The 225,772-nt window shown below is 54.9% G+C and carries 167 protein-coding genes, 9 tRNA genes, 1 rRNA gene, 1 other RNA gene, 1 pseudogene, 2 riboswitches and 1 other annotated feature; of the genes and pseudogenes, 47 read left to right on the forward strand and 132 right to left on the reverse strand.

Translation table 11 applies throughout. The features are described from left to right. Window positions 1-327: 327 nt before the first annotated feature. The 4 genes from BLR08_RS16025 to BLR08_RS16040 form a co-directional block, all read right to left on the reverse strand. Window positions 328-1,116 (reverse strand): type 2 periplasmic-binding domain-containing protein, encoded by a 789-nt coding sequence (locus BLR08_RS16025; RefSeq protein WP_072332945.1) that lies wholly within the window; start codon window positions 1,114-1,116, stop codon window positions 328-330. Window positions 1,117-1,128: 12 nt separating this feature from the next. Continuing rightward, window positions 1,129-1,836 carry an SDR family oxidoreductase gene (locus tag BLR08_RS16030; RefSeq protein WP_072332942.1) on the reverse strand — a complete coding sequence of 236 codons (708 nt, stop codon included), beginning with the start codon at window positions 1,834-1,836 and terminating at the stop codon, window positions 1,129-1,131. 16 nt (window positions 1,837-1,852) lie between these two features. Continuing rightward, complete coding sequence (locus BLR08_RS16035) at window positions 1,853-2,899, reverse strand: zinc-dependent alcohol dehydrogenase (RefSeq protein WP_072332938.1); 1,047 nt, start codon at window positions 2,897-2,899, stop codon at window positions 1,853-1,855. A 193-nt stretch (window positions 2,900-3,092) separates the two neighbouring features. After that, window positions 3,093-3,800, reverse strand: coding sequence for an RraA family protein (locus BLR08_RS16040; RefSeq protein WP_218131579.1), 708 nt, complete (start codon window positions 3,798-3,800; stop codon window positions 3,093-3,095). Between the two features lie 142 nt (window positions 3,801-3,942). Here BLR08_RS16040 and BLR08_RS16045 point away from each other — a divergent pair, with 142 nt between their 5' ends. Beyond that, window positions 3,943-4,752, forward strand: coding sequence for a helix-turn-helix domain-containing protein (locus BLR08_RS16045; RefSeq protein WP_256257704.1), 810 nt, complete (start codon window positions 3,943-3,945; stop codon window positions 4,750-4,752). Window positions 4,753-5,216: 464 nt separating this feature from the next. Here BLR08_RS16045 and BLR08_RS16050 read toward each other — a convergent pair whose 3' ends face one another. From BLR08_RS16050 to BLR08_RS16105, 12 genes are all read right to left on the reverse strand, one after another. Further along, on the reverse strand, window positions 5,217-6,284 hold the full coding sequence (locus BLR08_RS16050; RefSeq protein WP_072332932.1) for an alpha/beta hydrolase family protein: 1,068 nt from the start codon (window positions 6,282-6,284) through the stop codon (window positions 5,217-5,219). A 59-nt stretch (window positions 6,285-6,343) separates the two neighbouring features. Next, window positions 6,344-7,408 carry a Gfo/Idh/MocA family protein gene (locus BLR08_RS16055; RefSeq protein ID WP_072332929.1) on the reverse strand — a complete coding sequence of 355 codons (1,065 nt, stop codon included), beginning with the start codon at window positions 7,406-7,408 and terminating at the stop codon, window positions 6,344-6,346. After that, window positions 7,405-8,154: a ThuA domain-containing protein gene (locus BLR08_RS16060; RefSeq protein ID WP_072332926.1), complete on the reverse strand. Its 750-nt coding sequence runs from the start codon at window positions 8,152-8,154 to the stop codon at window positions 7,405-7,407. Before BLR08_RS16060 ends, BLR08_RS16055 begins: the two co-directional genes overlap by 4 nt. A 50-nt stretch (window positions 8,155-8,204) precedes the next feature. Next, a complete protein-coding gene (locus tag BLR08_RS16065) occupies window positions 8,205-9,089 on the reverse strand; it encodes a carbohydrate ABC transporter permease (RefSeq protein ID WP_083537328.1) in 885 nt (294 codons plus the stop codon). A gap of 16 nt (window positions 9,090-9,105) precedes the next feature. Next, window positions 9,106-10,035, reverse strand: coding sequence for an ABC transporter permease (locus BLR08_RS16070; RefSeq protein WP_072332923.1), 930 nt, complete (start codon window positions 10,033-10,035; stop codon window positions 9,106-9,108). Window positions 10,036-10,356: 321 nt separating this feature from the next. Further along, a complete protein-coding gene (locus BLR08_RS16075) occupies window positions 10,357-15,582 on the reverse strand; it encodes an Ig-like domain-containing protein (RefSeq protein ID WP_072332920.1) in 5,226 nt (1,741 codons plus the stop codon). Window positions 15,583-15,813: 231 nt separating this feature from the next. Next, window positions 15,814-18,087, reverse strand: coding sequence for an AraC family transcriptional regulator (locus BLR08_RS16080; protein WP_072332917.1), 2,274 nt, complete (start codon window positions 18,085-18,087; stop codon window positions 15,814-15,816). A 128-nt stretch (window positions 18,088-18,215) separates the two neighbouring features. Then, window positions 18,216-19,745, reverse strand: coding sequence for an ABC transporter substrate-binding protein (locus BLR08_RS16085; protein ID WP_072332914.1), 1,530 nt, complete (start codon window positions 19,743-19,745; stop codon window positions 18,216-18,218). A gap of 373 nt (window positions 19,746-20,118) precedes the next feature. Then, a complete protein-coding gene (locus BLR08_RS16090; RefSeq protein WP_072332911.1) occupies window positions 20,119-21,489 on the reverse strand; it encodes a sulfatase family protein in 1,371 nt (456 codons plus the stop codon). Between the two features lie 68 nt (window positions 21,490-21,557). After that, the gene (locus BLR08_RS16095; RefSeq protein ID WP_072332907.1) at window positions 21,558-22,418 is read right to left on the reverse strand and encodes a carbohydrate ABC transporter permease; all 861 of its coding nucleotides are present in this window, start codon (window positions 22,416-22,418) and stop codon (window positions 21,558-21,560) included. Beyond that, complete coding sequence (locus BLR08_RS16100) at window positions 22,418-23,311, reverse strand: carbohydrate ABC transporter permease (RefSeq protein ID WP_256257701.1); 894 nt, start codon at window positions 23,309-23,311, stop codon at window positions 22,418-22,420. The genes BLR08_RS16095 and BLR08_RS16100 overlap by 1 nt, the downstream gene beginning before the upstream one ends. 161 nt (window positions 23,312-23,472) lie before the next feature. Continuing rightward, entirely contained in the window at window positions 23,473-24,810 is a 1,338-nt protein-coding gene (locus BLR08_RS16105) for an ABC transporter substrate-binding protein (protein ID WP_072332904.1), read from the reverse strand. A gap of 220 nt (window positions 24,811-25,030) precedes the next feature. Between BLR08_RS16105 and BLR08_RS16110 the strand changes: the two genes are divergently transcribed. Next, the gene (locus BLR08_RS16110) at window positions 25,031-25,786 is read left to right on the forward strand and encodes a response regulator transcription factor (RefSeq protein ID WP_072332901.1); all 756 of its coding nucleotides are present in this window, start codon (window positions 25,031-25,033) and stop codon (window positions 25,784-25,786) included. Beyond that, window positions 25,779-27,572, forward strand: coding sequence for a sensor histidine kinase (locus BLR08_RS16115; RefSeq protein WP_072332898.1), 1,794 nt, complete (start codon window positions 25,779-25,781; stop codon window positions 27,570-27,572). Before BLR08_RS16110 ends, BLR08_RS16115 begins: the two co-directional genes overlap by 8 nt. 227 nt (window positions 27,573-27,799) lie before the next feature. Here the strand turns inward: BLR08_RS16115 and BLR08_RS16120 are convergent, their stop codons facing one another. Beyond that, window positions 27,800-28,462: an ECF-type sigma factor gene (locus tag BLR08_RS16120; protein ID WP_256257700.1), complete on the reverse strand. Its 663-nt coding sequence runs from the start codon at window positions 28,460-28,462 to the stop codon at window positions 27,800-27,802. 272 nt (window positions 28,463-28,734) lie between these two features. Here BLR08_RS16120 and BLR08_RS16125 point away from each other — a divergent pair, with 272 nt between their 5' ends. The 3 genes from BLR08_RS16125 (at window position 28,735) to BLR08_RS16135 (ending at window position 31,458) form a co-directional block, all read left to right on the forward strand. Then, window positions 28,735-29,160, forward strand: a complete 426-nt coding sequence (locus BLR08_RS16125; RefSeq protein WP_072332895.1) for a helix-turn-helix domain-containing protein — start codon at window positions 28,735-28,737, stop codon at window positions 29,158-29,160. 39 nt (window positions 29,161-29,199) lie between these two features. Next, the gene (locus BLR08_RS16130) at window positions 29,200-29,607 is read left to right on the forward strand and encodes an ImmA/IrrE family metallo-endopeptidase (protein ID WP_072332892.1); all 408 of its coding nucleotides are present in this window, start codon (window positions 29,200-29,202) and stop codon (window positions 29,605-29,607) included. Window positions 29,608-29,793: 186 nt separating this feature from the next. Beyond that, complete coding sequence (locus tag BLR08_RS16135; RefSeq protein ID WP_072332889.1) at window positions 29,794-31,458, forward strand: hypothetical protein; 1,665 nt, start codon at window positions 29,794-29,796, stop codon at window positions 31,456-31,458. A 202-nt stretch (window positions 31,459-31,660) separates the two neighbouring features. Here BLR08_RS16135 and BLR08_RS16140 read toward each other — a convergent pair whose 3' ends face one another. Then, the gene (locus BLR08_RS16140) at window positions 31,661-32,308 is read right to left on the reverse strand and encodes a phosphatase PAP2 family protein (RefSeq protein WP_072332886.1); all 648 of its coding nucleotides are present in this window, start codon (window positions 32,306-32,308) and stop codon (window positions 31,661-31,663) included. A gap of 391 nt (window positions 32,309-32,699) precedes the next feature. Between BLR08_RS16140 and BLR08_RS16145 the strand changes: the two genes are divergently transcribed. Together BLR08_RS16145 and BLR08_RS16150 are read left to right on the forward strand one after the other, a co-directional pair. Beyond that, entirely contained in the window at window positions 32,700-32,900 is a 201-nt protein-coding gene (locus BLR08_RS16145; protein ID WP_072332883.1) for a cold-shock protein, read from the forward strand. A gap of 99 nt (window positions 32,901-32,999) precedes the next feature. After that, entirely contained in the window at window positions 33,000-33,188 is a 189-nt protein-coding gene (locus tag BLR08_RS16150) for a cold-shock protein (protein ID WP_072332880.1), read from the forward strand. Window positions 33,189-33,330: 142 nt separating this feature from the next. Here the strand turns inward: BLR08_RS16150 and BLR08_RS16155 are convergent, their stop codons facing one another. Further along, entirely contained in the window at window positions 33,331-34,296 is a 966-nt protein-coding gene (locus tag BLR08_RS16155; RefSeq protein WP_072332877.1) for a DUF4097 family beta strand repeat-containing protein, read from the reverse strand. Between the two features lie 342 nt (window positions 34,297-34,638). Between BLR08_RS16155 and BLR08_RS16160 the strand changes: the two genes are divergently transcribed. Then, window positions 34,639-35,325 (forward strand): general stress protein, encoded by a 687-nt coding sequence (locus BLR08_RS16160; protein ID WP_072332874.1) that lies wholly within the window; start codon window positions 34,639-34,641, stop codon window positions 35,323-35,325. A gap of 268 nt (window positions 35,326-35,593) precedes the next feature. Here the strand turns inward: BLR08_RS16160 and BLR08_RS16165 are convergent, their stop codons facing one another. Beyond that, entirely contained in the window at window positions 35,594-36,727 is a 1,134-nt protein-coding gene (locus BLR08_RS16165) for a GIY-YIG nuclease family protein (RefSeq protein WP_072332871.1), read from the reverse strand. A 193-nt stretch (window positions 36,728-36,920) separates the two neighbouring features. Next, complete coding sequence (locus BLR08_RS16170) at window positions 36,921-37,538, reverse strand: TVP38/TMEM64 family protein (protein WP_072333015.1); 618 nt, start codon at window positions 37,536-37,538, stop codon at window positions 36,921-36,923. 553 nt (window positions 37,539-38,091) lie between these two features. Here BLR08_RS16170 and serS point away from each other — a divergent pair. Beyond that, window positions 38,092-39,384 carry a serine--tRNA ligase gene (gene serS, locus BLR08_RS16175; protein WP_072332868.1) on the forward strand — a complete coding sequence of 431 codons (1,293 nt, stop codon included), beginning with the start codon at window positions 38,092-38,094 and terminating at the stop codon, window positions 39,382-39,384. Between the two features lie 82 nt (window positions 39,385-39,466). Here the strand turns inward: serS and BLR08_RS16180 are convergent, their stop codons facing one another. Both BLR08_RS16180 and BLR08_RS16185 read right to left on the reverse strand, forming a co-directional pair. Next, window positions 39,467-39,958 carry a CBO0543 family protein gene (locus BLR08_RS16180; RefSeq protein WP_072332865.1) on the reverse strand — a complete coding sequence of 164 codons (492 nt, stop codon included), beginning with the start codon at window positions 39,956-39,958 and terminating at the stop codon, window positions 39,467-39,469. Next, window positions 39,955-40,446, reverse strand: coding sequence for a CBO0543 family protein (locus BLR08_RS16185; protein WP_072332861.1), 492 nt, complete (start codon window positions 40,444-40,446; stop codon window positions 39,955-39,957). Before BLR08_RS16185 ends, BLR08_RS16180 begins: the two co-directional genes overlap by 4 nt. Window positions 40,447-40,618: 172 nt before the next feature. Between BLR08_RS16185 and BLR08_RS31175 the strand changes: the two genes are divergently transcribed. Together BLR08_RS31175 and BLR08_RS16190 are read left to right on the forward strand one after the other, a co-directional pair. Continuing rightward, window positions 40,619-40,774 (forward strand): hypothetical protein, encoded by a 156-nt coding sequence (locus BLR08_RS31175; protein WP_176835536.1) that lies wholly within the window; start codon window positions 40,619-40,621, stop codon window positions 40,772-40,774. Window positions 40,775-40,851: 77 nt separating this feature from the next. Then, on the forward strand, window positions 40,852-41,427 hold the full coding sequence (locus BLR08_RS16190) for a beta-class carbonic anhydrase (protein ID WP_072332858.1): 576 nt from the start codon (window positions 40,852-40,854) through the stop codon (window positions 41,425-41,427). Window positions 41,428-41,562: 135 nt separating this feature from the next. Here BLR08_RS16190 and BLR08_RS16195 read toward each other — a convergent pair whose 3' ends face one another. The 4 genes from BLR08_RS16195 to BLR08_RS16210 all read right to left on the reverse strand — a co-directional run bounded on the left by BLR08_RS16195 (window position 41,563) and on the right by BLR08_RS16210 (window position 45,470). After that, window positions 41,563-41,979 (reverse strand): YkvA family protein, encoded by a 417-nt coding sequence (locus tag BLR08_RS16195; RefSeq protein ID WP_072332854.1) that lies wholly within the window; start codon window positions 41,977-41,979, stop codon window positions 41,563-41,565. 42 nt (window positions 41,980-42,021) lie between these two features. Then, entirely contained in the window at window positions 42,022-42,771 is a 750-nt protein-coding gene (locus BLR08_RS16200) for a GTP pyrophosphokinase (protein WP_072332851.1), read from the reverse strand. 124 nt (window positions 42,772-42,895) lie between these two features. Then, a complete protein-coding gene (locus BLR08_RS16205) occupies window positions 42,896-43,900 on the reverse strand; it encodes an AI-2E family transporter (RefSeq protein WP_072332848.1) in 1,005 nt (334 codons plus the stop codon). A gap of 418 nt (window positions 43,901-44,318) precedes the next feature. Beyond that, window positions 44,319-45,470 (reverse strand): stalk domain-containing protein, encoded by a 1,152-nt coding sequence (locus tag BLR08_RS16210; protein ID WP_176835538.1) that lies wholly within the window; start codon window positions 45,468-45,470, stop codon window positions 44,319-44,321. 237 nt (window positions 45,471-45,707) lie between these two features. On the opposite strand from BLR08_RS16210, the gene BLR08_RS16215 reads away from it, so the two are divergent. Together BLR08_RS16215 and hflX are read left to right on the forward strand one after the other, a co-directional pair. After that, on the forward strand, window positions 45,708-46,007 hold the full coding sequence (locus BLR08_RS16215) for a hypothetical protein (RefSeq protein ID WP_072332842.1): 300 nt from the start codon (window positions 45,708-45,710) through the stop codon (window positions 46,005-46,007). A 631-nt stretch (window positions 46,008-46,638) separates the two neighbouring features. Then, window positions 46,639-47,910, forward strand: coding sequence for a GTPase HflX (gene hflX / locus BLR08_RS16220; RefSeq protein WP_072332839.1), 1,272 nt, complete (start codon window positions 46,639-46,641; stop codon window positions 47,908-47,910). A 100-nt stretch (window positions 47,911-48,010) separates the two neighbouring features. On the opposite strand, the gene BLR08_RS16225 is transcribed toward hflX, so the two are convergent. Continuing rightward, complete coding sequence (locus BLR08_RS16225) at window positions 48,011-48,460, reverse strand: SRPBCC family protein (RefSeq protein ID WP_072332836.1); 450 nt, start codon at window positions 48,458-48,460, stop codon at window positions 48,011-48,013. A gap of 121 nt (window positions 48,461-48,581) precedes the next feature. On the opposite strand from BLR08_RS16225, the gene BLR08_RS16230 reads away from it, so the two are divergent. Further along, window positions 48,582-49,397, forward strand: coding sequence for a helix-turn-helix transcriptional regulator (locus BLR08_RS16230; protein WP_256257703.1), 816 nt, complete (start codon window positions 48,582-48,584; stop codon window positions 49,395-49,397). Window positions 49,398-49,670: 273 nt separating this feature from the next. After that, a complete protein-coding gene (locus tag BLR08_RS30705; RefSeq protein WP_143014391.1) occupies window positions 49,671-49,982 on the forward strand; it encodes a hypothetical protein in 312 nt (103 codons plus the stop codon). A 30-nt stretch (window positions 49,983-50,012) separates the two neighbouring features. Here BLR08_RS30705 and BLR08_RS16240 read toward each other — a convergent pair whose 3' ends face one another. The 3 genes from BLR08_RS16240 to BLR08_RS16250 are packed head-to-tail and all read right to left on the reverse strand — an operon-like array spanning window position 50,013 to window position 52,589. Continuing rightward, window positions 50,013-51,599: a GMC family oxidoreductase gene (locus tag BLR08_RS16240; protein WP_072332830.1), complete on the reverse strand. Its 1,587-nt coding sequence runs from the start codon at window positions 51,597-51,599 to the stop codon at window positions 50,013-50,015. Beyond that, window positions 51,589-52,191 (reverse strand): gluconate 2-dehydrogenase subunit 3 family protein, encoded by a 603-nt coding sequence (locus BLR08_RS16245; RefSeq protein ID WP_072332827.1) that lies wholly within the window; start codon window positions 52,189-52,191, stop codon window positions 51,589-51,591. The genes BLR08_RS16240 and BLR08_RS16245 overlap by 11 nt, the downstream gene beginning before the upstream one ends. Continuing rightward, complete coding sequence (locus BLR08_RS16250) at window positions 52,188-52,589, reverse strand: hypothetical protein (protein ID WP_072332823.1); 402 nt, start codon at window positions 52,587-52,589, stop codon at window positions 52,188-52,190. Before BLR08_RS16250 ends, BLR08_RS16245 begins: the two co-directional genes overlap by 4 nt. 142 nt (window positions 52,590-52,731) lie before the next feature. Between BLR08_RS16250 and BLR08_RS16255 the strand changes: the two genes are divergently transcribed. From BLR08_RS16255 to BLR08_RS16265, 3 genes are read left to right on the forward strand one after another with little or no spacing between them, the layout of a single operon-like run. Next, window positions 52,732-54,411, forward strand: coding sequence for a thiamine pyrophosphate-binding protein (locus tag BLR08_RS16255; RefSeq protein ID WP_072332821.1), 1,680 nt, complete (start codon window positions 52,732-52,734; stop codon window positions 54,409-54,411). Further along, window positions 54,408-55,301 carry an SDR family oxidoreductase gene (locus BLR08_RS16260; RefSeq protein WP_256257699.1) on the forward strand — a complete coding sequence of 298 codons (894 nt, stop codon included), beginning with the start codon at window positions 54,408-54,410 and terminating at the stop codon, window positions 55,299-55,301. The genes BLR08_RS16255 and BLR08_RS16260 overlap by 4 nt, the downstream gene beginning before the upstream one ends. 12 nt (window positions 55,302-55,313) lie before the next feature. Next, window positions 55,314-56,432: a mandelate racemase/muconate lactonizing enzyme family protein gene (locus BLR08_RS16265; RefSeq protein WP_072332818.1), complete on the forward strand. Its 1,119-nt coding sequence runs from the start codon at window positions 55,314-55,316 to the stop codon at window positions 56,430-56,432. Between the two features lie 169 nt (window positions 56,433-56,601). On the opposite strand, the gene BLR08_RS16270 is transcribed toward BLR08_RS16265, so the two are convergent. Beyond that, a complete protein-coding gene (locus tag BLR08_RS16270) occupies window positions 56,602-57,309 on the reverse strand; it encodes a DNA alkylation repair protein (protein ID WP_072332815.1) in 708 nt (235 codons plus the stop codon). Between the two features lie 91 nt (window positions 57,310-57,400). Continuing rightward, on the reverse strand, window positions 57,401-60,481 hold the full coding sequence (gene ileS, locus BLR08_RS16275) for an isoleucine--tRNA ligase (RefSeq protein ID WP_072333005.1): 3,081 nt from the start codon (window positions 60,479-60,481) through the stop codon (window positions 57,401-57,403). A 66-nt stretch (window positions 60,482-60,547) separates the two neighbouring features. Next, window positions 60,548-60,810, reverse strand: a binding site (T-box leader). A 257-nt stretch (window positions 60,811-61,067) separates the two neighbouring features. On the opposite strand from ileS, the gene BLR08_RS16280 reads away from it, so the two are divergent. Then, the gene (locus tag BLR08_RS16280) at window positions 61,068-62,207 is read left to right on the forward strand and encodes an acyltransferase family protein (protein ID WP_176835539.1); all 1,140 of its coding nucleotides are present in this window, start codon (window positions 61,068-61,070) and stop codon (window positions 62,205-62,207) included. A gap of 256 nt (window positions 62,208-62,463) precedes the next feature. Here the strand turns inward: BLR08_RS16280 and BLR08_RS16285 are convergent, their stop codons facing one another. Beyond that, window positions 62,464-64,722, reverse strand: a complete 2,259-nt coding sequence (locus BLR08_RS16285; RefSeq protein WP_256257698.1) for a helix-turn-helix domain-containing protein — start codon at window positions 64,720-64,722, stop codon at window positions 62,464-62,466. 232 nt (window positions 64,723-64,954) lie between these two features. On the opposite strand from BLR08_RS16285, the gene BLR08_RS16290 reads away from it, so the two are divergent. The 4 genes from BLR08_RS16290 (at window position 64,955) to BLR08_RS16305 (ending at window position 69,715) form a co-directional block, all read left to right on the forward strand. Beyond that, window positions 64,955-65,902: an ABC transporter permease gene (locus BLR08_RS16290; RefSeq protein ID WP_072332999.1), complete on the forward strand. Its 948-nt coding sequence runs from the start codon at window positions 64,955-64,957 to the stop codon at window positions 65,900-65,902. Between the two features lie 13 nt (window positions 65,903-65,915). Then, complete coding sequence (locus BLR08_RS16295) at window positions 65,916-66,803, forward strand: carbohydrate ABC transporter permease (protein WP_072332808.1); 888 nt, start codon at window positions 65,916-65,918, stop codon at window positions 66,801-66,803. Between the two features lie 106 nt (window positions 66,804-66,909). After that, a complete protein-coding gene (locus tag BLR08_RS16300) occupies window positions 66,910-68,547 on the forward strand; it encodes a type 2 periplasmic-binding domain-containing protein (protein ID WP_072332805.1) in 1,638 nt (545 codons plus the stop codon). A 106-nt stretch (window positions 68,548-68,653) separates the two neighbouring features. Beyond that, the gene (locus BLR08_RS16305; protein WP_072332803.1) at window positions 68,654-69,715 is read left to right on the forward strand and encodes a ComEC/Rec2 family competence protein; all 1,062 of its coding nucleotides are present in this window, start codon (window positions 68,654-68,656) and stop codon (window positions 69,713-69,715) included. Window positions 69,716-69,921: 206 nt separating this feature from the next. Here the strand turns inward: BLR08_RS16305 and thrC are convergent, their stop codons facing one another. Both thrC and BLR08_RS16315 read right to left on the reverse strand, forming a co-directional pair. Continuing rightward, window positions 69,922-71,310, reverse strand: a complete 1,389-nt coding sequence (thrC, locus tag BLR08_RS16310; RefSeq protein WP_072332800.1) for a threonine synthase — start codon at window positions 71,308-71,310, stop codon at window positions 69,922-69,924. Window positions 71,311-71,375: 65 nt separating this feature from the next. After that, entirely contained in the window at window positions 71,376-71,849 is a 474-nt protein-coding gene (locus tag BLR08_RS16315; protein ID WP_072332797.1) for a hypothetical protein, read from the reverse strand. A 266-nt stretch (window positions 71,850-72,115) separates the two neighbouring features. Here BLR08_RS16315 and BLR08_RS16320 point away from each other — a divergent pair, with 266 nt between their 5' ends. Then, complete coding sequence (locus BLR08_RS16320; RefSeq protein ID WP_072332794.1) at window positions 72,116-72,694, forward strand: P-loop nucleotide/nucleoside kinase family protein; 579 nt, start codon at window positions 72,116-72,118, stop codon at window positions 72,692-72,694. A 285-nt stretch (window positions 72,695-72,979) separates the two neighbouring features. Here BLR08_RS16320 and BLR08_RS16325 read toward each other — a convergent pair whose 3' ends face one another. The 3 genes from BLR08_RS16325 to BLR08_RS16335 all read right to left on the reverse strand — a co-directional run bounded on the left by BLR08_RS16325 (window position 72,980) and on the right by BLR08_RS16335 (window position 75,114). Further along, window positions 72,980-73,363: a GNAT family N-acetyltransferase gene (locus BLR08_RS16325; RefSeq protein ID WP_072332791.1), complete on the reverse strand. Its 384-nt coding sequence runs from the start codon at window positions 73,361-73,363 to the stop codon at window positions 72,980-72,982. Window positions 73,364-73,534: 171 nt separating this feature from the next. Next, a complete protein-coding gene (locus tag BLR08_RS16330) occupies window positions 73,535-73,768 on the reverse strand; it encodes a cold-shock protein (RefSeq protein ID WP_371117391.1) in 234 nt (77 codons plus the stop codon). A 371-nt stretch (window positions 73,769-74,139) separates the two neighbouring features. Further along, window positions 74,140-75,114, reverse strand: coding sequence for a DMT family transporter (locus tag BLR08_RS16335; RefSeq protein ID WP_072332996.1), 975 nt, complete (start codon window positions 75,112-75,114; stop codon window positions 74,140-74,142). Between the two features lie 138 nt (window positions 75,115-75,252). Beyond that, window positions 75,253-75,397, reverse strand: a riboswitch (FMN riboswitch). 296 nt (window positions 75,398-75,693) lie between these two features. On the opposite strand from BLR08_RS16335, the gene BLR08_RS16340 reads away from it, so the two are divergent. Continuing rightward, entirely contained in the window at window positions 75,694-76,260 is a 567-nt protein-coding gene (locus BLR08_RS16340; protein ID WP_072332785.1) for a DoxX family membrane protein, read from the forward strand. Window positions 76,261-76,374: 114 nt separating this feature from the next. On the opposite strand, the gene BLR08_RS16345 is transcribed toward BLR08_RS16340, so the two are convergent. The 5 genes from BLR08_RS16345 to BLR08_RS16365 all read right to left on the reverse strand — a co-directional run bounded on the left by BLR08_RS16345 (window position 76,375) and on the right by BLR08_RS16365 (window position 81,441). After that, complete coding sequence (locus BLR08_RS16345; protein ID WP_072332782.1) at window positions 76,375-77,253, reverse strand: radical SAM/SPASM domain-containing protein; 879 nt, start codon at window positions 77,251-77,253, stop codon at window positions 76,375-76,377. 121 nt (window positions 77,254-77,374) lie between these two features. Beyond that, window positions 77,375-78,469, reverse strand: a complete 1,095-nt coding sequence (locus BLR08_RS16350) for a mechanosensitive ion channel family protein (RefSeq protein WP_256257697.1) — start codon at window positions 78,467-78,469, stop codon at window positions 77,375-77,377. 121 nt (window positions 78,470-78,590) lie between these two features. Next, on the reverse strand, window positions 78,591-79,550 hold the full coding sequence (locus BLR08_RS16355; protein ID WP_072332779.1) for a D-2-hydroxyacid dehydrogenase: 960 nt from the start codon (window positions 79,548-79,550) through the stop codon (window positions 78,591-78,593). 216 nt (window positions 79,551-79,766) lie between these two features. Then, window positions 79,767-80,306 carry a DUF3231 family protein gene (locus BLR08_RS16360; RefSeq protein WP_072332776.1) on the reverse strand — a complete coding sequence of 180 codons (540 nt, stop codon included), beginning with the start codon at window positions 80,304-80,306 and terminating at the stop codon, window positions 79,767-79,769. 61 nt (window positions 80,307-80,367) lie between these two features. Then, window positions 80,368-81,441 (reverse strand): permease, encoded by a 1,074-nt coding sequence (locus BLR08_RS16365; protein WP_072332773.1) that lies wholly within the window; start codon window positions 81,439-81,441, stop codon window positions 80,368-80,370. 106 nt (window positions 81,442-81,547) lie between these two features. Between BLR08_RS16365 and selD the strand changes: the two genes are divergently transcribed. Both selD and mnmH read left to right on the forward strand, forming a co-directional pair. Beyond that, window positions 81,548-82,585, forward strand: coding sequence for a selenide, water dikinase SelD (gene selD / locus BLR08_RS16370; RefSeq protein WP_072332770.1), 1,038 nt, complete (start codon window positions 81,548-81,550; stop codon window positions 82,583-82,585). Between the two features lie 21 nt (window positions 82,586-82,606). Beyond that, the gene (gene mnmH / locus BLR08_RS16375; RefSeq protein WP_072332767.1) at window positions 82,607-83,668 is read left to right on the forward strand and encodes a tRNA 2-selenouridine(34) synthase MnmH; all 1,062 of its coding nucleotides are present in this window, start codon (window positions 82,607-82,609) and stop codon (window positions 83,666-83,668) included. Window positions 83,669-83,793: 125 nt separating this feature from the next. Here mnmH and BLR08_RS16380 read toward each other — a convergent pair whose 3' ends face one another. The 4 genes from BLR08_RS16380 to BLR08_RS16395 form a co-directional block, all read right to left on the reverse strand. After that, window positions 83,794-86,184, reverse strand: a complete 2,391-nt coding sequence (locus BLR08_RS16380) for a polyprenyl synthetase family protein (RefSeq protein ID WP_072332764.1) — start codon at window positions 86,182-86,184, stop codon at window positions 83,794-83,796. A gap of 363 nt (window positions 86,185-86,547) precedes the next feature. Then, the gene (locus BLR08_RS16385; RefSeq protein ID WP_256257696.1) at window positions 86,548-87,870 is read right to left on the reverse strand and encodes an ABC transporter substrate-binding protein; all 1,323 of its coding nucleotides are present in this window, start codon (window positions 87,868-87,870) and stop codon (window positions 86,548-86,550) included. After that, a complete protein-coding gene (locus tag BLR08_RS16390; protein WP_176835540.1) occupies window positions 87,863-90,520 on the reverse strand; it encodes a putative bifunctional diguanylate cyclase/phosphodiesterase in 2,658 nt (885 codons plus the stop codon). Before BLR08_RS16390 ends, BLR08_RS16385 begins: the two co-directional genes overlap by 8 nt. 136 nt (window positions 90,521-90,656) lie before the next feature. After that, a riboswitch (cyclic di-GMP riboswitch) is annotated at window positions 90,657-90,738 on the reverse strand. A gap of 368 nt (window positions 90,739-91,106) precedes the next feature. After that, the gene (locus tag BLR08_RS16395; protein ID WP_072332758.1) at window positions 91,107-91,739 is read right to left on the reverse strand and encodes a hypothetical protein; all 633 of its coding nucleotides are present in this window, start codon (window positions 91,737-91,739) and stop codon (window positions 91,107-91,109) included. 328 nt (window positions 91,740-92,067) lie between these two features. On the opposite strand from BLR08_RS16395, the gene BLR08_RS16400 reads away from it, so the two are divergent. The 4 genes from BLR08_RS16400 (at window position 92,068) to BLR08_RS16415 (ending at window position 98,621) form a co-directional block, all read left to right on the forward strand. Next, a complete protein-coding gene (locus BLR08_RS16400) occupies window positions 92,068-93,735 on the forward strand; it encodes a response regulator (protein WP_176835541.1) in 1,668 nt (555 codons plus the stop codon). After that, window positions 93,735-94,832 carry a HEAT repeat domain-containing protein gene (locus BLR08_RS16405; RefSeq protein WP_072332750.1) on the forward strand — a complete coding sequence of 366 codons (1,098 nt, stop codon included), beginning with the start codon at window positions 93,735-93,737 and terminating at the stop codon, window positions 94,830-94,832. Before BLR08_RS16400 ends, BLR08_RS16405 begins: the two co-directional genes overlap by 1 nt. Continuing rightward, window positions 94,813-96,273, forward strand: coding sequence for a glycosyltransferase family 2 protein (locus BLR08_RS16410; RefSeq protein ID WP_072332747.1), 1,461 nt, complete (start codon window positions 94,813-94,815; stop codon window positions 96,271-96,273). The genes BLR08_RS16405 and BLR08_RS16410 overlap by 20 nt, the downstream gene beginning before the upstream one ends. Before the next feature lie 92 nt (window positions 96,274-96,365). Continuing rightward, window positions 96,366-98,621: a hypothetical protein gene (locus tag BLR08_RS16415; protein WP_256257695.1), complete on the forward strand. Its 2,256-nt coding sequence runs from the start codon at window positions 96,366-96,368 to the stop codon at window positions 98,619-98,621. 63 nt (window positions 98,622-98,684) lie between these two features. On the opposite strand, the gene BLR08_RS16420 is transcribed toward BLR08_RS16415, so the two are convergent. The 7 genes from BLR08_RS16420 to BLR08_RS16450 all read right to left on the reverse strand — a co-directional run bounded on the left by BLR08_RS16420 (window position 98,685) and on the right by BLR08_RS16450 (window position 109,098). Beyond that, window positions 98,685-99,914, reverse strand: a complete 1,230-nt coding sequence (locus BLR08_RS16420) for an MFS transporter (RefSeq protein WP_072332744.1) — start codon at window positions 99,912-99,914, stop codon at window positions 98,685-98,687. Window positions 99,915-100,168: 254 nt separating this feature from the next. Then, on the reverse strand, window positions 100,169-100,771 hold the full coding sequence (locus BLR08_RS16425) for a TetR/AcrR family transcriptional regulator (RefSeq protein WP_072332741.1): 603 nt from the start codon (window positions 100,769-100,771) through the stop codon (window positions 100,169-100,171). A gap of 261 nt (window positions 100,772-101,032) precedes the next feature. Continuing rightward, window positions 101,033-102,742 carry a hypothetical protein gene (locus tag BLR08_RS16430; protein ID WP_072332738.1) on the reverse strand — a complete coding sequence of 570 codons (1,710 nt, stop codon included), beginning with the start codon at window positions 102,740-102,742 and terminating at the stop codon, window positions 101,033-101,035. A gap of 84 nt (window positions 102,743-102,826) precedes the next feature. Next, window positions 102,827-104,434, reverse strand: a complete 1,608-nt coding sequence (locus tag BLR08_RS16435; RefSeq protein ID WP_072332984.1) for an extracellular solute-binding protein — start codon at window positions 104,432-104,434, stop codon at window positions 102,827-102,829. A 69-nt stretch (window positions 104,435-104,503) separates the two neighbouring features. Further along, window positions 104,504-105,400: a carbohydrate ABC transporter permease gene (locus BLR08_RS16440; RefSeq protein WP_256257694.1), complete on the reverse strand. Its 897-nt coding sequence runs from the start codon at window positions 105,398-105,400 to the stop codon at window positions 104,504-104,506. Between the two features lie 3 nt (window positions 105,401-105,403). After that, window positions 105,404-106,357 carry an ABC transporter permease gene (locus BLR08_RS16445; protein ID WP_371117396.1) on the reverse strand — a complete coding sequence of 318 codons (954 nt, stop codon included), beginning with the start codon at window positions 106,355-106,357 and terminating at the stop codon, window positions 105,404-105,406. A 437-nt stretch (window positions 106,358-106,794) separates the two neighbouring features. After that, on the reverse strand, window positions 106,795-109,098 hold the full coding sequence (locus BLR08_RS16450) for a cache domain-containing protein (RefSeq protein ID WP_072332735.1): 2,304 nt from the start codon (window positions 109,096-109,098) through the stop codon (window positions 106,795-106,797). A gap of 329 nt (window positions 109,099-109,427) precedes the next feature. On the opposite strand from BLR08_RS16450, the gene BLR08_RS16455 reads away from it, so the two are divergent. Further along, window positions 109,428-114,767: an S-layer homology domain-containing protein gene (locus tag BLR08_RS16455; protein ID WP_072332732.1), complete on the forward strand. Its 5,340-nt coding sequence runs from the start codon at window positions 109,428-109,430 to the stop codon at window positions 114,765-114,767. 145 nt (window positions 114,768-114,912) lie between these two features. Here the strand turns inward: BLR08_RS16455 and BLR08_RS16460 are convergent, their stop codons facing one another. Next, the gene (locus BLR08_RS16460) at window positions 114,913-115,887 is read right to left on the reverse strand and encodes a diaminopimelate dehydrogenase (protein WP_072332729.1); all 975 of its coding nucleotides are present in this window, start codon (window positions 115,885-115,887) and stop codon (window positions 114,913-114,915) included. A 165-nt stretch (window positions 115,888-116,052) separates the two neighbouring features. After that, window positions 116,053-119,028: a hybrid sensor histidine kinase/response regulator gene (locus BLR08_RS16465; RefSeq protein ID WP_176835542.1), complete on the reverse strand. Its 2,976-nt coding sequence runs from the start codon at window positions 119,026-119,028 to the stop codon at window positions 116,053-116,055. A gap of 258 nt (window positions 119,029-119,286) precedes the next feature. Between BLR08_RS16465 and BLR08_RS16470 the strand changes: the two genes are divergently transcribed. Further along, window positions 119,287-120,141, forward strand: coding sequence for a manganese catalase family protein (locus BLR08_RS16470; RefSeq protein WP_072332976.1), 855 nt, complete (start codon window positions 119,287-119,289; stop codon window positions 120,139-120,141). Window positions 120,142-120,187: 46 nt separating this feature from the next. Here the strand turns inward: BLR08_RS16470 and BLR08_RS16475 are convergent, their stop codons facing one another. Together BLR08_RS16475 and BLR08_RS16480 are read right to left on the reverse strand one after the other, a co-directional pair. Further along, window positions 120,188-120,634: a spore coat protein gene (locus BLR08_RS16475; RefSeq protein WP_072332973.1), complete on the reverse strand. Its 447-nt coding sequence runs from the start codon at window positions 120,632-120,634 to the stop codon at window positions 120,188-120,190. Between the two features lie 208 nt (window positions 120,635-120,842). After that, complete coding sequence (locus tag BLR08_RS16480; RefSeq protein WP_072332723.1) at window positions 120,843-121,361, reverse strand: DUF3231 family protein; 519 nt, start codon at window positions 121,359-121,361, stop codon at window positions 120,843-120,845. 201 nt (window positions 121,362-121,562) lie between these two features. Here BLR08_RS16480 and BLR08_RS16485 point away from each other — a divergent pair, with 201 nt between their 5' ends. After that, the gene (locus BLR08_RS16485; RefSeq protein ID WP_072332970.1) at window positions 121,563-122,516 is read left to right on the forward strand and encodes a helix-turn-helix transcriptional regulator; all 954 of its coding nucleotides are present in this window, start codon (window positions 121,563-121,565) and stop codon (window positions 122,514-122,516) included. 64 nt (window positions 122,517-122,580) lie between these two features. After that, complete coding sequence (locus BLR08_RS16490; protein WP_083537310.1) at window positions 122,581-123,171, forward strand: GyrI-like domain-containing protein; 591 nt, start codon at window positions 122,581-122,583, stop codon at window positions 123,169-123,171. A 111-nt stretch (window positions 123,172-123,282) separates the two neighbouring features. Here BLR08_RS16490 and BLR08_RS32015 read toward each other — a convergent pair whose 3' ends face one another. The 5 genes from BLR08_RS32015 to BLR08_RS16515 form a co-directional block, all read right to left on the reverse strand. Continuing rightward, window positions 123,283-125,055 carry an S-layer homology domain-containing protein gene (locus BLR08_RS32015; protein WP_090586255.1) on the reverse strand — a complete coding sequence of 591 codons (1,773 nt, stop codon included), beginning with the start codon at window positions 125,053-125,055 and terminating at the stop codon, window positions 123,283-123,285. 73 nt (window positions 125,056-125,128) lie between these two features. Beyond that, window positions 125,129-131,230, reverse strand: coding sequence for a DUF4962 domain-containing protein (locus BLR08_RS16500; RefSeq protein ID WP_072332717.1), 6,102 nt, complete (start codon window positions 131,228-131,230; stop codon window positions 125,129-125,131). A 181-nt stretch (window positions 131,231-131,411) separates the two neighbouring features. Beyond that, window positions 131,412-132,332 carry an ABC transporter permease gene (locus BLR08_RS16505; protein ID WP_072332714.1) on the reverse strand — a complete coding sequence of 307 codons (921 nt, stop codon included), beginning with the start codon at window positions 132,330-132,332 and terminating at the stop codon, window positions 131,412-131,414. A 76-nt stretch (window positions 132,333-132,408) separates the two neighbouring features. Beyond that, the gene (locus BLR08_RS16510) at window positions 132,409-133,968 is read right to left on the reverse strand and encodes an extracellular solute-binding protein (protein ID WP_072332711.1); all 1,560 of its coding nucleotides are present in this window, start codon (window positions 133,966-133,968) and stop codon (window positions 132,409-132,411) included. A 60-nt stretch (window positions 133,969-134,028) separates the two neighbouring features. Continuing rightward, the gene (locus BLR08_RS16515) at window positions 134,029-134,784 is read right to left on the reverse strand and encodes a carbohydrate ABC transporter permease (RefSeq protein WP_256257693.1); all 756 of its coding nucleotides are present in this window, start codon (window positions 134,782-134,784) and stop codon (window positions 134,029-134,031) included. A gap of 372 nt (window positions 134,785-135,156) precedes the next feature. On the opposite strand from BLR08_RS16515, the gene BLR08_RS16520 reads away from it, so the two are divergent. Then, on the forward strand, window positions 135,157-137,403 hold the full coding sequence (locus BLR08_RS16520) for an AraC family transcriptional regulator (RefSeq protein WP_072332705.1): 2,247 nt from the start codon (window positions 135,157-135,159) through the stop codon (window positions 137,401-137,403). A gap of 65 nt (window positions 137,404-137,468) precedes the next feature. Here BLR08_RS16520 and BLR08_RS16525 read toward each other — a convergent pair whose 3' ends face one another. The 6 genes from BLR08_RS16525 to hepB form a co-directional block, all read right to left on the reverse strand. Next, entirely contained in the window at window positions 137,469-141,383 is a 3,915-nt protein-coding gene (locus tag BLR08_RS16525; RefSeq protein ID WP_143151554.1) for a stalk domain-containing protein, read from the reverse strand. 137 nt (window positions 141,384-141,520) lie between these two features. Continuing rightward, window positions 141,521-142,690: an amidohydrolase gene (locus BLR08_RS16530; protein ID WP_072332698.1), complete on the reverse strand. Its 1,170-nt coding sequence runs from the start codon at window positions 142,688-142,690 to the stop codon at window positions 141,521-141,523. Further along, a complete protein-coding gene (locus tag BLR08_RS16535; protein WP_072332695.1) occupies window positions 142,687-143,514 on the reverse strand; it encodes a GNAT family N-acetyltransferase in 828 nt (275 codons plus the stop codon). Before BLR08_RS16535 ends, BLR08_RS16530 begins: the two co-directional genes overlap by 4 nt. A gap of 32 nt (window positions 143,515-143,546) precedes the next feature. After that, window positions 143,547-144,500, reverse strand: coding sequence for a carbon-nitrogen hydrolase family protein (locus BLR08_RS16540; protein ID WP_072332692.1), 954 nt, complete (start codon window positions 144,498-144,500; stop codon window positions 143,547-143,549). Window positions 144,501-144,529: 29 nt separating this feature from the next. Continuing rightward, window positions 144,530-145,642, reverse strand: coding sequence for an o-succinylbenzoate synthase (menC, locus tag BLR08_RS16545; RefSeq protein ID WP_072332689.1), 1,113 nt, complete (start codon window positions 145,640-145,642; stop codon window positions 144,530-144,532). A gap of 85 nt (window positions 145,643-145,727) precedes the next feature. After that, window positions 145,728-150,572 (reverse strand): heparin/heparin-sulfate lyase HepB, encoded by a 4,845-nt coding sequence (gene hepB / locus BLR08_RS16550; protein WP_072332686.1) that lies wholly within the window; start codon window positions 150,570-150,572, stop codon window positions 145,728-145,730. Between the two features lie 526 nt (window positions 150,573-151,098). On the opposite strand from hepB, the gene BLR08_RS16555 reads away from it, so the two are divergent. Further along, on the forward strand, window positions 151,099-153,333 hold the full coding sequence (locus BLR08_RS16555; protein WP_072332683.1) for a helix-turn-helix transcriptional regulator: 2,235 nt from the start codon (window positions 151,099-151,101) through the stop codon (window positions 153,331-153,333). 57 nt (window positions 153,334-153,390) lie between these two features. On the opposite strand, the gene BLR08_RS16560 is transcribed toward BLR08_RS16555, so the two are convergent. From BLR08_RS16560 to BLR08_RS16595, 8 genes are all read right to left on the reverse strand, one after another. After that, the gene (locus BLR08_RS16560) at window positions 153,391-154,974 is read right to left on the reverse strand and encodes an extracellular solute-binding protein (RefSeq protein WP_072332680.1); all 1,584 of its coding nucleotides are present in this window, start codon (window positions 154,972-154,974) and stop codon (window positions 153,391-153,393) included. Window positions 154,975-155,032: 58 nt separating this feature from the next. After that, a complete protein-coding gene (locus tag BLR08_RS16565; protein ID WP_072332677.1) occupies window positions 155,033-155,920 on the reverse strand; it encodes a carbohydrate ABC transporter permease in 888 nt (295 codons plus the stop codon). Window positions 155,921-155,962: 42 nt separating this feature from the next. Further along, a complete protein-coding gene (locus tag BLR08_RS16570; protein ID WP_256257692.1) occupies window positions 155,963-156,943 on the reverse strand; it encodes an ABC transporter permease in 981 nt (326 codons plus the stop codon). Between the two features lie 242 nt (window positions 156,944-157,185). Continuing rightward, complete coding sequence (locus tag BLR08_RS16575; protein WP_072332674.1) at window positions 157,186-157,608, reverse strand: DUF3995 domain-containing protein; 423 nt, start codon at window positions 157,606-157,608, stop codon at window positions 157,186-157,188. Next, complete coding sequence (locus BLR08_RS16580; protein ID WP_256257691.1) at window positions 157,605-158,321, reverse strand: TetR/AcrR family transcriptional regulator; 717 nt, start codon at window positions 158,319-158,321, stop codon at window positions 157,605-157,607. Before BLR08_RS16580 ends, BLR08_RS16575 begins: the two co-directional genes overlap by 4 nt. Window positions 158,322-158,398: 77 nt before the next feature. Further along, window positions 158,399-163,672 (reverse strand): S-layer homology domain-containing protein, encoded by a 5,274-nt coding sequence (locus BLR08_RS16585; protein ID WP_072332672.1) that lies wholly within the window; start codon window positions 163,670-163,672, stop codon window positions 158,399-158,401. Between the two features lie 65 nt (window positions 163,673-163,737). Continuing rightward, on the reverse strand, window positions 163,738-164,346 hold the full coding sequence (locus BLR08_RS16590; RefSeq protein ID WP_072332670.1) for a TetR/AcrR family transcriptional regulator: 609 nt from the start codon (window positions 164,344-164,346) through the stop codon (window positions 163,738-163,740). A gap of 93 nt (window positions 164,347-164,439) precedes the next feature. Then, the gene (locus BLR08_RS16595; protein ID WP_072332668.1) at window positions 164,440-164,916 is read right to left on the reverse strand and encodes an NAD(P)H-dependent oxidoreductase; all 477 of its coding nucleotides are present in this window, start codon (window positions 164,914-164,916) and stop codon (window positions 164,440-164,442) included. An 81-nt stretch (window positions 164,917-164,997) separates the two neighbouring features. Between BLR08_RS16595 and BLR08_RS16600 the strand changes: the two genes are divergently transcribed. Together BLR08_RS16600 and BLR08_RS16605 are read left to right on the forward strand one after the other, a co-directional pair. Further along, window positions 164,998-165,654, forward strand: a complete 657-nt coding sequence (locus BLR08_RS16600) for a transmembrane-type terpene cyclase (protein ID WP_090586258.1) — start codon at window positions 164,998-165,000, stop codon at window positions 165,652-165,654. A gap of 290 nt (window positions 165,655-165,944) precedes the next feature. Further along, window positions 165,945-166,205: a hypothetical protein gene (locus BLR08_RS16605; protein ID WP_072332666.1), complete on the forward strand. Its 261-nt coding sequence runs from the start codon at window positions 165,945-165,947 to the stop codon at window positions 166,203-166,205. Between the two features lie 1,412 nt (window positions 166,206-167,617). On the opposite strand, the gene BLR08_RS16610 is transcribed toward BLR08_RS16605, so the two are convergent. Continuing rightward, window positions 167,618-168,913, reverse strand: a complete 1,296-nt coding sequence (locus BLR08_RS16610) for a phage tail spike protein (RefSeq protein ID WP_256257690.1) — start codon at window positions 168,911-168,913, stop codon at window positions 167,618-167,620. Window positions 168,914-169,299: 386 nt separating this feature from the next. On the opposite strand from BLR08_RS16610, the gene BLR08_RS16615 reads away from it, so the two are divergent. Together BLR08_RS16615 and BLR08_RS32120 are read left to right on the forward strand one after the other, a co-directional pair. Continuing rightward, window positions 169,300-170,301, forward strand: coding sequence for an acyltransferase family protein (locus tag BLR08_RS16615; protein WP_072332663.1), 1,002 nt, complete (start codon window positions 169,300-169,302; stop codon window positions 170,299-170,301). Window positions 170,302-171,476: 1,175 nt separating this feature from the next. Then, window positions 171,477-171,848: pseudogene (locus BLR08_RS32120) on the forward strand (recombinase family protein); the annotation flags it as partial. Between the two features lie 13 nt (window positions 171,849-171,861). Here the strand turns inward: BLR08_RS32120 and BLR08_RS31750 are convergent. The 18 genes from BLR08_RS31750 to BLR08_RS16710 form a co-directional block, all read right to left on the reverse strand. Further along, on the reverse strand, window positions 171,862-172,308 hold the full coding sequence (locus BLR08_RS31750; protein ID WP_256257688.1) for a hypothetical protein: 447 nt from the start codon (window positions 172,306-172,308) through the stop codon (window positions 171,862-171,864). 33 nt (window positions 172,309-172,341) lie between these two features. Further along, window positions 172,342-172,705: a transfer-messenger RNA gene (gene ssrA / locus BLR08_RS16630) on the reverse strand. Window positions 172,706-172,961: 256 nt separating this feature from the next. Further along, a complete protein-coding gene (gene smpB / locus BLR08_RS16635; RefSeq protein ID WP_072332655.1) occupies window positions 172,962-173,441 on the reverse strand; it encodes an SsrA-binding protein SmpB in 480 nt (159 codons plus the stop codon). An 87-nt stretch (window positions 173,442-173,528) separates the two neighbouring features. Further along, the gene (rnr, locus tag BLR08_RS16640; RefSeq protein WP_072332652.1) at window positions 173,529-176,186 is read right to left on the reverse strand and encodes a ribonuclease R; all 2,658 of its coding nucleotides are present in this window, start codon (window positions 176,184-176,186) and stop codon (window positions 173,529-173,531) included. A gap of 271 nt (window positions 176,187-176,457) precedes the next feature. After that, window positions 176,458-176,697, reverse strand: coding sequence for a preprotein translocase subunit SecG (gene secG / locus BLR08_RS16645; RefSeq protein WP_072332649.1), 240 nt, complete (start codon window positions 176,695-176,697; stop codon window positions 176,458-176,460). A 158-nt stretch (window positions 176,698-176,855) separates the two neighbouring features. Beyond that, the gene (locus BLR08_RS16650; protein WP_072332646.1) at window positions 176,856-177,791 is read right to left on the reverse strand and encodes a metallophosphoesterase family protein; all 936 of its coding nucleotides are present in this window, start codon (window positions 177,789-177,791) and stop codon (window positions 176,856-176,858) included. A gap of 20 nt (window positions 177,792-177,811) precedes the next feature. Continuing rightward, window positions 177,812-178,702, reverse strand: coding sequence for a carbohydrate ABC transporter permease (locus BLR08_RS16655; protein WP_256257687.1), 891 nt, complete (start codon window positions 178,700-178,702; stop codon window positions 177,812-177,814). A gap of 16 nt (window positions 178,703-178,718) precedes the next feature. Next, window positions 178,719-179,573 (reverse strand): ABC transporter permease, encoded by an 855-nt coding sequence (locus BLR08_RS16660; protein WP_072332953.1) that lies wholly within the window; start codon window positions 179,571-179,573, stop codon window positions 178,719-178,721. A gap of 22 nt (window positions 179,574-179,595) precedes the next feature. Further along, window positions 179,596-181,266, reverse strand: coding sequence for an extracellular solute-binding protein (locus BLR08_RS16665; protein ID WP_083537296.1), 1,671 nt, complete (start codon window positions 181,264-181,266; stop codon window positions 179,596-179,598). A 143-nt stretch (window positions 181,267-181,409) separates the two neighbouring features. Beyond that, the gene (locus tag BLR08_RS16670; protein ID WP_072332640.1) at window positions 181,410-182,489 is read right to left on the reverse strand and encodes a response regulator transcription factor; all 1,080 of its coding nucleotides are present in this window, start codon (window positions 182,487-182,489) and stop codon (window positions 181,410-181,412) included. Continuing rightward, window positions 182,467-184,176, reverse strand: a complete 1,710-nt coding sequence (locus BLR08_RS16675) for a sensor histidine kinase (RefSeq protein ID WP_176835544.1) — start codon at window positions 184,174-184,176, stop codon at window positions 182,467-182,469. Before BLR08_RS16675 ends, BLR08_RS16670 begins: the two co-directional genes overlap by 23 nt. Window positions 184,177-184,549: 373 nt before the next feature. Then, a complete protein-coding gene (locus tag BLR08_RS16680; protein WP_072332634.1) occupies window positions 184,550-185,278 on the reverse strand; it encodes a M50 family metallopeptidase in 729 nt (242 codons plus the stop codon). 285 nt (window positions 185,279-185,563) lie between these two features. Continuing rightward, window positions 185,564-186,856, reverse strand: a complete 1,293-nt coding sequence (gene eno, locus BLR08_RS16685; protein WP_072332631.1) for a phosphopyruvate hydratase — start codon at window positions 186,854-186,856, stop codon at window positions 185,564-185,566. Window positions 186,857-186,939: 83 nt separating this feature from the next. Continuing rightward, window positions 186,940-188,487 carry a 2,3-bisphosphoglycerate-independent phosphoglycerate mutase gene (gene gpmI / locus BLR08_RS16690; protein ID WP_072332627.1) on the reverse strand — a complete coding sequence of 516 codons (1,548 nt, stop codon included), beginning with the start codon at window positions 188,485-188,487 and terminating at the stop codon, window positions 186,940-186,942. A 1-nt stretch (window position 188,488) separates the two neighbouring features. After that, entirely contained in the window at window positions 188,489-189,241 is a 753-nt protein-coding gene (gene tpiA, locus BLR08_RS16695) for a triose-phosphate isomerase (RefSeq protein WP_072332624.1), read from the reverse strand. 103 nt (window positions 189,242-189,344) lie between these two features. Continuing rightward, complete coding sequence (gene pgk / locus BLR08_RS16700; RefSeq protein WP_072332621.1) at window positions 189,345-190,526, reverse strand: phosphoglycerate kinase; 1,182 nt, start codon at window positions 190,524-190,526, stop codon at window positions 189,345-189,347. Window positions 190,527-190,782: 256 nt separating this feature from the next. Then, entirely contained in the window at window positions 190,783-191,790 is a 1,008-nt protein-coding gene (gene gap, locus BLR08_RS16705) for a type I glyceraldehyde-3-phosphate dehydrogenase (protein WP_072332618.1), read from the reverse strand. Window positions 191,791-191,843: 53 nt separating this feature from the next. Further along, window positions 191,844-192,872, reverse strand: coding sequence for a sugar-binding transcriptional regulator (locus BLR08_RS16710; RefSeq protein WP_072332614.1), 1,029 nt, complete (start codon window positions 192,870-192,872; stop codon window positions 191,844-191,846). Window positions 192,873-193,186: 314 nt separating this feature from the next. On the opposite strand from BLR08_RS16710, the gene BLR08_RS16715 reads away from it, so the two are divergent. Together BLR08_RS16715 and clpP are read left to right on the forward strand one after the other, a co-directional pair. After that, a tRNA-Arg gene (locus BLR08_RS16715) sits at window positions 193,187-193,261 on the forward strand. Between the two features lie 143 nt (window positions 193,262-193,404). After that, window positions 193,405-193,986 (forward strand): ATP-dependent Clp endopeptidase proteolytic subunit ClpP, encoded by a 582-nt coding sequence (clpP, locus tag BLR08_RS16720; protein WP_072332611.1) that lies wholly within the window; start codon window positions 193,405-193,407, stop codon window positions 193,984-193,986. A 179-nt stretch (window positions 193,987-194,165) separates the two neighbouring features. Here the strand turns inward: clpP and BLR08_RS16725 are convergent, their stop codons facing one another. The 26 genes from BLR08_RS16725 to BLR08_RS16855 form a co-directional block, all read right to left on the reverse strand. Next, the gene (locus BLR08_RS16725) at window positions 194,166-194,987 is read right to left on the reverse strand and encodes an Ig-like domain-containing domain (RefSeq protein WP_072332607.1); all 822 of its coding nucleotides are present in this window, start codon (window positions 194,985-194,987) and stop codon (window positions 194,166-194,168) included. 321 nt (window positions 194,988-195,308) lie between these two features. After that, entirely contained in the window at window positions 195,309-197,087 is a 1,779-nt protein-coding gene (locus BLR08_RS16735; protein WP_072332601.1) for a stalk domain-containing protein, read from the reverse strand. Window positions 197,088-197,543: 456 nt separating this feature from the next. Further along, a complete protein-coding gene (locus BLR08_RS16740) occupies window positions 197,544-197,813 on the reverse strand; it encodes an HPr family phosphocarrier protein (protein WP_010500412.1) in 270 nt (89 codons plus the stop codon). A gap of 272 nt (window positions 197,814-198,085) precedes the next feature. Further along, window positions 198,086-199,012, reverse strand: coding sequence for a DNA-binding protein WhiA (gene whiA / locus BLR08_RS16745; protein WP_072332597.1), 927 nt, complete (start codon window positions 199,010-199,012; stop codon window positions 198,086-198,088). A 6-nt stretch (window positions 199,013-199,018) separates the two neighbouring features. Beyond that, window positions 199,019-200,008 carry a gluconeogenesis factor YvcK family protein gene (yvcK, locus tag BLR08_RS16750; protein ID WP_072332594.1) on the reverse strand — a complete coding sequence of 330 codons (990 nt, stop codon included), beginning with the start codon at window positions 200,006-200,008 and terminating at the stop codon, window positions 199,019-199,021. Then, window positions 200,005-200,904: an RNase adapter RapZ gene (gene rapZ, locus BLR08_RS16755; RefSeq protein WP_072332589.1), complete on the reverse strand. Its 900-nt coding sequence runs from the start codon at window positions 200,902-200,904 to the stop codon at window positions 200,005-200,007. Before rapZ ends, yvcK begins: the two co-directional genes overlap by 4 nt. Before the next feature lie 150 nt (window positions 200,905-201,054). Then, a complete protein-coding gene (locus tag BLR08_RS16760; RefSeq protein WP_072332584.1) occupies window positions 201,055-202,005 on the reverse strand; it encodes an ROK family glucokinase in 951 nt (316 codons plus the stop codon). Window positions 202,006-202,329: 324 nt separating this feature from the next. After that, window positions 202,330-203,277: a thioredoxin-disulfide reductase gene (gene trxB, locus BLR08_RS16765; RefSeq protein ID WP_072332581.1), complete on the reverse strand. Its 948-nt coding sequence runs from the start codon at window positions 203,275-203,277 to the stop codon at window positions 202,330-202,332. Between the two features lie 42 nt (window positions 203,278-203,319). After that, window positions 203,320-205,068, reverse strand: a complete 1,749-nt coding sequence (locus tag BLR08_RS16770) for a tetratricopeptide repeat protein (RefSeq protein WP_072332579.1) — start codon at window positions 205,066-205,068, stop codon at window positions 203,320-203,322. 192 nt (window positions 205,069-205,260) lie between these two features. Then, window positions 205,261-206,211, reverse strand: coding sequence for a ribose-phosphate diphosphokinase (locus BLR08_RS16775; protein WP_072332576.1), 951 nt, complete (start codon window positions 206,209-206,211; stop codon window positions 205,261-205,263). Window positions 206,212-206,324: 113 nt separating this feature from the next. Further along, window positions 206,325-207,146 (reverse strand): histidinol-phosphatase HisJ, encoded by an 822-nt coding sequence (hisJ, locus tag BLR08_RS16780; protein ID WP_072332573.1) that lies wholly within the window; start codon window positions 207,144-207,146, stop codon window positions 206,325-206,327. Between the two features lie 12 nt (window positions 207,147-207,158). Continuing rightward, window positions 207,159-207,863, reverse strand: a complete 705-nt coding sequence (gene hisIE, locus BLR08_RS16785; protein WP_072332570.1) for a bifunctional phosphoribosyl-AMP cyclohydrolase/phosphoribosyl-ATP diphosphatase HisIE — start codon at window positions 207,861-207,863, stop codon at window positions 207,159-207,161. Next, window positions 207,860-208,618 carry an imidazole glycerol phosphate synthase subunit HisF gene (gene hisF, locus BLR08_RS16790; RefSeq protein WP_072332567.1) on the reverse strand — a complete coding sequence of 253 codons (759 nt, stop codon included), beginning with the start codon at window positions 208,616-208,618 and terminating at the stop codon, window positions 207,860-207,862. The genes hisIE and hisF overlap by 4 nt, the downstream gene beginning before the upstream one ends. Window positions 208,619-208,782: 164 nt before the next feature. Next, entirely contained in the window at window positions 208,783-209,511 is a 729-nt protein-coding gene (hisA, locus tag BLR08_RS16795) for a 1-(5-phosphoribosyl)-5-[(5-phosphoribosylamino)methylideneamino]imidazole-4-carboxamide isomerase (RefSeq protein ID WP_072332564.1), read from the reverse strand. A 23-nt stretch (window positions 209,512-209,534) separates the two neighbouring features. Beyond that, window positions 209,535-210,158: an imidazole glycerol phosphate synthase subunit HisH gene (gene hisH, locus BLR08_RS16800; protein ID WP_072332561.1), complete on the reverse strand. Its 624-nt coding sequence runs from the start codon at window positions 210,156-210,158 to the stop codon at window positions 209,535-209,537. A 2-nt stretch (window positions 210,159-210,160) separates the two neighbouring features. Beyond that, the gene (hisB, locus tag BLR08_RS16805; protein ID WP_072332558.1) at window positions 210,161-210,829 is read right to left on the reverse strand and encodes an imidazoleglycerol-phosphate dehydratase HisB; all 669 of its coding nucleotides are present in this window, start codon (window positions 210,827-210,829) and stop codon (window positions 210,161-210,163) included. Then, the gene (hisD, locus tag BLR08_RS16810) at window positions 210,777-212,066 is read right to left on the reverse strand and encodes a histidinol dehydrogenase (protein WP_072332555.1); all 1,290 of its coding nucleotides are present in this window, start codon (window positions 212,064-212,066) and stop codon (window positions 210,777-210,779) included. The genes hisB and hisD overlap by 53 nt, the downstream gene beginning before the upstream one ends. 27 nt (window positions 212,067-212,093) lie before the next feature. Next, the gene (hisG, locus tag BLR08_RS16815; protein ID WP_072332552.1) at window positions 212,094-212,741 is read right to left on the reverse strand and encodes an ATP phosphoribosyltransferase; all 648 of its coding nucleotides are present in this window, start codon (window positions 212,739-212,741) and stop codon (window positions 212,094-212,096) included. A gap of 14 nt (window positions 212,742-212,755) precedes the next feature. Then, window positions 212,756-213,958, reverse strand: a complete 1,203-nt coding sequence (locus tag BLR08_RS16820) for an ATP phosphoribosyltransferase regulatory subunit (RefSeq protein WP_072332549.1) — start codon at window positions 213,956-213,958, stop codon at window positions 212,756-212,758. Between the two features lie 319 nt (window positions 213,959-214,277). Then, window positions 214,278-214,778: an acyltransferase gene (locus BLR08_RS16825; protein ID WP_072332546.1), complete on the reverse strand. Its 501-nt coding sequence runs from the start codon at window positions 214,776-214,778 to the stop codon at window positions 214,278-214,280. Further along, window positions 214,741-215,430, reverse strand: coding sequence for a pyrophosphatase PpaX (gene ppaX / locus BLR08_RS16830; RefSeq protein WP_072332543.1), 690 nt, complete (start codon window positions 215,428-215,430; stop codon window positions 214,741-214,743). The genes BLR08_RS16825 and ppaX overlap by 38 nt, the downstream gene beginning before the upstream one ends. 90 nt (window positions 215,431-215,520) lie before the next feature. Then, entirely contained in the window at window positions 215,521-216,630 is a 1,110-nt protein-coding gene (gene lgt / locus BLR08_RS16835) for a prolipoprotein diacylglyceryl transferase (protein ID WP_083537292.1), read from the reverse strand. Window positions 216,631-216,671: 41 nt separating this feature from the next. Further along, on the reverse strand, window positions 216,672-217,613 hold the full coding sequence (hprK, locus tag BLR08_RS16840; RefSeq protein ID WP_072332540.1) for an HPr(Ser) kinase/phosphatase: 942 nt from the start codon (window positions 217,611-217,613) through the stop codon (window positions 216,672-216,674). Between the two features lie 147 nt (window positions 217,614-217,760). Next, window positions 217,761-218,885: an ABC transporter ATP-binding protein gene (locus BLR08_RS16845; RefSeq protein WP_072332537.1), complete on the reverse strand. Its 1,125-nt coding sequence runs from the start codon at window positions 218,883-218,885 to the stop codon at window positions 217,761-217,763. A 91-nt stretch (window positions 218,886-218,976) separates the two neighbouring features. After that, complete coding sequence (locus tag BLR08_RS16850; protein ID WP_072332534.1) at window positions 218,977-220,092, reverse strand: PucR family transcriptional regulator; 1,116 nt, start codon at window positions 220,090-220,092, stop codon at window positions 218,977-218,979. A 313-nt stretch (window positions 220,093-220,405) separates the two neighbouring features. Continuing rightward, on the reverse strand, window positions 220,406-221,263 hold the full coding sequence (locus BLR08_RS16855; RefSeq protein WP_072332531.1) for a C40 family peptidase: 858 nt from the start codon (window positions 221,261-221,263) through the stop codon (window positions 220,406-220,408). Between the two features lie 476 nt (window positions 221,264-221,739). Here BLR08_RS16855 and BLR08_RS16860 point away from each other — a divergent pair, with 476 nt between their 5' ends. Genes BLR08_RS16860 through BLR08_RS16870 form a run of 3 tightly spaced genes read left to right on the forward strand, consistent with a single transcriptional unit; the run spans window position 221,740 to window position 224,336 of the window. Then, window positions 221,740-222,132, forward strand: a complete 393-nt coding sequence (locus tag BLR08_RS16860) for a hypothetical protein (protein ID WP_072332528.1) — start codon at window positions 221,740-221,742, stop codon at window positions 222,130-222,132. Between the two features lie 10 nt (window positions 222,133-222,142). Further along, window positions 222,143-222,766 (forward strand): gluconate 2-dehydrogenase subunit 3 family protein, encoded by a 624-nt coding sequence (locus BLR08_RS16865; protein WP_256257686.1) that lies wholly within the window; start codon window positions 222,143-222,145, stop codon window positions 222,764-222,766. Continuing rightward, window positions 222,753-224,336 (forward strand): GMC family oxidoreductase, encoded by a 1,584-nt coding sequence (locus tag BLR08_RS16870; protein WP_090586263.1) that lies wholly within the window; start codon window positions 222,753-222,755, stop codon window positions 224,334-224,336. Before BLR08_RS16865 ends, BLR08_RS16870 begins: the two co-directional genes overlap by 14 nt. Window positions 224,337-224,516: 180 nt before the next feature. Here the strand turns inward: BLR08_RS16870 and BLR08_RS16875 are convergent. From BLR08_RS16875 to BLR08_RS16915, 9 genes are all read right to left on the reverse strand, one after another. Further along, window positions 224,517-224,592, reverse strand: a tRNA-Lys gene (locus BLR08_RS16875). Between the two features lie 8 nt (window positions 224,593-224,600). Then, window positions 224,601-224,686 (reverse strand) — tRNA-Tyr (locus tag BLR08_RS16880). Window positions 224,687-224,695: 9 nt separating this feature from the next. After that, window positions 224,696-224,771, reverse strand: a tRNA-Phe gene (locus tag BLR08_RS16885). A 204-nt stretch (window positions 224,772-224,975) separates the two neighbouring features. Then, window positions 224,976-225,052: transfer RNA gene (locus BLR08_RS16890), tRNA-Asp, on the reverse strand. A gap of 8 nt (window positions 225,053-225,060) precedes the next feature. Then, window positions 225,061-225,136 (reverse strand) — tRNA-Thr (locus BLR08_RS16895). Window positions 225,137-225,147: 11 nt separating this feature from the next. Continuing rightward, window positions 225,148-225,223, reverse strand: a tRNA-Val gene (locus tag BLR08_RS16900). A gap of 27 nt (window positions 225,224-225,250) precedes the next feature. After that, window positions 225,251-225,327, reverse strand: a tRNA-Met gene (locus BLR08_RS16905). A 12-nt stretch (window positions 225,328-225,339) separates the two neighbouring features. Further along, window positions 225,340-225,427: transfer RNA gene (locus BLR08_RS16910), tRNA-Ser, on the reverse strand. A 100-nt stretch (window positions 225,428-225,527) separates the two neighbouring features. Further along, window positions 225,528-225,772, reverse strand: a 23S ribosomal RNA gene (locus BLR08_RS16915); the annotation flags it as partial.

Raw genomic sequence — 225,772 nt, forward strand, 5'->3', positions numbered from 1 at the left:
CGCATTTGTACGGTTTTCCGCACAACACTCATAGCTGGGCCCCAGTCGAGGCGCATTTGTACGGTTTTCCACTACCTTTATCCACCGCGAACAGAGACTTACAGCAGCAACAAAGTCCCACCGCTTATCCCCATGGTTTGGCCGCATCTCAACAGTTCGGCCGCCGTCAGTCCCTTCGGTGTCCAGGTTCGGGTCCGACTCGGAAGTCCACAGATTTGCATCCGAGCTCGGGTCCGACTCGCGAGTCCGCAGATTCCCTCCAAGCCCACGGTCCATCACGAGTCCCTTTGTCCCAAGCCTCACATTTAGAAAGCCTTCGGCTCCTCTTTAATGTTCCCGCCAACCGTCATGGTCCAAAACAAACCCCCGCCCCCGGTAGCGATCCTCCAGCTTCAGCCGAGGCCAGCGTCCGAGCAGCCGGTCCCCGGCGGCCTCCCTCCCGGCTCCGGCTCCGGTCTGCCATCCCAGCGCGAAGCCACCGGCACGGTCGGGCGGCTCCACATGGTGCCCCCCGTCTCCCGAATCGACGATATGCCATTTGCGGATATGCTCCTCCGCATCGGCCGCGATCGCATAGACCGACAGATGCGAGCGGCTGAACGCCCCGCTTCCGAAGACGAATAGCCCAGGCTCCGGCTGTTCCCGGATCAGCCCTCCATCATCTGGCCGCCCGTCCGCACAGCTCTCCACAAGGAAAAACTTCATCGCCTCCGGCAATCTGCGCAGCACAAGCTTCACCGGTGAAGCGACATTCACATTCAGTCGGCCGTCGCCGTTATCCCAACGAAACGAGCTCAGCAGCCGTGCCGGTTCCTCCGTCTCGATGCGGTCCACCACAAAGTACGTATGCGCGTCGGCTACAATCCATGTTCGCTCCGCCCGGCGCACAAGCTTGCCATACACGGCTGCGAGGTCCTCCGTCCTGCTGTACGGAGCGCCTTGCGCCGAATCGGCTTGCCAGATCGTCACCGGCCAGGCTCCCCGCTCTCCACTCCTCGTGTCGAAATCCGAGTCTCCGGCCTCAAGTTCGGCCCCGTCCTGCGTTTGGAGGCTCCAAGGCCGTCTAAACAACTCGGCCTCGCTCCAGCCGCAGCCCTCCATATGCTTCAGATTCATCGGCTCACGCTCCTACATCAGCGACGACTCAAACGCCAGCTCATGCACCACCACATGGGACGGACGCTTCAGCACAAATACGATCGCGTCCGCCACATCGGACGCCTGAAGAAGCTTTTCCCGGGTTACCGGACGGTCCCCCCAGAAGCCTGTATCCGTTCCGCCCGGGTTCAGCGTGGTCACGCGGATACGCTTCTCCTTGACCTGCAGGGCAAGCCCCTGCGAGAACATCTGAACCGCGGCCTTGGCCGTGCAGTACACGGGCGCATTCGCATTCGCCCGCTTGGCCGCCATCGAGCCGACATTAATAATCTGCGCGCCGGCATCCGCATCGGCGAGCGGGATAAAATGCTTGCAGCACAGAAACGTACCCAGCACATTGACATCCATGAGCGTCCGGTACTGCTCCAGCGTCATCTCCTGAACCTGGGCCGGGATCGACAAGCCCGCCAGATTGATCAGCACATCCGCGCTCCCGTAAAGACCGCGGGCCGTCCGGAATAGCCGCTCTACCTCGTCTTCCTGCGTCACATCGGCCGGGCAAGCCGTGACCTCCGCCCCTTCTCCGCGGAGCGCGGCCGCCTGCGCCTCCAGCTTGTCTGCCGACCGGGACGACAGAATAAGCTTCATCCCTTCCGCAGCCAGCGCCCTCGAGAGCTCCTCGCCCATACCTCCGGCTGCTCCCGTCAAGATAGCTACTTTTCCCGTCAAGCTCTGCATCCCTATCTCTCCTTCTTCACTCCGGCTGAGCCAGCCCGTAATCGATCAGAATCTTGCCGGTATTCTCACCGCGAATCATCGTCTGAATCGCTTCCTCCAGCTGCTCCAAACTGCGGGTATCGCTCACCAGCGCCTCCAGCCGGTAGCGGCCTTCCACAGCCAGCTCCTCCAGCATTCGCACCGTCTTCTTGAAGTCCTGCAGCGTATACACCCGGCTGCCGACCACGCGGAGCTCCTTGAAAATGATATCCATCACCTCTAGCTCCGGCCGTCGTCCGGGGAACCCGACCAGCACGACCGTTCCTTTGATCTTGCAAAGCTTGGTCGCAGAAAGCAGCCCGGGCTGAGAGCCGGACACCTCGAAGACGACATCGAACCCGGCTCCGTCCGTCGCCTGCTCCGCGTAAGCGTTCACATCGGTCGTCTGAGGGTTGACTCCCTCAAATCCGAAGGAGCGGATTACAGCAAGCCTGTCTTCGTTCAGCTCCGTAAACACAACCTTCGCCGCCCCGCTCTGCTTCGCCACGATGCCGACGACCATGCCGATCGGCCCGCCTCCTACGACGAGCACACGGTCTCCATGCCGGACTTCAGCCTGCCGGTTGACATGGAACGCTACCGCAAACGGCTCGGCCAGCGCCGCAGCCCTGTCGGACAAGACGTCGCTGATCGGGATAACCTTGGCTGCCGGCACCTTGATATATTGGGCAAAGCCGCCATCCGTATGAATGCCGAGCAGCTTCAGTCTGCGGCATACATGAACGTGGCCCTCCAAGCATGCCGCGCATTCTCCGCAGCTGATCAGCGGCTCTGCGACCACGCGGGTCCCAGCCGTCAAGTGCGGATACAGGTCCGTGCTGGCCTTCGCCACCCTGCCCGTAAATTCATGTCCGGGTATAACAGGCGTCACCGCTGTCGGATGATGGCCTTTATAAATATGAACATCGGAGCCGCACACTCCCGCATACGTCACCTCAATCAGGCATTCGTCTTCGCCGATCTCCGGGACCGGCACTTCCTGCAGCTCGATCCGCTGCCATTCCGTCAATACCGCCGCTTTCATACGGCCACTCCTCCTTGTTATCTGTTCTGTTGACGCCGCTCCCCTCTAGAAGTCCGGTGAACAACACGCGGCATGCGGCTGATCGGGTTTCCACTCGCTGCTCCAACTCCCACCGGCTCTCCGGTCTCTCGGGTCACTGAACTTCCAGGCGGACGACAGACAGCGGCCGCTTATCCGCCCTAACCCTGACTAGTTAGAAATAGCCGCCCCGTTTGACTACCTCGGTAGGCGACAAGCCGTCGACGACCATCTGTTTGATTTCCTTCTCGTTTTCTTTGATGTATTCCGCCTTCAGCAGCACCTCGTAAGCCAAATGCCGCGGAACGACGATCACCCCGTCGATATCCCCGAAGATCACATCCCCCGGATAAATAATAACCTCGCCAATGCGGACGGGAATTTGCCAGGTGACCATCCGGAACCGCCCGAGCATGCCGTTGGAAGTACGGTATTTGCAGAACACCGGGAAATCCTGCTCCAGCACCTTATCCGTGTCGCGCACGCCGCCGTCGATCACCGCTCCCCGGCAGCCTCTCCGCTTGGAGGCCATCGTCATCACTTCGCCCCATTGCGCCGACTCATCGTCGCCGCTCGTATCCCAGACGCAGACGGAGTTTTCCTGAAGCTCCTCCAGCATCTTCGCACGCTGCTCCATCTCGCTCTCCAGAGTCAGGTTCTTGGCTCCTTTCACCGTAAAAGCGACCCCGGCTACCCGCATGCCGTCCTTCAACGGCATAATGTCATGGGGCAGCACCTGAAACAGCAGTCCCTGCTCCCGCAGCACATCGTTAACCGCAGCCGTAAATACATCCTCGTAACGCTCGCACAGCTCCTTGTCCGAAATCGGCAGCTCGACCCGGACATGCCGTTCTCTGGATGCCTTCAAATGCTCCAAATCCACCTTCCGCCACTCTCCTCTCGCAAGCTCAAGCTTACCCCTATTGTACGCAGAGGCTTTAGGCGGGACCATGAACAAACGGGCGATTATTTGCACATTCCGCTGATTGTTATGATAGAATAAAAAGGAGCAATTTGACTTGGAGGTGCGCTTTTTGTCTGCTTCCTACGACTGCATCGTCACGGACTTTCGGCTGATTGTCGAACGAAAACCAAACCCCGGCTGGAAAGTCATCGAGATCGCCAATACGTCCTCTCATCTGCTCGCCTTCGCCAAAAGCGGAACGGCCGACTATCAGGTGGGGGAACGCCGCTTCCGGGTCGGGGCGGGCGATGTGCTATACTTCCCCAAAGGCCAAGTGCATACCGGCATCAGCGACCCGGATGATCCGTGGTCGTTTTATACGGTCACCTTCGACATAGCGCCTCCGCAAGCGGGCGATCCTCCTCCGCTAGCCTGGCTGGATACCGTAACGGAGACCGGCTCAGCCGAACGCTATCAGTTTGCGGCGTTGTTCGCTGAGCTTCACCGCGCCTGGATGAGGCAGAAGCCCGGCTATCTGATGCACTGCCGCAGCGTATTGACGAATTTGCTCTATTTGCTGATTCAGCAGCAGGCGGATCTCCGCGATACCTCGGTGCATAGCGAGGCGATCGAGCAAGCGATCTCGCTTATGCTGGAGCGTCCTCGCGACAGCTTCAGCATTGCGGAGCTGGCTGATCTGGCGGGACTCAGCCCGTCGCATTTCCGCATGCTGTTCAAGCAGACGACCGGCCTGTCCGTCGTCCAGTACCAGAACCGGCTGAAGATCAACCGGGCCCGCGACCTGCTCCTCAGCGGCGGCTGCAACGTCACCGAGGCGGCCGATTTCGTCGGCATTCCCGACATCTACTATTTCAGCCGGTTGTTCAAGAAGCTGACCGGCGTCAGTCCGTCCGCGTATAAGAAGCTGTAGCAAGCCTAAGAAAAATTGGCCCTAAGCCGGGCCCTAGAGGATCTCCATGTTCGGCTCCATGCTCCTGGTGCGTGCGGAGGAATGGATATGCGGTTCCAACCGCTCTTGAAGTCTCGTCCCATTTGAATTTAAAAGGTAAGGACACGACTTTAAGGCGGCCGTTACGCTTCCAGCCCAATATCCATTCCCTATCTTGTAAGGAGCTCTGATTTCCGTTACAAATGGAATGCGATCATTTACGCTTACGGTCGCTGAGTTCCGTAAAAACTCCGCTCTGCTGCGTATGCTCTGCACCCGCTTCTGTACCTCTCCTTCCTTAAAGGTGAACCATTTAAAAAAGTCAAAAAAGCCACCAGCCTCTCTCGTACAGGGCTGATGACTTGACTGCTTCACACTTCTATATCCCGCCGCGCCACCAACATAAAGTGACGGCAGCTCGTCTACGCGTCGGCCGTCCGGCAAGCTCAACCGGGGCCAGCCAGAGCTTCGCATATAAACTCGACGCCTGCATCATCCGGCGCAAATTCATGCCCGCCCTGAAATTCCTTGTAACGCAGCCGCCCGGACAACCCCAGCCGCTCGTAGAAGCTGCGGACGCGCTCTGCCTCCACGCGAGCATGGCTGACGTCGAACAGCTCATCTTCCAGGCCCAGCTCGATATACAGAGGCCTGGGGCACACCAGGCCGGCAATCTCCGCATCCAGGAAACGGCGTCCGGAGTCAAACCACGTCCAGTCGCTCCAGTCGTACACAAACCGGTTATTGAAAAAACAGGAGCTGTACGCCGCTTTGATCCGCTCGTCCAGCGCAGCCGTAAACAGTGTATAAAAGCCGCCGTAAGACAAGCCCGCCATGCCGATCCGGCCGCAGTCGATATCTTCCCTCGTCTGCAAATAATCCAGCCCGCGCATCAGCTTGAAAATTTCGACGGCGGCTATGGAGCTGCCAAGCTGCTTGAGCCGCGTATCGAAGGTTTTCCTGTCCTTCTCCGGTCCCTGCCCGGGCGCCCACAGATGCAGCTGCGGAGCGAAGACTGCACATCCGCGCTGCACAAACCTGCGGATTATGCCGTTGTAATTGCTCGGCCCGTACAGCCCGGCGCATAGCTCCGGCGTCCCGGAGCCGCCGTGCTGCACCAGCACGAGCGGAAAGGGGCCCGCTCTGTCCGGCAGGAACAGCAAGCCGTACAAACTCAGGCCGTCAGCCGCCTGGACCGTCAGCCTGAACATCCCGCCCAGCCTGTGTCCGGCGGCGTCTTCGATCTTGGCCTCGGACGGCGTCCGCGCGCCGGACAGCCCGGACAGCGGCCGGCCCAGCAGCTCGCAGAGCTGCCTTCGGTATTCGGCCGCGCTCTGTGCGTAAGCCTCGGCGGAAGCAAAGCTTGGACGGAAGCGTCCCTGTCTGTACCTGTTCGCATCCGCTCGCTCGCGCTCCACCCAAGCCTGCAGCTCCCCATACTGCTGAACCCGATAAGCGTTGCCCGCTCCTTCAGGCTCCCGGTACCACTCCTGAACCTTATCGCTATCGCTCATCGCCGACTCCTTCCCGTACTACGCACAATAGACCTCTCGCCCGGAGACAAAGCCTGCCCTCAATCGAGCCGCACCTCCGCTCCCCTGGCCGCCGATTCGTAGATTGCGCTCAGGATGCGGATCATATCGACCCCGCCTTCCGGGTCATTGACGGGCTTCTCTCTTCCGAGCACGCATTCGATAAAGTGATGAATATGCTCCGCATGCGGAGCCAGCCCACCGGCGGGAAATCGGGGTACGATATCGCACAGCACATGCCCGATCTCCGTCATCAGCTTGAGGTCGCCGTTCTTCAGGCTGCAGCCCGCTTGCGTGCCTCGCAGCTCGACGAACTTCAGGCCCTCTTCCACATTCGACGCCCAGCTGAACTCGATCTGCAGGGTCGCTCCGTTATCGAAGCGGATAAAGCCGGTCGCCAAGTCCTCGACGTCGAATACGCCTCCCTCCAGGACATTGCCGAACGCGCTGTCCTCCGCATCCGACAAGGCGGAGTCGGCGAACTTCGCGTAGGCCGCTCCGCTGACCGCAACCGGACGCGGATTGCCCATCAGCCAAACCGCCAGATCGATCATGTGAACGCCCAGATCGATCAACGGTCCGCCGCCGGACATCGCCTTGTTCGTAAACCAGCCTCCCCGGCCGGGAATACCCCGACGGCGTACCCATCCTGCGCGGCCGGTATAAATTTCCCCCATAGCCCCGCTGTCGATATACGCCTTCAGGAAGCGGGCGGCGGGCGTGAACCGGTTGTTGCGCATCGCCATCAGCAGCTTGCCCGAGCTGCTGGCCGCATCGGCCATCCGCTGCGCCTCCTCCGGGCTGATGGCGTCCGGCTTCTCGCAGAAAACATGCTGTCCATGCTCCAGAGCCGCTATGGCAACCTCCGAATGGAGCACGTTGGGCGTGCAGATGTCCACGGCGTCCAGCTCCTCTTGCTCCAGCATCTCGCGGTAGTCGGTGTAGACGCGGGCAACGCCGAGCTGCACGGCCAATGTTTCCGCGCATTCCCGGTCAATATCGCATAGTGCCGTCAGCTCCGCATCCGGATGCGAGGCCCAGCCGGGGACATGCGAGCCCCTGAATATTTTTCCTGCTCCGACCACTCCGATCTTCAATCGACTCATCTCGCTTCACCTGCTCCTTTCGGCTTAATCGTCTCCAGCGCCGGCACGGACTTGCCGTAACGCTGAGGCTCTCGCTTCACGGGCGCCGCCCACCGGATGCTGTTGGAGATTACGCGCAGCACATGGGGATCATAATACGTCGGGTACAGCTCGTGTCCGGGGCGGAAATAAAAGATTTTCCCCTGGCCCCGGCTGTAGCAGCATCCGCTCCGAAACACATTGCCCCCTTCGAACCAGCTTGTCAGCACCACCTCATCCGGCGGCGGAACGTCGAAAAACTCCCCGTACATTTCCTCCCGCTCCAGCTCGAAATACGGCCCGATGCCTTCGACGATCGGGTGGCCCGGCGCTGTGACCCAGAGCCGCTCCCGCTCGCCTTCGTCGCGGTACAGCAGCGCGCAGCTTGTGCCCATCAGCCGCTTGAATATTTTCGAATAGTGGCCGGAGTGAAGCACGATCAGCCCCATCCCTTGCAGCACCCGGGCCGCGACGCGCTCCACGACCTCGTCATGCACCTCTTTATGCGCCGTATGCCCCCACCAGATGAGCACATCGGTCTGCGCCAGCGCCTCGACCGACAAGCCATGCTCCGGCTCGTCGAGCGTCGCCATACGGATGGCGAAATCCCCGATCAAGCCATCTGCGATCGCCCGGTGCATCCCTTCCGGATAAATCGCCCTCACGTGCGGCTTGTTAACCTCATGGCGGTATTCATTCCATACCGTGACCCGGATGGTTTCGCTCATGTTTGTTTCCTCCTCTTTATGCTCCTTGGAGCGTCATGATCCCCGTATCTTTATCCCTTGACCGCCCCGATCGTCATTCCCTTGACGAAATACTTCTGCAGGAAAGCGAACAGAAACATAACCGGCAGCGAGGTGAGCACCATCATCGCATACATGATCGCATCCGAGGGGACATCGCTCGAATCGATCGGATTGCCGCTCGGATCGACGCCGCCGTTTTTGACCATTTCGATGTAGGCCGTAATATTTTTCAGAATGAGCTGTATCGGGTACTTCGACGAATTGTCGATGAACAGGATGGCGTTGAACGTTTCGTTCCAGTAATTCAAGGTCATCATCAGCGCGAGCGTAGCCAGCGCCGGCTTGGACAGGGGCAGGATAATGCTCCAATACGTCCTCAGGTCGGACGCCCCGTCAATCTTGGCCGATTCCACCAGCGCCGGCGGAATTTCCTGAAAAAAAACGCGCAGCAGAAAGATTTGAAAAGGTGCCGCGAAGGCCGGGACAATTAAAGAAATCAGCATGTTTTTCCATTGCAGGTATTGAACGATCAGGATGTAGAAAGGAACCATCCCGCCGCTGAAGATCATCGTGACGAAAATATAGAACGAGATGACGCCGCGCAGCCGGAAGTCGCGCCTGGCCAGCGGATAAGCGATCAAGGATGTGACCAGCAGGTTGAGCGTTGTCCCGAACAGCACGATGATGAGCGAATTTTTGTACCCGGACAGCAGGGTAAGCGGATCTTTGAATATATAGGTATAAGCCTCCGCCGAAAAAATTTTCGGGATAATACGGTAGCCGTACGTTTGGATCGTGCTGCCTTCCGTCAGCGATACGGAAATCGTCAGCACCATCGGCAGCAGGCACATCGCGCAGAACAGGATCAGGCACAGATGAGCCATCGTCTGCAAAGCTGCATGCTTCTGAGTCAAATGAATCCCCCTCCGGTTAAAATAACCCGTATTCTTTGTTGAACAGCTTGGCCAGCTTATTCGTGCCCAGGATCAGGACGAAGCCGACGACCGATTGAAAGACGCCGACGGCTGCGCTCATTCCGAAGTCGCCGTTCACCGTGAGCGCGCGGAACACATACGTATCCAGCACATCCGTTACCGGATACAGCACGCTCACATTGCGGGGCACGAAGTAGAACAAGCCGAAGTCGGCCCGCAATATATGCCCGATCGACAGGATCGTCAGCATCACCATCATAGGCGCGAGAAACGGAATGGAAATATGCCGGATCGACTGCACCTTGGTCGCTCCGTCGATCTCCGCCGCCTCGAACAGCTCCCGGTCTATGCTCATCAAGGCCGAATAATAGATCAGACTCCCGAAGCCCGTCCCCTTCCACACCCCGACCAGCGGCAGAATGATCAGCCAGTACCATGGCTCGGAGTAAAAGGAAACCTCGTTGCCGGTCAGCTGCCGGATCAAGGTCGTCAGCATCCCTGTGGATGGATTAAGCAGCGTCGTCAGCATCAAGCCGACCAGCACCCAGGAGAAGAAATACGGAAAGAACATGACCGACTGGTATACCTTCAGCATTCTCTTGCTGGTCACCTCATAGAGCAGCAGCGCGAAGCATACGCTGGCCAGCAGCTCGACGACGATCAGCATCGCGTTCAGCCCGATCGTATTGCGCAGTATTTTCCAGGCGTCCACCGATTTGAAGAAAAATTCGAAATTCGCGAATCCGTTCCAGGAGCTCCCGAGTATCCCCTTCACCGGCACATAATCCTTGAACGCCATGACGATGCCGAACATCGGCAAGTAGGAGAAAATGAAAATTTTAATGACCGCCGGCAGCGTCATCAGGATCAGCTGCCGGTCTTCCTTGACGTGCCTCAGCTTTCTTCGCAGCACTTTCGTATCCATGCCCGTACACTCCATTTCCGCATGATCTTGTCAGCCATCCCCGCTCACGGCTTCAGTATAGGTGGCGGCTCATCCCGCTGAATACTGCAATATCGCCCGAATTCGCTTCAAATATGGCGCTCGGGCGGCCTTTGGCCGTTTTTGTATCTGGCCGGCGCTGAATTGGGCGGAAATCCCGGATGAGCAGCCGATTGACTGCGGGGCCAAACAACCGCATACGAAAAAGACGCCTTGCCCGGGGCGTGTACCGCAACCGCAAAGGCGGCTCGTTTTCCCGGGAAAGGTGTCTTATCGCATCGTGTTCATTTGCGCTGGCTTAAACTACTCTTGGGGAGTCTTCAGCGTCATGCTGCCCGATCTGGCGTAGAGGCCGAAATAGCCAGGGTCGTCGATTCGGCCTGCAGCCGTGTCGAGGAAATAGAATACATTTTCACCGTCGATATTCAAAATCAGCCTTACGCCGCCGCTTTCATTGACAGCTCCGACCTGGACGCGGTGCAGCTCGTGGAACGGAATAAAATAGTTCGGGATGCCTGGTCCGCCGATGCTCGTATAGCCGCTGATATTGCCGTAGATGACCGTCCGTTCTCCGCCGTTGAAGCGGTGCAGCTCGATGACATCCTCCTTAAAGCAGATCAGGTAAAGGTCGTTCGTCGCGGAGGTGAAGGGCTGGTTGGGCTGCTGGATGCGCAGCGCCAGGGACGGCCAGCCGCCGTCCGAATCCAGCTGCAAATCCATCGTCAGCAGCTCGTCTTCGAACGTATCGCCCTGGTAGGTCGCGAAGCCGCTCGGCGTGACGATCGTGAGGCTGTCCGTTTCCGCTTGCAGATTGCCGCTTCCGCTAGCGTACACATGCCATCGGTCCGGGTCATTGATGACTTCATCCAGCGAATAAGCATCATACTCCAGACCGGCCGGGTTCCCGAAATGCAGCACGTTCACCTCGATCGTTCTCGTCCGCTCAATGCCGTCGACCATAAGCGAAAACTCCACGTCGGCGCTGCCTACGGCTGCGGCCGTGAGCAAGCCTTGCGCGTCAATCTGCACCACGGACGGATTGCTGCTCGTGTAGCCGAAAGCCGTGACGTTCATCGTCTGTCCGTACAAGGACTTCGCTTCGGCAATCAGCCTCTGCTCCCCGCCGCGCAGCAGGGCATACTCTTCGCCCAGGAACTGCTTCGCCTTATTTTGTACATAATACACCTCGATACGGTCGTACTCGTCATCGACGTACACAGGGACATGCCGCGTCCACAGCATCTCGCCCAGCTTCACCTGAACCCGGATGCGGGTAGCGCCCGGACCGGTCGCGGTTACATAACCCGAAGCATTCACCTCGGCTACCGTCTCATCCTCGCTCGCATAGGTAATGCTTGCGCCCGCCAAGGTCACCGGCTCATCCTTCCCCGTCGTCGCCGCGACGGTCAACTGGCTGCCGTTAGAAGATGCCAGCTCCAGCTTCTTCGGCAGCACGATACGCTCCGGTATGCCTGCAGCCAAGTCCTTGTACGCCGCCTCCAGCCCGGAGCGGGCGATAATCGCCAGCGCTTCGGCCGGCCAGTCGGCATCCGGGTACACCTGGGTATTGACCTCGTATACGCTGGCCCCGACAGTCTTGATGGCGGATGTGGTCGTATAGTTCGTATCGAACAAAATGTCATGGCTCGTCAGCGATCCGTTGACAAAGCCCCATGTCGCCGGGAAAATCTCGTCCCACATCGGCGTTTCCGTGGTATCGATGACATTGCGCTCGCTTTTCCAGTACGTGGAGCCTTCGTCATTGTAGATCACCCCGTACCGGTTCATCTGATTGCACAAATAGTTTTCCGTGATCTCGTTTTTATGGCCAGCCGTACCGCCTGTGCCGCCCAGCGTATAGATGGCCCCTCCGTCATAAATCTGCTCGCCCAAAATATCATGGATAAAGTTCGCATGAAGCTTCGCATTGCGCAGAGCCGATGTCTTCACATGCGCCAGGCCGTACCCGATCGTGATTCCATCATACGGCACGTTGAATATTTCGTTGTGGCTCACATCCGCATCCACGACAAAGCCAAGTCCGATGGCGGCAGAGGAGCGGTAATCGATGCCGATGTCGTGGATATAATTGTTCGTAATATCCACGTTCTTAAGCAGCTTCCGCGGATCGGACGGATTGGATATGTCCGTGTCCAGCTTGGTCGTCTCCCCGACATTGATCGCTCCGCCCGATATATCGAAGAACCGGTTGCCTCGGATCAAGCTTTCCTGAACCCCGTTGACCATCTTGATAGCCATAATGCCCAGCTTCGAAAATTCGTTGCGCTCGAACCGGATATGCGAGGCCTTCTCGACGGTAACCGCTCCGATCGGCAGCTTGTCGATCCCGTAGCGGAGCAGGTTGTTCTGCGCATCGGCATGGCCCATGTCGGAGCTCGGACGAAGCCAGGTCGTATAGGAGAAGGTCAAGCCTTCGAAATGGATGCCGTCCACCGGCGTATCCAGCGTGGTGCCCTCCAGCTTCATCAGCTCCTCGATGACCGGAGCGACCACCTCGGCCGTGTTCAGCGACTCGCCCGGTCTAGGCTTATAGTAGAACGTATCGGTCGACCGGTCCAGATACCATTCCCCCGGCTCGTCGAGCAGCTCGTAGGCGTTCTCCACATACCACGGGTTGACAACCGAAGGTCGGATCGTCACATAACCCCAGCCGGGCTGCTTCATCGTAAAGACGGCCTTGCCGTTCTCCACCGCCGCAGCCTGTACGCCGATCCGCGGATTGGTCCACTCCGCTTTGTAGACGAATTCCAGATCCGTGATCCGTCCCCAGCCCGTCATGGCCGTATCGTCGGATATATAGCCGCCCTCCGTCTTGACCGGCGCGGTCAACCCGCCTTCGCTTCTCGCCCGCACGGCCCGGATGCCGTTCACATACAGCTGCCGGGTTTCGATGTCGCCGCCGGCGGATGCCTTATAGATGTTCTGGCCGGCATCATGCAGCGTCCACCCGGTGATCCGCTTGCCGCCCTCGATGACCGGCTTCTCGCCCGGATAAGCCTTGTAAATCACCCAGTGGCCGTTGCTGCCCGAATCGCGTTCGTCAAACAACAGCGTCGCCTGCTGAACGTAGCTGCCCTCCCGCATATACACGACGATGTCTCCCGTCATATCGGCATTGACAGTACGGACTGCGTCTCTGGCCTTCTGCAGCGTCTGAAATGGCGCTGCCTCCGTTCCCGGATTGCCGTCGTTTCCGCTAGGCGATACATAATAGGCGGCCTGAAGCTGCCGGGCCGCTGCCGTTACCACAGCCGATGCCGCATGGCCTCCGTCTGCCGTCGTAGCCGTAATCTGCGCGCTGCCCGCTCCAACCGCGGTCACGCGGCCTTCGCTGTCGACGGTCGCCACAGAAGGATTGCTGGTCGTCCAGGCGACCGCCGGATTGCTCGAATCCGCAGGCAGCACGGCAGCTGTCAGCAGACGGTCAGAGCCAATCGGCAAAGCCAGCTCGGTCGCACTCAGCGAGACGCTGGCGGGATGGCGTACCAGCACCCGCACCTGAACGCTGGCGGTCCATGACCCGTCCACGGTCGTGCCGGTGATGGTCGCATAGCCTTCGGATAGCCCGGAAGCATGGCCAAGCTCGTCTACTGCCAGCACAGCCGGATCGCTGCTCGTCCACAGCACCGAGGTGAAGGTCGGATCGGCCGGCACGAAGTCCGGCTTCAGTTCGGTCGTGCGGTGCAGTCCCAGCTCAGCCGGCACGCCGCTTAAACCGAAGCCGGTTACCGGCCTATAGCTGAAAGCCTGAATATCGTCGAAATAAGCCGTCCCAGCGGCTTGGCTGTACATACCGAATTGGAGATTGCGAAACTCATCGGCGGATGTCATCAACGCCAGCCCAGTCCGCTTGAGAGCTCCGTCGATGTACAAGTCGTACTTGCCGGTCGCCGCATTCAAGGCCAGGTCGAACTGGTACCAGCGGTTCGTCTCATACGGCTGAACAGCCTCCCATACCCCATTTTGCATAACCGCAATCTTGCCGTTGTTGTGGAAAATTGTCTGCGCGACGGCCGCTCCCGCGCTGTTGCGGACATTGGCGACATAGACGACGGCATCCGTCTGCTTCGCCATCGCCCGGATGGACAGCTTCAGCTTCGCATGTCCGGCCGACAGCGCTTTGGAGACATTGTAGCTGTTGGCCGTCGGAGCGGGCTTCTCGATGCGGAAGCTTCGGCCGGAGGAGTACGGATTATCCGCCACTTCGGCGGTCACCCCCGCAGCGCTCGGGATGCTGAACGTGCCCGGCTTCGTGCCGGGAGCGTAAGTCTCGAAGCGCTCGTTGACCAGATCCCCGCCCGGCTTCACGGTAACCTGCATGCTGTCGCTGTAAGCCCCGTCCTCGCTGACCGCCGTGATCGTGCCGACGCCGGCCGTCAGGGCGTTTAAGGTCGCCGTTCCGGCATAAACGTCGTACACGACAGATACCACCGACGGCTGGGCAGACTGCCAGTGAATCTTTTTGTTCGTCGCATAGAAGGGCTCCAGCTCCGCCGACACATTCAGGCTATCCCCGGTGTACATCGTGAGCTCGTGCCGGCTCAAGGCAAGGCCGGTGACCGGCACCTCCGGTCCTGCCGGTACGGTCACCGTGCACTCGGCATACGCGCCTCCCTCGGCGGCCGCCGTAATGACAGCCGTCCCCGCGCCCCAGGCCGTCATCCTTCCCTGACCGTCCACCCGCACGACTCCGTTATCGCTCGAGCTCCAAGTAACCGCTTGCAAAGAAGTCCAGGAAGGTTGAACCGTCGCGCTTAGCTGCTCGCTGTCGCCGAGAGCAAGCGTCGCGGCCGTTTTATTCAAGACCAGACTGTGCGTGTACACATCGATGTCGTCGAAATATGCAGCTCCTGTCGTGGTACGAAATACTTGAAAGTCGGTCTGCTTCAAATTTGACGCGTCGGTATTTTTGAAGTCGATCGGCCCCGCCTTTTTCACGCCGTCGATGAACAGGCTGTACTGCCGCGCGCCGGTATCGACAACGGCTGCGATGTCATACCATACGCCGGATGCATAAGGCTGCATAATGACCGTTCCGCTCGCCAGCTGGTAACGGATATTGCCGTCCGTGGTGAAGACGACGGTCGCCAGCTCTTTGCTGTCGGACGAGCGGAGCTGCATCGCGATAATCGTGGCGTCCGTCTGCGCTGCCATCACCTTCGCCCGTACCACATATTGTCCCGTCAGGGCAGTGCCCAGCACGCTGCGGGCGTACAGATTCGTAGCCGTGTCCGTGCCCGTACGTTCGATTTTCAAGCTTTTGTTGGCCGCATCCGGGGTTTCGGCTACCGACACCGTGCCCAAGGCTTCCTTGTAGCTCCAGCCTGCTCCGCCGGGCTTGGAGCCGGTCGCCGTGCCGTCGAAGGCCTCATGAACGATATCGCCCGGAGCTGTCAGAGATTCGGCAGCATGCGCCTCAGGTCCCGAACCCGTTATAACCGTCCCCGTGATTAAGCTGATCGCAAGCGTCTTGGCCAACCATCGTTTCCATGTCGAATAGAACACCATTCATCCACCCTTCGTTCCATATGGATTTTCATTCCGTACGAAAGCCTTGACCTGCTCCTCCTTTCCGCCGCTCGCTTCCTCATCCGGCTAACCGCAGCCGATCCGAAGCCCTTGCGGACGGCTTCAGTATAGAGGCATTCGCTGCGCAAAAATACTGCAAATTCGTCCAAGCCGACTTTAAATCCGGCAGGGATGCCCGGTTTTTCCCGCGGCTGCGGCCGAGCAGCCCGCCTATGGCTCTTCAGCCAGCTTCAGGCTCCGGAATTCATTGGGAGTGATGCCGTTGTATTTTTTGAACAAGGTGTAGAAATAATTGATGTTCGCAAAGCCGCTGCGAAGAGCGACCTCCTGGACCGACGCTTCCGTCTGCTCCAGCAAACTCTTTGCCCGGTCCATCCGGTACCGGTTAATGGACTCTCCCAGCGATTCGCCGGATGCTTTTTTGTACAGCGAACGCAAATATTTGGCGGAAATGCCCAAATGGTCGGCAATCATCTCCGGACTGAGGCTCGGACTTGCATATTCCTGCTCCAGAAACCGGTCCACCTGATCCAAAATATCGCTGTACCGTTCATGCCGCTTGACCGTCTCCAGCGAACGGGACAATACGCCGAAAATATCCGACAGCAGCCCCTCCAGCTTGTCTCCGATCTCCTCCAGCGTCTCATAGGACGAGATCCGGCTGGCCATGTCCAGAAACGGTACATAGCTGATCTCGTCCGCGAAGATGTTATACTTCTTGAGCGATTCCTTGAGCGAGACCGCCATCTGCAGCACAGCCGTCTGCAGCGAGGTCAGCGAATAGCCCCGCGCGCTCTCGACGATGCTGCGGCTGCAGGCATAGGCCGCCTCCCTGTTGCCCGCCAGCAGCTGGTCCAGCAGCTCCGCGCATATTTGCTCGGGAAAGACGTATTCCCGCTTGCGCATTTCCTTGACTCCGGACGCGTACAGCACAGCTCTCGGACCATGAAACAGCTTATACTCCAGCGCTTCCGCGCATAAAGCCATGCTGTCCGGAATATCGGAGATTTCCTCCAGCCTGTCGCCGATCGATACGGAGAGGGATACCCTGAGATAATGAGCGATTTTGTCCTGAATCTCTCTCGCCAGGCCCTCCATACGAACCGTCAACGTTTCGTCGTCTTCATCGTCCAGATTGAAGATGACGGCGATACTGCCGCCTCCGAGATCTACAGCTTCATGCCGGAACAACGGCCCGGCCAGCTCGCCGATCATATTGATGAAGCCGTAAGCCAGCAGCGCCCTGTCCTCCAGACTGTACCGGCTGCAATATTCGTCATACCGGTCGATCCTCAGCATCACGATCATAAAGCCGTTCTCCAGCTTGAACGGGATATGGAAACGGGCAAAGCGCTTGCGGTGCACGCTGTCATCCAGCTTGCGGGTCGTCAGCATCCGCAAGTACTGCTGCTTTTTCTCGAAGCCGGCATGCTTCTCGGCATCGTACTTCGTCTCGAGCTCGCGGAGCTTGCGGTTGAACAGCCCGTAGACCGCTTTGCTGATCCACAGAACGGCCAGCACGGAGCATACCGTAACCAGCAGAAAAATAACAATCGTCGTCCATAAAATTCGCTGGAGCTTGCCCGACACGGCCTCATAGGGCGTAAAGCGGATAAATTTCCAGTCATGCAGCTTAGAAGAAACATAGCTGATGACATACTTTTCCCCGTCGATCATCCTCACCGCATAACCGGACGGCTGACCGTCGCGGAGAATATCCCGCAGCTCGGCATATGCGTTCAAATCCTCCAAATATCCGTACCGGTCATTGCTCAGCGCGATCCGTCCAGCCGCATCGGTAATAATCGTTTCTCCGCTGCTCTCGGGGTTCATCGACTTGATCGTGTTTTTCATCCATTCCTGAGACACGTTGAGCACAATCGCTCCGTCGATCTTGTCTGCGTGACCGTCATAGAAAACGAAGGTGTACACGTCATCCGTGAGACTGAGATCGATGCTCGGACTGGTGTAGTTGCCCGGCGCCGGAATCCGTCTTGCCATCGGATGCAGATTGACAACCTCGCCCTTCGTCTGCAGCTTGCCCACAATATCCTGATCCGGAAAGCTCTCCAGCGTAAACGCCTTGCCGTCGAAATAGATCCGGTTCGCCTGCTTATTGTACATATAAATCGAGTTGACCAAGGGCATGTTGATATGGACGACCCCGATCTGCTGCAGCAAAGAAGCCACCTCCAGCTCCCCCAGATCCGAGTAATTCATCAGCTTCAATACGGCCGGATTCGCATAGAGCTGCAGCAGCGTCAGCTTGGCCGCCTCGAACATGAAGCTCGTGCTGTAGCTGATCTGCGACAGCTCCTCCACGGTGTACGTCTGCACCAGATCGACGGCGTGGCGCTCATAGCTCATATGCATGGAGGAGGATAAGATGATGTTGGCCGCCAGCACGATAACGGCGAAGGAAAGGAACAGATTGGCGTAACTGAACATAGTCCTTCTTTGTTTCCGACCGATGAATGTGAGCATCTGAATCCTCCTGATTGAAAGCAGTCTCGGTAAGGTGAGCAGGGCTCCTCATGGAAAAAGGAAAATCCAAATCATCCGGGGATGATTTGGATAACCGGTCTAAGGAATGGCGGACGGCACAGCCGGGATCATTTCTTCTTCTGCGCGATAAAAGCGTCTACCTGCGCTTGCTTCTCGGCCAGCACCTTGTCGATCCCCGCCGTCTTCAGCTTGGCGAGAAATTCGGCATGCTTCTTCTCGGTATCGGCTCCATACATGCCGCTGTTGAAATTGGCCTTGTATTCGTTGATGATCGCCGCGCAGTTGGCAATCTCGGTCTTGACCTTGTCGGGACTGAAGTTGAATCCGTACAGCCGGGATACGGTCGCCGTTTCGTTGAGTTCCTTGGTCTTCTCCCACACATCGTCCGGCTGCGTACCCACGACATAGGAGTTGAACTGGTTGCCGAACATCCAGCCTGGAGCGGGGCCATACTTAGCGCCTGGCAGCGACTCGATCCGGTTGTCGCCGACCTTCTTGTAATCCACGCCTTCGATGCCCCAAACCATCAGATTATAAAGCTCCTTGTCCGTATTCATCAGCTCCAGGAACATCAGGGCGCGCTCCGGGTTTTTGGAGGTCGAGGAAACGGCGGTCATCGTTGCGATCGCATTGGGCGTAGTGAGCATCGGCTTGCCGAACGGGATGACGTACTGATCGCTCTTATACGTGGTCTTGACGCTCTGCTCAATGCCCGGCATCAAGGTTGCCAGGGGCGAGGCCGCATACTTGGAGGTGTCGAAGGTAGGCCGGGTCAGCGCGTCCTTGGCGATGAGCCCTTTCTCCATCAACATCTTATTAGTCATAATAAAATCCTTGAATTCAGGCGTATCGTATTCATTGAATACTTTCGGGCTCGCCTCTGTCGACTTGGCAACTCCCGGCACATCCGTGCCCCCGATCGTCTCCCATTCATAATACGGGTATAAATAACTGAACACTTGGTTTTTAATCTGGGCATTATACAGCTGATCCGTCTTGTCGGCCGGCTCTCCAGCCTTCACCTTCTCGAGAAACGGAGCTAAATCAGACAGCTTGGCAACTCCCTTGGGATCGAACCCGTACTTGTCGGCCAGCGGCTTGGACAAGTTAACACCGGCCTGGCGCGCAAATATCTGCTGATTGATGCTCGCATATATTTTGCCGTTCACCTTGGCCGCTTCCCAAATTTCCGGCTTGAACTGGGCATACGTTTTAGGGGCATATTTCGGCAGCAGCTCCGTAATATCCACGAAGGAGCCTTTCGCTGCATGATCATAATAATTCAAATAATTGGGCGACGTGAACGCAAGATCGAACTCTTCCTGCGCATTGACCATAATCGTCATCTTCTGTGTGTAATCGCCGTTATTTGGAATTTTGATGAATTCAACCGTCGCGTTGATCTTCTCCTTCACCAGCTTGCTGATCGCTTCGTACACGGTCTGATCGCCCGGCTTGGCCGCTCCATAGAAATAATATTTCAGCGTGACGGGCTTCAGTTCCTCCTTCTGTCCGGCGGCGCCGGAGGGTGCCGCCTGCTCCGTTCCGGTCTGCTGACAGCCCCCGAGCAGGACAGCCGACATGAGCGAAAGCAGCATGACCGCGCGAAAAGGCTTGTTTACCAGTTTGTTCGCCATTTGCTGTAAACCCCATTTCTCTGCATAATAAAGTGCCGTATCCATGAACCCGATCGGACCGCGGTTCAGGCAATTTCAGTATACAACTGCAAAATCGCGGAAAAACACTGCAATATCGTCCGAACGGGCTTTAAATACGGCTTCCGTCTGGCCACCGGGCGTTTTCATAGCGACGGAGGCCGATATTGCAGCGTAGGCACAGGCAGCAGCTCCAGGGACAAACATGGGCAAGGAATTTCATAAGCTTTTTCTGCGCCATAAACCTACAGCATTTGTCGGTCTTTCTCTTGCGCTCAAGAAATGACCAAAGAAGACCAGAGCTCCCGCTCTGGTCTTCTTCGTCATATTCCACCATGGAGCTCCGGAGGCTCCTTCACTCATCTGCCAAATCCCTTGCCGTCAGCGCAAGCTGACCGACCGGCTCCTCAGGCACAGGCTCGATGACCGCTTTAGGCTCGCCGGCCTCGGCCATCCGGCGCAGCAGCCTTTCGCGCAGCGACTGCTTGATCTCGTTATGGGCCCTGCTGCCGATGAGGTTGTTCAGCTCCCATGGGTCAGCCTTCAGGTCATAGAGGAACTCCTCGGCGTACCGGCTGCTCCCGCTGTCGGCGATCGCATCCTTATCCGGCGCCGATACGCTGTATTTCCAGCGCTTCGTACGGATGGCGCGGCCAACCTGGGATTCGCTGATCTGCACGAATGCCTCCTGCGGCCAGTCCATCCGCTCCCGCCGCATGAGCGGCAGCAGCGAGCGGCCTTGCATAGCCGCGGGCACGGTCCCGCCCGCCGCCTCGATCAGCGTAGGAGGCAGATCAAGCAGGCTTACCAGCTCCGTGATCCGTCCGCCGCCTCGGAAGCATGGCCCCCATACTGCAGCCGGGATACGGATCGAGCTCTCGTGGCAGGAGCGCTTGTATTCACCGTTGCGCGTTTTGAAGTGACAGCCGTGATCGGAGGTAAACAGCACGATCGTGTCGTCCGCCAGATCCAGGCTGATCAACGCGTCCATAAGGCGGCCCAGCGCTTCGTCCAGCCGCTTCACCATCGCATAATAGCCAGGCAGCTGCCGCTGGGAGGTGCCCCCTAGCTCCGCCAGATCGGGCGGCGTCCACCGCGAGACGTACCGGTCCTCTTGCCCGCTCGGGGCCGGATAGTCGTCGCGTCTGTTCTGATGATGGGGCTCCAGGTAAGACAGGAACAGGAAAAACGGCTCTGCCTGCTCCCGCTGCCCGTCGATATAACGGATGGCCGCGTCGGTCAGCGCATCGACCCGGTAGCCGGGCAGCTTCACACGGCGATTCTCTCCGTCATACAGCACGGTATCATACGCATCCGACGTATGCTCCAGCGAATCGGCCGCCAGCCAGTACCGGTACCCGCCTCGCAGCGCTTCCGGCACCGGCTCGGTGCGGGTGGCCGCGAGATGCCATTTGCCTATATAGGCAGTATCGTAGCCAAGGTCGCCAAACTCGTGCGCCAATGTCCGGCATTCCGGCGGAAGCGGGATGCCGTTGCGGTAGCAGCCGATATCCGTCGCGTAACGGCCGGTCTGCAAGCTGGCTCTCGCCGGTCCGCAGACCGGCTGGCAGGTGAACATGTTATACAGATGAGTGCCCTCCAGCGCCCAACGGTCAAAATTCGGCGTCAAGCCAAGCGGATTGCCGTGCAGGCCTGTCGTATCCCAGCGCTGCTGGTCTGTGAAGAATACAATGACATTCGGCTTGCGTCGCTTCTCCTGGTTCATAAGCTATATCCTCCCCCTCGATAAAAAGATGAAGAGGAGCCGCAGTCCCCACCGCGGCCCCTTTTTGCTTATCCCTTAATGCCGGTCGTCGCAATCCCCTCCACAAAATACCGCTGGAAGAAGAAAAAGATAAGTACCGGCGGCAATACGGCCAGCACCGACATCGCCATAATCTGGTTCCATTCCACCGTGCCGCCCGTGGAATCGATCGTCATCCGCAGCGCCAGCGATACCGTATACTTCTTGACACTGTTGATGAAGATCAAGGAATTGAAGAAATCGTTCCACGTCCAGATGAACTGGAAGATTGCCGCCGAGAAGAGCGCCGGCTTGCACAGCGGCAGCAGGATGCGCGTCAGAATTGTAAGCGGATTGCAGCCGTCCATCACCGCCGATTCGTCCAGCTCTCGCGGCAGCCCGCGGAAAAATTGCACCATCATGAAGATAAAAAACGGATAACAAGCAAACAGCGCAGGCACGATAAACGGCCAGTAGCTGTCCAGCCAGCCCAGATCGCGGAAGATCAGGTATCGCGGGATAATGATCACCGCATGCGGCAGCATCAGCGTCGAGATCATCAGAGCAAACAGCGGACCCTTCAACGGAAACTGAAAGCGGGCAAACCCATAGGCCACGACTGCGCTGGAGACAACTGTAAAGACTACGGTCGGCACAACCATCAGCAGCGTATTGCCGAAGAACACCGCATACGAATATTGACCCGTGCCCGTCCAGCCTTTGCCGTAGGCGTCCCAGACGAACCTCTCGGGCAGCAGGCCCAGCGAACCGAACAGGTCGGCATTCGTCTTGAAGGAGCTGAAAAACAGCCAGATCAGCGGATAAATCATCAGCAGACCGAAGAGGGCCAGCAGACCGTTTTTGATCAGCCGGGCGGCTAAAGGCGGCTCTTTCCCATAATTGGCAGACATCAGCTTCTCCCCCCGTCTTCATAGTGGACCCACGACTTGGACGAGCGGAAAATAATCAGAGTCAGCATCAGAATAATAGCGAACAGCACCCAGGACAAGGCTGACGCATACCCCATTTTGAGCGATTGGAACGCATCGTCGTAGATCTTAAGCCCGATCAAATAAGTCGACTTCATCGGACCTCCGTTGGTCACGACGAAGGCGGCCGTAAACTCCTGCAGCGCCCCGATCGTCTGCATGACCAGATTGAACAGAATGATCGGGGTCAGCATCGGCACGGTAATCGAGGCAAACATCCTCAGCCTCCCTCCGCCATCGACCATCGCCGCTTCGTACAGATCCATCGGGATCTGCTTAAGGCCGGCCAGGAACAGCACCATTGAGGAGCCGAACTGCCAGACCACGAGAAAGCTGATCGTCCAGAGCGCGACGGACGGGCTGCCAAGCCAGTCCACGGCAGGAATATGGAGGAAGGACAGCGCCTGATTCACGATCCCTTCCCGCATAAACAGAAACCGCCACAGAATAGAAATCGCCACGCTGCCGCCGAGTATGGACGGCAAATAATAAACAGTGCGGTACAAATTGATGAACTTGCCTTTCATATTCAAAATGAGCGCCACCAGCAAAGCAAACGCCAGCTTGGCCGGCACGGCGATCAGCGTGTAGACGAAGGTTGCGCGAAGCGAGGGAAAGAAGTCTTTATCCTCGGTAAAGATTTTCACGTAATTGGACAACCCCACGAATCTCGGTTCTCTCACGATCGAATAATCGGTAAACGAATAATACAGCGATAAGATAAGCGGATAGAGCTGAAACCAGGCAAAGCCGATCAGCCAGGGTGAAATAAACAGCAGCCCCCATACGGCAGGGCGAATCGTTATGCGCTTCAAGATGATCCTTCCTTTCTGTCGCCACCGCACGCCTCGGCAGGGGGCCTTCGACTATGCCCGGCGTATAAACGCCGGCAAACGCCGGCTTCAGTGCCTGCCAAGCGAGGACGGCCGCTTGTGGGAAGCGGCCGGCAAGGCCGCGTTCCCCGGAAGCCAGGCTATTATTTCGCTTTCAATTCCTTCAGCCTGCTGCTCAGCTCCTTCATAATCTCTGCCGCAGCCTGCTCAGCCGTCACCCTCTGGTAGATGAGCTTCTGCAGCGTATCCTTGACCAGCTGGGCCAGCTCCGTATTGGTGCTGATAATATTCGGGGCTATCGCCTTCGCTTTGTTGGCGTAGTCCAGCCCCTTCGTGATGTTCGGGTCCAACTTGCCCGCACCTTCCAGCGCCTGGCGGGCCGAAGCGGCAGCCGGGATGCCGCGCTGGGTTTCGAGCAGCAGGGCCGCCTCCTTGTCATTGGCCAGCCAGTTAACGAACTTGACGGCCTCCTCCGTGTTCGCCGACTTCTGATTAACCGCGAAGCCGGTTCCCGCGATAATCGGGTTGCCGGAGATCGGAGCGCCGGGCGCCATCGGGAAGGCGCTTACCCCCAGCTTGTTGCCGGGAACTGCTTGCCTATACTTGTCATAGCTCTGCACATAGTCGATCAGCAGGCCGATCTCGCCTTTGATCCACTTCGGATTCTGCTCCATCTTGCCGACGAAGGCCGAGCTGTCGCCAAACGGTTCGATGACGCCCGATTTATACAGCTCGGCGACATATTCGAGGCCCTTCTGCAGCTGTGCCGCGTCAAAGCCCGGCTCGAAGCTGTCCTCAATCCACCGTTTGCCGGTCAACTGGGCGACATACGGCTGCAGAATCAGCTTGTTCAGCACGTCGATATCGGCCGTCAGCAGATAAGCTTTGGCATCCTGGGCATGCACCTTCTTGCCCTCCTCCAGCAGCTTATCCCAGGTCCATACCGTATCGGCCGGGATACCGAATTTCTCCAGGAACGCGGGGTTATAGAAGGTGGTAGCGGCAAAAGCGCCGGACGGCATCATGACCATCTTATCTTTATAGGTAGCGAAATTTTGAATCACATCCGGGGCAAGTCCGGAGATATCCAGTCCCTTGGCCGTTTTCAAATCCAGCAGGAAATTGGTCATGTCATTATGCCACTCGTACGAATATTGCAGAATGTCAGGCGCCGTCCCTCCGGCAAACTGGGTCAGCAGCTTCTTGTAGAAGCCGTCGAAGCCCATATATTCAGCCTCAACCTTAACGTTAGGATGAAGCTTGGTGTAAGCATCGATCGCCTTCAGTGTCGCCTGATGCCGTGCGTCATTGCCCCACCAGCTGAAGCGCAGCGTTACTTCCTTGGAAGCGGATTCATTTTTGCCTGCTTCGCTCGATCCCGCCGTATCGCCCGCGCCTCCCCCATTTCCGCAAGCGGTCAATGCCGTAGCGACGGCCAGAACTGCGGCCAGTAACGCTGTTCTTCTCTTCATATGGATCATCGCTTTATCCCCCTCTGTCCTCGGCTGTTATGCCGGCTGTGCATTTATCATAGCATTCCGCCATAGGGCTCAAAAGAACCGCTCTTTTGGAAAGCGGTTTCATTTTGTTGGCACTTTAGCGAAAAAGTATCATTACTTTGGATTTGGCGCAAATTGGCCGTTGCCGGCGGTAGGCTGGCGAATGTTTATTTGCTATACTGACGGGGAAAGGAGGGAGCCTATGTTCAAGCTACTCGTTGTGGATGACGAGCATGACACACGGGATACGTTATGTCACTGCTTCCCGTGGGAATCCGTCGGCTTCATTATTGTGCAGCTGGCCAGCAACGGTTTGGAAGCGCTTCAGTATATGCTGGAGCAGCCGGTGGACGCCGTGCTCTGCGATATACGCATGCCCGGTATGACCGGCCTGGAGCTGTGCCGCAGTCTCTCCGAGCGACAGCTTCCCGTACGCGTCATCCTGCTTAGCGCATACCGCGAATTCGAATACGCCCGTCAGGCCATGCAGTACGGCGTACGTCATTATATGGTCAAGCCGGCGACTTACAAGGACATGGTGGAGGTATTCTCGGAGCTGCGCCGGGAACTGGAGGACGCGGCAGCCCTGTCCGCCGCAGTATCAGCCAAGTCGGAAGCGGTTGCGCCTGCGGCTTTGGCGGAAGCGGAAGACCCGGTGATTGTCCGGATCAGCGCATATGTGAACGAGCATTACCAGACCGCTACCCTGCAGGAAGCAGCCGAGCTCGTCCATATGAATGCCAGCTATATCAGCTCGTATTACAAGAAAAAGACCGGACGCAATTTCTCCGAGCTTGTGCTGGAAGCCCGCATGCGCAATGCGGCCCGGCTGCTGAAGCAGGGCCGGTTGAAAACGTACGAGATCAGCGAACGGGTCGGCTATGTCAATCCGAAAAACTTCATCCGTTCCTTCAAGCAATACTTCGGCAAAACACCGGGGCAGTACAAGCATGAATAACGATTACAAGAGGCATATTCGCATCCCGTCGCTGAAGCGCAAATTTTTTGCACGCAATCTTTTCAGCATGCTGCTGCCCTGCCTTATCCCGCTGCTGCTCCTAGGCTCCATGTCGATCTTCATCTCGGACCGGTATATTCGGCTGGACGCCGAACGCAAGCATGAGACGATGCTGAACCAGTATAACGAGCTGATCCAGATTATCGCGGCCGAGGTAGATTCGCTCAGCCTGTCCTTCGACAAGGACGCGAAAATTTCGATGCGGCTAAGCAGCCTGCTTTCCACGGATACGCAGTCGTATGAAAATCTGGAGGCGCTGTTTTATCTGAAAAATATTATCGATGTGCCCGCCAATTCCAAACCCTACATTCACTCCATTTATATATACTCGGAGAACGACCAGGGCCGCTTCCTCAGCTCGCGGGAAGGGCTTGTCAAGCTGGATACCTTCTACGATCAAGCCTGGTTCGGGGGGTACCGCGCGCTGACCGATTCGAATGAGATTGCGACCGAGGTCCGCGACATCCGCCAGTATGCCTTCGAGAAGCAGCCGACCCGGGTGGTCAGCCTGTACAAACGGCTGTCGCCGCGAAACGCGGTCCGGGAAGGAGGCGTCATCGTCGTGAACATGCTGCCCGATTATTTCGAGAAGACGTACGAAGGGCTGAGCGAGCTGCCCCAAAGCTCCTTCCTTATTACCGATGCCCGGGATCAGCTGATCATGCAATCCGGCGGGACGATCCATGAGGAATTGCTGCCCGCCATCCCCCTGCCTGCGGATGAACGCATCGTACAAGCGGATGAGGGAAGCTTCCATGTGACCGTGAAAAAGACGCCGAGACTGAACTGGAACCTGATTTCTATCGTTCCGCGCTCAGCGATGTACAAGCTGCCGGTGACGCTGATCGTCGCCACCTGTACGTTGGCCTTTGCCAGCCTGCTGCTCTGCGCCGCCCTCGCCTGGCTGCTTACGCGCCAGAATTACCGGCAGCTCGGCAGCATCATTCAGATTCTGGAGTCAGCCGACTCTGCCGCTCCAGTCCAGCATATGCCCCGGGGCGTCCGGGATATCTACGAATTCATCATGATGAACATCGTGGAGACGTTCGTGGAGCAGAAGTATCTGCAGGTGCAGCTGTCCGAGAGGCTGTACAAAATGCAGGCGTTCGAATTCAAGGCTCTGCAATCGCAGATCAATCCGCATTTTCTGTACAACACGCTCAACTCCATCTACTGGAAAACGTTCCAGCTGACCAAGTCGGACAATGTTGGCTGCCAGATGATTGCGCTGCTCTCGGATATTCTCCAGTATGCGCTGGACAGCTCCGTCAAATCGGTGTCCTTGAAGGAAGAAATTGCCCATATCCGTAGCTATGTCGACATCCAAAGGCTGCGGTACAAGGACCGCATCGAGGTCATCTGGGATATTCCGGAGGCCGCTTACGGCTGCGGGGTGCTGAAGCTGAGCATCCAGCCGCTTATCGAAAACAGCATTCAATACGGCATGGAGAGCCGCCCGTTCCTCCGTCTGAAGGTGAAAGCACGAGTCGCCGGCGGTATGCTGAAGGTAACTGTCATCGACGACGGGCCAGGTATCGGCTCCGAACGGCTGGAAAAACTTCGCTCCGCCCTGCAGGAGGAGACGGAGCTTACCGGACATGTCGGGCTGACGAATACAAATAAACGTCTGCTGCTGCAATACGGCGCCGATGCCCGCATTAGGCTTGTAAGCAAGCCTGGCTACGGTACGGCCGTCACTCTGCAATTTCCCCAGTCGGCGGACTGACGGCTTTCTGCGGGGCAGAGCGTTCCGGACAGCGGCGCTCACCGGGACGGGCGCAGCTTCTCGAGCTGGCGGCGACCCCTCCCGCTCCCGGAGGAATCCGCCGACCGGCTGTTTGCTGGCAGGTTCTGCCGGTCAGCTTGCCCATCGGCAGCCTGCCAGCCCGCGGTTCTTCGACAAGCGTCGGCTAATCCCGGCCGTTTCCGCTTCGTCACCCACTCATTCACTCGTCACTCGCCCGCCAGCCTGGCATATTCCTCCACGGCCTTCGCCCTCCACCGGTCGAACGTCTTGCGCGCGATACAAAATTCCCCGGCCACCTCGTCTACGGAGCGGCCTTCCACATAGCGCAGGCGAAGCAGCCGGCTGTACTCCGGCTTGTACTCGCCGAGCATGTCGAGCGACCGGTCGATCAGCTCGATCTCCCTTTGCAAATCCTGCAGCTCGCTGACCCGGTCGATGACGCCCTGGATGCCTCCGCTATCCGCCGTATAACCGACTCTCGCCTCCAGCACTTTCTGAATTTTGCCCTCCAGCTCCCGGAGCAGACGCTCGTCCTGCGTATTTTTGCCCTGCAGCCCCCGAACCTCGCGCAGCTGGCTTTTCGTACCGAGCGGATGACGCTCGAGATACGTCTGGGCCACGGCTTCAATCCGCTGCTCACGCTCCGTCAAGTACATGGAGGACGGCATCCCCCGCAATTGGCGATGCAGCTCCTGGAGCTTGTCATCCTGCTGGATGGAGCTGAGCGAATAACCATTGCCGACCGGATGCTTTTCCAGAAATTTCATGCGCCCGACCAACCGCTTATAATTTTTCAGCTTTAATACGACCCAATGGTGAGTGGTCGCTTTTCGCGGCGTCATCTGCGTATCGACGATGGATGTGTTCATGGATTTTCCTCTTTTCCGGGTATTTAAAATACCCTTTTTGATGTATTTGTCCTACCTTTCATCTACAAGCCCTATTCCCGATATTTGTCGCCTCACTAGAGCATTGACAGTATTGTCGCTACCAACTATACTTAAGGAGATTTTAAATACCCTCGTTTCCCAGGCAATGCCGAGGTTCATCTTTTTCCAGTATTTGTTCCTCATTATATAAGGTATCCATACTACCGTCAAGTATTTTAAATACCATTTTGCAAGTACAGGAGGATACAGCCATGTCACTGGGCAGCCGGATCCGCGATCTGCGGAAAAAGTACGACCTTACACAGCTTGACATTGCCGAACAGCTCGGCATGGGACGCTCCAACTTCGGTCATATTGAAAATGACCGCGTAATCCCTTCCAGCGAAGATTTGCAGCGCATTGCCGATATTTTGCACACAACGACCGATTATTTGCTCGGCCGAAGCATGTCGGACCCGCTGCCGGGCCATACCGCCCCAGCCTGGGCCACATCCAAAGACAAGCGGGACTTCAAGCGTATGCTGGAGGAGGACGGCGAGGTCATGTTCGACGGAATCCCGATGAGCGAGAAGGACCGCCAGCGTGTGCTCGATGTGCTCACGGGTCTGTTCTGGGAAGCGAAGCAGATGAATAAACGCAAAAAGGTTACCGATCCGAAAAGCGACGCAGCCCGCTAGGTGCCGGGTCTACTTATCAACGCATTGGAGCGTGGGTTCATGGAGGATATCATTCAACGGCTGGTTAAGCGGCACCAGACCAACTGTCCGTTCCGGCTCGCGCAGGAGCTGGGCATTCATATCAGGTATCACGATCTGGGCGAGCAGACGCGCGGCATCTACTACCGTAAGCTGCGCCGCCGCTTCATCGTAATTCATGACAAGCTGACCGACGAGTGGAAGCGGTTCGTCTGCGCGCATGAGCTTGGTCATGATCGGCTTCACAAGGGAATCAGCCGATTTTTCGTAGAGGAACATACGTTTATCCACCCCGGCAAGTTCGAGCGGCAGGCCAATGTGTTCGCCGTCCGCCTGCTGACCGCAGGGGACAAGCCTGAGCCGGGAGAAACGGCCTCACAGGTATGCGCGCGCAACGGCGTTCCCGAGGAGATGCGGCATTATTATTAGCCTCCGGCCCCTTCTCCTTTTTCCCGGGATGCAGCATGATCCGGCCTCTGTCGGCCTCGGCCTACGGAGGCTCTCTAATCGGGCTTGCTGATCCGGGCAGCGCTTCTCCGCCTGTTTCCCGTTTACCTGTATACAGCAAATCAGGTACAATGATAACGAGAGTTGAAACGTTTAAAGGAGGAGCTTATGACAACCGCTTCATATAAAAACCGACAGCTTGCCATCCTGCGCCAGATCGCCCTGAAGGCAAGCTCGCTTCCAGATGCAGGAGACGGATTATGGTTTCTCGACGATATTCGCAATAACTTCTATTATGCCTCCTATCTTTACGCCGCGACCCTGGAGCCGAGTGTAGAGCTTCCGATCAGCCGCGAAGAAGCCGGAAGGCGCGCCTCCTCCGTCCTCCTCGCTGTGATGCGTCTCCAGGATCAGGACCCCGCCAGCGGCAAATACGGCCATTGGCCGCTGGGTCTGCGTCCTACCCCGCGGGAGGCCAAGCCTCATGTGCTGCCGGTCGAGCTGATGGGCAGCCTGATGGTTTACTTCTACGAGCGGTACGGCTCCGGACTCGATCAGGAGCTGCGCGCGGCCTTCGAGACGGCGCTTGAGCATGTGTACCGGAGCGGGTTCTACCGGGTGCCGATGGAGCATTTCCATCACCATGAAGCCAAATATACCGCAGCCAAGCTGATCTTCGGCAGCAGGTACGAAGACAGCGCCCTGCTGGAGGACGGCATTCGCTCGCTGGAAGCGACCTTGGCTTTCGTCCGCCGCTACGGCATGGTCGAATACGGCGCGCTGCCCTGGTTCTGGCATTGGGTCCAAGCATTCACTTGCGCCTGGGAGCTGCTGGACGATACCTCCGTCAAGCAGCAGCTGGCCGAGCTGCTCGACTATCTGTGGCTGGAGCGGGCCCGCTTTTACCTGAACGGAACCTGGGTTGGAGCCCAGTCCCGCGGCTGGCCGCATGATATTCCCCGGGACGGCAATGTGCTGTTCGATTATGTGCAGTTCGGCGACTTCCGGTTGCCTGAAGCTATGCCGCGGACCGAGTACGCAGGCTTCCTTTATTACCCCGCTCCGGAGGAGGCTCTTCGCGTAGCACTCGACCGCTCTCAGTCTGTAGAGGTCGCCCGGGCCATTCCACGGTCCGCCCAAGAGCCGGAGAGCAAGCTTCACAGCTATGCCTATGTGACTTCGAAGTATGCGGTCGGGGGCATCTGGGAGCGCGTGCAGGAATTCGACAACGAGCAGCACCGCTGGGATATGACGCTGCCGCTGGATACGGTTGCGCCTCATAGCGTCAACCAGGCTTATTTCTTCCATCCCGCTGTCTCTGCGGACGGAGATGAAGCCGGGGCGTTCGACCCCCGTCATCAGAGCGGCTTCTCCGAGGTGCTGCTCGACCGCAATGTCGTATGCGCGCTGTATCCGATACCGGATGAAGAGCAGGGCCGGGTAGTAGGCGTGCTGCCTCTTGGCGAATGGAAGCAAGACGGCCAGTCGCTGTTTGGCCGCTGCGCGGATGTGTACGTGGCCGTTCACCTGCTGCAGCCGTTCCGTCTGTATGAGCTGGAAGACCGGCTAAGTATCGTCAGCGAAGGCAAGCCGAACGGAGTTGTTCTCGAAGCGCTGGATGCCGCTACGGCTCGCAGCCGGGGCCTCGCTTCCTTCGACGCCTTCGTCGCCGGGCGGAGCGCCAGCCTTCCTGTTTTCACGACACAAGGAGAGCTCTCCGTGACCTACACGAGCACAGACGGCCGGAAGCTGTCGCTGCAGCTTGATGCATCCGGACAGCCGCTGCCCCGCGTAGACGGGCATCCGGTCGACTTCGGCCGCTACTTGCCTTAAATCCCCGGGCATAGCGATATCGCCGATGAGCCCGCTTGGCGCCGCTTATGCGCATTCTGATAAGCTCACGGCAAAAAACTCGATCGGGCGGTTGCCCGATCGAGTTTTTGCCGTATACGAATGCTGCCTTGGGAATCCGGCCGCTCATGCCGCCCGGCCCGCAGAAACTCCCGCCCGGTCCGAGCGAACGTGCAGCCCTCATTCAAGGAAAGGACGGGTATGAACGCCGTCGGCGCCGGCTGTATGTGCTTCCCGAGAGATTGAAGGCGCCGGTCATCGCGGCGACACAGCATAATCCGGCTGCATAGCCGGCAAGAATGTCCGTCGCATAATGTACGCCGAAATAAAGGCGGCTGTAGCCGATCAGAACGATCAGCAAGGCGCCGGCCAACACCGCAGTCCAGCGCGCCCAGCCGGAGCGCGCGCAATTCCACACCACGACAATCAAGATCCCGTAAAGGGCCATGCCAACCATCGAGTTCCCGCTCGGGAAGCTGTACCCGTCCACCGTTATCCAGCCCTCGTGAGTCGGTCTTGCGCGCTCGAATAGCGCCTTCAAGCCTGTATTAACAAGCAAAGCCAGCACAACGGTTCCGATGATCGCCATCGCCTCCTTGCGAAAGCGCATCAGCCACGCGAGCAAAGCTCCAATCAGCGTGACTGCTGCGAAAACCGCCGTGGAGCCGAGACCGTTCACAGCCAGCAGCATAGCGCTTGGATTCGCTCCCGCTTGTCCGCCCAGCGTCTCCTTTACCGTACGATCCAGCGCCGTCGTTCCTTCCATCGGAGCCCACCATGCGATACCTGCGAACAACAGCGCGCAGAGAATCGCGATTCCCCATGCTTTCATCTATTCTCCAACCTTTCTTCAAATGTCGGCTTACCCCGGATGGGATAAAAAATCAGCACCCTCAGCCTCGGATCATGACCTGGCGCATGCCCCGGCACGCTTCCCTGTAGCTTGCCGTTCTCTTCAAGTATACACCGTTCGCGCAGGACCGGCTACATATTGTCGCAAACCATATTCTCTCCGCTTCTTCCAGCTCCCGCAGTTTGATTATTCCACTGCTGGTACAGCTTGGCATTGCTATGAACATTCTTACATGGTATAATCAAATTATTCGTATAGATGAAGCCATAAGTTCACATCTTAATTAGGGTGTTCACTTCATGAAGGAATACCTGAACCGGATGTGACTTTTTTTCTACATACGGCACTAACATTTAGGAGGAACTACAAGATGGAAACAGGAACAGTGAAATGGTTTAACGCAGAGAAAGGCTTCGGCTTCATTGAAGTTGAAGGCGGCAAAGATGTATTCGTTCACTTCAGCGCGATCCAAGGCGACGGCTTCAAGTCCCTGGACGAAGGTCAACGCGTACAATTCAACATTGTACAAGGCAACCGCGGCCCGCAAGCCGAGAACGTCATCAAGCTGTAATCCGACGTTCATGACGAAAGAACCGTGCCAGACGGGACGGTTCTTTTTCGCTTTTTCTAGCTTACTTTAGCCGGCTGAGAAGACAAGGAGGAATGTGCGATGTATTTTTCCAAAAAATCCGCAGAACCGACTCCACAGGAAGAAACCCCTATCTGGTCGTGCAGCCAGGCGGGCTGTTCCTGCTGGATGAGAGACAGCTTCTCGTTTGAGCAAGATCCGCTTTGTCCAATTTGCAGCTCAGCTATGGTACAGGGCTCCAAGCTGCTTCCGGTACTGAAGAAGCATTAGGCGGCATGGCCCCAAGCTTTCAGCACCAACCGACGCCGGTTGGTGCTTTTTGCGTCCCCTCCGGGTGTTCGCCCACAGCAGAAAAGCGGCTCCGACGCTGAGGCGGCGCTTCGCGCCGTTCTCACCGGAGCCGCTTGTGGGCCTAACGCTTCTCCAGACGGAATTCGCCTGAGTTCGTGCGGACATTCAGCTTGATGTCCCCTGATCCGAAACTTCCTTCGATCCGCTTGCCTTCCTCCTGCTTGATCGTGTAAGACATGCCCTCCCACTCCACTTTTCCTTCGCCGGAGCCGCCGCGATAGTCCAGCTTCAGGGACTTCGGCTGCTGCGACAGCGCCACGATGACGTCGCCGCTCGATCCCTTCAGATCCGTATTGCGCGTTAATTCGTCCGCCTCCAGCCGAATCCTGCCGGAATCGGTATGTCCGGAAACGATCGCCTGACCGTCCTCCAGCTTCACATCGCCGCTCGTGGTCTCGAATTTCAGCTCCGCAGCCTTATAATCCTCTGCGTACAGATTGCCGGAACGCGTCTGCAGATCAATGGTTGTCGCCTGGATATCGACGGCTTGCACATTGCCGCTCGAGGCGTTGGCCAAGACCTTCTCCCCCTTCAACTGCTCCAGATGAATGTTGCCGCTGCTCGCTCGAATCTGCAGCTGATCCGCATTTATTCGTTCAAGCTGCACATCGCCGCTGGAGCTTTCGACGTTCAGCAGCTTCAAGCCCGTCTCCGGAACCTCTACCCGAAGCTCCAAATCCAGCCGCTGGATGCCGACGCCGACATCGTCAGGAACATCCACCGAGATGCGGGCCGTGTCGCCTTCCGGCTCGACCTTAAGCTTCAAGCCGTCCGCAAACTTCGCGCTCGCCTTGCCGCTGAGCCATACCCGGATCTGATCCGAGCTGCCTGGCACTATCTCCAGCTCCGTGCTTCCCGACTCCACGCGTACGGTGCGGACACGGCTGGCATCCAGCGACTGCTCCTGCTGAATGTCCTTGGCCCTGAACAGGAAGTCCCCTCCGGACCATAACCGCACCGGGTTCAATACGAACAACGCGATGAGGACCCCCGCTGCGATCAATATATAACCAAAGCTTTTTTTCATGTATGACCTCTCCATTCCTTTTACCGTGGTTGGCGTTGACCGTGTCGGCCTGTATAGACACAGTATACCAATCGCCGCTTCCCGCAGCTTTGGACCTCCGAACGGAATTCAGACCCTCCTTTGGTCCAGTTATGACGCCAGCTTAACAGGCCCCTGCTCCCCATGCCTCGTCCCATTATACCTAAGTCCCGCGTGAAAGAACACGTCTTATCGCCGGCAACGGCCTTCCGCTTCCCGGCGCCGTCTTGTTTAGAGAGAGAGGCCGAAGGTTAAGTAATTCATAAGCAAGACAGGGTTGCTACAGAATAAAGCACCCACTACTTATTTTGGGAGGTTATTCGAATGAGCAAACAAATTGTCGGTGTATTCAACAATGAAGAAGAAGCGATTCGCGTTATTGAACAGTTGAAAAGTGAAGGATATCGCAGTGAAGATATTTCCGTCATCGGGAAAAACCGCGGCGATCTCGATACAATCTCTTCCGATACCGGAACAAATGTAGAAACCGGCGCAATGACCGGCGCGGCTACGGGCGGCATGGTCGGCGGCGTTACCGGGCTGCTTGCCGGTATCGGCGCGCTGGCGATCCCGGCGATCGGCCCTATCCTCGCAGCCGGACCGATCGCGGCAACGCTCGCCGGCGCCGCAGTCGGAGCCGGCGCGGGGGGAATCGTCGGCGGCCTGATCGGCCTAGGCATTCCGGAGGACGAGGCTCGCACCTATGATGATTACGTCCAACAAGGCAAAATCCTGGTCTTGGTCGAATCGAATGCCGAGCGCGATTCCCGAGCGATCGAAACGTTCCGGACTCACCGCTCGCTGAACGAGAGCCGGTACCCTTACCCGGAAGCCGATGTAAGCGCGGCCCGCGATGCGGACGGTCCGCTTGAGCGCGCTTGGGACAAGACCAAGGAAACGGCTCGCCATGCCGTAGATTCCACGCTGGATGCGGTTGACCGCCTCGATGGCAAGATCGACCGCAATCGCGACCGTACCCTGGAAGAGGACGGGCTGGCGCGACGGCATTAAGCGGCCCCGGAGAACGCGCAAGCGGAGCTTGTCCGCATCGGCGCTTAACAACCCGGCCAGCGCAGGACAAGCCCGGCGCCCCGGCCGAAATATGCGCTGGCGCCAGCCGGTCTGGGCCGCGCCGATATAGCCATACGATCAAGAAGGACCTGCCCGGCAATCGGGCAGGTCCTTCTTCTGCATTCATCACGGCTAGCTCTGTGCGCTTCCGCCATGGCTTGCTCCACTCACTTCCGCCACGGGCTTGCTCCACTCGCCTTCGTCACGGCTAGCCTTGCTCGTCTTCATTCCGAGCGGCTCGGCTCATCCGGTACTCGTAATTTTGCTTGCACAGCAGCAGCAGATCATATTTGAGCCCCCGCTTCGGACGGGTAATAACCGGGCTCCTCCGTACTCCCCGCCTGCGCAGAGAAGATTTCACGAAGCCGGGATCGCCGACCTGATTCACGATCAGCTCATGGGGAGGATTGTCCGCATAGCGCTCCACCAAGAATCGGTCGCAGGCCGTCTCCTGCCATCCCGCGGTCAGCTCATAGAGCTGAAAGTCGCGCAGCATCCCCTGCTGCACCTTGGCGACCATCACCCCGCTCTCGCCGAAATACAGCACATCCTGATCCAGCTCGCCTTCGCGATCCACAATCTGCTTGTCCGGCACCTTCTGCAGATTGCGGATATGGCTCAGCATGTTCTGAGCCTTCTCGAACTCCAGACGCTCCGCGTACCAGGTCATTCGCTCGCTCATCGCCCCGATCAGCGCCTCGCCCTGATGAGCGAGCAGCCCGGCGGCCTGCCGAACCCTCTCCCGGTACTCCTCCTCGGAGATGAGACCTTCGCAGACTCCGCTGCACTTGCCGATATGATACAGCAGGCAAACCTTCTTGGGCAAAACCGTACACGTGCGCAAACCATAGTGGTCGGTGACGAATTCGAGAAGCGCGTCGCGGAACCGGCTGCTCTTGAATGGCCCAAGCCGCTGGATGCCGGCCCCGCTTGCAGCCTTCTTCCCGGCAAGCCCATCCTGCGCGGGAGGGGGCAGACGGCTGCTCCGGTTGCGGTAATACACCTCCAGACGGGGCAGCCTCTCGGAGGTCAGCTGGAGGTAGGCGTATCCGCTGTTATCTTTTTTGAGCGCGCGGTTATAGGGGGGCTTATGGATTTTGATCAAATTATTTTCCAGCAGCAAGCTTTCGGATTCGTTGTTGACGAGCACGACCTCGATCGAAGCGATCTCCGCGACGAGCTGGCGAATCCGCTTCTCGGCGTGAGTTTGACGGAAATAGGAGCGCAGCCGGTTGCGCAAGCATTTGGATTTGCCGACATAGAGAATACGGCCCGAGTCGTTCTTCATCAGGTAACAACCAGGGCTAAGCGGATATTCATGAGCCTGAAAGACGAACGGCATGAATGACCCTCCTCCACCAGTTTTCTAGGGCAAGTTATGAACGATGACGAATGCACGTTCCCCTTAGTATACAACATTTTCCTTGCGGTTCCTATATCCGTCCAGGCTGCAAACCGCGAGCGGCTAGCCGGGTTTTCCACTCCATCGCCGCCTGGATGCCACGGGTGCCGTCTTCCCCTCGCTCGCCGGAAGACTATTGAACCCCCTGCTCCCGCTCCTCCCCCCGGGCGAACCGGGCTTCCACCTTACGACTGATGAGCAGCGACACCGCGATGAGCAGCACGATATACAGCAGCTGAAGCGGATTCTCGATATATCTCTGCGGATCATGACCGATGTAAGAGACGACAAACACCATGATCCCCTTGCCCAGCGCAATCGCAAGCAGGAAGGAGCGTGTCCGCATCCGGGCGATGGCGGCGGCTGTATTGATCACGACGAAGGGGCCGACAGGCGAGATGCTGAGCAGAAATACATAGCTGAACGCATGCTTGCGAATCCAGGCCATCGCCCGGGCGACCTTGGGCCGGCGCGACAGGCGCTGGACGAAGCGGTGATCCGCTATCCGGCGCAAAATCCAGAAGGTAACCATGCAGCCGGCTACCATGCCGATCCAGGAATAAAGAAACCCGAGCCACATGCCGTATACGGCCGCATTGACCCCCACGATAAGTAAAGTAGGGAGCGGGGGAATAAAAGATTTGAGGAAAGGCAACGCGAGGCCGGGCAGAGGTCCCAGCGACCTGTAGCTTTGCAGCATGCTCCTCATGTTCTCTTCCGTGAGTTGTTCCATCATATCCGATATATTCATCGCAAAGGTTCGCATCCATTTCTGTCCCCTGTACGGTCAGGGCTTCTTTCCTTATCTTATCATGAACAAGGGGATACGGTCAGTTCATTCCCTGCCGAGACAGGCGGTTCCCTCGCCGAATGTGAACAAATCTGGAAACCGGCGACCTATATCCCCTGTGGATATCAGCTTCTGTGGATATGTTTATAGCCTTACTCGAGTTTATACACATAAAGGGAATTTGGCCTGTGAGCTATGTGTATAAGTCTGTGGATAAATTTATAGGCTTGCATATCCGTCCGCTGTCAGGCTATACTATTACAAAATTCAGATCGATCATTTGCCGTTGAAGAGCATCCAACTCGGAGGCGTTCTCGTCAAGGGGTCTCGCGAGGAGCTTGTTTCCTCGCCCGCTCCCCCTAAGTTAACCGGTGCCGCCCGTTATCGCGGATCAAAGTGGATTGGACCTGCCGGGTCCGGTCAATTTGGGTGGCACCGCGAGTCCTGAGCGCTCCTCGTCCCATGTGGATGAGGGCGCTTTTTGCTTATTTCAGGACAAAAGGAGCGGTGAACCATGTTAGAGCTGGATTGGATACACGAACATGAGGAACAGATTCAACAAGTGGCGGATCAGAAGGGAATACGCATAGCCATACGGGAGCTGCTGGCGGTGGATGCGGACAGACGCCGCCTGCTCCGTCAGGTCGAGGAGCTGCGCCGGCAGCGAAACAGGGATTCGGAAGCGATAGCTGCCCAGCTGCGAGGCGGTCATACGGTTGAGGCGGAGAAGCTGAAGCATGGGGTCAAAGAGGTGAACGGGCGGCTGGCCGTGCTGGAGTCGGAGCTGGATGCCGCGCAGCGGCGGCTGCGCGAGCTGATGCTGCTTGTGCCGAATCCCGTCTCCCCCGATACGCCCCGCGGCTATTCGGAGGCGGATAATGTGGAGTGCCGGCGGTTCGGAGAGCCGCCCTCGTTCGGCTTCGAGCCGCGGGATCATATGGCGCTGGGCGATCTGCACCGGATTATCGATGTGCCGCGCGGCGTCCGGACAGCCGGCAGCCGCCAGTATTACCTGCAAGGCGCAGGCGCTCTGCTGCATCGTGCCGTTCAGCAGCTTGCGCTGGATATGCTGCTCGCCCGCGGCTTTACACTGCTTGAAGTCCCCCTAATGGCCCGCACGGAGTCGCTGGTGAATACCGGCTTCTTCCCCACAGGGGAGGATCAGACTTTTCCGATCAAGGGGGAGGACAAATGGCTGGTCGGCACGTCGGAGGTGCCGCTCATCGCTTACTACAGCGGGGAAGTGGTGGACTTGTCGCAGCCGCTTCGGCTTGCCGCCGTCTCCACTTGCTTTCGGAGCGAGGTTGGCTCGGCCGGCAAGGATGTGCACGGGCTGTACCGGGTGCATCAGTTCGCCAAGGTCGAGCAGGTCATTCTATGCGAGGCCGACCCGGAGCTGTCGGAGCGCTTGCTGCAGGAGATCACCCGCAATGCGGAGGACCTGCTCCGTCTGCTGGAGCTTCCCTACCGGGTAATGGCTGTCTGCGCCGGCGATATGTCCGCCAAAAGCTATAAGCAGTATGACATCGAAACCTGGATGCCAAGCCGGCAGGCCTATGGGGAGACCCATTCGGCATCCGCCCTGCTGGACTACCAGGCGCGGCGGGCTCAAATCCGTTACCGCAAGGACGGCCAGCTCCGCTGCTGCCATACGCTGAACAATACCGCCGTCGCTACGCCCCGTATCCTGATCCCGCTGCTGGAAAATCATCAGCAGGAGGATGGCTCCATCCGGATTCCGCAGGCTTTGCGGCCGTACATGAACGGCCTGGAGCTTCTGATCCCGCCTGGGGAGAGGAGGCAGTAAGCTCCGGTCCGGCTCGGTCCGGTCTAACCCTGCCTGGTCCGTCCAGTTGGGGCGACTCCAGCCAAGCTGTCTGCCCCCCGGCTTAGTGCACCCGGCTTTTCCCCTGGTCCATAAACCAGACAAGGAACAGCCGGGAAGCTCCCAGGGAAAGCATCACGGACAGGAACGTCCAGTACCAAGCCCAGCCGGTATAAGTAATCAGTTCCGTATATTTCTCAATCAGATACTCCAGAATCGTGCCTCCCGATGCATACGCGGCGAAATAACCAAACTTCAGCAGCGGGCGGGCTTGGCGCGGGTAATACATATTCACGTAACAGGCGATGACCGGGAACACCAGAAATTCAAAGGCAAAGCTGGTCCTCGTCGCCACCCTAAACTCCCGTATCGGATAATCCAGCAGTCCGGCCTCCACGACGAGCAGTCCCAATATCCAGCTCGAGCATTGCTGGAACAGAAACACGGCCTGAACCTTGCGTGGCTGAGTCCGGTGAATCTTCAGGAGCGCGGCGGCTGAGATGACATAGACGGCAATTAGCAGCCATCTCTCCAATGTCCAGTAGGCCAAGTTCATAGCTCTCCACCCGCCTGTCCTCTAGACGCCAGGCGAAAGTACCAGCGATAATACCGGTAGATCATATAAAACACGGTCAGCCCCAGCACAAAATTCATCTGCCACTTCCAATGCAGCGGATGAATCAGGTCCGTGTAACGGGCGACGAGCACACCAAACAGCGTATAGGCGCCGGCGTACAAGGCGGAATACAGCAGACGTATCGGCCAGGGGCGGTGCTGCGGGTAATTCAGACAATAGAACACGCACATGCTCGGATACAGGGCATAGTTAAACGTAAAATTGGTAGATCCCGCTTTCACGAATTCCCGCACCGGGTTTTCGTTCCAGCCCAGCTCTGCCAGCAATAAACTGAGACTCCAGGTAAACAGCTGATCTGCGAAATGAATGATAACGGCCTCGCGCCGCTTTTGCCGCGGCACGAAGACAGCCAATGACACGATGACGATTATCCATACGGCGCATAAAACAATTCGTTCTGCCGTCATAAACCCGCTCCTCACTCGGCTACTCGGCTGTATGCCTCAAGTATTTCCTTCCCCCGATGGGAATAACCGCGAACGACGGCCATTGCGAGGTGCTGACGGCATGTACGGCTTCCAAATAAACGCATAAGATCCCTTGCACCTCGGCAAGCTAGCAAGCAGGAGGTGTTTATTCATGAACCAGCAGCAGGAAAATGAAGGCTTCAAAGCCGAGCATGCCATCGAGGTAAACGACGGAGACGTGATGGATTATACCAAGGATTATATTTACGGAAGCGACCAGAGCCAATATGTGGAGCAGGAAGAAGCCGGCAGCGAGACAGAGGGATAAGCAAATTTTGGGTTGACTCTCGAAGAATACGCATCAATAATAGATGATACGCGTATTCGAGAGGGAGGCGGTTATGGATGTCGTTAGTTTCAGAGCTCATGGCGTATAACAAACAATTTGTGGATCAGAAGGAATATGAAGCCTACTTGACCGACAAGTATCCGGATAAAAAAATCGCGATTCTCACCTGCATGGATACTCGCCTGGTCGAGCTGCTGCCCAAGGCTTTGAATCTGCGCAACGGGGACGCCAAAATCATCAAAAACGCCGGTGCGATTCTCACCCAGCCCTTCGGCAGCGCCATGCGCAGTATTTTAGTCGCCATCTATGAGATGGGCGCCCGCGAGGTGCTCGTAATTGGCCATTACGGCTGCGGGATGACGAAGCTGGACGCGAAGGCTATGGTCGCCAAGTTCAAACAGCAGGGGATTTCCGATCAGGTGCTGTCCACGCTGGAGCACTCGGGCATTCGGATGGAGCGTTTCCTGCAGGGCTTCGAAAGTCCAAGAGAGGGCGTCTTGCACAGCGTTTCTATCATCCGCAACCATCCGCTCGTGCCGGCAGCCGTTCCCGTCCACGGCTTCCTTATCCATCCCGATACGGGCTCGCTGGAGCTCGTCGTCGAAGATTACCAGGCGACACCGGCGGTCTAAGCAACCGTCGCTGCCGGTGCAGCCCAAGGGACGCACGAAGAAGCCTGTCTGCCGTGCAGACAGGCTTCTTCGTGCAGGACGGCGCGCTTCGCCATAGCTGAGCCGGCCGGAAGCCAGGGCCCCGGGTCCGCCCGCTCAGCGCGGACCGGCCGGCTCCTCCAGCTGCAGCTGCGCCTCGACCTCGATCACTTCCGAACTCGAAGCGGCCTTTTCCCCGAAGAAATCCTTCAGCTTCTGCGAGGCCTTCTGCTTCACGCTGCTGTCTATGCTTTTCGTGACAGCCCCAAGCGCCAGCATCAATGCCCCCAGGTCGTCGACATACCCGACGGCCGGCAGCAGATCAGGCACCACATCGAGCGGCAGTATCAAGTAGCCTAACGCGCCGTAAATCTGAACCTTCGCTTTGATCGGGGTTTTCGGGCTTTCCAGCGCATAGTATAACAGCAGCCCGCAGTAAACGACCTTCATGCCCGCTTCCCGGCCAACCTTCGTCAATTTGGCCCAGAATCCGTCCGCCGAATAATGCTTCTGGTATTTGGATTGCTCCTCCATGCCATACCCTCCCGTCAGCTCTTATCATGCTTCCGATACAGCTTATTTACCCGAATCCATCAGATCGAGAAACGCCTGCGGCAGGGCAAACTGCTGATTGCTGATCACGATCCGGTTTTCCTCGCCCTTGGCCGCCTCGGACCGCTCCTCCTTGATGCCCTCCACTTCCTTGTGCAGACGCTCCATCTGCCGGTCCAGCGCATAAGCCGATTGCGCGGCCTCCTTCAGCTCCTCCAGCAGCCGCGACGGCACCTGTTCGTTGTCCTGCTTGTACTTATAATAAATCTTGTGCTCCAGGCTCGCCCAGAAATCCATCGCAATCGTCCGGATCTGCACCTCGATGCACACCCGCTCCTGACGGTCGGACATGTTCACCGGCACCTCAATGAGCAAATGCAGGCTCTGGTAGCCGTTGGGCTTCGGATTGCGGATATAATCCTTCTCCTCCAGCACGTTGAGATCCGGCTGATTTTTCAGCATGTCGCTGATCACATAGATGTCGGATAAGAAGGAGCAGGTGATCCGCAGTCCCGCAATATCCTTGATATGCTCGCGGATGCCCGGAAAGGACATCTCTCCGCCCTTGCGGTAAAGCTTGTTCAGAATACTCTCCGGCGACTTCAGCCTGGACTTCGTATGCTCGATCGGGTTGTATTCATGGAGAAATTGGAATTCCTCCACCAGAATGCCGATCCGGGTTTCCATGACATCGAGCGCAAATTTATACATCATCATAAACCGGGTGATTTCGTCTCTGAATCGTTTCAACTCGTACATAGCCAATTGATTCATTCCCATAGTTTCCTTAAGTCCCTTCCTTGTTACCGTTGTTCCCATCTGGCTTCCGGCACACAAAGCGCGGCTTCGGCGCCCTCTCCTCTAGTTTAAATCACGTTCGTCTCGCTATGCAAATCAGCTACTTGGACGTATCCACATCGATGATATCGAGCAGGAAGACGAAGATCGGTATCCCGAGGATCAGCCCCCATATGCCCAAGTAATGCTCGGAGAACAGCAGCACGATGAAGGTATAGAACATGGGCAGATTCATTTTGGAGGACATCAGCTTCGGATTCAGCAGATAGCCTTCGAGGAAATGCAGGACGGCGATCATCGCTACTACGTAGATGACAAGCATATGTCCGCCGATATTATAAGCGATAACACAAAGCGGAAGCAGGGAAATAACGAAGCCCGCCACAGGAATCAGACTGAGCAGGAAGATCATGATGGCCAGGGCGAACAGATAAGGGAAACCGAGTATCCACAATCCGATGATCGTGAACAGCGTATTGAAGAGCGCGATCAGCACCTGCGCCTCGATGACCTTGCCGAACGATAAAATAAACTTCCTGCCGAAGTACTCAAGCTCCTCGTAAAACCAGGACAGCTTGCTTTCCTTCAGCCTGGAGGTGAAAGCCACAACCCTCGACTTCTCGAGGATGAAGACCAGGCTGAGAATGACCGCCAGCACGAAGGTCGTCCCCCAGTTGCTGATGCGAAGAATATATTCGAAGCCCTGCTTCACGTAGGACTGCAAATTCAGATCCTTCACATTTTTATAAATATACCGGGAAAACTCATCCTGCGGAGCCGGCATATTCGTCAGGCCGATCAGAATATCGGCGAGCTGCTTGACTTGTCCGATCACCTTGGGCAGATAGTTGACCATAGCCAGCACAAAGCCCGTGATAAGCGCTACATACAGCAGCAAAATAATGATCTTGCTGTTAATCGTCACGTACCTGTTGATCCCGCGGCTGATCGTTCGCTGCAAGCTGTTCATGATGTACGCGATCAAAAACGTCAGCAGCACGAGATTCATCATATCCCGGATACTGAACAGCAGCACGCAGATCAGCAGCAGGATCAGAAATCTCCGCACGGTCAAATTTTCAAAAAATCCTTTCAGTTTGTCCATCCCATCATCTCCACTCGGGCAATCGGCTAAATTCGTCTACTAGTAGTCTACCGCAAGCAAATTACTTATAGCAATCTCACATGCGGAAATAGCCTGCAATAGCCCACGGAAGAGCCGGGTTCGGGCGTCGCGGGCACACAAATAGCCGCCAGCGGCAGTCAGAATGACGGCCGTTCGGAGCTCTTAGGCACAGACGGAGGAGCATGCGGATAATGCGGAGCTCTAACTGAACTGGCTATGCCGCCCGACGGGATTTGTTCACGCAGGCCGAGAGAGGCGGACGGCTGTTCGCGGAAACGCCAATAGCCCCTTCCTCCACCCGTCAATAGGGGAGGAAGGGGCTGCGATATGCGGAGAGACAGCATCCGCCGCCTCATCTTCCGTCAGGTCGAAAACGGATGCGAGCTAAACGCGCAGCTTAGCGGAATGCCCGCATCGGGATCTCGAACTGCGGCATACCTTCGGCATATGCGGTGTACTCGTATTGGCTGAAATAAACGACAAGCGCCCCATGCTTCAGGAAATATGACCTATTCGGCTCAATGGTCTCGAACGGATGCAGCAGAGGAAGCCCGCTTTCCTCGATCTGCCGGTGGACAGCTTCATTGATGATGTCCACGTACTTGGCATTTCCCTCGGCCGCTTCCTGCAAGGTCACCAGACTTCCCGTGGTGAGATCGAATGTATAGGGAACGCGCGCGATCATGCCGTGAGCCCCGCCCGTATAGCTGTAATAATCCACATACAGGCTTAGCTTGCCCTGTTCGTTATACGTAACGGTATAGCGGCCTTCAAAGCTGACCGGAGGAATCGTAATATCCGGATGGCTTGCCTCGGCCTCCTCGTTGTCCGCCGCTGCGGATGCGAGCGTCAGACGGCCGGCCGCCGCATGGGATTCGGCCTCCATTTTCAGGAAGGCATTGATCTTGTCTTGCACGACCTGATCGCCGAATCCGACGATCTGCGGATAGTGGACCAGCAGAGACTTCTTCTTCCCCTCTTCCGAGATGGTCCGCGTCTCCACAGACAGCATATTTTCCTCGATCGTCACGATGCCCACCGTGCGGGTCGGCGCATCGTAGGAGATGCCGTACCCCATCTGCTCCAGCAGAAATCTCAGCGGCATGTAGGTGGAGCCATCCTGTATCATAGCCGGCAAGCCGTAAATCTGCTGGCCATTGATCGTATAATCATTCAAGCTGTCCAGACCGAGCTTCAGCGTGCGCCCGCGTCCGCTGACTGTCACTGTGCGGGTATCGGCATCCCATCCCGTCTTCAGGCCGAGCTGTTCATTCAGCGCCCGAAGCCCGATATAGGTATCTCCGTCCACATTGGCCGCAGGCACAGCCACGGGTTTGCCGTCGATGACCATTGGCGAGTCCATTACGTTCAGACGGTCCGCTTCCGCGGCTGCGTAAGCCGGACTGACGGCTAGCACGCCGGCGGCCGGAGCTGCCGTTATCGTTAAAGCCGCCATAAGGGTCAGCATCCCCTTGCGGCCCCGCTCCCACGGTTTGTTCGCCTGCCATCCGCCGCTTTCGCTTGCGCGTGTAGGTTGCATACTAGACATGTTGCATCTTCCTCTCCGGTTCGGATGTAGCACGCCGGACGGCGCGCTCATATGAGCTTACGCTAATTAGACGCTTCGAAAGCAGGACAAGTTACATGCTCCTTATTTCCTTCTGTTGCCTTGCGGATCAGATTTCTCTCTGAAAGAGAAGCGCTGTGCCATTTGTCATTGACAGCGACATTTCTTTATCGGACTATAGGAGGAAGGTTGCAACCCCGTTGAGAAAGGAGCTTCGAGATGAGCCGTGAGCATATCATTCATTTTAAAGTAATTCGACCGCATGAAACCAAAACGCTGCGAGGTCTCGTTTACTTGGAGGACGGCCAGCAGCCTACCCTGCAGGACTTCGAGCGCTGTCTGAGGGAATGCGGCCATGAGGTGACGCTGCAGGACCCGGAGCAATGCATCTTTCGGGCCTATGACGAGGCCAGCGGAGAGTATTTGATCGACGTGCTCGAGGATTACAAGAAACCTGACCGCGACCGTCACACGGAGCAGCTGGCCAAAAGCTTTATGAAGCAGGACCCTCTGCTGTAACTTATGCAGGCGGAAGCAGCCGGCCACTGACCGCCTATCGGCGAATCGGAGGGGGCTGTTTCCTGTTTCCATCCGCATGCAGGAAACGCGGCGAGCCTTGAGTCTTCATCCCCGCACATCCGCCCCCAGGTTGCAGACTGCTGCGGCTTCGTGTTATGATGAACGTACTTTTAGGAAACGGAGGGGTTACAAGTGGTAGATTTTATCCGGGTTCGTTCTTTGCGCGGCTAATTGAATAGCGCCAAAGTCTCTGTCTGTGTACAGAGGACTCAGGATTGGTCTGTCCATTTAAAGGTAACCCCATTATAGTTGTCATCTTACGCGAAGAGGCGGATGTGCTTGACCTGCTTCGCGTTTGCCTTTAGATCAGGAACCGGTGTATCCATAGGGTGATTCGGCGGATGAACGGATCGTGCAAGCAGGCTCTGCGCCTGTTCGCGTATCCGCTCGCCCTTATTTCCCTATCCGGCCAGACCATGACGGACCCCGCCATAAGCCGGCCCGGGCCTTTCCCGGCGGGAAGAAATCCCTGAGACCCTCGACATGTGCGAACGCACAGGCAGTCTGCCTGTGCGTTTTTTGTTTTGATCGGGCTGCGCCCCAAACCTAAACATGAGAGGATGATTCATATATGGAACAACCGCAACAGAAAGCCATTATCGTCGGCATCCAGCTTCAGCATCAGACCGATTTCGCCTATTCCATGGAGGAGCTGCGCAATCTGGCGGCAGCCTGCCAGGTCGAAGTCGTAGGCGAGCTCAGCCAAAAGCTGGAGCGGATCAATCCTTCCCACTATATCGGAAGCGGGAAGATCGAGGAGCTGAAAACTCTTTTGGAAGAAAGCGACGCAGCAACCGTCATCTGCAATGACGAGCTGTCCCCCTCCCAGATTCGCAACCTGGAGGCCGCGCTGGCATGCAAGGTCATCGACCGGACGATCCTGATCCTGGATATATTCGCCGAGCGCGCGCAAACAAGAGAAGCCCAGCTGCAGGTCGAGGTTGCTCAGCTCCAGTACATGCTGCCGCGGCTGGTCGGTCTGCGCGCCTCGCTCGGCCGTCAGGGCGGCGGCGGGGGAGCGGGCTTCAAGAACCGCGGCTCCGGGGAAACGAAGCTGGAGCTGGACCGCCGGAGAATCGAGGAGCGCATTTCCATCCTGCAGACCGAGCTGGAGAAGCTGGTCGCCCGCCGTCAAACACAGCGCAAGCAGCGGCACAAAAATGAAATCCCCGTCGTCTGTCTCGTCGGCTATACGAACGCGGGCAAGTCCAGCCTGATGAACGCCGTCATCGAAGCGTTCCATCCCGGCTCGGGCAAGCAGGTGCTGGCCAAGGATATGCTGTTCGCCACCCTGGAAACCTCCGTCCGCAGCATCGAGCTGCCCGACCATAAGTCATTCCTGCTTACGGATACGGTGGGCTTCGTCAGCCAGCTGCCCCATCATCTCGTCAAGGCGTTCCGCTCCACGCTGGAGGAGGTCGCCGAGGCCGATCTGCTCATTCATGTGGTCGATGTGTCCAATCCCGAGTATGAGCAGCAAATCGCCGTGACCGAGGATACGCTAAAGCAGCTCGGAGCCGATCAGATCCCCATGATCTATGCCTATAACAAAGCCGATCTGACGGAGTACGCCTTCCCGCAGACCGAGGAGAACCGCGTTTATCTCTCAGCCCGTCTTGGTCAGGGCATCGAAGAGCTGACCGGCCTGATCCGGGATCGTATCTTCCAGGGCTATGTGCAGTGCGAGATCATCATCCCCTACGATCAGGGACGGCTGGTTTCCTACTTCAATGAGCATGCCCTTGTGCATGCCACCAGCTATGAGGAGAATGGAACGAAGCTCGAGCTGGAGTGCAAAGCGGCCGACCTGGAGAAATATAAGGATGCGCTGATCCGGCTGTAGCCGGTCCGGCGCGCTGCGAAAAGCCCTGTCGACCATCCGACAGGGCTTTTCGTCGTACATACGTTTGGACCAAGAGCCTGCGGATCGGAGCTGGACTAGGTTAAAAACCAAAGTCCAGCGTTTTCCCCGTCTCGGCCAATGTCTTGAGATTACTCAACATCATCCACCAGCTGTCTGCGGCCCTCTGGACCGAAGGATGACCGGGGCTGAACTCGTCGTTCACAAGCGTGAGCTTAGTGCACTTCCCTACCGTTTCCAGGGTAAAGGTCATCCGGGACTCCAGTTCGGTATGATTCTCATGGTAAGATGGGCCCGGATGCTCGACACAGCTCATCTTCCGGCAAGGCTCGAATTCGATCCATTTGCCGTATACGTGGACCGTCTCGTCGCCGTCCGCTCCCGGCCCTACATAGGCGAAGTCCGCTCCCGGCTCGAAGCTCGACCGAAGCTCGCAGCCGTAGAAAATTTGACGGGTCCCTTCGGGGGTGACGAGAATGTTCCATATTTCTTCGGGGGTCGCGTTTATATAAAACTCATATTGCAGCTTCAAGGGATTCCCTCCTATCCATAGTTGAGATAATATATAGGATATGGCAATCCGCCGGACAAGTCTTGTATAAACGCGACAGCCTGACCCTTCATCCGAATCGACGGGAGTGAGTGAATTGACCGTGCAAATCCCCAAGCCCCATATGGGCATGCTGCATGCGCTTGAGGGAGCGAAGAGGTTTCAGCTGACCCGGCATGCGCCGGCAGAGGTACTGGCTTCGTTCGTCAAGCATTATTGGATCGTCAGCTGGGAGCTGCCCGATCAGGAAGCTTATCCGCAGCTTGTCGTGCCGAATCCTTGCGTGAATCTCGTGGTGGAGCGCGGCAAAACAGCGTGTTACGCTCCCGGCACATCGACTTATTCCTATGTGCTGCGCGGGCAAGGATGCGTGTTCGGCGTCAAGTTCAAGCCGGGCGGGTTCTATCCGTTCATCCGGGAGCCGATCTCCGGCCTGCAAGGCAATCCTATGCCTGTGGACCAGGTGGTGGACGCCTCAGGAGACGAGCTGGAGGGAGCCATCCTGGGCGCTTCGGAGGAAGCCGAGATGGTGCGATATATGGAGCGCTGCCTGCTGGCGAGGCTGCCGGAGCCTGACGCGCAGGCCGAGCTCGCAGGACAGATCATCGAACGGATCACAGAGGATCGGAGCATCAGCAAGGTGGATATGATCTGCGATGATTTCCAGATTCACAAGCGCGCCCTGCAGCGGCTCTTCGATCAATATGTCGGAATCAGCCTCAAGTGGGTCATCCGGCTGCTCCGCATCCAGAATGCGGCCGAAGCCATGGATACCGGGCTGCGCCAGGACCTGCTGCGGCTGTCCATGGATTTGGGTTACCACGACCAGGCGCATTTTATCAAGGACTTCAAAGCGATGGTCGGGCAAACGCCGGACGCCTATGCGAAGCTGAGCATCCGTTCCATCGCGTCTACGTAGAAGCCTAGAAATTCGGTAAATAACGCGCGGCCTGCGGCCCCTTCATTTTCATATTGTATAAGCATCGCCGGCGTTGTATCGTCTAATAGGGTGATTGCATTGAAAACAATCCTGCTCCGCTGCAGAAGGCGACGAGCCAAACTTCTGATCTGGAACAAACGGCTCGATACGCAGCTGCATAAACTGACGCCGTTGCTGCCTGCTCACATCCGCTGTTCGCTTCACGTTTCATGGGGGCCCTTTTACGGGGGGACAGCCATCGTGGAGCGGGGGATGAAAAAGGTTAAAATTATGGTGCAAATCCCGTACGACGGTTTTTTGACAGAGAACGAACAAATTATTTTGAACCGCTATCAGCTAAGCAAGCGGGATCTCCCCTACTTTATCCTGTTCCACGAATTTTCCCATCTTATAGATGCTTTCTGCTATCTGAACCATGGAACCATGAAAGACCTCAACCGTTACTTGGCCGATTGCCAACGAATCGTGCGCGATGCTCCCGATTACCGGAAAGTCCCGTTCGAAGAGCAGGCGGATCAGTTCGCCTACCAATGGATGCTTGAGCACGGCAGGAAAGCGGGATAAGGTTGTACCTCAGAACTGCAGGCAAGCCAGTTATCCCCGGCTTGCCTGCAGTTCTCTTTTCTTCACGCTTTCTTTGATGTAATCGGCCGTGCGAAGCGCAAGCGACATCACGGTGTTGGTCGGATTCCCCGCTCCGGAAGTAACGAATATACTCGCGTCGCAAATGAACAGGTTGGGAATGTCATGGCTTTGTCCATAAGAATTGACGACCGAATCGGCGGAATTTTTGCCCATCCGGCATCCTCCCATCATATGGGCCGTATCCGGTACGACGAATTCCACTTTACCTCCCTCCGCCTCCAGGATGGAACTCATCTTACCTACCGCGTGATTGATCAGTTTTTGGTCGTTCTCCCCGTAGCTGAACGTCACCTTTGCCCGGGGCAGGCCATATTCGTCCTTCTCATCCGTCAAAGTCACACGATTATTCGGATTCGGCAATACTTCGCCAACCATGGTGATCCTTCCGTAATGATTGTAGCCCAGCAGCGCCTGCCTGAATCGCTCGCCCCATATCGGGCCGCCCTGCGCTTTGGAAATCCCGCTTGCGAATTCAACCGGTCTTGCGCCATGAGCATGAAGCGTATACCCGCGGACAAAATCGCGATTCGGGTCTGTCCGATAATAATCCAAAGTCGTTGCGAGCACCGGCGTCCCTTTATACAAGCGGATCTCGTAATCGAACCTGGCGTATACGTCATTGCTGCTGTGGACCATGATGGATTTGCCGACCATGCCGCTGCTGTTTGCAAGTCCGTCCGGGAACTGCGCATTGGCTGAATTGAGCAGCAGCCTTGGCGTCTCCACAACGAATGCGCTGAGGATCACCAGCTTCGCCTTTTGCTCATACGTGCTGCCGTTTCGGACAAATGTCACCCCTTTAGCCAACCCGTCCTTGCCCATCAGCACCTGCGTCACCATGCAATCGGGCAGCACCTCGGCCCCGGCCTTGATCGCTTTCGGGATATGCGAAATAAGCGTGCTGAACTTAGCGTCCGGCATGCAGCCTTGATTGCAAAAGCCGCGGTTGATGCACGGCGGACGGCCTTCAAATGGCGCAGACAAGATGGCCAGCGGCGCAACGGACGAGCGGATCCCCCGCTTTTCGCAGCCGTTCATGAATAAATAGGCGTTCGGGCTAAGCGGCTCACGCTCCGGATACGGATAAGGACCGTTAAAGTGCCCCCAGGGAAAATGCTTCGGTCCGGATACCGCAATAGCTTTTTCCGTCCGAGTGTAATACGGCTCCAGGTCCTCATAGCTGATCGGCCAATCCTCCGCCACTCCGTCGATGGTTTTCGCCTGGAAGTCCACATCTTGAAATCGTAAAAATACCCCTGTAAAATGAACGGTTCCACCGCCGACGCCGCGGCCGGAATTGTTATGCCCCATCGTGAGGGGATCGCCGCCATCCACAATTCGCGTATCCTGCCAGCCGAGGTTCTTCATGGAGAGCTCGTCGCTGGCAAAATCCTTCTGCGGATCGCGCAGAGGACCCGCCTCCAGCACAACGACAGACATCCCGGCTTCGCTTAATTCCTTGGCCAAGACGCCTCCCGCCGCACCCGCTCCGACGATGATGACATCGACCTCCTCATTCGCATAGTTACGCTTCATGCTCCGCCTTCGCCTCCCAGGGATCCAATTGTCCTAGCTGTGCACGCACGTACCCGCGCGGATATGCCGGTCCGGCATACCCGATATCCGACCAGACCCGCGGATGCGAGCAATACGATTCAACCGTGAACCGCATCAGTTTATCGAACAACTCCTTCTGGGGAATACCGTTCCATACCTCCGCCGGCACTGCTTTCCCCGCGCTGATATCCCGCAGCAGCTGCTTTTGCCCAGCCGCATCCAATTGTGAGAAAGACGAGGAGTACTTGTGTTGAGCCGCCTGATCGATCGCCGACAGCCCTTGACGAATCAACTCCGATGCGGCGGGCACGCCGGCCTTCCGCTGTCCTTCGCCAGGAGATGAATATAACTGGTGATCGATATGGGAAACAACGAGCGCCAGGGCATCCGGCGAAGAGTCGTCGACCAGCAGGCTGCAAACGCTGCGTAAAATATCGACCTCCTGTTTAGTGAGAAACTGAAACTTTATGACCGAACCTATTCGCGAGGTCACGATTTTGCGCGTATGGTCATCCCACTCCTCCTTTTCGTCCAGGACGTTAAAGGAAGGGTACCGCGTTTGCCCGCTCATAGCGGGTTCCTCCAATAGACCGCGATAAGACCGAGCACACTGAGCGCCGTGAACATCAGCGGAAGCGTAACCGGCGGTCCGATCAGGAAATTGCGCAGCGCCCATCCGCCAACCCGGATGCCGACCCCCCGGAAGTGGAAATAAAACCCGATCGCCCCGGAAACAATCCCGACCCACATGAAAATCTGAAACAAAGCGCTTAGCCAATTCGCGTTATAAACCGTTAAGGCAAGTCCGGCTATAAGGAAGATAGGCGCCAAAATAACCGGCACCCACATGGCCTTGTGGTTAAAATTTTGCCGGTAGTGAAACATCGTCACCTGAATCCCTATCACCATGAAAGCCAGGCTGACGAACAAAACCAAAATTCGTGCTATGGGCCAAGCATCCCAAAACATGCGTTTTCCCTCATTTCTTAGGTGTCGTTATGGCATAGCTCTCTTCAAGTTAACATCTCCAGTTCCAGAAAATTCATCCAAACCTGTTCATAATGAACAAGCCGCACACTCATACTAAGAAAAAGGCAAGGAGCTGTCAGACATGACCCTATTTACGGAAGTGAGCCGCGACATTCAATTACAGGAAGAAGCCGCAGCCCAAACGGTTGCGGATGTAATGATCGAGCAGTTGAGATTGTGGGGCGTCAAGCGCATTTATGGGGTGATCGGGGACGCTATTTTCGGCTTTATGGAAGGTCTCTCCCGCCAGCATGAATTGGAGTGGATCGGCGTAAAACATGAATCCGTCGCTGCCATGATGGCGTCCGCCGAAGCCAAATTAACCGGTCGGATCGCCGTATGCGCCGCGCAAATGGGACCTGGCCTGACCAATCTGATGACCGGCCTTGGAGACGCATATTTAGATGGCGTACCTGTGCTGGCTATTACCGGACAAGCGCCCCTCCGCAAGATAGGAACGGCATACAAGCAATATATCAATCAGCAGGAGCTCGTTCAGGCGATTACGGGGTTCAGCCGTATCGTCGTCCATCCCGACGCTGTCGTTGATACTGTTGCACAGGCTCTATTTACGGCAGTGGGGCAATCAGCGCCCGTTCACCTGTCTATCCCCTCCGATCTATGGACACTTCCGTGCGGGGCAAAACCGCACGAAGCGATTCGGATCGCAAAACCAGCAGCTGAACCGAGCGAAATCCGGCAGGCGGCAAGCTTAATGCTTAACGCGCAGCGACCCGTCATTCTTGCCGGTAACCGGGCAAGATTAGCCGGCGAAGCAATCGGGCATTTGGCTGATCGCTGGGGATGCGGCATTATCATGGGTTACGGAGCGAAGGGGATCATAGCTGATTCCTCCCCTTACCTGCTCGGCGGGCTGGGCGAAGGGGGCAATCCTTTGGCAAGCGACTTATGCAAACAGGCGGATGTCGTCCTGGCCGTCGGTACCTCTTGGTGGCCGGACCGTCATGTCCCCGAGCACGCGCAAGTGATCCATATCGAAGAAAGAATTTCGGAGATCGGAAAGGCCGTCCCCTCACAGATCGGGATCGTCGGCAGCATAGCGGAGACCGTTCGGACGCTTACAGACTGCATGGAAAACTACTGTCCTCCTCGCAATTGGCTGCAGGCTGTGAACCAGTGCAAGCAGGCTTGGAATGATCAAAACAGCCGCGAACGTGCGATTTCAGCTTCACCGCTTCACCCGGCATCCATCGTCAGCGTCATGGAACAAACGATGGACAACGACGCCATCATTGCGCTGGATGAGGGAGATGTCACCCTATGGTTCCTGAGAAATTTTAAGGGAACAGCCCAGCAACTGGTGCTGTCGGAGCGCTGGAGAACGATGGGATTCGGTTTGCCGGCCGCCATGGCCGCGAAATGCTCGTACCCGAACCGGCAGGTCGTTTGTGTGACGGGGGACGGCGGATTAGGAATGGTTCAGGCGGATTTGATCACAGCCGCACGTTACGGACTTCCCGTCACCGTCATCGTGTTCAATAATGGAGCTCTGCAGATGGAACAAGACAAATTGACGATGAAGCACCGCCGTCCGTTTGAAACAGACATCTCGAATCCGAATTTCGTTCAAATTGCCGAAGCGTCCGGATGGGCGGCCAAACGAGCCGAAACGAATGACGAGCTTCGCATCGCCTTGGATGAAGCGAAATCAGCAACCAAGCCTTACCTGATCGATGTCCCGGCAGCGAAAGTCACGCATCCGGATTTTCAAATCCAACATGAAGGGAGTATGCATCCATGACAACGGCAACTGAAAACCATCCCGCATCCGTCGCCATGCCCAAACCGCCTTATCCGCTTCAGCATCAGGATACGCAGCCGGGTATCGAATCTTTGATGAATCCGCGTCCCATCTACGACGATCCGAACTATAAGCCTGCCGGCAAGCTGAAGGATAAAGTGGCCGTTATAACCGGAGGAGACAGCGGCCAAGGGCGCGCCATAGCCGTGGCCTTCGCCAAAGAAGGCGCAGATGTCGTCATTGTGTATTTGAACGAGCATACGGATGCGGAAGAAACCAGACAGGCGGTCGAGCAAAGAGGACGCACATGCCTTTGCATAGCCGGGGATCTTGGCCAAGAAGCCTTTTGCCGGCAAATTGTGGACCAGACCGTGGCACAATTCGGCAAGCTGGATATTCTCGTGAATAACGCGGCGGAGCAGCATGTGCAGACCAGCTTGGAGAGCATCACATCCGAACAAATGGAAAAAACGTTTCGGACCAACTTTTACTCGGTATTTTATTTAACGAAGTTTGCCCTTCCCCATTTGAAGCAAGGGAGCAGTATCATCAACGCCGCCTCCCTCACCGCCTATGAGGGGAACGAACAGCTTATCGATTATTCAGCCACCAAGGGAGCCATCGTTGCTTTCACCCGTTCGCTCTCGAAATCGCTGCACAGCAGGGGCATTCGTGTCAACGGCGTCGTCCCCGGAAGCATATGGACGCCTCTGATCCCTGCCTCCTTCCCTGCCGCTCAAGTTGCGAAGTGGGGCGAAAAAAATCCGATGGGGCGCGCAGGCCAGCCCTGCGAGATCGCCCCTGCGTATGTGTTTCTGGCATCGGATGACTCCTCGTATATTTCGGGGCAATTCATTCATGCCACGGGCGGCGTCGTTATGAATAGTTGAGGAGATCATCTTGTGAACATTCAAAAAGTCGAAACCTTTCCGCTCTTCTATCGCCTGCCGAGGCCATACGGCGACGCCAATGGAATGAAAGCATACCGGACCTGTTACTTGATTCGCATAACGACCGAAGCCGGTGTCGAAGGCTGGGGCGAATGCACCGATTGGCTGCCGACTTTGCACAAAGGTTTTCATGAGCGAATCATTCCCCATTTGATCGGCAAGCCGGCTACCGACCGAACGAAAATCGTCCGGACCATCAAAAAATGGCATGCGCGCGCCGCCGCCGCCGTGAGTATGGCGCTAACCGAAATTATGGCCAAAACATGCGGAGCATCGGTCTGCCAGCTATGGGGCGGCAAGCTTCGCGACAAAGTGCCTGTCTATGCATCGTTTCAGTCTTATTCGGAAGAGACGGATTGGCAGGAGCATGCTTTGAAAGGGATCGAGCATGCCATCCGTCAGGGATATAGGAGTGTAAAAGTAAAAATCGGCGGCAAATCCATCGCCGAGGATCAGCAGCACATCGCCTCAGTGCAGGCGCTGCTGCAAGGAGAGGTTTCATTGGCGCTGGATGCCAATCAAAGCTATGACTTAAGCGCGGCCCTTCAGTGGCGGCCGTTGTTCAAAGAATGGACCAATCTGTCATGGCTGGAAGAGCCGATGCCGGTCAAGCATATTGCCGAATACGCCTTGCTAAGAAGCCGGCTGTTCGTACCCTTGGCCGGCGGCGAAAATTTGGCTGCGGCGGCCGAGTTCATTCCTTTACTGGCGCAGCATGCTCTCGATTTCCTCACCCCCGATCCGCTTCATCTGACGGGCATCGACGTTTACCGGGAAACCTTGCGGCTGGCCAGGAGCTTTGGCATTCGCGTAACGCCGCACGCCTATGACGGCGCCTTGACGCGTCTATACGCCATTTTCGCGCAAGCCTGTCTGGAGCCATGGAGCAAAATGGAACCCGATGCCATTGAGCCCGTGGAATGGGATGCGATGGATAATCCGTTCACGGCTTTATTCGCCGTTCAGCCTGCCAACGGTTCCATCACGGTGCCTGACGGCTGCGGCATCGGACTTGAGATTGACTCTGAGCTGCTTACGTTCTACCGGTGGGATGGCAGCGGTTATTTGTAAAGCGGGGGATTACCGGTGCGGATGGATTAACGGGACTCAGCGACGCTTACGGCCGGAATCTTCGTGTATCAAAAAATAACGGGAACAGAGACCCCGTTAACGGTCGAATTTGGGGGCTTCGTCTGTCCCCAAGGACAGCTAACGGGGTCTGTACCTGCTGTGGAACCAACTAACACCTTACATATTTGCGTTTGAATCCAAGCTGCTCTTTTTCGATCGCCTTTTGAATATTTTCGGACGCGGACAGGAATTTGCTTTTGTTTTTATCCCGTTTCACTTCTACCGGCCCTATCGCCTTTGCCGTCTCGACCGCCTTGTCATGAAGCGGCAAATAAGATACCGCTACGGTGTAAATAAAATGATTCATCGCGTATTTTGTTCGTTCGGGAGCTTCGCCGATCGTACTTTGCGCAGCTTCCAGCATACCCGCCATTTTGCTTTCGGAAAATTCCACGTCCGGCCGGCTGCCCAAAAGCCAGCAATAGCAGCTCCAGCCCGCAGACATGCGCAGCTCCTCGCCGCTTGCGATCCATGTATCGGCAACCTCCTGAGCGATATCGGCTTCCGCCAAGGTTACCGCAACTACATAATCGGATAGCATATAAAAATAAGCTCCATCCATCCAGCGATCAAAATCTGCAGCGCTCATCGCCATCGGATCGGCAATGATGCCGGCAAAGTATATGGCGTCGTAGTTCCCTGTCGCATAAAGCTGGTCGGCGAGCGGCTGATTTCGTTTGATTTTCTTGGCCATAGGCTTCATGGCGCCTGTCGCCACGCCAAAAAGCGGTTCTTGCGCCCCGTTGGACATATACATTTTTTTGAGTCGCTCCTTGCCAAGAGCCTCAAGCTCCCGCATGACCGTCTCTGCATCCATCGATTAGCACCCCTTCATTTAGTTATTCCCATTTCACAGCATGACCGCAAGAAAATCTACCGCGTGCTTCCGGTTTAGCTTACCGACTCGCTTACTCAACCCGCAGCCGAACCTGCCGCTCGCCCATCGGCAGCTCCTCCATCCCGTCTTCCTGCGCATACCTGACGCTCTCCAGCAGCAGATGCTCCTGCAGCACGGAGTCGAACCGCTCCAGCGCCTCTCTGAGTCCGGCATCTACGTCCAGCACGAGACGGATGCGCTGCTCGAGCGGCAGCTGCAGCTTCTTGCGGTAATCCTGCACAAGCCGGATGACCTCCCGCACCAAGCCTTCTTGCTCCAGCTCAGGGCTGATCGCCGTATTCAGCGTTACCGTCATCCCTCCCGCCGAAGCGGAAGCGAAGCCGGCCTTCGCCTGCATCTCGACGAGCAGCTCGGAGAGCGGCAGCGCAAGCGTCTCGCCTTCCACCTGCAGGCGTAGCTCGCCTTGCCGGACGGCCTGCCTCGCTTCCTCCGCAGACAGCCCGCGAAGCAGGGCTTGCACCGGCGCCACCAGCTTGCCGTACTTCTTCCCGGCCAGCTTCAGATTCAGCTTCAGACTGTAGTCCACGAAGCTGCTGTCGCTGCGTTCCAAACGCAGAGCCTTCACATTGAGCTCCTCGCGGATAATATCTGCGAACCTGCCAAGCTCCCAGTCCTCATCAAGCGATACGATGAGCTCGGAGAGCGGCTGCCGCGTCTTGATCCCGGATTCGGCCCGGATCGTACGGGCCAGCTCGACGATCTGCCGCGCTGTCCCCATATCGGCTTCAAGCCGCTCGTCAATCTCCGCTTCCCGGGCATCCGGGTAATCGGTCAGATGCACGCTGCCCTCTCCGCCCAGATTGCCCCACAGATCCTCCGCGATAAAAGGCATATAAGGAGCAACCGCCCGGGCCACGGTCAGCAGCACGGTGCGCAGCGTCCGATAGGCGTCCAGCTTGTCGTCCGTCAGCCCGCTGCCCCAGAACCGGTCGCGGGAGCGGCGGATGTACCAGTTGCTGAGGTCATCGACGAACAGCTCCAGCTGGCGAGCGGGTCCAAGGAAGTCATTCGCGTCCAGCCCCTTGCGGGCGAGCTTCAGCACACTGTTAAGCCTTGAAACGATCCACCGGTCCAGCTCCTGCCCCGAAGGCCGGTCCGGATGCTCCTCCGGGCGGTAGCCGTCAATGGCGGCGTACAGCGAATAAAACGCGTGAGCGTTATGCAGCGTATCGACGACCTTGGACTTCGCCTCCGCCACCATCCCCTTGGCGAACCGTTTGCTGTTCCAGGGCGCACTGCCGGACAGCAGCGCCCAGCGGAACGCGTCGCTGCCGTAGTCGCCGATGATCTCCCAGGGATCGATCACATTGCCCTTGCTTTTGGACATCTTCTGTCCGGCTTCATCCAGGATATGACCGGTCGAGATGACCGCCTTGTACGGCAGCTCGCCGTTGTACAGCGTCGAGACGGCCAGCAGGCTGAAAAACCAGCCGCGGGTCTGGTCGATGCCCTCGCAGATCATATCCGCCGGATACTGCTCCCGGAACAATTGCTTATCGCCAAACGGGTAATGATACTGTGCGAACGGCATCGAGCCGCTGTCGAACCAGACGTCGATCACCTCCGGCGTCCGCTCCATCTCGCCGCCGCAAGCGCAGCGCAGCTTCACCTCATCCACGTACGGCTTGTGCAGCTCCAGATCGTCTCCGACCGGGCGCAGGGCCCGGTCCTTCAGCTCCCGGCGGCTGCCCGGCGCGTACTCGCTCCCGCATTCGCCGCACTCCCATACGTTGAGCGGCGTTCCCCAATACCGGTTGCGGCTGATGTTCCAATCGACCAGCTCCTCCAGAAACTTGCCGAAGCGGCCTTCGCGCAGATGCTCCGGATGCCACGCGACCCGGCTGTTATTGGCGATCAGCTGATCCTTGACCGCCGTCGTGCGGATAAACCAGCTCTCCGTCGCGTAATAGAGCAGCGGGGACTTGCAGCGCCAGCAGAACGGATAGCTGTGCTCGTAGCGCTCCTTGGCGAACAGCAGCCCTCGCGCAGACAGCTCCTTCACGATATCGACGTCGCAGTCCTTCACGAACCGTCCGGCGAAGTCCGAGACGACGCCGGTATAACGGCCCGCCGCGTCGACGACATTCACAAAGTCAAGCTCATGGCTGCGGGCGGTGCGGTAGTCGTCTTCCCCATGCGCCGGCGCGATATGGACGATTCCAGTTCCGCTCGAGCTGCTCACATATTCCGCGTCGACGACTACATGCCCCTTCTTTACGTTCAAATAGCCAAATGGAGGGTCGTAAGCCATCCCGACAAACTCGGACCCCTTATGCACCGACAAAATTTTATAGTCCTGCTTCATCACCTGCTCGACCAGGCTTCGCGCCACTACATATACCTCTCCCCGGTGCTCGACCCTGGCATAGTCCAGCTCCCGGTTCACCGCGAGCGCCACATTGGCCGGCAGCGTCCACGGCGTGGTCGTCCAAGCCAGGAAAAATTCGCCGCTTGCCCTGCTCCTGAACTTGACCGTGGCGCTCAAATCCTTCACATCCTCGTAGCCCTGCGCCACTTCATGCGAGCTGAGCGTCGTCTGACAGTCCGGACAATACGGGCTGACCCGGTGGCCTTTGTACAGCAGTCCCTTCCCGTGTATGGTCGACAAAATATGCCACACACTTTCGATATAGTCGTTGTCCAAGGTGACATAAGGATGGTCCATATCCGTCCAGTAGCCGATCGCCTCCGTCAGCTCGCGCCACTGCTTCTCATATTCAAACACGCTGCTGCGGCACTGCTCGACGAACGGCGCTACGCCGTACTTCTCGATGTCCTGCTTGCCCGAGATGCCGAGCTGCTTCTCCACCCCCAGCTCTACCGGCAGGCCATGCGTATCCCAGCCCGCCTTGCGCACGACCCGGTAGCCGGCCATCGTCTTGTAGCGCCCGACGAAATCCTTGATGACGCGCCCCAGCACATGACCGATATGCGGCTTGCCGTTAGCTGTCGGCGGACCCTCGTAGAAGACGAAGTTCGGGCGTCCCTCCCGGCTCGCCACGGACCGGCGAAACGTATCATGCTCCTTCCATTGCTGCAGCACCCGCCGCTCGCGGTCTCGCGCTTTTTCCTTCACATCGACCTTTCTCATCCTAATAATCACCCTTTCCTTTCTGCTGATGCCCTGAGCTCTGATAAACACAAAAAATCCCGTCCCCTAAGGGACGAGATTAGACTCCCGCGCTACCACCCTTGTTTCGCGGCACCACCATGACCGGCTTGGCTGCTGCGACACTCGTACTGCGTACCATCATACGCGTCCCTTGTAACGGCGGGATCCCGGGTCGGCTTACTTCAAGCGCTTCAGCCTTCCTTCTCGGAGAGGATGTTCGGCTAATCCTTGAACGTTGGCTTTCAGCGCAGGGCCAACTCTCTGGGGGACAAGGGGTTTAGCTTACTTGTTCTCGTCAATGAATTTATTCAGAGGATTCAGATAACTCAGTTGTACACCCGCGCGCGATAAAAGTCAACCCCGCTCCGCGTCAAGCGCTATGTAGGAATAGCAGCAGGTTTTTATTTTAACAATTTAGAATCCAGTTAATAATCGTCCTACCCCAATTGATGGAAATTCAATATAGTGATAGGGAACACTCGCGACAATACCTACAAAGAGCTACAAACTAATAAGAAGGTTTACCAATGTGCGCAACTAAATATAATAATATGGGGGAATGACCTTGAAACGTTATGAAGAATTAGATTCACTAAGGGGCTTGGCAGCATTAACCGTGCTGATCAATCATCTATTAATACTTATTCCGATCAGTATGTGGACAGTTACCCTTATAAAGTACCCCGTTATTAATATTTTTTGGCAGGGTCATTCAGCTGTATTGTTTTTCTTTATTTTAAGTGGATTTGTACTTTCTCTTCCCTTCTTAAGAGGATCGGATCAGACGTACGCAGCGTATCTCATTAAAAGGTTTTGCCGCATCTATCTTCCTTACGTGATTGCTATAACAGTTGGAATCATAGCATGTCTAACCCTTTCTAACGGCACGGGATTCCCCGGTCTTAGTGTGTGGTTCAATAAAACCTGGACTTCTAAAATAACTCCCGAGTTGGTACTAAACCACTATCTGTTTATAGGCAGTTATAATACCGACTCTTTTATCCCCGCTATATGGTCATTAATTCACGAGATGAGAATTTCAATTGTTTTTCCATTCATTATGTTAGTGGTTTTACGGTTTAATTGGATCATAAATATCTCGATAGCATTAGCCTCATCCATAATTGGGTATTTCTTTTATTATCTAAGCTGGCATCATAAAAATTTATATGTAAGCGTTTTTGATGTTTTCAATTCATTGGAATACCTGCCTATGTTTATCCTTGGAGCACTGTTGGCTAAATATAGGGAGAAAATAACATCTTTCTTAAGAAAATTGTCCAAATTTTCACGGATGCTTTTGTTACTACTTGGTATGGTGCTGTATACTTATAATAGTTTCTTGAGCGAAATAAAGCTATTACACTTCGCCTATATGGATGATTGGGCGATATCTTTTGGTGCCTGCCTATTTATTGCATTGTCATTGTCTTCAAATAACTTATCTCGTTTTCTACTGACAAGCCCAATAAGGTTTCTCGGTAAAACATCATACAGTATGTATCTCTGGCATGAAGTCATTTTATTTAGTCTGATCCATGTTTTCTACGGTAAGATTCCTTTGTGGGTAATTAGTTTATCTACTATTGGCAGTTCTTTACTTGTATCGGGAGTGATGTATAAAATTTTTGAGGAACCAACAATAAAACTAGGTAGATTTCTAACAAGAAATAATAATAAGGAATTTTCTCGAAAGACAGCTTGATTACTTAGTTGCCAAAACCACACTTTAATGCTGGACAAGGATTCGCAACGCTCCAGGTTCAAACCAAACTTTAAATGAAGATGAAGCACCTCCAAACTTGAGCATCGGTTTCTTCTTCCGGTGTCCATTCGAGAGTTCGTTCAAACTCACCGCGGCATTCCTTTCCAGTGAGCCCTGATCTCCGATAAACGCAAAAAATCCCGTCCCCTAAGGGACGAGATCAGACTCCAGCATTGCCATCCTTGTTTCGCAGCAGTCACCCCCGCTCCGCCTCCATCGCGCAGCTCTTGCGGTACTCTCCAGGCGGAACGCCGTTGATCTTCTTGAACATCCGGATAAAGGACGTGACGTTCTGGTAGCCGAGCCTTGCGCTGATCTCCTGCACGCTCAGCCCGGTGCCGGACAGCAGCTCCTTGGCCTTGCGGATTCTGACCGCATTGATGTGCTCGCTGTAATTGGCCCCCGTTTTCTCCTTGATCAGCACGGACAAATAAGCGGGCGACAGGCCCAGCTTGTCGGCCAGCATATCCAGCGAGGCGTCGTCGGCAAAGCGGTTCTCCACATAGTCCATGACGAACGCCATGGTGGGGTCCTGCTCCTCCTTCTTCGAGAGGATAACGCCTGCGGCCATCCGGAACAGCTCCTCGTAGAGCTGCCGGAATTGCTCCATCGTGCAGCAGTCGCGGACCAGCGCGAACTGGCGCTCCGGGAACGAATCCTCGACAGCCGCTCCGTACGGCTCCAATATTTTCGCCACCCGCGCGATGACTCCTTCCATCAGCTGCCGGAGCTGGTACAAACTTGCCTCCCTGCGGTCCATCTGCTCCATCATGCGCTCCATGAACGAGATGCAGAACGGGCCGTTGCCTGCCTGCAGATTGGCATACAGCTCCTGCTCCTGCGGCACCGTGAAGACAAGCTGGGCGGGCAGCGCCCGCCGCTCGCGGATGATCTGCGTCTCCTCGAGGGGCCTCGCCTGCCGGGCCAGCTCAAGGACCTCCTGATACGCATCGTTAAACTCGGCCGATTGGCCGTATACCTCGCTGACGGCGACCGTCACCAGGAAATACGCTTTGTCGCGGTCCAGAATCGTCTTTAGCTTCAGCAGCGTCTCCTGCAGCTCGTCCGGGATAGCGGGACTGCGGACGAGGGAGAGGATCTGATTGTTCTCGATCTGGAACGTATGCGAGGCTGGCAGCTGCTCGGATAAGACGAGCCGAATATATTCGTGGATATAATACGACATCCGCTCCGTCTTCATCTCCCCCGCTTCCGGCTGCTGCAGCCGGAAATGCAGCTGGAACAGCACGATGAAAAACGGCTCCTCGAGCAGCGCGATGTCCTTCCACTCGTTGATATCCGAGGTAATCGACTTCAGCTTGTTAATATAGCCAAAGCTGGTCAGCAGGGAACGCTTGTCCAGCAGCTCCTGATGAACGGCCTGCTTCTCGTCCATCAGCTCCCTGACATTTTGCTGGATCAGGTTAAATTCGTGGAACGCGCTGGGCTGAGGCTCCGGCTCCCTGCGCAGGATCGAGCTGATCATCTGCTTGACCGGCCGGTTGATCTTGCGGCTGAAGTAGAGAGACGCGAGCAGCCCGATGATGACCGATATCGCGGAGACGAGCAGCAGCGTCAAGCTCGCGCGGCGGACTCTGGATTCGATGCTCGCGTAGGGGACCGCCGTCACATAGGTCAGCCCGCTTTCGGCGTCCTTTTCGGCAAAGAAATAATAACCGCCCCGCATCGCATAATCTTCTGCGCCGAGGTCGGGAATATCTGCGGAAGACAGCGCAGCGGAGGATCGGTACAGCAGCGAGCCGTCCTTTTGCACGATCATGAACTGCCGGTTGTCCTCCTCTCCGTAGAACGCCTCTTGCAGCCCCCGCGCATCCAGCAGCGCAATAATCTGATAGTTCGAGGACGGCACCCGGAACGTGAAGGGGATCAGCTCCTGCTGCACCGAGGCATTCAGCGAGGTAACGGTGAACGTTTGCTGGCCGTGAAGCATGTAGTTGCCCGTCCGCTCGAACTGGGCTTTCCAATAAGCCGGCGGATAGGCCGGACTGGCATAGAAGTCGGTGAACAGCAGCCCGGCCTCGACGGTCCCTTCCTTCTCGATCACGAGCGAATGGGAATCGAAATAAATCATGAGATTATTCAAATAAAACATCGGATTATATGCTTCGGTCCGAAGCTCCTTCAAGATTTCGGAGGCCTTCCAGAATTCGATCTCCTCCTCGCTTTTCGTGAGCAGCTGACGGTTGAAGGCGACAACCTTCTCATCCGAGTACAGGTTAAACAATAAGGTACGGAGCCGCTCGAAGTGCGTCCGGTACCGCTCCGCGGTATTGCTGAGCATCAGATGGTTGTAACGGATGATCTCCGCCTGAACGCCCTTGTTGAACAAATGAACGGAAAGCGCATTGAAGCCGGTGAACAGCAGGATGATCCCCAGGAAGCTGATGAAAATATTGAACATGAGCGATCGTTTGTTCCAAGTTTTCCATTTCAAGCTGCGCCCTCTCCTTCTCCCGCCGGGCGTCCGGCCGGGTTTTAGTCTGTTTTATTGTAACGAAAGATCGGGCCGTTCAAAACATGCCGATTATCAGGTTCTTATCATTATTTCGGGTAAGCCAATGATCCGGCAAGGAACAAAAGAACAGTGAATACCCTCCCCGGCGGCGTTCTGCTATGCTCCGGTAAGAACATAATCGAAAGCAGGTGAGGTTTTGTCCAAGCAAGCGATTTGGGACACATCTGTCCCGAAGGCGGCGGCCCGGCCGGCGAGATCCCGAGTATGGCGGAGAATCCGCAAAAACTGGGATTTGTATCTGCTGATCGCGCCGGTGGTCGCTTTCTTCCTAATATTCGAATACGGACCGATGTACGGGGTTCAGATCGCCTTTAAAAACTTCATAGCAACCAAGGGCATCTGGGGCAGTCCCTGGGTCGGTCTGCGCCATTTCGAGCGCTTCTTCGAGAGCTACTACTTCTGGCGGCTTTTGCAAAATACGCTTGAGATCGGCCTGTTCCAGCTGCTCGTCGGCTTCCCTGTCCCGATCCTGCTCGCGCTGATGATCAACGAGGTGCGATCCAGAAAGTTCAGCCGGTTCGTGCAGACTGTGACCTACGCTCCCCACTTCCTGTCCACGGTCGTGATGGTCGGCATCCTGATGATCTTCCTCTCCTCGCAAACCGGTCTGCTGAACAAGCTGATCGTCTGGGCGAGCGGCGAGCCGATCTCATTCCTGACCGAACCGGTCTGGTTCAAGAGCATCTACGTCCTCTCCGGCGTCTGGCAGCAGATGGGGTGGAGCTCCATCATCTATCTGGCGGCTCTGACCGGCATCGATCCGCAGCAGCATGAAGCGGCGCGCGTAGACGGCGCAACCCGGTGGCAGCGTATCTGGCATGTCAATCTGCCGGGCATCATGCCGACGATCACGATCCTGCTGATCCTCAATATGGGCTCGCTGCTCAGCGTCGGCTTCGAGAAGGTTTACCTGATGCAGAACGCGCTGAACATGCCGGCGTCGGACATCATCGCCACCCACGTATACCGGAAGGGGATTATCGACGGGCAGTACAGCTACTCGGCCGCCGTCGGCTTGTTTAATTCCGTCGTCAATTTCATCTTGCTGGTGACCGTTAACCGAATCGCCCGCAAAGTCAGCGATACGAGCTTATGGTAGGAGGAGGATTCATTTGAACCAACCGAGAAGCGCCGGAGACAAGCTGTTTGACCGTGCAGTCTATGCGGCGCTGGCCCTCATCTGCGTTATTGTCCTGTATCCGCTTTACTTCGTCCTCATCGCCTCGATCAGCGGCCCGGAGGCCGTCATGCTCGGAGAAGTATGGCTGTGGCCGAAGAACATCACCTGGATCGGATACGAGAAGGTGTTCCAGAATCACGATATATTGACAGGCTATATTAACACGATAGTCTATACGCTAATCGGCACCGCCATCAATCTGGTCATGTCCGTCGCGGCGGCTTATCCGCTGTCGCGCAAAGATTTTTACGGCCGCAACGCCTTCTCGGCGATGATGGTATTCACCATGTTTTTCAGCGGAGGCATGGTCCCGACTTATTTGCTGGTGAAAGAGCTCGGCATGCTGAACTCGATGTGGGCGCTTATTATTCCGGGGGCCGTATCGGTATACAACATTTTGATCATGCGGACCTTCTTCCAGAACGGCATTCCTTATGAAATGCAGGAAGCCGCCGCGATCGACGGCTGCTCCAACCTGTCCACGCTCGTGCGGATCGTGCTGCCGCTGTCTATGCCTATTATCGCCGTCATGATTTTGTTTTACAGCGTCGGTCACTGGAACGCTTACTTCAGCGCCCTGATGTATTTGACCGACCGGGACAAGTACCCGCTTCAGCTGTTCCTGCGCGAGATCTTGATTCAGGGGCAGATGCAGGAGATGCAGGGCATCGGCGACGAATCCCATGCCAAAAGCGTGATGGAAGGGGAGGCGATCAAGTATGCGCTTGTCATTATCGCCAACCTGCCCGTGCTGCTGCTCTACCCTTTCCTGCAGAAATACTTCGTAAAGGGCGTCATGATTGGGGCCATCAAAGGCTGATGCCTATGGCGGCCAACCGCTTTCGCGGCTACTCCGGGGCAGCGCCCCGTTAGCAAATAAATGAAACGATGATAAAATGATAAGAATCAAGGGAGGTTGTCCAGTTATGAACAACAAACGGTGGATTGCCATGACGGCGGTCGCTGCATTGGCCGGAAGTCTGCTCACCGCCTGCAGCGGCGGCGGCGGAGGCACGGACGCGGCCGAGGCCGGCAAGGAGGGCGCCCAGGCGGAGGTTCCGGGCCTGAACAAGACCGGCATGCCGATCGTGAAGGAGCCGATCTCGCTCACCTTCTTCACAGGCAAGGCGGCTACCAACGGCAATAACTTCGAAGAGACGCTCGTCTGGAAGGAATACGCCAAGCAGTCGAACATGAATATTACGTTCCAGCTCGTACCCTTCGAGAATTTGACCGAGAAGCGCAATCTGGCGCTGGCCGGCGGAGACTATCCCGACGCCTTCTACTCGGCCCGCGTACCTGCATCCGATCTGATGAAGTACGGCGCGCAGGGCACCTTCGTCAAGCTGAACGACCTGATCGACCAATACGCGCCCAACTTCAAGAAGCTGATGGAGAAGCATCCCGACCTGAAGAAGGGCCTTACGATGCCCGACGGCGGCATTTACTCGTTCCCGTCCTTCTACAGCCCGGAATTCCTGCCGATGCTGATCGGCACCCCGCTATGGGTCAAGAAGGAGTTTCTCGACAAGCTGGGGATGAAGGAGCCTACTACGACCGAGGAGCTGTATCAATATCTGAAAGCCGTCAAGCAAACGGATCTGAACGGCAACGGGCAGGCCGACGAAATCCCTTATGCCGGCGCAGGCATCAATCCGCTGCTCGAGCAGCTGCGAGGAGCCTGGGGCTTCGGCAACCGCGGTCTCGGACATAAATTCGTCGATGTCGATCCGAAGACGAACGAGCTGAGATTTTTCCGGACCGATCCGAAGTATAAGGAAGTGATCGAATACGTTCGCAAGCTGTATACGGAAGGGCTGATCGACAAGGAAATTTTCACGATCAAGACGAGCGCCCTCTACTCGAAGGGTCAAAAGGGCGTATTCGGAGCCACCATCAACCCGAATCCGACGACCCAGCTGAACCAGACCGACTACTTCGGACTGGGCGCGCTCAAAGGGCCGCATGGCGATCAGCTGTACTCTCACGTCAAGGTGCCTGCCGTATGGCCCGGCGCGTTCGTCATTACCGACAAAAACAAGCATCCCGAAGCGACCGTGCGCTGGATCGATCATTTCTTCGGAGACGAAGGCGCGACCTTCTACTTCATGGGGATCGAAGGCCAGACCTACAAGAAGACAGCGGACGGCAAGCTGGAGTACGTAGAGGAAATTACGAAAAATCCGAACGGCTTGACCATGGACCAGGCGTTGGCCAAATATATTACCTGGCTTGGCGGCAGCTATCCGGGTTATGTGCAGGAGAAATATTTCAAGGGCTCCGAATCGCTGCCCGAATCCGTTGAAACCGGCAAGAAGGCTGAGCCTCATGCGGTCAAGGAGCTATGGAACAGCTTCAACTTCACCGAGGAAGAGACAGAATTCCGTTCGACAGTAGGCGCGGACATCGAGACGTACATCGGCGAAATGGAAGCAAAGTTCATCACGGGCTCGCAGCCGATGTCCGAATGGGATAAATATGTGTCCACCGTGCAGAAGATGGGCCAGGAGCAGTATATGAAAACGTACAATCAAGCGTACGAGCGTTATAAAAACAGCAAGTAAGCGAACCGAACCGCCATACTGTTGCGGAGAAGCGAAGCGGGAGAACGAGGCCAGCCCTCCCTCCCGCTTCCGCTTGTCCAAGGCGAATGCCGAATGGAGGTCATTTATGGGTATCAACAGTTATCGGAACGTACGCCGGCTGAGCTGGATGATCGTATCTCTCGCCTGGCTTCTGGCAGGCTGTACCGGAGACGGCTCCGGCCCCGTTCAGAAGGAGGGCACGGCGGCGACTGCTTCGGCCAAGGCCGATCCATCCGCAGCTGCGGCTCCGCCATCCGCCGCAGCCAAACCGGCGGAGCTAAGGACCGACCAGGTGCTGGACAACAGCAAGTATGCAGGCCAGCTGACGATTCGCTATTTCTACCTGCCGGGAGAAAACTTAAGCGGAGACAGCTTCCTGATCCAGTCTCCCGACGGGAAAACGATGCTCGTTGACGCCGGGCTGCCCGAAGCCGGCAGCCATGTCGTCGCCTATCTGAAGAAGCTCGGCATCTCGTCTCTGGATATCGCGCTCAATACACATCCGCATATCGATCATATCGGCGGCTATGCCACGATTGCCCGGGAAATCGGCATCAAGCAGTTTTATATGGAGAATCTGCCTTATCCGCAGTCATCGGCCTATACCAAGGCGATCGCCGCGCTCGATGCGAAGGACGTACCCAAGAAAACGCTCGAGGAGGGCGACACGTTCCAGCTCGGGGACAGCGTCCGCTTCGAGGTGCTGAACCCTGTAAAGGGAACGCTCCCTGATGCGGTCAAGACGTTCTCCGCCCCGGAGATCAACGATCATTCGATGGTGCTGCGCATGACATACGGCGAGCGGACGTTCCTATTCACGGCCGATATTTACAAGCATCGCGAGACGGAGCTGCTGTCCTCTCCGTGGCAGAGCAAGCTCAAGGCGGATATGATGGATATCCCGCATCACGGCAGCGAATCCACTTCTTCCTCCACGGGCTTCCTGAAAGCCGTATCGCCGCAAATCGCCATTATGAGCCAAAATGTGTTTCAAAGCCCCAATCTGAAGGAGCGTCTGGAAAAGCTGGACGCCAAAGTATATTCCACTGGATTGCACGGCAACATTCTGCTGCATTCCGATGGAAAGACGATCGAGGTCGTCACGGAGAAGGATTGGGAGCCCCCATCGAAGCCTCGGGCGAAGTAGCGGGCGGCTGTGAACGCGGTTGTCCTGTTCGTTGCCCGGCGTATCATTTCATCCGTTCCTAGCCCTATCGACCGGCGGGACCATCTCCCGCGGCAAGCCTCGACATTGCTCTGCGGATAGAGAGACGTAAGCCTCCCTTTACAAGTCAAAGAAGCCATCCGGACCGGATGGCTTCTTTGACTTGTGCGTATAAGCGGCTGGCTGCCTTAGAAAAATTTCACCAGCTGCTCCTTGATCTCTTCGTTAGTACCGCCGACAACCGTCTGAAGCTGCGGCTTGTCGAACAGCGCTTGGATCGGCTCCGGATACGTCTGGCTGATCCGGCGAAGCCGGATCGCCTCGTCGAACTTGGCCGGATGGGCGGTAGACAGCACCACCGCTGCCTCGCCTTCCTCCGCCAGCTTGTCCGCCGCAGCTGCGCCGCAAGCCGTGTGCGGGTCCAGCAGGTACTCGTGCTTCTCGTAGTACTCGCTGATCGTGTTCAGGCACTCCTCGTTCTCCACGCTGTAGGCCGCGAAGTCGGCCTGCACCTGCTTCAGGCTGTCTCCCTCGATGACGAGGCGGCCTTCCGCCTTGAACTGCGCCATGAGCGAAGCAACCTTGGCCGCATCCTCGCCATGCAGATAATACAAATAGCGCTCGAAGTTGCTCGCCACCTGAATGTCCATGGACGGACTGTAGGTGCCGCGGAAATCGCCGGGCTGGTACACGCCTTCGTTCACGAAGCGGGCGAGAATGTTGTTTTCGTTAGTGGCCAGGATCAGCTTGTGGATCGGAAGCCCCATCTTCTGAGCCAAATACCCGGCGAATATATCGCCGAAATTGCCGGTCGGCACGCTGAAGCTGACCTTGCCGGCCATCCCCTTGTCCGCCAGCCGGAAGTAGGCGTAGAAGTAGTACACCGTTTGTGCGAGAATCCGCGCGATATTGATGGAGTTGATCGCGCGCAGGTGGTACTGATGCTTGAAGCCCACATCGGCGAACAGCTCCTTGATGATGCGCTGGCAATCGTCGAACGTGCCTTCGACCGCCAGATTCAGCACATTGGCATCATCGACCGTCGTCATCTGCAGCTCCTGAACCTTGCTCACCTTCTGATGAGGATGCAGAATGCAGATGCGGATGCCCTCTTTGCCGCGCACTCCTTCGATCGCCGAGGCGCCCGTATCGCCCGAGGTCGCCCCGAGGATATGAATGATCGAATTGGTGCGGCGCGAGACATACGAGTACAGATTGCCGAGGAATTGCAGCGCAACGTCCTTGAACGCAAAGGTAGGGCCGTGGAACAGCTCCAGCACATGCCGGTTGCCCTCCAGCTCTCGTACAGGCGTTACTTCTTCATGACGGAATGTCGAGTAGCTGTCGTCGACCAGCTTCTTGAGATCCTCCCGCGGAATCTCCCCGTCTGTGAACAGCGAGAAAACCTCCAGAGCGAGCTCCGGATATGTGAGCTTCTGCCACTGCTTCAGCGTGGCCTCCGGGATTTGCGGAAGATGCTCGGGAACAAGCAGGCCCCCGTCGTCGGCCAGGCCCATCAGAACCGCGTCGATAAATCCTATAGGGGCTACCTGTCCCCTTGTACTGATATATTTCATAAGCGCTCCCCTCATTGCTGGTGAATTACTGCTTCTGTTCATTGTACCTGATCTGGCGGCTTATGTTAATCCAAGGTTTGCTTCTTGGCTTCACCGAACGAAAGCGAGAACGTGCCCAGCTTGCGCTCCGCGATATGAACGATGCCCAGCGTAGCGAGCAGACCTACTATGGAAATGGCAACCGAGACGGGAACCGCCCACCAGATGTCGGACCGCGCGAAGAAAGGAATAAACGAGACGGCCAGGATCGGAGGCGCATTCCAGTGAAACCGTTTGATCAGCCAGATAATGACGAGTGTGTTAATGAATAAAGATAGGACGCCCGGATGGACGGTAAAGGACAATGTCCCTACCAATGAGGCAATGATGGCTCCCAGCGCTATTCTGGCGGTTTCTTTTGCTTGCAGCGGGCGGGAGATGAAGAACAGGCTGAATGCCCCGAGCGTCGGGAAAAACAGCATATGCAAGAGCGGTGCTTGCATGGACAGCCAGTAAATCAGCATGATGTACAGGCCGATGGCCACTATTTTCGGATTCATGAATGAGAAAGCCTTCTTTCACGCAGGGTCAGCTTGCCCGTTATGGTTGGGCAACTCTTTCATTCTATCCCTCTGCCGCGTTACCGTCAATATGCAGGCAAGCCTCTCCGAGAGAATATTGTTCCCCTTAAATGGAAGCTTCACCCTCCTCCTATTATTCCGGTGGAGGCTTAACGGATAGGGCTTCGAATCTTATCCGAAGCTCTATCCATTTCTTTCGTTTGTGCCTTATTATGGGATTAAAGCACGTGGAGGGAGGAAGACGTATGGCTCGCATCATTTTATTTAGAGGCAAGGCCGGTACAGGCAAGTCAACCTTGTCCAACGAATTGGCCAGGATACTCCAGCTGCCGGTATTGCATAAGGACGACATCTACGATTCGGTCGCCGGCTTTGTTCCTGAACATAGCTCAAGGAACCAAATTTGCTTCGACATTCTGTACCGTTTCTTGGAGCATACCATCGGAGCAAATGCCGCTGTCATACTGGACTTCGGCTTTAATAACTTGGAGGATGTCGGCCGGCTGGAAGGATGGATTGAAGCAAGAGGCGGAGAGCTGATCAAGATTCGCTGTGTCTGCAGCGACGAAACCGTATGGTCGGACCGGCTTGCCGTGCGCAAAGCCCGTCCGTTACCCAACCAGCTCATAACCAGTCTATCCGGGCTTAAGGAGCATTATAAGAACTCGGGTCCTGACTTTATCGAGGACGAGCTGATTGTGGATACGAGCGTGCCTTTGGAGAGCAGCCTTCAGCATATCCGGTCTTTCCTGCGGAGCGCTGGAAGCAGCCAGCACCGTTCCGGAACGGCTGGCGATCAACCGAACCATGAGTCCCGGAGGTGACCCAGGAGCGAGAAGCAAGCAGCTGACCGCATCGACGCAGAACAGCTGCAGCGGATATCCAACAGCCTCCTCCAAACGAAGACAGGCGTGTTGACAGAATGGAGCTGCTCTTCGATCGGCCTGAACCCGCTTCGGCTGCCTGGCCGCATTTGCGCTGCGTTCGATATGGGAGGTGCCGAGATGTCACAAGCAAAGCGAAGAGCAGCGCATAGGAGGTTTTCCCTCTATGCGCTGCTCTTCTTTAACTACAATTATAATAGATTCCGATTCATGTTATCCGCTGCGTTATGGCCCGGACGACGTCGCGCTGCCGGAGCTGTACGGATCGGAGTAGTCCGTCGCCGTCCTCTCCTTCTCCCATACATCGGCATACGTATCCGGATTGTCCTGGAACACCGCGAGCGCATAGGAGCAGGCCGGAATCACCTTTCTCCCCTTCTCCCTGGCTTCCTGGACGACCAGATCCAGCAGCTGCCGGCCCAGCCCCCGGCCCCGATACGCCGGATCTACATACGTATGATCCACGATCCATGTATCCACATCCACAAGCTGAAAGGTCACTTCCCCGGCCTTGCCGTTCAGCCCCTGCAGCACAAAGCTGTTGCCCTGCTTTTGCGCCGTCAGCCGCTCGCCGGCTTGGGCCGCCGTTTCCCTTGATCCGTTCTCCATCTTCCGCACCTCCTGCTAGTAAAGGATTTGCATGCTGCGCTTCTTGTGCAGCCCCTGCCCTCTTCCTCATTACCCTGCGGCTGTCCGGATGAAGCGAGATCCTTGCCGGGCGGCTGCTATCGACGCACATTGAGCCGCACGCCGATAGCAGCAGCGCTTGCTTGAAGAGGATTAAGAGATCTGCACGCCTTTTTTGAGCGACTTCAAATCACGATTCGTATTTACGATAACAGGCAGCATCTTCATAGCACTCATCATCAAATCCCCGCAATGCAGGCATGTCGGCGCTATCGCGAAGGCGAAGTTATCCCGCATCCACCCGGTGCAGCCTTCCCGGTTGCATGTCCAAATGGCCGTCGGTTCTTCAGGCACTTCCTCCAACGAGCGTTTACTGAAATACATCATGAATTCCCCCTAGGTTTATCGAGCTAAAAAATAAAGCTGCCCCAAACGATGATGTAGGGCAGCTGGCCTTCGTAAATTGTGTTGGACAGGGCTCTCGAATGCCGCCCTATCGCCAGGAAAATAAAAATCACATACGGTATAAGGCTGCATCCGACAATGGTAACCTTGTACTGTATGTGAATAGGCGTTCTCTTATGGAATAGTCTAACTGTACCACAGGCATGTTGCCAAAGCAAGGCGGCGTGCGCGCAGCCCCGGTCGGGCCCGGACGCAACAGTCGGAATACCGGCAGTCCGATTCACCGGTATTCCGACAGGCAGTCGGCTGCGCCGCAGGAGTTCGCCCGCCTTTCAGTCGCGGCGAAGCGACCGTCACGCTGCCGGTCGGGCTGCCGGTTCCGTCTGCCGGGAGCTTCCGGCGCGGCTCATCAGCAGCAGCGTCGTATAGATCAACAGAAAGCCGGCCAGTTGGCCCAGCGTCAGCGCCTGGTCGAAGGCCAGCCAGTTGATCAGCACGCCCACAGCCGGGAAGGACAGCTCCGCCAGCGTCGCATAGACCGCCTTGGTGGACGATAAGCCTTTATAATACAGAAGCATGCTGAGCAAGCCGGGAAAAAACGCCTGAAACAGCAGATTGACCGCCATCAATGCGATGGCCGAGCCGCTGCCCTGCACCTGCCAGGCGTCTCCCGCCGTATACAGCACAGCGCCGAGCAGGGGGATGGCAAACAGGAAGCGCAGCGAAGTGACCAGATGGAAGCTCAAGTCCTTTTGCAGCAGGTATTTCCCCATCACCGTCGAGCCGCCCCACAGCACAGCGGCCAGTATAGAGAACAGGCAGCTCTGCGTCGCCAGATCGTGCAGACCGAGCGATGGCGCCGAGAAGCCGAAGGTCAGCAGGTAAGTGCCCATCAGAGCCAGCAAGATATAGGCGAAAAAGCGGGAGGGCAGCGCCTCCTTCAGCAGCGCCCGCGCCAGAATAATGGCGAACAGCGGCTGCAGCTTCTGCAGCAGCAGTACGGCATTGGCATTGCCATAGGCGAAGGCTGAGGTAAAAAGCATCGTGGCGATCGCCGAGCCGCCCCATGAGATGAACAGCAGCGCTCCGATGACTCCGAGCGTCAGCTTGCCGATCAGGGTGCGCCGGTACTTGAGAAAAACCGGCACGGCATAGCAGGCCAGCAGCAGATGCTCGATAAATACAATTTGAGCGGACGTGAAGCTCTTGAGCAGCAAAATACGGAACAGCGGATCAAGTCCCCACAAAGTCGCGCCGAGGGCGACATACCAGATGCCGGAAACCTCGCGGCCGAGGGCCGTCTTCCACTTCAAGCTTTTGGTGCGCAGATCGAATACGTTCTCCAATTCAAAAACCTCCTGAGGAATGTTTTGAATTGAACCTTCTGAAAGGGCAAAACCCCCGCTGCATAACGAAGCGGGGGCATTGCCAAACAAACCTGTCAAAAATGCTTTTCAACAGCTGTTCTTTACCTTCTCTCATCCGGACTATACCGTCGGCCTTGGAGTTCCACCAAGTCAGTCCCGGCCGAAAGGCCGGGAGTCGCGGGCTGCGATACACGAACGTATCTTCACCGCCGGTAGGGAATTTCACCCTGCCCCGAAGGTTCATATTCTTGTAAAGTGAATCTTATCACAATCTTGAAGAGGCTGACAATACTCATTTTCAGGGATTCCTTCGAGCTTCCAACCGTGATCCGGCGATAGGTTGAGATTCATGTATCTTTTCGCAACAAAATTGGTTAATATTGGGATGACATCATCCTGACAATTCGAGACCTGACAGCCGGGTTCAAGCCTAATTCCGATAGCTGTGAGAAGTATCACACCATGCATCTCGGCGTTGGGTTACAATGACGGTAACAAATCCCAATCAGCAATCATCGATCCTTCAAGGAGGTTTTAAAAATGGCAAAAAATGAAATTGTTATCCCGGAGAATCCCGTATCGAGCTTTCTCTTCAGCAGTACAAGAGCAGGTATTATTTGGCTGATCGTTCGTCTCTACGTCGGTTATTCCTGGATTACCGCCGGCTGGAAAAAGGTAACAAGTCCCGCCTGGACGGGAGATCAGGCCGGTACCGCGCTGCAGGGCTTCGTCAAGGGAGCTTTGGCCAAAGCGGAGGCCGGGAAAGATGTTACCGGATGGTACGCTGCATTCCTGGAAAATTTCGTGCTTCCTAATGCGAAAGTTTTCGGATTCGTTGTTGCCTGGGGCGAGGTGCTGGTCGGACTCGGACTGATCCTTGGGTTGCTGACCGGCATCGCTGCTTTCTTCGGCGGCATTATGAACGTCAGCTTCCTGTTCGCCGGGACGCTGAGCACCAATCCGATCTTGTTCATCCTCGCAACATGGCTCGTGCTGGCTTGGAAAAATGCTGGCTGGTACGGACTGGACCGTTGGGCGCTGCCTCTGCTCGGAACGCCATGGGGACGCAAAGCGGCGCGGCCCGGTTCGAATGTGCACCAGGCCTAAGCTCATGGCCAGACGCCGGTAGCCTTCCGGCCGAGAGCCTTATACAGGCCAGCAAACAGAAGCAGACGCCATACCCGGCGTCTGCTTTTCCTTATTTCAAGCGCCGCTCCGCAGTCAAGCTCCGAAGCGTCTGCGATATCCGCATTTGCGGCACAGCTCCTCGACAACTTCTCTGCGGGAGAAGCCGTCATAGATCCGGGTCGCACGCTCTCCTTGGATAATTTCCGAGAAGGACTGCTCATGGATATTGCCCAGATTGATCACGCCCTCCCCGTCCAGACAGCAAGGGATGACCGTCCCGTCCACAAGAACTCCCGCCTGATTGCGCAGTCCGTGGCAGAAGCCTTTGCCCTCATCCTCGTCTTCCTTCAGGTCGGGCCATTTGAATTCATGATCCTGGTTCAAGTAAATTTGCCCCGCCAGCTTCACGCCACCGCCGCGCTTAAACTTCTCCTCGATGTTGAAGTCCAATCCGAACTCCTTCTCGATCATCTCCAGAATGTCCCGGTTGCGCCGGCGCTCCTCATTCACGATATTGTCCTCGGTCAGATTCCACAGCCGCAAGGAGACAAGCATGTCGGACTGCGCCACCGCCTCCTTGGCGAATGCCAGCACCATGGACACGTAGCCTTCCTTGTCCACGGAGCCCTCGTGCCCGTCGAAGCTGTGCAGGGAGAAGTTCATCTGCCGGATGGCCGGATGGCCGAGCAGCTTATGCTTCACCTTGTTCAGGAGCGTGCCGTTGCTCGTAATGTTGACCTTAAATCCCCGCTCATGAGCCAGATCGAGCAGTTGATCCAGCTTGGGATGCAGCAGCGGCTCTCCCTTGACATGCAGGTAGATCGAATCCGTATGGGGCTTGATATCGTCCAATATTTTCGTGAAGGCGTCGGTTTTGATAAAGTTCGCCTGCCGCTTGGTCTGCGGACAGAACGAACAGGCCAGATTGCAGACGCTCGTAATTTCGATATAAAATTTCTTGAATGTTCTCATAATCGCTCTATGCTCCGTCCCGCCTGGTGATGGTCATCTCTGCCCTTATCGTAGCATACAACGGCACCCGAAGCCATACAGCCGCCGGATGAGCCCGGCCCCAATCGTACCAAGCCGTCCGTCAGGCGCGAAGCCGCTGCCCCGCTTGCGCCGCTTCCTCCAGAAATACCCTTTGGGCGGGGTAAGCCAGCCGGATGCCTTCCTCCTCAAGAATTCTCATAATGGCCAGGTTCATCTCCTGGCGAACAGTCAGATACTCTGCCCAGACCGTGGTTTTGGTGAAGAAATAGAAAAAGATGCCCAGACTGCTCTCGTTAAATTCAGTAAATTTAACCATAATCGTCTTCGGATCGATCTCCTCATTCCCGGTCAGCAGCGCTTCCATCCGATCAATCGCCGACGCCAGACGATTCCGGTCGGAATCGAGCGCTACGCCCAGCGTGAAGGAGATGCGCCTCTTCCCCATCCGGCTCCAGTTCGTAATAGGCTGGGCGGCAAGCGTCGCATTCGGCACCGTGACAACGGAATCGGCGAAGGTGCGGATCTGCGTGCTGCGGAAAGTAATATCCTCAACGAATCCTTCGACGCTGGGCGTCAGAATCCAATCATTTTTGGCAAAGGGCTTCTCCATAATGATCACGATGCCGCCGAAAATATTGCCCAGCGTGTCCTTGGCCGCCAAGGCGACAGCCAGGCTCCCCAGTCCCATGCCCGCCACCACGCCGTTAATGCTGAACCCCCACTCCGTAGCAATCAGCGTAACGCTGAACAGGACGATGACGAACCGCAGCACGCGGGATAGAAACGGAAGCAGCATGCTGGACTCATCCAGCCCGAGCCGCTTGCTGACCCCTTCCAGCAGCAGCAACGATGAGGCAGCCGATATATTAAAGATACCCCAGCCGACCAGTCCGATCGCCGCGCTGCGGAACAGCTTGTCCAGGACAAGACGAAATTCGGTGTGCGCAGGCACCAGATAGGCGGTCGCCAAATAGACGCCCGCCACCACGAAGAGCAGGCGTATCGGCTTCTCCAGTGCGCCTATCCATTCTCTGCTTCCATCCGATCCCCGGAGCCTCTTGACCAGGAAGGAAGCCGCGTAACGGGTGAACAGCTTCCGAAATAACAGAAACAACAGCATAATACCCGCAGCGATTGACACATCCACCCAATGGACCCGGTACGCCAATTGTACCGCCCAATCCATAATATCCATGCCCCCTACCCCTCCTTTGCGGAAAAATAAAGGTCTATTATAACATGAAACATGCCGCCTCTGCCGGACCGTTCCCGCTCCTTCTTATCGGAACTTGCCGGCGGGCGGCCGGACGCTGAATTTACTTGCCGACCACGTTCACCGGCGCTCCGGCCAGGTAGGCCGATACATTGGCAACCGCCGTCTCCATCAGCCGCTGCCTGGCCTCAAGCGTCGCCCAGGCAATATGCGGCGTTATCAGGCAGCGGGGGACGCCCAGCAGCGGATGATCCGCAGGCGGCGGCTCTGCGGACAATACGTCCAGACCTGCGCCCGCAAGCAGCCCTTCCTGCAGCGCGGCAGCCAGATCATTCTCCACGATGAGCCCGCCCCGGGACGTGTTGATCAGGAAGGCCGAACGTTTCATCCTGGCGATTGTACCGGCGTTGATCATCCCTTCCGTGTCCCGCGTCAGCGGGCAGTGCAGGCTGACCACATCGGATACGGCCAGCACCTCCTCATTGCTCATCAGCTTCACTTGCTCCAGTCCCGGGATCGTCTTCGGCCGCGTTGCCGAAGCGACGACTTCCATGCCAAAGGCCAACCCGATCCGTGCGACCTGTTGACCGATCGTTCCGAAGCCGATGATGCCCAGCGTCTTGCCCGCGAGCTCAGTCAGCGGCGAACGCGTGAAGCAGAAGTCTGCGCTCCTGGTCCACTCGCCCGCATGGACCGCATCGCTGTGCAATTTTACCTGCTGGCACAGCTCCAGCAGGAGGGAGAATACGAACTGGGCTACGGACAACGTCCCATAATCCGGCACATTCGTGACCGTTATCCCCCGCTCCTTAGCAGCCTCCACATCGACGACGTTATACCCGGTCGCCAATACGCCGATATACCGCAGCCCGGGGAGCTGCCCGATCGTCTCCCGGCTTAGCGGCGTTTTATTCGTCAACACCAGCTCCGTGTTCGCGGCTCGGCTGAGCACCTCCTCCGGCTTCGTCCGGTCATAGACCGTCACCTTCCCCAGGGCCTCCAAGCCGGCCCAGCTCAAATCTCCCGGATTCAACGTAAATCCGTCCAACACGACAAGGTTCATGCGTTGCAGCTCCTCCCGCTCTTCGTCTGATCTCAGCTCTCCTCCGATGCCAATTCTCAGTATACCATGCATGGCAGTGACGGATGTGGGGCAGCCTGGCATGTTTATAGATTTTCCGGTAACCTCCCGGCAAAACAAAAGCTCCTCCCTGCCCGAATGCAGGAAAGAGCTATTCGCTGAGCCGCAGCAAAGTAAAAGTGAAAGAGCGGTCCTCCGTTACTTGGCCGCTGTAGAGACATAAGAGGGCGGCACCTTCATCCAGCCTTCCTTCACCAGCAGCTCCTTGAGCGTGATCGCGAAGGTAAGCTTCTTCATCTGGAATTGGGCGAACATCGTCGCCACATCCGGTCTTACGGCCTCCACCATCCCCCGGCAGGCATAATTTATACCCAGCACCAGATTAAAGCTGAGCAGATTGGCCACTTCCTCATCCGAGAGCTTGGAGCCCTCGGGAATGTGGCGAAAATCTCCCACCGGCTTATCCGGCGGAATATCGGGGATCGGTATGCCTTCTTTGTGCAAGAAATCGCTCAGCTCCCGCAGGATCGGTCCATGCACATCTTCGATGACTTCCTTCAGCTTCTCCTTCAGCTTAGGATGCTCCACTATATTATGGGACACCTGCTCCCCGCGCATCGTCTGCTCCGTTGCCGTCCAGTAGAACCATAGATTCATCACTTCGCCCACATGCAGGGGCGGCTTCTCCCCGTCCAGAAACGGCTTGATCATATTAGCTAATACTTCCATCACATTCATGCGCACACCTCCTACCCCTTAGCGTGCCCAGCGTGGTGGATGTTATTCCCATGTAAGGAACTTACAGCAGCCAGGCGCCGGTCAATCCGCTTAGGATGCCGAGCACGATGACCGCCCCCGCAACGAAGACGATTACTTTGACCGGGAATGATCTTGCGACCATAAGCATAGAAGGCAGACTGACGGCTGGCAAGGTGAGCAGCAGCGCAGCGGCAGGGCCGCCGCCAAGTCCGGCGGACATCAGCGATTGGATAATCGGGATTTCGGCGGCCGTAGGAATAACGAACAGCGTTCCGGCTATGGCGAATCCGATCACAGTCCAGAGGCTGTTGGAGCCCGCAGCGTCTATCACGGGAAACAGCCATGCTCTCGCGGCGCCAAGCAGCAGCACGGCCAGCGCATAGGCGGGGATAAGATGCAGCAGCATACTGCTTATGCTGGCCAGCCAGCGCTTGAGCCAGGGCTCCGGGTGTTCGGCGCCCGCCTCCTCCGAAGCCGTGGCCAGCTCATGCGGCAACCGGGCGTCTCCTGCGAACCGGTTGGCGAAATAGCTGACGCCAAACGTAAGCAGCAAGCCGAACACCAGGCGAATTAACGTAAACTTCCACGACAGCACAAATGTCATGAATACCAAAGTGGCGGGGTTCAGCGTCGGATTGCCCAGCCAGAAGGCCAAGCTCGCTCCTACAGAAGCTTGCTTCTTCCGCATGCCTACTGTCATAGGCGCCGCGCAGCAGCTGCACATCATGCCCGGCAGCGAAGCGACTCCGCCAACGGCCGTGCTTCCGAAGGTCGTTCCGCCAAGCGCCTTAAGCAGCCACGCCGAAGGAAGCAGCACTTGGAGCAAGGAACCGAGCAATATCCCGAGCAGGGCCGCTTTCCATACGGCCTTGTAATAAACTGCCGCATACTCCCAGGCCGCATGCCACGACGGTTCCGGGATGGCCGAGTCCTGGCCGGAGAGGATCGAATTGCCTATCGTATGATGGATAGCGGCGTTCCAGGCTTTGTTATAATAAGGCCACCACTTGATGTAAGCGAGGCCGGCAACAGCCAAAAGCAGAAAAATAGCGACGGAGATAATAACCTTCCTGCGCCCCGTCTGTTCAGGAGACCATCTGTGAGAACGAGCCATGCTGCTTCCCCCTGCATTAGATTTTGAATACGAATTCCGGTATCATTGTACCATAAGTCATGCAAGCGCCCCGCCTGCTCGAACTCGATGGAAGGAGTTATGGAATATGACCATTAAACTGACCTCTTATTCAACCAAAGGAGGCTGCGGCTGCAAAATCGGTCCCGCCGACTTGAGACAAGTCATCGCCAGCCTTCCCCCTGCCGTTCCGAATCCGAATCTGCTGGTAGGTATCGACACAAGCGACGATGCCGGCGTCTACAAGCTCAGCGATGAACTGGCGTTGGTGCAAACTGTCGATTTTTTCACGCCGATCGTGGATGATCCGTATGCATTCGGCCAAATCGCCGCGGCGAATGCCATCAGCGATATTTACGCCATGGGCGGCAAGCCGCTTACCGCGTTGAATATAGTAGCCTTTCCCATCAAGACGTTGGACAAACAGGTGCTGGCGGAAATTTTGCGCGGAGCCGGCGATAAAACGCGGGAAGCAGGCGTTACGCTCGTCGGGGGCCATTCCATCGATGACGCCGAACCGAAATTCGGACTGGCCGTCACAGGACTGATCCACCCGGACAAGGTGCTCGCCAATACCGGAGCGCTGGCGGGCGACAAGCTGATCTTGACCAAGCCGATCGGGGTCGGCATTCTGACAACGTCCATCAAGAAAGACCGCTTGAGCGAAGACGAAGTGAAGCGAGTCACGGAGGTTATGTCGACCTTAAACAAGAAGGCCGCAGAGATCATGGAGCCGTATGAGGTGCATGCCTGCACGGATATCACGGGCTTCGGCCTGCTGGGGCATGCCTCGGAGATGGCCAAGGGAAGCAATCTCGGCCTGCGGATCGTCCAGAGCCAGGTTCCGGTTTTGCCGCGCGTCAGAGAGCTGGCCGAGGAGGGCTTCGTGCCCGGGGGCACGAAAAATAATTATGCCCATCTCCAGGGCTCCGTCACATTCCCCGAGCATCTCGATCAGATCGGCCAATGGATCTTATGCGATGCCGTTACTTCCGGCGGGCTGCTCATCGCGGTGGCCGGCCATCAGGCCGAAGAGCTGCTGGCCGGCTTGCAGCAGGCAGGCGTGGAAGCCAGCCTGATCGGCGAAACGACATCCGAGCATCCCGGGCATATTGCAGTCATCTAGCTAGAAGGGAGCGATAGCGGATTGTTTGAAGATATCAGCGTCGAGAAGCTGCTCGAACAACAGCGTAAGAAAGAACTGGTTATGATCGACGTGCGGTCCCCTTCCGAGTTCAGAGACGCTACGATTCCCGGCAGCTTGAATATTCCGTTGTTCGACGACGCGGAACGCGCGGAGATCGGCACCCTGTACAAGCAGGTAAGCGTGCAGGCGGCCAAAGCCAAGGGGCTGGAGGTCGTGTCGGCCAAGCTGCCTGCCTTTATCCGCGAGTTTGAGCAGCTCGAAGGCCAGAAGACGGTATTCTGCTGGCGCGGGGGCATGCGGAGCAAGACTACGGCTACGGTGCTATCGCTTATGGGCATCCGCGTGTACCGCTTGGCCGGGGGAATTCGCGCCTACCGCAAGTGGGTCGTCGAGACATTGGCGGCCATGCGGCTCAAGCCGGAGCCTTACGTGCTTAACGGATATACCGGCTCGGGGAAAACGGCGATTTTGCAGCGGCTCAAGGAGCAAGGCTTCCCTGTGCTCGACTTCGAAGCGATGGCCGGTCATAGAGGGTCGGTATTCGGAAATATCGGACTGTCCCCGCATAACCAGAAAACGTTCGAATCTCTTCTGCTCAAGGAGCTGCTGCCGATCGCCGAGGCGCCTTATATCGTCTTCGAAGCCGAAAGCAAGCGGGTCGGCAAAATCGCGCTGCCCGAATTTATCGTGAATGCCAAAAGCTCGGCGGTGCAGCTCTATATTGAGCTGCCTCTCGAAGCCCGGGTGCAGCACATTTTGACGGACTACCGCCCGTGGGAGCATAAAGAAGAATGCCTCCAGGCGTTCCGGCAGATCAAGAGCCGTCTGCATACCCCGATAGCCAAGGAAATCGAAGCCTTGCTGCTGACCGACAAGTTCGCCGACGCCGTCCGTCTGCTGCTTGAGCATTATTACGATCCTCGCTACGAGCATACCGCCAAGCAGACGCAGGAGAAACGCATCACCTTCGAGGTGCAGTCTATAGAAGAGGCTGCCGAACGAATCGGCGGCTTCTTGTCGGAGGTCGGTCCGAAACACAGCTTATCCGCAAACGAACGCTAGCATACGACAAGGCGGTGCCTTCCTTTTCCTTGGGAAAGCACCGCCTTTACTTTATATTTGCCCTCCACCGGACGCTCGCCAGCCGCCTGCCGCCGCTGCTGCTGCCCGCCCAACATTCGGATTGCCTAACCTTCCCGGTTGATCATATAATCCAACAGATGCTTCAGAAAAACGCGGGGACGCGGCATCTTCTGCAGCTCTTCCATGGCCCGGCAGTAGTGCTCCCACATTTCCTTGCGCGCGCCTTCCTGCCCGAGGATCGAAACGAAGGTCGAGCTGTTGTTCGCCGCGTCCTTGCCGACGGGCTTCCCGAGCAGGCGCGCATCCCCTTCCACATCAAGCAGGTCGTCCTTGATCTGAAACGCTATGCCGGCATGATAAGCATAAGCCTTCAGGCGGGCAATTTCCTCCTCCCCCGCCCGGGCCAGAATAGCGGGCATCACAAGCGCAGCCTCAAACACGACTCCGGTTTTATAGAAGCAGATCGTGTTCAATTGCTCCAGCGTCAGCTCTTTCCCTCTCGCGTTCAGGTCCATCGCCTGGCCCATACATATATCCTCCGCCTTCTCGGCCGAATAACGCATGAGAGCCAGCACGTCCTTGGCGTCGAACCTCTCAAGCGTTGCCTGCTCCCGGATGGCTCTCTGGATCAGGAACAGGCCGGTTAATTCAGCCGTGGCGCTGTCGTGAACCCGGTGGAGCGTAGGACGTCCCCTGCGGGTGGGCGCATTGTCCTGGGAGGGCAGATCATCGAAGATCAAGGATGCGGTATGCATATACTCCAGTGACTTTAATAGAGGAAGGATGGCTGTTTCGCTCAGCCCATATTCATGCACGCCCATGACCCAGGTGACGATGGGACGCAGCCGCTTGCCGTCCCCTTCCAGACTGTAATTGGCCGCCTCGATCAGCGACTCCTTCATCGCCGGCACGCCGCCGTCCGGTTTGGCGATGGGCAGCGCGTGGTTGATCTGCTCGCGGACTGCCTGAATCGTCCGGAAAAACTGCTCCCTTTCCTTCCGATCCGTCTGCAGCCCGGCGACGACTTGATCCCGCAGCAGCTTGTCGAAGAAGTCCACATCTTCCGCCCGGTTAACCATATGCTGGACCAATCGGCGAAACGCCGGATGACCCGAAGCCAATATGTCCATCAGGCTGCTATACTGCTCGTCGCCGATACGCGCTCGGCACCGCTTGAGGCCGTTGATAGCCCGGTCCAGAATAATCTCGCGGGCATTGGCGTCGGAACGGTATACATGATGGATCAAATGAGCGATGACCGCCCAATAAAGCTCGAAGGGATTGATCAGATCGGGCCGCCGCTCCCGGTACATCATATAGTAGGTGTACGGCGTTACCGCGCCGTCTCTGCGATCGTCCAGCATATCTGCAAAATCATCCGCCAGCTGGTTATAGATGCCGTAGTAGAAGGTGCGTTCCTCAAACCCCTCGTCGGCGGGAACGTCAAGCACAGAACGGGCAACTAAGCGGGAAGAGGCCGACTTGAGGATAACGGGAAGGTACAGTTCTTCGTTCGTATACGCGTCATGGGACAGCTCCTTGCCCCGGTCCAGCTCCTGCGCGTGAAAAAATACATAAGCCTGCTCGAAGAATAAATGCCGGGTCTCCGGCCGCTGATGCTGCTGGATATAGTGGAAGGCATCGCGCAGCTCCGCATGCACGTACATGATCAGGGCTTTGTGGGCTCCGTCCCATTCCTCCAGCTCGCCCAGCTCCGGCACCGAGCCTGTGAGAAGCGCAGTTCGGATCATTTGGCCGTATTGCTCTTTCTCCGGAGCCGTCAAGACCGGCGCATCAAGCAGATCGTCCACGAACGGATAGGTCAACCCGTAAGAGTACCCGAGCCGGATAGCCGCATCCAGTCTTCGTACGCGCTCCTCCGGCGGCGTTTCGTCGTTCATCTCCTCGATCGCATGCAGGACTACGCCCATAATGATCTTCATCAGCTTGCGCTGAGCATGCTCGGCGTTCATTTCCTGGGGAATATGGACCGCTACGTTCTTCAGCTTGTCTATCAGCCATATCGCGGCTTCTTCTACGCCCTCCTTCCGGGCCCAACGGTACAGCCATGCCGTACTGACGAAGTTTAGCCGCTCCCCTTCCGCGGGATGAATCAAGCGCTGCTTGAGCTGAGCAGCCATACGCCGTATGCCGGCCTGCGCGTCCGGAGCATCAGGCGCCTTTCCCAGATCCCTCATATACATATACGTAACGCTCCGGTCCAGATACGCGTCCAGTCGGCCTGTATGCGTCAGCCACTGAATATAGCGGGAGTAGTCGCTTGAATCGGGTTTGTTTTTTCTTGGCGAGAAAAGAGACAGCCAGGATGCGCGGCGGATATGCTTCCTCTTCCACAGCCGAATGTCCGCGGACAAGACAGCGGCATACGACTGTCCCTTCACTTGTTCATATAGCGAGGCAAAGTAGCCGGCAGCTTTCTGTTCAGCCAGCCGATAGCAGGTATCGGGCTGGACGATTAGTTGTTGTTTATTCATAGGATGAGTACCTCAGCTTTAATGGGTAGAATAGGCACAAGTATATGATCATTTACGGGAAAAGCTTTTTTCGGTTGCGCGCGGCTTGGGAGAGGCTGGAGAAACAGGACGAGGATCGCCGCCCTGCCTGACTGCGACGGCGATCCGAAGGCGAGCGTTCTGCCGTCAAGATAAACACAGGCGTGCCCGGCGTACGCCAAACTGCCCAATCCCGGATAGGGATTGAGCTGGAGTGGGAGAGCGGCGGCGAGCTGACGGGCATAAATGGCCGCGAGCTGACGTTCCGCGACGGCTCGCTGTATGCGTTTGTCTCCGAATGCGGCCGCAGCGCTGCGATCCGGGTGAAAGATCCTGTTACCTGTATCAGGGCTCGACGTTCAGCGCATTTTTCAAGATGGCTACCTCTTTGCCCAAATCCGCATCTATCTTGAGCTTGATTTGCTCCAAAATATGCTTGGAATTGCTAAGCCGCTCTATGCCCGTATTGACTTCGTCGCCCCAGATAGCCTGCGCTTTCCCATCCAGCGGCGTCGATTTGAACTCCCTCATGTTCTCCGCCAGCCTCTCGTGCAAGGCATACAGCTTCTGTTCTCCGAAGTAAGGGCTGGTCCTCTCCAGCTTCTTCGGATTGCCGCGGGCCGGGATGTAGGCGGGCACCCCGTTATCCTGGCCTTGCAAACTCCACTCCGTTACACAGAATTCGATAAACTTCCATGCCCATTCCTTATGCTTGCCGGCGGAAGGCATCATAAAGTTAGAGCTGTTCACCCAGCCGTACTGATTAAACGGCAACCGGGTTTCCCTCCATAGCCCCGCCGACTCTGGCGCCCATTCCTTAATCTGATCGGCTCCCCATGCCCCCATATACATCATGGCGATTTTGCCCTCTTGAACGGCGACCGCTCCGGCGGGCGTCCATACGTCGATAGAGGCCTGGAGTCCGGCCGAATTCACTTCCTTGGCGATTTCGATCGCCTGGACGAACGTATCGGTATTCCGGGCGAAGCGCAGCTGCGAATCGAACAAGGCATGGGATCGCTCGAATATATAAACGGGCTCGATATGCCATTGGGTAATGTACCGGTTGTCCTTCTTCAGAGCTTTGCCGATCTCGAGCCAATGCTCAGGCTTCTCCATAAAGGCTCCAAGCTGCTCGGGGTCGGAGGGGAACCCGTATTGCTCCATCAGGTCCGCCCGATAATACGTCAGCAATGGCGATGTGCCGACCGGGAAGCCCATCAGCTTCTTGTCGTCGAACGATAAGCCGCTCTGCCACAACGATTCGCTGAAGTCCTGGCGATATTTGCCTGCTCCGTATGCGAGCAAGTCCTCCATCCCGGCAATCGCCGTAAATTGCCCGAAATGCTCGCTGTCCGCCATCATAATATCCGGCCCAACGCCGTCCGCAACAGCCTGAAGATAAGCCGCCGCATAAGAGGAGAACGGGAAAGTTTTTACTTGAATCGTGACGCCCGGGTACTTTTCCCCAAATGCCGCGATCTGCTTCTCCCAGCCCCCATAATACGACCAAAATTCCAGTTCAACCGGCTCGTTCGGTACAGGTTCCGCAGAAGGCGGTTTGGCGGCTTCCGCTGGCTGTGCCTCATTGTTCTGCGTGCATCCCGTTTGTACAACCATCAAGAGCGCAATTACGACTGTCATTAGCCATTTTTTTATGTTAAACACCCCCGTTGCCATCTCCAATCGTATGCCCGGCAGCCATATACCGCTCGAAACGTTCGCTCGGCAAGGGCTTACAAAAATAAAACCCCTGAAGCTCATCGCATTGCATCTCGGTCACCAGGCTTCTTTCCTGCTCAGTCTCGATGCCTTCTGCGACCACCTTCAATCCCATGCTATGAGCAAGCTCGATCACCGCTTTGACAATGGCGGATTTTTTCTCGTCTTGATCCAGGTCCTGTATAAAGGTACGATCCAGCTTGACCACTGTTACCGGCAGCCGCTGCAGCTGATTCAAGGAGGAATAGCCCGTTCCGAAATCGTCAATCGAGATTTCAATCCCCATCTCCCTTAGCTGGGTCAGGCTTTCAATAACCGAGTCCGTTTGCTTGATAAAAACGCTCTCCGTAATTTCCAGGCACACGTAGCGAGGCTCAAGTCCGGTCTCCTCCAGAATGCGCCGGATGGTATCCACCAGATTCCCGTGGCCGAAATGCTTGGCCGACAAGTTGACGGAAACCGGCAGTCCGGGGAATCCCCGCTCCTGCCATTCTTTAGTCTGGCGGCATGCTTCCCGCAGCACCCACATGTCGATATCCACAATCATTCCCGACGCCTCGGCAAGCGGAATGAATTTGGCTGGGGGGATAAGCCCCTTGTCCGGATGATTCCACCTAATTAAAGCCTCGTATCCGGTCATTCGGCCGGTTGCCGGGCTGACTTTCGGCTGATAGGCGGGGAAGAATTGCCCGGTCAACAGCGCATTTCGCAAGCCGTTCTCGATAAACATATGTTCCTCCGCCATTTCCTCCAGCAGCTGATTATAGAAATGGTAGCTGCTCGTCCCCCTCTCCTTCGCGACATACATAGCCATATCGGCATTTTTGACAATCGCTTCGAACGAATCTCCGTGTTCGGGGAACAAGCTGATGCCGATGCTGACCGCCGTATAGACGGAGGCTCCCTCCAGCTCGAACGGCGGCTCGATACAGGCGCATATCCTCTCCGCAAGCTCTTGCGGGACATGGGACGCTTCATAACGCATGATAAATACGAACTCATCGCCGCCCAGCCGGAATACTTGGCAGGCGTCATCCATGAATACCGTGAAGCGCTCCGCCACTTTCTGCAGCAAAATATCCCCTGCCGCATGTCCCATCGTATCGTTGATTTGCTTGAATCGGTTCAGATCGGCGAACATGACGGCAAGCTGTTCCGAACGCTCTGCCGCTCTCGATAACAGCTCGTGCAGGGTCCGGCCGAACAAGAGCCGGTTAGGCAAGCCGGTCAAGCTATCGTAATAGGCCAGCTGATGGAGCTTTCCTTCCGAAATTTGCAGCTGCTGGTTCATCCAGACCGTCTCCCGGAACATAAACAGCAAATTCTGCGACATGTCCTTGATGTTATGAATGAGCGAGGCAATTTCCAAAATGCTGCTGCTCGGCAATTCCGGCTGGTCCATCTGCTTGAGCCTTGCAGGAAGGTTCGTTGTCGACTGGGCAAGCTGCATCAGGCTCTGACTGAGCCACCGGTTGATGGCCAGCGCCAGGATCGCCGCAATCGCCATGCTGCCGATCATATACAGCAATTGATAAATATGTTCCAGCACTATCCGGTCCTGGTAGACCTTAACCGGGATGCTGACCGTCAAGGTCAGACCGACCCGGTCGAGCGCAGTCGTATACACATAATTGGCATCCCTCCACTCTTGGGTAGGAAGAAACGCATGCGTCCGGGCAGGCTTCTCGAGAGTAAAATTATCTTCCAGAGAAACTGCGGATATGGCCGATTTCGATTTCGGGTTGAACGCATGCCGCTGCTTTGAGCTGTTCGAGGCCAATACGTTTTTCTTCGTATTCGTAATGGTAATGTCGAACAGCTTCTGGGTCGTATTCCGGTTCACGATTTCCTGTAAATATCCGAGCTGAATCACGCTCTCCAGCCGAACGCCGAGCACGTCCTCCGCTCCCCACTGATCGAGCTCCTTAATAATGCTGTCGGCGGTATTTCTGGCCGCCTGGAGCGTCGTGCGGGTAGAGACGTCATACGAGCTCCAGCCGCTGGTCAAGATATTCATCAGGAAGGGCAGCGAAACCGTTGTGATTGAGAGATGGAACATGACGCGCCGGAAAGGAATAGATCTGAGCTTGCCGTGAGCCATCCCCAGCCAACGGCCGAGCGGCAAATAATCGACAAGCATATCCGCGATTAACGTATTGAATAACCCGTTGCCGGCCGTCACGGTAAGAAGCAGGATGAATTCGGTCGCCGAGAACGTCCCGGTCATATAGCAAGCGGCTAGCGTTATCGGGGTCCCGATGCCCACCCAGAAAAGAAGGTCCAGCCCGAGCATAAAGCTCGGCTTTCTTAATTGCCACAGGCCGATCCAGATAACCTCCAGCAGAAAAATGACTATGTAGGCCGGACTATGAAATTGAACGATCGCAACGCCGTATACCAATGCCGCCGCCGGCAAGCCGATTTTGATCCCGAACAAGCGGACCAAGGGCAGCAGAAAAATATTCGAGAATAAAATGGTTATGCCGAAAAAAAGCTGCAAATCGTGTAAAACGCTTCCAAAGGCGAGGAGCATGGAGCCCGTCACGAAGAGCATCCGGCTGACGGACTTGGAGGATATAGGCAATTTGGTCATCATACAATCGACCCTCCTGGTGAAGTGAATCTTGTTAGGTATCGTCGAGATCGATTCGTGGGCCATTCACAGAAACAAAGAAGGCCGGAACAATGCCTGCGCAATGCCCCGGTCTCCAACAGGATGAAGTCCATTGTCTGATGGCAACCCGGCTGTCATGCAATCGCTTTAGACCCGTGGCTTTGCGTCCTATGCTTTCGCATAGTTTGCCTTTGGTATTCACCTTTATGCTCCTATACTATCAGAATAGGAAAGGATTTAATAGTATGTTTGAACTATTATTCCGGGTGTTTTTAGGGCTATTTGCCTTCAATTTAACTATGGAGCTGCTGTACTGTTATGAGGCTGTACGATCGCCTGCTCAGCTTCACACCGAATATCTACAAAGCGGCGAAGTCCTCCTTCACGCTTCAGTAAGATCAGTCCTCAAAAATGAAAAGGAGCTTGCCACTGAGGTGGCGAGCTCCTTTTCGACATATTGCTGCATTTACTCTTCAATAAGATGAAGCGGCTTCCGGCAAGCGGACCCCTGAGAGAGCCTGCTGTTCTATTCGATATACTACTTTGAGTTCGATATTCACGAGGTCAATTATTGTTTGTTCATATCATCCGGGTATACGATTGTTTTAAATGTGGTACCGGTAGCTTCGTCTTTTAATTTAATAGTGGCTTTAACCTGGTCTGACGCGCTGCCTTCAAATATCTGATAATACATAGAACTTATCCCTATGCCTAGAAGGCCGATTGCATCAAAACTTTTTTCGAAAACATTTTTATCAACCGTCACTGTAAATTCAGCATACTTCTTATCGACGTTAACATTTTTAATTGATTTGAAATTTTTATCGTTCTTTAAATTATCAACAGCTTCTAACATAGAATCTTCAAGGGTTTTCATCATTTCTGTATGCTTTGCCTTTGATATTACATAGGTTACAGATCCGTCCGCATTCTTCTTTGCTTCCTTAACACCGTCTGATTTTGCTTTTTCGATAGCTTTATCTATATCCTGCCCGTTAAAAAATGATGCCGGCAAAGTAACCTCAACGTCTACGAGCCCTTTGTCTACATTTATCTTTTGGCCCGATTCTTTCACATCGGCATCATTTTGAGCAGTTGCTGGGGTTGTACTTGCCGCCTTGTTTTCAACCTTACTGCTTTGGCACCCCATAGCGATCAAAAAAAGAGATAAAATAACTAACAAACTCAAAAAATTCTTCATGTTCCCCTCCGGTTAAATAAAAATGGCTTTGTGTATGGCTGGATATAAGAGCATTTACCCTTCATTTGGTTACCCAGCCACATTTTACCACAACCTTGGACCTATATCTATACTCCATCTGGATATTTATTACTAAATTTCTAATAGGAACCGTGTAATCGGAATTGTAAGGGGTTTCGAAGTTTTACGAAAGGACTATATTAGGTTGTTTCAGTCCTCTTTGGTCTTTTCGTTTAAAGTTTGCCAACAGCCCTAGGGCGTTATGACCTTGAACGGGTGGATGAACGGAAGCTATAATGAAGGCAGCATAATGAAAAAGGAGCGCGAGATGACAAAATTCCAGCTACTGTTTATCAGGCAATTCGACGCAACGATCGCTTCGTGGCGTTCGGCGGACGGGCCTATCCGGGAAGCGGACCTTTACGGACTGCTGCATAGGATCAAAGGAACGGCGGCTACAATCGATTTGCAAAGTTGGACGGATGCTGCCGGCCGGCTTTTGAACGATATTTCAGAACAGGGCTCACGTTTATGGACAATGGCGGAGCTTGAACATATTATTGAACCGATAATGGCATTAAGAAAGACTTTCGATATACACGAAGAACGGAACATTCAGGAGAGCGCCGCAGGATTGCCTCGGGAATCCGCAGCCGCGAAAGCTCCGGCTTCCGAGCCGGCCCCCGTTAAGCATGCCGAGCTATTGAAGTCGCTCGTGCTGCTGGTCGACGATGACGTCGCTTTTCTCAATTTGATGAAAGAGCGGCTGGAGCAAGAGGGCTGTCTGGTCATGGCGACACCCTATCCGGATAAAGCGATCCAATGGTTTTATGAGCTTAAGCCGGATTGCATCGTATTGGATGTCGTCATGCCGGGCCATAGCGGTTTTGATCTGCTCACGGTGCTGCAGGAGCGGTCGCAGCGCTTTATCGTGCCCGTATTGCTGATCAGCGCTCAGGATGACACCGCCGTACGCATCAAAGCTTATCAGTCGGGTGCGGACGACTTCATCGTCAAGCCTTTCGATCCGGATGAGTTCGCCGCCCGGGTCCTGAACAAGCTGCGCCGCAAGCAAATGATCAGCCGAATGATGCTTACCGACGAGCTGACCGGGCTTTATAATATCCAATATTTGCGCAACCAGTGGCGGCAAATCGGTCAGGAGGCCGCCGATGATGGAAAGCCGTATTGGGCGGCGCTCTTTGATATCGACGCGTTCCGCAGCTTGAACGAGCGATATGGCCATGCGGCGTCCGACGGCTATCTGCATCGTATCGCCGGGTGGTTGAAGGAACGGGTCCGTCCGGGAGAGCTTCTGGCGCGCTGGGATCGGGACCGGTTTGTACTGCTGGGACAGGAAGGTACGGCGGAAACGATAGCCTTGAGATTGAACCGGCTGTCGGAGGCATTTGCCGCTCAAGCATTCGAGATCGATGGAGATGCCGTCAGGATGTCGCTGCCTCATGTATTCATGACATTGGATGGGGCGCAGGAGCCTGATGTTGGCATGGCCGCACTGGGTAAAGCGATGAGCGATATCAAGCTAGGACGGCGAGATCGTACGAGCGGGACCCGCACGGTCGCAGGTTCGATGCGCAAAGGAGCTTGCCGTGCAGCCATTATCGACGACGATCCGCTTATCCGGAATATGCTGGAGCGGCGCATGCGCGATATGGAAGTCGCGGGAGAAAAGCTGGAGATTCGCACGTTTGCGGACGGGGAAGCTTTTTTCGCGGACGACTGGCATCGAGGCGAGCAGGCGTACTTGCTTATTCTTGACCGGATGATGCCGCGTATGAACGGCATGGAGGTGCTGAATCGTCTGCGCTCCGGCTATCCGGCTAATAAATACCGCATTCTGATGCTGACCGGTATCGGCGACGAGACGGAAATTGCCCAGGCGATACGTGCCGGTACCGACGATTACGTGACGAAGCCGTTCCGTTTGCCGGAGCTGGAAGCCCGTATACATCGTCTGCTGCAGGGGATGAGCTGATGAACGACTCAACTGCGATGAGTGCCGTTCTGCTATTTTGCATGGGTTGTCTTGGATTGCTGCTCGCCCTTTATGGTTATTTGCTTATCCGGAAATGGCTTTATAACAAACGAAGCGACAAAATGGCAGCTTGGACGCAGCGGGCTTCCATGCCGGATTCCCCCATTGAGCGTTACGTGACAACGGGAGAAGCGTCGCGAATGATCATGCCCCGGCATCCGTGGCAGTGGAACGCGCTTGAAGCGTATCTGACGCACCGGCTTCGCGTTGGAGGCACGCAGCCGGAGCGCGAACGGGTGTGTCGCATCGCCGAAGAGCATTTTGGACCGCTGTACCGGCGGCGGCTGAACCACCGCAAGGCAGAGATACGGCTGCGCACGCTTGATCATATCGGCTTGTTTCGCATGAACATGCTTCACGCGGAAGTATTCGCCCTGTTGTCGGACAAGAAGAGTACGCCGGAGGAATTATGGGCGGTCTTGCGGGTGATGGCAGCGCTCCAGGACCCCAAGCTGCCGGATTGTCTGCTGGGCGCATACGTCCGGCTGCCGTTATCGTCCGATCACCGGTACCGGCAAGTGCTGATGGCGATGGGAACGGAGCTGCTGGAGGAGCTGATCGTACAGTTTGACAAGGGGAATGATACGCTTCAGCGCAACCTGCTCGATGTGCTGAGGACCCGCCATATACGCACGGAACAATACCTTGCGCTAATTGAACGCCTGATGAGCTCGCCGACCGTTGAGCTGCGCATTCGTGCGCTTAAAGCGGCCGCAAGCTTCGGTTATCTGAGTCAGGAGGCGGAGGAAGCTCACCTCGTTCGCTATTCCGAATGGCGTCAATATCCATGGGAGGAACGGCTGATGGCGGCACGGTTGATGGGGGAGATAAGGAACCCGGAGTACCGGGCGCTGCTGGAGCAAATGATCGGCGACGACCGGTATGCCGTCCGTGTCGAAGCGGCCCAGTCCATCGGCCGTTATCCCGATGGCGACGCGCAGCTCGCGCGCATCGCCGCGATGCATGCCGACCGTTATGCCCGCGAGGCGGCGGAAGAAATGCTGGAGAGGAGAAGCTATGAACGAAACGTGGAGTGAATGGATCGCCGGTACTGCGGTTGTCGGCTCGGCTGTTATCGTCGCCTACATCCTTGTGGTCATGCTCTTTTACCTCATGCTGTTTATCGTCGCGTTTCGAACGATCCGCAGAGATTCGGATGCCCTGTTTTTTCAGTACGAAGAAATCATGCACTCCTCCTTTAGCCCGCCCTTGTCTATCCTGGTGCCGGCTTATAACGAAGAGCTTAACATCGTCGATAGCGTCCGGTCCCTGCTGGGGATTAACTATGGAACCTACGAGATCATCGTCGTGAACGACGGCTCCAAGGACGCGACGAAGCAGCGGATGTTCGACGAGTTTGATATGTTCCAGATTCAGCATCAAGTGCCGTGGTCGGGGCTGAACAAAGAAACGATGCCCGTCCGCGGCATATACCGGTCGCGCAAGCATCCGAACCTTATGATGGCCGATAAGGAGAACGGAGGCAAAGCCGATGCGCTGAACGCCGGAATCAATCTTGCGCATTACCCGTATGTCGTTTCGCTGGATGGCGATACCGTGCTTGATCCGAACGCTTTCTTGAAAATTATGAAGCCGATTGTGGAAGCGAAGCCCGGCGAAGAAATCATCGCCTGCGGCGGCAGCGTCGGCATCGCCAACGGAAGCGTCGTTGACCGGGGATACCTCGGCGACGGCGTCCGGCTGTCACGTAACATTGTTGTCGTTATGCAAGTCATCGAATATTTGCGTGCGTTTCTGATGGGACGTATCGGGTTAAGCAAAATGAATATGCTGCTGATTGTTTCCGGCGCATTCGGCGTGTTCCGCAAGGACTGGCTGCTGGAGGCGGGAGGCTACGAGACCGGTACAATCGGAGAGGACATGGAGCTGATCGTGCGGCTGCATCGTTTAATTTGCAAAAAGAAGAGCAAGGCGCGCATCGCCTACATCCCCGATCCCGTATGCTGGACGGAAGCGCCGGAGCGGTTGAACATCCTGAAGCGGCAGCGCATCCGATGGCACCGCGGTTTGTTTGAAAGCCTGTGGCGGCATCGCGGCATGATCCTCAATCCTCGTTACGGCCGCATCGGGCTTATAGCCATGCCGTATTTTTTATTCGTCGAGCTGCTTGGACCTGCCGTCGAATTGTTCGGATACGTATTCCTTGCCGTTCATTTATTCATCGGCGACATCAACATGGCTTTCAGCGTGCTGCTGCTGGCCGCCATGATATTGTACGGTTCGTTTCTGTCCATGGGAGCGGTGCTGCTGGAGGAGTGGGGCATGGGGAAATATAACCGCCCGGCAGACGTATCCCGGCTGTTCTGGTGGGCGCTGTCGGAATCGTTCTGGTACCGGCCGATCCAGACGATATGGCGATGCCGGGGACTTGTGCAGGCCGTTCGCGGCAAACGTCAGGAGTGGGGCGACATGGTTCGCAAAGGCATCTCCGTGGGACAAGGAGGCGACGGCAGATGAGAAAAGTACGCAAAGCAAAATACAGCGCCCTTTTAAAACGGAACCTCCTTATTATTGCTTCCGCCCTGGTCCTGCTCATAGGAGGGGCTGCCATGGTTCTGGTATCCGGAATATTTGCGCCACGCGACCGGGCGGAGACGGTGACCGTGGACGGCTTGACGATTCCGGCGAACGTCGGAAGCCAATATTTACAGCTGTACCGCAAGGGCGAGCCGCAAGATCTGCTGCTTAAGGGCGTTAATATGGGCATCGCCAAACCAGGACACTTTCCGGGAGAAGCGGCGATTACGAAAGCGGAGTATGCGCGCTGGTTTCAGCATATCGGCGACATGCACGCGAACGTGGTGCGTATCTATACGCTGCATCCGCCCGCTTTCTACGAGGCGTTGCAGGAATACAACAAGAAGGCGGCACATCCCATCTATGTGCTGCATGGCGTTTGGATGAACGAGGATAAGCTTCTCGAGTCGAAGGATGTGTTTGCCGAAGAAAATTCAAAAGAATTCGCCGAAGAAACGCGGCGCATCATCGACGTGATTCATGGGAACGCCAATATTCCTGCGAGGCCCGGTCATGCTTCCGGCTTATACAAGGCGGACATTGCCCCGTATGTGCTCGGTTGGATCATCGGGGTCGAATGGGACCCGAACATCGTCATCTCCACAAACGCGAAGCACGTCAATGCGCCGGACTTCGAAGGCAGCTACTTCCGGACGAAAAATGCGTCCCCCTTCGAAACTTGGCTGGCAAAAGCGATGGACGATACCGTTAAGTATGAAACGGAAACCTACAAGTGGCAGCGGCCCATCAGCTTTACGAATTGGGTGACGACCGATCTGCTGCGGCATCCGGCCGAGCCGCTCGCCAACGAGGATGCCGTATCTGTCGATCCGAACGTGATCTGGCCGACTCCGTCGCTCAAAGCGGGGTACTTTGCTTCCTACCACGTCTATCCGTACTATCCCGACTTCCTGAACTACGATACGACTTACACAACAGCTATCGATCATCGGGGACAAAAGAACAATTATGCCGGTTATCTGAGGGATCTAAAGCAGGCGCACCGGATGCCGGTCGTCGTGGCGGAGTTTGGCGTCCCTGCATCGCGCGGACTGACGCACCGCAACGTCAACGGCTGGAACCAGGGATTTTTATCCGAGGAGGAGCAAGGAGACATCGACAGCCGATTGTTCGAAGACATCTTCCAGGAAGGAATGGCCGGCGGGCTTGTGTTCTCCTGGCAGGACGAGTGGTTCAAGCGAACCTGGAACAACATGGACTACGACAATCCCGACCGGCGTCCGTTCTGGTCGAACGTCCAGACGAGTGAGCAGATGTTCGGCCTGATGAGCTTTGACCCGGGAGCCTCGAAGCTTATCGTGAAGGTCGACGGGAAAACGGCGGACTGGGAAACGGCCGGTATTAAGCCGCTCGCTGCCGCCTCAAGCGCAAACGGTATAAAAGCCCTTAACGAGTATCAAGACGGTTACGACGCTCAGAGACGAATCGACCGTTTGTATATGACAAGCGATGAGCGGTATGTCTACTTCCGCCTCGATCTCGGCAAGAGCGACAAGGAGCTCGACTGGACAAAAACAAACGCGACGATTCTGCTTGATACCGTGCCTGATCAAGGACAAATGTCGCTTCCGGGCGGCGAACTGACAAGCGATGCAGGTTTCGATTTTGCCATCGACTTGAAGGGACCGGACGCCTCCCGGATATGGGTCGACAGCTATTATGACCTGCACGAGCTGCAGTACGGCCGCATGCTGAACATGATTCCACAGGCTCCTTATGCGGACAAGAAAAACAACGGAATATTCCATAAGCAGCTGCTGACGCTGAACAAGCAGTTGACCGTACCGAGCCGGCAGGGAGCCGACGCGATCATTCCGTTCGAATCCTACGAAACGGGCGCGCTTCGATTCGGCGATGCCGATCCGGACAGCCCGCAATATGATTCCCTTGCGGATGTGGCGGTTAACGCCAGGAATGCGGTGGTCGAGCTGCGCATTCCCTGGCAGCTGCTCCATATGAAAGATCCCAGCATGCATGAAGCGGCGGGAGACATCAGGCTGAACGGCCTCGGGGCAAGCGCGCAGACGCCAGGCTTCCGCGTTGCCGTGCTCACCTATAAGCCGGATCTTGACAACCCTGCCCAGCAACCTGGAGGAGCTGCTGTGGCCGATTCGCTGCCGTCCGCAAGCGGCGGCGTGCTTCAAGCCGCTGACATGCCGCTCTACGAGTGGCGGGGCTGGGAATTCCCGCAGACCCACGAACGGCTGAAGAAATCGTACTACAAGCTGAAAGAGACATTTTCGGCCGTGAGTCTGCCGACGAAATAAGCGTTGCGGGCGGACCGGCAAGCCGTGAATGGCGGCCAACCTTAAAGGTCTTTAAGGTTGCGGTTAGAGGCTTTGGACGGCGTCCTCCCGTCCGGCCCCAGGCCGCCTTCTCGGATCGATTTTAAGTCCGAGGCACAACCAAGCCGCAGCAAAAACGATGGCGGACGCTATGCCGAACGTGACGATGAGCGTCGTCGATTTCAGCACGAAGCCGGACAACGCCGAGCCTGTTAGGATACCGCCGATCATCAGGGGGGCAATCGCACCGTTTGCGCGCCCGACATAAGTCTCATCGACCAGTTTGATCAGCAGCATGCTAAGCACGATCTGCATGAACGCCATCATGACACCGACGAGAAAACGCATCGCAGCGGTCAAGGCGACCCAGACGGAAAGCGCCTCGACAAGCATTGATACCGCTAAGAAGACAATGCCCGCGAACAGTATCAGTTTCGTGTTAAGCCGCTCGGCCGTCGCTGAAGCGGTCAGCCCGCCGATTAGCATGCCTGTGCCGGACATCGCGTAAAACCATTGCAGGGCTTCCTTGTCAAGCTGCAGCCGCTCGGTCACTATGAAGACGTCCAGCGGCTGAATGAGGCCGACGCCGAGTCCGATCAGTGAAAACGCTCCGGCGATTAGCAGCAGGTTGCGGCTTGCGCACACATACCTGAAGCCTTCCTTCATCTCTTGCCAAATCCGGCTGTTTGCGGCACGCTCCGGTTTTGACATTTCGGGCAGCAGCATTTGAACAAGCGCCGATGCGCCGAAGAGCGCGAACAGGCAGAGCAGCGAATACGTGATGCCGAGCCACGAATAGACGAGCGTTCCGATCATCGGCCCGACGATCATGAACAGGGACATCATGCTTTGGTTAAGTCCTATGGCGGCAGGTACCTGTGATTCAGGGACGTATTTTTTGAAAATGATGACGGAAGCCGGCTGGGAGACTTGGCTGACGACGGCGGACACAAGCGTTGCCGCAAAGACGGCTTTCCAGTAGCCTCCTGCGATCAACAGCATGATGACGGCAATCGAAGCGGCGCTCAGCATATCGCTGGCCATGAGCACCTTTTTAGGATTCCAGCGGTCCGCGAGCGTTCCGCCCAGGAAGGCGAACAGAAAAATCGGCGCCTGCTCGATAACCGTCAGCATGGACACGGCGACAGGATCGCTGTTTGTTTGCTCCATGACGTAAAATAACAGCGCAATATTCCGAATCCATATCGCGATCTGCTGCAGCAGATCGGCTGCGATGACGACGCGGAACACTCGGTTTTGAAATAATTCTTTCATAAAAGCAGCCTCCTGTTGGACAAAGTTTAGCGGCACCCCAATAAAAGACTGAACGTCCGGTCAGTTTATACAGCTGAAAATCACCAGCTAAACGAGTCGCAGACGAAAAGAGGCAGCGATCGGCAGCAAGTGAAGGATAGCATGACGGCATTGACTGGCGTCGGGAGCCAGCGACGGATGCAGTGAAGCATGGATGAGTGGCGACGTCAAGGAGTCCGTTGGTGTTAAGTGCCCGTTCAGCGCTTATCGTTCTGTTAAGCGAGCGGCTTTGGCGGGCGTACGCCGTCCAGGAATACGTCAATGGCCTTTTTGTACAGCGGCCCTAGCTTCTCGTAGGGGAGGTCGTAGAAGGAGACGCTGAGCCCACTCATCAAAGCGAACAAGATGTACATCAAATCCTCGGTGTTGTCTCGTTGAAATTCTCCGTTTTGCATCCCTTCCTCAAGAAGCTTAATAAAAGCGGGATAGTGCGACTTCGTCAACATCAGCAGCTGCTCCATGATCACCGGATCGGCGGAACGGCTGCCGGCAAACTCTTCCGCCGCTTTAAGCAGCGGATTTTGAAAATCCTCGACGTAATGCTGTGCAAGCCGATACAGTTTATCGGTCGATGTCGGCAGCGAAAGCTCGAGCTCCTTCCATGTATCCAGCCACTCTTGCATGTTGGCTTCAATCAAGTAGAGAAACAGCGTTTCCTTGCTTTTAAAATGATAGTAGATGCTTCCTTTGCTCATGCCCGTCGCCGTACGGATATCTTCCATGGACGTGGCTGCGTATCCTTTCTGGCAAAACAGCTCCTTCGCCTTGGTCGCAATCAGGCGTTTGGATTGCTCAGCTTCTTCTTTGCGGCGTGCCATGGTTGTACCTCCTTGATGAAAACTGAACGTACGGTCAGTTAAATTATAAACGACGCCATACAAAAATACAACGGCCGATCGGACGGTCCCCTTCAAGGAGAGCAGGGACGCGGCGTCGGGAGTATGCGCGTAAAGGAGGCGAAACTAAAGGGCATGGGTCCGGTACAATACCGGATCCACACCCTACAGGCAGCCTGACTATATAGCGTCTGACATTTGGGACGGTTCCTACGGGCTTGAATCACATACAACTCGGCCCGGTTAATTCCTCGCACTCTCCGGCTTCAAAGCTACAGCAAGCTCACGCGCAGCCCCTTCGCCGCTTGAATCTGCATAACGGGCTCTTACCAGCCCCTCCTCCTTCACGACCTGAATCTCCGTGTCCGCCGCCTGGCCGATGACGCAAGAGAACAGGAAGGCCGCTTCCTCCAGCGCGTTGAAATCTATCGTAGTCCTGCTGCCCGTATGGATAACCAGGTCCAGTCCGTATCGCTCCCCTTCCCTGCTTATTTCCCAGCTCCAGCCAGAGGCAGGTCCGGCCCCGAATGCAGCGAATAACCGCTCGAACCGGATATGCATGCCGTCTACGGATACTTCCGCCGCCGCTCCCTCCGAGGTGACCTGAACCCGCTCCAGACAGCCGCCCAGCTCTATCCGAAGACGGAAATCGTCAGCCGTGATCGAGCCGTCGATCCGGTCCAGGTTCGGATGCGTGTCGCCTCCGTTCGTCAGAAAGCGTACACCCAGCAGCGCCCGGTTCCGGTCCAGAACCGTATGGAGCACCGCCGAGCAATAATCATAGCCGTCGTGCAGACAACGCAGGTGCAGATACGTCGTCTCGCCGCCATTGGCGAAATAGCCGACGAAGCCGCGGACCTGGTTCCACATGATCTCTTCCCGGAATGCGCCGATGGCATATTCCGGTGTCATGTACGTGTCCGCCGTCTTCTCGAAGCCCGTTTCCTTATGGCGGAAATACACCTGCTCCAGCTGTCTTTTCTCCGCCCGGGTGAACAGTTCCAGCAGCGGCTCCGGACAGCTGATTCCGCTTTCGTACCATTCGGGCTCGAACTCCAGCTCGGCTTCAGGAAGCAAGTGCAGCTTGCCGTCCGAGGCTGTCTGCAAAAACGACTTGATCTTCGCAGTCAGCAGAGTGCTGTAGCTGCGGCTGTGGGGGCCCGACCACTGGCCCGTCGCCGCGTGGAAGTGCTCGGCCGCCATGCGCCACACGACATCCAGCAGCGACGAAGCCAGATTTCTCGCTTCGGAACTAACCGAATACGTACGAATCTTGGAAAGCTCTATGATAGCAATCGTCGAATAGGCCGGGCTGTTGTATTCCTGAAAAGCCCCCAATTCATCGGTAAACAGCTTCAGCTTCTTCAGCCTCTGCAAGCCGTATTCGGCGAAATCGTTCCGTCCAAGCAGCTCTCCGGCGATGAGCGTCACAAAAGCGCCCATAATGGCGATATTCGTGTAATGCGGGCCAACATCCCGCTTTAGGATGGCCTCGCAGGCATCTCCAATGGATTCGCAGACCTGCTCCTTCAGCCCGGTCGGCAGCTTGTGCCCGTGGCGGATAACCGTCAGCACCAGCTCCTTGCCGCAGAAATCCGCCCAGTTCCAATCCGGTGGGGCCATCCGAGCAAGCGGTTCCTCATAGAACCACGGCCAGATTCCATACGTGGGATTGTTCCGGTCCCTGTCCTGCAAGGTCAGCACACGCTCGATAATAGCCGCGGCGCGCTGCTCGTATTCCGGCAGCTCCGTGTCCAGCAAGCCAAGAGCATATTGCAGGGACGTATGTGTGCGGTGCACGGCGGGATGACTCTCTGCCGTCAGCGTCGTATGATACCCCGGGCTGTGGAAGGGCGTCCGCAGCATGCTTACCTCCGGGTTGTAGAACAGATCGAGCGCCATCATCTTTTCCGTCAGCAGTTCTCTGGAATTCGCAGATTTCGCACGGCTCATGCCGCCTTACCTCCTCATGGACGCAGCGCGAGGGCTCCCGGGCGAGGGCTGTCCGGCCCTTCCGGGCACCCTTGCGCGGCGGCGCTATTTAACGGTCATCGTTTCCTTGTTCTTCTCATACCACTCTTGGGCCAGCTTCTCGACATTTTCGCCGCCAAGACGTTTCCATTCCTTGCGTACTTCCTCCATGGCCGCTTCAGGCGTGTTGGCGCTGCCGCCGGTTACTGCTTTCACTTCAATCTGCGTGGCGATCGGCTGGAACGTGGCGATCAGCTGGCTCACTTCCGGCAGATCGGGACTATAGGCGATATCCCGGCGATATTTGTTTTTCAGCGCTACGTTCAGCGATTCGGTTTTGAGCTTGGCGTATTCCTGGGAAATGGCATCCGATGCAGCCATCGTAGGGAACCACTCCGGCTTCACGCCAAAGTCGCTCACAACTGCAAACTCGCGTGCGTAAAATACCTCTTTGCGATATTTGTCCGCATCTATATACTGCGGAATCTCGCCATTCACCAGCTTGTAATGGACATTCTCCTCGCCGTATTTCATCTTCATATCGCCTGTCTCCATCATCCAGTCCAGGAATTTGACGGCGGCTTCAATCTTGTCCTCCTTCATCTGACTGTTGAAGGTAACCAGAATATTGGCAGGCAGCTCCTGATATAAGCCATTGCGGCCGTATTGGGAGGCAACCGGCTCGAGCGGATTCAGTTTGGCATCCGGCACATTTTTCTTCAGATCCTTATACTCGTTCTCAATATTCCAGGCAGCCAGGTAGATACCGGCTTTACCGGTTGTCAACAGCTGGCGGGAACGCTGGAAATTCGTATCCGTGATGTACTCCTTGTCGATCAGTCCTTGATCGAACAGCGATTTTTGGAACGCAATGGAATCCTTGAAGCGATCCAGCGTTCTGCCGTATTTGAGTTTGCCGTCTTCTAGGAACCATTGATTTTCATGGACGGAGAATAAGGCCCTCAGTATCCCTATCCCGTTTCCGTTGAACACGATCGGCACCGTGTCGGCCTTGCCGTTGCCATCCGGATCCGAGTCTTTGAACTTCTTGGCCACTTCAATAAGCTCCTCGATTGTCGTCGGCGCTTTGAGGCCCAGCTTATCCAGCCAGTCCTGGCGGATCCACATGGCGTGGTTGGCGATCCCGTCCAGGCTTCGGCTGCTGGTAACCGCGTACAGCTTGCCGTCGATCGTCGTCGCCGCCTTCAGCTCCGGATGCTCCGCCATATATTTTTTCAGCGTCGTGCTGTACTTCTCAATGTAGCTGTCAATCGGCTGGATGGCGCCTTGATTCGCCAATTGGGCGATATAGTTGCGGTCATACTCCCAGATCAGATCCGGCGCGCTTCCGGACGCCACCAGCGTGCTTATCTTTTGCTGCGCTTGGTTGCGCGGAATGGGTACCCACTTTACAGTAGCCGGCGAGTTTTCATTGACCCATTTGGTCCAGCGGTTATTCTCGTAGCTGCCTTCCTCAGCCGGCACTTCCCCCCGGTCAAAAACCGAGATGCTGATTTCCTTCTTCGGACCTGCCGCAGCCGTTCCCGGCGAAGTAGCGCCTCCTTGCGGCGAAGCCGCGCCGTTTCCCTCCGGGGCCGCAGCCGGGCTGCAGGCGGCCAATACGGTTAAGGACATAGCGGCCGCGAGCACAGGCTTCCAGGCTTGTTTGGACATGTTCAATCGATTCATCCCCTTAAATATTATAATCTGGTATATATATCAAGGGCGGTTTGCCCCATGATATCAGCCTTTGACCGAGCCAATCAAGACTCCTTTAACAAAATGCTTCTGCAGGAACGGGTAGATGACCAGAATCGGCGTTACGGCAATGACGATCGCCGCCGCCTTGATGCCTTCCGGCGTCAGCATAATTTCCGCTACGCCTTCGCTCCCTGCTCCGCTGCTCAGCAGGCTTTGGTCAACCTGCTGGATCATCTGATACAGCTTGAGCGTCAAGGTTTGCAGCTTCGTCTGGGTGATGTAGAGCAGGACATTGAAATAAGAGTTCCACCAGCCGACGGCATAGAACAGAGATAAAGCGGCGAGAATGGGCTTGCAGAGCGGCATAATAATCTGGAGCAATATTCGCCAGTCCCCCGCGCCGTCGATGGCCGCAGACTCCTCGATCTCCTCGGGCAAGCCTTCCATGAACGTCTTCATGACAAACATGTTATAAGTGCTGATCAGCGACGGCAGCCATAAAGCCCAATATGTGTCCATAAGCCCGAGCGATTTGACCAGAATAAAGTTTGGGATGACCCCGGAAATGAACAGCATGGTAAATGTAATAAACATCAGGATGGCGCTGCGTCCCATCAGTCTGCGCCGTGACAGCGGGTATGCCGCCAGAATCGTTACGACCATATTCAGCGCCGTGCCGACAATGGTAACGAGCACCGTATTGCGCATCGCTATGAAGAGCTGGCCGTCCTCCAATAAGCGCTTGAACGCTTCCACATTGAACTCGACCGGCCACAAGAATACCTCTCCCGCCGTAATCGCCCGGCTGCTGCTGAAGGCGGAGACGACCTCATACCAGAACGGATACAGCGCGATCAGCGAGGTTAACGCCAGGAACGCGTAGTTGCCTGCCGTCCCGATGCGGGCCATCGCAGAGCTGTTTGCGTGATTAGCTTTCACCGGTTACCACAACCCCCTCTCGCCAAAGGCCCGGGTCAGCCGATTCACGCCAAGGACCAATATCAGCCCTACGGCCGATTGGAACAGTCCCAGTGCCGTGGTGTAGCTGTAGCTCATATTTTGCAGACCTACCCGGTATACGTAAGTGCTGATGACATCAGCCACATCCAGCACGGACATATTCTGCAGCACAAGCGTCTGCTCCAGTCCGACGTCCATCATCTGCCCCATGCGGAGCACGAGCAGGATAGCGATCGTGGCCCGAATGCCCGGCAGCGTAATATGCCAGATTTGCCGCAGCTTGGAAGCCCCGTCGATCTTCGCCGCCTCGTACAGCTGCGGATCGATGGAAGCCATCGCCGCCAGATAAAGAATCGTGCCCCATCCGGCTTCCCGCCAGATCCCCGACAGCGTGTATGCGACCGGCCACCATGTCGAGCTGGCCATGAAGTAGACCGGCTCGATGCCGAACACCTTGGTCAGCAGCAGATTGACAACCCCGGTGCTTGGCGACAGCATGGCGATAAAGATACCGCCCAGAACGGCCCATGATATAAAATGCGGCAGGTAAAGCAGGTTCTGCACCGTCCGCTTGTACCATTCGGTCCGCACCTCATTGAGCAGCAGGGCCAGCAGGATCGGTACGGGGAATCCGAAAACCAGGCTATAGACGTTAAGCAAGAGCGTGTTCCGCAGCACCCGCCAGAAATCCAAGCTCTGGAACAAGCTTTCGAAATGCTTGAAGCCCACCCACTTGCTCCCCCATATGCCGTCGGCAAACCGGTAATCCTTGAAGGCGATGATCTCGCCGAACATCGGAGCGTATTTGAATAAGAGATAAAAGCCGATGACCGGCAGCAGCATCAAGTATAAATGTTTGTCTCGCTTCAAGCGCTGCCGGAATGCCGAACGCGACGGCTTCGCATGAAGCGGCTTCACCTCTGCGGGCTTCGCCAAACCAAGCCTATCCTCCATTGTGTTCACCCTTTCGTTATCGTTGATGCAAGTCCCGGTGTCATTGCCGGCGATATGATCGTATCGTCTGGTACGGGAAATGGATATAGACATGTTTTGAGGTCAGCGTCATTTCTTGCAGAGGAGGCTGTCACCATTCTTAGACTGATGCACTTTTGTTAGAGTGACGCCTGACAATGGACAGCGATTCGAGCGGAATGCCGCAGCAGAGCGAGTCAACATGGGTCAGGGAGCAAATAATCAGATCAGTTCGGGGATTGAATACCGGCAACCAGGGCTTATTTGATGAAAGGGAAGAAACCGGGCGTCGTTGCTGGAGGAGGTCAAGAAGAGTTCATAGAGGTCGGACTGCTGTCGGCCGCCGTGCCTCTATGGTTAAAGCTTGGGGAGTTTTATGTTCGCAATGACCCGGAAAGGGCTCAGGCTCTGCCCGCCCTATCCCGGTACTCCGTCGGGGTCATGCCCGTATATTTCTTGAACGTTCGCAGGAAGCTTCTTGTGTTCGTGTAGCCGACTGCCTCCGATATTTCGTTCACCTTCCGCTCCTTGTCGAGCAGCAGCGACTTGGAGGCGTCGATGCGGGTATCGATCAGATGGTCGATGAAATTATGCTCCGTATACTCTTTGAACAGCTTGCTTATATACGTCGGGGTCAGATGGAATTGCTCGGCCAACCGGTCCAGCGACAGATCGCTTTCGTGGTAATGCTCCTGAATATAAGTCAGCATCCTCTCCACCGTCTCATTTTTACCGCGGTGGCTGCGCTTTTCGTCAATCTTAGCCGCCAGCTCTTCCAGCACCGACCAAACCAGCTTCTCGGCTTCCTTCCAATTTTCGCAGCGGCTGATTTTCTCATAAATGCTGTCCAGCGCCCCCACCGATTCATCCGGCTCAACTCCGATGGCTCCCGCCGCCTGCAGCGACTTCATAATCATGTCGAAGGAAAGCTGGCGCAGCAGGTCCGGAGGCAGATTGCTTTCCACCGCCGCCTGGTACAGCTCCCCCAGACTGCGCCGCAGCTTCTCCGGATCGGCGCTCTTCAGCGCCTCCATAATCGGCTCCACCATCCGGTTCAGACGGTAGTAGTCCTGGCTGTCCGGCGACTGGAGGTCTTCTATGGAGATGACGGAATGGTGGCCGAACACCATTTTATAATGAAGCGCCTTGCGGGACTCGTCGTAGGAGACAGGAATGTGCAGCACGTCCTTGCAGCTGCGGCCGACGCCCACCGTCACATTCAGGTGGAACTGCTTCTTCATGACATCGAGAATCATCTCCAGAATAGCCAGCGTCCGAAGGTGATTCTGCTCGGCATCGCCCTCCGCGAAGCTGAAAATAACGGCGGCCCGGCCCCCTCCCAGATCGATGGCGGCTCCGGCGCATTCGCTGTTGATCAGCTCTTCGGCCACATTGCAGAAGGCGAACGTGTACAGCGTTTCATCCCGGGGAGTCATCGCCTCCCCCTCCTTGCTCACTTCGGCTGTGCAGACCAGATACCGCTCCGGAAACAGCCTCACGCCTACGAATTCCAGATGATGGCGCACGGACTGATAGTCCGTTCGGTAGCCGGTCAGCATATCCATCATGATCTTCCACTTCAGCACCGGCTTGGAATCACGCACATGCCTCTCCAGATGCTCCTGGTCCAGCACCATCTGATCGAATACCTGCTCCAGGTCCCGTAAACCAAACGCCTTCATCCCGCTCTTGTTCGGCTGCCCCGATCTATAGGCCCCGGACACCTTCCCGACCAGGCGATCCAGCGGCTTGTACGTCCACCGGTTCACATAGATGACGACGATCAGCGCAAGCGCCAGCATAGCCGCTGCAAAGACGAGCAGCAGATTGCGCGTCACCTGCAGGGGCTTGTAGATTTGCGCCTCCGGCACGATGCTGATCATCGTCCAGCCGGTATAATCCGAGTAGCGGTGAAACACCGTTTGATCGACGCCGTCCAGCCTGACGGTAAAGGCCCCTGCGCCCTTGACGGATAAAGCGTTTTTGATATACGGGAGCTCCTGCATATTCCGGTAAATCTGCGTTTTATCATCGTGCGTAACGACGTTCCCGTCCTTATCGATCACAAACAGATGTCCGACCTTGCCATCCTCATACACGGCTTTCACCATGTTATACAGCACTTCTTCCTTTATATTGACCGCGACCACCCCTTTCCGGTAGCCCGGACTGCTGATGGTCGGATAGGAGCGCACCAGCGTGACGACATCCTGATTGCCGAACCCGTCCCACACCTGATGCGTCGTCAGCCATTTCAAATATTCCGGCATATCGATATACGCTTTCAGCCAATTCTCCTCGCTGGAAGCCGCCTTCATGAACGCTTTATCTGTGAAAATGTCCCCGCTGGCCTCTGAATAGAGGAAAATGGATGAGAAATTCGGGTTGGAATTAATGAATGCCTTCAGCTTCTCATTAAGACCGTAAAAATTCGTATAGCGCTGCGAGTCCTCCGTATAACTGCTATACATGAAGTAGACAAACTCGAGCTGGTCGGTTAATGTCAGCAAATCCTTCTCCGTCTGCCGAAAGGCGGCCTCCATCTTCTGATCCACCTGCTTGAGCAGCGCCAGATTCGTATCCGTCAAATCCCGCTCCAGCCGGCCGACGGTCCCCCTATAGGACAGCCAGAAGGTTAACGTTATGATAACCATAAAAACGATCCCATAGATGAGCATCACTTTGCCCGATATGCTTGACTTCATAGATGACCTCCCGCAACTGCTCTTCCTTGTACCGACACGTCCCCATCGTATACCGATTATGGTGCTTTTGGGCATATACCGTCAAGGTGGCTATTATTGCAATAAGGTGACATCATCTGCTGGTCAAATAAATACACCTGCCCAAGAATGGTCACAGCAAGCTTTGCAAGAAAGGTGAGCACCTTCAAAACTTGTCAATATCGCTGAATCCGCTTGCAAGATACGATCTTATCATCTGTATTCCGAACAATACGGATAGAAAGAAAACCAATAAATCGGAAAAGGTGAGGTGTTTATTGATGAGCTTAAAAAACATTCGGAGGACAGCTATGGCTTTATTAGCCTTCGCGGTAAGTTTGGCGATTTGCCTGCCTGCGCTGGCCGGGCCGGTTAACCGTCTCTCCACCCCTCCGGAAGGGTGGCAGCGAACTACGCCAAAGGCCAACACGTTCACTATCAAAGGCTCAAGCAAGGAATTTATTTTGCTAAATGTGACCGAGGATGTGTATTCCAAATATTTTGTTTTGGCCAAAAACAATTACGGAACCCGGGCGTTCGACCCCGATAATACCACCAAGTTCGATGTCGAGGACCCGAACAATATCGGCTATTGGTTAAATCATGATCTGATCGATCCCGCAGCGGCAGGAACCAACAAGCTGCCGGAAGAGCTTGTGCCCCATATTAATAATGAGCATGTCTGGCAGACGGAAGCCTGCCGCAGCAACAGCATATGCCCGTCCGACTATACAACGACCGCCGGCGTAGCCCTGCTGTCGCAGAGCGAATATGTCGCCTTCGCGCCCAAGCTGGGCGTCGTTGACGCTATGAGCGGCTGGGGCTGGTGGCTGCGAACAGCCCGGGGCCTCGGCACAACTGCGCCTACGAAAATGCTGGGTGTGCGGATCGCCAGCGATACGGGCATTACGCATGAGACGGATGCCTCTTACACCGGCGTACATGTAAGACCGGCTTTTTATTTGAAAGCCGACTTCTTCTCCAGCGTCAAGCTGGAAGTGGCGAGCATGGGGAGCAGCGTCAAACAGGCCATTCTGGCCAATTATACGAAGGAGCAGCTGACAGGCGGCCCCGATCCTTTGTATACCGAGGATGAATGGAGGCAGCTCGAGCTCGATGGAACGGTTGAAGTCCGGCACGACCGGCCGGGTGCGATCTTCGACCCGCAAAGCATCGTATTTAACGTCTATTTTGATTTGAAGCTGGATCAAGCCAAAACCTACTCCATCGACTATGAGGCAACCGGGACAAGCTCGCTTTCAGGCTCCGTGGCGGCTGCCGTCCAGCCCAACCTGCCTCAAGAGGTGCCGATCCAGCTGACGGGGCTGCTGAACGGGCTCTACACCTTGAAGGTGCAGCTGAAGGACGGAGCGAGAACGGTATTCAGCCAGACTCTGCCCTTCTCGGTCATGCCTTATTACCAGGACCAGCCGGGCGACTCCCACACGATGTTCGGGGTATCCACGCATTACGCGCTGGAAGGCAGACAGGGCCCGACGGATACGGACATTCTGAAGAAGGCCGGCGTTAAGGTCATCCGCGACGAGATGCAGTGGCATAAAGTCGAGAAGGCGAAGGGCGTATTCGACTTCACCAGACATGACACGTGGATCAACGAGCTGGCTGCGCAGGACTTCAGGATTATCGGCATCCTGAGCTACAATAACCCGCTTTATAACGGAAAGAGCGGCGTTTCCCAGGGAGAAAAGTACGCTCCGGCCACCCAAGAAGAGATGGACGCCTTCCTGACCTACGTAACCAAAACCGTGGAGCATTATAAAGGAAAGGTAGATACGTTCGAGATCTGGAACGAGCCTAACATCACCGGTTTCTGGAAGCCGACGCCGGATGCTGTGGCTTACTCGGATCTGGTCAAGGCCGCTTCGCTGGCGATTCGCGCTGCCAATCCGGATGCCACGATTATTGCCGGGGCTGTAGCGAACCAGAACGGCTACCAATTCCTTACGCAGATGTTCGAGCAGGGCGTGTATCCGTATATCGACGCCATTTCGTTCCATCCTTATGTCTATCCGTACAACCCGGATATGGAATATCACTCGAAGCTGGGCGCCTACGCGGCCACTCTCAAGCCGTTTGGGGGATGGAAGGATCTGTACGTGACGGAGGTCGGATGGCCGACCTCGCTCGATACAAGAGGGATCAACGAAAGCCTCCAAGCCTCCTATCTGATGAAGCATTTTATGATAAGCGCGGCAGCGGGGCTTAAGCTAAGCTCCATTTACGATTTACGCGACGACGGCACGGACGCCCATTACACGGAGGATAATTTCGGCATTATCCGTCATGATTTTTCTGCCAAGCCTTCGATGATCGCCCTGCGGTATTTGAACGGAACGCTTGGAAGCGCTCAGTTTCTAGGGGAGACGGAACTTGGCGCCGGCTTGAAGGGGTATATGTGGAGGAAGCAAGCGGACCCTGTACTTGTCGTCTGGTCTACGACAGGCGGGCAGATGCTGAGCCTTGGAAACGAGCAGATAACGGCGAGCGATTTATTCGGCAACCCGCTGCCTGTAAACACTCCAGCGCAGGTGTCCGTGGGGGCCGACCCCGTATACATCAAAGGGCTGTCGGCGAACTGGGTCAATCAGAAGCTGTACGAGCAAGCGGCTGACCGGTATGAAGCCTGGCTGACGGCATGGGGAAGCCGCTTGGCACAGTCGGGGGCGATTACATCCGCTATCGCGTCCTTGCGCCAGAAGGCTGAGTTGTTGGCTGCCGCCCCTGCGGCAGCACCCGCTTATACGGAGATGGCGGCATGGATGGACAGCCATTATTTGCAAGGCGAAGCTATCCTGGGCGTGATGCAGGCCAACTCCGGGAATAGAGCCGAATTCATGGAAATGCTGTACCAATATCATCAGATCGGCATCGTTCTGGAGAAGCTGCTGGCTGCAGCCGGCGACATACCGGGCGGAGCGCCTGATCTTGCATCCGGCGCAGCGATTGCGAGCGCCAAAGCGCTTATCGAAGCAAGGCTTGCGGCGGACTCGGGCGACAGCCTGCCTTTCGCGGAAGAGGTGCTGCGCCATGCCAGATACGGGAGCGGACGCGCCGTGGAGCAGGCTGCCCAGGGCCATACGGCCGAGGCGCTGGCCTGGGACAAGACGGCGGGCAAGCTCGCAGGCTGGAGCTCCGCCCTCGCGGCATTCGAGCCCGCGGAAGCGACGCGCCTGCTTTTGACCGCGACCCCCTCTTCCTTGACTATGTTCGAGGGCGGCACCGCTTCCTTGAAGGCCGTCGTTACGAATACCCGAAGCGTTCCCTTCGCAGGAAAGCTTCGTGTAATCAACCGGGCAACGGATGCCGTGCTTGAAGAGCGCGAGCTGCGGATAGAAGCCGGCGCCAGCCACAGCGAGGAATTGATTCTCCGTTCAACGGACAGCGGCTTTGCAGGAGCGTCTGCGGTGACGCTTGCGCTGCTCGAGCAGGATAAGCCGGTTCGTACTCAGCTTGTTCCTATCGTTAACAAAAGCAAGGTGGAGCTATCGCTCTCCTCTGTTGCGGAGACGGTTTCCGACTTGACGTCCATCCGGTTCAAATTAAAAAATGTATTCACCGACGCGCTGAGCGGCGCCTTGGAAATTTCGCCGCCGGCGGGCTGGGAGCTTGAGACAAGTAAGTCCTTCACGCTGGCGCCGGGCGAAGAGAAAGAGCTTTCCCTAGCCGTCAAGCGTACCAGGCAGAAGCCGTTTCATGCTTATGTCTTCGGCGCTAAGGTCAAGGATGATAGCGGACGCACTCTGCTGCACCACAAGCTTCCACTAAGCTTCACCGTCATTAATAGGACGCCTGAGGCCGGGACTGGGGCGATTGACCCTGCAGCATTTACCGGGGACTTGTCCGCTTGGAAGGGCGCTTTCCCGATTTATATCAACCCGTCCGCCGAAACGCGGCCGGATCAGGAAGGGGAAGCAGGCGGCGCTTCGGCAAAGGCGGCCCTGCAATGGGATGATGACTACCTGTACGCTCTCATTCAGGTTTACGATGATGTGCAGTGGAATACGAAAACCGGCGGCAACATTTGGAACGGAGACAGTGTTCAGATCAGCATAGATGCGCTTCATGACAAAACAACGGCTTACAATGCCGATGATTACGAAATCGGCTTTGCTTTAACCGGCAGCGGGGAGCAGGTATACGCCTGGCAGACGGCGGCCGGACAACAAATCGGCGACAGGCCCTCATCCTGGCTGCGTGTCGTTCGCAATGAAGCGGAGAAAACGACGTCTTATGCGATTCGTATCCCTCAAACCGAGCTTAAGCCTCTGCGGATCGCGGAAGGCGGCGAGTTCGGCCTGAATATAGCCGTCAATGATGCGGACACCTTGGACAGGGAGCGGTACTACGAATTTACCGGCGGCACGGCTTCTTCCAAAAATCCAAGCAAATACGCAAACTGGCGTTTCGCCGCGCATACATGGGCCGTGCTGCCGCCTCAACATGGCAGTTCCGACGAGGAGCCATCGTCCGGGTCGGCTTCAAGCGGACCGGTCGCGGGAGGCGGGGCGGTCCCGGATGCGGCAAAGATAACGCCGGACCAGCTCGAACAGGATTCGTCCGGCTTGGCCAAATTAACGCTTGCGCCCGGTATCAGCCAGATCAGGCTGACTACGGAGACGCTTAAGCTGCTGACAGCCAAACCGCTGCAGGTAAACGGGGAGCATGTCCTTCTCCGTATTCCGGCCGAAGTGCTGGCCGATCTGGCAGCAGCGGGCGGCAATCAGGCCGAGATGAGCCTGACCATCGTTCCCGTCCCCGAAAGGGACCTGCCAGAGGCCGTCAAGCTGGCGGGCGAAGAAACCGGCGGCAGCTTGAAGCTGGCCGGGGAGGTGATGTCACTGGAGCTTGCCGCCGTATCGCCGGACGGCAAGACGCATACCTTAAGCCGGTTACCGGCTCCGGTCGAAGCCTCGTTTTTCTACGATGCCACGACGCCGGATACCGATCTGCTAGGCTTATATGATCTAAATGAGTCCGGCGAATGGAATTACGCGGGCGGAGTGCCGGATTCCGCTACGAAGTCGGTCCGGGCTCCGCTCCAGCATTTTCGTACCTATGCCGTTATGAGCTACGACAAAACCTTCGCCGACGTACCGGACAGCCACTGGGCTTTCTCCGTTATTCGTGCCTTGACAGCCAGGCATATCCTACAAGGCACAACGGATACCGCCTTTTCGCCTGAACAGGAAATAACGCGGGGGCAATTTGCCGCCTTGATCACCCGGCTTTACGGGTTGGCGTCTCCCGGCAAGCGACCTCCATTCGAGGATGTTCCGCAGTCGGATTCCTTGGCTGATGCCATTGCCGCCGCTTACGGGGCGGGGATTATTGAAGGCCGGACCGACCGATTGTTCGCCCCAGGCGAGCTTGTCACCCGTGAGGAGATGGCCGTCATGATCATGAGAGCGTACCGGCTTCAAAGAGAGGATGCCCCTTCGGCGGCAAACCTCGCTAATTTCACGGATAGCGGGTCCGTCTCTGCATGGGCCTTGAACGATGCGGCTGCCGCAGTCGATGCCGGCTTGTTAAGCGGGGATGACCAGGCCCGGCTGAATCCGAAGCAGCCGGCGACGCGTGCGGAAAGCGCACAAGTCATATGGAGGCTGATGAAAAACGCCTTGAAGAAGTAACGGCCTAGCCAGGCAAGGGCCTTCCCCTTCTTAGCGGGAAAGGCCCTGCTGCCTTCTGCTTTTTTTCGATTCGGCTGGCTTGCGGGCACTATCCTGCAGGAAGGAGGCGCGCTGACTGCCGACCGCGCCTTCTTCTCTACTCGGATTACAGCAGCTCTTTTCTGAGCTGCTCGTCCGATTTGGGCGACAAGTAGGAGAAAGGAATATCAAATACCGTTTTCGCCCCGGAAAAGCCTTCCTTCGCATATCGGACGATCGCTCGGGCATAAGCCACCAGCACGCTCGCCGTAAATTCGGGATTGCTGGCCAGGTTGAGTCCGAACTCTATGATCTGTTTGCTGTTTTCCCCGGTTTTCCCGCTTCTGAGCACAAGTCCCCCATGGGGCATCGTACCATGCTTTTCCTGCAGCTCCTCGATGCTAATAAAATGAACCGTAGTATCATAGTCAGCGAAATAGTCCGGCATCGTTTTAATTTCGTGCTCGATCCGGGCCAGATCCTCGCCAGGCTCCGCTACGACGAAACATTCTCTCTGATGCTTTTCCCTGGTGGACAGCACCGGGTCTTCTCCGTTTCTTACCCTGCTCACGGCATGCTCGCTTGGAATCGTGTATTGCACGGCGTTCTTTACACCCTGCACGCGGCGAATCGCATCCGAATGTCCCTGACTGACGCCTCTTCCCCAGAAGGTGTACTCCTTGCCTTCCGGCAGCACCGCTTCAGCCAGCAAACGGTTCAAGGAAAAAAGCCCCGGGTCCCAACCCGTCGAAATCACGCTCGCATAACCGCTTCTTTTCGCCGAAGCGTTCACCGACTCGAAATATTCGGGAATTTTGGCATGTCTATCGAAGCTGTCCACGGTGTTGAACATGGAAGCGAGCGACGGACCTTGCTCCGGCAAATCTGTTGCCGAACCTCCGCATAAAATCATGACGTCGATTTTCCCTATGTAATTTTCAACCTCGGAGATATGTATCATCGGGGCTGCCGCCGCAATTCCTTCAGGCTGGCGCCTTGTAAATATTCCTGCGAGCTCCATGTCCTCATTTTGCCGAAGCGCCATTTCCACGCCGCGTCCTAAATTTCCATAACCTACGATCCCGACTTTTATCTTGGACATCGTCATTGCCTCCATTCATCTAGTTACTGAAGCAGAGTAGTATGCCGAGCTTCTACTGCGCCCTGAACATGACATCACTCTACCCTGTTTAATCAAAACATAAAAACGCCGTGTCCTCAAGCAATTTCTGACACGACGTGATACTTTTACTAGATTGGACACGAATTACAGCTTAACGAACACTACGAAAGATACCGTCGTCCCCGCTCCCGGCGCGCTTTTGATATTCAGGCCGGCTCCGTACAAACGATTTAGCCGGAGATCTATATTGCGCAGACCGATACCCTGACCCGGACCGGATTTCAGCAGCGCGGCCGCTTTCTCTTCCTCCATGCCTATCCCGTTGTCACTAACTGCGATTTCGACTCCGTCTTCCTGTTTCGCGATCTTAATCTTGATTGCAGCGTCCTGTTTGACTTTTTTCAAACCGTGACGGATTGCATTCTCCACAAGAGGCTGAATCGAATACGGCGGAATTCGCACCTCCAAACCTTCGTCGATCTCCCATTGCACCTGCAGCCAATCGAATCTTGTCTGCTCGATGAACAAGTAGGAACGCACTAACGTCAGCTCATCTCGCAAGGGAATCAGCTCGCCGACATTCTGGAACTTGAACTTCTCCCGCAAATAATCGGCGAAATGTCCGATCAGCAGCAGCATCTGCTCCGGATCAACCGCATGCAAGGCAGCAATCGAGTTTAAGGTATTGAAGAAAAAATGCGGCTCAATCTGCGCTTGCAGCCACGCCGCCTCCATGCGAATGCGCTCACGGGACGAACTGGTCAGTTGGGTCAAGGCTTGCACTCTGGCGCGCAGCTCTCTGGCCTCGACCGGCTTGGTGACATAATCGTTGGCGCCGGCCAAGAAGCCATTTTCGATATCCTCCGGCCGCGTGCGGGCAGTCAGCACCAGTACGGGCAGCTCGGGCATCGTATACTGCTCGCGAATAAGCCGCGTAAGCTCATACCCTGACATTCTCGGCATCATAAGGTCCGTGATCAGCAGATCCCATTCCTGATCCTGGAGCAGACCCAAGGCCTCTTCGCCATCTGTAACGGCAACCACCTCATAGTCTTCCTCTGAGAGAAGTGCGGTGAGCACGTTCAAATTCAACGCGTCGTCATCGACAGCCAATATACGCGGCTTGTCCTTCACGTAGCGCTTGACCGGCTCCGCCCGAGCCGGCGCGAGCTCCATATACGGTATCAGGCCGGTCGAGTGCGGGTATTCCCGGTTCATTGCTGCAACCGCCCCGGTGTGCTCCTGGGTGGTTTGGGATTGTACGGCAGCGCCCTTCGCTTCACCCCCGGGATCAAGCGCCAACGAAAAGATAAACCGCGAGCCTTGACCGGGAGCGGAGCGCACCTCGATCGATTCTCCATGAAGCTCAACCAGCTGTCGGCAAATGCTAAGCCCGAGACCGAAGCCTCCCTCATAGCCGTTCATCGCGCCAGCTTGCTCATAAGGCTCAAAGACACGGCGCTGCGTCTCCTTATCCATGCCCACGCCGGTATCCGACACAGCGACGAACATCTTGTCTTTCTCGATATGCGCTTCTACGGCGACTTCGCCTTGATGCGTAAATTTCACGGCATTATGCAGCAAATTAAATAAAATCTGAATCAGACGGTTCTCATCGGCAAGAACGTTCGGGAGCCTATCAGGCACCCGATTTTTCAGCACGATCGGCTTGCCGTTCGTCATAAACCGGATCATGTCCATCACTCCGCTGACGACCGGCTGCAGGGCAACCTCCTTTATCTGGAGCCTTAGACTGTTATCCTTCAACCGCACGGTATCGAGCAGATCGTTGAGCATGAACGACATGCGCCGCCCGACGTCCATGATGGTCTCCAACTCGCGCATGCTGGTATCGCTGATGATCTCCTTCTCCCGCTCCAGCACGACCTGGGACATGCCGATCATCCCGTGCAGCGGATTGCGCAGCTCATGGGACGTATTGGCCAGAAATTCATCCTTCCTCCGGTTGATCTCTTCCAGCCTCGCCGTAAGCTCCTTCTGCTCGGTGTACATGACGTAGTAGCGCCTGATCCAGATCGAGGACGACAGAACCATGGCCAGCATCAGGTCAAACGGGTAAAAGATGACTTTAATTCCCGTGAGGATAAATATAAACCACCAAAGCAAATGATTCGTAAACGCCAGGAAAGCCAAAAGCTGCAGCAAACTGCTGATCATGCCCCGCATCGCCGTGCGCAGCACCGACACGACCAGCAAAATGATGATTGGCGCAGCACAGAGGAAAATAACGTACTGCAAGGTTTCACTGCTCCGGGTAGGCAGCGCGATACCCGCCAGGATGCCGACGACAGCCAATCCTTTATACGCACGCACCACAGGGGTTCGCCAGGCCGCAGTCAATTGATCGCTAGTCATATGCATCAGCGAATACATCAGAACGGTAAACGACAAACATAAAATTTTGTAGCCCCAAGCATAGGGAATGGTCAGCCACTGATGCATTAATTTATCTTCGCTGCTGTTCAGCATGACGATGGTTAAGCACAACAAAGCGAGGGCGAAGTAAAGCCAAAATTTCTTTCGCTCAATGGCATAAATAATGAGCAGGTAGGCGATCTGAATAAGCAGCGCAGCGGTGGTTAAATACTGCATCCCCATGGAAAGCTGCCTTTCCCGGTATATCGCTTCATCGGTTCCGAACTTAAGCGACCGTACCAGTCCTCCGCCCCGCGGGTCGGAATAGTTGGCCGCCTGGATGACCAGCTCGATGATGCGCTGTTCGTTCGCCATGAAAGTCGCGACATACGGTAAATTTTCCGCACGATATGCTTGAGCCGTGCTCGCCGGGCGGCCGGAAGAAGCCATTCGCTTGCCGTTGATGTACAGCTCCGAAGAACTGCGTACACTAGGCACATAGATGCTGTACACTTCATTTTCAGCATCGACCTGTATCGTCAGGCGGTAAGTTCCAAACCCATACGGAGTCTGGCTGCCGGGCTGCACCCATTTATTCCAGTTCGAGGGAATATTAACTTTGGCTGCGGGTTCAGATAACGGCCGGCGTTCCTGTTCTTGCGGCATCAGGAACACGCCGGGATAAAACTCCCACTCCCCATCGAGAGTAATCGTCGCATTGGACTCGGCTTTCCAGCCATGCAAATCAAGCCTTCCATTCGCAGCGTAAGGCTGGTCGGAAGGCTTAAAGAGGTCGAGCCATATAAGACGGCCTGCCGTCATCATGGAAATAAACACGAGGATCGTTAGGAGGAGACGATGTAGTTTCATAATACATTGTATATTCGAGGTCGTTGGTTGTATTCCTTCCGCAAGATATGGCGATTTATCCTGTATAGGCTCTGGATAAAAAACCACACCGGGGAAATATTAGAAGGGTGATAAAATGAAGGAGTGATAAACCTGTACTACTACAAAGAAGAGCTAATCAACATAATTGAACCTGATCACCCCGACCCGGCTGCTGCCAAAGTTCTTCAAGAAACATTAGGCGGCCAATTTGGCGAAATGCGCACGATGATGCAATTCTTTTTTCAAAGCTCCAATTTCCGCGGGAAAGAAACGCAATTCAGGGATCTGCTCAGAGGCGTCTTTCTTGAAGAGATCGCTCACGTTGAGCTTGTGCAGAATACGATAAACCAGCTATTAACTGGAGCCGGCGTTTCGCAAGCGGGCAATGCCGGCCAGGATCGAGCGCCAATTGACGAAGCGATCAAGCATGCCAATCCTCACCACTTCATAATGGGCGCGCAAAGCTCTCTCCCTGTAGATGCGGGCGGAAATCCGTGGAATGGCTCATGGGTTTACAGCCACGGCAATTTGATCAGCGACATGCTTAACAATGTCATGCTGGAATCGACGGGCGTGCTTCAGAAAACCCGGATTTACGAGATGAGCTCGAACAAAACGTTCAGAGAGACGCTCGGCTTCCTAATCGTGCGTGATAATGCCCATCAAAACGCTTTCGCCAAAGCATTGGAAACTTTGGGCGTTGACTGGGGCAAGCTGTTTCCCGTTCCTAACTACGATATCAATAAATATCCGGAATGCCGCAAGTACATCGACAGAGGTTATCATAACGTCCAGTTCAACTTCCGGCTGGACAAAACCCGGATTGGGGAAATATTTCAAGGACAAAGTCCGAGCCGCAATGGCGAGCCCTTGTCCGTTACGGAACCGCCGGCGGGCTTCCAAGTTCCGCAGCTGCCGGAAATGCCCAACGAGCATAGCCCCGGCTTGAGCGACATGAGGGCTTAATCTGAAACAGAAACTCCCGTTAAGGAGTTTCTGTTCTTCGTATTGTCTATAGTTTTATGGCGGAATTTGCATTTTTCTGGTCGTTTTTAAGAAGAAGATTTAAATCATAGGATGGGTATAAGCCTCTCGTGTACATAAACTGGTAAGCATCTCCGTGCAGCTTAATGGTTTGATTCAACTGCTTCTGCAGCAGCTGCCGCAAATTAGGCGTTGCCGTTTCGGTTATCGCAATCGCATAGTTTCTCACTGCCGTTTTGGCGAATATGAGTAAGTGTGCGGCATAAAATGCAGTCGCGTCGTCGTCCGGCATCGCCCGCATCCCGGTAACGGGAGCCAGGGGAAAATAATTCAGCAGCTCCTTCAAGTTTTGTTCCAGCCCTTGAATAGCGTTCATATACAGCTCTTTCAGTTCGGGGTTCTTGATGTGGGGGGCATTCATTTTAAATCCCATTAAATAGTTCGTTTGAAAGGCTACCAGTTCATGTAACTCCATGGTTTCGTGCCAGGCTAAATGAGCATGTTGCTTATGATCATTCACTTTTAAATCCTCCAATATTTCGTTTTTGCATGCTACACAGCATATGCCTATATTATTGGAGTGTACCTTGTTCTTCCGAAAATTAATTCTCGCACCGCCATATGTATATACCCCCGCGAAGGCGAGGGTACGGTTTACTGCTATCTCATCATGCCGGCTGCGTTTACGCCTCTACCAGATCAGGTCGTTTGACCTGGAGCGGAGGAGGGATAAGCCACCCTTTTTTCTTAGCCGTACGCAAAATTTTAGCCCCTGCTGCAGCTTTAGCAAGATGGTATTTTCCAAACAAAGCTGCAATATCTTCACGAATCGATTTCCCCATGATTTGGCTGCAGGCAACAAGTCCAGCGGCATTATCGGCAGCTATCATCGCGGATATCTCCTGATCCGTGAAGCGGGCCCCTACCGGGATGTCTTCAAGCTTAACCTCCGGTCTTGCGGGAAGCTTCGGAGAAGGCGCCACGCCATTATGAAGAAGGATATCGTCACATTCACTTGCTTCCAGCTCCGCTTGGTCGATCAAGTCGCCGATAATATCCTTGAGATCTTTATCGCCGGCATGGTACTGGAGAGCGCGATAAGAAGAAATACAGCCCTTGGCTACCATAGAAGCTTGCCACAAATCGTAAATCTCTCCGTAATGCAGCGGCTCGTCTTTTGGATTCCCACTAAGAATTCCCACTGTTTCACTCCTCAATATATAGATTGCAAGGCAGCAAACTTAGGATGTGCCTTGATGAGGGCATTTATCCTTTGGAAATACTTCCACAGAATGGGGACGCAGTTGTCTGCAAACGGGCGATCTATTCAAATTGATCATTCGACAGAAGTCCGTTTCAATGAGAAAATACCGGAAGAGAAGCTTCTTGCGGGGGGAGTTACAGTGAAACTGGAAAGACATTTATCCATCATTATTCTGCTGCTGAACCGCCGTATGGTGCAGGCCAAGGAGCTTGCGGAGCGGTTCGAGGTATCCGTAAGGACAATCTACCGGGATATCGAGGCTATTAATAGGGCTGGCATCCCCATCGTCACTTACCAGGGAACGAACGGAGGCATAGGGCTTGCCGAAGGCTACCGCTTGGACCGTAATGTGATGACCAACGACGAACTCGCCGCCATCGTAACCGCCCTGCGCAGCATCTCCACCTCGTACGGCGGCGAGCAGCATATGCAGCTCATGGAGAAAATCAACAGCGTCGTTCCACCCGCCTATCTCGAAGAGTTCCAGCATAAGACAAGCCGCGTGCTAATCGACTACTCGCCTTGGGACGGCAACGAATGGCTGCAACCCCAACTGCAGCTGCTGACGGAATCGGTAGACCGCTGCCTGATCGTGAGGTTCATTTATTCCAATGCCGGAGGGGAAGTTTCAGCTCGTGTAGTAGAGCCTCATATGCTCATCCTGAAAGGAAAGCAATGGTACCTGCAAGCCTATTGTCTGGAGAAGCAGCAGTTTCGGCTGTTCAAGCTAAAAAGAATGAAAGCGCTGGAGATAGCTCCGGGGAGGACATTCATTCGCCGGGAGCTTCCGTCGCGTGAGCGTGACATAGGCCAGTCCCACGACAAGCTGAACCCGGTCACTCCGATCGTCTTGCGGTTTCAGGCGGACATTCGCCACGTAGCGGAGGAGCTGTTTGGCATCGAGGCGCTTGCAGCGGCTGAGGACGGCAGTTGGCTGGTGAGGAAGGCATATCCGGAAGATGAGTGGTTGTATGGCTTTATTCTCGGCTTGGGCTACCAAGTAGAGGTGGTGGAGCCTCCCCATCTTCGGGAGATCATCGCCAGCCGCGCTGAGCAAATTGCAAAAATATATCGGAGCGATAAATCAACCTGACAAATAGCTGTCAGGTTTGTTGGTTTAGAATAAACTCATTCAACTAAAAGGAGAATGAACCGCGATGAAACCAAACGAATCCCTAGCCATGACCCAGAACGTTCAGAACGGGCAGGTGCCATCGACAAGCTCTCTGCCGGGACACACGGCCCCCGCCGGCAAACGACTGGAACCTGCACGCTTCGAGGAGCTCCCCTCCTTTACGCTAGCCGGAATTAGCGTCGTCACGACTAATGCCGCCGAGCTAAGCGGCAGCGGCAAAATTGCCGCCCTGTTCGAGCAATTTTATCTACAGAATGTTGCCGGAAAACTGGCCGATCATCAACAACAGCCTGGCCTATATAGCTGTTACTTCGACTATGAGCAGGGCGATGCCGGACATTATGAAGTCATGGTCAGTGTACGCGTCAGAGAAGCATTGCAGGTCGATGGTCCCGCGGCTGTTAAGACATTTACCGTTCCCGCCGCCAAATATGCCGTATTTGTCACGGAGAGAGGAGCGGTTATAGAGATGGTGCAGCGCGCTTGGGCGGATATTTGGCAGTGGTCGCGTCAGCCCGGCAATGAACGGGCGTTCACAGGCGATTTTGAGTATTACGGCCCGGATACTGATCCGAACGACGGGCAGGCGGAGATTTACATCGCTGTACGTTAATGGCCTGATCCAGTAAGAAAAGCTCCTGATAGAACAAGCAATACATATAGAACATGTTTATGTCAATTGGGGGTGTTGTAGTAGCCGGTCCAATGTCCATCGCCGGTGCTGTTACTCGCTGAACAAACCCGCATAGGCTAGCAGTCGTTTCACGATGGTCGCAGCTTCGGCCCGTGTGGTCTGCGCTTCCGGCCGGAAGACGTTGCGCTCATATCCTTCCATAATTCCGGCTGCCGCTGCACCAACGATTCCCGTCTTCGCCCAGTCCGCTGCCTGGCTAAGGTCGTCGAACGAAGCGGGGCCGTCATCTAGGCTGGCCGCTTCAATCGGTTTACCGATATACTTGGCCGCCCGACCTAGGGTTACCGCCATTTCCTGTCTCGTAATGTTGGAATTAGGCCCGAAGCGCCCGTCCGGGTATCCGGTGAATAGACCGGCCGCTGAAGCCGTACGGACATCCTTTTCATACCATCCGTCCTTGATGTCCAAAAAAGCGGGCTCGCCTGTAACAGTGCGATCCAAAGCCAGCGCACGTACCAGCATCGCGGCAAACTCGGCGCGGGTCACCGGATGATCCGGCTCGAAGGTCTGATCCATCGTTCCGCGGACCAACAGCTTATTCCCCAGCGTCTCGACAGTCGCCTTGGCCCAATGGCTGTCAAGATCGGTAAAATGCTTGTCCAGCTTGATTAAGCTGTAGACGCTGTTCCCTTTACGGTAAAGCTCAGCGACGGTCTTGCCGTTCACCATTCGGAAGACGGTCGGCACCGGCAGAAGCTCTCCAGTTTTCTCATCGATATAAACACCCGTCATCTGGCCCGGTTCGACATCGAACTCCAGCTCGAACGAACGCGGCACATATTTCGTAAATGCGGATAGCAGCAACGCCTTACCATCCGGCGCTATAGCAAACACCTCAAAGTCTACCGGCTTAATCAGCAGCTCCGTACCAATGGCTTCGGCTCCGCGCTGCGCTTGACCCGTCTGCTCTGCATCCGCCTCTGTAATGGAGATCTTTATAAACGCTTTATCCGCATCCGCTCCCAAGCCCGCTGTCAGCTGGGCCGAAGAAATCTCGCTCAGCGGCAGCGAATATGTTGAATTCCCGGAGCGCATCTCAACGACGGCGGACGGATTCTGCTTAGACCATGAAAGAAGCAGCGATAATGGAGCCAGAACGGGACCGTCCGAAGGAATGACAATACGGCCAGTCTGTACCTGATCTGCACCGGTGGCCTCAGTAATTACGGTTTCCCGATGGTTGCCCGGGTTACTAGGGGGATTTGGGTTGCCTTGATTTCCTGGGGACGCTGGGTTCCCTGGATTCCCTGGGTTGCCTTGGTCTCCCGGATTCCCTGGATTCCCTGGATTCCCCGGACCGGTGCCGTTCCCCGGCGTTACATTCACATGATCCGACTGTTCTTCCGTATATGTCTCTGCCCGAAGCTCCGGATTAAGCGTCTTGACGCTGACCAGCTTCATTTCGTGCCGACCGACGGAATCCGCCTTCAGTGTAAGCCGGCAAATTACGGCGTTTCCGCTGAGTCCCTCATCGTTACCCGACTTTGTCGATGCAAATCGAACCGTATTACCTTTCATCCGATAGTCTACGGACATACCGTCAGGAAGCTCATCAGCTGCACTCACCATCGATATGCCGGCGGGCAGCTCGACCGCCACCTCATATGCGTATAACTGATTGAGTCCTGTCGCTTCGATCGTTACGACGAAGGTCTCTCCCACCTTCACCGAGGATGCGCCCGCCCGAATATCAAAAGCAGTCCCCTGTCCCGCCGCTGCATAAGCTGGAGATCCTTCTACCATACACACCGGCGCCGCTAGAATAATCATGATGAGCAACCCTATTATCCATCTTTTTACCACACAACTCTCCTCCTCGTTTCCCGCTTGCAGCAAGGGCCCCCTTGCCTGGGCAAAGGGGCTCCATTGATTTAACCTAACCGATAATCCGACTCGCAACGAAAGCAAGGTCTTCGATATCTACGATATCGTCTCCATTGATGTCTGCCGCTTGCGCCGTCGCCCAATCCGGGCTTGTCGGATCCTTCCCGTAATGCTTCGCGATATTAGCGAAATCGATAATATTAAAGCGCTGATCGCCATTTGTATCGCCTGTCACTTCCGTAATACGGTGAGACTCGAACTCCGCAATCGCTGCAGACAGATTCGTGTGTGCGTTCTCCACCTGAACCGGAGTTGCGTCCGATTGATTCCATACTGCTTTGGCTGCCTCGATGGCAGCAGTCAGTGCCGATTTCAAGCTTGACAGCGTCTTGCTGAAGAACATGCCTACGGCCGTTCCCTCTACTGCATCATCGCGGGTCATTTCTGCCTCCGAGATCAGTTCGAGTAAGGCCTCTTTGTTTAGCAACGTGACCTCAATCGAGCTTTCAGCTAATACTATAACAGTTCCCGACTCGGAAGAAGCCGATACAGCCGAAGTGGCAAAGCTGCTATTGCTCGACGGAGCATCCTCCTTGACTTGGAACTTTAACGTTAAGAATGGAGCATCCGCTGGAATAGCCCCGGTGCCCGTACGGGCAGCCAATACGCGCAGCTTGCCTGCGGCTTCATCGTTCTTCACAATGACTGCGAGTTGGGAATAGTCTTTCCCATAACTGCTGTAGGTGAACTTCGCCGGATCATACGATAAGGTGAGATCGATACCGGCAGCGGCTTCCGCGAGGTCCAATATCAATTGAATATCGAGCGGCTGGCCAGGACCAACAGAATTGGCACTTGCCGACAGCTTAACGGCTGGTTCGGCTTGAGCAAGAGCAAGCTTGACGCTCAGAGACTTCGTCTCTTCGATGTTGCCGGCCTTATCGCTGCTGCGATAATCGAAGGTATGAACACCGTTCTCCGTAATGGAAATTGGCTGCGTATAACGAGTCCACTCACCGTCGTCCAATCGGTACTCGGTGTAATCGACGCCTGATTGACTATCGCTTCCTAACAAGGTGACTGTTACCGGATGAGCATAATAGCCGTTTTGCCCGTCTGGTTCTGAAGGCGATAAGCTTGCAGTCGTTCCCGGCACTGTGCGATCGATATTGTTAACCATATAACTAGTCACATTGGATACGATTCCGTCTGCAGACGTCCCTCTGGCATATATAGTGGTATTGTCGGTAACAATAACCGGCGCTGTATAAGCCGTCCATGGACCGTTCTCACCAAGCTTATACTCCTTCACTGCAGCTTCAGCCGGGTATTGGATCGTCACGGTGACAACCGTATTCGTCGGCGATGTCTTGTCGGCTGTCAGCACAGCATCCGCGAGTGTTGCTGCATTCTTGTACAATGTTACGTAGTCGAACAGGAATTTACTTGTATACTTCAAGGTGCTGAATCGGAATGTATCGATACTGGCCGTCGCGCTGCTGTAAAATGGTACGCCGCTAACCTGGTAGACGCCGGTCGTTCGATTCAAAGTTCCGGGAGCGTCTACCGTACCGGTATAGTCTTTGAACGCATCCGCCTGCATGGTGAGGTCATACGTCTTCGCCTCGGTATCCAGATCGAAGCGAAGCGTCATCCACTGGTCCCGAGGCAGCGCCATGCTTGATGGCCTCGGAATTCGAATCGACTTACTTGCTCCATTGAGCATATATACATATCCGAATGTTCCGTCTGAAAACCCGACGAACCGGACGACCGTATTCCCGCCGCCGCGAAGCATGAGTTCAAAGTTGCCGATCTCGCTGTTCACTTTATTGAACATGAACCTTGTTTCGAACGTTAGCTTTCCGCTCAACGCGGCATTTGCTCTCAGCGCAACCGGACTTTCCGTAAAGTCGCTTTCCGACGGGAAATAATTATCCGTCAGCTCTAACGCCTTACCGTTTGAGTCCGCCAATGGCACGATCTGAACCGAAGTTCCGGCATTTTTGTTTATCGACCAGCCTCCCCCTGGAGCAAGCTCAGCTGTAGGTCTGTCGTCGAAGGACTCATAGTAATCCCCGCTGCTGCCCGCCGCCGGTAATGTGACCGTCAGGACCGGCCCTCCGCTTGACTCGTTGCCTTGCCCATCCGTCGCCCGAATCTGGAATGTGTACGTGCCGCCGGATTGCAGACCCGCCACGTCAAAGCCATAAACCGCACCGCTCACTGCAGCCACTTTAGCGAACGGCGATTGTGCTCCATCTTGGCGGTATATGGCGTAGGATGCCACACTACCCGAATTGTCCGTCGCCGAGTCCCACGCAAGTCTCGCTGCATTCGAGAACAGATGAACAGCGCGAAGCGCGGCCGTCTCCCCCCATGTGGGCGCTGTCGTATCCGCCAGCGTCACGTTCAAGGCAGTGCTTGGCAGCGAACGATTGTTGCTTGTATCGATGGCTTCTATGGTTACGGCATACGTGCTTCCAACCATAAGATCCGTAATCGCGGCTGATAGCGTATCGCTTGGGACGACCACTTTCTTGACGCCGTCTACATAGATGGCATACTCCTTGACGGCAACATTATCTGTCGATGCGTTCCAAGCCAAGACAGCTGTCGTACCTGTCTGCGATACGACATTCAGATCCGTAGGCGGAACAGGCCTCACCTCATCGTTTTTCCGCTCGATCAATCCGATCCAATCCAGGTTCACACCGGCCAGATCGTTCCACATCGAGATATCGACCGGTCCTGCCGGCAGCTCCTGCCCCAGCTTGACGCGCAGTCCACGCCAATACTCCGGCTGTGTTCCCCAATCGAAGGTCGGCGGCAACTGGAAGGCAGTTGCGGTGTCTCCGATCATCACGCTTCTAGAGGCTTTCTCTCCCTCCGGTACATTAAAAGCTACATATTTCATCACCAAATCATAGGTGCCTGCCTTCGGGACATCGAAGGTCCACCGGATCTTCTGCCCGGGCGTGATCCAGTTGCCGACCCCCTTCCCTCCCGACAGGAACGGTCTTGTTGTGTATACGTTGACGCCAGCATCAGCCTCTACATAAGTTTCCGCTTCAATCCAATTAAAGGAGAGCGTGTTTCGGGCAGCTTCCGGATCCGTCCATACTTCCGCCTCCGCAAAGTTGCTGCCGCCCACTTTACGAAGCTTCACCGGTCCCAGCTCGCCGCGGATCGTCACACCCGCATTTTCCTCCAGATAAACATCCTTCGGTTGACCGTGACGATCGAAGACAAAGCCAGCCGGCGCTTCGACCACATGATACAGTCCTGCTGCATTACTCAGCTTGCCGTAAGCGACAGGCACCCCTTCGGCATTGCTGTATACATTCATTGTAACGGAACCAGCTGCCCCATCGATCTCCAATTGCACAGGTACAGGGGCCATGGCTTGCGGCATCGGCGCCTGATTCAGCTTAAACGCATGCTGCCCCTTATCCGTATGGAGCGAAAGCATACTGCCCGCGGCATCCCACCACACGCCGCGCAACGCTACCGTTTCGGCAGCCGCTCCGCCGCGCGGGATATCCATGCCGCTGTCCGCTGCACGTAAGCGCTCGATCCCGGGAGCGTACAGCCCGACTTGGGTATCCGCGGAGCTCGATACCGACAACGAGTCTCCGTCATACACAACGGTTGCCGGCTGGCTGCTCTGAACGAGTACAAGGCCGTCCTTTACAACCTTCGTCCCTTCGACGAGGAGCACCGTATCGCCTTTCACCGCCACCGCGGTTCCGTCGAATCGAAGGCTGCCCGCATTGACTTCACCGCTCGCGGTAAGTCTTACATAGACTTCCGAACCGTCTGCGAAGGAAAGCTTGACATAATTGTCGTGATTCTCCGAAACCACGTTCTGCGGTTCCGTCCCTTTTTTGAACGCCTGCATCGTGGAAACAAAGGTCGTGCCATTCGATTTCGGCGTAATGAACGCCGCGTGCTTCTGCTGCTTGTTCGCATATACGGAATCCTTATCCGGCTTCCATTCCTTGCCGGCTCCATCGAGGTATTGATCCTCGAGCCTCGTTCTCAGGCCGGCCGGCGCTTGGAAACGTACCTTAAGGGCAGCCTCGCTCTTCCGAATTGTCGCTCCCGCCTGATCTTCATCGATCACCAGCTCGTTGTCCGCATGCAGGTTCCACTCGAACTCGGAGCCTTCAGGGTTCCCCGACTCCAGCTGATCCACCACGACAAAAATATCCGGTCGAACGTAAACGATGCTCCGGTTTGCCTTGGTTAGCTTTCCTGCGTATGCGTCGGATGCATCTCCGGTTGTCGCATCAAATTCGGAGCTCGTGACGAAGCTCTTGATGGTGCCGTCCATGTCGATATTGTCAATCGGCTGTCCCTGTTTACCGTCGATTGTAATCGCATTTGTGGCGTAAGTCTGCTTCGTATAATTCCAGTGATGATCGCTGCCGTAGAAGTCGTAGAAACCGCTCTCAATGGCAAGCGACTCTCCGAAAGCGTTTACGATGATGCCGTTCTGATCGGAATAACTATGGTTGTATGTGCCGTACGGGCTGGACTTGAAGTAGAGCGATACACGATCTGGATTAACCAATTCCGAATGCATGGTCACAAGGCCAACATCCTGAAACCATCTGGAGTCCGGCAGATCGACCGGCGGTCTCGATTCGAGCTCGCTGTTCCCATAAAAGTAGGTGTACGGCTCCCCGTTCATCCCCGTACCGATCGACTCCGCCGCCCATTTCATCCGAGGATCGCCGTACATTTGGGCAAAGCGGTTAAAGTTGGTCACACTGAAGGGGCCGGGGGCATACTCGGCGTCGTCGCCGAAAATCCCTCTCGTGCTCCCCTTCGGAAATGCGTAGAGCGGGTACATGCCTTCATTACGCGAGAACGCTTTATCGTAAAGATTGAATCCTGTTGCGCTTAGCAGCACGTCAGTCAGCTGCTTCGCGATCATCGACGACCATTGCCAATACCCGGTGCCTTGCGCCCAGCCTCCATCTTCTCCACCCCACGGCGGCAAGAAATTGATAAAGGCCGGCACGATCTCGCGAAACCAGGATTCCGCTTCAGGCAGATCATGGAGCACGGCAGTCGCGATGACGCCGATATATCCGAATGCCGACCAGCCATGCGAGTTATACTGATTTTGCATAATCGAGTTCTTGACGAGCAGCTCATTGACCATCGTCTGCGTACGCGCCTTTATCATAGCCAGCACCGTCTGACGCTCTTCAGGAGAGAGCACATCATAAAGCCAGTCGTACGCCATGGCGGATTGCAGCGCTATCTTTCGATGTACTTGATCATGAATGAAATAGCTCGTTGAACCGTCCGGATTCCATCCGGCGAGATCGAGCAGCCGCTCCTTCGAATAGTGGCCAATTTCGGGCGAGCCCGTCAACAAATACAGAAACGCCGCATTCTGCATCTTGCTCACAGCTGTATTCGTATAGGTGGCGAGCACGTTCGCAGCCGCTACGTATTCAGGCGAGTTATGATTATATGAGGGGGGATACGGGAATGTCGGCTCTTTGAGGTCGCATTTATTCGGCTCCGCCTCTGTCGGCGTACAGAAGTTGTCATTGACCGATTTTCTGACACTATTGTATACGGCCCCTCCGACCGTGTGCCGAAGATTTCGAAATTCCTCCAAGGTCTCGGGATTCGTCCATACGCGCGGATGCGCAGCGGTTACCTTATTCAGTAGCGTATCGATAGAAGGAACGGGAAACGGAACATATTGCTCCTCGATTCGGAACCTCCGAATATCGCTCCACTCCGACCAGCCGTCTGCGGGGCTGTGATAACGAACGCGCCAATACCAAGTGCCTGCATCCAAAATATGATCGAAATTATGAAAATTTAAGGAGTGCGTCTCTACGCCATAAACGATCTCCGTTACCGATGCATCCCGGCTCAATTGGAGCTCGTAATTATCCGCCCCACTGATGAATGGCCATCTGAAGTCAGGCGGATTCTGCGTGGTGACCAGCGAATCCGTCGGTCCGAACGTCGTTCTCAAACCGGACAGGACCGAAGCCGGCCAAGCCGGTGCCGCCTCGGCCTTCGGCAAACTTGCAAAAGGCAGCCCTCCCCAGCACCCGACCAGCAAGCTTAACACCATGGCGATTGCAATTCGTTGCGATAGCTTTTTTCGAATCATCATATTAACAATTCATCTCCTTTACCTAAACATTCTCCAGGTTTCCAAGTCTAACCCGTAAGCTTTAACTATGGATATGTATCAGCCTTCAACCACCCCCTTTCGTCGTGAAGCAGCATGATCGTCGAGGGTTGAGCCATAACCTTTCCCTCTTCCTCGACATGTGCATAATCATAAAAGCTGCTTAAAACAGCGCGCTTTCGTTTCTTACCTTCTTTACTGCGGCATTTGTTATAAGAATAATCAAGAAGCATAAAACAGACTGATACACCCCGACCGCCGCCGCCATGCCGAATTCCTGCAAGTCCAGGAGAGCCCGGAAGGAGTACGTGTCGATGACGTCGGTCTTATCAAATAAAGGTCCGTTGCTGCCGATCAGCTGATAAAACATGCCGAAGTCGCCTCGCGCGATTTGACTGACCTTGAGCAGCAGCAGCACAATCATGGTAGGCATGACGGACGGAATCGTAATATGGACGATCCGCTGCAACAGGCTCGCACCGTCGATTTTCGCAGCCTCGTACATTTCCGCATCGATTCCGGCAATGCTGGCCAGATAGACTACCGTTCCATACCCGACTGTTTTCCAAGCGCTGAAATAAACTAAAATATACGGCCACAGATCCGGCGTATTATAGAAGTTCACCGGCGAGAATCCAAGCGATTTCAACAACGTATTGATAGCCCCAAACTCAAAGTTGAGCATGTTGTAGGCAATCGCTCCGGCCACTACCCAGGATATGAAATACGGTAAAAAGATAACGGATTGCAGAAGTTTCTTAAAGAACTTCCCCGCCAGCTCGAACAATATGATGGCAAAAGTCAGTTCCAGCACATTGTTAACGATCATGAATATAAAGTTGTACACGATCGTATTTTTCGTTACAAGAAAAGCTTTGCCGGACTGAAAGAAAAACTTAAAATTGTCGAAGCCAATCCACGGACTTCCTATAATGCCATCCGTATACGAATAGGACTTGAAAGCGACGATAATCCCTGCCATCGGTAAATAGCAGAATACAAGAAAAAAGATGACAGCCGGTAAAATCATCAAGTAAAGCGTACGATTTTTCAGCAGATCCCTCACTAAACCGTTCGAATGCATGTAAATCTCCTCCCGATAACCGAAAACAAGAGAGACGTTGGCATTGACCGCAGTCTCTCTTGCTTTTTCAACCGCTTTATTTGTTATTTTTCAAATACTCGTCGATTTGCTTCTGAGCCTCGGCTTTGACTTTATCCAAGCCGGCCTCTTTAAACTTGGCGTTCAGCGTATTGATGGCTTCTACCGGATCATTCGTTACGCCGAATGTAATCGGAAGCATATATTGATCTCTTACGTTCTTGATCGCAGCCAGCTCGTTCTGCACATTTGTTGTATCGAACACGAAGTTGATCAGCGGATTCGTAACCGCCGTTTTGGTCCAGGCCGCTTTAATCTCAGCCACCTGTTTAGGTTCATTGATAAGCGGCTTGACCATCAGCGGGGTTCTCCAGCCAAACGGCGAAGCTGAATCGACCTTAAAGCCGGAATCCGAGCCACCCAGCGTTTGGACTTTTTTATCCGCTGTCAGTTCATAGTGCTTGCCCTTGATCCCGTATGATGCCAGGTTGAAGATGTCCTCGTTGTTGCGGATTAGATCCAACGCCATCATGGCCCTTTCCGGGTTTTTCGAATTGGCGTTGATCGACATGCCGTTGCCTATATACGGATTCACAAAGGTCGCTTTACCGTTATACAGGTCATACATTTCTGCCTTCCATTCCGGATTCTTCTGGTTCGCCGTTGTTACGGTCAGTCCCCCATTCACAACATTACCGCCCATCGATGCGCTCTTGCCGGCAAGGAACGAGTCTTTGATCGGCGTTTTGTTGACCATCGCATTTTTGGTCCAGTAGCCCTTCTTGCTCCATTCCGCCATCTTTTTGGCAAACTCCAAATATTGCGGCGTTTGCGCAATATCGACCAGCTTGCCGGATTTGTCCTTCAAGTCAACCGTGACCATCGAGTTGCTGATAATGAACTTGGGCGTAAATTCGGTGGATACGAAAAAGTCGAAAATTGAATAACCGTTTGCGCTTTCATCGTACGGCACCAGATTCGGCTCATTCTTTGCAACGGAATCGAGGTATTTCTCGAAATCATCGATCGTCTTGAGTGCCGGAATGTTGTACTTCTCCCTCAAGTCCCCTCTCACCACGACGACCGAATGGGAGAACTCTTTGGTGGAAGCAGGTACCATATATATTTTGCTCTTCACCTTAGCCTGCTCCCATGCTTCCTGCGGCATTTCCTTCATCGTCTGCGGCATGTATTTATTCAGCATATCCGGCGTTAGCTCGAGGTAAGCGCCCTTGGACGCTTGTGCGCCATACTTGACCCAATCGGCGGAGAATACCAGGTCGAAATCCTCTCCTGTAGCAAAAAGAAGCGGATACTTCTGGGTGTAATCGCCCCAGGAAAGGAAGATGGGCTCGACAGTCGCGTTGATCTCGCGCTTCATTATCTTGTTGATCTCGTCGTATACGATCCCAAGATCTTTCGGCGCCTCCCCGATCAGGTACATCTTCAGCTTGACTTCTTTGGACGTGTCCGGCTTGTTTGGCGCCGGAGACGTGGTTGTATTAGAGCTTGAACCCGGCTGTGGCGATGCCGGCTCAGTGCCAGGGTTGGACGAGCAGCCAGCCATAAGCATGGTGGCCGCCAAGCTGAACGCCATTAGCGGCTTTATTTTTTTCATTTTATAAATCCTCCCCTTAAGTGGTAATCAAGTCTTATGATAAACTGGCGTAAACCGGGTTCACCCTTTGACGGCACCGATCGTAATGCCTTGGATGAAATACTTTTGGACGAACGGATAGAGCAGCACGATGGGACCTGTCGCAATTACCGTCATAGCCAGCTTGAACGACTCTTTCGGCGTATCGACGACGATCGAGCTTTGCGCCGAAATCGTAGAGTTGGCAAACGCGATACTGCTTAATATTTTGTATAAAAAATACTGCAGCGGAAATAAATTCTCCTTGTTAACAAACAGCATCGCATGATACCAATCATTCCAATAGTTCAATGCGATAAACAGGCCGATCGTAGCTAGCGCCGGCTTGATCAGCGGCAATATAATTGAAAGAAAAATTCGAAAATCGCCGGCTCCGTCGATTTTGGCGGATTCGCTGATCGCATCCGGAATGGTAGAGCTAATGAAGCTTCGCAATATAATGATATAGAACACATTAAGAAGCGCCGGCAAAATAAGCGCGAGCAGTGAATCCTTCAATCCCAAATATTTGACGTTCAAAATGTACCAAGGGACAAGACCGCCGGAAAACAACGTGGTAAAGAAGAAATAAAAAGCGAACACATTCCGGTGCGTAAAATCTTTCCTTTGAAGCACGTAAGCCGTCATTGCGGATATGAACAAACCGACCAGCGTGCCGATAACCGTGACCAGTATTGTGATCTTATAAGCGGAGACGATCTTCTTCGGATTGTTGAATATGAATTGGTACGCCTCCCATGAGAACATTTCCGGGAAAAGCCGGTAACCGTTCTTCATAATCGAGGATTCCTCCGTAAAGGAGCCAGCGACAATCATTAGAAACGGAATCAGGCACATGACGGCAAAGATTGAAACCAACCCATATCCGATTAGGTTAAAAACATATTTTTCGACTGTATGCTTACTCTCCATCTAACTCCCCCAGCTAACGATGTTTTGCAGGACTACCGGTTCCTGATTCCTATCGTAGCCGATACTGAAACCCCCTGTATACTTTACAAACCGGTGAAAACCTTACACTTTTTTGCGAATAGTTTCTCTACATAGTTGCTCGACTTTATACTTTTTGTACATATGCTTACGTGTCCAAATATTATTGAGTATAATGAAACCATCGATTCTGCATAAAGAAGGAGCATCGACTAATTGATGATACCCGCCGAGACCCGCACTCCCCATAAGCTTTATGCCAAAATATTTTTTTCACTCATCATGTGTATCATCATCACGATCGTTACGCTGTCATCCGCCCTCTATGCAGGCTTCGAGAGAATTGCCTTATCCAACATTTATGCTTCGGAGAAAAGCAGCTTGTCCCAAACCAGCTACAGCGCCAAATCCATGATCGAGAATTCTACTAATTACGCTCTGCAAATTTATGCCGATCCCCAGTTCGACAAGCTGCTTTACTACGCCGAACCCAGCACCGCGGAAACCAATGCCGCCTTATACCGGATGAATACATACTTGTCGGTCAACTACTTCTTTCAATCCATTTACATTTACAGCAAAAACTCGAGGAAGATCTATGCTTCTTCCCTGACTCCCATGATTCCGGTTCAATCTATAGAGGATTTCACGGATGCCGGCGCGCTCAAGCTGATCGAGAACATCGGAAGCTACAAACGGCTGGCTCCCATTCCCAGAATCATACCGGTACAAGCGCCTTCTCAGAGCTCGAACAAGACCGCCAACGTATATACGTTCGTGTTTAACGATCTGCAAGGGCGATCCAACGACTTGGACAATCTGATTATGCTGAATGTACCCGAACGGTGGATGAGGGAAGCGATCCAGAGCCTGGATATGAACAAGAACGGTTCCACCTTCATTATCGACGGCACGGGAAGGCTTGTGACGAGTACCGATACGATGCCTTTTCTCGCCCAATTGGAGGATAAGCCTTATGTGAAGAAGGCTTTGTCCGCATCCGCAAGTGAAGCTTCCGGATACTTCATCGATGATGTGGAAAGCGTCAAATCGCTCGTCGTTTACTCCAGGCACGAGTCTACCGACTGGATCTTCATGCGGGTGCTTCCTTACGACACGATCATGGGGAAGATCGAGGTTATGAAGAGAAACGTTCTTCTTGCCTGTTTCGTCATTTTGCTCCTCGGACTGAGCATATCGTTCTTTCTATCCAAGTCGGTCTATAGGCCCATGGAGAAAGTGATTTCGAGACTTAACGTATTGATCAAAGAAAAACGTAACAATCATATGAAATTGAAGCAAAACTTTTTGCGTCAGCTTATCCCGAACAGCGGAAACAAAAAGCCGCTCGAGCTGGATAAGGAGCTCAAGGAATATGATATCTCCATGGATCCGGCAGGCGACTTTGTCGTCATTCTTTTCAGTATCGACCGCTTTGATTCGTTCGCCAACCGGTATTCTTATGAAGACCGCTCGCTGCTCCGGTACGGCGTGATGAATATAGCGGCCGAATGGTTCGCTCAAGCCGGAAGCTGCGAATGCGTCGATATGGACGAGAAGACGATTGCGGTCGTGCTGAACGGCAAAATTCCGGACCTTCAACCGTTAATCGATCTTGTCCAGCATGTGCAGAATTCAACCGCGCAGTATCTGGACCTGTCGTTGTCCGCAGCCGTCAGCAGGATCGGCGACAGCCTGTATGAACTATCCGGTCTATATACCGAAGCGATGCAGCAGATGGAGTACAAATTTGTTGCCGGCTGCAGCAGCGTTCTGTACGGACGTCCGGATCGTCCACAGGCGGCCGCCCCGTTTATTCATCCTATCGGTCTCGAGAACAACATGCTGGAAACGATCAAGCTCGGCAAAGCGACGGAGGCCAAAAAATGGTTTGGGGAAATTGTCCGTTCCGTCAACCCTCCCTCCTATATCGTGTACAACATGCTGTTTAATCAGCTGGCTTACACCTTAAGCACGACGGCATTGCCCATGGATAAAAGCTCCGGGATGTCCGTCGACTACGATTTCGGTTCCTTTATTCAGCACATGCACAAGCTGGAAACGCTGCAGGATGTTCAAGACCATTTCTGCGAATTGATCGATCATTTGTGTTTGATTTTCAAAGAAAAGAAAGTCACGAAGCACGACAGTCTGGTAGCTTCCATCGATCAAATTATTCAACAAAGCTACTCCGACCGAGACCTGTCTTTGTTGAAAATGGCTGAATTGATCGACATGTCTCCCGCTTACCTGGGGCGCATATTCAAAAAGCTGACTCTCAAATCCATCCCCGATTATTTGAATGAATACCGGATCGAACGGGCGAAGGAGCTTCTCGTCACCACGCACGATACAATCGAGGAAATATCGCAGAAGACCGGCTATAATAACAGCACGTACTTCTATAAAATGTTTAAAAAATATACCGGTATCACACCGGCCGAATACCGGCAGCACGGCAGCTAAAAGGAAAAAGAGCTAAGCACGTGAACCGTGCTTAGCTCTTTTGTGTAAGAGGGTCAGGCGTGATTTTATTTTTTCACAAAAAACTTCATCTCCGAGATCGATACCCATTCGGGGTACGTGACAGCGTCCGTGGAACCGAAGACCCCTACCCTAAAGTACCTGCCGTTCACTGACGGGAAGTTGAAAGGAATAAAATCGCTGGAGTCTCCCACGGTGTCTCCGCCGTACACATGGGTCCAATGCTCGCCGTCATCCGAAATGGACAGCATCAACCGGATTGATCTCGTATGGCCGTTAAAGATCGCCAGGTCAAGCCTCTCCAGCTGAGTCGTTCCCCCGAAATCAAAGATAATATGACCCCCGATATCGCCTGCCCAGCGTGAGTCGTTGGACTGGATATTGTCGAACATCTTCGGAACCAAATCCGCGTTAACGCTTGCCGTATAGCTCTGATACTGCAATTCTTTTAAGTCCGACATCGGGATCGGAGTCACCGGGACAAGCGCTTTTCTCTCCCATTGGAGCTTCTCTACCTTCGGCAAGGTTGAAATCTCAGCGACCAGATTTTCACCATCCCAGGTGACATCATAATCCAGGCTCGATTTAATAAAGGTAAGCGGAATAAGCATGTGATGATTAACGCCTGTGGCCGGTGCATCCATCGTCACAATTTGACCGTTGACCTTAGCGGTACTGCTGCCCGCTGCAAGCTCAATCGTCGTATGACTATTGGATGCTGCTGCCGTATGGGTCGCATCATTCCAATTCACCTGTAAACCAAGCGCTTCAAAGGCGTCTTTCATCGGTATCATTACATTGCCGCTGATGAGTTCAGATGCTTCGCCGTATGGCTGTCCCTTAGCGTCAATCCTGAGGCGGATCTTTCTCTCCACCTGCTCGGACGGCACCTTCCCGGCGAGCGGAAGCACACTCGAATCTGCTTTTTGCAAGGTATAAGTGCCCGGTGTCCCCTCAAAGTAGATCGTATTTCCTTCTTTGACCGCCTGATATTTCACAGCTGCGGTCTCGCCTTCTTTCACAGCCGTCCAATTCCCTTCCTCCAGATCGGCAACCAGAATTTTATAGGTCTGGTTCGCTTCTCCCGTAAAAGTGACCGTTGCTTCCTGATCGATCAGATCAAAGCCTTTTGCAAAAAACACAACGCGATCCTGAATCCTGGCGCCGGCATAATCGTCTGTCTCGGAGTATGTGACATTCAGCGGAGCAGGACCGTACACAGCATCCATAACCTGCATCACGTTCAAGAACTGCGTCCGGTTGGCAGGAGCTTTATTGGAAAGCTCAATCCGCCATTTACCTGCTTCCAGGGCGGCAATATTGGTTGGCTTGGTGGCCTGAATCGCCTTGTTTACGCCATTCACCTCAAATTCACGGCCCGGGCCGCCGATCGGAACGACCGACAGATCATTGCTCTTCGGCAGAAGTGTGTCGGTAACCAGCTTGCCGTTATAATCCTGCTCCGTCACCACACTCGTGTATCGGCTGCCTTCTATTTCAGGCTCGTTAATCGTATGGAGCAGCCACTTTTTCTCGGCGTTGGCGTTCGGCGTGTTGATATTGTCGTACACGATCATCGCGGCCGGGTGCTGTTCATCCTTGAAGTTCAAGAAAGCCATGCTTCTCGTATAATGGTCGGTTTTCGTCTTGCCGTACGCCTGACTGAGCTCGCCCTTGATGTAAGAATAGTCGGGATACATCGCGTCATCACCGATGGCATGGGAAATGACCTTTCCCCGTTGATAAGCGGGTTCCGATATCCACTGCTCGACCGATCTGGGGTACCGGTCAAAATAAAGATTGTTGGAGTCTTCGATCTGCACGACATTATGCGCGATGGTCTGCTTATGGTACCCCAAGTCATGCACGCTGTTATACTCCATGGCTTTGCCGGTCGCCGGGTCTACGCCCGAATACATCCCGGAGTCGATCGCCAGATTGCCTTTGTAATACAGAGAGAATGCACCGGGGTCGACATGCTGGTGATTGGTCTGGGTTCTCTCTCCGATATTCATGATAGCGACGACCCTATTGGAGTCCCGTCCTTCCTCCCAGCCCGTTCTTGCCACGATGGAGCCGTACGGCGAAGGGAAGTATCTGGACAGCGGCGTGTCGTATACGGATTGCGACGGCGCGTCCGGATTAAAGAACAGCATGAAGTACAGAGCGTCCTGATACGTATTATGCTTTAAAAACTCGTATTGCGCTCTCGGATTATTGTAGATGCTGCCCGCGATCATATTCGTAATATTGCCGTAGACATACCGGTTCCAAGGCGATTGAAATTCGGTGTTGAAATCATCGCCCTCCGTCATGATATGACCGTCCGGTCTGCGGGTATAGATCTGCCGGTCGAGCGCCAATCCGACTTTCTCCGTGAGCGGCTCCACGCCGATGGCCTTCCACAGCTGATTGCCCATCATGATGTACTTCAGTCTATTGTCTCCGTAGGCGGTCCCTTCGAGCGGCATCTCCGCATCCAGCAGTACATTGAATCCCGGCATGGTCACATTCAAGAGGTAGTCTGCGATGTCATGGTAATACTCGGGATTCGTATCATAAAGCGCAATACCCATGGCCAGCTTAAACTGATGATGCACATCGCCGTTGGCGTGGCCGGCGATAATCACCTTCTGCCTCTCATCGAGCGGATAGTTATACTCCAGCCCCGTGCTCACCCAAGTCCCCAGCGCCTGACGGATGGCCGATCTCTGCGTGTCGGTCATCAGATCATAGCACCAGTCATACACGATCGATTCAAAAAACATCAAGCTTCCTATTTCCCGGCCTACATTAAAGACAGTGGTCGAATTCGTGCGATCCGGGTTCCACTGGACCGTGTTCGCCATATTCACGGCAATATTGACCGCTTTCTGACCTGCTTCCAAATCACCGTGAATCAGATATCGGATCGCCCCGGCTTTCATGACATCCACCGCTCTGGGGTCAATATTGGTGTATGCGGTTGCAGCTCTTGGCCCGAAGCTGCCGGTCACGTTCCGTTGTACCTTCGTGTTGATGCTCGCCCACTCTTCTGCAAAAGCTTCATGCTTCAGCCTCTCTCTCAGAGCCGGAAGCATCTCCTTGTTGACCAGTACACGCGGACGCTCTGCGGGCGGCAGCGGAATCGGGTCGTATTGGTTCGATTGTTTGGGCGCTACGACGACAGGCTCTGTTTGCAGCTGGAAGGAAACGGTCGGGTTGGCCGCAATGTCGCTAACCTTCTCCATTATCTTTCCTTCGTAAGTCAATGCGAACGTATAAGAGCCGGGCAGCAGCTGCTTGCCTACTTCACCAGCGGCAATAGAGCCGAATGTTTTCCAGCCGCCCGCATAATAGGATACCTCTCCGCCGCTTAGCGGATACCCCAGATTGTTTGTTGCCTGCACTTTGGCATAGACCGCCTGAAATACAACGACCGGATCGGTACTCGTATCCTGAAGCTTATCCATGCCGGTTCCTTCGTAGTCCGCATGGAAGGTATACGAACCCGGAAGCAGCTCTTTGCTGACTTCGCCGTTAGTTATATCCCCGAAGGTTCTCCAGCCTGTGGCATAGTAGGACGCCGTTCCGCCGCTCAGCGGGTTGCCCCCGCTATCCTTTAGCTGCAGCTTGACATTCACCGTCTGGAAGACGACAACCGGATTCGTACCGGTATGCTGCACCTTATCCAGCCTCGTTCCTTCATATGTAACGTGGAACGTATACGATTTCTCCGGCAGAGGCTTGCTGGCTACCCCCGATGCATCGGTCGTTCCGAACGTTTGCCATCCGGCATCGTAATAATCGACGTTTGCTCCCGCTAGCGGATTTCCCTGGCTGTCCTTTACTTGAACCTGCACGGTAGACTCCGCCGCTTCCACCTCCTGGGGAGCGATTCCGACTAGGAGCCCTCCAACCATAACCAAACCTAATATAATAGAGATCCATTTTCCGTTTACCCTGGTTAACAAACCGGTCATCAGCTTCACCCTTTCTTTTTGAGGCAGGACTCTCTCTCCTATCCGATTAGCTCACTCCTGCGATTCAAGACGGGAGTGCTCCATGTTTCTATTCCCATCACCTCCCTTCAGGCGGCCCGTGAATATTAGCCCGTTTGTTATAGCGCCGGGCTCATCCGAATAACGGACAACGCCAATAACGCCGCCCCAATCTCCAAAGCATCCAAATCAAACTGCATTTGGGGATGATGCAGTCCTGGAAGCAAGCCGCAGCCGAGTCCGATCATGGTGGCGTGAAGCTCAGGCTTGTGCAGCCGGTAAAAATGAAAATCCTCCCCGCCAGGCGTCACAGGGGCCCGGGCCCATGCGTCCTCCCCCAGGAGCTCTGTTATCACCTCTTGGGCCACAGCCTCCAGATAAGGATCGGGACGGGCGGCAACCATGCGGGATTTTAACTGAAGCTCCACCGGGCTGCCGTTCTCCTTGCCGGCCAGATGAATGGCGGCTTCTAATTCGGGAAGCAGAGCATCCATAGTTTCATTCGTCTGCGCGCGAATATCGATGGTGAAGATTCCGAAGTCAGGTATAATATTGCTGCTTTCGTTCGGAACATGAAGCCTCGTCACCTTGCAGGAAGCCGGTACGTCCGAGTAGTCCTTGGAGACGGCGCACACGGCCTTGATGATGTCGGCCATCACCTCAATGACATTTAGCCCGTCATCGGGCCGGGCCGCATGCGCTTGAACACCCGACACCTTCCCTTCCAGGACAGCGCACGCCCCGTGATAGATGGCGCTGGACACTTGCCCGTATGCAAGCTCCTTGGCCGGCCGCACATGGATGCCCAGCAAGTAACCTACATCATCCAGACAACCTGCTTCGAGCAGCCTCAGCGCACCTTCCCCTACTTCCTCCGCAGGCTGGAACAACACTCTTAGTTCTCCAGCGGGCTGGAACCCAACCGCCTGCAGCGCCTTAAGCGCATACAAGACCATAGTCATATGCGCATCATGCCCGCACGAGTGATTCGCTCTGCTTATCCCGTCTACTTGCTGCCATAAAGCATCGATGTCCGTACGAAGCGCGATAACGGAGCCTTGCTCCCTATCATCCGGCGCTGAGCCGGCGCCGCCCTTCCAACGGGCGACAAGCCCGGTATGGGCAGCAAATCTCTCGTACGGGATGCCCAGCTCATCCAATACCTCACTTACATAGTGAGTCGTCCGGTACTCCTGCCAGCTCGCCTCCGCTAATGCATGCAATTCCGCATAGGTTGTCTTCAGCTCTTGCCGGTGTGCGTGGAGCCACGCCATGATCGCTTCCTTCATACTTTCCTTTCAAGCACGTAGTCTTGAACCTCCGGTTCCGACTGATGGCAGGACACAACCTGGTAGCCATCGGCGAAAACGGCCGCGGCCCGCTCACGCACTTGCCTCTGCCAGTCCCTATACACATCAGGCTGCGCCTGCTTCAGCTTGGAAGCTGCCCGCGGGATTGGCAGCCGCAGTCCATGCGACTTGCCTATCAGACCCCCATAGGTCCCATTTTTAACGCCTGGCAGCCCATCATCTGAATATGCAACCGTTAGCAGCCGCGGGTAGTCCGACGCGTTATCCATTGGCCGCCGCTCTCCGCTTACTGCGCACGCTACACGGTCCGAGGACAACACCCACTCCACAAGAAAGCGGTCCGTAGGGAAGCCGGCGGCATCAAGCCCATAAAATTCAGGGATATAGGTGGACACCACGCCACCCAGCTTGCAAATATTCAGGTAAGCGTTCCTGGATTCGAAAGGGTCGAAGGTCCACACGATTTTGCCGTACCCGGCCTGCATCGCCCATAACCGCTGCTCCAGCTTCAAGCGCATCCCTATTCCCCGATCCCGGTAGGCGGGATGGATGGCCATCATGTGTGAGCCGACGTAAGCCTCTTTGCCGTCATAACCCGGAAAGCCGTAACAAAACCCAACGAGCGCCCCTTCGCAAAATGCCCCGATGACCGATCCGCCGTGAAGGATCGCCGCCCTCATATGCTGCATGGACGAGACCGCATCCGGCCCCCAAACCAGCTTCTGAAGCTCGACAGCCTCGCGAAGCTCACTGACCTTCGTAGTTAACCGGTATTGAATACTATCGCCATGATCATATGCCATACATATCCCCTCTTCTCCAAGCTGAGCCGGCCTTAAGGCTCCACATGACCGGGCTTGCAGCGATCTGCCCTCGAGCGCACCCAGTAGTCATCCAGTAATTCCAGGTCGAATTCCCGTATAATTTCCTGGATCGTAAAGTCCTCGCTTTCGCTCGAAATAACGAACGCGTTCAGCCTTCCCGGATCGCTGATCTTAACCTTAGAGCCGTACTTTTGCTTCACCGCATCAAGCTTCGGCTTGTTGTAATCGTAATGAACAACCGCGCAATCCATATTCACGGTCCTTGTCACGAAAGGATAGAAGTGTGTGCTCTCCCCGAGGATTTCGCCTACGGGACTTACAATCGAACAAGGATCAGGCAGCCATATAGCGCCCGCAAAATGAGATCTGCAGGTATAAGCCCAATACGATTGCATCAGCCCCCCGTGGTAAGCGGACGAAAACACGATCAGATCCGGCTTTTGCGGCACATACTGCTCCATCAGCTCATTAAAATTGATATCAAAGCAGATGATGCAAGCAACGCGGCCAAAGTCAGTCTCAATGACGTTGGCTTCCCTCCCGTATAAGGTCGTGGACGTTGATTTCTGTCTGATCGTAATATGATTTTTGTTATACACCCCGCAAATCTCTCCGGAGCGATCGATAAACAGTGTCGCATTGCGGAAAGTGCCGTCCGGCATCTCCATCATGGCCGAATACGCGATATAACACCGGTGGACTTTCGAGACTTCGGCAAAGAAGTCGAGGACCCGATTCCCCCGATAGCGGTAAAACTCGTACAGCCATTCCTGATCCATGCCTTCCACATAAGGCTCGTCGCAGCACTCTGGCAGTACGATCAGATCCGGCTGATCCGGCAGCACATGCTGCAGCTGCCTTTCCCATTTGGCTATCATCTGGCCGACGATACCTTCCAGACCGTTCCCGGCATCCACCGTTTTATTCGGAGGCGCCAGGCAGCTGATTTTTACATACTTGGACATAACCATCCTCCTGTTCCTAGTTGTAGAGCTTAATTGCTCCGAGATAGCTTCCTGACTGTCAAACGTTCAAGCGATGGCTCGCATACTTCATGACCGATCCCATCATGCGTCGGAATGGCGATAATCCCCGGCCGAACCATCTCTATGCCCGGCAAAACGATGTCCTGCTCCCAGAACCGCTTCGATGCCGATACATCCCCGGGGATAACAAAGTTGGATAACGATGACAGGGCCATATTATGAAGACGGCCGATACCAAGCTCCAGCATCCCGCCGCACCAGACCGGCACTCCATGCAGCTGGCAAAGATCGTGAATCTTCTTCGCGTTAGCTAACCCGCCGACACGGCCTAACTTAATATTCATGATCCGGCAGCTGCCGAGCTCGATCGCATGCCGGGCATCGGCTAAGGTATGAATGCTTTCATCCAGACACACAGCCGTTCGCAGCTCACGCTGCAGCTCGGCGTGTTCGATAATATCGTCATGAGCAAGCGGCTGCTCGATCATCATGAGGTTGTAATGGTCCAATTCCTTTAGAACAGGCAAATCCTGAAGCGTATAAGCGGAATTCGCATCCACCATCAGCGGCAGCCCGTCGCCGAATCGCTTGCGGATCGCTTCGACCAATCGGACATCGAAGCCCGGTTTAATTTTCACCTTCATCCGCTTGTAGCCTTGCTCCACAAACCGTTCTACGTTCTGAACAACCAGGTCGATCGTCCGTTCGATGCCGATACTCACACCAACCTCAATTTCCTGTTTCTCCCCGCCCAAAGCTTGTGATAACGAAATGCCATTTAGCTTCGCATACAAATCCCAAACCGCCGTCTCTATCGAAGCGATGGCCATATGATTGCGGCGAATCGGAGCGAATAAATCGGACACCTCCTCTGGACTTGTCACGTCCTTGCCCAATAAACCGGGGATCAGAAAGTTCTCCAGCATATACCAGATCGTTCCCGTTGTTTCTTCATTATAGAAAGGATGCGGGAAAGCTACGCTCTCCCCGTATCCGGTCATTCCGTCGCTATGTACACTGACGATCACACAATCCTTCTTATCCATCCGGCCGAAGCTCGTCTCGAATGGGGCTTTTAACGGAACCTGAACCTGCCTTATTTCAATTTTCTCTATTTTCATCTTCTATCCGCTCCTTAACATGAAGGGGGAGAATGGGCTCAACCGCCAGCTCCCCCGCAAAGTTGTTAGATCAATTCGTATCCGCTTACTGAAAAATAACGTTCGGATTCCCAGCGGAGATTGCATACACCGCTTGCCTGGAAGTGCCTGCGTAGCTCATGGCAAATAGATAGCTGCCGGGCAGCAGCTCCTTGTACACCTGGCCGCCGGCAGTCGTGCCGAAGCTTCTCCAGCCATCTCCGTAATAACTGATGGCCGCGCCGTTAAGCGGATTACCCGTACCATCCAGCACCTGCGCCTTTACGGGAATCGTTTGAAAGGTGACGGTCGTTGTTGTCCCGATATGGGGCGCCTGGCCGCTCGAAGTACCTTGATAGTTCATCGTAAAGCTGTAGGTTCCCGGAAGCAGCTCCTTAACCGCCTCGCCTCCTTTCATCTCTCCGAAGGACCTCCAGCCCCCCGCATAGTAGCTTACACTTCCATCCTCAAGCGGATTACCCGCGCTATCGACAAGCCGCACTTTCGTGCTTACCGTCCGAAAAACGACCGAGGAGTCGGTTCCTATATTTTTTTCAAGCTGCGTCGACATGCCATCGTAATCCATAGAAAAGGTATAAATTCCCGGCAGCAGCTCCTTGGCTGTTGTTCCCCCGGCTCCAGTCGTTCCAATCGAACGCCACTCCCCTGCAAAATATTTCGCAGCACCGCCGTACAACGGGTTCCCGGCACTGTCTATGAGCTTCACATTGGCTTTAACCGTTTGAAAAAGGAGCTTGGCATGGCTTCCGGTATCGTGCACCTTCTGCTGTACGGTCCCCTCATAGATCATATTGAAGTTATACGTGTTGTCCGGCAGCACTTGGATGACGGTTCCCGTAGAGTCGGTTGTGCCGAGGCTTTTCCAGCCATTGTCGTAGTATTGAACCTCGCCTCCGCTCAGCGGATTACCACGGCTGTCCACTAATTGAACCTTCACCACCTGGGCTGCTTCAGCACTTCCCAGATAAGTCAGCGCGTAAGTCCCTGCCGCTCCCTCGACATGCAGCAGACCGCCGTCTTCCGTGACTTCACGGTAAAGCTCCCGGCCGTTCCGGGATATTTTCCACACGCCTGCCGTCAGATCCGCAACCACGACATTCATGCTCGGCGAGCTGCCATACACCTGGAAGGTCACATTGCCTTCATGACGATTGCCGTCTTTGCTGAAGAGGACGGCCTGGTCGGCAAGCTGTGCTCCGATCAGCTGATCCGTTTCCAGCTTCTGCACGGGAAGCGGCGCTATTCCGTTATTGTTCATCACTTGCAGAACGTTCAGGAAATAGTCCGTTTCAGCGGGTGCGGTCGGCGACACTTGGATGCGCCATGCTCCGGCTTCAACCGAGTTCGTACTATACGATCCGGATACTGCTTGCGGGTAATTCGTTCCGAATACTTCAAATTCACGGCCCGGTCCGCCAATTTTCTCAATGGTCGTGTTGCCGGCTTCCGGCAATAAAGTATTGTTGACCAGCTTACCGTTATATCCGGCCTCGCTGCGGGCAATCGTTGTCTGATTTCCGGCTATGACAGGCTCTTCCATACTGTGCAGCAGCCAATATTTCTTGAATGAAGGGTCGGCTGCAGCGACCTTATCCAAGACGACCATAGCCGCCGGATGCTCATTATTTTTCATATTCAAGAAAACAAAGGAACGCATAAACTGTTTGACTTTCGATGAATAGGCTGCCGTCAGGTCTCCTTTCAGATAGCTGTAAGCCGGGCTGTTCGTATCAGGCCCCGCTTGATGCCCCAGCACCTTGCCCATGTAGAAATCCTGGTCCACTAACTCCTCCAGCTTTAATGCAGGATTGGAGTCGCCTCCCCTGCGCTGTCCGCCGTCGTTGGCAACAACTCCCCCTTCCCATCGCTTCTCTTCACCAGGATCGTAGACTAGCATCGTGTTATGGGCGATCGACTGTTTATGATAGTTGCGATCATGGAGGCTGCCGTACTGAGTTTTCCATGGTTTCCCCGGCTCGCCGATCGAGCCCTCATAGATACCGCTATCCAGCGCCAATGCTCCCTTGTAATAAATTTGGAAGCTGCCCATATCCAGGTGCTGATGATTGTTGTACTGATAGCCGCCGACCTTCATATCGGCAATGACCGTCGCGGAATTTTTATTCACTAAAGTATCTGCATCCCATCCTGTTCGGGCTATCATCGCACCGGTCGGATAATCAAAGTACTTCGTCAGCGGGAGGCTGCTGACAGGCTGAGCCGGTATATTCAGATCCACAAACAAAATTTCAGTAAGCGGATCGACTGTCCCCGGCGTATATTGCCTGAGCAGCTCGCTTTGCAAATAAGGATCGTCGTAGTAGGAAGCTCCCAGCACCCAGGTCATCGGGTACTTGGCATAAGCGTTTTTATGCGTATACCGATTAATGAAGGAATCGCCCGAAGTCATCAATAATCCGTCCGGACGCCGCTCATAGAGCGAGCGGTACAGCCTGGCTCCGGCGTCGCTCTCGTCATATACAGGCCCTATCCCCATCCGGCGGAAGGTCCATTGCGCCCACAGCTCCGCTTCGATCTTGCGCGGACCGTAGGAATCGCCTTGAAAGTTCATATGCGCCATGTTAAAAAAGTTAGCTGCGGGCATCATTTCCTTAAAGAACCGGAGTGCCGCATGCCTATACATATCCTGCTTCTCATCGTAGATCGCCACCCCGCCGGCCAACTGATTCCGCAGCAGCTGCAGACCTGCTCCGTGACTTTCGATAGAACCCTGCTTGACCGGAGGATAACCAATCTCCATCTGGCCCGCTAGGAGTTCCATGCCGTTAATCATTTCCGTCTTATCCGCGCTAGTCAAGAAGTCGTAGCACCAGTCATAGACCATGCCTGCTATCCGGATTGTATTGCCCATGAGCTCATATTGGCCGTCGGTTGTAAATTTAACCGTCCGCAAATAGTTTTTGATCATAGTAACCGCTCTTTGGCCCCGCTGTGCGTCGCCTTCCAATAAATAGATAGCCGCATTCGCTTCAATCGCCCGCAGGACAGACAGCGAGTAGTTGGTGCTTTCCCCATGGGCTAGCGGATAATAAAGCTCGCCTTCCGGCAGTGCCGTGGATAGATCGATCTTGGACCAAGTAACGGCATCGCTGGAGACCAGCACATCAAAAAACCATTTCCCGGCAAAATTAGTGGTCTTTGCGATCCCGATGGACCCGACGGACTTAACGGAGCCCAGGTCGTATTGCAGCCAATGGCCGTCGCCTTCCGCATTCCATCGCGTTTCATAATTGCCGTCGATCGTGGCCATGCCTTCGCCTGGCGAGTATTCCAGGCTCGCCGAAACGCTCTGCACTTGCAGCTTAACCGATTGCGCGGTATATGCGCTGTCATAGATGGCCGTCTCCGCAATCGAGTTGTATAGGCTTTCGCCGGTGCCATAGCCGACGACTTTCACATACCTCGCTTGACGCACATTCGGAAAGGAGAAAAACTCCATAACCGGATCGTCATACTTGATACCCGATGTACGACCGGCGAATGTTCCGCTTTCGCTGGAGCGCTTCACCTTCTGCCATACCGCTTCCATCGGCCCTTCTATCTTCGCTTGTAAAGCGGGTATATCTTGTTGTCTCACATAGAGCCGCGGATGCTCGGCCGGAGGTTTGGGGATCGACTCCCACGTCGCTGTCACGGCAGCAGGCATACGAATGTCTTCCTTCATAAGATCGAAATCATAGAGGGCAACCGGATGCTGCGTATTCATATACCCGTTCGCTGCCGCCTTAATGACATAACGATTGCTCTCCAGACGCTTGGTGAAGACGAAGCTCCCGTCCGGACCGGTAACCGCCGATGCCAGCTTAACGCCAAAGGCTTTGTCGCTCTCCTTATAGACGTTGAGCGTCACATTAGCCAGCGGCTGCCCTGTCCCGGCGCCCGTTACCTTACCGCCAATCCCGTATCGGCCGATGGAGGGATCGTCCGGCAGCTGAAAATGATGATGGAGCGAGCTGCCATCCGCCACCGTTACGGCGATCGTTTGACTGGCATAGCCCGCACGGGATGCTTTGATGACATAAGATCCATTGTCCGGCGCCAGTAAGGTATAGCTGCCGTCAACCGCTGTTTCCGCGCTTGCAAGCGGATTGATAAAGCCGGTGTCCGCTGCGGCGAAGAGCTGCATCTGCGCCGAACCTACTGCTTCGCCGGCCGAATCCTTGACGGCACCTTTTACATCAAACAGACGAATGACGTTAATATCATCGACATAATAGGTTCCGGAATTCTTCTTGGTTGCGAAGGAGATCTGGCTTACACTCGCTATGCCGGCCGTGTAGAAGCTTTTGCCGAGCATGGCGACCGTTTGAGGTCCGGTACGGGTAATCCCGTCAGCTAGGTACGGGACTTTCTCCACCGTGAGCTGATCGCTGGTCAGATAGGCATCGTAGGTGCCTTCATCCATGTTCATCAGGATTTTCATCGTGTACCATGCTCCGCTTGCGATCAGGGTACCGGGATGTGGAATAAACTGTCCTACGAACTGTGGGGTGGACGTCAATGCGAACCGGGTCGCTCCCGTAGGCAGAATCGAAAACGAGGCTGCCGGCACGGAAGCCGTCTGGCCTGCCGCATGGCCCATGACGTTGACATCCATCACCGTATAAGCATTCGTCGCATCGAATTCGTACTTATATCTCACTTCGAACATCAGCTTCCCGCTGGTTGCCGGGACAAACGTTTGAGCGATCGCGACGCCTGGCGTATCTGCGTTCGTATCCTGCAGCTTAATCGCCTTGTTCCCGTCCCCCGCCGGATCGGCTATAGTCGCCGTTCCGCCTGTTCCCGTTACGGTATAGCCGGATGGGGCTGCCCCGATCACTTGTTGATCGAAGGTGTTTCTGAGCGGCAGCGAGGTACCGGAAGCCATCGCTGTTCCTCCGAAGCTAACCCCCATGAGCGAGCTGCCCAATAATGCCGCACAAAGGGACAGCGACAACCATCGCGGTTTTTTTGCGACAATGCGACTGTTCATAATTATTCTTCCTCTCTCCTAAGAATAGGTGCGTGAGCCCGGCGCCCATGCCTTCCGACGATTTGCAAAAAAAAGCCCGTATCGCCCTCCTTGTCTCTTCTCTCTTTATCTGCAGCAGTCAGGCCTCTTGTTCTCCACTTGTTCCCTACGTTAGCGAATTTATCCCGTGTTGAACATCATCGCTATTCGATAAGTTCCGCCGTTTTTACACAAATGGTGAAAATGGTGGATGAGGTTGAAAAATGGTCAGAAACCACGGGGCGCGAGTCCGCTAGCCTTTCAACCCCGGGGCTGCGGACAACCGTACAAACGAATGCCCCGACTCTCAAATAAGCGTAAAAAGTTAAAATACGATGATATCCCGAAGCGGTCATTCATGGTTTAATTAGAATGACACCTACCCATGACAAAGGAGAACCTTATGTCCTTCAGGCAAACTCTTAGTAAAATAATGTCCGGTTTGAGGCTCAAAGAATATACGTCCTCACTGTTCATCCGCCTGCTGCTCGGATTTACGGTTGTGATCTCCTTCATGGTTTCATTTATTTGGTACTCCGTCGTGTTCTACAGGGGCAGCCTGGAAGAAGAGGTAATTAACCACAACACGTTAAACCTGCAAAAAACATCGGAAAATTACGATCGCCTGATCGACTCCATCCACAGCTCCATTCTCACCTTTTCACTGGAACTGGAAGGCACGCAAGACGAAGTTATCGATTATTCCCATGCCGTTTCGACCATGAAAAAGATCAGGCTGCTCGTCTCCAACCGAGCGTTGTACTTGGATAACCTCCTCCTGCTAAGCAAGGATTCCGGCTTTGCCATCGAAAAAGGCCGAGGCTCCGATATAGAAACGATGTTCCGCCGCTACTATGCGAGTCCCGATTATAGCGTCGCCTTCTGGCAGGATCAATTCTCGCAGCCGGATAAATTCCGGTTGCTTCCCGAATCCGTCTTTGCCGAGCGGGATGACTTTGGCTGGACGGAGGAAAAAAAACTGCTCCCCATCATCATGAGAAACGAGGGGCTGCCGAACTTTTATTTACTGGCCATGGTTGATGCGGATCATATGTATAAGGAACTGGGTCAGTCGGTGAACGACTACTTTTACATTCTGAATGAACAAGGCCAGCCGATTTACAATTCATCCAAGCGTGCCGATATCGCCTTTCCGAAGTTCCCCGGTCCTTCCGGCCATGTCATGAAGGACAACGTTTATTACTTTTACAAAAAAGGCGAGAACGGCTTAACCTACGTCCATCTTCTACCGGACAGGAGCATCTCGGGTCAGGTTCGCTGGAATTTTTCGTTCGTGCTGCTCCTTGTTTTGACCATAACCTTCAGCGTCATCGTCTCCCTGCTGATCAGTGTCCGGCTTAACACACCGGTAAAGCGTATTATTCATGCCATTCAGATGTGGAACGTTCCCTTGACTTTGGAGAGCGGGATCAAGGAATTTAACATCATTCATGACAAAATCAACGATATTTTACAGACGAATCGCGATATCCATCAGGACATGTCCAATAAAGAATCCCTTCTGAGATACTACGCTTATTCGAATATGTTAAAAAAAATACGCTTCCAGGACGGAAGCGACTTGGCCAGAGTCACCGAGGATCGCTCTTTCGTGCTCCTCTTGGTTCAAGTCAGCTATAAATCCAAGCTGTCTCTGCTGAATGTGCAGGAGGAGAGGGCGACCTCCTTCATACGCGAATATGTCAACCGAATTATTGCCCAGACGTATGCCGATTCCATCACGTTCCAAATGGAAATGGATCAGATTGTCTCGATTGTGTTTACGGATAAGAACGATCCCCGAATTGCCCAAACACTGGAGCAGGTTCATCATATGCTCGAAACGGAAAGTGAATACTGCTTCTTCACCCTGACAGCTTCCGGAGGAACGGAGGATTGGAATGAAGCCTATCAGACCGGTCTCAGCCAGCTGAAGAGGAGGAAATTCGGCTGCGAAACCCAAGTTGTTACGGCAGACGGCACTCAAGACGAGGATGCCGGGCTGTCGCAGGCCCAAGAAGAAGAATTGGACGCCAATCTTTACAGCGGAAATGCCGCCCCTGCCCTCCAGCTTGTCCGTCGGGTGCTGGGCAAAATGAGCAAGCGCGGACAAAGCGCACAAAGCGTTCTTCATTTTGCGGAATCCGTTGTCCTGCGTACGCAAAAAAGCCTGCAGCAGCGGCAAATCGAGCCCGAACCCGCAAGAGTCGCCCTTGCAGACTTGCAATCCTGCTATACCTACGAGTACTTGGATGAGATCCTGTCCTCGATGATGGAGAGATCGTCAAAGCTTGTCCGGGAAACCGTAGAGAAGCGGGATCATATCATCGACTTTGTATATGATTACCTAGAGCAGCATTATGACAAAGATATTACGCTGGATTCCATAGCCGACAAGCTCAACATTTCCCGCGGCTACTTGTCCAGATACTTCAAAGAGAAAACTGGCGAATACTTCGTCGACTACGTCAATTCCGTAAGAATCAACAAAGCGAAGAAGCTGCTGCTTCATCCCGACATTCGCATCCAAGATGCCGCGCAGTCCGTCGGCTACCAGAATATTAACTCGTTTAACCGGATGTTCAAGAAACTCACAGGCATCACACCCACTGAATTCCGAAAAAATGAGCTTCATTAAGAAAAGCCGGCTACAGGTCCATATCCTGTGCCGGCTCTTCTTTCCCCAGGCAGCGGCTTATTTCCACTCTCCCGTAGTACCTGTTTCTTTCATCCGCTTGTTCACCTCGTCGATGACCTCTTTACCGCCTTTTTTCATAAACTCATCGACCATCTTATCCCAGCTGGAGATCGGTTCCTGGCCGACGATCATCTTCGTTTGCCAAGCCCGTGTAATCTGATTAAGCTCCGAGCCCTTGGACATCAGCTGTTCGGAAGAAATCCGGTTGATCGGGTTGACGTAGAACTTCGTCGTTTTCAAATGCTCGACCGTGGCTTGCGTGTAGCTCCTGGCGAGCGGGTTCGTGTACAGCTTCCACGGCTCAGTCGCTTCATCGCTCGGCGCCCAGCCCGCGATCTGGGTATAACGGGTTGGTCTGATGTCCGAAGCAGGGAAAGGCTCCGGAACAACCGTGTTGTTTACCATCTTATAGCCCTTGTTGACCCCTCCGTTAATCCAGTCAAAGTCGGCATGCTGCGGGTTGCGCTCGTCAACGGGAATGAAGGTACGGAAATAGTCGAGGAAACCGAGAATCCGCTTGACTTTGTCCGGCTCGTTTTTCAGCTTGGCATTCAGCATCGTTACCGTGTAAAATCCGGATTGCATCAAGAATCCTTGCTGTCCGTCAGGTTGTTTAAAAGCCGGGATCACTTCGAGCTTGGCGCCCGGCGATTGCTTCAGCAAGGTATCGAAGGCACCCTCATCGAGACCCGTCACCTGTTCATACCATATGCCAAACTTACCGGCGTAAAAGTCCTTGCGGACATCCAGCACCTTGGAAACGGCCCAATCCTTATGGATCGCTCCTTCCTTATACAAATCCGCCAGGAACTGCGTCTGTTCCTTGAACCCCTCCGATATCGTTCCCGGAATCAACTGCCCCTGTTCGTTTTTGTGATACCATCCTGAATCCCAATAGGCCCCCATGTGGGCTCCATAGGTGATATCCTGGGAGAGCCCGAACCCGTAGGTATCGTTTTTGCCGTTCTTATCCGGATCGTCCCTCGTAAAGGCAATGGCGACCTTCTTCAATTCCTCATAGTTAGTAGGCATCTTGAGACCGAGATTATCCAGCCAGTCTTTGCGGATCACGGTCTTCTTGCCGTACTTCGCAGGAGCATAGTTAGGAATCGCATAAATTTTCCCGTTATACGTGACAGCATCCCATACGTTCTTGGGAACTGCCTTCAATGTAGGATAGTCGTTGATGTAGTCATTGAGCGGAAGAAAAGCCCCCTGCTTAACCCATTTCATAAAACTGGCGTCTACGTTCTCCCACCCGATTACATCGGGCAAATCTCCGCCGGCTATCACGACCGGCAGTTTGCTGCTGTACTCGGCATATGGAACAAACTGAGGCTTAAGATCAATATTGAACTTCTCATTGATGCTCTTAAGTCCCCCTCCGTCTGCGCTCACCGGCGGAGCCCAAGTCCCTCCAATGGTTGAGATGGTGAATTTCTTCGAATCCTCATTGGCCGCCCCTGCCGGGGCGGGCGAAGGGCTTTGGGAAGCACCGGTTTCCGTTTGCTGGTTGGATGTGCATGCGACCAGGCTCCCTGCCACAGTCATTGTAAGACCGATTGCCAGTAATTTCTTCATGTTACCCCTCCAATTTGTCTTTTGGCATACCTTATCGTTTTTCGTTCGCAGTCCTCTATCAGCCTTTTACAGATCCGAGCATCACCCCTTTCGCAAAATGCTTTTGCAGAAAGGGGTAGACGATCAAGATCGGCACAGTAGCAAATAGGATCGCGGCCATACCAATCGTCTCGCCGGGAGGCTTATGCTCGTTTTGGGCCGCATCGCGGGCGGCCGAGGCGAGAGAATCCGAGACGTCGTTCAAAATGACGATTTGTCTAAGAATAACTTGTACCGTATACTTGGCCGGGTCATTCAGATACAGAATCGCAGCGAAGTAAGTGTTCCACTGTAATACGGCATAAAACAATCCAAATGCGGCAAATGCCGGCTTGGATAAAGGAATAATGATTTTCGAGAAAATTTGCAGATCATTGGCGCCGTCGATTAAAGCCGCTTCATTCAATTCGCTGGGAATATTAAGAAAGAACTGGCGAATGACAATCAGGTTGAACGGATTGATGACGCTTGGAAGGATCAGTGCCCAGTAACTGTCTATAAGTCCCGTGGCCTTGACCATTAAATACGTCGGGATCATCCCGGCGTGAAAGACAAAGGTAAACACCACGAGAAGCAAAAACACCTTTTGCCCCCAAATATTCCGGGTCAGCGCATAAGCCATTGTAGCTGTAAAAAACAAATTAGCCAAGCAGCCAACTACCGTTATCAACACAGTGACTCCAATCGAACGAATAAATTCCCGGGAGCTGATAATGTAAGCATAGGCGTCCGGCACCCAGCTCTTGGGCCATAAAACGAGCTCGCTTATTATATATTCCTCGTAGGAAGTAAAAGAAACGACGAAAATATAGTAGAAGGGGAAAAGCATCAGCAGCGCTAACACGCCGAGCACTCCCGCATTGATGATATCGCCCAATCGTTCTAACCACGTTTTGTGATGAACCATGGAAACCACCTGCCTTTGTCATATCTAAGAAATGGCTTTGCCTTAAAATACACCTTCATCTCCAAATTTCTTCGCAAGCCAGTTGGCACTTAGAATCAAGATAAATCCGACCACGCTTTTGAATAAACCAACTGCCGTTCCGAAGCTGAAATCTGCCTGTTGAATCCCTTTGAAGTAGACAAAGGTATCCAGAACATTCCCGACCTCCATCGTAAAGGGGTTCAGCATCAGGAAAATCTGCTCAAATCCGGAATCAAGCACCGTGCCGAGCCGCAGGATAAATAAAATAATGATCGTGCTGCGCAAGGCAGGCAGTGTGATATGCCAGATTTGCCTCCACCGGCTCGCTCCGTCCACAACGGCTGCCTCATACAAGCTAGGGTTCACACCGGCCAGAGCCGCCAGGAAAATAATTGTGCCCCAGCCTGCTTCCTTCCAAATGACCTCCAGAACGATCAAGGGCATAAACCATCCCGGCTGCTGGAGAAAGGAGATCGGTTCTATGCCAAACAGCGGCTCGATCAGGCGGTTTACAAGCCCTTCCGTCTTTAGGAAGATGGTCATAATGCCGATGACAACAACCCAAGATAAGAAGTGGGGCAAATATAAGATGGATTGTACGACCCGCTTATACCTCTCATTTTTCAGTTCATTCAGCATAACGGCCAACACGATGGGAACGGGAAATGCAAAAGCAATTTGTAAAAAAGATAAAAAAATGGTGTTCCACAGCACCCGAATCACTTCTTGGTCGCTGAATATTTTATTGAAATGCTGCAATCCGACCCATTCGCTGTGCAAGAAGCCTTGAAACGGGCTGTAATCCTGGAAGGCGATGATATTCCCGAGCATAGGCACATACCGGTATACAATAAAGTAAAGCAGCCCCGGCAGCAGCAGCAAAAATAAATACCGCTCTTTCCACAACCGGTTTCTCAGCTTTGTTTGCCTAAGCGTATTTGGAGTAATGGAAAGGTTGGGAAGTGCCCCTTGCGCGGATGTAACGTCCTTTTGATTCATCATCTTTTTTCTCTCCTTTTCTGTATGCTGAAGGTTTACGCACGCTTCCCTTGTTCCCAATCTTATCGAATCAAAAATGAGTTGAGTATCGCCGGTATTGATTGAGCTTTGCAAATTTCACACTAAATAATGAAAATGGTGAATGAGTGACATAAATGAACAGTGCCTGTAAGGCAAAATAGGCTCTTCTTAACAAAAAATGAGGGCAGACGATGGTAAACATCGCCTGCCCTGCATACGCTTCATCATTTGTTCGCGAGGAAAATGAAACAAATCCCTAGGAAGAGACACAACGGGGAGTATAATAGGGTATCCCACTTGGCGAATAGGGTTCCTTGCTGTTTCTTAAAGAACCCGACCCATCGAAAATCCCCGGCCGCCCGTATGATAAATACAGCTGAGAGGACCCAGCCTCCAAAACCAAATAACCAATCAGGGAATAGCTGCCGCCCGGCGACCCCGCCGAGCTCCAGCACGAACCATCCGGCTAAAGCCAATGCCCCGGCCACCACGCCTGTGGCTACAGGCGTCGGTCGAAACAGTAATTCTGACCCCTTGCTCGGAATTGCCGCCAGAGCTCCTCTTGTTCCACCTGCCATCCAATACAGATGGATGCCGCTCAACAGAAGCAGAATTCCCCCCACCATCCAAGTCAGCACATTTATCATCGTACTCCCCCTTTAAATCCGAGCAATTGTACCCATAGCATGTCAATATGCCTGTTTACCTCTTCCTCCCCAACCGGCTCGTATTTGGATCGTTCATACCACCCCAAATAATAATGGTAGAGAAGAGTAGACTTATGCGCGGCAGCTTCAGGATTCATGCCGGCCTTCGTGAAAAGCTCCTCGGCGTATTTCATTCTCGCCTGCTCGATCGTTTCAAGAATCGTATGAAAGGCAGGGGAATCCTTGCTTGCCTTCCTTAAGTAAAACAAAAAATCCCCCTTGCGGGTCGCAGAGAACATCTGAGTCAGCAGGTCCGTAATCTGATCCTCCGGCTTCTCATGTACCGACGAGGTTTGGATCACTTGGTTCGTGGATAGTTCGGCCCATCGCTGCACCAAGCGCGTAATAAATTCATGCCGGTTTTTGAAGTACCAATAGAAGCTGCTCTTGCTGCAGCCTAAATCAGCTGACATTTTCTCGATAACCAAGCCATCTGCTCCGCTTTGCGCAAACTGCTCTATTCCTTTTTGAATCCATTGCTCTTCCGTAACGATAACTTTTGGAATGATGTCCACCTCCATCTGTACGATAACGTCTATAAAAATAATAATACAGATATTGTAAACAAGCAATATCTGTACGATATCGTTCAGAAAATCAACACAACTCCGGACTTGTATCGGCAGCATGTGCAGCACAAAAAAAGCACCCATACACGAGACACTTTTTAAGTGTCTCGTGCACAGGTACCCGTTTGTCTGCAAATCTCTCCTTTTGCAGCGCTATTCCATTACTTCGAGAGCAGTCGCTGCAGCAGCACGACCGCCTCCGCTCTTGTCGTAGAAGCTTGCGGCTCAAACCGGTTGCCTTCCTGACCCTGCACCAGTCCGGCCTTGCGGGCCGCCTCGATATACGGTGAAGCCCACCCGCCTATCGCCTCATCATCCGCAAATGTCGTCATAAGCGCAGACGCCGGCAGGCCGGCGGCTTTGGCGATCATGACAGTCGCCTCCGCGCGATTGATAGGGGCCGCAGGACGGAAGGTATCGTCCGGATAGCCGGCAATGACGCCCGCTTGCACGGCTGCCGCCACTGCTTCCTTCGCCCAATCGGGAATGTCGCTCTGATCCTGGAAGCGCAAGTCCTGATCATTCTGCCACCGCAGCGCTCTATGCAGCATCAGCGTGAATTCAGCCCTTGAGACCGCCGCGTCCGGACGGAAGATACCGTTCGGATAACCGTCGACCAGCCCGTCGGCCACACCCTTACGTATCGCCTGTTCGGCCCAGTGCCGGTCAATGTCGGTCAGAATCGGCGCCGAATCGGGCTCTTTGGCCGCGGCTATCGCCGCAAACTTCGTAAAATGGTCGGTTTCCCCCGTCAATACGCCACCCTTAACCGTACCTCCGAGTGCTACCCATTTTTTCGCCGTCTCGTCATAATAGGCCAGCACTGGCTGTCGATCGCCATTCCGTTCATCAGCTGGCAATGTCAGACTTAGACGAACCGGAATCTGGAAGGCCCCCGCAACGTCCTTGGTCAGCTCATACACACCGCCAAGCCGTGGTTGTCCTGACCCAAGCAGGCCCACAGCTTCGTCGGTCAGCTGTTTCACGGTGATCGTGGTCGCCTGCTTGATGGCTCCGGCCGGGACGAACAGCTTCACGCCCTTTATCTCCAGCGTGTAGTCATTGCCGGGCAGCAAGTAAAACTGACCCGGAATGTTTTGGGGTCCGCCAGTATCCGTCCCGGATGAAGACGGAGAATCGTCGGGGTAGGAGCCGATATTCGTTATTTCAATCGTCTTTACTTGCTCGTTGCCGGCTGTATCCGCCGCATAAATGGTGTAGAAGCCATTGGTGGTTACACGGAAGGCACCCGATGCAGGCACGTCCGCGCCGACAGCCGCCACTCGGAAATCCTCCACATTCAGGGAACCTGCCACCCACCGTAACGTTTCTATTTGATTGCCTGCAGCATCTCGATCCGGACTTGCCAGTACCGTTATACTGACACCGGTTTGATAGCGCTCCTTCGGCTCGTAATCCAGCGAGATGCGCGGCCCTCCCGTCACAATATTGGCAATCGCGACCGTCTGAAGCTGCTCATTGCCCGCCGTATCGGCGGCGTACACCGTGTAGGTTCCGTTGTCGGCCACATGGAACGTTCCTCCGGACGCTACGTCGGTGCCGAACGCCGGGGACGAAAAGTCCGCTGCCGTCCGTTCGCCTGCCGCCCATTTCAATACCTTCAGCCCATTGCCCGCTCCATCATCGTACACGGACGCTGTTACTGTAACATCGACTCCGGTCCGCACCGGCGTCCTCGGACTGTAGTCCAGCGTGATCGTCGGCTTGGCCGTCACGTTATTGGCGATCGTGATCGTCTGGAGCTGTTCATTGCCCACTGTATCAGCGGCATACACCGTGTATGTTCCGTTGGCTGCGACATGGAACGTTCCTCCGGCTGCTACGTCGGTGCCGAACGTCGGAGACGCAAAGTCTGCTGCCGTCCGTTCGCCTGCTGCCCATTTCAATACTTTCAACTCATTGCCCGTTTCTTGACCGTACACCGACGCCATCACCATAACGTCGACTCCGGTCCGTACTGGCGTTTTCGGACTGTAGTCCAGCGTGATCGTCGGCTTGGTCGTCACGATATTGGCTATCGTGATCGTCTGGAGCTGCTCATTACCCGCCGTATCGACGGCGTACACCGTGTACGTTCCGTTCTCGGCAACATGGAACGTTCCTCCGGCTGCTACGTCAGTGCCGAACGTCGGAGACGAAAAGTCCGCTGCCGTCCGTTCGCCTGCCGCCCATTTCAATACCTTCAGTCCATTGCCAGCTCCATGATCGTACACCGACGCTGTCACCGTAACATCGACTCCCGTCCGTACTGGCGTCTTTGGACTGTAGTCCAGCGTGATCGTCGGCTTGGTCGTTAGGATGTTGGTGATCGTGATCGTCTGGAGCTGCTCATTGCCCGCCGTATCGGCGGCGTACACCGTGTATGTACCGTTGGCTGCGACATGGAACGTTCCTCCGGGCGATACGTCGGTGCCGAACGTCGGGGACGAAAAATCCGCTGCCGTCCGTTCGCCTGCCGCCCATTTCAATACCTTCAGCCCATTGCCCGCCCCATCATCGTACACGGACGCTGTTACTGTAACATCGACTCCCGTCCGCACCGGCGTCTTCGGACTGTAGTCCAGTACGATCGTCGGTTTGGTCGTCACAATATTGGCGATCGTGATCGTCTCTACCTGCTCATTGCCCGCCGTATCGGCGGCGTACACCGTGTACGTTCCGTTGTCTATTGCCGTAAATACAGAAGCGGTAACCTCGGTTCCGGCACTGCCAAAATAGGAAGCATCCCTGATGCCTGCCGCCCATTTGAGGGAAGCCAAGCCTGTTCCCGTTCCGTCCGCATGCACAGATACGTTCACGGCTCCGTTCGTTGGGCTTGTTGTCTCTGGCGTCAACACTATATTCGGCTTGACTCCGTCGATAACAATTCCGCTCGTATCCGGCAGCGGCGCCGGAAGATTCGGCGAGACGGCTTCGCCATTGGCTATAATCGACGAGGCCGCCGGTACGGTCAGCGATGCACCGGGCACAATGCCGCTGCTGCTGAGATCGCCCTCCTGCACCGTGTAGCGGAAGCTCAGCATCTTCGCGTCGCCCCCAAGCTTCCCGTTATAGATAGCCGCTGCCGCCGGGCTTCCACTCAGCCCGATCGGCCATACCGGCGGTTGGGCCGAATCGACCTCGACGGGAAAATCATAGGCCGCGACAAAATCCAGCTCATCGCCAATCCCGTACACGCCGCCTAAGGGAACCTGCACAGATTGAACCGTCGGTGAGGGAACGTTAACCGTTACCCGGTAAAGGCCGGTCGCGCCGGTCGCTCCTTTCACAATGACTTCCACGGTTTGCTCGCCAAGACCCAAGCCGATGTTCCCGGTCGTTCCCGGGACATTATTGATCGTAATGGTCTGGCCGGCAGCAGGAGCGACCGTTATGTTCGCTTGGGGAACAGGCGCGGTTAACGTCACCGTATAGATCCCTTTAGCCGGATCGAAGGCAGCAGGGCTGACCGTTACGACTGTTCCAGGCGCAGTGATCGACAACCCGAGCGGACTTACGGCCGCATAGCTGTCATACGGCATCGGATAGGTTGTTCCTTCGATGATTCCCCATCTTTTGCCGCTGCCAAACTCCCAGACGGAGCTCGGATAGCCGATATATGTCGCCTTCTGCATCATCTCCACGGTCGTTTTTGGCGTTCCGCCTCCTGCTGAGGAAGACTGCCCGCTCTTCTCGCTATCCCAGAACGAATGCGTGACCGAACCGTCGGCGGGACCGTCGGCGATCAGTCCGCCCGTGTAGCCTGCCGGAGCTGCTACTACTGCCGCCGAATACGACTCGTTTACATGAGTCCCAGGCTCCGCGGCCCCGATCAAGCCACCCGTATAGCCCGAGCCGGACACGGCGCCTTGCACCGAAATTCCGCTGACCGAGGTAGCGTCCGCATAACCGATCAGCCCTCCGACACGAGATTTACCGGAAATAGCAACATCCAGCAAAGCGACATTTGCCAAGTTTGCTCCAAGGGTAGAGCCGAACAACCCGACGTAATCGTCTCCTGGACGATCGATCTTCAGATGAGCGATCGTGTGATTGTTCCCGTCGAAAACACCCTGAAACGGCACAGCGGCGCTGCCGATCGGCTTCCAGCCCGCGCCTGCTGAGAAGCCCGACAGGTCGAGGTCGGCTTCCAGCTTATACTCGTGATTCGGCGCGTAGCCTTCAGCCATATTGCCAATCTGGGACAACTGGTCGGCCGTCGTGATCCGGTGCGGATATTGCGCAGTCCCGTCTTCCCGATAAACGGACAGCTTGTAGATCGCTTTAAGCCTCGCCGGGTCGGCTGGATCGTTCACTTCGATATTAAAATCATTTTGCCCGGGGATGAGCATCAATGTTTTCGAGACTCCTCCTCCATCAACGGAGACGGTAGAGGACGGGCTAAGCGGATTGCCCGATACGACGATGCGATCGGTCTTGTAACCGACCCGCACCGAGTACGCGCCGTAATCGCTGGCAAATTCGCGGTCCAGCGACTGTTCAGCATCGTCGCCATCCTTAACGGACAGCGACGCAAGCGCCACCCTCTTATAATCGGCATAGTGGAGCGGATAGGTCGATTTCTGAACCATGCCCCAGACCGGCTCGGCCGATTCAGTGCCCGTAAAATCCCAGCCTGCAAATGTCGTCTTCACCATCAGCTCGGCCATTGTTTTCCCCGTTCCGCCCGATGAGCCCGCCTGCCCGCTCGTCTTCGTGTCCCAATAAGATGACGTGATGGACGCCCCGCCTAACTTCTGGCCGATCAAGCCGCCGGAGTAGGAGCCATTTGCGACTGCAGCCGCCGCATAGGAGCGGACAATCACACCCGAACTGTTGCCGGTACTGTAGCCGACCAAGCCGCCAAAACTGTCGGAGGAGGAAGAGGCGATGACCAATTGCCCTTTGGCATAGCTGTCATAAATGTTGGTTGAAGCGTTGTAGCCGACCAGAACACCAGCTTTTCCTACTCCTGTAACCGTGCCCTCGGCGGATGATGTCTGCAGAAGCGAGGAGACCATCATACCTGCAATTCCCCCAACGTATGTGCTGCCTTTTATGTCGATGTTCGTCAAATGCATATTGATGATCGTCGCACGGTCCGTATTTTTGAATAACCCGACTTCGTTATCGTTGGGTCTGTCGATCCTCATGTTGCGGATTGAAAAGCCGTTGCCGTCCAATTTCCCAGTGAAATTGGCAATCGGCTTCCACCCATCCCCGTCGCCGAAGTCGTACGACGCCAAGTCGATATCCTGCATCAGTCTGTAATTGCCCGATAAATTGCTCCGAATATTGCTCAATTCCGCAGCGGTACGGACTGGCGTCCATACCTCTTCCGCGACAGCCCGGTTAATGGGGAACATCCAATTGGAAAAAATGAGTGCTGCGATTACTAATACATGAAGATAAGAAACGGTGTTAGTTTTGGACATCTAAACCGGGCCTCCCTAATTGAAAAAACTAAGCACAATTGAAAGCTGCGCTATAGCGAACAGTTTTAGCGCAGCAGCTTAACCAGCCCCTGAACGAGCACCCGATGATCCGCTTGCCCAAACAATGCCGAAATAACGGAATACCCCTCGTTAAACGCAATGATTTGCATCGCGATCAGGCGAGAGTCCCGTTCTTTCTCAATCCAGCCCTGCCCCTGCAAGTTCCGGACCAAATTTTCGATCCCGGCTATCCATTGGCCGTATTTCGCTCGGAACGCGCTCAGTATATCCGGGTCGCGTTTCGTCTGTTGGTAGAAATCAGCCAGCGCCACAATCCAGTTCTCGACGCCCATCAGCTTATTGCCGAGATTGGTCAATGTGATCACGATGACCTCCTCCAGCGTCGTAGTAGTCGGACTGTAGGCCTTAGGCACATCCGACCATCCCTCCGTGATCTCCAGCTGATAATCCAGCACCTGCAGAAACAGCTGTTCTTTAGTCCGAAAATGGACGTAGAACGCTCCGTTCGTATGCCCGGTACGCGCCACAATATCCGCAATTGTCGTCGAGGCGAAGCCCTTTTCGGCAAAACATTTCATCCCTGCATCCAGAAGCTGGCGATAGGTCGCCTCCCTTTTCAGTTGAAACTTCGTTTTTTTCGTTTGCTCTTCCAACAAGCACATCTCCAGTCTTTGATTCACTCAATTACATTCATGTATGTATGTAATTCAATATAAGGGGATATCTTTTGACCGTCAAGATTCCTTTTATCCGTTTTTTTGCCGTGCAGACAAAAAGTGTTCATCCACCAGCGGAATAGGCTGCCGGTATACATCAATTTCTGTAACAGACGCACTGGGATGCAACAAACGATAAGCGTTCACTAAACAGCGGCCCACGGTCAAGCTATTAGAATTTCTCTCACTCTTCGGATTCGCCGTAATGTACAGGATCGATTTCAACATGATCACCTCTGGTTTATTGTTCGTTACAGCAGCGAAATCAAGGAAATTCCTATGAACGTACAGCCCCGCTCCCATTGATTCATAAAGGCTTTGCGCCGCCTGCTCCACCCCCCAAAGCAGCGTCACCATGGCAAACAAGAAGGTTGCTGTAATCACAATCGAGGTATCTTCCAAGCCCAGCCCCAGGTTATAGCAAACAAGAGCCAGCGCATCGAGAATACTGACGATGACGATCAGGCCTGCGTTCTTCTTGTCTGGAAATTCGACTATTCCTTGCAATCAATTGAAATGCCAATCATAATTTTATCAAACTCCGCGTAAGATGTATGGAGCTTGTACGAAGGATGTGAGAGGCCAAATATGATGGAACATCTGCTGCCTGTACAAATCGAACGTTTACTGCAATATGGAATTGGCCTATTTTGGACCCTTACATATATATTAATTATTTATAAAGGTTATCGGGATCGTACCTGTGGAATGCCCTTTTTTGCACTTTGCGCTAATATCTCATGGGAATTTTTATTTACCTATTTATTCTCATTCGGATCACTTCAATTCATAGTTGTGCTGGTATGGTTCGTTTTGGATTGCATCATCCTTTTTCAGTTCATCCTCTACTCAAAAGGAGATTCTACAGTATCAGGACGCCTCTATCGTATGATGCTTCTTCCGTCTATCGCCTTCTTCTTTGTTCTACATATTGCAACTGCTTTCGAATTTAATGACGATGTAGGAAAATATAGTGCATTCGGTATTAACCTCATGATGTCCCTTCTCTTTGTACGCATGTTCATTAAACAAGGTACGGACGGTCAATCCATATGGATTGCTTACTTTAAAATGGTCGGCACTCTGAGTGCATCCATCTTGTCTTATTCTCTTTACCCGACATCCGTTTTGTTGGCCGTACTTTCTATCTCAACTTTTTTGTTAGATGTCATCTATATCCTCCTGCTTAAAACGTATACCGTTAATGTGATTCATAAAAAGAAAAGTGGGCTACTTTCTAAGTGATATTCGGCGGATTTACTGACAAAACATGGGATAGTAATCACCAACCCTGGCTAGTTTCCTATGCTATACTTCGTCGATGACCATATTGGCGGTTCAAGATTACGCCGTGCTCATCCTACTACGTTCCGTTCCGCACGTTCTGAACCCCTGTCCGAAGATAAAGCCACACAGGCATCTACGGGTGTAGTCACAGTTTTGATGTCACCTAAGAGGACGCCTCGTAGAGCCATGGTTAAACCTCCAAGGTTCGTATATAATGTTACTATCGGGAACGAATGGGGGGAGAACACATGCGAAAAATGTCACTTCCAGAGATTCAAAGCAAGCTTTTGAGAAGCAATCCTGATGTGAACCTCGCTGTGGCAAAGTTCAAAGAAAAGACAATCGAACAAGGTTGGTCCTTATCCCGTAATCGCCCAAGGTCTTCTGACGAAATTAAAGCTTTGAATTATATGGCAAGGTATACCTTCCAAGAAGGTCTGCGATCAGGCGCCATTGTTTATGATAAAGAAAAGAGGGTGCTTTGGGTTGAGCAATATGCAAAAAGCTAAAGAAGCCCTTGAACGGCTATGCCACACAAGACATTGATTTTGTTATGGATGGATATGAATTGGCTGGAGATATTCTTTCTTCATTAGACTTTACTAAGTTGGGGAAAAATTGGATCCACGTCAACCTAGGGATCTCGGTAGAAATCCCCTCAAACTACTTAGCTGGAGACTATAATAAAGTAACCGAGCTTCCCGTAGCTGACAAACTTGTTTATGTAATCGGAAATTAGGATATCATCCTTGATCGTTTACGTGCCGCTGTTCATTGGAAATCAGGCGAATCTCGTGAATGGGGCTATCGCATGCTTCTTATGTATTTCGAAGATTTAGACATGTTTGATTTATGGGTCGCAGAAGCCATTCAAGAAAAAGCCGAAATAAAAAATGATACTGAAAAAGGCACCGACCCAAGTTAGGTCAGTGTCTTTCACTTTATGGAGATGAGGGAAGTTTTGACATGTTAATCCTACTTACACAGATGCCCACTCACCGACGACAACCTTAGCGGTACATGTCTATACCGATTTCTTACCCCACAAAGTGACGAAACACTTCGAAGCTTATTCCGGATACTTTGCGGGGACCCCAAGAATCCAATTACGTTCCGCTCCGCGCGGTCTGAACCCTTGGGGATTCGCCTCCCCTTCCGTATCTCCATACAAAAAAGACACCCTCGCGGGTGTCTCTTTTTTTGTATGGAGACGAGCTTACACTACTGGAAACCCTGTCGGCAACTTACTCCCGAGTGTAGCTCATTTGAGATCGAAACGCAACTGGCCTTCCACCCGGACCGGCAATATTTTGTATACCGGGTTTATGTTGTACTTGTCCTGGAGATTTTGAAAATGTAATCGCTAATTTAGCCAAACCTTAGTAGTCTCCTCCACCTCTACTTTGGACAAATAACTGTGTAGTCACACTTGCAACGATTCTCCCGAGGTCATTTGGCGTAATTGCTATGGTGTGATTTCCCCTTGTAATTCTCCCGCTGCTGTCTTTTGCTAGATACGGTATTAGGTCAATGTCGTCTGCGCTTATCGATGAAATGGGAACAACACTTCCATCAACCGATATTATTACCTCTGTAGGCACTGGACCTTCATATATCCCATACTCGATTGGATGCGTGTGCTCGGGAAGTTGATGCGTATGCTCCATGCCGTGTGTGTGAGTTGGAAGCGAGTGAGTGTGCTCCATGCCATGTGAATGGTCCGTAGTGAACAAAGAGAAGTCATATATTTTATGGTAGTGATTCAGAGAACCTCCTGCTCCGTCTTCTGCCTTAATAAAGCTTTTGAATGAAGAGAGAATTGTAGTGAAATCAACAGACCCCCTAGTACCGAACGAAAGCGTTTCGCCTCCTCCGCCTGATGTCGTTGTAGAACTGCTTGATCCCGACGTGCTCCCACCACCTAAGGCAGTTGTGCTCGTACTACTTGCTCCCGACGTATCCCCACCACCAGCTGCCGCACCCGTGGAATATCCCCTGAAGGGTTCGCACTGGTAGGAAAAAGCAGTTTGTTAATTCGAACCGCCTCTGCAGGAACATTGAACCGAATCACAGCCGGATGCGTTGGGTCGCAATTTTCTGCAAAGTCCCTCGTGTCCAGGTTCGTAGCCCCCTGTGCATACACCTCCTGTACTCGTTGGCGATCCGCAAGCTGGGCGAATGAATTTGCTATGGTCATCACTTTATTTGCGATCTCTAACTTCACGCTGCCCGGAGACCCATAGATATCAGGCCTATTACGGATGACAACTCTGGCCACAATGTCCATCCCCAATTGCTCGTCGATCACACGAACTAGAGCACCTGCCAAGAATCGGTCTAATGGATCCTCGGTAAGCCTATAAATCTCAGCGCCATCCACGGAATACGTTACCCGCGGCAGCTTCATAACCTCCAGCCTCGCTTGAGCTGCAGCAAACAACATCTCTGCAGATTCATAACGCCTGTCAGCCCACACACGGGAGATGATTCCGTATTGCGCCTGCGTGTCCGCATCAATGTAAGGTAAGCCTGCTGGGTTCACATCCTTGACTGTCAACTGATTAACGCCCTCACCGTATCCGAGCGGATACAACCGTGTGCAAAGATCTCGTGGCTCCTCTTGCTTTGTGATCCCGATCAAATTCTTCCCGTAACGGATATAACAGCTCTCTTCTTGGTCCGGCTCCACTAAATTCAAAGTCCACGGATAAGTTGATGTGTCCCACGTCCACTGGTAAGCCTGGTCAAACGGTCGCGAGACCGAGAACAAGGCTGCCAACAAATTTTCGTTCTCCCACTTGTACTCGAATTGCCTTGTAAAACTGACGCTGCCCAACTGCCAATGAGAAACAGCCTGATTGCTGAGTATGTATTCCAGGACATCATCTGTAGGATATCCCAACCCGCCAACCTGGTGATACTGAAAGAGCACGTCATCGATTAGTGTCCCGAGTACGTGCTCACATTGATAAGTTATCGTATTCCCGTTGCCGCTGCGTGTCGTGTCGATCGGCAGGATGCGGAATAGGTCAACTCGCTCCTCTCCATCGTATATCTCCACCAAACGAAACGGCTGGCATTCTGCTGTCTTTGGGTCATTAGCAGGCAGGCTAAACCATGCCGATCCAAGTCCGTTGAACTTTTCCTCGTAGCCAACAGCGAAGGCATTTTCGACGTAGGCTATGAGTTGCATAGACTGATCATATACTTTGATCATTTCAATTCATCCTCCAGACATGTATAAAGCCCCCGAATGGGAGCTTATTGTATAAAATGCTTTTTGTGCTGCTCACGTTTTAACTCAGCGTTTGATGCGCAAAATGGTCTTTCTGCGCAAAAAACCATAGTTCTAGAGTATCCTTAATACTTTCCGCTCTATATCCTGCAACATTAGAATCACCTCGAATAAAGTGTATGCGAACAAAAAGGGCACATCAAATAAAATTCAGTGCAATATTTTTGAATAATCTTAGTAGTAGTCATATCACCGTGTATCTGTTAAACTATATGCCGACATAATTTTATAATTTTTCTCGTTATAACACATCAATAGTGAATAACTGGTTCTTAAATAATTAATAAAAAGGGGAAATATTGAAAAGTATGCAACATGAACGAATTCATTGGGTAGACACATTAAAAGGTATTGGTATTATTTTAGTCATCCTCGGGCACACTCCTGCTTTGAATATCAAAGGTTATATTTTTTCTTTTCACATGCCTTTGTTTTTCTTCATCTCAGGTTATTTATTTCAAACGAATAAGTATCCAACGTTTATTAATTTCTTAAATAAAAAAGGAAAATCATTGTTAATTCCTTATCTTGCGTTCTCTGTAATATCTATATTAGCTAATTCAGTCCTCTCACAGGCACACATTGATATTAAACCATCTCTAAAAGCTTTTTTTATTTCAACTCGGAATCAAATACCTTTTAATGAAGCACTATGGTTTCTTACATGTATTTTTATTGTAGAGGTAATGTTCTATCTTATTTCTAGAGTATGTAAATACGATTGGCTCAAACTTGTTTTTGCAATAGTAATATACTTGGTTGGATTTAAACTTTTTAACAATAAAGAACCACAACTTCCTTGGAATATTGATTCTGCTATGACTTATTTACTTTATTTCGCTCTGGGTTATGTATTTAAAAAATGGAATATTACCAATCTTCAATTTTTCAAATATGCCTCCTGGTTTTGCTTGATGATAACATTTGTTCAAATCGTTAGACCGGATGTGTTTTATATAATCATAAATAAACTTCATATAAGTCAAAACATTAATATTATTTTCACAACCATGATAAGTATAACTGCGTTTATTACAATTGCTAAATCAATGTCAGGTTCGCGACATTTAAAATACCTAGGACAAAACTCACTTTCATTTTTCGCTCTACACTTGGCCGTAGGGTTTCCAATAATTCTAAATATTTTTGCCATACTTAATGTAAATGTTGGAGCAAACGCAACCAATATAATGGGATTGATCTTTGTTGCTCTCACTATACTATTACTTATACCAGTAGTTAAAGTTTTGAATACTTATTTCCCAATCGTACTAGGAAATGTTGAATGGAAGAAGAAGTTTAAAAGTTAATCACAAAATCAAGCATAAAGAAAAGCCCACTTCTAAAATAGTGGGCTTTTCTTTATGCTTCTGTGCCGAAATTCTATATAGTGCCAATAGAAATCCATGTGAACCCTATATTTGCATCAGCGTTAACAGTTGCCGAACCACTTGTTAATGATTTTTTGCGTACTGTAAATCCTGTGCTTGTAACATCGTATACTTCCAAGGTTTGAAGTTTTGTAGGATCATTTTGATTGACAGAGGCAACTACATTCGGTGTCGTCCCCGTCTTATATGACTGAGTAAATGTTATTGTCACAACCGCTGTAGCTGTCCATTCGGTACCCGTTTGAATCGTAGCTAATGATAACGTTAGGAACACTGGCATAAGATCCTCCCTTATGCTTTATTCCCTCCTGATAAAAAACAGTGGTTTTCAATGGGTTATAAATTGTTCCTGATAGTTCGTCTAACTCAAAACCTGGGAAGGTAGAAAAAAAAATTTCATTCCCACTATTCACCGTTGATTCTTCGTAGATGCTTTGTGACTTTGCTTCGTCAGCGTGGCAGTTATTGATAAAGTAATTCCCACCTTTAATGTAGATGGAATGGTCCGTATCCAAGTTAAAAACAAAATAGCAATCATTTACATAGTTCTTGCCATCCTCAAAAACTAAGCTTGATTTACCTTGGTTAGCTTCAAACCAACACGAATTTAAGATCGTCGCTATACTATTGGGTGTGCTGCCCTCACTACCGATATTCGGACCGACATATACACCACCAGTTGTCGCATCATTGAGCGTGCCATTTCCTTCAATATCGCAATCGTTACAGGTTAGTACTCTGCCGTTGTCAAACCATATCCCCCACTTTGTATTTCCAGCCATGATACACTTTTCTAGGATATTCAAGTTTGGGTATCCACCGCCTGCATTACTGACAAACTTATCAAATTTTAAACCGATTTCAGCGAATTCAAAAATACAGTTAACAAAACGATTTGATATTCCACCAAGAGACTCGAAACCAATTGACCCATTCCGAAATAGACAAGAGTCTATTGTTGACCTGACCATATCATAGGACCTAAACACTGCCGGAGTATTCCCTGTGACACCTTCAAACGCTATATTCTCGATGGTTAAGTCTGCGGTAAAATTGATAGATGACGGATCACCTAAAATAAACAAGGGTTCCCCATCGGCAAATTTACGAAGAACAGCTTCGGTGAATGGGCCTCCAACCGAAAGTACAAGGGCGACTATACATGGGACGTATCCAGCTCGAAGGACGACGAGGGGCGACGGAACACCAACAATAAAAAGCCACAGACGGAGCAAATCCATATTCCCGGTGTCATACCGGCGATCATAGAGCCTCAGCTGTGGGAACGTGTGAATGCCAAGATGGGCGAACGGAAGCATAAAGCAGGAAGGATGAAGGCCAAGGTGAACTACTTACTGACGGGCAAGGTTGTATGCGGCCAGTGCGGGGCGTTGTATGCCGGCAATTCTTATCGTAATCCCAAGAGCGCGGACAACAATCTGCTGAGCTACTACAAGTGCCAGGGCAAATGCGGGAACACTAGCGTCCGCAAGGATGATCTTGAAGTCCTTGTTTCGGAGAAATTGTCCGAGCTTCTCGGAGGATGGCACGGCGCGGATCGCGGTCAGAGTGCAGGAGCTCTATGCCCAGGAGCGCCAACAGTATACTAGCGACATCGAGCCGATCAAGCAGGAAATTGCGGAGCTTGAGGGGAAAATCAAGAATTGGATGGCCGCGCTGGGCAGTGGCGTGAAGAGTGTCATCGACTATATCAAGGAAGCCGAACAGCGCAAGGAAGCGCTGGAGTTTAAGCTGAGCCGCGCCGAAGCGATCCAGAAGACGAACGTGCTGGACGAGCAGCTGATTTCCACCATCATAAATGACAAGAAGCACCTGCTCCTGTCCGGGGAAGAAGAGGACAGAAGGCAAGTGCTTCAAGAATACGTTGACCGTGTAGTGATCCAGCCATCCACCGATATCAACCATTACGATGTTGAGATCACCTACAGGGTTTTTCAGCAATGGAGACGAGGGGAGTCGAACCCCTGTCCGAAGATAACGCCACACAGGCATCTACGGGTGTAGTCACAGTTTTGATGTCACCTAAGAGGACGCCCCGTAACCGGCTTCTTCCTAGGTCAGCCTGATTGTCTTCTTCAGCTCACCCCAGGCGGAGATGAGACAGCGTATCCCACTAAGGTTGAGCCCCTATCCCGGCACATGGGCGATGCAGGGTAGAAGCCGCATCACAGGTTATTAAGCTGCGAAAGCGAGTTGTTGTTGTTGTTTGCCAGTTAATTGGCGTTAGCGTTGATGAAGCGGACGCTCCCCACTACCCGCAACCCATGCTCGAACTATCCCCGTCGAATCCAAGAACGTCCCCGCATAGGTGGACCCCGTCGGGGGTCCTAAACTTGCTTAAAAGGTTATGATGAAAAACTTATCAGCCGATCCAAAACCTGTAGATCCGTGATCCTGACTGACTTGCTGTCTGACTTGGCATTTGATGTTGCTGACTTGCGCCTAGGCTGACTTCCTTTGGCGCTTCTTTAGTATAACATAAGTCCGCTAGAATTGCAGGCCGACTTGTTGGAAGCGGCGGAAATATTCGGTGGACCTGTACCCTGAGTTCTATATGACTAGCGCGCTACCTTCTGGCGCTCGCGCAGCGCCCGCTGAATATCCCGCTGAGCATCGCGCTTGGCGTCGCTCTCCCGCTTGTCATACTGCTTCTTGCCTCGGCCGAGGCCAATCAGCAGCTTGGCATAGCCGTTGCGGATATATACCTTGAGCGGTACGAGCGTATAGCCTTCCCGCTTAACATGACCGATCAGCTTGCTGATCTCGGTCTTCTTCAAGAGAAGCTTGCGCGCCCTTGTCGGATCGCTGGGATTGTGGCGGTTGCCCTGCTCGAAGGGACTGATATGCATGTTATGAATGAAGGCTTCGCCGTTGCGGATCGTGGCGAAAGCATCGCCGATATTCGATCTTCCCAGCCGCAGAGACTTGATCTCCGTACCGGTCAGCACCAGGCCGCATTCATAAGTATCCTCGATAAAGTAATCATGTGACGCTTTCTTATTCTGCGCCAGCAGCTTACCGTCGCTCTTCTTGCTCATCGGCACCGTGACCCCTTTCCTCCAGCGGTTCCCACAAAATAGGGATGGAGTTCATTGTACCAAACTCCATCCCCAGAAATCAAGCGCCTAACGCTTGACGGTCTTCTTGCGCTTCTTCTTGGCGAAGCCGATGCCCGCCGGCGATCCGCCGCCCGCTTCAGCCCCACCGGCGCTGCCGCCGGTGGAGCGCCCGCGCTTGCCACCAGCGCCGCGGCCGACGGCCTCTAGCGCGCGGGCCTTCGCCGCTCCGGCGCCCTTGCCGCGGCCACCGCCGCTGCGCTTGCCTGCGCCTGCGCCGGCCCCGGCGCCGAAGCCGCCCGGGCTCGCTGCGGCCGCGCCGTCGCCGTCGCGGCTGCCGCCGAAGCCCGGCGCCGCCTCGCCCCGGCGGGCGTTGCGCTCGCCGCCCGCTTCGCCGGCGCCTGCTGCCTGCCGCTCCCGGCGGCCCGGCCTAGCCGCGCTGCCGCTCCGCCCGGCAGCCTTGCCGCTGCGGCCTCCGGCTGCGCTGCGTCCGGCGGCGAAGCCGCCGCGGGCGCCGCCGCCCTTGCGTTTGTCCTTGCGGACCGCGTTCAGCGCGTCGACCAGGCTGATCTTTTGCTGCCTCGGCTTCATATCGACCATCGCGAAATCCACGGTCTTCTCGTCCATGTTGACGCGCGACACGCGAACCTTGACCTCGTCGCCGAGCCGGTAAATCTTCGAGGTCCGCTCGCCGATGAGCGCATGCTGCGCTTCGTGATAATGATAATAGTCATCGGACATATCCGAGAGCCGGATCAGTCCTTCGACCGTGTTGTCCAGCTCGATGAAGATTCCGAAGCTCGTCACGCTGCTGATAATGCCGTCAAATTCCTCGCCGACTTTATCCAGCATGAATTCGGCTTTTTTCAGCGCCTCGGTCTCCCGCTCGGCATCGACGGCGACACGCTCGCGCTCGGACGACTGGCGGGCGATATCCTCCATACGCGAAGCCAAATATTCATGGCGCTGGTCGGTCAGCGCCCCTCCGCTCTCCAGCACCTCGCGGATGACCCGGTGGATGATTAAGTCGGGATACCGCCGGATCGGGGAGGTGAAGTGCGAATAATATTCAGCGGCCAGGCCGTAATGGCCCATACTGTTTGCATCATAACGCGCTTGCTTCATGGAACGGAGCATGACGGTGCTGATAACCGTTTCTTCCTTGGTTCCTTTAATCTCCTCCAGCAGCGTTTGCAGGGCACGGGGATGCACCGTATTGCCTTTGCCACGCACCACATAGCCGAAGTTCGTAATAAATTCCATAAAGTGCTGCAGCTTCTCGCCGTCCGGGTCCTCGTGAATCCGGTACAGGAAAGGCACCTTCAGCCAGTAGAAATGCTCCGCCACCGTTTCGTTGGCCGCCAGCATGAACTCTTCGATAATCATCTCCGCAATGGTCCGGTCCCGCTTGATGATATCCGTCGGCTTGCCTTCCTCGTCGACAAGAATCTTGGATTCCTGGAAGTCAAAGTCGATCGCGCCGCGCTTCATTCGTCGGCCACGAAGCTTGGTCGCCAGCTCCTCCATCAGACGGAAGTCGTCCATCAGGTAGCCGTATTTCTCCACCAGCTCGGGATCGGGCGTTTCCTCCGTTAGCAGCAGGCGGACATTTTTGTAGGTCATCCGCTCGCTCGTGCGAATTACACTGGTAAAAATATCATGACGCACTACGTTCGCATTGGCATCGAATTCCATCTCGCAGGACATCGTCAGCCGGTCCACCTGCGGGTTCAACGAACAGATCCCGTTAGACAACCGATGCGGCAGCATTGGAATGACTCTGTCGACCAAATAAACGCTCGTCCCCCGGTTATAAGCTTCCTGATCGAGCGCCGAGCCCTCGCGTACATAATAGCTCACATCGGCGATATGCACGCCCAGCACATAGTTGCCGTTCTCCAGCCGCTCGACGTTGACCGCGTCGTCCAGGTCCTTGGCGTCCTCGCCATCGATCGTGACAATCCGCTTGCCGCGCAGATCGCGCCGCCCTTGGCTGCGGATTTCTTCCTCGGTGATCGATTCCGGCGCAGCGGTCGCTTCCTCCATCACATCGTCCGGGAACGACTCCGGCAGCCCATGCTTGCGGATAATGGAGAGAATATCGACACCGGGATCGTTGCGATGCCCCAGTATTTCGATAACCTCGCCTTGAGCAGCGGCACGTCCCTCGGGATAAGTTACAATATTTACGACGACCTTATGCCCGTCCATCGCCCCGTTGAACGCTTCCTTCGGGATAAAAATATCCCGTACAACCCGCTTATCGTCAGGCACGACGAACGCATATTCTTCATGGGCCTGAAACAACCCGACAATTCTCGTATTGCTGCGGCTGACGACGCGCACGACCTCGCCTTCCATGCGGCCGCCCGACGCGCTCTTCGAATTTACCCGCACGAGAACGATATCCCCGTTCATCGCGGTGCCCATATCATTGGCATGAATATAAATGTCCGGCAGCTCCCGGTCCTCGGGAATCAGGAACCCGAAGCCTTTGGCATGGGCCTGAAGCTTGCCGCGAAGCAGATTCATCCGCTCGGGAACGCCATAACGATCATTGCGCGTGCGGAGAATAAGACCTTCATTCTCGAGATCGTTCAGCAGCTTGATGAAGGACTTGAATGCCACTGCATCCTCCAGCGCAAATTGCTGCTCCAGCTCTTGATAAGTCATCGGCTTATAGGCGGTTTCTTTCATAAAATCCAGCAGCGCTTCTTTGGTTACCATCGTGAGTCACCCCTTGTCTGTCTATCTTATGCGGGCGCTGTTCATCTCCGCCTGTTTCGTTGTCCCGTATAGGTCAAGCTTGCCCAAAAAAGCGGCATTCTCTTCATAATACCCGCTCAACCCGGGTAGAAAACTTTTTTCAAGCTTGTTCATCATTAATCTATGTAAACAGGCATCTTCTGATTCTCGAGACCGAAGCCGGTCGCCTGCGCGATAGCGATAGCTACAAAAAAACAGCAGGAGCATGAACCCCTGCTGTCGTTTGGTATGTTTAGACAGATCTGACGAAATAAGCAACCACAATCGTCAGTATAAAGAAAATGACGGCGAGTACCATCGTCAAACGCTGGAGGAACAGCTCCATCCCGCGCGCCTTCTGCTTGCCGAACAAGTGCTCCGCACCCCCGGAGATGGCACCGGATAATCCAGCGCTCTTGCCCGGTTGCAGCAATACCGCCAGTATTAATCCAATAGACGCAATCACCAAAACAATCTTCAGTGCAATTTCCATCTTCACACCTCCTACGAGCAGCGTTCCGCTAACTTGTCCGTAAATAGACAGCATGCATAGTATAACACAAAAAAATCCTTATGACAATTCCGGTTCCAGGGACAAAACAATCAGCCTCCATCCCGGCAGAGGGGACCGAGGCTAATCGCCCCACTTCGTCAGAACAACAGCCGTCTGCTCGATATTTTGGCTGAGAGTATGTGACCGGCATTCGAATTACTGTGCCCGCACTCGAGCGGCGGGGGACCGACGTAAGCGGTCTCCCTTCCTTCGATCGTAAGCACGCCGGGCTCCAGGGTAACGAGGGCGTACAAGCCTTCCCGGTACGGAGCGGTGCGGGCCAAGAGGGGATGCGATTCCGTAATCTCCTCCGAATAGCGGACGCGTTCGTAGTCCTTGCCCATATAGAAGTAAGACATGCTATTAATATGGATGAAATAAATATCATCGATCACCTTCACGCCGTCCAGATGGCTGTGGCCATTCATACAAGCGACCACCTTGCGGAATCCTGCCTCTGCATTCGCTTCTCTTAGCACCGCGAGCAGCTCGTCGCTGTTCTGGATACCGATGTTGAAGCCGAGATGGACGGATTCCAGATTTTGATGGCTGAAGATGATCGTAGATTTGCCCGTTGCTGCCAGATCGCCCTTCAGCCAATCCAGCTGCTCAGGCGTCACGTTGCCGATATGCTTCGGATGCTTGTGATAATTTCCATGCGCATAGTCGGCATACCCGTCCTCCAAGTTCAGGTAGTTCGTATCGAGCACGACAAAGTGGTAATCGCCGCTGTCGAACGAATAATAATTGCGCGGCATTCCTAGATAATCCATCATCTCCTGCTTGCCGCATCGATCCATGTCATGATTGCCCAGCACATGATACGCAGGACCCGCAAACCGTTCCCAGATGCTGACGAAATGCTTGTTTTCCGGTTTCGGATAGCAGAAATCGCCGAGCTGCACGATAAAGTCCGCCCGCTCCCGGTTCATATGGTCGACGAACTCTGCCAGCCGCTCCTCCGCCTTGTACATAAAGTCCTGATGAACATCCGCCATCAAGCCGAACCTGATCTTTGCTCCGTTGCCGCTCATTGCCTCTTCTCCCCTACATCCTATTCTTTGACCGAACCAAGCACGATCCCATGCACGAAATATCTTTGCAGCAGCGGGTAAATCAGCAAAATCGGCACCATGCTGATCATGATTTTCGCCGCATTCAGCCCCTGATCCGACGTCTGCATCAGCAGCTTCAGCGTTTCCGCATCCAGATCTTCATATTGGGCCGGCTGCCGCAGCAGCGTATTGATATACGTTTGCAGCGGCAGATTGGCCGAATCGTGGATCAGAATAAGCCCGTCGAAAAATGCGTTCCAATGCCCGACGATACTGAACAGCGTCACGGTAGCGATAGCGGGCAAGGCGAGCGGGATGTACAGCCGGATCATCGTATACCAGGGACCGGCCCCGTCCATCATCGCCGCTTCGTCCAGCTCCTTCGGCAGCGACTTGAAGAAATTCATCAGCAGAATAACGTTGAATACCGGTACCGCCCCCGGCAGCACTAGCGCCCAGATCGTATCGATCAAGCCGACCGATTTGACCGTCAAATACCACGGAATCAGCCCTCCATGAAACAGCATGGAGACAACGACAATCCACATATAGACGTTCCGCGACCGGAACCTTTTGCTGTCGCGCGACAATGGGAACGCCATCAATACCGTTAATATAAATTGAATCGCCCCGCCCAGCAATACCCTTTTGACCGAAACGCCGAACGAGGTGAAAAACTGCTCATCTCCCATAAGCGTCGCATAGTTGGCCATGTTGAACTGAACCGGCCATACGGTCACCCGCCCCGCCGACACGGCCGCTTTATCACTGAAGGAAATCGCGACCGAATGCAGGATCGGAAACAGAGAGACAAAAGCGATAACGATCAGCATGGCCGCTATGGCAGCATCGGTGATCTTAGAGCCGAAGCTCTTCCCGTAAACCGGCAACGCAATCACAACCTCTCTAAAATATGCGATAGTTCGCAAACCGCGACGCCAGCTGGTAGGAGAGCACAATCAGGATGAAGCTGACGACCGATTTCATTAACCCTACCGCACTTGCGATGCCGTATTGCGAATGAACGAGCCCGACCCGGTACACGTAGGTGTCGATGACATCGCCCGATGCGTACACAAGCGGGTTGTACAGGTTCAGAATTTGCTCGAAGCCGGCGCTCAGCACATTATCCAGCGACAACGTCGCCATCAGGATAACTGTCGTCATGATGCCCGGAAGCGTCACATACAGAAGCTTCTGCCATCTTGTGGCTCCGTCGATTTCCGCCGCTTCGTACAAGGATGGATTGATGGCGGTCAGCGCCGCCAAATAAATAATCGCCTTGAATCCGAACTCCTTCCATACGTCGCTGCTCACCAGAACGAACGGAAACCAGCTGTTGCTGCCGAGAAACAGAACCGGATCGATGCCGAAGAGGCCCAGAAGCTGGTTCACGATACCGCGCAAGGACAGCATATCGACTAAGATGATCGACAGAATCACCCAGGACATAAAATGCGGCAGATAGACGATCGTCTGGACCCATTTCTTAAAATACCGGTTGCGGACCTCGTTCAGCAGCAGCGCAAACAGCAGCGGGACGGCCAGATGAGCGACGATTTTCCACGAGGAGATGAAGAGCGTATTGAACAGCACAAGCCTGCTGTCCGATATTTGAAACATATACAGGATATTGTCGAGCCCGATCCATGGCGATCCCCATATTCCCTTGGAGGGCAAATATTTTTTGAAGGCGATCACCGCTCCGAACATCGGGTACAGGTGGAACACCGCCAGAAATACCATACCCGGCAGCAGCATAAGATGATAATGCCAGCGGATTTTACTTAAGACGTTCAACTTCCTTCACCACTTCCTTCGTGACATCTTCCCCGCCCTGCTTCTTCCATTCCGCTACGAACGTATCGAAATAATCAAGCGGCTTGTCGCCAACGATAATACGGATGAAGGACTCGTTCTCCAGCTTGGTCAAATTCGCCCATTTCAGCTCCATCGACTTCGTAATCCCGTAATATTGGCTGTACTCCTCCACGACCTCCGGCCGAAGCACCAGCTTGCCGCCATGGAATTGATACAGCACATAAGCCCAGTCCTGAGGCGATGCCTTCAAGGTATCCATGCCCTTCAAATAATTGTCGTATATGCCTACATCCGATTCGAGCAGCTTCTCCCGCGTGATCTTGCCCGACGCCGCGTCTTGAAACCGCTGGAAGCGGTCGTAGACGGTATTTTTCGTCCGGAAGGTCTGCTGAATGGGGCGTACCGTCCAATTCGTGCCGGGACTATCCACATAAGGCTTCGGCGCTCCCGGTATGTTGTTATCCATTTCCGTGACCATATTGATCGCCTTGACGATCGCTTCGGGATGCTTGGCGCCTTTCTTGACAGCCATGATCTTGCCCATCGGGTTAGGCTGTCTGGCATGCAGCTTGCCGTCAGAGGACACAAGCAGGTAAGCGCCCCAATCCGCCTTCGGATTGTTCTTGACGGAGTCCGCGAGCGCCTTCATCGGAGCCCACGTATAGCCCATCGAGATGCCGGCTTTGCCAGCGCTTATATCCTTGGCGAATTGGTCCGGCTTCACTGTGCCGAATTCCTTGTCGAGCAGCCCTTCCGCATACCACTGCTGCAGCTTGCCTAAGGCCGTTTTCGTCTCCGGCAGAATCGAGCCGTATACGACTTGGCCTCCCGCATCCTTCCTCCACGTCTTCGGGTAGGATTGGTACGAGGTGAAGATCAGGTCCAGCGTATTGTAGCCGATCGTCGACGTCACGAATGTCGATGTGCTCTGAATGCCGAACGTATCCTTCTTGCCGTTCTGGTCCGGGTCCTGCTCGATAAACGCCCGGGCGACCTTCTCCAGATCATCCAGCCGGATGACCTCGGGCAAGTCGATTCCGACGTTCTTCAGCCAATCCTTGCGTATCCATACGACTCCGTCGTTGTCATGCGCAGGCACCGTGGAAGGAATGCCGACCAGCTTGCCGTCATAGGTGACCTTCTTCTTCATCTCCGGACCGAAGCCGTCTATCACCTGCTTAAGCAGCGGGGACGCATAGCTGTCGTACGCCTTGGTCATATCCTCCAGCATGTCGGATTCCGCCAATATCTTGAATTGCCCTTCGGTGACAAACATAAAATCCGGTATATCGTTGCTGGAGATGAGCAGATTCAGCTTCTCTTCCAGTCCGGACTGCGGCACCTCGAACGCATGCTGAAACTTGATGTTCAGCTTTTCCTCGAACATCTTGGTGAACCTGTTCTCCTGCAGCGTATCGCTTGAGCCCTGCGGCCACTTCACCTCGCCCGGATTGTAATAGCTGATATTCAGTGTAACGGGCTCCTTGTACTTCCCGAACGGACCCGGCTCCTCATGAGCCGTTTGCTTCTGCTCCGGACTCGAAGCTTCCGGGCTGTCGCTGCCGCTGCAGGCGGTTGTGAAAGCGAGCAGCGCCGCCATAAGCGCCATAGACCCTGTTTTCCATGTGTGCATGGATCGTCCCCCCTAATCAATTGTCCTACAGTTGTTATCGTAGAGCATCGCACGGGAACGCCGTGAGGCAGAACGGACCCCGATCATGTGGAAAATGGTATAAATTGCTCCAGGACCAATCTCTTCACCTTGGACGGCATTGTTCATACTTGGCTGCTGCGGTACTCCGAAGGAAGCAGACCGGTCTCCTCGCGAAACTGTCTGCTGAAGTACCGGTGGTCCAAAAATCCGCATTCCTCCGCAATATCCGCGATCGGCTTGGACGTTTGCAGCAGCAATGTCTTGGCGCGGGCGATGCGCAGCTCCTTCATATAGTCGTGAAAGGTCCTGCCTAGCAAATTCTTGAAGCACTTGCTGAAATAGCCGCGGCTCATGTTCATCTTCCGGGCGATGTCATGCTGGGTCAATTTCAAGTCCATATTCGCTTTGATGTATTGGGCGGCTTCCATAATCAGCAGAGCGGCTTCCTGCGGGTAGGACGAGATATGCAAATACTGGCGCAGATAATTCCGGAAGTCGGCCATATAAGCTTCCCAAGCGGCCCAGTTGTGAGCCGTCTCGGCTTTTTGCAGCCATACAGGCGCGAAATCAGCCCCCAGCATCCGGTTCCACTCCACGAATAAATAATGCATCACCTTCTGCAGCTTGGGCATAGGCGGATTCAAGCCCCTCATCGTCCGGCATAACGATTCGAAGTGAGCATCCTTCACAGCCCAATGGAGCGGCAGCCATTCCTCGATGTGCGCCTGCAGCTTCTTTTCGTCCTCCTCCGACCAGACGACCGCCTCTCTCGACGCCTCGCTTTGTTCTTGCTGCCCCCATACCTTGGACTTAGACGCTCGCCACTCGTGCAATCGCTCCGAAATGCGGCCGAGCGACTCGCGCATCCGCTCATCCTCCAGCTCCGTCTTCACAATATAGTCGATGGCGCCAAGGCGAAGCGCTTCCTGAATATATTTGAAGTCCTCGTGACAGGTAAGCACTACCATGCAGACCTGGGGGAAATCATCTCTGACGCGGCGCATCAGATCGAACCCGTTCATAACCGGCATCGACAGGTCCGTAATGAGCAGGTCTGCGCCCTGACGCTGGAGCAGCTCGATCGCCTTCTCCCCATTGCTCGCCTCGCCCGCAATCCGAATTCCGAAATCCTCCCATGGCATCGTGGATATAAGCCCTTTTCGAACGAAATATTCATCATCAACGATCAATGCTCGATTCATCGCCGCCTCCTTGCTTGTCATCGACCGGTATCCGGAAATACATCGTCGTCCCTTCTTCCCGGGAACTGGACGCCTGCAGTTGGGACGCTTGTCCGAAATGAGCCAGCAGCATCGCATTCACGTAACTGAGCCCGATGCCCATCCCGACTTGATCCCGCTCCGGCACTTTATGCTGCATCAGCCTCTGAAGCTCCTCCTGGCTCATGCCTCTTCCGTTATCCTTCACTTGAACGAGCAGGTACCGCTCCTGATCGATCGTGATCGTCAGCTCGATGGCGCTGTCCTCTTCCGTCAGTCCGTGATAGAGCGCATTCTCAATCAACGGCTGAAGCAGGAAACGGGGCACCGGAACATCAAGCGATCTCGGATCGGCCTGGATATCCACCGTAAATTCGTAGTTATAGCGGATCTGCTGCAGCGCTACGTAATCGTTCAACGCGTCGATCTCCTGCCTTAGCTTCACGCGGCCGCCGTCCTTGCCCAGATTGTAGCGCAGCAGACGAATAAAGACCGTGACGAGGCTGACGATTTCCTCCTCGCCCTTCGTTTTCGCAAGCCACTGCACCGTATTCAGCGTGTTGTAGAGAAAATGAGGATTGATCTGCGCGACCAGCTTCTCCACCTCCAAGTGGCGCTTGTCCTCCTCCTGCCGCTTCAGCTCCGTAAGCAGCGACCAGATATTCGACCTCATGTCCTGAAACTGCGTCAGCAGCACGTCGAATTCGGCGATCTGAGTTAACCGGATATCACGCTGCATCTGGTTCTCGTCTTCATAACGGCTGTCGCCGAGATAACGAATTTCCTTGTTCAATTTGCGCAGCGGAAAATAAAACATGTTCCAGATCCACCACCCTACCGCCGCGCTCACCAGCAGCGACAATGCAGCGATGGCCGCCCAGGCGATCGTCCAGCTCTGGACCTCCTGCCGGAAATCGGTCTTATGGATAATCGAGTAAACGTACCAGCCCTGCTCCTGACTGTACTCCTGAAAATAATAATGGTCCCCCGCTATCTGATAAGCTTTGTTATCCCGATCGACCGGCAAGCGGGAGCCTGGAGGAAACGCTTCATCCTGGCTGAAGACGACGAAGCCGCTGCTGTCCGTCAGCACCTGCACCGTCTTGATGCCGAACTGACGGTCGTTCATCAGCTGATCGTAAACGTCTGTGCTCGTCTCCACATACAGGCTTCGGCCCGTCCCTTTAATCAGATTGACCGACCGGGACATTGAGAATACGAAACCGCTTCCATAACCGAACGTGGCATGCGGCGCATACAACGTTACTCCCTTGTAAGTGGTCAGCACCGGCAAACGCTCCGGCGTGCTGTCTGGCCGAATTGGCTGATTTTCATAGAAGACGTCATGGGAGCCGGGCGTGTAAATATATACGACGTTCGTATCCGGGTTCGTAAAGCTGAGCAGCTGAAGACGGGCGAACACCTGCTGCCCCAAAATATATTTCTCGACGGGTTCGTCTGACTCCAGCAGCAGCTGCGTATCGCGTGCGGCATATTGCTGAGAGACATAGTTCAAATTGTTATAGGTTTTCTCCAAGGTGGTTCTGACTTGATAAAGCGTGCTTTCGATGCCTTTGACGGTTTTGTTGTCCAGAATCAAATAAATCATGTAGTACGAAACAGCGCCGATCAGCAGGATCGGCACAACAGTCGTGATCAGGAGCCCCACGATTAAATGCTTTCTTAACGAACGAGGCTTACGGAAACGGTTGCGATAACGGAGGAAAGGAATACTCATCAATGACGGCACTTCCTCTCGGGGCTTATGGATGCAAGGATAATCGCCTGACGGCGTCTTTTTATTCGCCGTGCGTTTGTCTGGAAGTCGAGCCGCTTCACTGTTTATACTTTCTGAGACTTGCACAAAAGCCGCTTCGTCGCCATACGGCTGGGAAGCGGCTTTCCTTGACTTGCCTGTTTATTCATTTCGGTTGGCCGTATAGATGATTATACTAGACTGCCGGGGTAAGCCGTGAGGCAAAAATGCTCTTGCGGATGTAGAAAAATGTTCGCAGGCTCGGAAAGTCTAAAGCCTCATCAACCTACAAGCCCGAACCCGGACGGTCAAACTGCGGCTCCATCCGCTCCCGGCGGCGTTCCCCGCTCGATCTCCGTCCGCGAAAGAAGTGCTGCAACGCCCGTACCGCGCACCATAGCGAGAACAACGTGAACAGCAGCGCCCAGCCTACGGCGGGAACCGGCGTCACCAGCGCCAGATTGGTCGCGTCGCCGGCTTTGGACGGGTCGTTCCAGGCGTACAGCAGGAGCGAAAGCGGTCCGAAGACCGACTCCTCCAGCGTCAGAAACGCCAGCAGCAGGTAATACAGATCCCGCAGCCAACGGGGCGCAAGCGCCAGCATCAGCACGGTCAGCACGACAAATCCGAGCAGCCAAAGGATACCCGCCTGATTGCGGACAAACAGCACGAGCGAAAGCACCGCAACTACCGTGATCAGCTGCAAGCCCAGACGCTCCTTGCCGTAAGCGCGCAATTGAAACAGCAGCAGCGCGAATAGGGAAGCGATCATATAACCGGCCAGCGAGATGGGGATCAAGCTCCACCGGCTCGATACTTGTGAGTAGGTCACTCCGCTGTGGTTGGCGTACAGCTCGATATACATCACCTTGCCCGACAGCAGCAGCGTCACGAGCGCGTGACCGAATTCATGGATCATCGTATCGAGGCTGCGGAAATAATCGCTGAAGGGAACCAGATGCGTAAGAAAAGCCGATACGATCAGAAACAGCACGGTCTTTATCAGGTTACCCATATGATTCCCTCCGGGGGTTGTCAGATGAAACGCTTGGGCAAAGCTATCGTTCCCGCCTCATTCGCTGCGAGGTTGCATGTTCGCCTCCGGCCGCTGTTAAAATCGGATGACCGGGTTGGAATAGGCAATGGATGTCATCCGATTTTAAAGGCGGCCCGTAAACTCTGCGGCTGAACACCAACCTCTTCGCTTTCGCGGAAACACAAGCCTAGGCCTACCCGTTTCACCTGACGGTATATTTTGTATAAAACCGCCCGCTGGATAAAATACCAGCGGGCAAGGTCATTACTTGAAGTTTTTGAGGTTGTAGAATGCCGATTTGCCGGCATATTGAGCAACTTCACCCAATTGGTCCTCGATGCGGAGCAATTGGTTGTACTTCGCTACGCGGTCCGTACGGGACGGAGCGCCGGTTTTGATCTGGCCGGCATTCGTAGCGGCCGCGATGTCGGCGATCGTGCTGTCTTCGCTCTCACCGGAACGGTGGGAGATAACAGCCGTGTAGCCGGCGCGCTTAGCCATTTCGATCGCGTCGAACGTTTCGGTCAAGGAACCGATTTGGTTGACTTTGATCAAGATGGAGTTGGCGATATCCTGCTCGATGCCTTGGGACAGACGCTCGGTGTTCGTTACGAACAAGTCGTCGCCGACGAGCTGAACCTTGGAGCCGAGCTTTTCGGTCAGCAGCTTCCAGCCGTCCCAATCGTCTTCGGAGCAGCCGTCTTCGATCGTGAGGATCGGATATTTGTCAACCCAAGCGGCCAAGAAGTCTACCCACTCTGCGGAAGTGAAGGATTTGCCTTCGCCTTCGAGGTGGTATTTGCCGTCTTTGAAGAATTCCGTGGACGCTACGTCCATCCCGAGGAATACGTCAACGCCCGGCTTGTAGCCCGCACGCTCGATAGCGGTGATGATCGTTTGGATCGCTTCTTCGTTGGAGCCCAGGTTCGGAGCGAAGCCGCCTTCGTCGCCTACTGCGGTGTTCAGTCCTTTTTCCTTCAGTACGGACTTCAGGCTGTGGAAAATTTCAGTGCCGGTACGCAGAGCTTCCTTGAACGTAGGAGCGCCTACCGGAAGAACCATGAACTCTTGCACGTCTACGTTGTTGTCCGCATGCGCGCCGCCGTTGATGATGTTCATCATCGGAACCGGAAGCGTCTTGGCGTTGAATCCGCCCAGGTATACGTACAGCGGAATATCCAGAGCATCTGCCGCAGCGCGGGCAACCGCCATCGATACCGCGAGGATCGCGTTAGCGCCGAGCTTGCCTTTGTTAGGCGTGCCGTCGAGCTGAATCATACGCTGGTCGATGCCGACTTGATCCAGCGCGTTCATGCCGATGACTTCCGGAGCGATGATATCGTTCACGTTTTCTACGGCTTTCAGAACGCCTTTGCCCAGGTAGCGGGACTTGTCGCCGTCGCGAAGCTCAACAGCCTCGTAAGCGCCGGTCGATGCGCCGGATGGCACGATCGCGCGGCCGCGAGCGCCGGATTCCAGATGAACGTCTACTTCTACCGTCGGGTTACCGCGGGAGTCAAGCACTTCACGAGCGTACACGTTAGAGATGATCGTCATGATTCGAAAACACTCCTTATTCATGGTTTAATCCGATTTGCTTCAAGCTAATCAGTCCCCGGCCGGAATTAGCCGGACAAGCTTTAAATACGGGGCGAGAACAAAGACGTTCCCGTCATTTCCTCCGGCTTGGCAACGCCAAGGATAGCGAGCGCCGTCGGGGCAATATCTGCCAAAATGCCATCGTTTCTTAGTGTAACACGAGTGTCGGTCATAATGAAAGGCACCGGATTCGTGGTATGAGCCGTGTTCCGCGAGCCGTCCGGATTGGTGACAACGTCCGCGTTGCCGTGATCCGCCGTGATCAGGGCAACCCCGCCTTTGGCAAGAATCGCGTCGACCACTTGACCGAGGCAAGCATCCGTCGCTTCGATCGCTTCGATCGTCGGCTGCAGCAGGCCCGAGTGTCCGACCATGTCGGGATTGGCGAAGTTCAGGATGATCACGTCCTGGCGTTCCGCCTCGATCTCCGCCACCGCCGCAGCGGCAACCTCATAAGCGCTCATCTCCGGCTTCAGGTCATAGGTCGCTACAGCCGGAGACTTGATCAGGATGCGCGTCTCGCCCGGAAGCTCGACATCGCGGCCGCCGCTGAAGAAGAAGGTGACGTGCGGATACTTCTCCGTCTCGGCGATGCGCAGCTGCTTCAGGTTGTTCTGGACGAGCACCTCGCCGAGCGTGTTATCGAGATTTTTCGGCTTATAGGCGACATAACCGCCCACCGTCTCGCTAAACAGCGTCAGACATACATAATACAGATCGGTCGGCGCCTTGTCCCCGCGGTCGAAGCCGCGGAAGTCGCTGTTCGTGAACACCTGGGACAGCTGAATCGCCCGGTCGGGACGGAAGTTGAAGAAGACGACCGAATCGCCGGACTCGACGAGCCCTACCGGCGTGCCGTCCTTCTTCACGATCACCGTCGGCATCACGAATTCATCGAAGACGGAACGGGTGTACGATTCCAGCACGGCGTTCATCGGGTCCTCGAAGGTCGGTCCGTCGCCGTATACCATTGCCCGGTACGACTTCTCCGTGCGCTCCCAGCGCTTGTCGCGGTCCATCGCATAATACCGGCCCTGCACCGTTGCGATCCGTCCTACGCCCAGCTCGTCAATCTTGGCAATCAGCTGCTCCATGTACTTGGCTGCGCTGTCCGGGGCCACGTCCCGGCCGTCCAGGAACGCATGGATGTAAACGTCCTCGAACTGCTCCTTCTTGCATACCTCAAGCAAGGCGAACAGATGAGCGATATGGCTGTGAACGCCGCCGTCCGACAGCAGCCCGTACAGATGCAGCTTCTTGCCATTGTCCTTCGCATGCCGAATTGCGCCCAGAATCGTCTCGTTGTCATAAAACTCTCCGTCGCGGATCGACTTGGAGATGCGAGTCAGGTCCTGGTACACGATACGCCCTGCGCCGATGTTCAAGTGACCGACCTCCGAATTGCCCATCTGGCCTTCCGGAAGACCGACCGCTTCTCCGCACGCCGTCAGCGTCGTGTGTGGAAACTGGTTCCAATACCGGTCATAGTTCGGCTTCTTCGCTTGTGCGACGGCATTGCCCTGCACGTCGCCGCGCAGGCCGAATCCGTCCAGGATAATGATCGCTACCGGCTTCGGTCTAGTTGCCATCTTACTTAGCCCCTTCCACCAGCGCGATGTACGACGCAGGCTCCAGGCTGGCGCCGCCTACAAGCGCGCCGTCGATGTCCGCCTCGCCCATGTACTCGGCGATGTTGTTCGGCTTCACGCTGCCGCCGTACTGGATGCGCACCGCTGCCGCCGTATCGGCGCCGTACAGCCCTTCCACGAGGCCGCGGATATAGCCGATCACGTCCTGCGCGTCGGCAGCCGTCGACGACTTGCCCGTACCGATCGCCCAGATCGGCTCATATGCAATTACAACCTGTGCCGCTTGCTCGGCGCTAAGACCGGCGAAAGCCGCTTCGGTTTGCACCTTGCAGACGTCCTTCGTTTGACCCGCTTCGCGCTCTTCCAGCTTCTCGCCTACGCACAGGATCGGAGTCAAGCCATGCTTGAACGCCGCCAGCACCTTCTTGTTCACGATCTCATCGGTCTCCGCGAAGTAAGCGCGGCGTTCCGAGTGTCCGATAATGACATACTCTACGCCAAGATCCTTCAGCATCACGCCGCTGATCTCGCCGGTGAAGGCGCCATTGTCTTCGAAGTGCAGGTTTTGCGCGCCGATCTTCAGCGCCGTTCCTTTTACCGCTTCGACAAGCGCAGGCAAATTCGTATAAGGCGCACAGATAACGCTATCCACGCCGTCTACTTCAGCCTTGCCTTTTACCTCATTGATGAAAGCCGTCGCTTCGCTGACGGTTTTGAACATTTTCCAGTTGCCTGCAATAATAGGTTTGCGCATGGGTGGTATAGCCCCTCTCTTCCGCACTAGAAAGTCGGCCCCGCAACCGAACCTTGGGAGTCCGGCCGCAGTCCGCTTCGCTGAAAACGTCGATTACCTTCGCTTACTTGTCGTTCAAAGCTACAACGCCCGGAAGCGCCTTGCCTTCCATGAATTCAAGCGAGGCTCCGCCGCCGGTGGAGATATGATCCATCTTGTCCGCCAGCTGGAACTTCTCGGCCGCAGCGGCCGAATCCCCGCCGCCGATGACCGTGTATGCCGAAGTCTCGGCGCAAGCTTGCGCTACTGCGCGCGTACCGTGGGAGAACGGCTCGATTTCGAATACGCCCATCGGTCCGTTCCAGACGACCAGCTTGGACTCTGCGATGACCTTGGCATATTTTTCGCGCGTTTTCGGTCCGATGTCGATACCTTCCCAGTCCGCCGGAATCTCGTTGATCGGAACAATTTTCGTATTGGCCGTCGGGCTGAAGTCATCTGTTACAACGATATCCTCAGGCAACAGGAAGTTTACGCCTTTTTCCTTCGCCTTATTGATGAAGCTCATCGCGAGGTCGATCTTCTCGTTATCTACGAGGGATTTCCCGATCTCGTTGCCGAGCGCCTTCAGGAACGTATAAGACAAGCCTCCGCCGATGATGATGTTGTCAGCCAGATTCAGCAGGTTGTTGATCACATCGATCTTGTCCTTGACCTTCGCGCCGCCGACGATCGCCGTGAACGGGCGCTCCGGGTTGTTCAGCGCTTTGCCCAGCACTTCAAGCTCCTTCTCCATCAAGAGGCCGGAAACTGCCGGCAGGTGATGAGCGATGCCCTCTGTGGAAGCATGCGCACGGTGAGCCGCGCCGAATGCATCGTTGACATACAGGTCGGCCAGCTCGGCAAATGCTTTCGCCAGCTCGGCGTCGTTTTTCTCTTCGCCCGCATAGAAACGGACATTCTCCAGCAGCAGGACGTCGCCGTCGTTCAACGCCGCGACTTGCGCCTTCACTGCCTCGCCGATCGCTTCATCGGCTTTCACTACCGGCTTGCCCAGCAGCTCGGAGAGTCTTGCGGCGACTGGGGTCAGACGCAATTCTTCGGCTACTTGGCCCTTCGGACGGCCCAGATGGCTCGCCAGAATGACTTTCGCTCCGCGCTCGGTCAAATACTTGATCGTCGGCAGCGTCTCGCGAATCCGCGTATCATCCGTAATCCGTCCGTTCTCCAGAGGAACGTTGAAATCTACCCGTACAAATACCCGCTTGCCGCCTACCTCGACATCACGCACGCTTTTCTTGTTCATATCCGTGGCCTCCCGCATTGTTTCTTAAAAAGGTTTCTCCCGTTTCCACTCGGACTCGTAGCTTGTTTCTGTCCTGCATAACGCTGTACATAAAAATTGTGGTCATGATCTGCGTCATGCCCAAAAGCGCAGTCCCGGCAAAAGCCGGACATCCGGACGCGCCATCTGCTTAAAAGATGCCGTCTTACGGATGCCCGGTTGCCGGACGCACTTCTATGACTTGAGTTTCAGTTCATCACCACAATGAAGTTGCTGCTTACAGGCCTTTGGACGCGATGAAGCTCACGAGGTCAACAACACGGTTGGAGTAGCCCCACTCGTTGTCGTACCAGGATACAACCTTCACCATGTTATCGCCGGCAACCATCGTCGACAGAGCGTCGATCGTGGAAGAAGCCGGGTCGCCGTTGTAATCGCTCGATACGAGCGGCTCTTCGGAGTAGTTCAGGATGCCCTTCAGAGGACCCTCAGCCGCTTCTTTCAGAGCTGCGTTGACTTCGTCAACCGTAACGTTCTGGCTCAGTTCTACTACGAGGTCAGTAACGGATACGTTTGGCGTAGGCACGCGCAATGCGAAGCCGTTCAGCTTGCCTTTGAGCTCAGGCAATACGAGGGAAACAGCCTTGGCTGCGCCCGTCGTGGACGGAATGATGTTCTCGGCAGCTGCACGGGCACGGCGCAGGTCCTTGTGCGGCACATCGAGTACGGATTGGTCGTTCGTATAAGAGTGAACGGTCGTCATCAAACCTTTTACGATGCCGAACTTGTCATTCAGTACTTTCGCGAAAGGAGCCAAGCAGTTCGTTGTGCAGGAAGCGTTCGAGATAATCGTGTGTGCGGACGGATCGTATTTGTCTTCGTTGACGCCCAGCACGATCGTGATGTCTTCGTTCGTAGCAGGTGCGGAGATGATAACTTTCTTCGCTCCGCCTTTCAAGTGAAGCTCGGCTTTTTCCTTAGCTGTGAAAATACCGGTCGATTCAACGACGATTTCAGCGCCGCTTTCTCCCCAAGGGAGGTTTTCCGGGTTGCGCTCGGCGAATACTTTAACCGTCTTGCCGTTCACGATCAGCGCGCCCTCAGTCGATTCAACCTTGGCATCGAGCGTACCGTGAGTCGTGTCGTATTTCAACAGATGAGCCAGCGTTTTCACATCGGTCAGGTCGTTGATTGCCACCACTTCAACATTAGGGTTGTTGAGCGCTGCGCGGAATACGTTGCGGCCGATACGACCAAATCCATTGATACCAATTTTCGTTGCCATGATAGGTTCCTCCTAAAAATGGTTTATTTATAGTCAAGACGGGGATGAACCCGTCAAGATGACATAAGCTGAACGATCTCGGCGGCAGCCGCCTCGTCCGTTACGAGCACATCCTCGTGTCCGTGTCTGAGCACCGCAAGAATAGCTTCGCCCTTGCCGTGGCCTCCGGCAACTCCGATCACCGTATCCATAGCCTGAATGTCTTCGATGCGCAAGCCTACCGTAGGCATCTTGTGCAGAATGCGTCCGTTGCGGTCAAAGTAATACCCGAACGCTTCGGCCAGAGCGCCTTCGCGCTGCAGGCTTGCCGTTGTCTCGGGATCGACCTTGCGTCTTCTAGCCATCACCATAGCATCTCCCATGCCATGTACGACCATTCTGGCTCTGCGGATGAAATGAAAGATTTCCGTGATGTGATCATCCTGCAACAGCGACTGATACGCTTCATCGTTCAGATGATCAGGCACATGCAGCAGCCGGTAACGCCCTCCCGCCTTCTTGGCCATCGTAGCCGCCACCGTATTGGCCTGGAGCTCTACGCTTTCGCCGAGTCCTCCCCGAGCCGGTACGAACCAGCAGCTTTTCATCGATGCCGTTGCGTTCAGATGAACGGCAACTTCAGCCATCGTAGATCCTCCTGTAACAGCGATGACCTCTTCTTCTTTAACCAGCTTCCTCATCACCGAAGCGCCTGCGCGCCCCAGCTCCTTCTTCGTATGCGGGGAAGCTTCCGAATCTCCGGGCACGATCACGACCTGCTTGAGGCCGAATGCGGCGCGTATGCGCTCCTCCCACTCGGTGAGCCCGAACAAATCCTTCACAAGCGGCTCGATCTGCTCCAGCAGCGCCCTGCCATCCTCCGTGATCCGCATACCGGAAGCGTCGATCTGCAGCAGTCCCTGCTCCTTCAGAAATTCAACCTCGCCGCGCAGCACGCGCTCTGTCGAGCCGATCGAAGCTGCCAGCGTCCGGCGTCCGACGACGCCCGAGACGAGAATATGCTGAAGAACCGTATAACGCTTCTTCATCGAGTCGAGCAGATCAGGCACTAACAGCTTTTGAATGTCTAGCATATCGCGCATGGCATTCACATCTCTTCCGCTTGGAACTTCTTCGGTACCGGGACTTAATCCGTCCCGGTGATACGTTTTTAGTCCCACTCACTTAAAAAAAAGTGCTAAGCTTTCACTTAGTTGTTTTCATTATAGATCAACGTTATCCCAATATCAAGCAGCCATAGACACAAAATATGCAAAAATGAGGAATAGGCGTTATGCGGCTTGTACTCCTCAAAAAACCGGCGGTCATCCCCTTGCATTTCCGCCGAGGATGTTGTACAATAACTTCTGCTGTCACAGTTATTGAGAATTGTCGTAACTAGCGCAGCAGCTTATATGCGCCCGTGGTCCAATGGATATGACGTAGGCCTCCGGAGCCTGAGATTAAGGTTCGATTCCTTACGGGCGCGCCATACTATCACCAACCAATCAGTCCTGATGCTACATGAAGACTGATTTTTTTATGTCCTGGTTTGACCTTTCTTGACCTTAGTTTGAATTTCCGTTATGATGGATATAGTTTGATATAGAGGTTCATTAAAGGAGGCTGCAGCTTATGAGTTTTATTCCAATGGTTGTCGAACCGGATGCAAGAGGAGAGCGCGCTTACGATATTTATTCGCGGCTTCTGAAGGACCGGATTATTTTTCTCGGTAGCGGAATCAACGACGTTGTAGCCAACTCGATTATTGCGCAATTGTTGTTCCTGACCGCACAGGACCCGGACAAAGACATCAGCATTTACATCAACAGCCCGGGCGGTTCCATCACGTCGGGCATGGCGATCTACGATACGATGCAGTTTATCAAGCCTGATGTATCGACGATCTGCGTCGGCATGGCCGCTTCGATGGGCGCGTTCCTGCTCGCAGCCGGCGCCAAAGGCAAGCGTTATGCGCTGCCCAACAGCGAGGTCATGATCCATCAGCCGCTCGGCGGCGCCGAAGGCCAGGCCAGCGATATCGAGATTCGCGCCAAGCGGATTCTCAAGATGCGCGACAAGCTGAACACGATCCTCGCCGAGCGCACCGGCCAGACCTTCGAGAAGATCGAACGCGATACGGATCGCGATAACTTCATGTCGGCAGCCGAAGCGCAAACCTACGGTCTGATCGACAAGGTCATCGAGCGTATCTAAGCTTTTTATTAAAGAGCCCTACCGACCCGCCGCTGCGGCGATCCATCGGTTAGGGCTCTTTTTAATAGCGGCCTGCCCGATTCAACGGCCGTCTCGGTCCGTGCTTGACCGTGTGCCCTTGCGCCGGGGCGTGTTCTTTGCTGCGCGGCTCTTGGAACAGGTCAAAGCCCAAACTGCTCTTACGGGTTACCCGTCGTGAAGGTAAACGAATAAATACGCCGGTCCGCATCCACCGTAATCTGCACCCGGCGTCCCGGAGCGAAGCCGCCTTCCGGCTTGAATGTCATGCCGCTCATGGAGCCTCCGGTCGTACCCGGGATAGCCTGGTCCGGCTGATCCGCATATCGCGCTTTCAATCCCATATTATCCCTAACCCCATGCCACACCACCTCCACCTGTGCGTCCACAGATACCTCTGACGCTCCATCCGCCGGATATGTACGGGCAATCCAGTTGCCGCTCTCATAACGGTCCCATCCCCATAGCGCGCTTCCCGCTACGAGCAGCGCCGCGGCAAATACAGCCAGTTGTTTCGCAGGCAGCCGCAATCCGCTTTCGCTGCGCCTTCTTCCCGCCAAAGCGTATAGCGCGGACACGAGCGTCAGCGCCGCCAGTACGATCAGCGCCAGGTGCAGGACTGCGCCTATCCCGAAGCCTAGCGGCTCCAGCGGCATCCAGCCCTTGGTGAAGGCTCCTCCGTACAGTAACCAGCTGAACAACGCCGGAACCTGCGCCAGAATGACGAACAGCATTCCTACGATGGCTAGCAGCAAAAGGCCGCGCTGCACGGCTTCGACGCTTCGCAAGTAAAGCAGCCTCCCGCCGAGCGTGGCAATTCCGCCTGCTACCGAGCATAGTCCCCACCAGCCAATCTCCGCCTCCGTGATCTCCCCCAGCATATACCACGGCATTAGCGGGACAAATAAACTGCCGACCGCAACCAGACTCCAGCCTGTCCAGCTCATCCAGCGTTCGGTCTCCATCCACCGCCCTGCATTCATCTCCATCGCTCCCTTTGGCGGAAGTCAGGCGCTCGCCTTTGCATGTCCGTCGGCTCGCTTGTCAGCCTGCCCGCTTCTTGTCTTCACGTTCGACCGAATGTCTGCCTCTTGTCGTCCTGCCTGATCTTCTTTTACCTCTCCGCTCTTTACCAGACGAATCGCTGCAGCCAAAGTTTCACTCCGGCCGGTGACATCTGACTGACGCCAGACTGACTTCCGGCACCTGGCGGCCGGCACAGCAAAAACCCCCTAGCTCCTTTAACGATGCCGGAGACTAGGGGGAAAAAATTTCAAGCATTATGCAGCTTGCGCGTGCCGGGTTTACCGGGTTTCCCGGTTATCCAGCGGATAGAAAATAAGGTCGATCGGGAAAGCCGAGCCGGCAGGAGGGCTGAACTCGATGTCCAGCGCATCTTCGGTGCCCGTCGTCTTGGCGATGATCTGCAGGCCGTCGAAGGCGGTGATGACGCCGGACTCCGGCACCAGCCGCATCTCGCCGTTGATTTTGAACGGCCCCTTGAAGACGCCGCCCTTTGGCAGGATCATGACAGCCATCTTACGCGGCTTATCCATGTGGATCTTGTAGACGACGCCGTAGTTGCCGTCGTTTTTCACTTCCTGCTTGCGGATCGTATCATAGCCGGGCTGGAACGGATCGGTCTTGCCGTCGCCGATCACCAGCCGCGACGGTTTGTCGAAGTTCGTTCCATCCACCGTCCAGTTCAAGGTAGATACCGGGAAAGTCCCCCGCACATGGCCATCGAACGGCAGCAGCGGAAGCGTCAATGAATTGGCTGTAATTTCGCTGGCTGCAATAAAGGAAAACTGTACAGGACCGTCCGTCTCGATATCGTAGAACAGATTAACGCCCTGACTCGGGTAGAAATCCGGCATCTGCTTGTAGATAAACGTCTGGTTCGCCGGAATCGTCATTTTTTCTTCCATCGGATCGCCCAGGAGGAAATCGACGGTAGCTTCGTTGCCGATCAGGTTCGCATATACCGAAGGCCATACTTCGCCTTTATTCGTCGTCCGGATCGTAATCGGCTTGGAGCTCATGTTTTTGGCGAGAATCGCCATCGTCACCCGTTCCCGGGTTCCGTTGATATGGTCGGCATACAGCCGGCCCTTGCCTTCTACCGTATCCTGGTACAAAATCCCCTGCTGCGTAAACGTCTCAGGACTGTCGCTGACAAGCAGCTTGCGCGTCGTATCTTCCGTCACCTGCTTCGGAAGCTCCGGCAGGTCGTAGAAGTTGCCCCACAGCACCGACCAGTTCGTCTTGATGAAGGAGCCTACCGGCTTCATGTAGATCGGGTATTCCACTTCGTTCAAATAAGTCTCTTTCCCTACGATGACATAACGGGTGTAAGGCTCGCTCTTGTTGCCGTGCCGATCCTGCACCGTCAGGGTAACCGGATAAGTGCCGGGCGTGAAGTAAACTTCCTGCCGTCCTTGCCAATCATGATTGATAATGCCTTCCGCATCCGGATCATAACTCAGATCGATGTACTTGATCGGCTCGCCGATGCGATAGCTCGACTTGCTCAAGCTGAACTTCGCTACCGGCTTGGAGTTGTCATTGGCCGGGATATAGATGCCCGTCGGCGTCTTCGTGAACAAGACTTCCACCCGGCGCAGCTCGTCGTTATACGTATACCGGGCTCCCATATAATCGGCCAGCCAGGTCAGCTTCACCATCAAGCGGCCATTTACGATCGCCGCCGCTTCATCGAAGCGCATCCAGTAGCCGTTGATCCAGACCGATTTGTTGTCGCTGTCGAGCATGATCTGCGCCTTGGGCGTTACCATCTCGATCATGCGCGTCGTCTCGTTCCACTCCACCTTCATGCCGAAGGCATCGCCGAGGAATTTCGCAGGCACGTACATTTTATCTTTAATAATGGTGGCCGGAGCATCCAGCGTCACCTGATCGCCGTTCAGGAAAGCTTCCGCCTTGTTCAAATACAGCAGCACATGCACCGTGCCCGAAGACATCTCCGATTCCTTATCGGCCGCTTGCGCCGGCGTCCAGCCGATGGAGGCAATCAGCAGGCTGAGTACAAGCCATATCTTTAATTCATTTCTCATGCGCTTCATTTTCTTCTCTACTCCTTCTTTCTACTTGTTTCAGAATTCCAAGGATGACGACATGTTAGACGCTTGGCGGGTATTAAAGGTTGCGGTGGCGTCACCTGCCATTTTTCGGGCAAGGGCGGATCAGCCCCCGTTTTTCTGGCTTTGTTCACGAAACATACACATTATCACCCGAACGGTGCTCTGCTTATCCTGATCGGACGTCATTCTTGTTCATCCTCCCCAGGAAACGTAGGAGGTCCCGGTGCTGGCGCAGGGGACGGAAGGCGCGCCGACATGCAGAAACCCGAGCGGCAGAACCGCTCGGGTTAGATCAGCATATGGTTTGCAAGCGCCTTCAATTCGTTAGACTCGCACTCAGCGATCCCGCTCAGTCGGATTGCCGTGACACGACAGCGCATCCGGGCGGAACTTCCAAAGGCAACAAGCTTCCGAAGCGGAAGCTTGCCTGCCGGGTCGTTATTGGTTCTCGAGTTCTTCTTTACTGACAAGGGTGACTAAAGCGTTTACAGCCTGCTCGGCATCCGAACCCTCTGCACTTATATGGACTTCAGTCCCCGTACTGATCGCAAGGCTCATAATTCCCATGATACTCTTGGCGTTGACCTTCTTCTCGTCCTTCTCCACGAAAATTTCGGAAGAAAACTTATTCGCTTCCTGCACGAAAAGTGCCGCCGGTCTGGCATGAAGGCCTGTTTTCAACTTGACGACTACTGGGCGTCTCGACATTCAACCAATACCCCCTACTTTTAATTGCTCATCCATGAAGGCGCTGGCCCTATAGATTAAGTTCAGATTCGGCACTTCGTCCTGGAATTCCGATTAACGGAACCTTTCCCGAAGTGCCTCTCATGAAAAACAACCATGCTCTTGCCTAATTAATTTCCTTGCGAATATGTCACTAAAAAAAGCGGTTTTCACCTAGTATAGCATTTTTCGGAGATATGCACTAGAATTTTTGATGATTTACACAAAAAATCTATATTTGACAGTGCTTGCTCCTACTTTCTCAGCTTCTCGGCCAGCTCGTCAATCTTGCGCAGACGATGATTAACCCCGGACTTGCTGACGCTGCCCTTGAGCATATCGCCGACTTCTTTCAGATTCATATCGGGATGCCGCAGCCGGATCTCCGCCACTTCCCGCAGCTTCTCGGGCAAGTTTTCCAGACCGATCTGCTTCTGCAGCAGCCGGATGTTGTCGATCTGACGGACAGCCGCCCCGATCGTCTTGTTCAGGTTGGCCGTCTCGCAGTTAACCAGCCGGTTGACGGAGTTGCGCATATCTTTCATAATCCGCACATCCTCGAACCTGAGCAGCGCCTGATGGGCCCCGATCAAGCTCAGAAACTCGATGATCTTCTCGCCTTCCTTGATGTACAGCACGAAGCCCTTCTTGCGCTCGATGCAGCGCGCGTTCAGGTCGAACTCATTGGCCAGCTTGCACAGCGCCTTGCAGTGCTCCTCATACATGGAATAAATCTCCAGGTGATACGACGAGCCCTCGGGGTTGTTCACCGATCCGCCGGCCAGGAAGGCTCCGCGAAGATAAGCCCGCTTGCAGCAGTCGGATTCGATAATCGACTCCTCGATGCCGTCTGTAAACAGAAAGCCCTCGGAGACGATATCCAGCTCCTTTAATATATGCTGAACCTGGGCAGGCACACGCACGATGTACACATTATTTTTTTTCAGCCGCATCTTCTTGCGCACCAGAAGCTCGGTATGAACCTGGAACGTTTTCTTCAGCAGCGAATAGATGCGCCTGGCGATCGCGGCGTTCTCCGTCGAGATATCCAGTACGACCTTCTGACTGGACAGCTGTACGGAACCGTTCATGCGAATGAGCGAGGACAGCTCCGCCCGCTCGCAGCAGCGGTCGGACTCCATGAGCGTCAGCTCTTTTTTCGTTTGCGCGGCGAAGGACATGTTGCATCACCTCTTCTTGAACATCCAGCTCTCCACCAGTTGATAAATGTGCTGACTCAGCTTCTCGGCGTCATGCCGCAAATACGTGCGGAACAACACCAGCTGGTCCGCGATGACCTTATAGCCCTGCCGGGTAACCTCATCGAGATCAAGATGAACGACCTTGGCGCCCTTCTCGGCATAGCGGGTCTGGACTTGCTCGGGAATTTCACCGTTATTGACGATCACATAGTCGAACAAATCTTCGCCGACATGGTCTCGCACCGCTTTCAGGTGATCGCTCACCTTATAATCGTCCGTTTCGCCGGGCTGTGTCATCACGTTGCAAATAAACATCTTGAGAGCGGACGATTGGACTATCGTTTGCGTAATTTCAGGAACGAGCAGATTGGGCAATATGCTCGTATATAAACTTCCCGGACCGACCAATATCGCATCGGCCTGCCTGAGCGCCTCCAGCGCCTCCGGCAGCGCATCGGCATCCTTCGGCTCGATGCTCACCCTGCGGATCACCCCGCCCGCCTTGGGGATCTTGGACTCGCCCTCGACGATCGAGCCATCCTCCATCTCCGCGCGCAGCACGAGCGCCTGATTGGCGGACGGCAGCACCCGACCCCGGACTGCCAGCACCTTGCTGAGCTCCCGGACGCCTGTGACGAAGTCGCCGGTAATATCCCGCATCGCCGCCAGCATCAGATTGCCCAGACTATGACCGGCAAGCCCGTTCCCTTTGTCGAAGCGGTAGTCGAGCAGCTCGCCGAGGAGCGGTTCGACATCCGCCAGCGCGCTCAGCACATTGCGGATATCGCCGGGCGGAATAATCTCCAGCTCCGACCGCAGGATGCCTGAGCTGCCCCCGTCGTCGGCTACGGTCACGATCGCCGTAATGTCGATCGGCTTCTGCTTCAACCCCCGCAGCATAACCGACAAGCCTGTACCTCCGCCCAGTACGACAATCCTTGGCAGATAGCCTTCCGTCTGGGGAGCCAGGCTCATCGCTTCACCTCAGCCCGGTCGCGCTCGGAGTCCCGATGACTCACGCGCACGACTTCTGTTTCACTATTGCCCATTACCTTGCCCAAATATTCGGCGATAGCGACCGAGCGATGCTTCCCGCCTGTGCAGCCGATCCCGATAACGACCTGGCTTTTGCCTTCTTTCTTGTACTGAGGCACGAGAAAGTGAAGCATATCCAGGAGCTTCATCAGGAATTCCTGGGTCTCGCCCCACTTCATCACATAATCGTAGACATCAGGGTCCTGGCCGGTGTTCGGACGAAGCGTATCGATATAATGCGGGTTCGGAAGAAAGCGGACGTCGAAGATGAGGTCGGCATCGATCGGAATGCCGTACTTGAAGCCGAAGGAAATGACGTTGATCGAGATGCTTCCCGTACCCAGATTCGTAAATCGGGAGACGATGCGCTCCTTCAGCTGAGCCGGCTTCAGGCTGCTCGTGTCGATGACCTGCGTCGCAAGCCCTTTCAGCTCCTCCAGCAGCTTGCGCTCCTGATGGATGCCTTCGAGCGGGACCCCGGTCGGAGCAAGCGGATGCTTTCTGCGGCTTTCCTTATACCGCTGAACAAGCGCCGCATCCGTCGCATCCAGGAATAAGATTTCGTAGGTAAGCGTTTGATTATCGCGCAAGTAGCGCAAAGACTCGGATAACGTATTGAAAAATTCCCGGCCGCGCAAATCAATGACAAGCGCAACCTTGCCGATACGGCCCTTGGACTGCTCGATAAGCTCAGCAAACTTCGGAATAAGCACGGGCGGAAGGTTGTCTACGCAAAAAAAGCCCAGATCCTCCAAGCTCTGCACGGCGATTGTTTTGCCCGCTCCGGACATGCCGGTAATGATGACCAGCTTGCCCAAACTATGCAACTCATCCATGGGGACACAAGCTCCTTCGCCTTAAAATTTCTCCGTAAGGAGCCGCTGGCCGCCGCCGACAGGCGGGCGGCGCGACATTCCTTGCGCTGTAAAGCCGGATACGCGCTCATCCCGCGGGCCATCCGGCACGGAGGGACGGCTGCTCCGCCGCTAGCTGCGGAGATTCAGACCCGCCGCGCCGACAACACCCGCGTCGTTGCCCAAGATAGCCGGCACGATGTCCACGCCCTCCTGGGACGTCTCCTGCGCGCATTCGCGATAGTAGGAGCGGATCGCGTCAAACAAAATATCGCCTGCCTTGGACACCCCGCCGCCAACGACGAACCGCTGCGGGTTGACGATGACGGATACGATGGCCATCGACCTTGCGATGTAGAGCGCCGCCCGGTTGATGATCCGGCCCGCGGTCTCATCGCCGGTCTTGGCAGCGTCGAACACATCCTTAGCCGCCAGCTGCTCGATCAGCGCCAGAGACGTATGCTCGCCTCTCTCGACAGCTTCCTTCGCCATGCGGACGATGCCTGTGGCCGAGGAAACGGTCTCCAGGCAGCCTTTCTTGCCGCAGCCGCATACGACCGCTTCCAGATCCGGCACGAGCGGGATATGCCCCAGTTCGCCGGCCATGCCGTTAAAGCCCTGGTAGATCCGGCCGTTCACGATAATACCGCCGCCCACGCCTGTCCCGAGCGTATAACAGACCAGATTCGGGATATTTTTGCCCGCCCCTGCCCAAGCTTCGCCCAGCGCGGCTACATTGGCATCGTTATCGATCTTTACCGGCTTGCCAAGCTTCTCTTCCAAAATCCGCTTAACGGGCACATTGCGCCAGCCCAGGTTGGGAGACAGCTTGATAAAGCCCTCGGGGATATCCATGAACCCCGCGATTCCCGCCCCGATTCCAGCCACCTGTTCCCATGTGTATGCAGAATCGGATACAATCTTGCGGGCATATTGTGCGATATTCTCCAGCACGACATCGGAGCCATGCTCCGTGCCGGTCGGCCCTTCGTACGTCGACAGCAGATTCCCCTCCGCGTCGCACAATCCAACCTTAATCGCGGTTCCACCCAAATCGACACCCAAGTACACTTGATCTCCCATACCTGCTTCTCACCTCATAAGCGCGTTATACAATCCTCTATGAATAAACGGCTGATTTGCACAGCCCAAGACGACGCCTCCGCCGGCCTTCTATGGACCGCAGGACGTCACCTGTCATCTCTTGCATCTGTCGCCAAGGCCGTCGCCGAACATGGCGCGGCACCTGGAGAAGCTTCTCGCAAGCGAGCGCTCCTGTTCCAACTATAAGGCAACGCTGCCGGGAGGTCAAGCGGACTCCATAGGAAAGACGCGAAAGCCTGATCGCGCTCCGCGTCTTTGCGTCCTGGCATTGTCCTGCGCAGCAGCCGCAGCGCAAGCCATCCTTTACAGAGACTGGCTCCAGTCGTGAACCATATGTCCATCCAGAAATTTCTCGCAGTCCAAGGCTGCCATACAGCCGCTGCCGGCCGCCGTAATCGCCTGCCTGTACTTGCTGTCCTGGACGTCGCCGCAAGCGAACACGCCTTCGACATTCGTCTGGGAAGTGCCCGGCTTCACGAGAATATATCCGACCTCATCGGTGACGATCTGCCCGTTCAGGAAGCCGGTGTTCGGCGTGTGGCCGATCGCGACGAAGATGCCGTCCGTCTCCAGCACTTCCTCTGCGCCGGTCTCGTTATTTCTCACCTTCAGGCCCGTAACTCCCTTGTCGCCGGAAAGCACCTCGAGCGGAGTGCGGTTCAACGCCCAAGCAATCTTCTCGTTCTCCCGGGCGCGGTCCTGCATGATCTTCGAAGCGCGCAGCTCGGAGCGGCGATGGACCAGCTTCACCTCGCTGGCGAACCGGGTCAGGAAGTTCGCTTCCTCCATCGCCGAGTCTCCGCCGCCGACTACGATAATTTTTTTGCCGCGGAAGAAGAAGCCGTCACAGGTCGCGCACGTGCTGACGCCGCGGCCGATACTTTCCTTCTCATTGGCGATGCCCAGCAGCTTGGCGGAAGCTCCGGTGGAGATGATAAGCGATTCCGCTTCCACGTCTCCGAGCCCTTCCACATTCAGCTTGAACGGCCGCTGGGACAGCTCCGCCTTATTCACCCAGCCCGTTTTGAACTGAGCGCCGAAGCGCTCGGCCTGCTTGCGCATGTTCGCCATCAATTCGGGTCCCATGATGCCTTCCGGGAAGCCGGGGAAATTCTCGACCTCCGTTGTTGTCGTTAGCTGGCCGCCCGGCTCAGGGCCTTCGATAACGAGCGGATTCAGATTGGCGCGGGCCAGGTAGATCGCCGCCGTTAACCCTGCGGGCCCTGTACCGATAACGATTACTTTATGCATGGTGCGAACACTCCTCCCTACCCGATTCTTCGTATAGATGATTTATGATGGAGAATCCAGCCCCGGCAGCTTCCGGAAGATGGAGTCCATTTTCTCTCGCAAGCCGCAAGCTTCATCGATCAGCTTCGCATTCTTGCTCACGGTGACGACCGACACGCCGTAGCGCTCCGCCGTCTCCTGGAAGCTGACGGGACGCCGGTGCATCTTCGCCACCCAGTATTCCAAAGCTGCGGCCCAGCCCTCCAGCTTCGTCAGCTTCGGCACGGCCGGGAACACCCTCGATAAATATTCTACCCAAAGTGTCTGCAAATCGTACTGCTGGACCATATCGTACCGTTTGGCCATCTGGCTGAGCGCCAGCTCCATCACCGACTGCCACTTGCGGTCCCAGACCGGCAGATTGGGCGAAGGCGGCGAAGGCGTTACCGTCGTCTCCCGGCCCTCCAGCACGGCAGGCAGCGGCTCCTTCACTCCTATGCTTCGAAGCACAAACACCGCCATCTTCTTCAGATAATCGTCTTCGTCCGGCTCCTGGATGAAGGCGGTCAGCGCATCCTTCACCTCATCGTCACCGATCAGCCCGAACGCCTGAATCACCTGCAGCTTCGTATCCATATCGCCATGACGCAGCGCCCAGAAGAACGAGGAACGAACGAGAGGGTCCTTTTTCAGATGGTCCGGCAGCCCGCCTTCTATCTTCTCCAGGCCGCGGAACTGCTCTTCGAACGGCAGATGATAGTGATAGCTGACCGACGGCTTCGGCTCATCCTCCCGAATCCGGGACAGCACGTTCAGATAGAACCTCGGAATGTCCGAACCGGGATCGAACTTCTCGGTCTGCCGCCAAAGCCGTTCCGCTTCCGCCATCCGGTTCGTGCTGTAAGCCGCTACGGCGGCGTAATGAAACAAGCAGGGATCAAGGCCCGCTTCGCCGGTTTTGAGCAGCCGCTTGAACAAGCGGTAAGCTTTGTCATGCTCACTTAAAATACCCATTGTCGTAGCCAGCTTAAACACATGATCCTGATGGAACGGGTAGGTTTTGCGCAAAATTTCCAGCAGTCCGGACAGCTTCTCCTTATCTCCGAAATGCTGATAGAAGATTGCCAGGTTGCAAAGCGCATGCAGATTGCCCGGCTCCAGCTCCAGCACCTCGCGGATCATCTGCACCGACCGCTCGAATTGGCCCATGTAGTAATAAGCCAGCGCCAGATTGTTGCGTGCCGCCATAAAGTCCGGATGCTTGCGGACGAGACTCTCCAGGATGCGCACCGCCTCGGAGAACTTGCCCTCCTCCAGCATGCTGCGGGCGCGGTCATGCTCGAACATGCCTTCCCGGCTCTTGATCGTCGTCAGCTTGGTCGGGCGGTCGAGCTCGATGCGCAGCAGCTCCATCATCTCCTCCGACTCTTCGAGAAACTGCCCGGTCGGATCGTTCTCCAGATAATGCACGATGGCCGTCTCCGCCGACTCGTAATTCTCCATGTTGGCAAAATTGTTCGCCATATAAAAATAACATTCCGTCATCGACGGATCGATTTGATCGAGTACATGCTGCAGGATGAGGTTGGATTCCTCATAGTTGCCCATCTCGGACAATAATCCCGCCAGATTGCAATGATTGACCGGGTTCTCCGGCTCATACTCAGCCGCCCGGCGAAAATACTTCAATGCCTTATCGTAATGAAACCGGTCCATCGACTGAACGGCTTTTTCGAAAAAGAACGTGGCGTCCATTTTCATCGAAACGACATTGGTGCTGGTGTGGGGCAGCACACGTTTTTTCTTCTCCATGGTATAAGGCACCTCCGTGACCCGTCCGGAAGAGATAACTGCCGAATACGAGGTAGGTAGCTATCATCTGTTGCTTTCCGGAAACCTAATGATTCCTAAGTATAACACAAACCGGCCCAAAACCGTAGGGTTTGCGGGCCGGATTCCAGTGGTAAATAATATAGTCGGGCGGCCTCAGGACCGCCGGTCCCGTTACACGCCGCCGTACTTGAACAGAGAGCTGAGCGAGCCTCCGGCCTGAATGATATTGATGGCATCGGCCAGAAGATGGGAAACGGACAGCACCTTGAAGCGCGAGGAGCTGTCGTCCGGAATCGCGATCGAATCCGTGATGACGACTTCCTTGATATTCGGATGGTCCAGACGCTGCAGAGCCGGCCCCGAGAATACCGGGTGGGTCGCACAGACATAAGCGTCATGAGCGCCGCGTTCCTTCAGCCCCTCGACTACGTTGACGATCGTCGTCCCCGTATCGATCAGGTCCTCGATAATAATCGGCGTGCGCCCTTCGACCTCGCCGATCACATGCGTGATGACGGATTCGTTATGAGCCGGACGCTTCTTGATCATCATTGCAAACGGAGCATCGAGGATGTTGGCCATCTTCTCTGCGGTCGTCGCGCGTCCCGCGTCCGGGGATACGATGATCGGGTTCACAATGTTCAGGCGTTTAATATAGTCGCTGACCAAATCCAGCGCCGTCAAATGATCGACCGGGATGTTGAAAAACCCTTGGATCGCCGGAGCGTGCAGATCGATCGTGATGACACGGTCGGCGCCTGCAGTCGTCAACAGATCCGCTACGAGCTTCGCGGAGATCGGCTCCCGCGGAGCGGCTTTGCGTTCTTGACGTGAATAACCATAGTAGGGAACGACAAGGTTGATCGTTCTCGCCGATGCACGTTTGGCTGCATCCATCATGACGAGCAGCTCCATAAAGTTCTCGTTGATCGGATGAGAGAACGTTTGCACGAGGAAAACGTCGCAGTTGCGGATGCTTTCCTCATAGAGACAGTAAATTTCACCACTCTTGAACCGGGAAAGCTGAATTTGACCCAGCGGCACCTCGAGCTCCGCACAGATGCGTTCCGCCAGTTTCGGGTTGGACGAACCCGAGAAAATTTTCATTTTGTCGCTATACATGGTTACCTCCGCTTTCTTCTTGGTACATGGTTCGTTTGACGTGCTCCGATTCGATGCGTTTTCAGCAGGTGAAGCTTTACGTAATCTTCAAAATGTTCCTCACTCATTATACATCAAAAAGTGTCGAATCCAATAGGCACCATTGTGCGTTTCCGGCCTTTAAATGTGGCTAATTCGTTAAATCCGACACTTTTCAACAACTCCACGGCTTGGTCCAAATATTGGGCGAGCCGTTCCGGCTGATGGGCATCCGAGCCGATCGTCACCGGAATGCCCAGCTCCAGCGCGTACTCCAGCATACTGCGGCTGGGGAACATCTCCTCGGCCGGCATCCTCAGACCCGACGCGTTCAGCTCGATCGCAAGACCTGCGGCCTTCACCGCTTCCAGCGCTTCCCTCTCCAGACTGCGGGTGCTCTGCTCCGGCTTGAAGCCGAACCGCTTGATCACGTCGATATGGCCGATGTAATCATAGAAGCCCGTGCGGCACGCCTTGGCTACCGCGTCATAATACTGGCGGTACACCTCATAGGCATCGCGTTCCTTCCACCCGTCCGTCTGACGGTAGTCGGTAATATCCCACTCGCCCAGGAAATGCACCGAGCCGATCACATAATCCCAAGGATAAGCCCGGACGATCTGTCCGATCTCCGCCTCATAGCCTTCGATATAATCGCCTTCCAGTCCGACACGGATATCGATCCTGCCCTTATACTTCTCTTGCAGCCGGAACGCCTCCTCGGCATAGTTCGGCAGCTCCTCCATCGGCATCGCCATGCCGGGCAAGTATGTCGCCGGGTCTACATGGAGCAAGGGCATGTGATCGGACAGGCCCAGCTGGACCAATCCGAGCTCAATGCCCTTCATGACATACTCCTCGAGCTCTCCCGACGCATGACCGCAGCGCACATGATGCGTGTGATAATCGATGCGCATAGACGTTAGCTCCTATTTCTTTTTATTATGACGGGCGTCAAGCTCCTGCAGGACATGATCCAGCGGCAGCTTCTGCTCGCGCAGCAGCACCATCAGGTGGAAGATCAGGTCGCTGGCTTCGCAGCGCAGCTCGACCGGATCGCGGTTTTTGGCGGCAATGATGACCTCAGCCGACTCCTCGCCAACCTTCTTCAGAATTTTGTCGACGCCCTTCTCGAACAGGTAGGTCGTATAAGCGCCCTCCGGACGCTCTGCGTCGCGCTGAGCGATCGTAGCCTCAAGCGTATTCAGGATCGCGAAGCGGTCTGCAGCGGCCGCTCCCCCGGCTTCCGCCGCCGATCCGTCCGCAACTGCCAGCGCGCCGATCTTCGCCTCGCCGGAGAAGCAGCTGTAGCTGCCTGTATGGCAAGCCGGCCCCGTCTGATCGACCAGCACCAGCAGCGTGTCTCCGTCGCAATCGTAGCGGAGCGAGCGCACCTTCTGGATATGGCCGCTTGTAGCTCCTTTATGCCACAGCTCGCTGCGCGAGCGGCTCCAGAACCAGGTCTCCCCCGATTCCAGCGTCTTGCCCAGCGATTCGCTGTTCATATAGGCCAGCATCAGCACTTCCTTGCTGACGGCGTCCTGCACGATAGCAGGCACCAGACCGTGCGCATCCCATTTGATGGAGCTTGCGAGCTCCTCCAGGTTTGTTGCCGTACCGCTATTGCCGCTCATCGCACTTCCACTCCTTTTGCCAACAGATCGTCCTTGACCTCTTGGATCGTCATTTCTTTATAATGGAAAATCGTCGCCGCCAGCCCCGCATCCGCCTTCGCCTCAGCGAACACGTCGTAAAAATGCTCCTTCTTGCCCGCGCCGCCGGAAGCGATGACCGGGATGGATACCAGCTCCGATACCGCCTTCGTCAACCGCAGGTCGAAGCCGTCCTTCGTCCCGTCCGCGTCCATGCTGGTCAGCAGAATCTCGCCTCCGCCCAGCCGCTCGATCTCCTTCACCCACTCCAGCGTCTTCATGCCGGTGCCGTTGCGGCCGCCGTGGGTAAATACTTCCCACTCGCCCCACTCCGGGTTGAAGCGCGCGTCTACGGCGACGACAATGCACTGCGAGCCGAACCGGCGCGCTCCGTCCGACACGAGCTGCGGGTTGCGCACTGCCGCCGTGTTGATCCCGATCTTATCCGCGCCCGCGCGCAGCAGCCGCTTCATATCGTCCACGCTGGCGATGCCTCCGCCGACGGTGAACGGGATCGTCACCTGCTCAGCCGTCTTCTGTACGACCTCGACCATCGTCGCCCGGCCCTCATGCGAAGCCGAGATATCGAGAAACACCAGCTCATCTGCTCCCTCGCGGTCATAGAGAGCCGCAAGCTCGACGGGATCGCCCGCATCGCGCAGATTGACGAAGTTCACGCCCTTCACAACCCGGCCGTCCTTCACATCAAGACAAGGAATTATCCGTTTGGTCAGCATCGCTGTACCCCTTTCTATTGAAAGTCCGGCGAACCTTCCCCCGCCGGCTCCGCGCCGTCAGCTCCTCAGAAGCCGGTGCCGGCACAGAACCGGAGCAAGGGCATTCGGGTTCGTTCCGGTCCCCCGAAGCGGCCTCCCGCCGTGCGAGAGTCTGCCGCTTTACGCTAGACGAGCGTATGAGCCTCTGCCAGCTGAATATTGCCTGTGTACAGAGCCTTGCCGACGATAGCGCCTCCGACGCCTGCCTCCGCATGCTCCGCCAGCTTCTGAAGGTCTTCGTACCGGCTTACGCCGCCCGAAGCGATCACAGTCTGGCCCGATACTTTCGCCAGGTTCACGATAGCCTCCACATTCGGACCGGCCATCATCCCGTCGCGGGAAATATCCGTGAAGATAAACGTGCGGGCGCCTTCGCGCGCCAGCTCTACGGCCAGCTCCTCGGCCTTGACCGAAGACGTCTCCAGCCAGCCGCGTGTCGCCACATAGCCGTCCCGCGCATCGAGGCCGATCGCGATCCTCTCGCCGTGCTTTTGCAGCACCCGGTTGACGAACGCGCGATCCTCGATCGCCGCCGTGCCGAGAATAAGCCGCGATACGCCAAGCGAAAGCAAGTAATCGACATCGGCTTCCGTCCGGATGCCGCCGCCGACCTGGACCGGTACGCCGACAGCCTGAGCGATATCGCCGATCAGCTTGTCATTGACCGGCTTGCCGGCTTTGGCGCCGTCCAGATCAACCAGATGAATCCATTTGCCCCCCTGGGCTTCCCATGCCTTGGCCACCTCGAGCGGGTTCTCATTATAAACCGTCTCCTGGTTGTAGTCGCCCTGGATGAGACGAACGCATTTGCCGTCCCGAATATCGATCGCGGGGTAAATGATAAATGAAGACATGATTTTTATTCCTCCACTGCGCCTTAGTTTGATTCCTTGGATTTCGCCGTGCACAGCTCCAGAAAGTTGCCCAGCAGCTTCATGCCGACGCTGCCGCTTTTCTCGGGATGGAACTGCATGCCGTACACATTGCGGCGGCCGACAATGGCCGTCACCTGCTGGTAATAGTCGGTGGTAGCGAGGAGATCGCCGGAGCGCTCAGGAAGCGCATGATAGGAATGAACGAAGTAAACATGCCCCTCCTCCAGACCGCGAAACAGCGGATTTTCCTGATGGAAGGTTAGCCGGTTCCAGCCCATATGCGGCACCTTGTAGTCTCCCCGGAACCGGACAACCTCGCCCGGCAGCAGATCAAGTCCCTCGGTGGTTCCGTGCTCTTCACTGCGGGTGAACAGCAGCTGCATTCCGAGACAAATGCCGAGCAGCGGCTTGCCGCCGGCCGCGTAAGCCTTGGTCGCCTCATCGAGCTTCGACGCCCGCAGATGCTCCATCGCATCGCCGAATGCGCCCACGCCCGGCAGGATCGCGCCGTCTGCCTCGAACAGCTCGCGCTCGTCGGATGTGATCCGCGCCTCATAACCGAGCCGCTCGACCGCCGATCTCACGCTGTGCAGATTGCCCATGCCGTAATCGATGATGGCGATCATGGCTACAGAACCCCCTTGGTCGACGGTACGCCCTGCACGCGCGGGTCGATGCTCGTCGCTTCGTCCAGCGCGCGTCCGAGCGCCTTGAATACCGCTTCGATCATATGGTGGGTGTTATGCCCATAATGAACGATGACGTGCAGCGTGATCCGCGCCTCCAGGGCGAATTTCCACAGAAATTCATGCACCAGCTCCGTCGTGAGGCTGCCTACGGTTGCGGAAGGATATTCCGCCCGGTATTCGAAATGCGGCCGGTTGCTAATATCGACGATAACCTGGGCAAGCGCTTCGTCCATCGGGATAAAAACGCTGGCATACCGCTTGATGCCCCGCTTGTCGCCGAGCGCCTCGCGCAGCGTCTGCCCGAGGCAGATGCCGATATCCTCGACGGTATGATGATCGTCGATCTCCACATCGCCTCTGGCGTCCACCTTCAGATCGAACTGGCCGTGCTTGGTGAACAAATCCAGCATATGATTGAGGAACGGCACATCCGACTCAATCTCGGATACGCCGGTGCCGTCCACCTGGAACGCCAGCTTAATGTCGGTTTCATTGGTTCTGCGCGCCACTTCCGCCCGGCGCACCGGCTGCGACGCCGCTGATGCTTGCTCTTGTTCAGCCACGAGAGTCCCCTTCTTTCTCCAATCGAATTTCAATCGCGCGCGCATGCGCCTCCAACCCTTCATGACGGGCCAGCGACATGATCTTGCCACCGTCGCGCAGCAGCGCTTCCTTGCTGTAATAGATCACGCTTGATTTCTTCATAAAGTGGTCCACGTTCAGCGGAGATGAAAACCGCGCCGTGCCGTTGGTCGGCAGCACGTGGTTCGGCCCTGCGAAGTAGTCGCCCACCGGCTCCGAGCTGTACGGTCCGAGGAAGATCGCTCCCGCATTCTCAATTTTGCCGATATAGGCGAACGGCTCCTGCACCAGCACCTCCAGATGCTCCGGGGCTAGCCGGTTGACGATATCGATCCCTTCCTCCAGCGTGGAGACGGTCAAGATCGCGCCGTAATCCCGGATTGACTGCTCCGCGATCTCGCGCCGCGGCAGCTCGGCCAGCTGACGCCCGACCTCCTGCTTTACGGCCTGAGCCAGCTCCTGGGACGGCGTAACGAGAATCGCCGACGCCATCTCGTCATGCTCCGCCTGCGACAGCAGATCGGCTGCGATATAGGATGCATCCGCCGACGCATCGGCGAGCACGACGATCTCGCTCGGACCGGCGATGCTGTCGATATCGACGACGCCGAATACGTAGCGCTTGGCCAGCGCCACATAAATATTGCCGGGGCCGACAATCTTATCGGCCGGTGCGATCGATTCCGTGCCGTAGGCCAGCGCCGCTACGGCTTGAGCGCCTCCCGTCTTGTAAATCTCACGCACGCCTGCCTCGGCGGCCGCTACCAGGATGTGCGGGTCGATGCCTTCCACCCCAGCCGTCGCCGGAGGCGTGACCATCACGATCTCAGGCACGCCGGCCACCTGTGCGGGGATCGCATTCATCAGCACGGAGGACGGATAAGCCGCCTTGCCGCCAGGCACGTACAGGCCGACCCGGCGCAGCGGTCGCATCACTTGGCCGAGAATCGTACCGTCCGGCTGCAGATCCATCCACGACGAGCGCAGCTGCTTCTCATGAAACCGGCGGATATTAACGGCAGCCTCGCGGATCGCCTCCAGAAATTCGCTGTCGACCTTGCGGTAAGCTTCTTCAATCTCATGATCGGCCACGCGCAGTTCCTGCACCTCGACACGGTCGAATTCCCGGGCGAAGCGGCGAAGCGCCTCGTCCCCGCCCTGCCTAACTTCTTCAATAATGCGCCGGACAGCTTCATTCTGCTCCGGCGAGCCGTACTCCACTTCCCGCTTCAACGAAAACTCAGATGCCTGCATCACCTTCATAGGCGGAGCCTCCTTCCTGAATGTTGCCTACTGGCCTTTGGCCGCTACCGCAGCCGCAATGACGGGCTGCAAACGGTCGCACAAGGCCTGGATCGCGTTATTTTTCATCCGGTAGCTGACCCGGTTGGCGATAAGACGGCTGGTGATCGAGAAGATCGTCTCGTGTTCAGCCAGTCCATTTTCCCGTATCGTGCTGCCCGTCTCCACCATATCCACGATCCGGTCGGCCAGACCGATCAGCGGCGCCAGCTCGATCGACCCGTTGAGCTTGATTACTTCCACCTGCTGACCGCGTTCGCGGAAATACTGGGATGCGACATTCGGATACTTGGTCGCCACCCGCGGATTCAGCACCGGCTTCCAATCGGGAAGACCGATCACGGACATCCGGCAGCGGGCAATGCCGAGATCCAGCAGCTCGTAAACGTCCCGGTTCTCCTCCATCAGCACGTCCTTGCCGACAATCCCGATATCCGCTACGCCGTACTCCACATAGGTAGGCACGTCAACCGGCTTCGCCATGATGAATTCCATGTTGGCCTCCGGCACAGCAATGATCAGCTTGCGCGACTCATCGGTCTCCTCCGGTATCATCAGCCCCGCTTCGCGCATCAGCTTCGAAGCCTGCTTGTAGATGCGCCCCTTGGGCATCGCTACTTTCAATAATTCCTGCATCGTTCGCCGCTCCTTTACTTCACAAACTCAATCACGCTTCGGTACGCGACGCCGCGCACAACGACCGAGCCGTCCGGCTGCGCTGCCGATTCGTATTCCCCGCTGTCGGCCACAAGCAGCGTTTCGACAGCCGCGTGCCCCTCGCCGCGCAGCGCTCCAGCCTTAGCCAGCGCCGGCCCGCGATTCGCCGCCGTATAGACGATCAGCACCCGGCTTCCCTCTTCGTGAACGGCACCCTTGCCGACCACTTCCAGGATGCGGTTGGTCTTGAGCGCGAAGCCTGTCGCCGGCGCGGGCCGGCCGAACTGTGCCAGCAGATTGTCATAGCGGCCCCCGCTGCATACCGGGAATCCGTGATCGGAAGCATACCCTTCGAACGTCATCCCCGTGTAGTAAGAGAAATCTCCGATCATCGTCAAGTCGATCATCACATGCTCGCTGACCCCGTAGGCCTCCAGCACATCCCACATCTGACACAGATGCTCGATCGCCGCCTGCGCCACCGGGTCGTTGGTCAGCTGCTGCGCCTGGCCGCAAATTTCCTGGCCGCCCCGGAGACGAAGAATGCCACCCAGCTCCGCCTCCACGGAATCCGGCAGCTCGAGCGCCTTCAGCGTCTCCCTGTAGCCGACATAATCGCGGCTGAGCAGGCAAGCCTTAAGCTGCAGCTGCGCATCCTGCCTATCATGCAGCGTCTCCTGGAACAATCCGCTCAGGAAGCCGACATGACCGACGGCGATCTTGAACGGCTGCACGCCGGCCGCCTTCAGACAAGCGACCGCCAGCGCGATGACTTCGGCGTCGGATTCGCTGGACGCATCTCCGACCAGCTCGACGCCCGCCTGGAAAAACTCGGCGTCGCGCCCTGCCTCCGCCTCGATCGCGCGGAATACGTTCGCATGGTAGGACAGCCTCAGCGGGAAGCGGTAATCTCTCAGCAGCGAGGATACCACCCGCGCGATCGGAGCCGTCATGTCCGAACGCAGCACAAGCGTCGTCCCGTTGCGGTCAAGCAGCTTGAACAGCTTCCGGTCCTCGGTCGAGCTCGCGACGCCAACCGTGTCGTAATACTCCAGCGTTGGAGTTATGATCTCTCTATACCCCCACCGCTCCATGCACTGCATCACTTTGAACTCGATGCTGCGCAGCTTGGCGGCAGCCTCGGGCAAATAATCTTTTACACCTGTCGGTTTTTCGAATACCTTCGGTTTGGACACCGGACCTCACCTGCTATCGTCAATATATTTGCTTTAGTTCGCTAATGTGCTACCATGCTACCTAAATAAAGAATGTATTCGTAAGTCTACCACGGATCACGAAACCCGTCAATGGTGTCGGGAATGCGGCAGAGGACGAGCCTGGGGTGTACCTAGGGGTGCCGGGAATGCCTTAGGATGTGCCCTGATTAAGGTGGCCGTGATGTGCCTGAGACGCTCCTCGGAGTCGCTTGGGGGTATCTGGGAGCACTCGCGATATACCTTAGATGTGCTCAAAAGATCGCTTCTCCCGAGCCCCGCTTGCTCCCTTCCGCAGGTGTCAGGACTCTTCTGTCCGCACGTCCTCCCGGATGACCCGAAGCGGATTGCCCCCGACAAAGCTGTAAGGAGCCACGTCCTTGTGAACGACCGAGCCTGCGGCCACGACGGCATGGTCCCCGATCGTCACCCCCGGCAGTATCGTCGTATTGGCCCCGATCATCACATGCGAGCCGATCTTTACTTGTCCCAGCCGGTATTCCTTAATCAAGTATTCATGAGTCAGAATCGTCGAATTATACCCGATAATCGTATTGTCTCCGACCTCGATCTTCTCTGGGAAAAATACGTCCACCATCACCATCAAGGCAAAAGAAGCATGCTCCCCCACCTTCATCCCCAGCATACGGCGGTAAATCCACCGTTTCAGGGGAAGGGAGGGCGCATACCTGGAGATTTGAATGCAGATGAAATTACGGACGGCCTTCCAGCGGCTGATGGTGCTGTACACCTGCCATAACGAGTTAGGCCCTTCCACCGGAAATCGTTCCGTCTGTCTCAAGCAAAATGTCCCCTTCGATGCCGACGATCGGCAATAATTCACGAATATCATCTATGACATAGGTCGGATCGTAAGCGCGCAAATAGTCGGTGCCCTTGAGCGACCACGAGACGCCGACGGACGGGATGCCCGCTCTCCGGGCGGCCTCCAGATCGTAATGGCTGTCCCCGACCATCAGAGCGCTCGAGGCTTCTCCCCCGATCAGCTCCAGCGCGGCCAGGATTCCCTCTGGATCCGGCTTCGGCTGCTTCACCTCTTCCACGGTCACAATAGCATCAAAATAATCGTAGATGCCGGTCAGCCGAAGACCCATTTCCGTCGTTTTGCGGATTTTGCTCGTGACAACCCCCAGCTTGACGCCGGCTTCCTTCAGTCGGGCCAGCGTCTCCGGAACATGGGGGAATGCCGTTACCAGCTCATCATGGCGGCCGATATTGTAGGCGCGATACTTCAGCACCAGATCCTCGACTTCCTCCCGCCCGGAGAAAAACACCATCTGCTCCAGCAGAGGACGTCCCATATTCGGGATAATATGCTCCCGGGTTACCGGCTCCTCCGTTATGCCTGTAAAGGTATGTAGAAACGACTGAATAATCAATTCATTCGTATCGAGTATCGTTCCGTCCAAATCAAACAACACCGTCTGGATCATAATTCCGCACTCCCTCTGTCTGTCGCCGGCATCCGGCTCTCGATGTTCGATGCTCAAGCTTGCCAAGCCGTTTCGTCTTCTTGGCGCTCTCTAGCGCTTCTCCTGCTCTCCCGCTTCCCTGTCCGCCGACGAGCTCCCGTTGTCTTCGCTCGTCCGGTTGTCGGGAGCTGCAGCTTCCGGCGTAGAGTCATGCGAATCGCGCGCGTCCACAGACGCCGGATGCCCTGGGGCAGAAGCCTCTGCCGTTCCTGCAGCACCGGTCGCAGCAGCCTGGGCAGCATGGGCCTCAGTTTTCGTAGATACGATAGGATCGCTGTACCGCTCCGCAGAAGCTCCCGTCTTTCTTCTCACTATGATCAATACGATAGCAGCCAGCACGATCAGAACAGCCAGCAGCTGGGAAATCCGCACATTGCCTCCATATGTCAATACCCCTTGCTCAAAGCCCATGGCGTTCATCGGCGACCACATTCCGTTCATCAAGGAAGCCAGCCATTGCGGTCCTGTAAAGTCCAGACTGTCCGTCCGGAGCGCTTCGATAAAGAAACGGCCGATCGAATACCAGATGAAGTAGCTCAGGAACAGCTCGCCCGCACGCAAAAATTTCTGTCTGCGCAGCACGAACAGCAGAACGAGCCCGAGCAAATTCCATACCGATTCATACAGGAAGGTCGGGTGATAATGTTGGCCTTCGATCAGCATCTGGTTCACGATAAAATTCGGCAGATGCAGATTATCGCGCAGAAATGACTCCAGCACAGGTCCGCCATGAGCCTCCTGATTCACGAAGTTGCCCCACCGCCCTATCGCTTGCCCTACGATCAACCCGGGCGCGCAAATATCCGCGATCCGCCAGAACGAATAGCCCTTGCGCCGGACATAAAAAACCGCCGCGATGATCGCCCCGATGAGCGCTCCGTAGATGGCGATCCCGCCATTCCAAATTTTGAATACATCGACCCAGTTATCCTTATAATCCTCCCACTGGAAGGCCACATAATAAATTCTCGCACCCACGATTGCGGACGGCACGCCGATCAAGAGCAGGTCCATGAAAAAATCGGAAGGAATGCCGAAGCGCTTGCCTTCCTGAATGGCGAGCATCAGACCTACTAAAGCCGCTGTCCCGAGAATGATCCCGTACCAATGCACGCTGATCGGCCCGAGCGAGAATGCGATTGGATTCAGAACAAAAAACATACGCTTTCGTCTCCCTTATGGTCTTCCTTAATATCGAATTTCTATTCCAGATCATCCATATCGTCATTCAACGATTCCGTCAGTTTATTGGTGAACTGCAGCGCCGCGTTATAACCCATCCGCTTCAGCCGATAATTCATCGCCGCCACTTCAATAATTACGGCCAAGTTGCGTCCCGGACGAACGGGGATCGTAACGAGTGGAATATCCGTATCGATAATCCGCGTCGTTTCTTCGTCAAGGCCAAGCCGGTCATACTGCTTATCCTGCTGCCAATTCTCCAGCTTGCAAACGACCGAGATTTTCTTGGCCGTTCTCACGGCTCCCGCTCCGAACAAGGTCATGACATTGATAATGCCTATCCCGCGAATTTCCAGCAAGTAACGAATCAGTTCCGGCGCATTCCCGATCAGCGTATGGTCGGCCGTCTGGCGGATTTCAACCGCATCATCCGCTATGAGCCGATGGCCGCGCTTGACCAGCTCCAGTGCAGTTTCGCTTTTCCCGATGCCGCTTGAACCGGATATTAGCATCCCGATCCCGTACACATCGACCAGTACACCATGAATCGTAGTCGAAGGAGCAAGCCGGTTTTCCAGGAAATTCGTCAGCCGGCTGGCCAGTATCGTAGTTGCCATCGGCGTGCGGAGCACCGTCACCTGATGCTCTCCGGCCGCTTGCAGCAGCTCGATCGGCACGTCCATACCGCGGCTTATAATAATGCAAGGCGTCTCTTGGGGCGCACAAAGCCAGTTCATCCGCTCCGTCCGGAATTCGGGTGTCAAGCCCTCGAAGAAGGTCAGCTCCGTCTTGCCGAGAATCTGAACGCGATCATGCGGATGAAATTCGTAGTATCCTGCCATCTCCAAGCCCGGCCGGTACAAGTCGGCGGTCACAATCGGCCGCTTCAAGCCTTCTTCGCCGCAAATGACTTCCAACTGGAACTCTTTCACCATGTCCGCTACTCTGACTTTTTTACCCAAGTGGTTCGTCTCCTTTTTATCCCAATATGCTCATCGTATCGGAATCGCGCTCATAAATCAACAGCTTACGTTATTCCGGGCGTGCCGCTCGTCTGCAGAAACCAAAAAAACCAGCCTGAACCAGGCTGGTTTCGAGTATCGATCGAATTAAGCGTTCAACAGGATGGAAGCAGTCGTTTCTTTATCGAAGAAGTGAACTTTGTTCATATCGATAGCGAGCTTAACGTTTTGACCTTCGTGGAAACCGGAACGTCCGTCAACACGAGCGACGATGTTGTTGGTTCCGAGTCCAGCCAAGTGAACTTGCATCTCATGACCAAGGTTTTCAGAAACTTCGATATGAGCGTTAACGACCGAGTTCGGGGAAGCTTCGATGAAGATAGCTTCTTCGTGAAGATCTTCAGGGCGCACGCCGAGAATAACTTCTTTGTTCGCATAACCTTTGTCACGCAAAATTTTCGCTTTGCCTTCAGGAATTTGAAGGTTAACGCCGGAAGCGCGGAAGTACAAATTGCCGCCTTGCTCAGCGAAGCTGCCGTTAATAAAGTTCATGGACGGGGAACCGATGAAGCCCGCAACGAACATGTTAACCGGGTAGTTATAAATTTCTTCAGGCGTAGCAGCCTGTTGGATGATGCCTTTATCCATAACGACGATACGGTCGCCCATCGTCATTGCTTCTGTTTGGTCATGCGTTACATAGACAGTCGTCGTTTCCAGACGCTTAACCAGCTTCGTGATTTCAGCGCGCATCTGTACGCGGAGCTTGGCATCCAAGTTGGAGAGCGGCTCATCCATCAGGAACACTTGCGGTTCACGGACGATAGCGCGGCCCAAGGCAACACGTTGACGCTGACCGCCGGAGAGAGCCTTCGGCTTGCGATCGAGCAGATGCTCGATGTCGAGGATCTTCGCCGCTTCGCGGACGCGGGCATCGATGTCGGCTTTCTTGAACTTACGCAGCTTCAAACCGAAAGCCATGTTTTGGTATACGTTCATGTGCGGATACAAAGCGTAAGACTGGAACACCATCGCGATGTCGCGGTCTTTAGGAGCTACGTCATTCACCAAGCGGTCGCCGATATAAAGTTCGCCTTCCGTGATTTCCTCCAGGCCTGCGATCATACGAAGTGTCGTCGATTTCCCACAACCGGAAGCTCCTACGAGTACGAGAAACTCTTTATCCTTGATGTCCAAATGGAAGTCTTTAACCGTTGATTCCGTTGCACCCGGGTATTTTTTAACGATGTGGTTCAAACGTACACCTGCCATGATTAATTCCCCCTACGAGATGGTATCTGAATATGTTTAAATCATACCCCACCAACCCTTAGGATGACTATGCACAATCTTCACAAAAAAATTACTTTCTTTTCGTTACTTTGTACAATAACATGGCGATCTTCACAAGCACCGCATGGTTGAATGTCCGCACGTCCAATCCCGTCTCCTGCTTGAACTTGTCCAGTCTGTAGAGCAGCGTGTTGCGGTGAATATACAGCTTTTTGGCTGTCTCGCTGACATTGCAGTCCAACTGGAAGAAATGGTCCAGTGTCGTCATCGTCTCCGGATCGAAGGCCAGATCGAGCCGCTTCAGCGCCCGCTCCAGGAAGCTGGCTTTCTCGCTGTCGGGGATCAGATGGACAAGCTTCTCCAGCTGCAGCTCCCATGGCAGATGCATATTGCTCCCGATATGGTAGGTGCGGCCGAGCATGATCGTTTCCCGCAGCTGCAGGATAGCGGAGTATAAAGATTTGGCCGGCAGCATCGGATAGTGGACCGCCAGATGGCATTCGCCGACCCATTCGTTCTCCAGCATCTCATGAAGCCCGTAGCCGAGGGCGGCCAGCCGGTCCTCCAAGGATTCCTCCGACGTGTCGGGACGGTCTTCTCCGCCGTCCATCGCCAATATTTTCTCCGGCCCGAGCACCAGCCATTCCTTGTCCGTCAGCGGAATCAACGTGATTGAAGCATCGAAAAACGATTCCAGCAGCTTCTTCAGATCCGTATAATGAACCCTTCGCGACGTCGTCTGATCGACGTATACGAGCAGCGGGATCTTCGTGGAGTAAAGCGACATCTGCGAAACGAGCGCATCGGGCAGCTCAGCCTGCGTATAACCGAGCTCCTGCTGGCCTTTGAACCACTCCCGGATCAGAGATGCCTTGCGCTCCTCTTCTCCGCTGGGCGCCGCAGCTTTACGTTCTTGCGTCTTGCGGGCATCCAGCATCAAGCCGATCAGCGCCCGTTCCCTGTCCGTGATACCGGCTGCGGGAAATTGGAACAGCAGCATATCCTGACTTTCCTGCTGAACAGGAATATACACATAATCGCCATCTGTCACACCGGGATCTGCGCCGATGGGGCCGGCTCCTTGTTCCTTGGCCAGCTTGGCCCATTCCTCGGCCGATCGTTTCATGCTGTTAACCGCAATACCCAATACGTCCTGCATCTGCCGTCGTACGAGTTCCCAATCCATCCTGAGGCTCCCTCTCCTTAGCTGCCGCCGACCTGTCCAGCACATAGCGTCCAAGCCCGCCGCAAACGTTCTCTCTGTTGACTCGCCCGATGCCGGGCTTTCTCTCTATATTGTAGCACAAACCTCCCCCAGGACAATAAAGGAGCTTCCTTATCCGGACATCGGCCAAGCAGTCCGTTCGATATCCTGACGGAGCCTATAGCTCATTGGAGCCATATGCCTGCGCTTGTAGGGATATGGGCTCAAAGAAAAAAGAGAGCCGCGGCTCCCTTTCTCAGGTTTATTCATCTATATTCAGTTCTCTGGCCCCTGCCTACTTGATGACGCGGCGGGCTGTCACATAATGATCGTCCCACCAGCCGCTCTCAATCGTACCGAACTTGACGCCGCCCTCACCATAAGTATGAATCATCATGCCGTCGCCTACATACATGCCGACATGGCCAATTTTGCCGCCCGAATCTTTCGTCGTGAAGAAAACAAGATCGCCTGCTTTCAGGTTGCTGCGGCTGACATATGTCCCCTCCTTGGCTTGATCGCGGGATACCCGAGGCAGCTCGATGTCGTATTTATTGAAGACCCATTTCATGAAGGAGGAGCAATCAAAGGTTTTGGTCTGGCCGTACTTCGCGCCAAAGTCGTAAGGGACGCCCAAATACTGCTGCGCCGTCAGAATCAGATTGGCGCGAAGCCTGTCATTGCCGGAAAGGACGCGACGCCCGCCGAGGTACTGGCTTTTGAAGTCATTGACCGAACGAGTCACGACTTTATCCTTCGAGTTCGAAGCCATCACCATCTTGCCGTCGCCGACATAGATGCCGGAGAAGCTCGGTTTGTTTGGGCTCGAGCCGAAGAACAGAAGATCGCCCGACTGCGCGGCGCCAAGCGACTTGACGAGGGGACTGCTCATGCTGAACTGATCGTCCATCTTACGGGGAATATTATAATCAAGCATCCGGAAGACGTAATAAGCAAGTCCGGATGCGTCGAAGCCCTGGCTTGGGGTTTCGCCGCTGGCCGTATAGGTTTTGCCGACCATTTTCTTGGCAAGCGATACGGCATCCATATCATCGTAAGCGGCAGAGGCAGAGCCTGCAAGCGCTCCCGTCAGCATAACGGTGATAGCGGCGGTCAGTCCTGCGGTGCGGAGTGCGAGGTGCGAAATCTTCATGATGTTCCTCCTGAGTTGTTAGTTATTCTCATCTATGGGCAATCATTGCCCTTGCACTCACAGATTACCATGGGAGAAAAACCTATCGCACTCCGCAAAAATTTCCTTTGTTCGTGTCTTGCTTCCAGCGGCACCACAAACAACCAGCCCCGTCCATCCATCCTCCGGAGCTCTGCCAAACGGCCCGGTATGCCGGATTATGCAGCAAAGCCGTATTACATAAGGCTTTACCGCATATCTATCAGCCATGTATATAACACTGGATGAACGTGGTACGGAAAATCCTTCTCAAGGTCTTCAGAAACAGTTCCCTGCATTGGCAGAAATGTGCTATAACATTTCGTCACGTCCTAATTTCAGGATAAATTCTTGAATTATGGGAAAAATTCAACTGCTCCCTGCAAAATAGATGCTCCGCCCCTGGCAAGCTGCCTTGAAATTCGTAATCACTTCTATACGGGAGGCTAAATGTTGTAATGAATTGGAACGATTGGCCTTTGGAACGATTGGTCTACTTATTCGTGGGCCTCGCCTACCTGGCCCTCGGCACACACGTAACGTTATCCCATTACAAGAAACTATTTTCTTATAAATCCATGTGGACGCCGGTTGCCGCCGCTCCGGTCTTTAGCTTGACCGCATTATGGCTTGCCTATTTGCGCAGCACGCCGCTGCTCGTCCTCTTCTCCGGCCTGATGTGGGTAGGTGCCGGGATCGGGGCAGCCGGTCTGTATTTCCATGTGCATGGCGTTGGCGTCCGCGTCGGAGGTTACTCGATGCGCAACTTTCTGACAGGACCTCCGCTCGTCATGCCGGTGCTTTTCGGCGGCATCAGCGTTATCGGCCTGCTTGCTTATTACTGGAGGTGAAGCGGCAGCTATGCCCATCAAGCGTCTAACCCGTTATCCGGCCTACGATATCATGAGCCAGCAAGCAGAGTGGGATGAACATACCCGCCGTCTCGTCTCAGGCCGTCTGCACACATCCGGCCAATATACATGGCTGACGCCGGTCGAAGCCGAACTGCTGCGTGCTCTCTGCAGCCTGCTCATGGATGACGATCGCCCCGAAGTCATGCAATTCGTACTGGACCACATAGACCGCACCATGTCCGAGGGCAAGGAAAGCCACCGGCAGCCGGATCTCCCCCCTGCTCCGGAGCTTCTTCGATCAGGTCTTCATGCTCTGGACACTTTTTGTCAGACCATGTATACCAAGCATTTTTTCCACTTGGATGCTGTACATAAGCAGTCGATTCTGGAAGAGCTCAGCCTGGGAGAAATGCCGTATTATGATTTATGGAGCAAAACGCCGCCCCAAATATGGTTCAGCAAACTCCTTAGCTTGACGATTGATGCTTATTATTCCCATCCCGAAATATGGTCCGAGATCGGGCATGGCGGTCCCGCCTATCCCCGGGGATATGTTCGGATGCATCCCGGCGAGCCTGACCCTTGGGAAGCCCGAGAGATTAGGAGGAATAATCATCATGATCAAGCGTAGGTACGAAGGCCAGGAGGTGGATGTCGTCATCGTGGGAGCCGGCGCTTCCGGAGGCGTGCTGGCCAAAGAGCTTAGCGAAGCGAATATGAAGGTTGTCGTGCTTGAGTCCGGCCCCTTCCGCGACCCCCAGCATGATTTCGCCAGTGATGAGCTGGCCATGCGGAGCCTGGGGTGGCAGGATACCCGCATCGTCGATGGCGCCGATCCGTTGGAGATGGGCGCGAATAATTCAGGCTGGGGAGTGGGCGGAGGAACGACTCATTTCACAGGTGTGTTTCTGCGTTTTCATGAAACCGATTTTCAAAGCCATACGCTTGAGGGAATCGGAGAAGACTGGCCGATCACTTACGCGGAGCTGGAGCCTTATTATGACAAAGTCGAACGGGAGATAGCGGTCTCCGGTCCCCGGCATTTTCCTTGGGGGCCTTTCCGCGGCCCTTATCCGTACCCGGAGCGCGATCCTATCAGTCCCAACGCCCAACTCTTTGCGCAAGGTTGTGAACGGCTCGGCATACCTTGGACAGTCACTCCGCTGGCTATTCTATCCGCTCCGTTCGAAAACCGCCCTCCCTGTATCAATCGCGGATTTTGCCAGCAGGGCTGTATGCCGAATGCCAAGTTCAGCACGCTTATCGTTCATATTCCCAAAGCTATACAGGCCGGGGCAGAGGTGCTTCCCAATTGTACCGTCCTCCGCATCCATACGGACCTGGCAGGCAAAGCTACCGGCGTCACCTTCGTGCATGACGGCGAAACCTATGAACAGCGGGCGCGGGTCGTCATCGTGGCCGCGCATGTCATCGAAACTCCGCGCCTGCTGCTGAACTCGGCGAATGCACTTTTCCCGGACGGACTGGCCAATCGGAGCGGCACTGTCGGACAATCCTTCATGACGCACAGCAGCCATGATATGTATGCCCGCTTCGATCAAGAGGTCCGTCTCTACAAAGGAACCCCCGTACTCGCTACGACCCAGGAGTTTTATGCGACCTCGGCAGACCGGGGATTCGTCAAGGGCTACACCCTTCACGCCCATGGCGTCAAACCCGTCAGCTTCGCCCAGGGCATCTCCAAGTCAATGGGCCAGGGCCATGCCCCCTTATGGGGAAGACGCCTGCGAGAGACGCTGCTGGACTACAATTACTACGCGCGCATCACAATGGTCGGCGAGGTGCTTCCCGATCCTCGGAACCGGATCACGCTTAGCGAGGAGAAGGATGCCCACGGGATGCCTGTCGCCCGTGTAACCTTCAGCTATGGAGACAATGACAAACGGCTGATTGATCATGCGATCGGGCGCATGGAAGCCATACTCGAAGCGGCCGGGGGGCGTCCTGAGTTCGTCGTACCCGATACCGCTCACTTGATGGGCGGCTGCCGGATGGGGCATGATCCTACAACCTCAGTCGTCAACAGCTACGGTCAATCGCATGACATCCCGAATCTTTTTCTGTGCAGCGCCAGCATGTTCGTGACATCCGGCGCCGGCAATCCCACCAATACGGTGATAGCACTGGCTCACAGAACCGCCGACTACCTGAAAAAGCATGCATTGAACTCCGGCTGGTGAGTCATTGACCGCTCGTCTGAACGTTGGCCACACGAATACAACCATTATCGGACTTAAGCCGATAGCCCATATCGCAGACCTGACTATCGCCGTCAGGTCTTTTGCCTTTACTCCATTTGCTTGCGAATATACCAAAAGACCCTTTCCAATAGGAAAGGGTCTGACATTTTGAACGTATAGTGGTGAGCCATGTAGGACTCGAACCTACGACACCCTGATTAAAAGTCAGGTGCTCTACCAACTGAGCTAATGGCTCGAAATGAATGGTGGAGGCTGATGGATTCGAACCACCGAACTCGTCAGAGAACAGATTTACAGTCTGCTGCGTTTGGCCACTTCGCTAAGCCTCCATGGTACTATGGTGGCTCGGGACGGAATCGAACCGCCGACACGAGGATTTTCAGTCCTCTGCTCTACCGACTGAGCTACCGAGCCATATGTTCAATAGGAATAATCGGCTCGACGCTCTACATGCCAGTCCGTAACTGCGATGCAGCGCTATCAAAGCAATAGAAAATATATTCATGGCGGAGCCGACGGGATGCTCTCGTTTCACTTCGAGACTGTGATGTATCGCTATCGAAGCTTATGCTCCGACGAACCCAAGGGTTCTCATCCCTATAAAAGAAAGTATATTCATGGCGGAGCCGACGGGATTCGAACCCGCGGTCTCCTGCGTGACAGGCAGGCATGTTAGGCCTCTACACCACGGCTCCTCATGAAATGGTGCCGCCGAGAGGACTTGAACCCCCAACCTACTGATTACAAGTCAGTTGCTCTACCAGTTGAGCTACAGCGGCATATTAAATTATGGTGGAGGCTGACGGGATCGAACCGCCGACCCTCTGCTTGTAAGGCAGATGCTCTCCCAGCTGAGCTAAGCCTCCACGCGTTCAAAACTTCATTAAAATAAATGGTAGCGGCAGAGGGGATCGAACCCCCGACCTTACGGGTATGAACCGTACGCTCTAGCCAGCTGAGCTACGCCGCCATATGAGTAAAACGGAGAGAGAGGGATTCGAACCCTCGCACCACTTACGCAGTCTAACCCCTTAGCAGAGGGTCCCCTTGAGCCACTTGGGTATCTCTCCAAGCCCTACAATCAAAGCTTGCGCCTTGAAAACTGGATACGAAACTTAGCATGCTGAATGCTTTTAGCTAGCTTACGAAGTGGTTTACTCCGTAAACCTATAGGATAAGCCCTCGACCGATTAGTATTCGTCAGCTCCACACGTTGCCGCGCTTCCACCCCGAACCTATCTACCTCGTCGTCTACAAGGGGTCTTACTTACTGGGAAATCTCATCTTGAGGGGGGCTTCACGCTTAGATGCTTTCAGCGCTTATCCCTGCCGTACTTGGCTATCCAGCCGTGCCTCTGGCGAGACAACTGGTACACCAGCGGTACGTCCATCCCGGTCCTCTCGTACTAAGGACA

This window comes from Paenibacillus sp. cl123, assembly GCF_900101595.1.
Lineage (GTDB): Bacteria > Bacillota > Bacilli > Paenibacillales > NBRC-103111 > Paenibacillus_G.

Excerpts from the sequence above, each read along its gene's own strand:
- BLR08_RS16025 (WP_072332945.1), bottom strand. The coding sequence starts at position 1,116 with ATGAATCTGAAGCATATGGAGGGCTGCGGCTGGAGCGAGGCCGAGTTG.
- BLR08_RS16030 (WP_072332942.1), bottom strand. The coding sequence starts at position 1,836 with ATGCAGAGCTTGACGGGAAAAGTAGCTATCTTGACGGGAGCAGCCGGA.
- BLR08_RS16035 (WP_072332938.1), bottom strand. The coding sequence starts at position 2,899 with ATGAAAGCGGCGGTATTGACGGAATGGCAGCGGATCGAGCTGCAGGAA.
- BLR08_RS16050 (WP_072332932.1), bottom strand. The coding sequence starts at position 6,284 with ATGAGCGATAGCGATAAGGTTCAGGAGTGGTACCGGGAGCCTGAAGGA.
- BLR08_RS16055 (WP_072332929.1), bottom strand. The coding sequence starts at position 7,408 with ATGAGTCGATTGAAGATCGGAGTGGTCGGAGCAGGAAAAATATTCAGG.
- BLR08_RS16060 (WP_072332926.1), bottom strand. The coding sequence starts at position 8,154 with ATGAGCGAAACCATCCGGGTCACGGTATGGAATGAATACCGCCATGAG.
- BLR08_RS16070 (WP_072332923.1), bottom strand. The coding sequence starts at position 10,035 with ATGGATACGAAAGTGCTGCGAAGAAAGCTGAGGCACGTCAAGGAAGAC.
- BLR08_RS16075 (WP_072332920.1), bottom strand. The coding sequence starts at position 15,582 with ATGGTGTTCTATTCGACATGGAAACGATGGTTGGCCAAGACGCTTGCG.
- BLR08_RS16080 (WP_072332917.1), bottom strand. The coding sequence starts at position 18,087 with ATGCTCACATTCATCGGTCGGAAACAAAGAAGGACTATGTTCAGTTAC.
- BLR08_RS16085 (WP_072332914.1), bottom strand. The coding sequence starts at position 19,745 with ATGGCGAACAAACTGGTAAACAAGCCTTTTCGCGCGGTCATGCTGCTT.
- BLR08_RS16090 (WP_072332911.1), bottom strand. The coding sequence starts at position 21,489 with ATGAACCAGGAGAAGCGACGCAAGCCGAATGTCATTGTATTCTTCACA.
- BLR08_RS16095 (WP_072332907.1), bottom strand. The coding sequence starts at position 22,418 with ATGTCTGCCAATTATGGGAAAGAGCCGCCTTTAGCCGCCCGGCTGATC.
- BLR08_RS16105 (WP_072332904.1), bottom strand. The coding sequence starts at position 24,810 with ATGATCCATATGAAGAGAAGAACAGCGTTACTGGCCGCAGTTCTGGCC.
- BLR08_RS16110 (WP_072332901.1), top strand. The coding sequence starts at position 25,031 with ATGTTCAAGCTACTCGTTGTGGATGACGAGCATGACACACGGGATACG.
- BLR08_RS16115 (WP_072332898.1), top strand. The coding sequence starts at position 25,779 with ATGAATAACGATTACAAGAGGCATATTCGCATCCCGTCGCTGAAGCGC.
- BLR08_RS16120 (WP_256257700.1), bottom strand. The coding sequence starts at position 28,462 with ATGAACACATCCATCGTCGATACGCAGATGACGCCGCGAAAAGCGACC.
- BLR08_RS16125 (WP_072332895.1), top strand. The coding sequence starts at position 28,735 with ATGTCACTGGGCAGCCGGATCCGCGATCTGCGGAAAAAGTACGACCTT.
- BLR08_RS16130 (WP_072332892.1), top strand. The coding sequence starts at position 29,200 with ATGGAGGATATCATTCAACGGCTGGTTAAGCGGCACCAGACCAACTGT.
- BLR08_RS16135 (WP_072332889.1), top strand. The coding sequence starts at position 29,794 with ATGACAACCGCTTCATATAAAAACCGACAGCTTGCCATCCTGCGCCAG.
- BLR08_RS16140 (WP_072332886.1), bottom strand. The coding sequence starts at position 32,308 with ATGAAAGCATGGGGAATCGCGATTCTCTGCGCGCTGTTGTTCGCAGGT.
- BLR08_RS16145 (WP_072332883.1), top strand. The coding sequence starts at position 32,700 with ATGGAAACAGGAACAGTGAAATGGTTTAACGCAGAGAAAGGCTTCGGC.
- BLR08_RS16150 (WP_072332880.1), top strand. The coding sequence starts at position 33,000 with ATGTATTTTTCCAAAAAATCCGCAGAACCGACTCCACAGGAAGAAACC.
- BLR08_RS16155 (WP_072332877.1), bottom strand. The coding sequence starts at position 34,296 with ATGAAAAAAAGCTTTGGTTATATATTGATCGCAGCGGGGGTCCTCATC.
- BLR08_RS16160 (WP_072332874.1), top strand. The coding sequence starts at position 34,639 with ATGAGCAAACAAATTGTCGGTGTATTCAACAATGAAGAAGAAGCGATT.
- BLR08_RS16165 (WP_072332871.1), bottom strand. The coding sequence starts at position 36,727 with ATGCCGTTCGTCTTTCAGGCTCATGAATATCCGCTTAGCCCTGGTTGT.
- BLR08_RS16170 (WP_072333015.1), bottom strand. The coding sequence starts at position 37,538 with ATGAATATATCGGATATGATGGAACAACTCACGGAAGAGAACATGAGG.
- serS (WP_072332868.1), top strand. The coding sequence starts at position 38,092 with ATGTTAGAGCTGGATTGGATACACGAACATGAGGAACAGATTCAACAA.
- BLR08_RS16180 (WP_072332865.1), bottom strand. The coding sequence starts at position 39,958 with ATGAACTTGGCCTACTGGACATTGGAGAGATGGCTGCTAATTGCCGTC.
- BLR08_RS16185 (WP_072332861.1), bottom strand. The coding sequence starts at position 40,446 with ATGACGGCAGAACGAATTGTTTTATGCGCCGTATGGATAATCGTCATC.
- BLR08_RS31175 (WP_176835536.1), top strand. The coding sequence starts at position 40,619 with ATGAACCAGCAGCAGGAAAATGAAGGCTTCAAAGCCGAGCATGCCATC.
- BLR08_RS16190 (WP_072332858.1), top strand. The coding sequence starts at position 40,852 with ATGTCGTTAGTTTCAGAGCTCATGGCGTATAACAAACAATTTGTGGAT.
- BLR08_RS16195 (WP_072332854.1), bottom strand. The coding sequence starts at position 41,979 with ATGGAGGAGCAATCCAAATACCAGAAGCATTATTCGGCGGACGGATTC.
- BLR08_RS16200 (WP_072332851.1), bottom strand. The coding sequence starts at position 42,771 with ATGAATCAATTGGCTATGTACGAGTTGAAACGATTCAGAGACGAAATC.
- BLR08_RS16205 (WP_072332848.1), bottom strand. The coding sequence starts at position 43,900 with ATGGACAAACTGAAAGGATTTTTTGAAAATTTGACCGTGCGGAGATTT.
- BLR08_RS16210 (WP_176835538.1), bottom strand. The coding sequence starts at position 45,470 with ATGTCTAGTATGCAACCTACACGCGCAAGCGAAAGCGGCGGATGGCAG.
- BLR08_RS16215 (WP_072332842.1), top strand. The coding sequence starts at position 45,708 with ATGAGCCGTGAGCATATCATTCATTTTAAAGTAATTCGACCGCATGAA.
- hflX (WP_072332839.1), top strand. The coding sequence starts at position 46,639 with ATGGAACAACCGCAACAGAAAGCCATTATCGTCGGCATCCAGCTTCAG.
- BLR08_RS30705 (WP_143014391.1), top strand. The coding sequence starts at position 49,671 with ATGAAAAAGGTTAAAATTATGGTGCAAATCCCGTACGACGGTTTTTTG.
- BLR08_RS16240 (WP_072332830.1), bottom strand. The coding sequence starts at position 51,599 with ATGAAGCGTAACTATGCGAATGAGGAGGTCGATGTCATCATCGTCGGA.
- BLR08_RS16245 (WP_072332827.1), bottom strand. The coding sequence starts at position 52,191 with ATGAGCGGGCAAACGCGGTACCCTTCCTTTAACGTCCTGGACGAAAAG.
- BLR08_RS16250 (WP_072332823.1), bottom strand. The coding sequence starts at position 52,589 with ATGTTTTGGGATGCTTGGCCCATAGCACGAATTTTGGTTTTGTTCGTC.
- BLR08_RS16255 (WP_072332821.1), top strand. The coding sequence starts at position 52,732 with ATGACCCTATTTACGGAAGTGAGCCGCGACATTCAATTACAGGAAGAA.
- BLR08_RS16260 (WP_256257699.1), top strand. The coding sequence starts at position 54,408 with ATGACAACGGCAACTGAAAACCATCCCGCATCCGTCGCCATGCCCAAA.
- BLR08_RS16270 (WP_072332815.1), bottom strand. The coding sequence starts at position 57,309 with ATGGATGCAGAGACGGTCATGCGGGAGCTTGAGGCTCTTGGCAAGGAG.
- ileS (WP_072333005.1), bottom strand. The coding sequence starts at position 60,481 with ATGAGAAAGGTCGATGTGAAGGAAAAAGCGCGAGACCGCGAGCGGCGG.
- BLR08_RS16300 (WP_072332805.1), top strand. The coding sequence starts at position 66,910 with ATGAACAACAAACGGTGGATTGCCATGACGGCGGTCGCTGCATTGGCC.
- BLR08_RS16305 (WP_072332803.1), top strand. The coding sequence starts at position 68,654 with ATGGGTATCAACAGTTATCGGAACGTACGCCGGCTGAGCTGGATGATC.
- thrC (WP_072332800.1), bottom strand. The coding sequence starts at position 71,310 with ATGAAATATATCAGTACAAGGGGACAGGTAGCCCCTATAGGATTTATC.
- BLR08_RS16315 (WP_072332797.1), bottom strand. The coding sequence starts at position 71,849 with ATGAATCCGAAAATAGTGGCCATCGGCCTGTACATCATGCTGATTTAC.
- BLR08_RS16320 (WP_072332794.1), top strand. The coding sequence starts at position 72,116 with ATGGCTCGCATCATTTTATTTAGAGGCAAGGCCGGTACAGGCAAGTCA.
- BLR08_RS16325 (WP_072332791.1), bottom strand. The coding sequence starts at position 73,363 with ATGGAGAACGGATCAAGGGAAACGGCGGCCCAAGCCGGCGAGCGGCTG.
- BLR08_RS16330 (WP_371117391.1), bottom strand. The coding sequence starts at position 73,768 with ATGATGTATTTCAGTAAACGCTCGTTGGAGGAAGTGCCTGAAGAACCG.
- BLR08_RS16340 (WP_072332785.1), top strand. The coding sequence starts at position 75,694 with ATGGCAAAAAATGAAATTGTTATCCCGGAGAATCCCGTATCGAGCTTT.
- BLR08_RS16345 (WP_072332782.1), bottom strand. The coding sequence starts at position 77,253 with ATGAGAACATTCAAGAAATTTTATATCGAAATTACGAGCGTCTGCAAT.
- BLR08_RS16350 (WP_256257697.1), bottom strand. The coding sequence starts at position 78,469 with ATGGATATTATGGATTGGGCGGTACAATTGGCGTACCGGGTCCATTGG.
- BLR08_RS16355 (WP_072332779.1), bottom strand. The coding sequence starts at position 79,550 with ATGAACCTTGTCGTGTTGGACGGATTTACGTTGAATCCGGGAGATTTG.
- BLR08_RS16360 (WP_072332776.1), bottom strand. The coding sequence starts at position 80,306 with ATGAATGTGATGGAAGTATTAGCTAATATGATCAAGCCGTTTCTGGAC.
- BLR08_RS16365 (WP_072332773.1), bottom strand. The coding sequence starts at position 81,441 with ATGGCTCGTTCTCACAGATGGTCTCCTGAACAGACGGGGCGCAGGAAG.
- selD (WP_072332770.1), top strand. The coding sequence starts at position 81,548 with ATGACCATTAAACTGACCTCTTATTCAACCAAAGGAGGCTGCGGCTGC.
- BLR08_RS16380 (WP_072332764.1), bottom strand. The coding sequence starts at position 86,184 with ATGAATAAACAACAACTAATCGTCCAGCCCGATACCTGCTATCGGCTG.
- BLR08_RS16390 (WP_176835540.1), bottom strand. The coding sequence starts at position 90,520 with ATGATGACCAAATTGCCTATATCCTCCAAGTCCGTCAGCCGGATGCTC.
- BLR08_RS16395 (WP_072332758.1), bottom strand. The coding sequence starts at position 91,739 with ATGAAGAATTTTTTGAGTTTGTTAGTTATTTTATCTCTTTTTTTGATC.
- BLR08_RS16400 (WP_176835541.1), top strand. The coding sequence starts at position 92,068 with ATGACAAAATTCCAGCTACTGTTTATCAGGCAATTCGACGCAACGATC.
- BLR08_RS16405 (WP_072332750.1), top strand. The coding sequence starts at position 93,735 with ATGAACGACTCAACTGCGATGAGTGCCGTTCTGCTATTTTGCATGGGT.
- BLR08_RS16410 (WP_072332747.1), top strand. The coding sequence starts at position 94,813 with ATGAACGAAACGTGGAGTGAATGGATCGCCGGTACTGCGGTTGTCGGC.
- BLR08_RS16415 (WP_256257695.1), top strand. The coding sequence starts at position 96,366 with ATGGTTCTGGTATCCGGAATATTTGCGCCACGCGACCGGGCGGAGACG.
- BLR08_RS16420 (WP_072332744.1), bottom strand. The coding sequence starts at position 99,914 with ATGAAAGAATTATTTCAAAACCGAGTGTTCCGCGTCGTCATCGCAGCC.
- BLR08_RS16425 (WP_072332741.1), bottom strand. The coding sequence starts at position 100,771 with ATGGCACGCCGCAAAGAAGAAGCTGAGCAATCCAAACGCCTGATTGCG.
- BLR08_RS16430 (WP_072332738.1), bottom strand. The coding sequence starts at position 102,742 with ATGAGCCGTGCGAAATCTGCGAATTCCAGAGAACTGCTGACGGAAAAG.
- BLR08_RS16435 (WP_072332984.1), bottom strand. The coding sequence starts at position 104,434 with ATGTCCAAACAAGCCTGGAAGCCTGTGCTCGCGGCCGCTATGTCCTTA.
- BLR08_RS16450 (WP_072332735.1), bottom strand. The coding sequence starts at position 109,098 with ATGAAGTCAAGCATATCGGGCAAAGTGATGCTCATCTATGGGATCGTT.
- BLR08_RS16455 (WP_072332732.1), top strand. The coding sequence starts at position 109,428 with ATGGCTTTATTAGCCTTCGCGGTAAGTTTGGCGATTTGCCTGCCTGCG.
- BLR08_RS16460 (WP_072332729.1), bottom strand. The coding sequence starts at position 115,887 with ATGTCCAAGATAAAAGTCGGGATCGTAGGTTATGGAAATTTAGGACGC.
- BLR08_RS16475 (WP_072332973.1), bottom strand. The coding sequence starts at position 120,634 with ATGGAGTTACATGAACTGGTAGCCTTTCAAACGAACTATTTAATGGGA.
- BLR08_RS16490 (WP_083537310.1), top strand. The coding sequence starts at position 122,581 with ATGAAACCAAACGAATCCCTAGCCATGACCCAGAACGTTCAGAACGGG.
- BLR08_RS16500 (WP_072332717.1), bottom strand. The coding sequence starts at position 131,230 with ATGATGATTCGAAAAAAGCTATCGCAACGAATTGCAATCGCCATGGTG.
- BLR08_RS16505 (WP_072332714.1), bottom strand. The coding sequence starts at position 132,332 with ATGCATTCGAACGGTTTAGTGAGGGATCTGCTGAAAAATCGTACGCTT.
- BLR08_RS16510 (WP_072332711.1), bottom strand. The coding sequence starts at position 133,968 with ATGAAAAAAATAAAGCCGCTAATGGCGTTCAGCTTGGCGGCCACCATG.
- BLR08_RS16515 (WP_256257693.1), bottom strand. The coding sequence starts at position 134,784 with ATGAAGAACGGTTACCGGCTTTTCCCGGAAATGTTCTCATGGGAGGCG.
- BLR08_RS16520 (WP_072332705.1), top strand. The coding sequence starts at position 135,157 with ATGATACCCGCCGAGACCCGCACTCCCCATAAGCTTTATGCCAAAATA.
- BLR08_RS16525 (WP_143151554.1), bottom strand. The coding sequence starts at position 141,383 with ATGACCGGTTTGTTAACCAGGGTAAACGGAAAATGGATCTCTATTATA.
- BLR08_RS16530 (WP_072332698.1), bottom strand. The coding sequence starts at position 142,690 with ATGAAGGAAGCGATCATGGCGTGGCTCCACGCACACCGGCAAGAGCTG.
- BLR08_RS16535 (WP_072332695.1), bottom strand. The coding sequence starts at position 143,514 with ATGGCATATGATCATGGCGATAGTATTCAATACCGGTTAACTACGAAG.
- BLR08_RS16540 (WP_072332692.1), bottom strand. The coding sequence starts at position 144,500 with ATGTCCAAGTATGTAAAAATCAGCTGCCTGGCGCCTCCGAATAAAACG.
- menC (WP_072332689.1), bottom strand. The coding sequence starts at position 145,642 with ATGAAAATAGAGAAAATTGAAATAAGGCAGGTTCAGGTTCCGTTAAAA.
- hepB (WP_072332686.1), bottom strand. The coding sequence starts at position 150,572 with ATGGCTTCCGGTACCTCGCTGCCGCTCAGAAACACCTTCGATCAACAA.
- BLR08_RS16555 (WP_072332683.1), top strand. The coding sequence starts at position 151,099 with ATGTCCTTCAGGCAAACTCTTAGTAAAATAATGTCCGGTTTGAGGCTC.
- BLR08_RS16560 (WP_072332680.1), bottom strand. The coding sequence starts at position 154,974 with ATGAAGAAATTACTGGCAATCGGTCTTACAATGACTGTGGCAGGGAGC.
- BLR08_RS16565 (WP_072332677.1), bottom strand. The coding sequence starts at position 155,920 with ATGGTTCATCACAAAACGTGGTTAGAACGATTGGGCGATATCATCAAT.
- BLR08_RS16570 (WP_256257692.1), bottom strand. The coding sequence starts at position 156,943 with ATGATGAATCAAAAGGACGTTACATCCGCGCAAGGGGCACTTCCCAAC.
- BLR08_RS16575 (WP_072332674.1), bottom strand. The coding sequence starts at position 157,608 with ATGATAAATGTGCTGACTTGGATGGTGGGGGGAATTCTGCTTCTGTTG.
- BLR08_RS16580 (WP_256257691.1), bottom strand. The coding sequence starts at position 158,321 with ATGGGTGCTTTTTTTGTGCTGCACATGCTGCCGATACAAGTCCGGAGT.
- BLR08_RS16585 (WP_072332672.1), bottom strand. The coding sequence starts at position 163,672 with ATGTCCAAAACTAACACCGTTTCTTATCTTCATGTATTAGTAATCGCA.
- BLR08_RS16600 (WP_090586258.1), top strand. The coding sequence starts at position 164,998 with ATGATGGAACATCTGCTGCCTGTACAAATCGAACGTTTACTGCAATAT.
- BLR08_RS16605 (WP_072332666.1), top strand. The coding sequence starts at position 165,945 with ATGCGAAAAATGTCACTTCCAGAGATTCAAAGCAAGCTTTTGAGAAGC.
- BLR08_RS16610 (WP_256257690.1), bottom strand. The coding sequence starts at position 168,913 with ATGATCAAAGTATATGATCAGTCTATGCAACTCATAGCCTACGTCGAA.
- BLR08_RS16615 (WP_072332663.1), top strand. The coding sequence starts at position 169,300 with ATGCAACATGAACGAATTCATTGGGTAGACACATTAAAAGGTATTGGT.
- BLR08_RS31750 (WP_256257688.1), bottom strand. The coding sequence starts at position 172,308 with ATGGTTGATATCGGTGGATGGCTGGATCACTACACGGTCAACGTATTC.
- smpB (WP_072332655.1), bottom strand. The coding sequence starts at position 173,441 with ATGAGCAAGAAGAGCGACGGTAAGCTGCTGGCGCAGAATAAGAAAGCG.
- rnr (WP_072332652.1), bottom strand. The coding sequence starts at position 176,186 with ATGGTAACCAAAGAAGCGCTGCTGGATTTTATGAAAGAAACCGCCTAT.
- secG (WP_072332649.1), bottom strand. The coding sequence starts at position 176,697 with ATGGAAATTGCACTGAAGATTGTTTTGGTGATTGCGTCTATTGGATTA.
- BLR08_RS16650 (WP_072332646.1), bottom strand. The coding sequence starts at position 177,791 with ATGAGCGGCAACGGAGCAAAGATCAGGTTCGGCTTGATGGCGGATGTT.
- BLR08_RS16660 (WP_072332953.1), bottom strand. The coding sequence starts at position 179,573 with ATGCTGCTGCCGGGTATGGTATTTCTGGCGGTGTTCCACCTGTACCCG.
- BLR08_RS16665 (WP_083537296.1), bottom strand. The coding sequence starts at position 181,266 with ATGCACACATGGAAAACAGGGTCTATGGCGCTTATGGCGGCGCTGCTC.
- BLR08_RS16670 (WP_072332640.1), bottom strand. The coding sequence starts at position 182,489 with ATGAATCGAGCATTGATCGTTGATGATGAATATTTCGTTCGAAAAGGG.
- BLR08_RS16680 (WP_072332634.1), bottom strand. The coding sequence starts at position 185,278 with ATGGGTAACCTGATAAAGACCGTGCTGTTTCTGATCGTATCGGCTTTT.
- eno (WP_072332631.1), bottom strand. The coding sequence starts at position 186,856 with ATGACGATCATCTCTAACGTGTACGCTCGTGAAGTGCTTGACTCCCGC.
- gpmI (WP_072332627.1), bottom strand. The coding sequence starts at position 188,487 with ATGGCAACTAGACCGAAGCCGGTAGCGATCATTATCCTGGACGGATTC.
- tpiA (WP_072332624.1), bottom strand. The coding sequence starts at position 189,241 with ATGCGCAAACCTATTATTGCAGGCAACTGGAAAATGTTCAAAACCGTC.
- pgk (WP_072332621.1), bottom strand. The coding sequence starts at position 190,526 with ATGAACAAGAAAAGCGTGCGTGATGTCGAGGTAGGCGGCAAGCGGGTA.
- gap (WP_072332618.1), bottom strand. The coding sequence starts at position 191,790 with ATGGCAACGAAAATTGGTATCAATGGATTTGGTCGTATCGGCCGCAAC.
- BLR08_RS16710 (WP_072332614.1), bottom strand. The coding sequence starts at position 192,872 with ATGCGCGATATGCTAGACATTCAAAAGCTGTTAGTGCCTGATCTGCTC.
- clpP (WP_072332611.1), top strand. The coding sequence starts at position 193,405 with ATGAGTTTTATTCCAATGGTTGTCGAACCGGATGCAAGAGGAGAGCGC.
- BLR08_RS16725 (WP_072332607.1), bottom strand. The coding sequence starts at position 194,987 with ATGAATGCAGGGCGGTGGATGGAGACCGAACGCTGGATGAGCTGGACA.
- BLR08_RS16735 (WP_072332601.1), bottom strand. The coding sequence starts at position 197,087 with ATGAAGCGCATGAGAAATGAATTAAAGATATGGCTTGTACTCAGCCTG.
- BLR08_RS16740 (WP_010500412.1), bottom strand. The coding sequence starts at position 197,813 with ATGTCGAGACGCCCAGTAGTCGTCAAGTTGAAAACAGGCCTTCATGCC.
- whiA (WP_072332597.1), bottom strand. The coding sequence starts at position 199,012 with ATGTCCTTCGCCGCGCAAACGAAAAAAGAGCTGACGCTCATGGAGTCC.
- yvcK (WP_072332594.1), bottom strand. The coding sequence starts at position 200,008 with ATGAGCCTGGCTCCCCAGACGGAAGGCTATCTGCCAAGGATTGTCGTA.
- rapZ (WP_072332589.1), bottom strand. The coding sequence starts at position 200,904 with ATGGATGAGTTGCATAGTTTGGGCAAGCTGGTCATCATTACCGGCATG.
- BLR08_RS16760 (WP_072332584.1), bottom strand. The coding sequence starts at position 202,005 with ATGGGAGATCAAGTGTACTTGGGTGTCGATTTGGGTGGAACCGCGATT.
- trxB (WP_072332581.1), bottom strand. The coding sequence starts at position 203,277 with ATGCATAAAGTAATCGTTATCGGTACAGGGCCCGCAGGGTTAACGGCG.
- BLR08_RS16770 (WP_072332579.1), bottom strand. The coding sequence starts at position 205,068 with ATGGAGAAGAAAAAACGTGTGCTGCCCCACACCAGCACCAATGTCGTT.
- BLR08_RS16775 (WP_072332576.1), bottom strand. The coding sequence starts at position 206,211 with ATGTATAGCGACAAAATGAAAATTTTCTCGGGTTCGTCCAACCCGAAA.
- hisJ (WP_072332573.1), bottom strand. The coding sequence starts at position 207,146 with ATGCGCATCGATTATCACACGCATCATGTGCGCTGCGGTCATGCGTCG.
- hisIE (WP_072332570.1), bottom strand. The coding sequence starts at position 207,863 with ATGAGCGGCAATAGCGGTACGGCAACAAACCTGGAGGAGCTCGCAAGC.
- hisF (WP_072332567.1), bottom strand. The coding sequence starts at position 208,618 with ATGCTGACCAAACGGATAATTCCTTGTCTTGATGTGAAGGACGGCCGG.
- hisA (WP_072332564.1), bottom strand. The coding sequence starts at position 209,511 with ATGTCTTCATTTATCATTTACCCCGCGATCGATATTCGGGACGGCAAA.
- hisH (WP_072332561.1), bottom strand. The coding sequence starts at position 210,158 with ATGATCGCCATCATCGATTACGGCATGGGCAATCTGCACAGCGTGAGA.
- hisB (WP_072332558.1), bottom strand. The coding sequence starts at position 210,829 with ATGCGCGCGCGATTGAAATTCGATTGGAGAAAGAAGGGGACTCTCGTG.
- hisD (WP_072332555.1), bottom strand. The coding sequence starts at position 212,066 with ATGAAGGTGATGCAGGCATCTGAGTTTTCGTTGAAGCGGGAAGTGGAG.
- hisG (WP_072332552.1), bottom strand. The coding sequence starts at position 212,741 with ATGCAGGAATTATTGAAAGTAGCGATGCCCAAGGGGCGCATCTACAAG.
- ppaX (WP_072332543.1), bottom strand. The coding sequence starts at position 215,430 with ATGATCCAGACGGTGTTGTTTGATTTGGACGGAACGATACTCGATACG.
- lgt (WP_083537292.1), bottom strand. The coding sequence starts at position 216,630 with ATGTTTTTTGTTCTGAATCCAATCGCATTCTCGCTCGGGCCGATCAGC.
- BLR08_RS16845 (WP_072332537.1), bottom strand. The coding sequence starts at position 218,885 with ATGGCAGGTGTACGTTTGAACCACATCGTTAAAAAATACCCGGGTGCA.
- BLR08_RS16850 (WP_072332534.1), bottom strand. The coding sequence starts at position 220,092 with ATGGATTGGGAACTCGTACGACGGCAGATGCAGGACGTATTGGGTATT.
- BLR08_RS16855 (WP_072332531.1), bottom strand. The coding sequence starts at position 221,263 with ATGAAGATTTCGCACCTCGCACTCCGCACCGCAGGACTGACCGCCGCT.
- BLR08_RS16860 (WP_072332528.1), top strand. The coding sequence starts at position 221,740 with ATGAATTGGAACGATTGGCCTTTGGAACGATTGGTCTACTTATTCGTG.
- BLR08_RS16865 (WP_256257686.1), top strand. The coding sequence starts at position 222,143 with ATGCCCATCAAGCGTCTAACCCGTTATCCGGCCTACGATATCATGAGC.
- BLR08_RS16870 (WP_090586263.1), top strand. The coding sequence starts at position 222,753 with ATGATCAAGCGTAGGTACGAAGGCCAGGAGGTGGATGTCGTCATCGTG.